209 protein-coding genes, 2 tRNA genes and 2 pseudogenes (1 of these 213 cut by a window edge) are annotated in these 230,053 nt (G+C 61.0%); 135 read left to right on the forward strand and 78 right to left on the reverse strand.

Annotated features, from left to right (window positions below; translation table 11 throughout):
* The coding region (locus tag C5748_RS00005; protein ID WP_146119451.1) for a hypothetical protein at positions 1–264 on the reverse strand (264 nt) is incomplete at its 3' end.
* Between the two features lie 246 nt (positions 265–510).
* On the opposite strand from C5748_RS00005, the gene C5748_RS28100 reads away from it, so the two are divergent.
* Both C5748_RS28100 and C5748_RS00015 read left to right on the forward strand, forming a co-directional pair.
* Positions 511–660 carry a hypothetical protein gene (locus C5748_RS28100; RefSeq protein WP_158259784.1) on the forward strand — a complete coding sequence of 50 codons (150 nt, stop codon included), beginning with the start codon at positions 511–513 and terminating at the stop codon, positions 658–660.
* A gap of 88 nt (positions 661–748) precedes the next feature.
* Positions 749–1,141: a GFA family protein gene (locus C5748_RS00015; RefSeq protein WP_105739903.1), complete on the forward strand. Its 393-nt coding sequence runs from the start codon at positions 749–751 to the stop codon at positions 1,139–1,141.
* 185 nt (positions 1,142–1,326) lie between these two features.
* Here C5748_RS00015 and C5748_RS00020 read toward each other — a convergent pair whose 3' ends face one another.
* Positions 1,327–2,220 carry a LysR family transcriptional regulator gene (locus C5748_RS00020; protein ID WP_105739904.1) on the reverse strand — a complete coding sequence of 298 codons (894 nt, stop codon included), beginning with the start codon at positions 2,218–2,220 and terminating at the stop codon, positions 1,327–1,329.
* A gap of 94 nt (positions 2,221–2,314) precedes the next feature.
* Between C5748_RS00020 and C5748_RS00025 the strand changes: the two genes are divergently transcribed.
* Genes C5748_RS00025 through C5748_RS28105 form a run of 3 tightly spaced genes read left to right on the forward strand, consistent with a single transcriptional unit; the run spans position 2,315 to position 3,525 of the window.
* Positions 2,315–3,052: an SDR family oxidoreductase gene (locus C5748_RS00025; protein ID WP_105740259.1), complete on the forward strand. Its 738-nt coding sequence runs from the start codon at positions 2,315–2,317 to the stop codon at positions 3,050–3,052.
* Positions 3,053–3,093: 41 nt separating this feature from the next.
* Entirely contained in the window at positions 3,094–3,306 is a 213-nt protein-coding gene (locus tag C5748_RS00030) for a tautomerase family protein (protein WP_105739905.1), read from the forward strand.
* Between the two features lie 21 nt (positions 3,307–3,327).
* Entirely contained in the window at positions 3,328–3,525 is a 198-nt protein-coding gene (locus C5748_RS28105) for a hypothetical protein (protein ID WP_245428724.1), read from the forward strand.
* A gap of 5 nt (positions 3,526–3,530) precedes the next feature.
* Here C5748_RS28105 and C5748_RS00035 read toward each other — a convergent pair whose 3' ends face one another.
* Complete coding sequence (locus C5748_RS00035) at positions 3,531–4,340, reverse strand: DeoR/GlpR family DNA-binding transcription regulator (protein WP_105739906.1); 810 nt, start codon at positions 4,338–4,340, stop codon at positions 3,531–3,533.
* Positions 4,341–4,517: 177 nt separating this feature from the next.
* Between C5748_RS00035 and C5748_RS00040 the strand changes: the two genes are divergently transcribed.
* Positions 4,518–8,522 carry an autotransporter domain-containing protein gene (locus C5748_RS00040; RefSeq protein WP_158259786.1) on the forward strand — a complete coding sequence of 1,335 codons (4,005 nt, stop codon included), beginning with the start codon at positions 4,518–4,520 and terminating at the stop codon, positions 8,520–8,522.
* A gap of 104 nt (positions 8,523–8,626) precedes the next feature.
* Here the strand turns inward: C5748_RS00040 and C5748_RS00045 are convergent, their stop codons facing one another.
* From C5748_RS00045 to queC, 8 genes are all read right to left on the reverse strand, one after another.
* Positions 8,627–9,901 (reverse strand): TRAP transporter large permease, encoded by a 1,275-nt coding sequence (locus tag C5748_RS00045; RefSeq protein WP_105739908.1) that lies wholly within the window; start codon positions 9,899–9,901, stop codon positions 8,627–8,629.
* A 14-nt stretch (positions 9,902–9,915) separates the two neighbouring features.
* A complete protein-coding gene (locus tag C5748_RS00050) occupies positions 9,916–10,464 on the reverse strand; it encodes a TRAP transporter small permease (protein ID WP_158259787.1) in 549 nt (182 codons plus the stop codon).
* 91 nt (positions 10,465–10,555) lie between these two features.
* Positions 10,556–11,539 (reverse strand): sialic acid TRAP transporter substrate-binding protein SiaP, encoded by a 984-nt coding sequence (locus C5748_RS00055; protein WP_105739910.1) that lies wholly within the window; start codon positions 11,537–11,539, stop codon positions 10,556–10,558.
* A gap of 53 nt (positions 11,540–11,592) precedes the next feature.
* On the reverse strand, positions 11,593–12,420 hold the full coding sequence (locus C5748_RS00060; RefSeq protein ID WP_245428688.1) for a GntR family transcriptional regulator: 828 nt from the start codon (positions 12,418–12,420) through the stop codon (positions 11,593–11,595).
* Between the two features lie 271 nt (positions 12,421–12,691).
* Complete coding sequence (locus C5748_RS29185) at positions 12,692–12,817, reverse strand: hypothetical protein (RefSeq protein ID WP_280953465.1); 126 nt, start codon at positions 12,815–12,817, stop codon at positions 12,692–12,694.
* A 10-nt stretch (positions 12,818–12,827) separates the two neighbouring features.
* Positions 12,828–13,268: a DUF411 domain-containing protein gene (locus tag C5748_RS00065; protein ID WP_105739911.1), complete on the reverse strand. Its 441-nt coding sequence runs from the start codon at positions 13,266–13,268 to the stop codon at positions 12,828–12,830.
* A 116-nt stretch (positions 13,269–13,384) separates the two neighbouring features.
* Complete coding sequence (locus C5748_RS00070) at positions 13,385–13,747, reverse strand: hypothetical protein (RefSeq protein WP_105739912.1); 363 nt, start codon at positions 13,745–13,747, stop codon at positions 13,385–13,387.
* 49 nt (positions 13,748–13,796) lie between these two features.
* Positions 13,797–14,507 (reverse strand): 7-cyano-7-deazaguanine synthase QueC, encoded by a 711-nt coding sequence (queC, locus tag C5748_RS00075; RefSeq protein ID WP_105739913.1) that lies wholly within the window; start codon positions 14,505–14,507, stop codon positions 13,797–13,799.
* Between the two features lie 307 nt (positions 14,508–14,814).
* On the opposite strand from queC, the gene C5748_RS00080 reads away from it, so the two are divergent.
* From C5748_RS00080 to C5748_RS00090, 3 genes are read left to right on the forward strand one after another with little or no spacing between them, the layout of a single operon-like run.
* The gene (locus tag C5748_RS00080) at positions 14,815–15,600 is read left to right on the forward strand and encodes an SDR family oxidoreductase (protein WP_105740261.1); all 786 of its coding nucleotides are present in this window, start codon (positions 14,815–14,817) and stop codon (positions 15,598–15,600) included.
* Between the two features lie 9 nt (positions 15,601–15,609).
* Entirely contained in the window at positions 15,610–16,314 is a 705-nt protein-coding gene (locus C5748_RS00085) for a ribonuclease activity regulator RraA (RefSeq protein WP_105739914.1), read from the forward strand.
* Positions 16,311–17,261 carry a dihydrodipicolinate synthase family protein gene (locus C5748_RS00090; protein ID WP_105739915.1) on the forward strand — a complete coding sequence of 317 codons (951 nt, stop codon included), beginning with the start codon at positions 16,311–16,313 and terminating at the stop codon, positions 17,259–17,261. The genes C5748_RS00085 and C5748_RS00090 overlap by 4 nt, the downstream gene beginning before the upstream one ends.
* On the opposite strand, the gene C5748_RS00095 is transcribed toward C5748_RS00090, so the two are convergent.
* Positions 17,231–18,442, reverse strand: a complete 1,212-nt coding sequence (locus C5748_RS00095; RefSeq protein WP_105739916.1) for an HPP family protein — start codon at positions 18,440–18,442, stop codon at positions 17,231–17,233. The genes C5748_RS00090 and C5748_RS00095 overlap by 31 nt on opposite strands.
* Before the next feature lie 488 nt (positions 18,443–18,930).
* Here C5748_RS00095 and C5748_RS00100 point away from each other — a divergent pair, with 488 nt between their 5' ends.
* From C5748_RS00100 to cydX, 12 genes are all read left to right on the forward strand, one after another.
* Positions 18,931–21,855, forward strand: coding sequence for a monovalent cation/H+ antiporter subunit A (locus C5748_RS00100; RefSeq protein ID WP_105739917.1), 2,925 nt, complete (start codon positions 18,931–18,933; stop codon positions 21,853–21,855).
* Complete coding sequence (locus C5748_RS00105) at positions 21,855–22,196, forward strand: Na+/H+ antiporter subunit C (RefSeq protein WP_105739918.1); 342 nt, start codon at positions 21,855–21,857, stop codon at positions 22,194–22,196. The genes C5748_RS00100 and C5748_RS00105 overlap by 1 nt, the downstream gene beginning before the upstream one ends.
* Entirely contained in the window at positions 22,193–23,821 is a 1,629-nt protein-coding gene (locus tag C5748_RS00110) for a monovalent cation/H+ antiporter subunit D (protein ID WP_105739919.1), read from the forward strand. The genes C5748_RS00105 and C5748_RS00110 overlap by 4 nt, the downstream gene beginning before the upstream one ends.
* The gene (locus C5748_RS00115) at positions 23,818–24,312 is read left to right on the forward strand and encodes a Na+/H+ antiporter subunit E (RefSeq protein ID WP_105739920.1); all 495 of its coding nucleotides are present in this window, start codon (positions 23,818–23,820) and stop codon (positions 24,310–24,312) included. Before C5748_RS00110 ends, C5748_RS00115 begins: the two co-directional genes overlap by 4 nt.
* A complete protein-coding gene (locus tag C5748_RS00120) occupies positions 24,309–24,590 on the forward strand; it encodes a K+/H+ antiporter subunit F (RefSeq protein ID WP_105739921.1) in 282 nt (93 codons plus the stop codon). The genes C5748_RS00115 and C5748_RS00120 overlap by 4 nt, the downstream gene beginning before the upstream one ends.
* Positions 24,587–24,940: a monovalent cation/H(+) antiporter subunit G gene (mnhG, locus tag C5748_RS00125; RefSeq protein WP_105739922.1), complete on the forward strand. Its 354-nt coding sequence runs from the start codon at positions 24,587–24,589 to the stop codon at positions 24,938–24,940. The genes C5748_RS00120 and mnhG overlap by 4 nt, the downstream gene beginning before the upstream one ends.
* A 222-nt stretch (positions 24,941–25,162) precedes the next feature.
* Complete coding sequence (locus tag C5748_RS00130) at positions 25,163–25,747, forward strand: GbsR/MarR family transcriptional regulator (RefSeq protein WP_105739923.1); 585 nt, start codon at positions 25,163–25,165, stop codon at positions 25,745–25,747.
* A gap of 140 nt (positions 25,748–25,887) precedes the next feature.
* On the forward strand, positions 25,888–27,621 hold the full coding sequence (gene cydD, locus C5748_RS00135; protein WP_245428726.1) for a thiol reductant ABC exporter subunit CydD: 1,734 nt from the start codon (positions 25,888–25,890) through the stop codon (positions 27,619–27,621).
* Positions 27,618–29,306 carry a thiol reductant ABC exporter subunit CydC gene (cydC, locus tag C5748_RS00140; protein ID WP_105739925.1) on the forward strand — a complete coding sequence of 563 codons (1,689 nt, stop codon included), beginning with the start codon at positions 27,618–27,620 and terminating at the stop codon, positions 29,304–29,306. Before cydD ends, cydC begins: the two co-directional genes overlap by 4 nt.
* Positions 29,307–29,385: 79 nt before the next feature.
* Positions 29,386–30,963, forward strand: coding sequence for a cytochrome ubiquinol oxidase subunit I (locus C5748_RS00145; protein WP_105739926.1), 1,578 nt, complete (start codon positions 29,386–29,388; stop codon positions 30,961–30,963).
* A 5-nt stretch (positions 30,964–30,968) separates the two neighbouring features.
* The gene (gene cydB, locus C5748_RS00150; RefSeq protein WP_105739927.1) at positions 30,969–32,123 is read left to right on the forward strand and encodes a cytochrome d ubiquinol oxidase subunit II; all 1,155 of its coding nucleotides are present in this window, start codon (positions 30,969–30,971) and stop codon (positions 32,121–32,123) included.
* Positions 32,124–32,218: 95 nt separating this feature from the next.
* Positions 32,219–32,389 carry a cytochrome bd-I oxidase subunit CydX gene (gene cydX / locus C5748_RS00155; protein WP_105739928.1) on the forward strand — a complete coding sequence of 57 codons (171 nt, stop codon included), beginning with the start codon at positions 32,219–32,221 and terminating at the stop codon, positions 32,387–32,389.
* Here the strand turns inward: cydX and C5748_RS00160 are convergent, their stop codons facing one another.
* Complete coding sequence (locus tag C5748_RS00160) at positions 32,390–32,971, reverse strand: invasion associated locus B family protein (protein ID WP_158259788.1); 582 nt, start codon at positions 32,969–32,971, stop codon at positions 32,390–32,392. It abuts the gene before it with no gap.
* A 529-nt stretch (positions 32,972–33,500) separates the two neighbouring features.
* On the opposite strand from C5748_RS00160, the gene C5748_RS00165 reads away from it, so the two are divergent.
* Together C5748_RS00165 and C5748_RS00170 are read left to right on the forward strand one after the other, a co-directional pair.
* Entirely contained in the window at positions 33,501–34,445 is a 945-nt protein-coding gene (locus C5748_RS00165) for an AraC family transcriptional regulator (protein WP_158259789.1), read from the forward strand.
* A gap of 156 nt (positions 34,446–34,601) precedes the next feature.
* Positions 34,602–35,282: a glutathione S-transferase family protein gene (locus C5748_RS00170; RefSeq protein ID WP_158259790.1), complete on the forward strand. Its 681-nt coding sequence runs from the start codon at positions 34,602–34,604 to the stop codon at positions 35,280–35,282.
* Here the strand turns inward: C5748_RS00170 and C5748_RS00175 are convergent.
* Positions 35,279–36,304: a fatty acid desaturase gene (locus C5748_RS00175; protein ID WP_105739932.1), complete on the reverse strand. Its 1,026-nt coding sequence runs from the start codon at positions 36,302–36,304 to the stop codon at positions 35,279–35,281. The two genes, C5748_RS00170 and C5748_RS00175, sit on opposite strands and share 4 nt — an antisense overlap.
* A gap of 6 nt (positions 36,305–36,310) precedes the next feature.
* Complete coding sequence (locus tag C5748_RS00180; protein WP_199194667.1) at positions 36,311–36,583, reverse strand: DUF4167 domain-containing protein; 273 nt, start codon at positions 36,581–36,583, stop codon at positions 36,311–36,313.
* A 429-nt stretch (positions 36,584–37,012) separates the two neighbouring features.
* On the opposite strand from C5748_RS00180, the gene C5748_RS27715 reads away from it, so the two are divergent.
* A complete protein-coding gene (locus C5748_RS27715) occupies positions 37,013–37,609 on the forward strand; it encodes a hypothetical protein (protein ID WP_146119452.1) in 597 nt (198 codons plus the stop codon).
* 28 nt (positions 37,610–37,637) lie between these two features.
* Here the strand turns inward: C5748_RS27715 and C5748_RS00185 are convergent, their stop codons facing one another.
* Positions 37,638–37,841 (reverse strand): hypothetical protein, encoded by a 204-nt coding sequence (locus C5748_RS00185; RefSeq protein WP_105739934.1) that lies wholly within the window; start codon positions 37,839–37,841, stop codon positions 37,638–37,640.
* A 117-nt stretch (positions 37,842–37,958) separates the two neighbouring features.
* Between C5748_RS00185 and C5748_RS00190 the strand changes: the two genes are divergently transcribed.
* The 4 genes from C5748_RS00190 to C5748_RS00205 are packed head-to-tail and all read left to right on the forward strand — an operon-like array spanning position 37,959 to position 41,579.
* Entirely contained in the window at positions 37,959–39,443 is a 1,485-nt protein-coding gene (locus C5748_RS00190; protein WP_245428690.1) for an arylsulfotransferase family protein, read from the forward strand.
* Positions 39,440–39,709 (forward strand): hypothetical protein, encoded by a 270-nt coding sequence (locus tag C5748_RS00195; RefSeq protein WP_105739935.1) that lies wholly within the window; start codon positions 39,440–39,442, stop codon positions 39,707–39,709. The genes C5748_RS00190 and C5748_RS00195 overlap by 4 nt, the downstream gene beginning before the upstream one ends.
* Before the next feature lie 12 nt (positions 39,710–39,721).
* The gene (locus tag C5748_RS00200; RefSeq protein ID WP_105739936.1) at positions 39,722–40,447 is read left to right on the forward strand and encodes a hypothetical protein; all 726 of its coding nucleotides are present in this window, start codon (positions 39,722–39,724) and stop codon (positions 40,445–40,447) included.
* A gap of 10 nt (positions 40,448–40,457) precedes the next feature.
* On the forward strand, positions 40,458–41,579 hold the full coding sequence (locus C5748_RS00205) for a sulfotransferase family protein (RefSeq protein ID WP_245428692.1): 1,122 nt from the start codon (positions 40,458–40,460) through the stop codon (positions 41,577–41,579).
* A gap of 397 nt (positions 41,580–41,976) precedes the next feature.
* On the opposite strand, the gene C5748_RS00215 is transcribed toward C5748_RS00205, so the two are convergent.
* Complete coding sequence (locus C5748_RS00215; RefSeq protein WP_105739938.1) at positions 41,977–42,123, reverse strand: DUF1127 domain-containing protein; 147 nt, start codon at positions 42,121–42,123, stop codon at positions 41,977–41,979.
* 5 nt (positions 42,124–42,128) lie between these two features.
* On the reverse strand, positions 42,129–42,683 hold the full coding sequence (locus C5748_RS27720) for a hypothetical protein (RefSeq protein ID WP_146119453.1): 555 nt from the start codon (positions 42,681–42,683) through the stop codon (positions 42,129–42,131).
* 704 nt (positions 42,684–43,387) lie between these two features.
* On the opposite strand from C5748_RS27720, the gene efeU reads away from it, so the two are divergent.
* The 4 genes from efeU to efeO (C5748_RS00240) all read left to right on the forward strand — a co-directional run bounded on the left by efeU (position 43,388) and on the right by efeO (C5748_RS00240) (position 47,681).
* Positions 43,388–44,227 (forward strand): iron uptake transporter permease EfeU, encoded by an 840-nt coding sequence (efeU, locus tag C5748_RS00225; RefSeq protein ID WP_105740264.1) that lies wholly within the window; start codon positions 43,388–43,390, stop codon positions 44,225–44,227.
* 17 nt (positions 44,228–44,244) lie between these two features.
* On the forward strand, positions 44,245–45,459 hold the full coding sequence (gene efeO, locus C5748_RS00230) for an iron uptake system protein EfeO (protein WP_245428694.1): 1,215 nt from the start codon (positions 44,245–44,247) through the stop codon (positions 45,457–45,459).
* Positions 45,459–46,775 carry an iron uptake transporter deferrochelatase/peroxidase subunit gene (efeB, locus tag C5748_RS00235; RefSeq protein WP_105739940.1) on the forward strand — a complete coding sequence of 439 codons (1,317 nt, stop codon included), beginning with the start codon at positions 45,459–45,461 and terminating at the stop codon, positions 46,773–46,775. The genes efeO (C5748_RS00230) and efeB overlap by 1 nt, the downstream gene beginning before the upstream one ends.
* A gap of 84 nt (positions 46,776–46,859) precedes the next feature.
* Complete coding sequence (efeO, locus tag C5748_RS00240) at positions 46,860–47,681, forward strand: iron uptake system protein EfeO (protein WP_105739941.1); 822 nt, start codon at positions 46,860–46,862, stop codon at positions 47,679–47,681.
* Positions 47,682–47,752: 71 nt separating this feature from the next.
* Here the strand turns inward: efeO (C5748_RS00240) and C5748_RS00245 are convergent, their stop codons facing one another.
* Positions 47,753–48,181 (reverse strand): Lrp/AsnC family transcriptional regulator, encoded by a 429-nt coding sequence (locus C5748_RS00245; RefSeq protein ID WP_105739942.1) that lies wholly within the window; start codon positions 48,179–48,181, stop codon positions 47,753–47,755.
* A 119-nt stretch (positions 48,182–48,300) separates the two neighbouring features.
* On the opposite strand from C5748_RS00245, the gene C5748_RS00250 reads away from it, so the two are divergent.
* From C5748_RS00250 to C5748_RS00265, 4 genes and pseudogenes are all read left to right on the forward strand, one after another.
* Positions 48,301–49,428: a saccharopine dehydrogenase family protein gene (locus tag C5748_RS00250; RefSeq protein WP_105739943.1), complete on the forward strand. Its 1,128-nt coding sequence runs from the start codon at positions 48,301–48,303 to the stop codon at positions 49,426–49,428.
* A 93-nt stretch (positions 49,429–49,521) separates the two neighbouring features.
* Positions 49,522–50,763 carry an NAD(P)/FAD-dependent oxidoreductase gene (locus tag C5748_RS00255; RefSeq protein ID WP_105739944.1) on the forward strand — a complete coding sequence of 414 codons (1,242 nt, stop codon included), beginning with the start codon at positions 49,522–49,524 and terminating at the stop codon, positions 50,761–50,763.
* A 321-nt stretch (positions 50,764–51,084) separates the two neighbouring features.
* Positions 51,085–51,171, forward strand: a pseudogene (locus C5748_RS00260) (LysE family translocator); the annotation flags it as partial.
* Between the two features lie 401 nt (positions 51,172–51,572).
* Entirely contained in the window at positions 51,573–52,616 is a 1,044-nt protein-coding gene (locus tag C5748_RS00265; RefSeq protein WP_105739945.1) for an aldo/keto reductase, read from the forward strand.
* Positions 52,617–52,722: 106 nt separating this feature from the next.
* Here C5748_RS00265 and selD read toward each other — a convergent pair whose 3' ends face one another.
* Both selD and C5748_RS00275 read right to left on the reverse strand, forming a co-directional pair.
* Positions 52,723–53,784 carry a selenide, water dikinase SelD gene (gene selD / locus C5748_RS00270; protein WP_105739946.1) on the reverse strand — a complete coding sequence of 354 codons (1,062 nt, stop codon included), beginning with the start codon at positions 53,782–53,784 and terminating at the stop codon, positions 52,723–52,725.
* A gap of 16 nt (positions 53,785–53,800) precedes the next feature.
* Positions 53,801–54,892 (reverse strand): transglutaminase-like domain-containing protein, encoded by a 1,092-nt coding sequence (locus C5748_RS00275; protein WP_105740266.1) that lies wholly within the window; start codon positions 54,890–54,892, stop codon positions 53,801–53,803.
* Positions 54,893–55,438: 546 nt separating this feature from the next.
* On the opposite strand from C5748_RS00275, the gene fdnG reads away from it, so the two are divergent.
* From fdnG to C5748_RS00325, 9 genes and pseudogenes are all read left to right on the forward strand, one after another.
* Positions 55,439–58,525, forward strand: a complete 3,087-nt coding sequence (fdnG, locus tag C5748_RS00285) for a formate dehydrogenase-N subunit alpha (protein WP_146119454.1) — start codon at positions 55,439–55,441, stop codon at positions 58,523–58,525.
* Between the two features lie 12 nt (positions 58,526–58,537).
* Positions 58,538–59,485: a formate dehydrogenase subunit beta gene (fdxH, locus tag C5748_RS00290; RefSeq protein WP_105739949.1), complete on the forward strand. Its 948-nt coding sequence runs from the start codon at positions 58,538–58,540 to the stop codon at positions 59,483–59,485.
* Entirely contained in the window at positions 59,475–60,218 is a 744-nt protein-coding gene (locus tag C5748_RS00295) for a formate dehydrogenase subunit gamma (protein WP_105739950.1), read from the forward strand. The genes fdxH and C5748_RS00295 overlap by 11 nt, the downstream gene beginning before the upstream one ends.
* Positions 60,219–60,270: 52 nt before the next feature.
* Entirely contained in the window at positions 60,271–61,188 is a 918-nt protein-coding gene (gene fdhE, locus C5748_RS00300) for a formate dehydrogenase accessory protein FdhE (RefSeq protein ID WP_105739951.1), read from the forward strand.
* A gap of 15 nt (positions 61,189–61,203) precedes the next feature.
* Positions 61,204–62,628 carry an L-seryl-tRNA(Sec) selenium transferase gene (selA, locus tag C5748_RS00305; protein WP_105739952.1) on the forward strand — a complete coding sequence of 475 codons (1,425 nt, stop codon included), beginning with the start codon at positions 61,204–61,206 and terminating at the stop codon, positions 62,626–62,628.
* Positions 62,625–64,469, forward strand: a pseudogene (selB, locus tag C5748_RS00310) (selenocysteine-specific translation elongation factor); the annotation flags it as partial. The gene selA and the pseudogene selB, both read left to right, overlap by 4 nt.
* 126 nt (positions 64,470–64,595) lie before the next feature.
* Positions 64,596–64,691 (forward strand) — tRNA-Sec (locus C5748_RS00315).
* A 32-nt stretch (positions 64,692–64,723) separates the two neighbouring features.
* Entirely contained in the window at positions 64,724–65,197 is a 474-nt protein-coding gene (locus C5748_RS00320) for a hypothetical protein (RefSeq protein ID WP_105739953.1), read from the forward strand.
* 129 nt (positions 65,198–65,326) lie between these two features.
* On the forward strand, positions 65,327–65,761 hold the full coding sequence (locus tag C5748_RS00325; RefSeq protein WP_105739954.1) for a hypothetical protein: 435 nt from the start codon (positions 65,327–65,329) through the stop codon (positions 65,759–65,761).
* 73 nt (positions 65,762–65,834) lie between these two features.
* Here the strand turns inward: C5748_RS00325 and C5748_RS00330 are convergent, their stop codons facing one another.
* The 4 genes from C5748_RS00330 to C5748_RS00345 all read right to left on the reverse strand — a co-directional run bounded on the left by C5748_RS00330 (position 65,835) and on the right by C5748_RS00345 (position 70,248).
* Complete coding sequence (locus C5748_RS00330) at positions 65,835–67,298, reverse strand: M81 family metallopeptidase (RefSeq protein WP_105739955.1); 1,464 nt, start codon at positions 67,296–67,298, stop codon at positions 65,835–65,837.
* A 72-nt stretch (positions 67,299–67,370) separates the two neighbouring features.
* On the reverse strand, positions 67,371–68,417 hold the full coding sequence (locus C5748_RS00335) for a TRAP transporter substrate-binding protein (RefSeq protein ID WP_105739956.1): 1,047 nt from the start codon (positions 68,415–68,417) through the stop codon (positions 67,371–67,373).
* A 35-nt stretch (positions 68,418–68,452) separates the two neighbouring features.
* On the reverse strand, positions 68,453–69,736 hold the full coding sequence (locus C5748_RS00340) for a TRAP transporter large permease (protein ID WP_105739957.1): 1,284 nt from the start codon (positions 69,734–69,736) through the stop codon (positions 68,453–68,455).
* Entirely contained in the window at positions 69,736–70,248 is a 513-nt protein-coding gene (locus C5748_RS00345; RefSeq protein ID WP_425350176.1) for a TRAP transporter small permease, read from the reverse strand. Before C5748_RS00345 ends, C5748_RS00340 begins: the two co-directional genes overlap by 1 nt.
* 259 nt (positions 70,249–70,507) lie before the next feature.
* Here C5748_RS00345 and C5748_RS00350 point away from each other — a divergent pair, with 259 nt between their 5' ends.
* Positions 70,508–71,392, forward strand: coding sequence for a MurR/RpiR family transcriptional regulator (locus C5748_RS00350; RefSeq protein ID WP_105739958.1), 885 nt, complete (start codon positions 70,508–70,510; stop codon positions 71,390–71,392).
* 97 nt (positions 71,393–71,489) lie between these two features.
* Here C5748_RS00350 and C5748_RS00355 read toward each other — a convergent pair whose 3' ends face one another.
* The 7 genes from C5748_RS00355 to C5748_RS28110 form a co-directional block, all read right to left on the reverse strand.
* On the reverse strand, positions 71,490–72,578 hold the full coding sequence (locus C5748_RS00355) for a LacI family DNA-binding transcriptional regulator (RefSeq protein ID WP_105739959.1): 1,089 nt from the start codon (positions 72,576–72,578) through the stop codon (positions 71,490–71,492).
* Positions 72,579–72,653: 75 nt separating this feature from the next.
* Entirely contained in the window at positions 72,654–73,661 is a 1,008-nt protein-coding gene (locus C5748_RS00360; RefSeq protein ID WP_105739960.1) for a M14 family metallopeptidase, read from the reverse strand.
* Between the two features lie 287 nt (positions 73,662–73,948).
* Positions 73,949–74,746, reverse strand: coding sequence for a transporter substrate-binding domain-containing protein (locus C5748_RS00365; RefSeq protein WP_105739961.1), 798 nt, complete (start codon positions 74,744–74,746; stop codon positions 73,949–73,951).
* A 46-nt stretch (positions 74,747–74,792) separates the two neighbouring features.
* Complete coding sequence (locus tag C5748_RS00370) at positions 74,793–75,521, reverse strand: amino acid ABC transporter ATP-binding protein (RefSeq protein WP_105739962.1); 729 nt, start codon at positions 75,519–75,521, stop codon at positions 74,793–74,795.
* Positions 75,508–76,158 (reverse strand): amino acid ABC transporter permease, encoded by a 651-nt coding sequence (locus C5748_RS00375; RefSeq protein WP_105739963.1) that lies wholly within the window; start codon positions 76,156–76,158, stop codon positions 75,508–75,510. Before C5748_RS00375 ends, C5748_RS00370 begins: the two co-directional genes overlap by 14 nt.
* 9 nt (positions 76,159–76,167) lie before the next feature.
* Entirely contained in the window at positions 76,168–76,827 is a 660-nt protein-coding gene (locus C5748_RS00380) for an amino acid ABC transporter permease (protein ID WP_199194679.1), read from the reverse strand.
* Positions 76,824–76,970: a hypothetical protein gene (locus C5748_RS28110; protein WP_158259791.1), complete on the reverse strand. Its 147-nt coding sequence runs from the start codon at positions 76,968–76,970 to the stop codon at positions 76,824–76,826. The genes C5748_RS00380 and C5748_RS28110 overlap by 4 nt, the downstream gene beginning before the upstream one ends.
* 260 nt (positions 76,971–77,230) lie before the next feature.
* On the opposite strand from C5748_RS28110, the gene C5748_RS00385 reads away from it, so the two are divergent.
* From C5748_RS00385 to C5748_RS00395, 3 genes are all read left to right on the forward strand, one after another.
* Positions 77,231–78,001, forward strand: a complete 771-nt coding sequence (locus C5748_RS00385) for a 2OG-Fe(II) oxygenase (protein ID WP_105739965.1) — start codon at positions 77,231–77,233, stop codon at positions 77,999–78,001.
* Between the two features lie 4 nt (positions 78,002–78,005).
* Positions 78,006–78,533, forward strand: coding sequence for a methylated-DNA--[protein]-cysteine S-methyltransferase (locus C5748_RS00390; protein WP_105739966.1), 528 nt, complete (start codon positions 78,006–78,008; stop codon positions 78,531–78,533).
* A 75-nt stretch (positions 78,534–78,608) separates the two neighbouring features.
* Entirely contained in the window at positions 78,609–79,787 is a 1,179-nt protein-coding gene (locus C5748_RS00395; RefSeq protein WP_105739967.1) for a YbfB/YjiJ family MFS transporter, read from the forward strand.
* Between the two features lie 243 nt (positions 79,788–80,030).
* Here the strand turns inward: C5748_RS00395 and C5748_RS00400 are convergent, their stop codons facing one another.
* Complete coding sequence (locus C5748_RS00400; protein WP_105740268.1) at positions 80,031–81,026, reverse strand: polysaccharide deacetylase family protein; 996 nt, start codon at positions 81,024–81,026, stop codon at positions 80,031–80,033.
* Between the two features lie 197 nt (positions 81,027–81,223).
* Here C5748_RS00400 and C5748_RS00405 point away from each other — a divergent pair, with 197 nt between their 5' ends.
* The 3 genes from C5748_RS00405 (at position 81,224) to der (ending at position 84,116) form a co-directional block, all read left to right on the forward strand.
* A complete protein-coding gene (locus C5748_RS00405) occupies positions 81,224–81,802 on the forward strand; it encodes an NnrU family protein (RefSeq protein WP_105739968.1) in 579 nt (192 codons plus the stop codon).
* A 113-nt stretch (positions 81,803–81,915) separates the two neighbouring features.
* Complete coding sequence (locus C5748_RS00410) at positions 81,916–82,587, forward strand: tetratricopeptide repeat protein (RefSeq protein WP_105740269.1); 672 nt, start codon at positions 81,916–81,918, stop codon at positions 82,585–82,587.
* Between the two features lie 77 nt (positions 82,588–82,664).
* Positions 82,665–84,116, forward strand: coding sequence for a ribosome biogenesis GTPase Der (gene der, locus C5748_RS00415; RefSeq protein ID WP_105739969.1), 1,452 nt, complete (start codon positions 82,665–82,667; stop codon positions 84,114–84,116).
* Positions 84,117–84,670: 554 nt separating this feature from the next.
* On the opposite strand, the gene C5748_RS00425 is transcribed toward der, so the two are convergent.
* Positions 84,671–85,423, reverse strand: a complete 753-nt coding sequence (locus C5748_RS00425) for a class I SAM-dependent methyltransferase (protein WP_105739970.1) — start codon at positions 85,421–85,423, stop codon at positions 84,671–84,673.
* A gap of 665 nt (positions 85,424–86,088) precedes the next feature.
* Here C5748_RS00425 and C5748_RS00430 point away from each other — a divergent pair.
* From C5748_RS00430 to C5748_RS00460, 6 genes are all read left to right on the forward strand, one after another.
* The gene (locus tag C5748_RS00430) at positions 86,089–87,276 is read left to right on the forward strand and encodes a cell wall hydrolase (protein ID WP_105739971.1); all 1,188 of its coding nucleotides are present in this window, start codon (positions 86,089–86,091) and stop codon (positions 87,274–87,276) included.
* 630 nt (positions 87,277–87,906) lie between these two features.
* A complete protein-coding gene (locus tag C5748_RS00440; protein ID WP_105739972.1) occupies positions 87,907–88,329 on the forward strand; it encodes an AtpZ/AtpI family protein in 423 nt (140 codons plus the stop codon).
* Positions 88,330–88,386: 57 nt separating this feature from the next.
* Positions 88,387–89,136, forward strand: coding sequence for a F0F1 ATP synthase subunit A (locus C5748_RS00445; RefSeq protein WP_105739973.1), 750 nt, complete (start codon positions 88,387–88,389; stop codon positions 89,134–89,136).
* A 67-nt stretch (positions 89,137–89,203) separates the two neighbouring features.
* On the forward strand, positions 89,204–89,431 hold the full coding sequence (locus C5748_RS00450; protein WP_006466154.1) for a F0F1 ATP synthase subunit C: 228 nt from the start codon (positions 89,204–89,206) through the stop codon (positions 89,429–89,431).
* 292 nt (positions 89,432–89,723) lie between these two features.
* A complete protein-coding gene (locus C5748_RS00455) occupies positions 89,724–90,353 on the forward strand; it encodes a F0F1 ATP synthase subunit B (protein WP_105739974.1) in 630 nt (209 codons plus the stop codon).
* Positions 90,354–90,364: 11 nt separating this feature from the next.
* Positions 90,365–90,844 carry a F0F1 ATP synthase subunit B gene (locus tag C5748_RS00460; protein ID WP_105739975.1) on the forward strand — a complete coding sequence of 160 codons (480 nt, stop codon included), beginning with the start codon at positions 90,365–90,367 and terminating at the stop codon, positions 90,842–90,844.
* 233 nt (positions 90,845–91,077) lie between these two features.
* Here C5748_RS00460 and C5748_RS00465 read toward each other — a convergent pair whose 3' ends face one another.
* Positions 91,078–91,743, reverse strand: a complete 666-nt coding sequence (locus C5748_RS00465; RefSeq protein WP_105739976.1) for a ribonuclease HII — start codon at positions 91,741–91,743, stop codon at positions 91,078–91,080.
* A 214-nt stretch (positions 91,744–91,957) separates the two neighbouring features.
* The gene (locus C5748_RS00470) at positions 91,958–93,112 is read right to left on the reverse strand and encodes a PA0069 family radical SAM protein (protein WP_105739977.1); all 1,155 of its coding nucleotides are present in this window, start codon (positions 93,110–93,112) and stop codon (positions 91,958–91,960) included.
* Between the two features lie 154 nt (positions 93,113–93,266).
* Here C5748_RS00470 and C5748_RS00475 point away from each other — a divergent pair, with 154 nt between their 5' ends.
* A complete protein-coding gene (locus tag C5748_RS00475; protein WP_105739978.1) occupies positions 93,267–93,773 on the forward strand; it encodes a glycosyltransferase in 507 nt (168 codons plus the stop codon).
* 239 nt (positions 93,774–94,012) lie between these two features.
* Here the strand turns inward: C5748_RS00475 and moaB are convergent, their stop codons facing one another.
* The 7 genes from moaB to C5748_RS00510 all read right to left on the reverse strand — a co-directional run bounded on the left by moaB (position 94,013) and on the right by C5748_RS00510 (position 99,119).
* Positions 94,013–94,555 carry a molybdenum cofactor biosynthesis protein B gene (gene moaB / locus C5748_RS00485; RefSeq protein WP_105739979.1) on the reverse strand — a complete coding sequence of 181 codons (543 nt, stop codon included), beginning with the start codon at positions 94,553–94,555 and terminating at the stop codon, positions 94,013–94,015.
* 5 nt (positions 94,556–94,560) lie between these two features.
* Positions 94,561–95,487 (reverse strand): 4-(cytidine 5'-diphospho)-2-C-methyl-D-erythritol kinase, encoded by a 927-nt coding sequence (locus C5748_RS00490; RefSeq protein ID WP_105740271.1) that lies wholly within the window; start codon positions 95,485–95,487, stop codon positions 94,561–94,563.
* A gap of 30 nt (positions 95,488–95,517) precedes the next feature.
* A complete protein-coding gene (locus C5748_RS00495; RefSeq protein WP_105739980.1) occupies positions 95,518–95,703 on the reverse strand; it encodes a hypothetical protein in 186 nt (61 codons plus the stop codon).
* A gap of 78 nt (positions 95,704–95,781) precedes the next feature.
* Positions 95,782–96,651 (reverse strand): S49 family peptidase, encoded by an 870-nt coding sequence (locus C5748_RS28740; protein WP_245428698.1) that lies wholly within the window; start codon positions 96,649–96,651, stop codon positions 95,782–95,784.
* A 162-nt stretch (positions 96,652–96,813) separates the two neighbouring features.
* Complete coding sequence (nhaA, locus tag C5748_RS28745) at positions 96,814–98,016, reverse strand: Na+/H+ antiporter NhaA (RefSeq protein WP_245428700.1); 1,203 nt, start codon at positions 98,014–98,016, stop codon at positions 96,814–96,816.
* A 73-nt stretch (positions 98,017–98,089) separates the two neighbouring features.
* Complete coding sequence (locus tag C5748_RS00505) at positions 98,090–98,890, reverse strand: tRNA1(Val) (adenine(37)-N6)-methyltransferase (protein ID WP_105739981.1); 801 nt, start codon at positions 98,888–98,890, stop codon at positions 98,090–98,092.
* Position 98,891: 1 nt separating this feature from the next.
* A complete protein-coding gene (locus C5748_RS00510; protein WP_105739982.1) occupies positions 98,892–99,119 on the reverse strand; it encodes a putative signal transducing protein in 228 nt (75 codons plus the stop codon).
* A 255-nt stretch (positions 99,120–99,374) separates the two neighbouring features.
* Here C5748_RS00510 and C5748_RS00515 point away from each other — a divergent pair, with 255 nt between their 5' ends.
* The 4 genes from C5748_RS00515 to glyS all read left to right on the forward strand — a co-directional run bounded on the left by C5748_RS00515 (position 99,375) and on the right by glyS (position 105,794).
* Entirely contained in the window at positions 99,375–100,391 is a 1,017-nt protein-coding gene (locus C5748_RS00515) for a polyprenyl synthetase family protein (RefSeq protein ID WP_105740272.1), read from the forward strand.
* A 159-nt stretch (positions 100,392–100,550) separates the two neighbouring features.
* Positions 100,551–102,311, forward strand: coding sequence for a tetratricopeptide repeat protein (locus C5748_RS00520; RefSeq protein WP_105739983.1), 1,761 nt, complete (start codon positions 100,551–100,553; stop codon positions 102,309–102,311).
* A 292-nt stretch (positions 102,312–102,603) separates the two neighbouring features.
* Positions 102,604–103,539, forward strand: coding sequence for a glycine--tRNA ligase subunit alpha (locus tag C5748_RS00525; protein WP_105739984.1), 936 nt, complete (start codon positions 102,604–102,606; stop codon positions 103,537–103,539).
* Positions 103,539–105,794: a glycine--tRNA ligase subunit beta gene (gene glyS / locus C5748_RS00530; protein ID WP_105739985.1), complete on the forward strand. Its 2,256-nt coding sequence runs from the start codon at positions 103,539–103,541 to the stop codon at positions 105,792–105,794. Before C5748_RS00525 ends, glyS begins: the two co-directional genes overlap by 1 nt.
* 222 nt (positions 105,795–106,016) lie before the next feature.
* Here glyS and C5748_RS00535 read toward each other — a convergent pair whose 3' ends face one another.
* On the reverse strand, positions 106,017–106,382 hold the full coding sequence (locus C5748_RS00535) for a hypothetical protein (RefSeq protein WP_146119455.1): 366 nt from the start codon (positions 106,380–106,382) through the stop codon (positions 106,017–106,019).
* 149 nt (positions 106,383–106,531) lie between these two features.
* Here C5748_RS00535 and C5748_RS00540 point away from each other — a divergent pair, with 149 nt between their 5' ends.
* The 3 genes from C5748_RS00540 (at position 106,532) to C5748_RS00550 (ending at position 110,148) form a co-directional block, all read left to right on the forward strand.
* On the forward strand, positions 106,532–107,503 hold the full coding sequence (locus tag C5748_RS00540) for an L-threonylcarbamoyladenylate synthase (protein ID WP_105739987.1): 972 nt from the start codon (positions 106,532–106,534) through the stop codon (positions 107,501–107,503).
* A 10-nt stretch (positions 107,504–107,513) separates the two neighbouring features.
* The gene (locus tag C5748_RS00545; RefSeq protein WP_105739988.1) at positions 107,514–108,944 is read left to right on the forward strand and encodes an FAD-binding oxidoreductase; all 1,431 of its coding nucleotides are present in this window, start codon (positions 107,514–107,516) and stop codon (positions 108,942–108,944) included.
* 637 nt (positions 108,945–109,581) lie between these two features.
* Positions 109,582–110,148, forward strand: coding sequence for a DUF6101 family protein (locus tag C5748_RS00550; RefSeq protein ID WP_105739989.1), 567 nt, complete (start codon positions 109,582–109,584; stop codon positions 110,146–110,148).
* 182 nt (positions 110,149–110,330) lie between these two features.
* On the opposite strand, the gene C5748_RS00555 is transcribed toward C5748_RS00550, so the two are convergent.
* From C5748_RS00555 to purD, 3 genes are all read right to left on the reverse strand, one after another.
* Complete coding sequence (locus C5748_RS00555) at positions 110,331–111,080, reverse strand: crotonase/enoyl-CoA hydratase family protein (RefSeq protein WP_105739990.1); 750 nt, start codon at positions 111,078–111,080, stop codon at positions 110,331–110,333.
* Between the two features lie 8 nt (positions 111,081–111,088).
* On the reverse strand, positions 111,089–112,870 hold the full coding sequence (locus tag C5748_RS00560) for an acyl-CoA dehydrogenase family protein (RefSeq protein ID WP_105739991.1): 1,782 nt from the start codon (positions 112,868–112,870) through the stop codon (positions 111,089–111,091).
* A gap of 369 nt (positions 112,871–113,239) precedes the next feature.
* A complete protein-coding gene (gene purD / locus C5748_RS00565; RefSeq protein ID WP_105739992.1) occupies positions 113,240–114,520 on the reverse strand; it encodes a phosphoribosylamine--glycine ligase in 1,281 nt (426 codons plus the stop codon).
* A gap of 271 nt (positions 114,521–114,791) precedes the next feature.
* On the opposite strand from purD, the gene ubiA reads away from it, so the two are divergent.
* Complete coding sequence (gene ubiA, locus C5748_RS00570; protein ID WP_105739993.1) at positions 114,792–115,784, forward strand: 4-hydroxybenzoate octaprenyltransferase; 993 nt, start codon at positions 114,792–114,794, stop codon at positions 115,782–115,784.
* A 99-nt stretch (positions 115,785–115,883) separates the two neighbouring features.
* On the opposite strand, the gene pdxH is transcribed toward ubiA, so the two are convergent.
* Entirely contained in the window at positions 115,884–116,504 is a 621-nt protein-coding gene (gene pdxH, locus C5748_RS00575) for a pyridoxamine 5'-phosphate oxidase (protein WP_105739994.1), read from the reverse strand.
* Positions 116,505–116,541: 37 nt separating this feature from the next.
* Here pdxH and C5748_RS00580 point away from each other — a divergent pair, with 37 nt between their 5' ends.
* The 4 genes from C5748_RS00580 (at position 116,542) to C5748_RS00595 (ending at position 119,870) form a co-directional block, all read left to right on the forward strand.
* Positions 116,542–117,012: an RT0821/Lpp0805 family surface protein gene (locus C5748_RS00580; protein WP_245428701.1), complete on the forward strand. Its 471-nt coding sequence runs from the start codon at positions 116,542–116,544 to the stop codon at positions 117,010–117,012.
* A gap of 321 nt (positions 117,013–117,333) precedes the next feature.
* A complete protein-coding gene (locus C5748_RS00585; RefSeq protein ID WP_105739995.1) occupies positions 117,334–118,290 on the forward strand; it encodes a DnaJ C-terminal domain-containing protein in 957 nt (318 codons plus the stop codon).
* 155 nt (positions 118,291–118,445) lie between these two features.
* Complete coding sequence (fabI, locus tag C5748_RS00590; protein WP_105739996.1) at positions 118,446–119,264, forward strand: enoyl-ACP reductase FabI; 819 nt, start codon at positions 118,446–118,448, stop codon at positions 119,262–119,264.
* Between the two features lie 15 nt (positions 119,265–119,279).
* Positions 119,280–119,870: a histidine phosphatase family protein gene (locus tag C5748_RS00595; RefSeq protein ID WP_105739997.1), complete on the forward strand. Its 591-nt coding sequence runs from the start codon at positions 119,280–119,282 to the stop codon at positions 119,868–119,870.
* A gap of 264 nt (positions 119,871–120,134) precedes the next feature.
* On the opposite strand, the gene C5748_RS00600 is transcribed toward C5748_RS00595, so the two are convergent.
* Positions 120,135–120,386, reverse strand: coding sequence for a DUF1344 domain-containing protein (locus C5748_RS00600; protein ID WP_105740274.1), 252 nt, complete (start codon positions 120,384–120,386; stop codon positions 120,135–120,137).
* Between the two features lie 43 nt (positions 120,387–120,429).
* Between C5748_RS00600 and C5748_RS27725 the strand changes: the two genes are divergently transcribed.
* From C5748_RS27725 to C5748_RS00620, 5 genes are all read left to right on the forward strand, one after another.
* A complete protein-coding gene (locus tag C5748_RS27725; protein WP_146119456.1) occupies positions 120,430–120,660 on the forward strand; it encodes a hypothetical protein in 231 nt (76 codons plus the stop codon).
* Positions 120,611–121,705, forward strand: coding sequence for a chorismate synthase (gene aroC, locus C5748_RS00605; protein ID WP_105740275.1), 1,095 nt, complete (start codon positions 120,611–120,613; stop codon positions 121,703–121,705). The genes C5748_RS27725 and aroC overlap by 50 nt, the downstream gene beginning before the upstream one ends.
* 117 nt (positions 121,706–121,822) lie before the next feature.
* The gene (ribB, locus tag C5748_RS00610) at positions 121,823–122,935 is read left to right on the forward strand and encodes a 3,4-dihydroxy-2-butanone-4-phosphate synthase (RefSeq protein ID WP_105740276.1); all 1,113 of its coding nucleotides are present in this window, start codon (positions 121,823–121,825) and stop codon (positions 122,933–122,935) included.
* 311 nt (positions 122,936–123,246) lie between these two features.
* Positions 123,247–124,209 (forward strand): histone deacetylase family protein, encoded by a 963-nt coding sequence (locus C5748_RS00615; protein WP_105739998.1) that lies wholly within the window; start codon positions 123,247–123,249, stop codon positions 124,207–124,209.
* Between the two features lie 3 nt (positions 124,210–124,212).
* The gene (locus tag C5748_RS00620) at positions 124,213–124,467 is read left to right on the forward strand and encodes an exodeoxyribonuclease VII small subunit (RefSeq protein ID WP_105739999.1); all 255 of its coding nucleotides are present in this window, start codon (positions 124,213–124,215) and stop codon (positions 124,465–124,467) included.
* A 239-nt stretch (positions 124,468–124,706) separates the two neighbouring features.
* On the opposite strand, the gene C5748_RS00625 is transcribed toward C5748_RS00620, so the two are convergent.
* A complete protein-coding gene (locus tag C5748_RS00625) occupies positions 124,707–125,228 on the reverse strand; it encodes a DedA family protein (protein ID WP_105740000.1) in 522 nt (173 codons plus the stop codon).
* A 163-nt stretch (positions 125,229–125,391) separates the two neighbouring features.
* Entirely contained in the window at positions 125,392–125,652 is a 261-nt protein-coding gene (locus tag C5748_RS00630) for a GlsB/YeaQ/YmgE family stress response membrane protein (protein ID WP_105740001.1), read from the reverse strand.
* 150 nt (positions 125,653–125,802) lie between these two features.
* Between C5748_RS00630 and C5748_RS00635 the strand changes: the two genes are divergently transcribed.
* The 8 genes from C5748_RS00635 to C5748_RS00670 all read left to right on the forward strand — a co-directional run bounded on the left by C5748_RS00635 (position 125,803) and on the right by C5748_RS00670 (position 133,344).
* On the forward strand, positions 125,803–126,288 hold the full coding sequence (locus C5748_RS00635) for a YidB family protein (RefSeq protein WP_105740002.1): 486 nt from the start codon (positions 125,803–125,805) through the stop codon (positions 126,286–126,288).
* Positions 126,289–126,467: 179 nt separating this feature from the next.
* Entirely contained in the window at positions 126,468–127,400 is a 933-nt protein-coding gene (locus tag C5748_RS00640; protein WP_105740003.1) for a pirin family protein, read from the forward strand.
* Between the two features lie 203 nt (positions 127,401–127,603).
* Positions 127,604–129,523, forward strand: a complete 1,920-nt coding sequence (gene dxs / locus C5748_RS00645; RefSeq protein ID WP_245428703.1) for a 1-deoxy-D-xylulose-5-phosphate synthase — start codon at positions 127,604–127,606, stop codon at positions 129,521–129,523.
* 78 nt (positions 129,524–129,601) lie between these two features.
* The gene (locus C5748_RS00650) at positions 129,602–129,847 is read left to right on the forward strand and encodes a type II toxin-antitoxin system Phd/YefM family antitoxin (RefSeq protein WP_105740005.1); all 246 of its coding nucleotides are present in this window, start codon (positions 129,602–129,604) and stop codon (positions 129,845–129,847) included.
* Complete coding sequence (locus C5748_RS00655; protein WP_199194669.1) at positions 129,837–130,124, forward strand: type II toxin-antitoxin system RelE family toxin; 288 nt, start codon at positions 129,837–129,839, stop codon at positions 130,122–130,124. The genes C5748_RS00650 and C5748_RS00655 overlap by 11 nt, the downstream gene beginning before the upstream one ends.
* An 11-nt stretch (positions 130,125–130,135) precedes the next feature.
* Complete coding sequence (locus C5748_RS00660) at positions 130,136–130,897, forward strand: TlyA family RNA methyltransferase (protein ID WP_105740007.1); 762 nt, start codon at positions 130,136–130,138, stop codon at positions 130,895–130,897.
* Positions 130,894–132,126 carry a class I SAM-dependent RNA methyltransferase gene (locus C5748_RS00665; RefSeq protein ID WP_105740008.1) on the forward strand — a complete coding sequence of 411 codons (1,233 nt, stop codon included), beginning with the start codon at positions 130,894–130,896 and terminating at the stop codon, positions 132,124–132,126. Before C5748_RS00660 ends, C5748_RS00665 begins: the two co-directional genes overlap by 4 nt.
* 117 nt (positions 132,127–132,243) lie before the next feature.
* On the forward strand, positions 132,244–133,344 hold the full coding sequence (locus C5748_RS00670) for a nucleotidyltransferase family protein (protein WP_105740009.1): 1,101 nt from the start codon (positions 132,244–132,246) through the stop codon (positions 133,342–133,344).
* A gap of 403 nt (positions 133,345–133,747) precedes the next feature.
* On the opposite strand, the gene tldD is transcribed toward C5748_RS00670, so the two are convergent.
* Complete coding sequence (gene tldD / locus C5748_RS00675; RefSeq protein WP_105740010.1) at positions 133,748–135,160, reverse strand: metalloprotease TldD; 1,413 nt, start codon at positions 135,158–135,160, stop codon at positions 133,748–133,750.
* 154 nt (positions 135,161–135,314) lie between these two features.
* Positions 135,315–135,881 (reverse strand): invasion associated locus B family protein, encoded by a 567-nt coding sequence (locus tag C5748_RS00680; RefSeq protein WP_105740011.1) that lies wholly within the window; start codon positions 135,879–135,881, stop codon positions 135,315–135,317.
* A gap of 446 nt (positions 135,882–136,327) precedes the next feature.
* On the opposite strand from C5748_RS00680, the gene coxB reads away from it, so the two are divergent.
* From coxB to rnhA, 11 genes are all read left to right on the forward strand, one after another.
* Positions 136,328–137,206 (forward strand): cytochrome c oxidase subunit II, encoded by an 879-nt coding sequence (gene coxB / locus C5748_RS00685; RefSeq protein ID WP_105740012.1) that lies wholly within the window; start codon positions 136,328–136,330, stop codon positions 137,204–137,206.
* A gap of 122 nt (positions 137,207–137,328) precedes the next feature.
* Positions 137,329–138,981: a cytochrome c oxidase subunit I gene (gene ctaD, locus C5748_RS00690; protein ID WP_105740013.1), complete on the forward strand. Its 1,653-nt coding sequence runs from the start codon at positions 137,329–137,331 to the stop codon at positions 138,979–138,981.
* A gap of 94 nt (positions 138,982–139,075) precedes the next feature.
* Entirely contained in the window at positions 139,076–140,020 is a 945-nt protein-coding gene (locus C5748_RS00695; protein WP_105740014.1) for a heme o synthase, read from the forward strand.
* A complete protein-coding gene (locus C5748_RS28480; RefSeq protein WP_199194683.1) occupies positions 140,017–140,193 on the forward strand; it encodes a hypothetical protein in 177 nt (58 codons plus the stop codon). Before C5748_RS00695 ends, C5748_RS28480 begins: the two co-directional genes overlap by 4 nt.
* Positions 140,194–140,200: 7 nt before the next feature.
* A complete protein-coding gene (locus C5748_RS00700; RefSeq protein ID WP_105740015.1) occupies positions 140,201–140,824 on the forward strand; it encodes a cytochrome c oxidase assembly protein in 624 nt (207 codons plus the stop codon).
* Positions 140,825–140,953: 129 nt separating this feature from the next.
* The gene (locus tag C5748_RS00705; RefSeq protein WP_105740016.1) at positions 140,954–141,832 is read left to right on the forward strand and encodes a cytochrome c oxidase subunit 3; all 879 of its coding nucleotides are present in this window, start codon (positions 140,954–140,956) and stop codon (positions 141,830–141,832) included.
* Positions 141,833–142,026: 194 nt separating this feature from the next.
* On the forward strand, positions 142,027–142,413 hold the full coding sequence (locus tag C5748_RS00710; protein WP_105740017.1) for a DUF983 domain-containing protein: 387 nt from the start codon (positions 142,027–142,029) through the stop codon (positions 142,411–142,413).
* Positions 142,410–143,180, forward strand: coding sequence for an SURF1 family protein (locus C5748_RS00715; RefSeq protein ID WP_105740018.1), 771 nt, complete (start codon positions 142,410–142,412; stop codon positions 143,178–143,180). Before C5748_RS00710 ends, C5748_RS00715 begins: the two co-directional genes overlap by 4 nt.
* A gap of 122 nt (positions 143,181–143,302) precedes the next feature.
* Positions 143,303–144,304 carry a 4-hydroxy-3-methylbut-2-enyl diphosphate reductase gene (ispH, locus tag C5748_RS00720; protein ID WP_105740277.1) on the forward strand — a complete coding sequence of 334 codons (1,002 nt, stop codon included), beginning with the start codon at positions 143,303–143,305 and terminating at the stop codon, positions 144,302–144,304.
* 100 nt (positions 144,305–144,404) lie between these two features.
* Positions 144,405–145,385: a homoserine kinase gene (locus C5748_RS00725; protein WP_105740019.1), complete on the forward strand. Its 981-nt coding sequence runs from the start codon at positions 144,405–144,407 to the stop codon at positions 145,383–145,385.
* Between the two features lie 2 nt (positions 145,386–145,387).
* The gene (gene rnhA, locus C5748_RS00730; RefSeq protein ID WP_105740020.1) at positions 145,388–145,855 is read left to right on the forward strand and encodes a ribonuclease HI; all 468 of its coding nucleotides are present in this window, start codon (positions 145,388–145,390) and stop codon (positions 145,853–145,855) included.
* A 105-nt stretch (positions 145,856–145,960) separates the two neighbouring features.
* Here rnhA and C5748_RS00735 read toward each other — a convergent pair whose 3' ends face one another.
* Positions 145,961–146,446: a peroxiredoxin gene (locus tag C5748_RS00735; protein WP_105740021.1), complete on the reverse strand. Its 486-nt coding sequence runs from the start codon at positions 146,444–146,446 to the stop codon at positions 145,961–145,963.
* An 85-nt stretch (positions 146,447–146,531) separates the two neighbouring features.
* Positions 146,532–147,332, reverse strand: a complete 801-nt coding sequence (locus tag C5748_RS00740; RefSeq protein ID WP_105740022.1) for a protein-disulfide reductase DsbD domain-containing protein — start codon at positions 147,330–147,332, stop codon at positions 146,532–146,534.
* 190 nt (positions 147,333–147,522) lie between these two features.
* Between C5748_RS00740 and C5748_RS00745 the strand changes: the two genes are divergently transcribed.
* The gene (locus C5748_RS00745; protein WP_105740278.1) at positions 147,523–148,125 is read left to right on the forward strand and encodes a YqgE/AlgH family protein; all 603 of its coding nucleotides are present in this window, start codon (positions 147,523–147,525) and stop codon (positions 148,123–148,125) included.
* Positions 148,126–148,339: 214 nt separating this feature from the next.
* Here C5748_RS00745 and C5748_RS00750 read toward each other — a convergent pair whose 3' ends face one another.
* The 4 genes from C5748_RS00750 to thrC are packed head-to-tail and all read right to left on the reverse strand — an operon-like array spanning position 148,340 to position 154,553.
* On the reverse strand, positions 148,340–151,204 hold the full coding sequence (locus tag C5748_RS00750) for an EAL domain-containing protein (protein WP_105740023.1): 2,865 nt from the start codon (positions 151,202–151,204) through the stop codon (positions 148,340–148,342).
* A 29-nt stretch (positions 151,205–151,233) separates the two neighbouring features.
* Complete coding sequence (locus C5748_RS00755; protein WP_105740024.1) at positions 151,234–151,836, reverse strand: GNAT family N-acetyltransferase; 603 nt, start codon at positions 151,834–151,836, stop codon at positions 151,234–151,236.
* A gap of 15 nt (positions 151,837–151,851) precedes the next feature.
* A complete protein-coding gene (locus tag C5748_RS00760) occupies positions 151,852–153,144 on the reverse strand; it encodes a M16 family metallopeptidase (protein ID WP_105740025.1) in 1,293 nt (430 codons plus the stop codon).
* A complete protein-coding gene (gene thrC / locus C5748_RS00765) occupies positions 153,144–154,553 on the reverse strand; it encodes a threonine synthase (protein WP_105740026.1) in 1,410 nt (469 codons plus the stop codon). Before thrC ends, C5748_RS00760 begins: the two co-directional genes overlap by 1 nt.
* A gap of 174 nt (positions 154,554–154,727) precedes the next feature.
* On the opposite strand from thrC, the gene C5748_RS00770 reads away from it, so the two are divergent.
* The 3 genes from C5748_RS00770 (at position 154,728) to C5748_RS00780 (ending at position 157,404) form a co-directional block, all read left to right on the forward strand.
* Positions 154,728–155,303 carry a hypothetical protein gene (locus C5748_RS00770; protein ID WP_105740027.1) on the forward strand — a complete coding sequence of 192 codons (576 nt, stop codon included), beginning with the start codon at positions 154,728–154,730 and terminating at the stop codon, positions 155,301–155,303.
* A 189-nt stretch (positions 155,304–155,492) separates the two neighbouring features.
* Entirely contained in the window at positions 155,493–157,139 is a 1,647-nt protein-coding gene (locus C5748_RS00775) for an EAL domain-containing protein (RefSeq protein WP_158259792.1), read from the forward strand.
* A gap of 82 nt (positions 157,140–157,221) precedes the next feature.
* Positions 157,222–157,404 carry a hypothetical protein gene (locus C5748_RS00780; RefSeq protein WP_105740029.1) on the forward strand — a complete coding sequence of 61 codons (183 nt, stop codon included), beginning with the start codon at positions 157,222–157,224 and terminating at the stop codon, positions 157,402–157,404.
* Positions 157,405–157,530: 126 nt separating this feature from the next.
* Here C5748_RS00780 and C5748_RS00785 read toward each other — a convergent pair whose 3' ends face one another.
* Positions 157,531–158,220, reverse strand: a complete 690-nt coding sequence (locus C5748_RS00785; protein ID WP_105740279.1) for an HAD family hydrolase — start codon at positions 158,218–158,220, stop codon at positions 157,531–157,533.
* 225 nt (positions 158,221–158,445) lie between these two features.
* Here C5748_RS00785 and C5748_RS00790 point away from each other — a divergent pair, with 225 nt between their 5' ends.
* On the forward strand, positions 158,446–159,579 hold the full coding sequence (locus tag C5748_RS00790; RefSeq protein ID WP_105740030.1) for a site-specific DNA-methyltransferase: 1,134 nt from the start codon (positions 158,446–158,448) through the stop codon (positions 159,577–159,579).
* A gap of 111 nt (positions 159,580–159,690) precedes the next feature.
* On the opposite strand, the gene C5748_RS00795 is transcribed toward C5748_RS00790, so the two are convergent.
* Complete coding sequence (locus C5748_RS00795; RefSeq protein WP_105740280.1) at positions 159,691–160,305, reverse strand: HAD family hydrolase; 615 nt, start codon at positions 160,303–160,305, stop codon at positions 159,691–159,693.
* 60 nt (positions 160,306–160,365) lie between these two features.
* Entirely contained in the window at positions 160,366–161,433 is a 1,068-nt protein-coding gene (gene mutY, locus C5748_RS00800) for an A/G-specific adenine glycosylase (protein ID WP_105740031.1), read from the reverse strand.
* Between the two features lie 214 nt (positions 161,434–161,647).
* Here mutY and C5748_RS00805 point away from each other — a divergent pair, with 214 nt between their 5' ends.
* From C5748_RS00805 to C5748_RS00835, 7 genes are all read left to right on the forward strand, one after another.
* Positions 161,648–162,409 carry a glycosyltransferase family 25 protein gene (locus C5748_RS00805; protein ID WP_105740032.1) on the forward strand — a complete coding sequence of 254 codons (762 nt, stop codon included), beginning with the start codon at positions 161,648–161,650 and terminating at the stop codon, positions 162,407–162,409.
* Between the two features lie 71 nt (positions 162,410–162,480).
* On the forward strand, positions 162,481–163,656 hold the full coding sequence (locus C5748_RS00810) for an O-antigen ligase family protein (RefSeq protein ID WP_245428704.1): 1,176 nt from the start codon (positions 162,481–162,483) through the stop codon (positions 163,654–163,656).
* Complete coding sequence (locus C5748_RS00815; RefSeq protein ID WP_105740034.1) at positions 163,653–164,630, forward strand: SDR family NAD(P)-dependent oxidoreductase; 978 nt, start codon at positions 163,653–163,655, stop codon at positions 164,628–164,630. The genes C5748_RS00810 and C5748_RS00815 overlap by 4 nt, the downstream gene beginning before the upstream one ends.
* The gene (locus tag C5748_RS00820; RefSeq protein ID WP_105740035.1) at positions 164,627–165,136 is read left to right on the forward strand and encodes a DUF721 domain-containing protein; all 510 of its coding nucleotides are present in this window, start codon (positions 164,627–164,629) and stop codon (positions 165,134–165,136) included. Before C5748_RS00815 ends, C5748_RS00820 begins: the two co-directional genes overlap by 4 nt.
* 125 nt (positions 165,137–165,261) lie before the next feature.
* Entirely contained in the window at positions 165,262–165,996 is a 735-nt protein-coding gene (locus C5748_RS00825) for a DsbA family protein (RefSeq protein WP_105740036.1), read from the forward strand.
* 87 nt (positions 165,997–166,083) lie between these two features.
* Positions 166,084–169,542, forward strand: coding sequence for a chromosome segregation protein SMC (smc, locus tag C5748_RS00830; RefSeq protein WP_105740037.1), 3,459 nt, complete (start codon positions 166,084–166,086; stop codon positions 169,540–169,542).
* Between the two features lie 63 nt (positions 169,543–169,605).
* Complete coding sequence (locus tag C5748_RS00835; protein ID WP_105740038.1) at positions 169,606–170,880, forward strand: SAM-dependent methyltransferase; 1,275 nt, start codon at positions 169,606–169,608, stop codon at positions 170,878–170,880.
* Between the two features lie 62 nt (positions 170,881–170,942).
* Here C5748_RS00835 and C5748_RS00840 read toward each other — a convergent pair whose 3' ends face one another.
* Entirely contained in the window at positions 170,943–171,290 is a 348-nt protein-coding gene (locus C5748_RS00840; protein ID WP_105740039.1) for a VOC family protein, read from the reverse strand.
* 262 nt (positions 171,291–171,552) lie between these two features.
* Here C5748_RS00840 and ppdK point away from each other — a divergent pair, with 262 nt between their 5' ends.
* Positions 171,553–174,258, forward strand: a complete 2,706-nt coding sequence (gene ppdK / locus C5748_RS00845) for a pyruvate, phosphate dikinase (RefSeq protein WP_105740040.1) — start codon at positions 171,553–171,555, stop codon at positions 174,256–174,258.
* 391 nt (positions 174,259–174,649) lie between these two features.
* Positions 174,650–175,405, forward strand: a complete 756-nt coding sequence (locus C5748_RS00855) for a polysaccharide deacetylase family protein (protein ID WP_105740281.1) — start codon at positions 174,650–174,652, stop codon at positions 175,403–175,405.
* 276 nt (positions 175,406–175,681) lie between these two features.
* On the opposite strand, the gene C5748_RS28750 is transcribed toward C5748_RS00855, so the two are convergent.
* Positions 175,682–176,065 (reverse strand): hypothetical protein, encoded by a 384-nt coding sequence (locus tag C5748_RS28750; RefSeq protein ID WP_245428705.1) that lies wholly within the window; start codon positions 176,063–176,065, stop codon positions 175,682–175,684.
* 221 nt (positions 176,066–176,286) lie between these two features.
* On the opposite strand from C5748_RS28750, the gene C5748_RS00865 reads away from it, so the two are divergent.
* On the forward strand, positions 176,287–177,072 hold the full coding sequence (locus C5748_RS00865) for a DUF1499 domain-containing protein (protein WP_105740282.1): 786 nt from the start codon (positions 176,287–176,289) through the stop codon (positions 177,070–177,072).
* Positions 177,073–177,211: 139 nt separating this feature from the next.
* Here C5748_RS00865 and C5748_RS00870 read toward each other — a convergent pair whose 3' ends face one another.
* On the reverse strand, positions 177,212–178,126 hold the full coding sequence (locus tag C5748_RS00870) for an MBL fold metallo-hydrolase (RefSeq protein ID WP_105740042.1): 915 nt from the start codon (positions 178,124–178,126) through the stop codon (positions 177,212–177,214).
* 185 nt (positions 178,127–178,311) lie between these two features.
* Here C5748_RS00870 and C5748_RS00875 point away from each other — a divergent pair, with 185 nt between their 5' ends.
* The 9 genes from C5748_RS00875 (at position 178,312) to C5748_RS00915 (ending at position 189,230) form a co-directional block, all read left to right on the forward strand.
* Positions 178,312–178,911, forward strand: coding sequence for a biotin transporter BioY (locus tag C5748_RS00875; protein ID WP_425350177.1), 600 nt, complete (start codon positions 178,312–178,314; stop codon positions 178,909–178,911).
* Between the two features lie 107 nt (positions 178,912–179,018).
* Complete coding sequence (gene puuE / locus C5748_RS00880) at positions 179,019–179,942, forward strand: allantoinase PuuE (RefSeq protein WP_105740284.1); 924 nt, start codon at positions 179,019–179,021, stop codon at positions 179,940–179,942.
* Complete coding sequence (locus tag C5748_RS00885; RefSeq protein ID WP_105740043.1) at positions 179,939–180,451, forward strand: ureidoglycolate lyase; 513 nt, start codon at positions 179,939–179,941, stop codon at positions 180,449–180,451. Before puuE ends, C5748_RS00885 begins: the two co-directional genes overlap by 4 nt.
* A gap of 203 nt (positions 180,452–180,654) precedes the next feature.
* Complete coding sequence (gene xdhA, locus C5748_RS00890) at positions 180,655–182,070, forward strand: xanthine dehydrogenase small subunit (RefSeq protein WP_105740044.1); 1,416 nt, start codon at positions 180,655–180,657, stop codon at positions 182,068–182,070.
* Positions 182,067–184,400: a xanthine dehydrogenase molybdopterin binding subunit gene (gene xdhB, locus C5748_RS00895; RefSeq protein ID WP_105740045.1), complete on the forward strand. Its 2,334-nt coding sequence runs from the start codon at positions 182,067–182,069 to the stop codon at positions 184,398–184,400. The genes xdhA and xdhB overlap by 4 nt, the downstream gene beginning before the upstream one ends.
* Positions 184,390–184,908: a 2-oxo-4-hydroxy-4-carboxy-5-ureidoimidazoline decarboxylase gene (gene uraD / locus C5748_RS00900; RefSeq protein WP_105740046.1), complete on the forward strand. Its 519-nt coding sequence runs from the start codon at positions 184,390–184,392 to the stop codon at positions 184,906–184,908. The genes xdhB and uraD overlap by 11 nt, the downstream gene beginning before the upstream one ends.
* Positions 184,909–184,917: 9 nt before the next feature.
* Complete coding sequence (gene uraH / locus C5748_RS00905; protein WP_105740047.1) at positions 184,918–185,274, forward strand: hydroxyisourate hydrolase; 357 nt, start codon at positions 184,918–184,920, stop codon at positions 185,272–185,274.
* Between the two features lie 350 nt (positions 185,275–185,624).
* Positions 185,625–186,965 carry a DUF2793 domain-containing protein gene (locus C5748_RS00910; protein WP_158259793.1) on the forward strand — a complete coding sequence of 447 codons (1,341 nt, stop codon included), beginning with the start codon at positions 185,625–185,627 and terminating at the stop codon, positions 186,963–186,965.
* 369 nt (positions 186,966–187,334) lie between these two features.
* Entirely contained in the window at positions 187,335–189,230 is a 1,896-nt protein-coding gene (locus tag C5748_RS00915) for a polysaccharide biosynthesis protein (protein ID WP_105740285.1), read from the forward strand.
* Between the two features lie 11 nt (positions 189,231–189,241).
* On the opposite strand, the gene C5748_RS00920 is transcribed toward C5748_RS00915, so the two are convergent.
* On the reverse strand, positions 189,242–190,270 hold the full coding sequence (locus tag C5748_RS00920) for an MraY family glycosyltransferase (protein ID WP_245428707.1): 1,029 nt from the start codon (positions 190,268–190,270) through the stop codon (positions 189,242–189,244).
* Between the two features lie 281 nt (positions 190,271–190,551).
* Between C5748_RS00920 and C5748_RS00930 the strand changes: the two genes are divergently transcribed.
* Positions 190,552–190,626, forward strand: a tRNA-Gln gene (locus C5748_RS00930).
* Positions 190,627–190,664: 38 nt separating this feature from the next.
* Here the strand turns inward: C5748_RS00930 and C5748_RS00935 are convergent.
* A complete protein-coding gene (locus C5748_RS00935) occupies positions 190,665–190,970 on the reverse strand; it encodes a type II toxin-antitoxin system RelE/ParE family toxin (RefSeq protein WP_105740051.1) in 306 nt (101 codons plus the stop codon).
* A complete protein-coding gene (locus C5748_RS00940; protein WP_105740052.1) occupies positions 190,970–191,239 on the reverse strand; it encodes a CopG family ribbon-helix-helix protein in 270 nt (89 codons plus the stop codon). The genes C5748_RS00935 and C5748_RS00940 overlap by 1 nt, the downstream gene beginning before the upstream one ends.
* A 1,157-nt stretch (positions 191,240–192,396) precedes the next feature.
* Here C5748_RS00940 and C5748_RS00945 point away from each other — a divergent pair.
* From C5748_RS00945 to pbpC, 12 genes are all read left to right on the forward strand, one after another.
* Positions 192,397–193,728: a UDP-glucose dehydrogenase family protein gene (locus C5748_RS00945; protein ID WP_105740053.1), complete on the forward strand. Its 1,332-nt coding sequence runs from the start codon at positions 192,397–192,399 to the stop codon at positions 193,726–193,728.
* A gap of 503 nt (positions 193,729–194,231) precedes the next feature.
* The gene (locus tag C5748_RS00950) at positions 194,232–195,662 is read left to right on the forward strand and encodes a phosphomannomutase (RefSeq protein WP_105740286.1); all 1,431 of its coding nucleotides are present in this window, start codon (positions 194,232–194,234) and stop codon (positions 195,660–195,662) included.
* Entirely contained in the window at positions 195,662–197,077 is a 1,416-nt protein-coding gene (locus C5748_RS00955; RefSeq protein ID WP_105740054.1) for a mannose-1-phosphate guanylyltransferase/mannose-6-phosphate isomerase, read from the forward strand. The genes C5748_RS00950 and C5748_RS00955 overlap by 1 nt, the downstream gene beginning before the upstream one ends.
* Before the next feature lie 88 nt (positions 197,078–197,165).
* Positions 197,166–198,140: a GDP-mannose 4,6-dehydratase gene (gene gmd / locus C5748_RS00960; protein WP_105740055.1), complete on the forward strand. Its 975-nt coding sequence runs from the start codon at positions 197,166–197,168 to the stop codon at positions 198,138–198,140.
* A 36-nt stretch (positions 198,141–198,176) separates the two neighbouring features.
* Positions 198,177–199,175, forward strand: a complete 999-nt coding sequence (locus C5748_RS00965; RefSeq protein ID WP_105740056.1) for a GDP-mannose 4,6-dehydratase — start codon at positions 198,177–198,179, stop codon at positions 199,173–199,175.
* Between the two features lie 54 nt (positions 199,176–199,229).
* Complete coding sequence (locus C5748_RS00970; RefSeq protein WP_105740057.1) at positions 199,230–200,015, forward strand: ABC transporter permease; 786 nt, start codon at positions 199,230–199,232, stop codon at positions 200,013–200,015.
* Entirely contained in the window at positions 199,925–201,244 is a 1,320-nt protein-coding gene (locus C5748_RS00975) for an ABC transporter ATP-binding protein (RefSeq protein WP_245428709.1), read from the forward strand. The genes C5748_RS00970 and C5748_RS00975 overlap by 91 nt, the downstream gene beginning before the upstream one ends.
* Positions 201,241–204,756, forward strand: a complete 3,516-nt coding sequence (locus C5748_RS00980; protein ID WP_105740059.1) for a glycosyltransferase — start codon at positions 201,241–201,243, stop codon at positions 204,754–204,756. Before C5748_RS00975 ends, C5748_RS00980 begins: the two co-directional genes overlap by 4 nt.
* Positions 204,731–205,846, forward strand: a complete 1,116-nt coding sequence (locus tag C5748_RS00985) for a glycosyltransferase family 4 protein (protein ID WP_105740060.1) — start codon at positions 204,731–204,733, stop codon at positions 205,844–205,846. Before C5748_RS00980 ends, C5748_RS00985 begins: the two co-directional genes overlap by 26 nt.
* Before the next feature lies 1 nt (position 205,847).
* Entirely contained in the window at positions 205,848–206,981 is a 1,134-nt protein-coding gene (locus tag C5748_RS00990; protein ID WP_105740061.1) for a glycosyltransferase family 4 protein, read from the forward strand.
* An 87-nt stretch (positions 206,982–207,068) separates the two neighbouring features.
* Complete coding sequence (locus C5748_RS00995; protein WP_105740062.1) at positions 207,069–212,555, forward strand: alpha-2-macroglobulin family protein; 5,487 nt, start codon at positions 207,069–207,071, stop codon at positions 212,553–212,555.
* Between the two features lie 196 nt (positions 212,556–212,751).
* Complete coding sequence (gene pbpC, locus C5748_RS28755) at positions 212,752–215,040, forward strand: penicillin-binding protein 1C (RefSeq protein WP_245428710.1); 2,289 nt, start codon at positions 212,752–212,754, stop codon at positions 215,038–215,040.
* A 154-nt stretch (positions 215,041–215,194) separates the two neighbouring features.
* On the opposite strand, the gene betB is transcribed toward pbpC, so the two are convergent.
* The 4 genes from betB to betI form a co-directional block, all read right to left on the reverse strand.
* Entirely contained in the window at positions 215,195–216,658 is a 1,464-nt protein-coding gene (gene betB, locus C5748_RS01005) for a betaine-aldehyde dehydrogenase (RefSeq protein ID WP_105740063.1), read from the reverse strand.
* Between the two features lie 129 nt (positions 216,659–216,787).
* Positions 216,788–218,455: a choline dehydrogenase gene (gene betA, locus C5748_RS01010; RefSeq protein ID WP_105740064.1), complete on the reverse strand. Its 1,668-nt coding sequence runs from the start codon at positions 218,453–218,455 to the stop codon at positions 216,788–216,790.
* Between the two features lie 7 nt (positions 218,456–218,462).
* Positions 218,463–220,001 carry a choline-sulfatase gene (betC, locus tag C5748_RS01015; RefSeq protein WP_105740065.1) on the reverse strand — a complete coding sequence of 513 codons (1,539 nt, stop codon included), beginning with the start codon at positions 219,999–220,001 and terminating at the stop codon, positions 218,463–218,465.
* Positions 219,998–220,591: a transcriptional regulator BetI gene (betI, locus tag C5748_RS01020; protein ID WP_105740066.1), complete on the reverse strand. Its 594-nt coding sequence runs from the start codon at positions 220,589–220,591 to the stop codon at positions 219,998–220,000. Before betI ends, betC begins: the two co-directional genes overlap by 4 nt.
* A 324-nt stretch (positions 220,592–220,915) precedes the next feature.
* On the opposite strand from betI, the gene C5748_RS01030 reads away from it, so the two are divergent.
* Both C5748_RS01030 and greA read left to right on the forward strand, forming a co-directional pair.
* Positions 220,916–221,938 carry an asparaginase gene (locus tag C5748_RS01030; protein ID WP_105740067.1) on the forward strand — a complete coding sequence of 341 codons (1,023 nt, stop codon included), beginning with the start codon at positions 220,916–220,918 and terminating at the stop codon, positions 221,936–221,938.
* Positions 221,939–221,980: 42 nt separating this feature from the next.
* The gene (gene greA, locus C5748_RS01035) at positions 221,981–222,460 is read left to right on the forward strand and encodes a transcription elongation factor GreA (RefSeq protein WP_105740068.1); all 480 of its coding nucleotides are present in this window, start codon (positions 221,981–221,983) and stop codon (positions 222,458–222,460) included.
* 304 nt (positions 222,461–222,764) lie between these two features.
* Here the strand turns inward: greA and C5748_RS01040 are convergent, their stop codons facing one another.
* From C5748_RS01040 to C5748_RS01065, 6 genes are all read right to left on the reverse strand, one after another.
* Entirely contained in the window at positions 222,765–223,151 is a 387-nt protein-coding gene (locus C5748_RS01040) for a type II toxin-antitoxin system death-on-curing family toxin (RefSeq protein WP_105740069.1), read from the reverse strand.
* Positions 223,148–223,378, reverse strand: a complete 231-nt coding sequence (locus C5748_RS01045) for an AbrB/MazE/SpoVT family DNA-binding domain-containing protein (RefSeq protein WP_105740070.1) — start codon at positions 223,376–223,378, stop codon at positions 223,148–223,150. Before C5748_RS01045 ends, C5748_RS01040 begins: the two co-directional genes overlap by 4 nt.
* Positions 223,379–223,430: 52 nt before the next feature.
* Positions 223,431–224,423: a magnesium transporter CorA family protein gene (locus tag C5748_RS01050; RefSeq protein WP_105740071.1), complete on the reverse strand. Its 993-nt coding sequence runs from the start codon at positions 224,421–224,423 to the stop codon at positions 223,431–223,433.
* Between the two features lie 182 nt (positions 224,424–224,605).
* A complete protein-coding gene (scpA, locus tag C5748_RS01055; RefSeq protein ID WP_105740072.1) occupies positions 224,606–226,735 on the reverse strand; it encodes a methylmalonyl-CoA mutase in 2,130 nt (709 codons plus the stop codon).
* A gap of 65 nt (positions 226,736–226,800) precedes the next feature.
* Positions 226,801–228,243, reverse strand: coding sequence for a methylmalonyl-CoA mutase family protein (locus tag C5748_RS01060; protein ID WP_105740073.1), 1,443 nt, complete (start codon positions 228,241–228,243; stop codon positions 226,801–226,803).
* A 366-nt stretch (positions 228,244–228,609) separates the two neighbouring features.
* Entirely contained in the window at positions 228,610–228,978 is a 369-nt protein-coding gene (locus C5748_RS01065) for a hypothetical protein (protein ID WP_105740074.1), read from the reverse strand.
* Positions 228,979–229,215: 237 nt separating this feature from the next.
* Here C5748_RS01065 and C5748_RS01070 point away from each other — a divergent pair, with 237 nt between their 5' ends.
* Positions 229,216–230,053 carry the 5' portion of a helicase HerA-like C-terminal domain-containing protein gene (locus C5748_RS01070; protein ID WP_105740075.1) on the forward strand. Its footprint extends 677 nt past the window's final position, so 838 of the gene's 1,515 nt are visible here — the first part of the coding sequence; it begins with the start codon at positions 229,216–229,218; its stop codon lies beyond the right edge, outside the window.

Genomic DNA, 230,053 nt, shown 5'->3' on the forward strand with positions numbered 1-230,053 from the left:
GGCGAGCAGCACCAGAACCCAATAGGATGCGCCCGGCAGCCCGGCTGCAGCCGGCGCGAAGCCGTTCCGGGTTCCCGTTTTGAGGATCGAAAGGTGATCGGGTTCGAGCAGCACCGGAAGCGGCGGCACCCGAATGTCGCTACCTCCCGGCGCGATGCTCTCGAATTCCGCGTCCTCCACCGCATCATCGGCCCACGGAGGCGATTTCCTGAAATCGGACGCTCCTGGAACGGACACGAATCCTTTTCGATCGATCTGTGCCATCGTGCAGTCACGTTCCTCTGCGCAATTCCAAAAACCGGGTCGGTTTTTTCGGCGTCATGCCCTAGGTGGTTGCCTCATGGGTTCAGCGTCTTGTGGATTTCGTCGCGACCAAGCGGGGCCTGGGGCCTGCGCTGCGCTCGGGGGACGCAGCTTACCAATCGCTCCCGAACTATGTTCTTGGCCAGTTCACGCCTGCCTTGCGCGGGCTGCTCGATGCCGCGGCGGCGGCCGGGGATTCGTGCCGACGTGGGCGCTCGCGAATTGCTGTTGGCGACCCTGCGGCCGGCAACGCCGGCGAGCGATGGTGAGGCTGCGGAGGCGCACCGGATGGTGGCGCTGCTCGTCGATGGTCTGCGCTTCGGAGCCAGCGTGTTCGCGAAAACCACTCCCGGCTGAACGGCAACAGGTATCGGCAGCGGGCAATTGCAATGACGGTGCCGTTCGTCGTAACCATTCTGACCACTTGATTTAGAGGAGACGCAGCATGGACCGATTCACTGGCGGTTGCCTGTGCGGCAACGTCCGGATTGTGGCGTCGGGCGCTCCATACCGGGTCGGCCTTTGTCACTGTCTCGACTGCCGCAAGCATCATGGCGCGCTTTTTCACGCTTCCGCGATATTCCCTCAGGATGCGGTGACGATCGATGGCGAAACACGCGGCTATGCCGGGCGGTTTTTCTGTCCCCGCTGCGGCTCGTCCGTTTTCGCACGCACCGCCGACGAAATCGAAGTGAACCTGGGAACCCTGGATGCCGCTGACCAACTGACGCCGACCTACGAACTGTGGACCGTCCGCCGCGAGTCCTGGTTGCCGCCGTTTCCGCTCACGAGACGATACGAGCGCGATCGTGACGCCACGGATCGCTTTGAGGAGTAGGTCGCACGAACGGTCGGGCGACCGGCGGCTTTCGGATCATACTCCGTTCAAGCAGGTGATTTCGGGGCCTGCGGCTGCCGGTGCGAATGTCGAATGCCGCAGCTGCCTTCATCTGCCGAACTGATGGTTCGACCTGTATAGGCTGGAGTTCACGCGGACGGCGAACCCTAGGAGAACGCATCGAACTACAGTTCTGCCGCTTCAAGGACTGTGGCGACCCAATCGACGAAAACCCGCACGCGCGGCGATAATTGGCGGTTCTGCGGGTAATAGGCGGCGAGCGGCAGAGGCGGCGGCGGCTGATCCGGCAGAACCTCGACAAGGAGGCCTCGCGCCAGATCGTCCCTGAACCGGTAGCGCGGCGCCTGAATCAACCCGTACCCCATCCGCGCCAGATGATGCGCCGTCTCCGCCTCGTTGGCGGTCACCCGGCAGGGAAGTGTCACTTCCCTGATCCCCTCGGCGGTCTGAAACTCCATCGGCATCACGCGCCCCGTGCGCGACGACACGAAGCCGACCATCTGGTGCCCGACGAAATCATCGGCCGAGGCCGGCGCGCCGTGACGTCTCAGATAGTCGGGGCTGGCGCAGGTTTGCTCGGGAATATCGGGAAGCCTGCGCATGATCATGCCGCTGTCATCCGGTTCGCCCGCCCGGATCACGCAATCCACGCCCTCGCGCACCAGATCGACCAGCCTGTCGCCCTGGCCGATCTGCAACCTGATCTGCGGATACGCGTTGAGGAAATCCGGCAGGCGCGGCAGCAGGAAGGCCCGCGTCAGGGCACCATGGGCGTCGATCCGTAATAACCCGGCCGGTTCGCCGCCACGCACCGTGCCCTCCGCCTCGTCGATATCGGCAAGGATCGACAGGCATCGCCGGTAATAGGCTTCGCCATCCGGCGTGGGCGCCACATGCCGGGTGGTGCGCTCCAGCAGCCGACAGCCGAGATCGCGCTCGAGCCGCCTGACCGCTTCGGTGGCCGTCGAACGCGGAATGTCCATATCGGCCGCCGCGGCCGTGAAGCTGCGACGGTCGATGACCCGGACAAGAAGGCGCATTGTATCGAGACGGTCCATATTTGTTCGGAATATCCGAATTCTGTTGCCGGAGAAAGGGGGATTATCCGGAAGATGGGACACTCTACATTCTTGCCGAACAATGGAGGTCAAGATGACACTGAAAGACAAAACCGCAATCGTGACCGGCGCCGGCAAGGGCATCGGCGCGGCAATCGCGCGCCGGTTGGCCCATGAGGGCTGTGCCGTGGCGGTGAACTATGCGCATGACGAGGCTGCCGCCCGTCAGGTCGTGCAAGACATCGAACGGGCAGGCGGCAAGGCGGTCGCGGTTAAGGCTGACGTCGGCGATCCAGCCAGCATGCCCGCACTGTTCGACGCAGCCGAAGCCGCCTTCGGTCCCATCGACATTCTGGTCAACAACGCAGGCATGATGCGGCTGTCTCCGGTGGCGGAGGCTACGGACGCGGATTTCGACGACCATTGCGCCATCAATCTTGGTGGCACGTTCCGCGGCATGCGCGAAGGCGCCAAGCGGCTGCGCGACGGCGGGCGGATCATCAGCCTGTCATCGAGCGTTGTGGGCTTCTACCAGCCCGGTTACGGATTGTATGCCGCGACGAAAGCCGGGATCGAGGCGCTGACGCATGTGCTCGCCAAGGAGTTGGGGCCGCGCGGCATCACCGTGAACGCGATCGCGCCCGGCCCGGTCGAGACCGATTTCTTCATGCGCGGCAAGTCCGAGGAACTGGTCGCCGGCATCACGCGGATGATCCCGCTCGGTCGCCTCGGCCGTCCCGACGACATCGCCGAGGCCGTCGCTTTCCTGGCCGGTCCGCAGAGCGGCTGGGTCAACGGACAAACCATCCGCGCCAATGGCGGCGCGGTCTGATCGAACTTCGAAACCCAACTCTTGAAACCAGGGAACACACCATGCCTTTCGCCAACTACAAACTGCCCCAGGCCTCGCTTTCGGCGGCGCAGAAGGAAGACCTGATCCACAAGACCACCGAACTCATGGTCGGCTATTTCGGGGAGGTCGTGCGCCCGACCACGATGGTCCTGATCGAAGACGTGCCTGATGGCGGATACGGCCGTGCGGACGAGGTCTTCATCATGCCGGAAGAATACCGGGCCAAGGACTGAGATTCACAAGCCGACGGTGAAATTCCGCGGGCGGAAAACTGTGAAGCGGTTTCCGCCCGCATCCCGATCTTCGCAATGATGGCGCTGCTTACGGGAGCCCTTGGCGGCGTGTCGGATATCTGCTCGGCCGCGTATGGTGGATCATCACTGAGTGGAATGGTCCCGATGTACCTGCTGATGAGCGCCGTCCATTCGACGCCCTGGCTGAAGCTGATCTGATGGCGCTATCGATCGGGATGCAGCTTTCCCACATGGACCTTGATGTTGCTTTCCCCAAGTTTGTGCAGGACTGGTCCATCCGGGAGTAAATCCGTGACGAGAATATCGACGTCCTGCAGCGAGCCGAGCTTGACGAGGGCGCGTTTGCCGAACTTGCTGCTGTCGACGGCTAGAAGCGTTTGATCCGATTGCGCCAGGGCTGCCGAAACCGCCGCCACCTCCGCATGGTCGTCGTCGCAGATATCACCGTCATCATCGATGCCGCTGACTGAAATGATCGCATAGTCGAATTTGAACTTGCGGATGAATTCAGCCGTGTCCTCTCGAAACACCCCGCCATCCACCGGCCGTACAAAGCCGCCGGGGACGGCAAGCACGAAATTCGAATTCTCGCTCAGGATCGTGGCTACCCTCAGACTATACGTCACCACGCGCAAATCACGCCGCCTGACGAGCGCGTTGGCGATGGCCTCGCATGTCGTGCCCGTATCGATGAAAACGGCCGCCCCATCGGGAATGAGCTCCGCCACCATCGCGCCGATTCTCTCCTTCTGCGGAGCATTGTCCACGCGTCTCTGGCGATAGGTTACAGGATCGACCGGCGTTGCGATCGCCGCTCCGCCATGCAGCCGCCGCACCTTCCCCGATTGCTCCAGCGCCATGACATCACGACGCGCCGTCTGGGTGGTCACGGAAAAAAGCCGGGTGATCTCATCGATCGAAATATAGTGGTTTCGCTCGATATAGCGGAGGAGAAAGGCCTGGCGGTTTTCCTTCTGACCGCCGTCTCCGGCTACCGGATCGTCGATCGTCATCCCATTCCCCGTGATTTTCTGAAGTCGTTTCCCTATAGCCATTTGTGCTGCCTAACGATGGGGAATGCAAGGTTCTCCCGATGAGATGTTGTCAAACTGACATATATGCCATGTAATGTTGCGAAAGTGACATTGTTCAATATGTCGTTCAACAACATTCATCGGTGGGACAGCGTTATGCAGAAGCAGCAAAAAACGAACAGGGTGAAGGCGGCAGCCAGGATCGGCCTCGTTGCCAGCGCCATCATGGTTCTGGAAGCAGGGACTGCAATCCCGGCTGGGGCGGAAGCCGGAGACGGTACGCTCAGGATCATCTCTCTCAACACCTGGGGGGCAAAGAGTCTTAATCCAACAGCCCTCGATCTCTACACCGCCGGCAAATACGATGTGATCACCATCCAGGAATACAACACGGAATACGGCAACGATCTCAAGGCCAAGCTGCCGCCCTATTTGCTGCATCGGGAAGGTGACGTCGGGTTGGCGTCGACACTGCCGATGACGACAGGCAATAGCAGCGGCGACCTGAAAACCCCGTACATGAAATTCGACGCGGATGGCGGCCGGCCCGTGACCATCGTGGCCACCGAGCACTTGAACTATTACGATGATCCGTTCGATCATCGCGTCGCAGAGGCGAAGGAGCTCAATGACTGGGCCAGGAGCGAGGTCAATCCCATCCTCATGACGGGCGATTTCAACGCGGGCGATATTTCGGAACGCGGCCTCCTGGAGGTGGTTCAGCAGGAACTGATGCTGACCCGAGCAAGAGAAACCGGCAACGCGGACTATAAGGCATGGGCGCTGCAATATGTCGCGCGCAACCACGCAATCGGCTCCGAGAAATACAACGCCGCCGAAGCCTACATAAACAAGACTTCCGATACGCGCCCGACGGACCTGTTCACGGATGAGATGTATCCGGTCGCCGGGAATACGCCCAACACGATGAACATCCTCAAGAAGGACTATCAGATTCTTCAAAACCCGGAGGACCGGGAAAAATTCGCGCCGCACGAACTGGCGGACGGCAGCACGACATGGCCCAGCATCGACGAGGACGATGAAGCGTTCAAATGGCCGTCATGGGGGCGCACCCAGATCGATCATTTCGTGGCGTCGCGTCCCTATGCGAAATGGTGGCAACTGGTGGACGAGGCCGATGACAAATATGTCGGCGGGGTTCTTGACAGGGAGGTGAGCACCACGCCCGAAGGCACCGCCCTCTCCGACCATGAGCCGGTGGCGCATGATATCCGCTGGAACGGCCCGCGTGTGCAAGAGATACCCGATGCGGGCGGCAAGGTGCGGTTGATTTTCGACAACGCCGCCAGCGGCTTCGACACTGCGGGCGAGTTCAAGCTTTCGCGCAACAATCACCGCACCGACGTCTATCTCGGCCAATTGTCGGATGCCAACGGCACACCGGTCTATCGGCTGCCGGAAACAGTTCCGCACGAAGCGATCTCGCAGGACCAGCTGGCTTACCTGGTTTCCAATGCGATCTATGACCGGGACGGCACCGCCCCCGGTTTCCTGGAGCAGTTGAAGCCCTACATTCCCGAAGACAAGATGGAGATTTTCAACCAGCGCCGTGCAGAACTGCTCGATAATACCAGCGACGGCTATTACCGCACCGTCATCGATAATTATTTCAAGGCGCATCGCGACGAGTTCCCCGGCAAAGACGCATTCACCGACCTGAGCTGGGAACAATGGGGATATATCCTCATGGATACCCTGAAGACCGACCTGACGTTCCAGACGGTGACGAACGACGCCGCCGAGGCGCAGGAAAACTGGAAAGAACTTTGGGCAACGCTCGGTCTCGACGACCCGGCGACGCGGGCTGAACTCAGCAAGCTGACGGGCATCGACTTCGAGAACGATCCTTACGCACCGCTGAAACTCCAGCTCGCTTGCGGCGATGCGAAGCACCTCACCCTGCAGGGCGCACGCGACCTGTGCGTGGACGATCACAGCCGCTTCAAGGATATCATCATCGCAGACGGCAAGACCGTCGCGATTGACGAAAGCGAGGCGCTGGGTTCATCCGACGGCACCATCACGCTCGCCAATGGCGGCATCCGCACGGCGGGACCGGATGACGAGTGGGCCAACTGGACGACCCCGGTGACCAAAATCGACAAGGCCATCCGGCTCGAAGGTCTGGGCTGGATCGACGTGTCACACCCTACCGTCCCGGTTGAAATGGTTCAGGCGATTTCCGGTCCGGGAACGCTGGAGAAGCGTGGGCCGGGCACGCTCGACCTTATGGCCGTCAACAGTTACACCGGCGGCACCATGGTTACGGCAGGCGCCTTGCGCGCCGGCGTTGACGGCGCTTTTGTTGATGACACGGCCTATGCCGTCAATGGCGGCGTGCTCGATCTCAACAATTTCGACCTGTCGATGTCGTCATTGTCCGGCAAGGGCGGCGTTGTGAAGCTTGGCAGCGCGGCGCTTGCTGTGAATCAGGCGGTCGACACCCGCTTCGATGGCGCAATCGAAGGCTCCGGCGACCTGACAAAGAGCGGCGAAGGCTGGCTCGTTCTCAACGGCGCCAACAGCTATACCGGCGGAACGACGGTCAATGGCGGCGGGCTTCTCGTCGGCGACAAGGATCATGCAGGCGCAAGCGTTGCGGGCCAAGTGGATGTGGCGTCGGGCGCAACGCTCGGCGGCGCCGGCGCCGTCGGCGGCGGCGTGACGGTGGCAAGCGGCGGCACGCTTTCTCCGGGCGACGGCATCGGCACGCTTTCAGTCTCCGGTGATCTGGTACTCAAGGCCGGCTCGACCTATTACGTCGACATTGCGCCGGAAGGCGTCAGCGACAAGGTCGCAGTGGGCGGAACAGCTACGCTTGAGGGCGGCGATATCTACATCGCCAAGCTCGCCGGCACCTACATGCCGGGGCAGCGCTACTTGATCCTCACCGCCGATGGCGGCATCACCGGCACGTTCGGCGATCTGAGCCAGAACATGCCGTTCGTCGATCTGGGCCTTAGCTACGACCCGAACGATGTCTATCTCGACATCGCGCGCAACGATGTTGCCTTCGTAAACGTCGGCATCACGCGTAACCAGAAGGCTGCGGGTGCGGCCATCGAGGCGCTCGGCGCGGGCAACGAGGTGTTCGACGCGGCCGTGCTGCAGGACAGCGAGGCGGATGCGCGCATGGCCTTCGACCAGCTTTCGGGGGACTTGCATGCCTCGGCCAAGACCGCGCTCATCAACGACGGCCGCCTCATCCGCAACGCGATGAACGACCGGATCAGGGCAGCCTTCAACGATGTGGCGGCAGCCGCTGTGCCGGTGATGGGCTTCGGTCCGGATGCCAAGCCGCTTGCGGCTGGAAACGACGCACCGGCCATGGCGGCCTGGGGCAGTGCCTTCGGCGCATGGAGCGAGACGAAGGGTGACGGCAACGCCGCCGCTCTCGACCAATCGACCGGCGGCTTCGTCACCGGCTTCGATACGGCAGTGGCGCAAGACTGGCGTCTGGGCGCAATGGCCGGCTACAGCCGCTCGAGCTTCGATGGACAAGGCTCCGGCGACAGCGACAATTACCATCTCGGCGTCTATGGCGGCGGTCGGTTCAATGCGCTCTCGTTCCGCTCCGGCCTCGCCTATAGCTGGCATCAGGTGGAAACGTCGCGCAGCGTGGCCTTCCCCGGTTTCGAGGATCGTCTCAAGGCCGATTATGATGCCGGGACATTCCAGGCCTTTGGCGAATTGGGCTACCGGATCGATACGAGCCGCGTTTCCTTCGAACCCTTTGCCAATCTCGCCCATGTCAGGGTGAAGACCGATGGCTTTACCGAAAAGGGCGGTGCCGCGGCGCTGACTGCCAGAGGCGACACCACGGATACCACCTTCACCACGCTGGGTCTGCGGGCCTCCGCTCCCTTCACGCTCGGAACCATCGATGCCGAGGCACGCGGCACCGTGGGCTGGCAACATGCCTATGGTGATACGACACCGGTCTCGACGCTTGCCTTCGCCGGAGGCAATGCCTTCTCCGTCGCCGGTGTTCCGATTGCCGAGGATACGGCCCTGATCGAGGCTGGTTTCGACGTCAAGCTCAGCCCCCGCGCAACACTGGGTCTATCCTATACCGGCCAGTTCGGCTCGGATCTGACGCAGAATGCAGTGGATGCCAGGTTCACCATCAACTTCTGAGGCGATGGTCCTGAACGAATTGCCATTGGCGGCAAGAATGCCGCCAATGGCTTGCCGAACGATCCGCTCTCGTCATGAAGAGCGACCTTCCGTGCAACACCGCCTCATCGATACCACAGCGTCGGCAGGAACAGTGTCAGTTCCGGGATGACGGAGATCAACACCAGGACGAAGATCAGCGGGATCAGAAACGGCAGGACTGCCATGACGGTGCGGTCGAACGAGAGCTTGCCGACGCGCGAAAGCACGAACAGCACCATGCCGACCGGCGGGGTGAGCAGGCCGATCATCAAATTGAGCACCATGACGACGCCGAACTGTACCGGATCGATGCCGACCTGGTTGACGACGGGCATGAGGATCGGCACCAGGATCGAGATCGCGGCGATGGTTTCCATGAAGCTGCCGACGACGAGCAGGATGATATTGATGATCAGGAGCAGAAGCAGCGGGTTTTCGGTGATCGACAACAGCGCCGTGGCGACATGTTCCGTCACGCGGGTCGTGGTCAGGACCCAGCCGAACAGCGAGGCTGCGCCGACGATGATCAGCACGCTTGCCGTCGTCTCGATGGTTTCCAGCGTGATGCGATAGAATTGCTTGAGGTTGAGCGAGCGGTAGAAGAAAATACCGAGGATGAGCGCCCAGGCGCAGGCCGCGACGGCCGCCTCCGTCGGCGTGAAGGCGCCCGAGGTCATGCCGCCGATGATGATGACAGGCGTCAGCAGCGCCGGTATCGCGTGCAGGAAGGAGACGCCCAGCACGCGCCAGCGAAACGCCTGGTCGCGGCCGACGCCGTTGCGGCGCGCATACCAGCTGACATAGATCATCAGCGCCAGCGCCACCACCAGGCCAGGGACGATGCCGGCGGTGAAAAGCTGTCCGATCGATACGTTCGCCATGACGCCGAACACCACCATCGGCAGGGAAGGCGGGATGATCGGCCCGATGGTCGAGGAAGCAGCGGTGATCCCGACCGAGAATTCATGGTCATAGCCATGATCGCGCATCGCCTTGATCTCGATATTGCCGAGACCGCCCGCATCGGCCACCGCCGTGCCCGACATGCCGGCGAAGATGATCGAGCCGACGACATTGACGTGGCCGAGGCCGCCGCGCAGCCAGCCGACGGCGGCGGCGGCAAAGGCGAAGATGCGGTTGGTGATCCCTGCCGAGTTCATCAGATTGCCGGCGAGAATGAAGAACGGCACGGCCAGCAGCGGGAAGGAATCGACGCCGCCCGCCATGCGATGCAGCACGACGAAATCAGGAATATTCGACAGGAACGCCGTGTATATCAGCGAGGCGCCGCCGAGCGCGACGAAGATCGGCGCGCCGATCAGCAGCAGGACGAAGAGGGCCAGGAAAAGAAGGAGCATGATTTCGTCCAGGTTCAGTCAATGATGATTTCGGAGGGAGCCGGGCCGGGTCGCCAACCTCGCCGCATGTCGGCGATGAAGCGCTGTACGGCGCGCCACAGCATCAGGAAGCAGCCAAGCGCAATGCCGCCATAGACGATGCTCATCGGCCACGGAAACACCGTCATGGTCTGGATCTGCATCAGTTTGGTGATCGAAATCGAAAACCAGCATAGGAGGCCGACGAAGCCGACCACCAGAACGTCGATGACGAAATTGAGAACGCGAACCAGCGGCGCCGGCAGGAACAAATGCGCCACCTCGACGGAGATGTGCGTACCGCGCCGCATGGCGATCGCCGCACCGATAAAGGTGATCCACATCAGGAGGTAACGCGCGATCTCCTCGGTCCAGGAGAGCGAATCGTTGAGCACGTAACGGGTGAAGAACTGCAGGAACACGATCACCGCCATGCCCCAGAAGATCGCGAAGGCCAGCCAGTCCTCCGGATGGTTTTCGATCTCGGGATCGGGCTCCTCGGGCACAATCATCCCCGCCGGCGCGCCTTGCTTGTCATCTGTCATGCCAACACTCCTCCACCAGAGAGACATCCGGCCGCCTGCGCTGCGGCCGGTGAGGAGGGCGGAAAGCCGCCTTCCTCACATGATCCACCTGCTACAGCGCCTGCAGCGCGTCGTACTGTTCCTTGGTCCAGACAGCGCCGGAATTCGGGTCGTTGTGCAGCGGCTGCGCGGCCTTGATGAAGGGCTCGCGGTCGACCTCGACGACGGTCTTTCCCAACTCGCGGAACTTGTCGGCAAGCGCCTGCTCCTGGGTGCGGATCTGGTCCGTGGTGCGTGCGGCGGCTTCCTGCAGCACATCGGTGAAGGTCTTTTTGTCCTCGTCGCTCATCTGGCCCCAGATATGGCCGCCGACGACGGTGACGAGCGATTCCGTGATGTGCCCGGTCAGCATGATATGGCTCTGCACCTCATAGAACTTCTTGGCCATGATCGTCGGCAGCGGGTTCTCCTGGCCGTCGACGGTGCCCTGTTGCAGCGCGAGATAGACTTCCGAGAAGGCGATCGGCGTGGCGTTGGCGCCGACCGATTTGGTGAACATCTGGAACAGCGGCGCCGGCGGCACGCGCAGCTTCATGCCCTTCATGTCCTCCGGCTTGGTGATTTCCTTGTTGGCGGTCACATGGCGCTGCCCGTAATAGGTGAGCGAGGCGACGTGATGGCCGGTCTTGTCGTCATAGCCCTTGGCCAGATCCTGGAAGAGCTGGGAGTCGCGATAGGCCTTCCAATGGTCGAAATCGCGCAGGATGAAGGGGGCGTTGGTCATCGACAGCGGCCCGTAGATGGAACCGGCGAAGGCCACGCCGGTATAGATCATATCGACGGTACCGAGCGTCAGCGCCTCGTTGATCTGGTTCTCATTGCCGAGCTGCGAGGCTGGAAAGACTTCGATCTTGTATCGGCCGTCGGTCCGCTTGGCGATTTCTTCGCCGGCCCATAGGGCCTGGGTATGGTAGGGTTCGCCCGTCTCGTAGACATGCGCCCATTTCAGTACCGTTTGGGCGTATGCCGGGCCTGCGGCGAACGCCGCGATTGCCGCAAACGCGGCGAAAGCCAATCTTGAGATGCTCTTGGTCATGACAGTCTCCTCCCTGTGTTGGACCAGCCCGGCTCCCACCGGGCATTCGTTGTCTACTTCATAGCCTCCCTGGGGCCTCCCCCGGGGGCCCCTTGTGGCCATCTGCCGTCGAAGTCTCCCTCGTCGGCGAAATAGTCCGGATAGCTATCCCTGATCGCGGCGATATCGAGCCGCAATTGATCGATATGCGCTGCCATCGCTGCCGCCGCAGCGTCGGCGTCACGCGCCTCGAGCCCGGCCAGGATCGCCGCATGATCGTCTTGCACGCGCGTCATCCGGCCTTCCTGCGGCAATGTCAGGCGGCGATAGCGGTCGAGCTGTGTCTTCACCTGCTGCACCAGCGACCAGATACCGGGATAGCCCGCCGCCCGGGCAATCTCGGCATGGAACGCTTCGTCGGCGGCATGAAACGCCTCTTCGTCGGCGCGCTCGGCGGCCTCCGTCTGGCGCTGGATGAGCATGCGCAGGCTCATCAGATCGCTGACGCTTGCACGTTCGGCCGCGGATCGGGTCGTGATGTCTTCCAGGGATTTGCGCACCAGGATCGCTTCGGGCAACCGGTGCGCCGGAATACGCGTAACCCTGGTGCCGGATTTCGGAACGATCTCGACCAGGCCTTCGTCTGAAAGCCGCAGAAGCGCTTCGCGCACCGGCGTGCGCCCGATGCCGTAGGCAACCGACAGCTCTTTTTCCGAAACGACCGTGCCGGGCTTCAGGGTAAGCGCCAGGATATCGTCGCGCAGCCGCTTGTGGACGGCCGTCGCGATTTTCTGGGCATTGCCGGAGAACCAGGCATCGTGGCGGCTGGCATGGCCGAATGCCTGCCCGGCCTCCTTGGGAGATCGGGATCGCTGCTCCTCATGTCCGTGCCTATCCGTCAACTGCTGCGACCTGACATATCTAACATGTAAGTTTGCACGATAGCAAAGAATGACATCAACCGGCAAGCCAGTTTATGCCGATAAGGGATTGACCCGATCTGCCGCCTTGTCGACGGCATGTGATCGTTTTCTGCAAGCGCAGAACATTGGCATGGTTCGTTGATTCAGTACTGGAATTGCAACCCTCTCGGGCCCACCCGTCCGTACTCGCCGGGTGCGCCGAACGGGCACCCGGCGAGCTTTCCGCGCCGCGTGGCGACAAGCAGCCTTTTTATTCGCGGCCGCCGAGGAACAGATATTTGACCAGTGCGGCGACACCGAGAATGAGCACGAGCACGGTCAAAAGCCAGACCAATCCCATGCCCCACATCATCATTCCGCTCATGCCATCCATCATCGGCCGGCTCCTATTCCCTGGCGTAAACGCCGCCAATGTCGCCCGACTTGGAGATTTCCAGAATCTCGAAAGGGGCTTTCTTCGTGCCGCCCATCCCCGGCGAACCCATCGGCATGCCCGGCAGCGTGACGCCCTTGATGTCGGGCCGCTCGGTCAGGAGCTTGTTGACCACGCCGACCGGCACATGGCCGCTGACCACATAGCCGTCGATGAACGAGAGATGGCAGCCCTCGGAACCTTCGGGAATACCGGCCTTGAGGCTCATTGCGGGAACGTCGCCGGTCGGTTTGGTGGTAACGTTGAAGCCGTTTTCCTTGAGATAATCGGCATAGCTCGCGCAGCAGCCGCATTGCGGATCCTTGTAGAGCGTGACGTCCTTTTCACCCGCCATCGCCGGAACGATACTTGAGAGCAGGGACGCGAGGACAAGGGTTTTCGCGAAATTGGACATATTTGTTTCTCCTTGCGGATATCTTGCGTTCAGGCGGAGCGGATGACATCGGTCATGCCGCAGGCCCGGTATGACGAAACATGGCGACCAAGACGGTCGGGCAGGCCCGGCCGGCGTCAGCTCTGGATGGTGGTTCGGGGAGGAGAGAGAGCGGGCGGGACGGCGTGGCCGTTCATCTCTGCCAGTGCGCAATCCGCTGTATCGGCCGCCAAAGCGGGAAGTTGAATTCCGGCAGCGACGGAAATTCCGACGAAAGGCGTGAGACAGCCTTGATCGCACATCGCGGCCTTGCCGTCATCCTCGGGACAGCCTTCGCAATCGCCCATATCTGCACCCATGCCCGCGCTCATGTCCGCATTGGTCATGTCTGCGGCAGACATGGCTGCCGACATCCTCGCCGTCTGCGTCGCATGCGCAATGGCGCCCGTGGCGAACAATGCCAGAAGCAGGATTGCGAAGAGGCGTGCCATGCGGTCCATGGCGCCATGTTATCCCGTTCCTGCGCGAAGTCCAGTTGCCGGCGGACGGCTAGCCGTTCTGGCGTTCCGATCCCGTGCGAACGGCTTCGAGCCAGTATTCGCGGTCTTCGTAATCGGTCGGATCGTCGATCCCCGCCAGATGGAATGCTTCGCGTCGCTCGACGCAGGTGCCGCAGCGCCCGCAATGGCGTGCGCCGCCCTTGTAGCACGACCATGTCTCGGCAAAGGGCGTGTTGTGTTTCGCCCCGTCGGTGACGATATCGGCCTTGGAAATATTCACATAGGGCGCGTAGAGCGTGATGTCGGCATAGCCGTCCAGCGCATGGCGCTGCATGGTCTGGAATGCGTCGATGAAGCCGGGCCGGCAGTCAGGATAGATGAAATGATCGCCGCCATGAACGGCCGTGGCCACCGCATCGGCCTTTTGCGCTGCGGCAACGCCGAACGCGATGGCCAGCATGATCGCATTGCGGTTCGGCACCACCGTCACCCGCATCGTCTCTTCGGCATAATGCCCATCGGGAACGTCGAGATCGTCGGTCAGGGCCGAGCCGGACAGGCTGCGGCCGATCTCGCCGATATCGATGATCCGGTGCGGAACGTTCAGCCGCTCGCCGCAGGCCGCGGCAAAGCCGAGTTCCTTCTTGTGCCTCTGTCCGTAGTCGAACGACAGGAGGCCGGTGAGTTCGTGCTCCGCGGCTATTTTGTGGGCGAGCGAGACGGAATCCAGTCCGCCGGAGCAGATGACGAGGGTCTTCATGGGTTTGTCCTTGTTTTATCCGGGTAGGCTGCGACCGGTCTTGCCGATCATTAGAACGGTTTGGCGATTCCATCAAACAGGAATTGGCAAACAGGAATTGGCAAACAGGAATTGGCAAACGACAATTGGCAAACGGGCAATGGACGGGAACGCTTGCAACGCCCCGCAAGTCGCGGTTCAGCATGAACTCACAATCTCCATGTCATGGATCATGACCCAACAAATTTTATTGATTGAAGGAAGAAAAAGCCATGTTTTCTTTTCTCTGACGAGCGGCATGATGGCCCGCTGCAATTGGAGTGGAATCGTGGATTTGAAGTTGAAGGAAAAGACCGCCCTGGTGTTCGGCGCCGGCGGCGGGCTCGGCGGCGCCATTGCCCGCTCGCTTGCCGGCGAGGGCGCAAGGGTTGTGATGGCGGATATCAATGGCGATGCCGTGCGCGCCGCCGCCGAGCGGATCACTGCCGAAGGCGGAAATGTGCTGCCGCTCGAATGGGACATCGCCGATCTCAAGCTTGTCGAAGGCAAGCTTGCACGCATTCAGGACCAGTTCGGCCCGGTCGATGTGCTGGTCAATAACACGGGTGGTCCGCCGCCGACACCGGCCGCAGGCCAGTCGCCCGAAGACTGGTCGAAATATTTCGATCAGATGGTCCGCTCGGTCATCGTCGTGACCGATGCCGTGCTGCCTTCGATGCGCCAGCGCGGCTGGGGCCGCATCATCACCTCCACCTCGTCGGGGGTCGTCGCGCCGATCGCCAATCTCGGCCTTTCCAACAGCCTGCGGCTTGCACTGGTCGGCTGGTCCAAGACGCTGGCCCGCGAAGTGGGCCGCGACGGCATCACCGCCAACATCGTTCTCCCCGGACGCATAGCGACGGGCCGGATCGTCTTTCTCGATGAACAGAAGGCGAAACGGGAAAACCGGCCCGTGACCGAAGTCACGGCCGAAAGCACCGCATCCATTCCCGTCGGCCGCTATGGTGACCCGAGCGAATATGGTGATACGGTCGCCTTCCTCGCCAGCCCGCGCGCCTCCTATATTACCGGTTCCGTCATCCGCATCGACGGCGGCCTTATCCCCAGCATCTGAGGAGCTTTCATGTCTCTCGATCCGAAAATCGTGGAAACGCTGAAAGGCGTTTCCACTGCTACGCTGACTACGGTGCTTCTCAAGAAGGGGCTGCGCAATGTCTGGATGCGCGGCACCAGCCCGTTGCAGCCAGGCCAGGGCAGGGTGGTCGGCCCTGCCTTCACGCTGCGTTTCGTGCCCGCCCGCGAGGATCTTGCCACGCCGGAAAGCTGGGCCTCTCCGATCTCCACCCGCGCGGCGATCGAGGCGATGCCTGAGGGCTGCGTCGCCGTGGCCGACGCCATGGGCGTGCTCGATGCCGGCATCTTTGGCGATATCCTCTGCTCGCGCATGAAGAAGCGCGGCGTGGCGGGGCTCGTCACCGACGGCGTGGTGCGCGATGCCGAAGGCGTGCTGGGCACAGGCCTTTCCGTCTGGTGCAATGGCGTCGCCGCACCGCCCTCCGTGGCCGGCCTGACCTTCGTCGCCTGGCAGCAGCCGATCGCATGCGGCGGCGTTGCCGTTTTCCCCGATGATATCGTCGTGGTCGATGAGGATGGCGCGGTGCTCATCCCGGCCAAGTTCCTCGATGCGGTGCTCGCCGAAGCGCCCGAGCAGGAGCGGATGGAGGCCTGGATCATGACAGAAGTTGATGGCGGCATAGCATTGCCGGGCCTTTATCCCATGAACGCCGAAACCAAGGCGCGCTATCAGGCATGGAAGGACACGCAATGAGTTTCGCTTCCGCCGCTAAAGGTGTTTATTCGATCGCCACCACACCGTTCCTGCCCGATGGCTCGCTCGATCTCCCCTCGGTTGATCGGCTGACGGATTTTTACCAGGAATGCGGGGCAAGCGGGCTCACCATTCTCGGCATCATGGGTGAGGCGCCGAAGCTGGAGCCCGAGGAATCGCGCACCATCATCCGGCAGGTGGTCAAACGCGCCACGGTGCCGGTGATCGTCGGCGTTTCCGCGCCCGGCTTCGCCGCCATGCGCTCGCTGGCGCGCGATGCGATGGAGATGGGCGCGGCCGGCGTGATGATCGCGCCGACGCCCGCGCTGAGAACGGATGAGCAGATCCTCGGCTATTTCACCGGGGCGGTCGAGGCGATCGGCTCGGATGTGCCGTTTGTCCTGCAGGATTATCCGCTGACGCTGTCAGTGGTCATGTCCCCCTCCGTCATCGCCAGGATTGTCACCGATCTGCCCTCCTGTGTGATGCTCAAGCATGAGGACTGGCCGGGCCTGGAGAAAATCTCGAAGCTCCGGGCCATGCAGGCGGCGGGCGAGCTCCGGCCGTTCCCGATCCTCTGCGGCAATGGCGGCATGTTCCTCGATTTCGAGCCGGAACGCGGTGCCGATGGCGCGATGACCGGCTATGGCTTTCCCGACATGCTGGTCGAGCTGATCGGCCTTCACCAGGCCGGCAAGCGCGATGAGGCCCATGATCTCTTCGATGCCCATTTGCCGCTGATCCGCTATGAGCAGCAACCCGGCATCGGCCTTGCCGTGCGCAAGCATGTGCTGTTGCGGCGCGGGGTCATCACCTCGGATGCACAGCGTAAGCCGGGAGCGATGCTCAGCCCGACGGCGCGCGCCGAGGTGGATTATCTCCTGGCGAGGCTGGCCCGCCGCGACCCGCGCGCCGCTCAGGCCGCGTCGGCTGCTTCGCTCGGCTGATCCGACGCAGCGCTGCGCAGATCGGCGATGTTGCCCTGAAACAGGGCCGCAATGAGATCGGATTGCGTGACGATGCCGACCACGTGGTTGGCATCGTCCACGACGGGCATGTGATGCAGCCCCATATCCGCCATCGGCGGCACGAGCTTTGCGATCATCGTCTCCGGCAAGGCCGACTGGACACGCCGCGTCATGATGTCGGAAACCTTGCGCGGTGAGCGTTGCGGTCGCCCGAAAGCGCCTCGAAGACGGTCGCGGAAACTGATGTGCAGGCGACCGTCTTCGGAGAGAACGGAATTGCGCATGAAATCGGTCTGCGTCACGATGCCGACCAATCCGTCGTCTTCCATGATCACCGGAAGCGCCTTGATGTGGTGGTCCAGCAGCATTCGCCAGGCCTCGCGAAGCGACGTGTCAGGCGTAACGGTCCGCACATCCCGCGACATCACTTCGTCGCAGGTGATTTCGCCCGAGCGGCGGTTATAGGCGCGGATCTGCGCCTGATGCAGAAGCGCGTCGAGTTCGTCGGGGCTGACATTGACGATCTCGTCATACTGGGCGAGTACCGCCTGCAGATCATCCGGGACAACGCCGATGCGCTGGCTGGGCAGCGGATCGGCGGTATGGTGGATATTGGCTTTCGCAACGGGCGCCAGATGCGGATACCGCCGCCCGGTCAGATTGTTGAACGCAAACGCCACCATCAGCAGCAGGGCCGAGTTGATGCCGACCGGCGTCAACGCGAACCAGTATCCCGCCTCATGGATCGAGGCGCCGCCCAGGACGGCGGTCAGCGCCACCGCGCCGCTTGGCGGATGCAGGCAGCCCAGAAGCAGCATGGTGCCGATCGCAAGCCCGATCGCGATGCCGGCCGCCAGCACCGGATCCGGGATGAACAGGGCGCATGTGACGCCGATCAGCGCCGATATGATATTGCCGCCCAGAATGGACCAGGGCTGGGCGAGCGGGCTGGTCGGAACCGCAAACAGCAGAACCGCCGATGCGCCCATCGGGGCGATGAGAAGCGGAAGGCTGACGTCCGAGCCTACCGCGAATTTGCTCACCGTCCCTGTCAGCAGAATGCCGACCAGCGCCCCCAGCGAGGACCGCAGGCGCTCGGCATGGCTGACGGGGACAAGTGCCGGGACGAGCCGTCGAAAGAATGCAATGGCAGTGGACATGAAACCCGAAGCGAATGAGAGGTGCTGCGCGTTTCGTTAGCACATTGCCTATGGATTGTGCATGGAATGACGAACCAAAAATGGCGGCTTGTTTGAAATATCTGCCCTGGGGCTGACGAGAGGTGGAGCTGGTGAGGCATGGATTCCTGTGCTTGTCACAGGAATCCATGCCTCACCGATGCCGCTGTTGCTACGGTTGGAATAGGGTGTTTGCCACCGTAAAGATTGAGGAACGCCTGAACTGGCATCTGCATCCCGAGACGGTAGGGACCAGTCAAATCCGCTCGAAGCAGGAGCGTCGGCAGATCGAAGAGATGCTGGCAGGAAATTTATAGCTGCCGCAAGCTGATGCGGCCTCTGGTATGTGCGGGAAAAGCCTGACATAAGCCCCTGAAAGATATTGCTGTATCGGCGCAGACAGCCATAATGTTGGCTCATGACGTTGGCAAAGCTGACGAGGTGGCATGGAAGAGAGGATGTGACGGCGGATGGAGATGGGCGGCGGAATGCTGATCTTGCTGATGCTCCTTCCTTTTGCCGGCAGCGTTCTTGTCGCTCTCTTCCGGTCAAACGCCCGCAATGTCGAAGCCTGGTTCGCCGGCGCGGTGGCCGTCGCGGGGCTGATCCTGGCCATCCTCCTCTATCCCTCCGTCGCCGATGGCGGCGTGGTGCGCAGCGAAATCCAGTGGCTGCCGGCCTATGGCCTCAATTTCACCCTGCGCATGGATGGCTTCGCCTGGATGTTCGCCATGCTGGTGACGGGCATCGGCCTGCTCGTCGTCGTCTATGCGCGCTATTACATGTCGTCAGAAGATTATTCGGTGCCGCGCTTCTTCTCGTTCTTTCTGGCCTTCATGGGCGCGATGCTCGGCATCGTGCTTTCGGGCAATCTGATCCTGCTCGTGGTCTTTTGGGAACTGACCGGCATCTTTTCGTTCCTGCTCATCGGCTATTGGTATCAGAACGCCAGCGCCCGTGACGGCGCGCGCATGGCGCTGACCGTCACCGGCATCGGCGGTCTGGGGCTTCTGGTCGGCGTGCTGCTTCTCGGCCATATCGTCGGCAGTTATGATCTCGACAAGGTGCTGGCCTCCGGCAACATCATCCGCCTGCATCCGCTTTACCTGCCGGCGATGCTTTTGATCCTGCTCGGCGCGCTGACGAAGAGCGCCCAGTTTCCGTTCCATTTCTGGCTCCCCAATGCGATGTCCGCGCCGACGCCCGTATCGGCCTATCTGCATTCCGCCACCATGGTGAAAGCCGGCGTATTCCTCTTGGCGCGATTCTGGCCGGTTTTCGCCGGCACGGAGGAATGGTTCTGGGTCGTCGGGGTCGCCGGTCTTTCGTCACTCGTCCTCGGCGCTTTTTTTGCGCTGTTCCAGCAGGATATGAAAGGCCTGCTCGCCTATTCGACGATCAGCCATCTCGGCCTCATCACGGTTCTTCTCAGCCTTGGCAGCCCGCTTGCCGCCGTCGCTGCGATCTTCCACATGATGAACCACGCCACCTTCAAGGCATCGCTGTTCATGGCCGCCGGCGTCATCGATCACGAGACGGGCACGCGCGACATGCGCCGCCTGAGCGGGCTTTTCCGCTACATGCCGTTCACGGCGACGCTTGCCATGGTGGCAAGCGCGGCGATGGCCGGCGTGCCGCTGCTCAACGGCTTCATCTCCAAGGAGATGTTCTTTGCCGAAACCGTCGAAACCCATCTCAAATCCACCCTCGACACCGTCACACCCTATCTGGCGGTCGTCGCGGGCCTCCTCAGCGTCGCCTATTCGCTCCGCTTCATCCATAGCGTCTTCTTCGGGCCGCCACCGCGCGATCTGCCCCGCGAGCCGCACGAGCCGCCGCAGTGGATGCGCTTTCCCATCGAATTCCTGGTGCTTGCCTGCCTTGTCGTCGGCATCGTGCCGGGCCTCACCGTCGGTCCTTATCTGCATGCGGCGGTCGTCGGCGTTCTCGGTCCCGAAACGCCGCCATACAGCCTCGCCGTCTGGCACGGCTTTACCGTGCCGCTACTGATGAGCGCCGTAGCGCTGGCAGGCGGTGTATTGCTTTATTTCATGCTCAGGAATTATCTTGCGACGAGCCAGGAGGGGCCTCCTTATATCAGGCATATCGCCGGCAATCGCATTTTCGAGCGCATCCTGGTCACGCTGTCCTGGCGCTGGGCCCGTCTTGCCGAAGCCTTTCTTGGAACGCGCCGCCTCCAGCCGCAATTGCGGCTTCTGGTACTGATTGCGCTGATCGCCGGAAGCCTGCCTCTTTATCGCGCAGGCGCTGCCGCCGGCATCCTGCCGACGATCCCCGTCGACCCGGTATTCGCGTTCATCTGGCTGCTCGGCGCCATCTGCGCCGTGGGGGCGGCAGTTCGCGCCAAGTTCCATCGGCTGTCGGCGCTGATCCTGCTTGGCGGCGCGGGCCTCGTCACCTGCATCACCTTCGCCTGGCTTTCCGCGCCCGATCTCGCCCTCACGCAACTGCTGGTCGAGATCGTGACGACCGTCCTCATCCTGCTCGGCCTGCGCTGGCTGCCGAAACGTCGGGACGATCCGGATCCGATGTCGGTGGGAACCCGTGCCCGCATCAGGCGCTACCGCGATCTTGCCCTGGCGGTTGCCGGCGGTGTCGGCATGTCTTTTCTCGCCTATATGATGATGACACGTCCGGCGACGCGCACGCTTGGCGATTATTTCCTGAGATATGCCTATACGGAAGGCGGCGGCAGGAATGTCGTCAATGTCATTCTGGTCGATTTCCGTGGCTTCGATACGTTCGGCGAAATCGCGGTGCTCGGTGTGGTGAGCCTCAGCGCTTTTGCGCTTCTGCGCCGCTTCCGCCCTGCCGCCGACAATGTCGAGCAGCCCCACCAGCAGAAGATCCAGGACGCTTATGACGAGGCCCGGCCGGATCGCCAGACAGGCGATACGCTGAGCGATTATCTCTCGGTGCCTTCCGTCATCATGCATTGGCTTTTCCCGGTGATCATCGTCCTCGCCGTCCATCTGTTCCTGCGCGGGCATGACCTGCCGGGCGGCGGTTTCGCGGCGGGCGTTGCGCTGGCCATCGCCTTCATCCTGCAATATCTGGCGGCGGGCACGCGCTGGGTCGAGGACCGCCTTCGCATATTGCCGCTGCGCTGGATCGGCGTCGGCCTTCTCTCAGCCGCACTCACCGGCATGGGATCGTGGCTTTTCGGCTATCCCTTCCTCACCTCGCACTCGCAATATGCCGATCTGCCGTTGATCGGTAAAATTCCGTTGGCGAGCGCGCTGCTGTTCGATCTGGGCGTGTTCCTGCTCGTCGTCGGCGCGACGGTCCTGGTGCTGATCGCGCTTGCCCACCAATCGATACGCAGCCACCGGACCGATCGGTTCGTGGCGACATTGCCGAAGGAGGATGCGTGATGGAACTGGTGCTTTCGCTCGCCATCGGGATCATGACCGCATCGGGCATCTGGCTCCTGCTGCGGCCCCGGACCTTTCAGGTCATCATCGGCCTGTCGCTCATCTCCTACGCCGTCAATCTGTTCATCTTCTCCATGGGGCGGCTGAGGATGAATGCGACGCCGGTGCTCACCAGCGCCGGCGTCGGCGAGCCGGCCCTCTATGATGATCCGCTGCCGCAGGCCCTGGTGCTGACGGCGATCGTCATCGGCTTCGCCATGACGGCGCTTTTCCTCGTGGTCCTGCTCGCTTCGCGCGGGCTGACCGGAACCGATCATGTCGATGGCAGGGAGAGGCGATGACGGCGAACTGGCTGCATCATCTGATCGTCGCACCCATCGTGCTGCCGCTGCTGGCGGGCGCATTCGTGCTGCTTTTCGATGAGCGCCGGCGGGTCCTCAAAGCGACGATCAGCCTCGCCTCCGCCGTCCTTCTCCTGGGCGTTGCCGTGACGCTCATGAGCGTTGCGGATGCCGCCGCCCCGGCGGCGGACGTCTATCTCCTCGGCAATTGGCCGGCGCCCTTCGGCATCGTTCTGGTGCTCGACCGGCTGTCGGCATTGATGCTGGTGCTGACCAGCATCCTCGCCATCGCCTCGCTGGTCTTTGCCACGGCGCGCTGGCAGCGGGCAGGGCCGCATTTCCACACCATTTTCCAGATATTGCTGATGGGACTGAACGGGGCGTTCCTCACCGGCGATCTCTTCAACCTGTTCGTGTTCTTCGAAGTGACGCTTGCCGCATCCTACGGCCTCGTCCTGCACGGTTCGGGGCCGCTCCGCGTCAAGGCGGGCTTGCATTATATCGCCGTCAACCTGGCCGCATCCTCGCTGTTCCTCATCGGCGTCAGCCTGCTTTACGGCGTTACCGGAACGCTCAACATGGCCGACCTTGCGCAGCGTATTCCGATGATTGCGCCCGAAGACCGGATGCTGCTCGAGGCCGGCGCGGCGATCCTCGGCGTGGCCTTCCTGGTCAAGGCCGGCATGTGGCCGCTGAGTTTCTGGCTGCCGCCGGCCTATAGCGCCGCTGCCGCGCCCGTGGCGGCGATCTTCGCCATTTTGAGCAAGGTCGGCATCTATATCCTGCTGCGGCTGTCCCTGCTGTTTTTCGGCAATGGCGCCGGCGCATCGTCCGGCTTCGGCAATGAATGGCTGCTCATGGGCGGCATGGCGACGATGACTTTCGGCCTCATCGGCGTGCTGGCATCGCAGGCGATGGGCCGTCTTGCCGGCTATAGCGTGCTCGTTTCATCAGGGACGCTGCTCGCCGCGATCGGCATGGGCAATGCCGGAATAACCGGTGGCGCGCTGTTCTACATGGTCAGTTCGACGCTGACGATATCGGCGTTTTTCCTTCTGATCGAACTGGTCGAACGTGGCCAGGATACCGCGGCCAACGTTCTCGCCGTGACGATGGAAGCCTATGGCGATGAATATGAGGATGCCGTCGATGAGGAAGTCGGCCTCGCCATCCCGGGGACGCTCGCCATTCTCGGCGCCTGCTTCGCCATCTGCGGCATTTTGCTGACCGGCCTGCCGCCATTTTCGGGCTTTGTCGCCAAGTTCCTGCTGATCGCCTCGATCTTCAATCCCGCCGGCCTCGGCGATCCCGCGCCGATATCCGCGACGAGCTGGATATTGGTGGCGCTGATCGTCCTGTCCGGCCTCGCGGCGATGATCGCCATGACCCGCACCGGCATCCGCACCTTCTGGGCCTCGCTCGAAGGCAAGGTGCCGCGCGTTCTTGTCATCGAACTCGTGCCCGTCGTCGGTCTCCTGCTGCTCTGCCTGGTGCTGACGATCCAGGCGGGACCGGCAATGCGCTACATGCAGGCGACGGCACAATCGCTGCACGCGCCGCAAGATTATATCCGTAGCGTCCTGGCGGCACCGCGGGTGAGGCCGGAGGGGGAGGCAAGCCGATGACGCGCCTTCTTCCATATCCGCTCATGGCGCTCGCGCTGCTGATCATGTGGCTGCTGCTCAACGGCACGTCGGCAGGCCAGCTCCTGCTCGGCGCGGTCATCGCCATTCTCGCCACATGGGCCATGCGGTCGCTCGGTCCGTCGAAGCCGCGCATCAGGCGCTGGCGCGTCATCCCGGTTCTTTTTGCGCGGGTCTTCGTCGACGTCATCGGATCCAATATCGATGCCGCGCGCATCATCCTCGCCAGAGGCGGAAGAACCCAGCCGGACCTTGTGCATGTCCCGCTCACGCTGCGCGACCGGACCGGCCTTGCAGTGCTGGCCTGTATCCTCACCTCCATGCCGGGAACGGCGTGGGTCGAGTATAATGCCGCCAGTGGCGAACTGCTCATGCATGTGCTCGATGTGGAAGCGGAGCAGAATTGGCGCGATCTGGTCAAGGAGCGCTATGAACGGCCGCTCATGGAAATATTTGGGGAGACATCCGAATGAGTGTGGTCATTCTGTTCTGGTCGCTTCTGATCGCTCAATTGCTGCTCTGCGCGGCGATGACGCTTGCCGTCTTCAGGCTCATTCGCGGCCCGCGCGCGCAGGATCGCATCCTCGCTATCGATGTGGTCTATGTGATCGCCATGCTCCTGCTCGTGACCCTCGGCATTCGGACCGGAAGTTCTCTTTATTTCGAGGCAGCGCTTGTCATCGGGCTTCTCGGCTTCGTCGCCACGCTGGCGCTCGCCAAATTCCTCATGCGTGGGGAGGTGATCGAATGATGAATGCTGCCGGACTGCCCCTGTGGGCGGCGCTGTTGACGAGCTTCTTCCTGCTGCTCGGCGCCACCGTCACCCTGATCGGCTGCATCGGCCTCATACGTTTCAAGACGTTTTATGAGCGTATCCACGCCCCGACCATGGGCACGAGCTGGGGAATGGGCGCAATCGTGCTCGCCTCGATCATCTTCTTCACGGTCCTCGGTTCGAGGCCTGTCCTGCATGAAGTGCTGATCGGCATCTTCGTCACCGTGACCACGCCGGTGCCGCTGATGCTCCTGTCGCGGGCAGCGCTCTATCGCGACCGGACCGATGACAGCCGCAAACTGCCGGGGTCGGGCGATAAGGGCTGATTGCGCGCCGGCGCTGCGACACCCCCTCTGCCCTCCTGAGCTTGTCGAAGGGCGGGCAGAGGGGGGTGTGAAGAAGCGAACCACACCTCTCAATTTCCGACATCCTGCGACCGAATGTCCGCCTCGCTGCCGCTTGTTCCAATTCGGCTTGATCCAAGACAATTCCGGATGTATTGAATTTTCAGAAATTACTGAAACTTCGGAAACCAATAGAAGCTCATCATGGAACTTCCTCCCATCGCTCAATCCTTCGTGCTTCACTTCGGTGAGATGGGCAGCCGCTGGGGCATCAACCGCACGGTCGGCCAGATCTATGCGCTTCTCTATGTCTCGCCGGAGCCGCTTTGCGCCGATCATATCGTCGAGGCGCTGGGCATTTCGCGCTCCAACGTATCGATGAGCCTGCGCGAATTGCAGGGCTGGAACCTCGTGGTGCTGAAACATCTGCCGGATGACCGGCGGGATTTCTTCACCACACCCGACGATGTCTGGCAAATCCTGCGCACGCTCGCCGAAGAGCGCAAGAAGCGCGAGATCGATCCGACCATGACGGTGTTGCGCGAGATCCTGATGCAGCATCCCGCCAGCGACGCCGAGCGCTATGCGCAAAGCCGCATGGGCGACATGTACGGGCTCATCGAGCAGCTGACCAACTGGTACGACGACGTGAAGCAACTCGATACCGACCGGCTGGCGACCCTGCTGGCGCTTGGGGCAAAAGTCACCCGGCTTCTGGAGACGAAGGACAGGATCGTCTCCTTCGGCAGGGGACGGCAGCCTCGCAAGAAGGACGGGGATGACGAGTGAACGTGATCGTCACCAGCGGCTTCGCGCGGTCTCGCCGCAAGGTGGCCGCTGACGTCCCGGCCGATGCGGGCGCAGCGTCGGCAGCGCACGTAAATTCCTTACCCGAATCGTCTCCCAAGACGAGTGCCAGAGCAGGCGCGGTGCTGCAGGTCGGCGCCGCTCTGCTCTGGCTGCCGCAGGCCGCGCTTCTCGCTTATGCGCTGGGCATCGTCACGGATGATGGCGCAATGCGGCAGGTGATCTGGATCGCCGCCGCCATCTTCGGCATCGGCATTTCACGCGCCGCACTGGATGCCGCCGGAAGCAGGCTCGCATTCAAGGCCGCCCGTCAGACGCTCTCATCCATGCGGGAGCGGGCGATTGCCGCCCTCGGCCGGCGTTCCCCCTTCGACAGCGACCGTCCCGCCTCGGGTTTCGCCGCCAGCGTCATTGCCGAACAGGCGGAGGCGGTCGTTCCCTATCTCGCCCGGTTCCAGCCGGTTCGCCTGCGCGTCACCGCCGTGCCGCTCGTCATCCTGGGCGTGGTCTTCTGGTACTCATGGGCCGCGGCGCTGGTTCTCATGCTTGCCGCACCGCTCATCCCGATCTTCATGGCGCTGATCGGCTGGCGGGCGAAGGCGGCGAGCGAGGCGCAGCTTGCCGAGCTCGGCGGCATGAACGGCTTCCTGCTCGACCGCCTGCGCGGCCTTGCCACCATCCGCGCCTTCGATGCCGTCGATCTCACCGCACACCGCTTGCGCGACAATGCCGAAGCGCTGCGCCGTCGCACGATGGCCGTCCTGCGCATCGCCTTCCTGTCATCAGCGGTGCTCGAACTCTTTTCCGCCCTCGGCGTCGCCATGGTCGCCGTCTATGTCGGCTTCCATCTCCTCGGCCAGCTCGATTTCGGCGCATGGGGCGTCAAGCTTTCGCTGGCGCAAGGCTTCTTCATCCTGCTGCTGGCTCCGGCCTTTTTCGAGCCGCTGCGCGATCTCTCGGCGGTCTGGCACGACCGCGCCGCCGGCGAGGCGGCGATGAAGGCGCTGGAGACACTTTCGCAAGGCAGCGCGCTGATGGTTGGTGCAGGAATGAAGATTGGCCCCGAAAACCCGTACCCTCGTCCTTCGAGGCTCCGCTTCGCTCCGCACCTCAGGATGAGGGTACGGGAGCCGGCCCTCCATGATCCTCATCCTGAGGTGCGAGCGAAGCGAGCCTCGAAGGACGAGGATCATGGAGATGCTCTCGAACTCTCCAACCTACGCTTCCGCCATGCCGGCAACGGCGATTGGCTGCTCGATGGCTTCAGCCTCTCCGTTGCACCAGGCGAGCATATCGCTCTGTTCGGCCCGAGCGGCTGCGGCAAGTCGAGCCTGCTGTCGCTGATCGCCGGCCTCGTTGCTGCGGAGCACGGCCGCATCGTGATCGGCGATGTGCCGCTCACCGACGAAACGGCGGCGGATTTGCGCGGCCGCATGGCATGGGTGGGACAGAAGCCGCATATCTTCGCCGGTTCCGCCGAGGCGAATGTCACGCTCGGGCGAGGCGGCAGGGATAAGGCGCGGGTCGATGCAGCGCTTAGCCTCGCAGCACTCGGCGATATCGAATCGGTGCAGGGCGGCGCGATGCTCGGTGAAGACGGCATCGGCCTTTCCGGCGGCGAGGCGCTGCGTCTTGCGCTGGCGCGTGCCGCGTTCAATACCGATGCCGGCATCATCCTGGCCGACGAACCCACCGCGCATCTCGACAGCCGCACGGCGGCAAGAATCACGAAAAGCCTCCTCGCGCTGGCCGAGGGAAAGATACTGATCGTCGCCACCCATGATCGGGCGCTTGCCGCGCGCATGGACCGGGTGATCATGTTCGATGCCGAAAACATCAAGAGGACCGCGCGATGAGCACGCTGCGCCATCTCCGCCCGATCCTGGCGCTGTTCCTGGCCGAGCGCCGCGGCCTGATGTTCTCAGGCATGGCTCTCGCCGCGGCCACGGTCCTGGCCGGTATCGCGCTGCTCGGGCTCTCCGGCTGGTTCATCACCGCCACCGCCATTGCCGGGCTTTCCGCGGCGACGGCGCTCGTTTTCGACGTTTTTGCGCCTGCGGCCGGCATCCGCTTTCTGGCGATGGCGCGGACCGGCGCTCGCTATGGCGAACGGCTCGTCACGCATGATGCGACGCTCGCCGTGCTCTCGGCCTTGCGCGAAAAACTGTTTCGCAGCTGGGCCGGGCCAGGTGCGGCGCATGACCTGCTGATGCGGCCGGCGCGCCTGCTGTTCCGCCTGACCGCCGATATCGACGCGCTGGACACGCTTTATCTCAGGGTCCTGGTGCCGGCTGGCGCAGCACTCGCCGCCGCCCTTGCCGCCGGTATCGTCTTCTCTTTGATGTCGCCGCTTCTCGGCCTGGCCGTCGCCCTCCTGCTTCTCGCGGCGGGGCTTGGGCTGCCGGTCCTCGCGGCCAGTGCCGCGACAAAGCCCATGCGCCGTCGCGCCAAGGCGGTGGAGGCGCTGCGCGCCCGCACCATCGATCTCGTCGCCGGTCAGACCGAACTCGTCATGGCGGGACGCCTGCATGCGAAAGCCGGCGCGATCGCCCATGCCGACCGCCGCCTTGCCGAAGCCGACGATGCGCTGAACCGGATCGATACGGGGCTGGCTGCGGCGTTCGGGTCGGCGGGCGCGTTGTTGCTCGCCGGCGCGCTCGTCGCCGTGACCATGCTGGCTCAATCAGGCATTATCGGTGCGCCGGTCGCCGCCCTCGGCCTGCTCGTCGCCCTGTCCGCGATGGAACCCTTCGCAGCCTTGCGGCGTGGCGCGATGGAACTGGGCCGTACAGCGCTAGCCGCGCAAAGGCTGACGCCGCGCCTTACCGTGACCGATGAACCGATTTCCGGCCAGGTGCGGGAAGCGGGAAGGGCGGCGCGTCTCATTTCCGTGACCGCCTGTCACCACGGAACGGAAAAACCGGTACTTTTCGATATCTCCCTCGATCTTCGTTCCGGGGAAAAACTCGCTCTTGTCGGAACGAGTGGTGCCGGAAAATCCACGACCCTGGCCGTGCTCGCCGGCGAAATCGCGCCGCGATCCGGCACGGTTGAAGCGATGGCGGCAACGCTCCTGACGCAACGCACCGAGCTTTTCCAGGACAGTGTGCGCGAAAATCTCCGCCTCGCCAATGCCGCCGCCGACGATGCGGCGCTGTGGCAGGCGTTGGAGGATGCCGGTCTCGCCCAGACCATCGCGGCGATGCCCGATGGCCTCGATGCCCGGTTGGGCGAGGGCGGGCTCGGCCTCTCCGGCGGCCAGTCCCGCCGCCTGGCGCTGGCGCGGCTTTTCCTGCGCGACACGCCGCTCTGGCTGCTCGACGAGCCGACCGAAGGGCTCGACGCGGCCACGGCAGGCGATGTCCTGCGCCGCTTGGAGCGAAAGGCCGTGGGCCGGACGCTGGTGATCGCCACGCATACGCAACGCGAAGCCGTGCTCGCCGACCGCGTGATCGTGCTGGACCGGGGGCGGATCGTCGAAACAGCCGGAAAGGCCGAACCCGGCTTCGCGCGCATTGTCTCAGGCCTGCGGGAAGGATGAACCCGCAGGTTCCGGCCCATGCCTGATGGCATCGGGCGGGTAGATTAAAAAGGAGCGCCGGGGAGCCGGTGAAATATCGATGGAATTTGACATTGTCACACTGTCACGTCTGCAATTCGCGATAACCGCGCTCTATCACTTCCTGTTCGTGCCGCTGACGCTCGGCCTTTCGGTCCTGCTGGCCATCATGGAAACCGTCTATGTCATGACGGGGCGCCTGATCTGGCGTCAGATGACCAAGTTCTGGGGCACGTTGTTCGGCATCAATTTCGCCATAGGCGTCGCCACCGGCCTCGTCATGGAATTCCAGTTCGGCATGAACTGGAGCTATTACAGCCATTATGTCGGGGATATCTTCGGCGCTCCGCTCGCCATCGAAGGGCTGATGGCCTTCTTCCTCGAGGCGACCTTCGTCGGCCTGTTCTTCTTCGGCTGGGACAAGCTGTCCAAGCTCGGCCATCTCGTCGCCACCTATTGCGTCGCCGCCGGCTCGAATTTCTCCGCCCTGTGGATCCTGATCGCCAATGGCTGGATGCAGAACCCGGTGGGATCGGCCTTCAACCCGCAGACCATGCGCATGGAGATCACCGATTTCTTCGCCGTGCTGATGAACCCCGTCGCGCAGGCGAAATTCGTCCACACGGTTTCGGCGGGCTATGTCACGGCTTCGATCTTCGTGCTCGGCGTATCCGCCTGGTATCTCCTGAAGGGCCGCTCCACCGAACTGGCGAAGCGATCCATGACGGTCGCCGCCTCCTTCGGCCTCGCCGCCTCGCTGTCGGTGGTCGTGCTCGGCGATGAAAGCGGCTATCTCTCCACCGAACACCAGAAGATGAAGCTGGCGGCGATCGAAGGCATGTGGAACACCGAGCCTGCGCCCGCCGCCTTCACCGCGTTCGGCTTTCCCGATCAGGAGGCGCGCGAGACGCATTATGCCGTGCATATCCCCATCCTCATGGGTCTGATCGGCACGCGCTCGCTGACGACCGAGATTCCCGGCATCAACGAACTCGTCGCAAGTGCCGAGGATCACATCCGCAAGGGCATCGTCGCTTATGATGCGCTGCAAAAGATCCGCGCCGCGGGCAGCGAGGCGGCGGTTCCCGCCGAGGCACGCACGGCTTTCGAGGCCAACGGCGAATGGCTCGGCTATGCGCTTCTCCTGAAGCGCTATGTCGATGATCCGCGCACCGCGACGGAGGCGCAGATCGTCGCCGCCGCCAATGATACGGTGCCGGGCGTGCTGCCGCTCTTCTGGGCTTTCCGCATCATGGTCGGGCTCGGCTTCTTCTTCATCCTTTTGACCACGACCTTCTTCCTGCTTTCGGCACGCCGTAGGCTCGACCATTATCCGTGGCTTTTGCGGGTGGCGGTTCTCGCCATTCCACTGCCGTGGGTCGCGGCCGAGATGGGCTGGATCGTCGCGGAGTTCGGCCGTCAGCCCTGGATCATCGAAGGTGTGCTGCCGACGGCGGCGGCGGTCTCCGATCTCGGCGCGACGACCGTGCTCGGCACCATCGTCGGCTTCGTGATCCTCTATACGGTTCTGTTCATCGTCGAGATGATGCTGATGGTCCGCGCCATAAAACAAGGTCCCGAGCCGGATACCGACCCTGAAGCGATCCTCGCTTCACCCATCATCGCACCGGCGGAGTAAGAGACATGATCCTCAGCGAATTGATCGACTATGGAACCCTGCGCCTGATCTGGTGGGTTCTCCTCGGCGTGCTCCTCATCGGCTTCGCCGCTCTCGACGGCTTCGATCTCGGTGTCGGCATGCTCCTGCCGTTCATCGGCAGGAGCGATGTCGAGCGCCGCGTCGTCATCAATACGATCGGCCCGGTATGGGAGGGCAATCAGGTCTGGCTGGTCGTCGGCGGCGGCGCCATCTTCGCCGCATGGCCGCCGCTTTATGCGGTGTCGTTCTCCGGCTTCTATCTCGCCATGTTCGCCATTCTCGCGGCGCTGATCCTGCGTCCGGTCGGGTTCAAATACCGCAGCAAGCGCGAGGACCCGCGCTGGCGCTCGACCTGGGACTGGGCGCTGTTCACGGGCGGCTTCGTCCCGGCGCTGATTTTCGGCGTTGCCGTCGGCAATGTGCTGCAGGGGGTGCCGTTCCGCTTCGCCGACGACATGCGCATCTTCTACGAGGGTTCGTTCTTCGGCCTGCTCAATCCCTTCGCACTGCTTTGCGGCCTCCTGTCGGTCTCCATGCTGGTCATGCATGGCAGCGCCTGGCTCGCGCTCAAGACGGACGGCAAGGTGGCGTGGCGGGCGCGGCGTTACGGCGGCATTGCAGCGCTTCTCACCCTTGTGCTCTATGCGGCGGCCGGCGCGGTGCTCTGGGCCTATATCGGCGGCTACCGCATCACCAGCGCGATCGATCCCGCCGGTCCGTCCAATCCGCTTTTGAAGACGGTCGTGACCGAGAGCGGCGCCTGGTTTGCCAATTATGCCGCCTATCCCTGGTTGCTGATCGCGCCGGTGCTCGGCATCCTTGGCACGCTGGCGACCTTTTTCGGCCTGCGCAGCAAGGCGGAAATCCTGCCGCTCCTGACGGGGAAAATCGCCATCTTCGGCATTATCTCCTCGGTCGGCGTCTCGATGTTCCCGTTCATCCTGCCCTCATCGATCGATCTGAGATCGAGCCTGACCGTGTGGGATTCATCCTCCAGCCATCTGACGCTCTTCATCATGCTGGTGGTCACCGCAATCTTCCTGCCCATCATCGTCGCCTATACCAGCTGGGTCTACCACGTGCTGTGGGGCAAGGTGGACGAGGCCGGTGTGACGGACAAGAGCAGCCATTCTTATTGAGGCAGTAGGGCGGTAGGGGAATGGGGCAATATGTTTATTGCCCCTTCTCTCGATACATACTGCCTTATTGCCCTGAATTACAAAGGAGATCGAATATGTGGTACTTTTCCTGGCTTCTCGGTCTGCCCCTGGCAGTCGCCTTCGCCGTTCTCAATGCCATGTGGTACGAGTTGATGGACGACCGGGCCCGGCAAGGATCCGGTTCCCGCCCGGTCCCGGGAGATCGACGCTTTCCGGGACCGGGCGTTAAAGCGAAATCCCGCTGATCAGGACTTGCTGAGCGCGGCGAGCCGCGCCGATGCGGCGCCGAAGCCCTTCAGGGAGATGCTGCCGGTCACGTCCTGGCCGCCGTTGAACGCGATCATGCTGATGACCGCCTGATTTCCTTTGGCCAGCGTGGCCAGCGCCTTGCTGTCGAAGGAGAGCGGCGCGATGCAGCCCTGCGGCAGGCATGTGCTGATGCTGGCCTTGCTCAGATCGGTATCGTCGACCTTGATCTGAACGCCTTTCGTCAGATCGAGCCCGAAGGGCAGGACCAGCGTCGAGGAGGAGACGCCGGTCTTCGCATCGGGAGCGCCGAGCGCGATCATCAGAACCCTTTGGCCCGTCTTGCCGTCGACCTGCTCCTGCGTCATCTGGCAGTTGCGCTTCTGCGCGTCGTTCTGGGTGGACGTCTGGCAATTGACCCGCCAGTCCCCGAAAGTCTCGGAAAGCGCGCTTGGAGCCTCGTTTTGCGCCGGAGCGGGGCTGGCAAGCAGAGGCGCGGCGCCGACGGCTGCAACAAGCGCGAAGGCCATGGAGGCGACGGTGCCGTGTTTCTTGTGGCGCGGCTCAATAAGTATAGTCATGTTTTTCCCTGCCAATTCTGATTCTATAAAATGAATTTTGAATATTCTTATCTGTAAATGATAGAGGATCAAGGTGTCGTCTGCGTATATATCCCGCATTTTTTCTTTCATCGGAGCGGCTGTACCGGTGATGGCTGCCGCTGACCGGTGATCGGACGCGATATGAGCGCTGCATGGTTTCACTCAGTATCGAAGATTTCATAAAAGACCTGAATCGTCAATCTTTAGTTGCAATTAACAGATTTTCATTAACCAAATAGTTGCATCAAGGCAATAATCAGTGATAGTGATGATTCAACAATAATAATAATTACCAGTTGCGTCCCCGGTTAGACCAGCGTTGGATTTGGGCAGTCGCGTCTGCTCTGTGGGGCGAAGTGTTCTTGATTGGGCGCTTCGTGGCGACGGGAGATGTTTGCCTGCCAAGAATGGGAAGGATTATCGTCAAGATAATTATTCATAGCAAATGAAGAAATTATTGAGCGAAAGCAAAACCTTATTTTCAACGGCAGCTTATGGATATCACACAATGAATACGATCATTCTCAACAACAGGCAGGCTTTTCCTGCAGACGACGGTAGTACCGCTTTATTTCCGGAATTTCCCGGAGAACGTTTGACGGCTCTCAATGGTGCGCTGATCTATGCGGTTTCCCCGCCGGGAGCGGCCATGTTTCGTCCCGCAGCGCCTCTTGCCACGGTGGTTCTGTCGGCAGTCCGCGATCTGGAATGGTCGCTGGGTGCCGGAGCCACCCCCGGGGGCAGGCATGTCTTCGATGCGCCGGCGGGCATGGTTCTGGTCTTCCCGGCGGGAAGCGAATCCATGCTTCGCTGGCCGGTCGCCAAGGAAAGCATATCGGTGACGCTTTCCCCTGACAGGCTGGAGGGGCTGAAGGATCTGTCGGCCGAGCTTCAAGGGGCCGAGCCGTTCTCCATCGCCTGTCGCAATGTCGATCCGAAATGCCTGCAGGTGGCGCATCTCCTGCGTGGCGAGCTGCAGAAGCAGACGCCCGTCAACGAGCGCTATGTGGATGCATTGATGACCGTGGTCGCGACGCTTCTGCTGCGCAGTCAGGTGGAAAAGCGTGGCGAGAAGAAGGAGACAGGCGGGCTGTCCTATCAGGCTTCCCGCCGCATAGAGGCATATCTCAGGGAAAACTTCTGTTCCAAGATCTCCATCGCCGAGATGGCGGCGCAGGTCGGCATCTCGCCCGGCCATTTCCTCACCTCCTTCAGGGAGAGCTTTGGCCAGACGCCGCATCAATATCTCCTCGCGCTCAGGCTGAACGAGGCTGAGAAACATCTGCGCGAGAGCGATATACCGCTTTCCAGCATCGCCGAGATGATCGGCTTTTCCAGCCAGAGCCACATGACCACGGCGCTGAAGAAGAACAAGTCCGCAACCCCCGGCGAGATCCGCAGGCGGCGGCTTTTCTCGAAGCCGGCCGGGCATGGCATGCAGATGGCGAAATAGGGCAGTTGTCCAAAAAAAATGCCGGGCGCATCCCTCGACGTGCCCGGCATGATCATCTGATGGTTTTGTAACAAATAAAGTTGCATGATGGCAGCTTTGGCTCTATCATGTAACTTTCGAGGTACCATGAGTTTGTTGCAGATCCAGGAGCCCCCCGTGAAGCTGTATAATTTTCCTTGGGGCCCATACCCCCGCCGTCTCACGCTATATCTTACCGAAAAGGGTATCGCCGACATCGAGCTGATCGAAGTGGAGTTCCCGCATCAGCCTGAATTATGGCCCGAGGATTTCCTTCTGAAACTGAGCCCGGCGCATTCCTTGCCCATTCTTGATACAGGCAATGGGATCTTGATCGGCCAGTCCATTGCGATTCTCGAATATCTGGAGGAGCGCTATCCCTCGCCGAATATGCTTGGTGAGACATCAGAGGAGCGTGCACGGACGCGTGAGCTCGTGGCCATCTTTGACGAGGCCACAAGCTTCTTCGGCTTGTGGGCGCGACAGGGAAGTCGCGTGAACGCTGAACGCCACACGCCAAATGCTGAGGCGGCCTCGATCGGAGCCGAGCGATTTGCGAGCAAGCTTCGTGTGGGAGAGGCGAAGTTCGTGGGCCCCTTCATCAACGGCAGCAAGCTGACGATTGCGGATTGCGTCGCGATGGCCCTGATTGAGTTCGCAGATCAATTCTACGGCGTACCGGTGCCGGCTGATTGCGGGAAGCTCGCCGAGTGGTATTCGCGGCTCTCGAACAGGGAAACCATGCGATCTCCCCGGTATCCGCAAGACATGCTGAGCCTGGCATACGGATTACCGGAGCAGACGCAGATTTTTCTCTAGGCCAGCGCGCGTGCCTCGCGAAACGAGATCAGGCGCTTGTCCCGTTCATCCCACAGCACGAGCTTCACGCAGCGCAGGCTTTCCAGGATGGTGATGCGGCCGATATCACGCAACTCGGGGTAATCCCTGAGCACTTCGGGAAGCCGGTAATAGGGAACCCTGCTCGACAGATGATGCACATGATGGATGCCGATATTGCCGGTCAGCCATTGCAGCGCGCCCGGCAGATCGTAAAAGGACGAGCCGTGCAGGGCGGATTGCTGGAACTGCCATTCGGCTCCCTCCGACCACTGCGTGTCCTCGAACTGGTGCTGGACGTAGAACAGCCAGATACCGGCAGCGCTCGCCAGGAGCACGATCGGCAGGTGCACCAGAAGGAACGGGACGACGCCGATCATCCAGATCAGCCCGGCTGCCAGGACGATGATCGCCAGATTGGTCGCCATCGTCGAGATCCACGGCTTCACGCCTGAACGCATCATGCCGAAAGGCAGCCGCTGCTTGAGCAGGAAAACCCAGACCGGTCCGATGACGAACATGACGATCGGGTTGCGGTAAAGCCGGTATTGGAACCGCCCCCAGCGCGACAAGGCGCGATATTCGCTGACGGTCAGCGTCGTGATGTCGCCGACGCCGCGCTCGTCGAGATTGCCGGCCGAGGCGTGATGAATGGCATGGGCGCGCTTCCAGTAATCGTAAGGCGTAAGCGTTAAGACGCCGAGCGCCCGGCCGATCCAGTCATCCGTCGGGCGATGGGCGAAAAACGAGCCATGGCCGCAATCGTGCTGGATCATGAACAGCCGAAGCAGGAAGCCCGCCGCCGGAATGGTCAACAATAGACCCCACCAGAAGCCGTAATGGACGGCGACGCCGGAAAGCGCCCAAAAAGCGGCGAACGGGATGATCGTCACCGCCAGTTCGAATGCGCTGCGCCCGCGATGGGGCTGCCGGTAATTGGCGAGGATCTTGAGCCAGGACCGATGATCGATGGTGGCTGCGGACGCGGGGAAAACAGCGTTCATATACGGTTACAGTCCTGTTGGTGTCGGGCGCTCGGCAGCGCCGGCGGAGCGGAAATAATGTTCTGCATGCTGGTAATAGTTCTCCGCCTCGACATGATTGCCGTTCAAGGCTTCAGCACGCGCCAATTCAGTATAGCGTTCGTACTGATTTTGCGCACCCTGAGTTTTCCGCGAGCGCGGCGCCTGTTGCGTGGAGCGGGAGCCGGATCGCGGCGCCTGTTTTGTTTGCCCCTGTGTGGTTTGATGGTCTTTCATGGTCGTTTTCAAGCCGTTATGCACGGCCTACTCCTTTGATTTGGTCTTGAGCGAAGCGAGATGCCGATATTCTGATCGACATTCGAGAAGCGCATTCGCTGAATGGGAAATAAATTGCCGATCCGATCGCCGGCGTCTCGATGGCGCGATCATGCAGCACCGCATACGCGCTTTCATAAGCGGGCGCGACCATTCGGGGTTCAGGCCATTCGTGGGTTCAGGCATGGATCCGGATCGGGCTTCTGTTCGGGTTTTGCGGGCCATCCCTGAGTCGCATCATGTTCTGAAACCGTCCATGGCGAACCTGCCACGGATACGCACCGTTATGGGATGACGGTCAATCTGGAGCGGGATGAGGAAAGCTGTGAAGCGGTTTTTCACCCGCATCCCGTTCATAAATAATGTGAGGATTACGCTCAAGGCTCGATCAACCCCACAGAGAACGAGCCGAACATGGCGTTCACAGGCATTTATATATGCGTACATTTGCGTGATTACAAGCAAACTTTCGCCGACGCGCCCGGTTTCGGGGCTGGCGAGATTGAGAACAAGTTGCAGTTTAGACCTTGGAGCCTTTCACTTTCAGGTGGAAACGATGCGCTCAGGCGTTCCTCAATCTTGACGGTGGCAACCATATTCCAACCGTGGCAACAGCGGCATCGTCGAGGCATGGATTCCTGTGCCCGGGCCTGTGCTTGTCACAGGAATCCATGCCTCACCATTTCCACCATTCCAACGATGCAGGACAGGTTAGGCGATGCCGTTCAATTGGGAACCGCTCTACCGCGCCAAACGCTTTCGGATATCGCCCGCTTCTGCTCAGTGCATCCGGTTCTCGGCATGCTTGTTCCTCAGCCCGTCATAACTGCGCTCCAGCGGAAGCGTCGGCTGGGGCTGCTCTCGAAGCGCGTTCGGCACCTGCTGGCCCTGACCGTCTGCCCTGACCGCCTGAATGTCAGGAAGCCAAACGGAGCGGGGGCGGTTATTGTTCCGGCTAATTTTGCAGTCGGGCGGGCCTGGAAATCCGCCGGATCAACGGCTTTTGTCTGAGGCTGCGATCACCAATGCTCACAATGCGTTACAGGCTGAAGCAAAATATGGCTTCGAGCGTCACGAAGCCGCCCTCAACCCATGCAGATGTAAAAGAAATGAGGTCTGGCTTCCTTGTTGTGAAGCTGGAACTTCGGGATGGGATATGCGCCGGATCATTGCATTCGCCGATCCGATTTTGTTTTGCGGTGGCGCCCTGCGGCACGCAGACATGGCCATTGATCTGCGCCACCCGCTCACAGATCCAAGCAATCCCCCTCGGGGATCAGCATACGGCGACGTCGCATGGAACCAATCCGGCGTCATCGGACTTTAGGCAAAGGAAACAATCACTTCGGAAAAACTTGCCATGCAAATGGACAATGAGACCCCCCAGAAGCGTCAGCCGAAGCCGGAACAGATGGAAGATGAACCCTCGTCCTGGCTGGATAGGTTTCTGCGAATAGTCAGCGTTACGGCATGTGGGCTGCTGCTGTTCGTTGCCGGTGCGATCGTCACCACCGGCGAGATATTTCCAGGACCGCAGATCGCAGCCGCCTATGAGGGCGGAAGAGCGCTCTACGATAAGATCGTCAACTACCAGAACGTCTACAACACCGACCTTTGGTACCCGCAGCGTTCCAATAAACGGGGCGTCACGGCTTATCTCCCCGGCAAAGCTCAGGAAGGGCTGACGCTCTATACCTCGGGCGACGGACCGGCGGCCTATCTCATCGATATGAAAGGCAGGATCGTGCACCAATGGCGTCGGCCGTTCAGCACCCTCTGGCCGAACGGGCCGCGCGGCAAGCTGTGGCAGGCCGGCGCCCAGACCGTATCGAAGCCGCAGCCCGACCCGTTCGTCTATTTCCGCCATGCGCACGTCTTTCCCAATGGCGATCTGCTGGCATTATACGAGGGGGCGGGCGACACCCCCTATGGCTATGGCCTGGCCAAACTCGACAAGAACTCGAATGTGATCTGGAGCTATGCCGGGCGTGCCCACCATCAGTTCGATATCGGGCCCGACGGCAAGATCTATGTGCTGACGCATGAATATTCCAAGGAGAGGGTGAAGCCTTACGGCCATCTCAAGCCGCCGCGCCTCGATGATTATCTCGTCATCCTGTCGCCCGACGGTAAGGAACTGGAAAAGATCCACCTGATGAAGGCGTTGGGCGCGTCGCCCTATCGTCAATTGGGTTATTCGGTATCGAGTTTTTCGGTCGCCGAACCGCTGCACGCCAATGCCGTCAAATATATCACCAGCGAGATGGCCGCCAATTTCGCCTTCGCTAGGGAAGGCCAGATCCTGCTTTCCTTCCGTGATCTCGGCACGGGAACGGTCGCGGTTCTCGATCCGGGCACCAAGCAGATCAGCTGGGCCACCAACGGCCCATGGATCGGCCAGCACGACCCGGACATCCTGGCCAACGGCAACATTCTTCTGTTCGACAATTTCGGCAATTTCCATCGGCCGGAGGGACAGACGCGGATATTGGAGTTCAATCCGCGCACGATGGAAACCGTCTGGCAATATGCCGGAACCGCTGACCATCCGCTGGAAAGCCCGATCCGCGGTGAACAGCAGCGTCTCGCCAACGGCAACACGCTGATCGACGAATCGACTGCCGGCCGGCTTGTCGAGGTGACGCGGGATGGAGAAATCGTCTGGGAATTCCTCAATCCGGCGCGTGGCGGCGATGACGGCGACAAGATCGCGATCTTCGGCTGGGCTCAAAGGCTATCGCCCTCCGATATCGATCCCGCAATGTTGGAGAAGCCAGGCCCGACAAAGCAGCCAGACAAGAAACAGCAAGACAAAAAACAGCCAGATAAGGAGACACGGACATGAAGAAACGCCTTGCTCTCATCACAGTTCTCGTCACGCTATTCGCTCCTACCGCCGCGTTCGCCTATGTCGGGCCGGGCGCCGGCCTCAGTCTTCTCGGCGCGCTATGGGCGTTGTTGGTAGCGATCGTAACCGCCCTCTTCTTCGTCGTCGCATGGCCGATCCGCAAGATGATGCGCAACCGGCGCAGGAGGCTCGCCACCCGGGATGCTGCAGGTGCCGACGACACGCTTGCAAGCGTAGCCGGATCACCGCGACAGGAAAAATAGCGGGGCTTCCGCATGTTGGGACTTCTGGACCTGCCTTCGCCTGCGCTGTCACTGATCGACGGATTGCTGACGCGGTTCCTTCCGCCGATCGGAAGGATCGTGCTGTGGGCCGCAATCGGCGCAATCGTATCGATGGAGCTCTATCGGCTCTTGTCGCCGCAGGCGCAGATCTCCCGGATCAAGCAGGACCTCCTCCGCGTCCAGCAGCAGCTGAACGATTTCGACGGTCCGTTCGAGGAGGCGTGGAAATACATCAGGCGCATGCTCTCGCTCGCCTCGCGCCGTGTTCTCATCGTCTTTCCGGCCACGCTCATCGCATCATTGCCGGTGCTGATCCTGATCATCTGGACCGACGCGCATTATGGCAAGAGCTTCCCGCCGCCGGGCCAGGCGATCGCCGTCCAGATTGGCGGCGATTATCGGGGCCGCTGGGTCGATACCGGCAACGGAGCCGCGCCCAAGGCGGAGGTGATGGATGCAGCCGGGCGCCAAATCGCCGAAGTCGCGGTGCCGAAACCCATCAGGACCGTGCATAAGCTGCGCTGGTGGAACATCCTTATCGGCAATCCGGCCGGCTATCTGCCCGATGATGCACCGTTCGACTGGGTGGATTTCGCTTTGCCGCAGCAGCAGTTTTTCTCCTCCGGGCCAGAGTGGCTGCGCGGCTGGGAACCGATCTTCTTCGCATCCCTCCTTTTCTTTGCAATGACATTGAAGATCGTCCGCCAGATAGATTGAGAGCGACAACATGGACCAGACGGTAAAGCAGTCGGCACATATACCAGTCCGCATGGAAGTCGATCCGTGGACGGATAAGGTCGGTGGTCTCCTTGAGCGTTTTCCCCGCCTGTTGATCAAGACGGGCGATTTCGAAACGCGTGTGCTGGGCGAGCGTCTGGCCGATATCGCCATCGACCGGCCGGTCTATATCGCCGGTCTGGCGCGTTCGGGCAGCACCATCCTCCTGGAACTCCTCGCCCGCCACCCTGAGGCCGCCACCCACCGCTATCGCGATTTTCCGCTGCTGCCGGTGCCCTGGGCCTGGAACTGGTTCGTCGACCGCGCCGGCAGGAGCGATCGGCAGGCCACGGAACGCGCCCACCGCGACGGCATCATCGTCACGCCTGAAAGCCCTGAGGCGTTCGAGGAAGTGCTCTGGAATGCCTTTTTCACAAGCCTGCACGAGCGGCGGGCAAGCGCGGTGCTCGACCGGACCACGATGCATCCGCGTTTCGAGGCGTTTTATCGCGATCATATCCGCAAGCTTCTGGCTTTGCGCCGGGGGAGGCGCTACATCTCGAAAGGCAATTACAATGTCACGCGCATCGCCTATCTCAAAAAGATCCTGCCCGATGCGCGCTTCATCGTGCCCGTCAGGGATCCGGTCTGGCACATCGCCTCGCTTGTGAAGCAACACCGTCTTTTCCTGACCGCCGCGGCGCAGGATGAGCGCGTCAGGCGCCATATGCGGCGCAGCGGCCATTTCGAGTTCGGGCCGGATCGGCGGGCCATCAACACCGCTTCCCACGGCATGGTCGCCCGCGCGGATATCCATTGGGAAGAGGGCGAGGAAATCGCCGGCTGGGCGGCGCAATGGGCCGATGTCTATGGCCATGTCGCCGATCTGATGGAGGATGGCGAAGCCGCCGATGCCGTGAAGATCGTGCGCTACGAGGATTTCTGCGCCGATCCCGGGCCGACATTTACGGCCGTCCTGGAACATTGCGGACTGGAGCCGGCGGGCCTGGTCGAGATTGCTCAAACCACGATCAGCCCGCCCACCTATTACGAGCCGTCCTTCACCGAGGCCGAACGCGATGAGATCCGCCGCATCACATCGGATGTGGCGAGCCGGTTCGGGTATGATTGATCGCGATCAGGCTCAATCGCCCTTCACACCGAACTCTTTGGCCGTTTCTTCGAATTCGTCGTTCTTGGCGGGATTTCTGAGTCGAAACACGCGCAAAAGCCGCGATGGCACAAGGATTATGCGGAAGCATTCAAGGCATTCGTGGAGGAATGATCCCACTGCTAATTTCATCCTTAAATCGGAATCGATTTAAGGATGAAATTATGCAGCATTTAAAAGTGTTAGAGCGTCCTTTGCGCGTCCAATTGGACGCGCGGCGCTCTAAAAAACAACACCCGCCGCGGGAGGAGGTGCGGCGGGTGCTATTTGTAAAGACCGGCTGGGAGGAGGAGGTGCCGGTCTTTTATCGCGGGGGTCTGGGAGGAGGAGTGACCCCGACGATATCTGTAAAACTTGATTAGCGCGTGACTGCCTTACGGGCGACGTAAGGGATTTCGGCGGGGAGGATGCCGAGATCGTTCAGTTCGCGGGCCGACAGGCGGCTCAGTTCGTTCACGGTAGCGCGGTAGCGGCGCCAGTTGCTGTAGGAGCGGATCAGGTTCATTTTTCTCACCTAGACACATTATTTGTTCTTGTTACGAACAGCATATAGTCCCGCACTGCAAAAAGGTGCAGAGACAAATTTGCATGGCTGCATTGCAGGAAACGCTTGGATCTATCTGTTTTTGGGCTTGTTTTTGCCATCTTCGGCCAGCCGCATTCCATTTTTGCAGTGCAATAAGGTTGCCGCGGCAATGGCCGCCCGAAATTGCCATGGTCATCCGCTGGAAATTGCCTTGATTGCGGCTCGGAAGCGGTGGGAAAACGAAACACTTCAAGGCAAAAAAAGAGCCGGACTTGTGAAAGCCCGGCTTCAAGTTGTGAAGGTGCCCATTGGGCAAAACCTCCAGAGGGGAACACTTGCCGCGCGCAATGGGAGGAGACGCGCCTGCAAGTGATACTGATATGGATGAGCGCTTCGCCGTCTTCAAGCCCTGTGCCGAAAAATTCCGACCGCGCCGACAACAATTTTTGCCAGCGCGATCCGCCGCGCCGGTCGTCGCTGCCGGGGTATGAACCTCTGCGCGCCCATAAGCGCGATATGAAAAGAAGAAACGCATTCATGCGCAATGCTTCTGATCATATTCGGATGCCGTCAACAAAATTGAAGCCGAATATCAGGAATTTCCATTGGTTGATTTAATGTAATATGAAGTGTAACCTTCAATTTTCATTATATTTTTCATCGATATCAAAAGTATAGCCGTGATATTTGCTTATATAGGATTGAAATAGGTTCCATATAAGACGTATTTATTCGCACGGAGATAATTTAGATGAGTTTTAGAGCGGTTCCTGTTTTGATGGAATCGTCCAGCCTTACCATTCTGCACCGCCGGTGCGGTGGAGATGGCGAGGCATGGATTCCTGTGACAAGCACAGGAATGACGGAAGTGGTGATGATTTCGTTCCTATGACAACCGTTCTACGGACGGAAACGTCTGCAATTGGCCGCCAACAACCAAACTCCCGTCATTCCTGTGCTCGTCACAGGAATCCATGCCTCACCGGTGCCGCTGTTGCTACGGTTGGAATAGGGTGGTTACACCGTAAAGCATAAAGAGTGAGGAACGCCTGAACGCATCGTTTCCACCTGACGGTGAACTGTTCTAAATCTCATCAATTTTGCCCATTTCATGCAATTTTCTTGCAGGCCCAATCCGCGTCCGCTAAAAGGTGACAAATTCGCGAAGGGTTAACACACGCAAAGCAGATAATTGCATCAGCCGGTCGGGGTCTTGGCCGCCGCGGCCACCGGATGGATCGATATGCTCGTACCTTTTCTGATCATGCTGCGCGAGGGCGTCGAAGCCGCGCTCATCGTCGGCATCATCGCAAGCTATCTCAAGCAGACCGGGCGCGGCGCCTGGATGCCGGTGGTCTGGATCGGCATTCTGCTTGCGCTGGCGCTGTCGCTTGCCGTCGGTGCTGCACTGCAGTTCGCCAGCGCCGAATTTCCGCAAAAGGCGCAGGAGCTTTTTGAAGCGGTGATCGGCCTCGTCGCGGTATGTGTGCTGACCTCGATGGTGTTCTGGATGCGCAAGGCGGCCCGTTCGATCAAGGCCGAGCTGCATCACTCCATCGATGCGACGTTCGAGACCTCCGCCAACAAGGGACTGGGCCTGATCCTCATGGTGTTTTTCGCCGTCGCGCGTGAAGGATTAGAGTCGGTTTTCTTCCTCTTGGCGGCTTTCCAGCAGAGCCAGGGAATGGCGGCGCCGCTCGGTGCGCTTTTAGGCGTGCTGGTCGCCATCGCCATCGGTTATGGCATCTATATCGGCGGGCTGAAGCTCAATCTGCGCCGCTTCTTCCGCTGGACCGGGGTCTTCATCCTTTTCGTCGCCGCCGGCATTCTCGCCAATTCCGTCAAGGCGCTGCATGAGGCGGGCATCTGGAACCATTGGCAGACGGTCGTCTTCGACATGAGCAATGTCCTGCCGCTCGACAGCCCGCTCGGCGCGCTTCTCTCCGGCATGTTCGGCTATATCGACACGCCGACGATCAGCGAAATCCTGGCCTATGTGGCGTTCATCGTTCCAGCGCTCTTCCTCTTCCTGTCGCCCCCGGCAGGCAGGCCATCGACCATAAGCGCAAAGCAGGGTTCATAGGAAAGGTTCTGGCCGGAATGTCCCCGGAAACATCCAAAGACAAGATCGACCCCACATCAGGCGATCCAATGCCGCGCCTCATTATCCGGGTCGGTTTGGGGGCGGCAGCCCTGTTATTGCTCGGCGCGGGCATTGCCTTCTATTACGCCTCGCAGTTCTCCAACCAGGCGCATCGCGACGCTGCCGGTAACGCCACCGTCGTCACCATCACCGGCCGGAACTGCGATCCCAACGAACTGACGGTGCCCGCCGGCCGCGCCGCATTCCTGATCGTCAACAAATCCGACCGCGCCGTCGAATGGGAAATCCTCGATGGCGTCATGGTGGTCGAGGAGCGCGAGAACATCGCGCCCGGCTTCAGCCAGACGCTGAATGCGCGGCTGGAACCGGGCGAATACCAGATCACCTGCGGTCTTCTCAGCAATCCGCGCGGCAAGCTCATCGTCACGCCGTCGGCTGCCGCATCAGCCGACGCGGCCCGCCCGCAACTCACCGCCTTCATCGGCGCGCTGGCCGAATACAAGCTCTTCCTCGCCGCCGGGACCAACGATCTGGTGCAGGCGACGGGTGATCTCGCCGATGCGGTCAAATCGGGCAATCTCGATGAGGCGAAGCGGCTTTATGAGCCGGCGCGCGCCGCCTATGCGCGCATTGCGCCGGTATCGGAGGTCTTCTCCGATCTCGATACGGCGATCGACGCCCGCGCCGATTATTTCGAGAAGCGCGAGGCCGATCCGGCCTTCGGCGGTCTGCACCGTCTCGAATACGGCCTGTTTGCCGAAAACAGCACGCAAGGCCTCGCACCCGTCGCCGACAAGCTCGTCGCCGATGTCGCGACATTGCAGGGCCGCATTCATGATTTGCGCGTCCCGCCGGAAAAGATGATCGGCGGCGCGGCCTCGCTGGTGAGCCGTTTCGCAACCGAAGGGGCAGGGCAGGAAGAAGACCGCTATGCCCATACCGATCTGGCATCCTTCTCCGCCAATCTCGTCGGCGTGCGCAAGATCGTCGATCTCATGCGCCCTGTGGCGCTGAAGGCCAATGGCGGTCTGATGGGCACGATCGACAATGATTTCGCGGCCATCGGCAAAACGATGGATGCGTATAGGCAAGGCGATGGGTTCATCGCCTATGACAAACTCGGCGAAGGCGACAAGGCTGCCCTGAAGAAACAGGCAGCCCAACTCGCCGCCGACCTCGAAAAGCTGCGTGACAGTCTGGGACTAAGCTGATGCAAGACGACAGGAAATCTCGCGACACGAATGCGCCCGCTTCTCCAGCCCGGCGCAAGCTGCTCCTCGGCGCCGGTGCCGGCGCGATGGCCGCTGCCGGGGGAATGGTGCCGCAGGGCGCGGCGGCGCTCTCCAATGACAGCGTGACCAACGCGCCGGAAAGCGGCACGACGCAGGACCGCCAGCCTTTTTACGGCCTGCATCAGCCAGGCATCGTCACGCCGCGGCCGGCCGCCGGCATGGTTGCCTCGTTCGATATCCTGTCGCGCGACCGGGCCGAGCTGGAACAATTGCTGCGCACGCTGACCGACCGCATCGCCTTTCTCATGCAGGGCGGCAGGGCGCCGGAGCTCGATCCGAAATTTCCGCCGCCCGATTCCGGCATTCTCGGGCCTGAGATCATTCCCGACAATCTGACGGTGACGGCGGCGCTCGGCGCCTCGCTGTTCGATGACCGTTTCGGCCTGAAGCCGCTGAAGCCGCTGCGTCTCAGCCGCATGCAAGGCTCTCCCAACGATGCGCTGGAAAAGGATCTCTGCCATGGCGATCTCCTGCTCCAGTTCTCCTCCAACACGCCCGATACCAACATTCATGCGCTGCGCGATATCGTCAAGAACGCGCCCGGCCAGTTGCTCTTGCGCTGGAAGCAGGAGGGTTCGGTGCCGGTCCAGCCTCCGGAAAAGGTCAAGGAGAGTGCGCGCAATTTCCTCGGCTTCCGCGACGGCTCGGCCAATCCCGATCCCGCCGACGAGGCCCTGATGAACCGTATCGTCTGGGTGCAGCCGGACAGCGACGAGCCGGCCTGGGCGGCGCATGGCAGCTATCAGGTGGCGCGCATCATCCGCAATTTCGTCGAGCGCTGGGACCGCACGCCCCTGCAGGAGCAGGAGGCGATCATCGGCCGCAAGAAGGCGAGCGGTGCCCCCTTCGACGGCCGGACGGAAGCCGACGTGCCGGATTATGCCGCCGATCCCGAGGGCAAGGTGACGCCGCTCGATGCGCATATCCGTCTCGCCAACCGGCGCGATGCGGATGCTGAAAAGCACCTGATGCTGCGCCGGCCGTTCAACTATTCCAACGGCATCAGCAAATCCGGCCAGCTTGAGATGGGCCTGCTGTTCATCGCCTTCCAGGCCGATCTGGAAAAGGGCTTCATCACCGTCCAGAAGCGGCTCGATGGCGAACCGCTGGAAGAATACATCAAGCCGATCGGCGGCGGCTTCTTCTTCGCGCTGCCGGGCGTCAGGAATGAAAAGGATTTTCTCGGTCGCGCGCTTCTCGAAGCAAGCGGGCCGCAGAACGCACGCAAAGCATAATCCCGAAAAGTTGCAGACTTTTCGGATAAGATTATGCGTAAAAACAAATGGTTAATTCACCAAAACACTGGAGAGGGATATCACATGAAAATTCGCCTGCTCATCTCGGTCAGCGCGCTTGCGCTCGCAACCGCCTTCGGACCGGCCCGCGCGGAAGTCTCGCCGCTCGATCTCGTCCAGCCGATCGCCGACTACAAGCTCTATGTCCAGGAGAACCTCGATATCCTGGTCAAGGACACCAAGGCCTTCACCGACGCCATCAAGGCTGGCGATCTCGAAAAGGCCAAGGCGCTCTACGCGCCTTCGCGCATGCCCTATGAAAAGATCGAACCGATCGCCGAACTCTTCTCCGATCTCGACACCGCGATCGACTCGCGCGCCGATGATCACGAGGCGGCCGAGAAATCGGAGGATTTCATCGGCTTCCACCGCCTTGAATACGGCCTCTTCGCCCAGAATACCACCGAGGGTCTCGCCCCCATCGCCGACAAGCTCTATGCCGATGTGCTGGAACTGCAAAAGCGCGTGACGGATCTGACCGTTCCGCCGGAAAAGGTGGTCGGCGGCGCAGCCGCCCTCATGGAGGAAGTCGCCGCCAGCAAGATCTCCGGCGAGGAGGACCGCTACAGCCACACCGATCTCTGGGACTTCCAGGCCAATGTCGATGGCGCGCAGAAGATCGTCGAACTGGTCAAGCCGCTCGTCGAGAAGGAAAACCCTGATCTGGTCACGAAGGTGGAAGCCAATTTCGCCACCGTCGACGGCATTCTCGCCAAGTACAAGACGCCCGATGGCTTCGAGACCTATGACAAGCTGACCGACGACGACCGCAAGGCGCTGGCCGGTCCCGTGACGACGCTCGCCGAGGATCTGTCGACCCTGCGCGGCACGCTGGGGCTGAATTAAGGGAGTAGGGGAATAAGGGAATATGTTTTTACTGCAAACATACTCCCCTACTCACTTATTCCCCTAATTCCTCATCTCTCGATCCGCGTCGACAAAATGATCGACGACATCGTCCGTTCGACGCCTTCCAGCGCGCCGATGGCGTCCAGCACCGCGTCGAGCTCGCGGATCGAGGGCGCCTCGACGATGGCGATCATGTCGAAATTACCGCTGACGGAATGCAGCGTTCTGACCGCCATCATGCCGCGCAGCGCGCTTTCCACCCTGGGTGCGAGCTTCGGCAGCGCCGTCACCAGCACATGCGCCTTGACCAGATTGCGCTCATGCTCCGGCGCAAGCCTCACCGTATAGCCCTCTATGACGCCGCGGCGCTCCAGCCTTTCGATGCGGCTTTGCACGGTGGTGCGCGACACGCCGAGCTTGCGGGCGAGCTCCGCGGTCGAGGCGCGTGCATTCTCGCGCAGCAGGGCCAGAAGCTGATGATCGGCGTCGGTCGTCATAATGCCATATATATACGTCGTTTCGCTTGGATGATAGCGTTATATCGTCATATCAAAGGCTTCTATCCGACGACAAAACCGGCGAATCTATGCATCGGCTTAATCATAGAGGGTACGCCATGAAAGAGATCGTCATCGTCGGGGCAGGAAAGATCGGAGCGACCATCGCGGACCTCCTGGCGTCTCCTGAGACGTCCAGCCTGGCTACAACAGGGGATTATTCCGTCACCGTCATCGATCGCGCGCAGCCGCAACTCGATGCGCTGGAGGCAGGCAGCTCGGTCAAGACGCAATGCGTCGACATCGAGGATGAAGCCGCGCTGAAGGCGGTACTCCAGGGCAAGTTCGCCGTGCTCAGCGCCGCACCGTTTCATCTCACCACGCGCATCGCGGAAGCGGCGGCCGCCGCCGGCGTCCACTATCTCGATCTGACCGAGGATGTCGCCAGCACCCGCCGCGTCAGGGAATTGGCTGCCACCGCCAAGACCGCCTTCATCCCCCAATGCGGCCTTGCGCCGGGCTTCATCTCCATCGTCGCCAACGATCTGGCCTCGCGTTTCGATGCGCTGGATAGCGTGCGCATGCGCGTCGGCGCGTTGCCGCAATATCCCTCCAACGCGCTCAATTACAATCTGACCTGGAGCACCGACGGCGTCATCAATGAATATTGCGAGCCCTGCGAGGCCATCGTCGAGGGCGAACTGGTCGAGGTGCCGCCACTTGAGGAGCGCGAGGAATTCTCGCTCGACGGCGTGACCTACGAGGCGTTCAACACCTCGGGCGGGCTCGGCACGCTATGCGAGACGCTGAAGGGCAAGGTGCGCACACTCAACTACCGCACCATCCGCTATCCCGGTCACGCCGCGATCATGAAGGCGCTGCTCAACGATCTCGGCCTGCGCCATCGCCGCGACGTGCTGAAGGATATTCTGGAGAACGCACTGCCGGCGACGCTTCAGGATGTCGTCGTCATCTTCGTCACGGTCAGCGGCCGCAGGAATGGCCGCCTCATGCAGGAAACCTATGCCAATAAGGTCTATAGCCGCCGCGTCGGAACCATGACCCGCAGCGCCATCCAAATCACCACGGCCTCCGCCATCTGTGCTGTGCTCGACATGCTGGCCAATGGCGATCTCCCGCAAAAGGGCTTTATCAGGCAGGAGGAAATCACGCTCGACGCCTTCCTGGCAAACCGCTTCGGCGCCGCCTATGCTCAGGCCGACGCGGCGGGCCGGCTGGTCGCATAATAGCGGTTGGAGCCAAGCCGGTTTAGGCTATAAGAAACGCGCCGCATCTCCTGCGGCGCGTTTCATCTTGGGCAACTTCCGGTCACGGTTTTCATGCGCGCAGACATCATCGTTCTCGGAGCCGGCATCATCGGCGTTTCCACCGCCCTGCACCTGCAGGCGCGCGGCCGTTCGGTCTGCCTCATCGACAGGGGTGAACCTGGAGAAGGCACCAGCTACGGCAATGCCGGCCTGATCGAGCGCTCGAGCGTCATTCCCTATTCCTTCCCGCGCCAGTTCTCCGCGGTGGCGAAATACGCGCTGAACCGCTCGTCGGCCATGCGCTACGATCCGCTCTATCTCCCGAAGATCGCGCCCTGGCTTTTCCGCTATTGGCGCGAATCCTCGCCCGAGCGTCTGGCGATCGCAGCGCGTGCCATGCTGCCGCTGGTCGAGGCGAGCGTTCGGGAACATGATATTTTCGTGCAGCAGGCCGGATGCGGTGATTTGATCCGCGGACGCGGCTGGGTCGAAACCTACCGTTCGCAATCCGGCCTCGATAACGCCATTGCCGAATTGCCGGATATCGAGCCCTACGGCCTGCGTTTCGAGGTGCTGGACAAAGCGAAAATCCACGCGCTGGAGCCGGATTTCGGCGATGCGGTGCAGGGCGGCATTCACTGGCTCGACCCGAAATCGGTCATCGACCCGGCTGGTCTGGTCAAAGCCTATGCCGGGCTTTTCGAGGGGAGGGGAGGCAGGTTCGCCAAGGGCGACGCCGCGACCCTGCGGCAGGACGGGCGCGACTGGACGGTGGAGACTTCGGATGGCCCGGTTTCGGCAAGTGACGTGGTCGTGGCGCTCGGGCCGCAATCGCCTATGATTTTCAAGGGGTTCGGCTATCGCATACCGCTCGCCATCAAGCGCGGCTATCACATGCATTACGCGGCGGAGGAGGGGACTGAACTCCGCCATTCGCTGGTCGATGCGGAGGCCGGATATGTGCTTTCCCCGATGGCGCAAGGCATCAGGCTGACCACAGGCATCGAGTTCGCCTCGCCGGCGGCGCCTGCAAATACCATCCAGCTCGACAGGGCGGAGCATTTCGCGCGCCGGATCATACCGCTCGGCGCCAGGCTTGATCCCAAACCCTGGCTCGGGCTTCGCCCCTGCCTGCCCGATATGCGCCCCGTCATCGGCGCCGCACCTGGACATGACGGCCTCTGGTTCAATTTCGGCCATGCGCATCACGGCCTGACAATCGGACCGGCTTCCGGCCGGCTGCTCGCCGAATTGATGACGGATGAAGAGCCCTTCGTCGATCCCAAGCCTTATGCGGCGTCGCGCTTTCGCTGAAATTATGGTGGCTGCACCGTTCTCGCCAGCGGTTCGGCCAGGCAACCCCCCTCCGGCCTCCTGAGCTTGTCGAAGGGCGGCCACCTCCCCCTTGAGGGCAGGGCCTATCTCACATGGAGTTGGTGCGGCGGCGCCATCTCTTCCTTCTCCCCTTGTGGGAGAAGGTGGCCCGAAGGGCCGGATGAGGGGTGGCGAGCAAGCCGCCTCGATGGCGGCGCGGCGAGCGAATATGCGCGGCATCTACCCCTCATCCGACCGCGCTTACGCTCGGCCACCTTCTCCCACAAGGGGAGAAGGACGGTTGAGAGCAAATTTAGCCATATGCGGCTGACGTCGCTGATCGTCGTCGTGTCACCGGGAACCGGCGTTCTCTACACGCTTGCCGCAGGCCTTTCGCGTGGCGCTCGTCCGCAACCACGTCATTTCGCGCCCACGCGGGCTCGCCCGGATGCGCCGCACCTTCGTTGCGCTTCGCGCGAAGCCCGCTTTTGCCGACCGCTGGAGTGGCTCCCAATTTAATGGAATCGCCTGGCCTTACATCATCCTGCACGGCCGAAACTGTGGAGATGCCTCACCGAGGCCGCTGTTGCGACGGTTGGAATAGGGTGATTGCCGCCGTAAAGATTGAAGAATGCCTGGACGCATGGTTTCCACCTGAAAGTGAACGGCTCCCGGCTCGAAGCACACGGAAAATTTCCGCGAAAGGCTCGCATCTTCGGCTGGGGGCGTTAAAGTGCGCCTCATTGAATCCCTCCATGGAAGCCTCCCGCTTCGCGATCCACCTTGAACTATAAGACTGGACTTCATCAGTGAAACTGAAACCGCTTGGCCGTACCGGCATCAACGTCACCGAAATCTGCCTGGGCACCATGACCTGGGGCGTGCAGAACACCGAAGCCGAGGCGCATGCGCAGCTCGATTACGCCACCGGCGCCGGCGTCAATTTCATCGACACGGCGGAGGGCTACGCCATCCCGATGAGTGCGGAAAGCTATGGCAAGACCGAGACCTATATCGGCAATTGGCTCAAGACGTCAGGCCAGCGCGACAAGCTCGTGCTCGCCACCAAGATCGCCGGCGGTGGCGAGCAGGGCTGGATCCGCGGCGGCAGCGCGCCGGGCCGGGAGACGGTGCGCGCGGCTGTCGAAGGCAGCCTGAAGCGCCTGCAAACCGATTATATCGATCTCTACCAGATCCATTGGCCGGCCCGCCGGCATTATCATTTCGGCCGCTCGTGGGCTTATGATCCCGCGGGGACCGACAGGACGGCGGTTCTTGCCAACATCCAGGAGGTGCTCGAAAGCCTCGATGCGCTGGTGAAGGAAGGCAAGATCCGCCATGTCGGCCTCTCCAACGAGACCGCATGGGGCATCATGCAATGGCTGCGCCTTGCCGAGGAAAAAGGCCTGCCGCGCGTCGCCTCGATCCAGAATGAATATGGCCTGCTGCAGCGCCATTTCGATCTCGACATGGCGGAGGTGAGTCAGCACGAGCAGGTCGGGCTCTTGGCCTATTCGACATTGGCGGCAGGCTTGCTGACCGGAAAATATCTCTCAGGCGAGATCCCGGCGGGTTCGCGCGGCGATGTCATGGGTGAGGGCTTCTGGCGCAAGAACAAGCATTCCGAGCCGGTGGTGAGGATCTATGTCGATCTCGCCCGCAGGCATGGGATCACGCCTGCCGAACTCGGTATCGCCTTCAGCCTGTCGCGGCCGTTCCTCACATCGGTGATCATCGGCGCAACGACGCTTGAGCAGTTGAAGGCGGATATCGGCGCGGCCGAGATCGAGCTTTCCACGGATCTGCTGGCCGAGATCGCCGCGATCCACCGCATGCATCCGCGCCCGCTTTAAAGCGGGCTGATGGGTAGGTTGGCGCTTCTGCACACCCCCCTCTGGCCGCCCTTCGACAAGCTCAGGAGGCCAGAGGGGGGTGTGCAGAAGCGCCAGCATTTCCCTATCAGGGCGTAACCCGCACGCCGGGCTCGCCTTCCTCCACCGTCCCGATAATCCGCGCTGCCGGATACCCCGCAGCGATAATCCTCCCGAGCAGCTCTTCCGCCCGGCCACCATCGCATGAGACGAGCAGGCCGCCGGATGTCTGGGGGTCGGTGAGGATGTGACGCCGCCATGCCGGAAGACCGTCTGGCAGGGCGATATCGGCGCTGTAGCTCGCCCAATTGCGGTGGGATGCGCCGGTCACGAAATCTTTTTGGGCGAGTTCGGCGGCTTGGGAAAAGACGGCCATATCGTCCGCGCGCAGCCATATCCGCACGTTCGATCCCCGCGCCATCTCCAGCGCATGGCCGAGAATGCCGAAGCCGGTGACGTCCGTCATCGCATGCACATCCGCATCGAGCGCCAGTTCGGCGCCGATGCTGTTGAGGAGGGTCGTCGAAGCGATGAACTCGGCATAGGCATCCGCCGGCAACATGCCTTTCCTGAAGGCCGCGGAATAGATCCCGACGCCGAGCGCCTTTGTCAGGATCAGCGCATCGCCGTCCCTGGCAGCGCTGTTGCGCCGCAGGCTGGCGGTCGGGCAGGTGGCGATCACCGCCAGGCCGTAGATCGGTTCGGGGGAATCGATCGAGTGGCCTCCGGCAACGGGAATGCCGGCCTCAGCACAGATCGTGCTTCCGCCTTTCAGGATGTCGCGCACCGTTTCCGCCGGCATCTTGTCGATCGGCATGCCCAATATGGCAAGCGCCATGATCGGCCTGCCGCCCATGGCGTAGACGTCGGAAATCGCGTTGGTCGCCGCGATCCGGCCGAAATCGAAGGGATCGTCGACCACGGGCATGAAGAAATCCGTCGTCGCGATGACGCAGGTTTCGCCGTCGAGCTGCCAGACGGCGGCATCATCGCCGGTTTCGGTGCCGACCAGAAGCCGGGCAAACGGTCCGGCAACCGGTTGATCCTGGAGCAATTGCTGCAGGACCGAGGGGGCCAGCTTGCAGCCGCAACCGCCGCCATGCGCCAATGCCGTCAGACGGAAGGAAGGGGATGAAACAGGACTGTCCATGATGGCTCCCACCCGATCACGCGGTGATTTCGCGCGCCTGGATCGTGTATTTGAAATTTTCCGGATCGAGGCAATCCAGCCTGACCGAAGCGACTTCCGCTTGCGGATACATCAAAAAGCCAAGCATCGGTCCCTCTGCACCGGGAAGCGCCACGTCGCGGGCGTCATTATAGGCTATCCAATTGCCTTCCCAGGCGCCGAACAGCGCCTCGCGCGCCGCCGCCACCTTGGGATGATCGGCATGAAGCCCGCCCTCTGCTTCCTCGAGCATGACTTTGCGAACATCGGCGGGATCGACGGGAACCCAGCCGAAGCCGGACAGATGGATCTCGGCGCGGCAATGCTGCGCCTTGGTAACGGTTGCATCCTTCGCTCCAAGGCTCCTGTAGCCGAATTGCGACGGCGCCACCCGCAAGCCGTAGAGATCGCGCGCCGGAATGCCCGCGGCGCGCGCCAGCCCGACATAAAGCGCGTTCAGATCGGCGCATTTGCCGCCGAGATCGCCGCTTGCAAGCATGGCTGCGACATCGCCGGAGCCACAGCCGCGGGTGGACGCCTTGCGATAGGTATGGGCGACCACCCAATCATAGATCAGCTTTGCCTTTTCGATCTCGCCCGTGGCGCTGCCGACGATCCGGTCGGATAACGCCTTGACGATGCCGTCGACCGGCACCAGCCGGCTTCCCGCCAGATATCGGGCGCGTTCGTCGGCGGAAAGCGCTGCGGCGTTGGTCGGTCGGGAAAGATCGATGGCGCGATCGCGCGTGGCGACGCGGCTGACGATCTCGACGGCGGGCGTCGTATCGCCTTCATCCCATTCGACCAGCAGCATGTCGGCATCGCTGGCGGGATGGCGCACGAAGCCGGCGGTGGCCGCGTTGGTCGTCCAGGTGTTTGTCTCCGGCCGGTTCCAGTCGTCGGCGCTGAAACTGGGCAGCGGAACCCATGCGCGACCTACCCCCGAAAGCGTGATACGGGTCACGATCTCAAAGCGTCGCCATTCGCTAGGCCTTGGGGCAAAGCCGGGATTTGCCAGGGCCATTTGCGGCATTGCCGCCGCCGCCGAGACAACGGCCCCCATTGTCAGAAATGCGCGACGATCGAGCATGATTCCCTCCTGATCGGATTTGAGGATGGCAGCGGCAATGTCGGCCGCACGGACCGCCGGCGCTCCAGCCTTGCCGTGAATGATGTCTGAACATTGCAGGAAAAGAGGCGGGCACAATCCGGGAATATCCGCCATTTTGGGTGGCGAGATGCGGAAGCCCGGCAAAGACGGCCCCGAAACTCGGGAGCGACAATTAAGCCCACGCAGCCATTATTGTCCGTTTGGGACCGGACGTCAATTTGCGATCGTCCGCGTTCTCGTATTCGCCAAGAGGAAGTGCAGCAACGGCAGGCGGAATCCGGCGGCGCCAAGATGCGCCGGAATAAACTGTTATGTCTTTATCGACGTTTATTAGCAGTAACTCCGAAATAACTTAAGTTGATAATTATAGTCATGTTTTCAACGTCTTATTGATTTGACAACGGGGCGTGGAGGCGTAAGATTTCATTTGAAAAGCCGATAGCTTGGGTCTCTTCTTGCAGAAGACATACTGAATCTCCGGCATGCCCGTTGGGTACCGCCGGCCTTTTGGGGAGGTATCATGACATGAACATGGAACTCTCGCGGCGCCAGTTCCTCGGAGCGGCCGGCGCGGGTGTTGCGGGCACGGCGCTTGGCGCCTTTGGTTTTGGCGATATCGAGGCGGCGCATGCCGAAGCGATCCGCGCCTTCAAGCTGGTCAACACCACCGAAACCCGCAATACCTGTCCTTATTGTTCCGTCGCATGCGGCGTCATCATGTATTCGAAGGGTGATCTGAAGAAGGGCGAACAGGCCGAGATCATCCACATCGAGGGCGACACCGATCACCCGACCAATCGCGGAACGCTCTGCCCGAAGGGCGCGGCGCTGCTCGATTTCGTCAAGTCCGAGACGCGGCTGAAATATCCCATGCTGCGCAAGCCCGGCTCCGACAGGTTCGAGCGTGTCGGCTGGGACGAAGCGATCGGCCGCATCGCCCGGCTGATGAAGGATGACCGCGACGCCAATTTCATCCAGACGAATGGTGACGGCGTGACTGTCAACCGCTGGACGACGGCGGGTTTCCTCGCGGCCTCGGCAACCACGAACGAAACCGCGTGGGAGACCTACAAGGTCGTGCGCAGCACGGGCATGGTGGCCTTCGACAATCAGGCACGCGTTTGACACGGCCCCACGGTAGCCAGTTTGGCTCCAACTTTCGGCCGCGGCGCAATGACCAATTCGTGGACGGATATCAAGAATACCGACCTCGTCGTCATCATGGGCGGCAATGCCGCCGAAGCGCATCCCTGCGGGTTCAAATGGGTCACTGAGGCGAAGGCCAACCGTGGCGCCAGGCTGATCGTCGTCGATCCGCGCTTTACCCGTTCGGCCTCGGTGGCGGATTTCTATGCCCCGATCCGGCAGGGCACGGATATCGCCTTCCTGCTCGGCGTGATGAAATATTGCATCGGCAACGACAAGGTGCAGTGGGAGTATGTCAGGGCGTTCACCAATGCCGGCTACATCATCAAGGACGGCTTCGAATACAAGGACGGCCTGTTCACCGGCTATGACGAGGCCAAGCGCGACTATGACAAGTCGAGCTGGGAATACGTCATCGGTGATGATGGCTATGCCGTCGTCGACGATACGCTGACGCATCCGCGCTGCGTGTGGAACCTGCTGAAGCAGCATATCGCCGTCTATACGCCCGAGATGGTGGAGCGCATCTGCGGCACGCCGAAGGAGAAGTTCCTGAAGGTGGCCGAGATGATTGCCGAGTGCTCGTCGCCGACCAAGGCGATGACCTCCATGTATGCACTCGGCTGGACCCAGCACTCCAAGGGTTCGCAGAACATCCGCTCGATGGCGATGCTGCAGCTCATCCTCGGCAATATCGGCATCCGTGGCGGCGGCATGAATGCGCTGCGCGGCCACTCCAACATCCAGGGCCTCACCGACCTTGGCCTGATGTCGAACCTGCTCCCCGGATATCTGACGCTGGCGACCGAGAAGGAGGTCGATTTCAACAGCTACATGTCGACACGCGGCTTCAAGCCGCTGCGGCCCAACCAGATGAGCTATTGGCAGAACTACAGGAAGTTCTTCGTCAGCTTCCAGAAATCGATGTGGGGTGCCTCGGCAACGCCGGAAAATGATTTTGCCTATGACTGGCTGCCCAAGCTCGATGTGCCCAGCTACGACGTGCTGCGCGCATTCGAGCTCATGCACCAGGGCAAGATGAACGGCTATATCTGCCAGGGGTTCAATCCGCTGCTTGCCGCCCCGAACCGGGCAAAGCTCACCGCCTCGCTGTCGAAGCTCAAATACCTCGTCACCATGGATCCGCTCGATACCGAGACGGCGCGGTTCTGGGAAAATCACGGTGAGTTCAACGATGTCGATCCCGCGCAGATCCAGACCGAGGTCATCCAGCTGCCCTCCACCTGCTTCGCCGAAGACGAGGGCTCGCTCACCAATTCAGGGCGCTGGCTGCAGTGGCACTGGCCCGGCGGCACGCCGCCCGGCGAGGCGAAGACCGACAATTGGATCATGGCGCAGATCCATCTGCGCCTGAAGGAACTCTACCGCCAGGAGGGCGGAACCTTTCCCGATCCGATCGTCAATCTCGAATGGGACTATGCCGATCCGGGCGAGCCGACCGCGGAAGAACTTGCCAAGGAGATCAACGGCAAGGCGCTCGCCACCGTCTACGATACCGCCGATCCGGCCAAGGTGCTGGCCGAGACGGGCAAGCTGGTGCCGAGCTTCGCGGCATTGCGCGATGACGGCTCGACGGCCTGCGGCTGCTGGATCTATTCCGGCTGCTTCAACGAGGACGGCAACAACATGGCCAGGCGCGATACGTCGGATCCCGACCAGACCGGCGCCTATCTCAAATGGGCGTTCTCATGGCCGGTCAACCGCCGCATCCTCTATAACCGGGCATCGGCGGATCTGAGCGGCAAGCCCTGGGATCCGAGCCGCAAGCTGATCGAGTGGGACGGGCAGAAATGGTCGGGCTATGACGTGCCGGATATCGCGCCGACGGCCAACCCCGAGGAGGTCGGCCCGTTCATCATGAACCCGGAAGGCGTCTCGCGTCTCTTCACCCGCGGCATGATGCGCGACGGACCGTTCCCGGCTCACTACGAACCGTTCGAATCGCCGCTTGCCAATCTCGTTGCCCCGAAGGTGCGCGGCAATCCGGCGGCAAGGGTGTTCGCGGATGATTTCGCGCAGTTTGCCGAGCCCGCTTCGCAGGAGTTCCCCTATGCGGCGACATCCTATCGCCTGACCGAACACTTCCACTATTGGACCAAGCATGTCTGGGTCAATGCCGTGCTGCAGCCTGAATTTTTCGTCGAGATTTCGGAGGAACTGGCGAAGGAGAAAGGCATCACCGGCGGCGGCTGGGTGCGGGTGTGGTCGAAACGCGGATCGGTCAGGGCCAAGGCGGTGGTGACCAAGCGGATCAAACCGCTGATCTGCGACGGCAAACCCGTTCACGTCGTGGGCATACCGCTGCATTGGGGCTTCACCGGCACGGCGATAAAGGGCTTCGGCCCGAATTCGCTCACCCCCTTCGTCGGAGACGCCAATATCGAGACGCCTGAATACAAGGCGTTCCTGGTCAATATCGAGCCCACCACCGGGCCGGTGGCATAGGAGACGGCAGCCATGTTCCCGCCTGTTCCAAATCCCACCCTCCCGCCCGAAGCGCCGAGATTCGGCGAAAAGGACCTGATTCGGCGGTCGGCGTCGACGGTGACGCCGCCCGCCGAGCGGCAGACCGAGGTGGCGAAGCTCATCGATGTCTCCAAATGCATCGGCTGCAAGGCGTGCCAGTCGGCCTGCATCGAGTGGAACGATACCCGTCCGGCGATGGAGACCAACACCGGAAGCTACGAGAATCCGCATGACCTGACGCCTGATATGTTCACGCTGATGCGCTTCACCGAGTGGGAAAACCCCGAGACGGAAAATCTCGAATGGCTGATCCGCAAGGATGGCTGCATGCATTGCGAGGATCCGGGCTGTCTCAAGGCCTGTCCCGCGCCCGGCGCCATCGTGCAATATTCCAATGGTATCGTCGATTTTGTCCACGAGAACTGCATCGGCTGCGGCTATTGCATCAAGGGCTGCCCGTTCAATATTCCGCGCATCTCGGCCGTGGACCACACGGCGTATAAATGCACGCTGTGCTCGGACCGTGTTGCCGTCGGCCAGGGGCCGGCCTGTGCCAAGGCCTGCCCGACCCAGGCGATCGTCTGGGGAACCAAGGACGAGATGAAGGACTGGGCCGCCGACCGTATCGACGATCTGAAGTCGCGCGGCTTCGAGAATGCCGGCCTGTACGATCCGCCCGGCGTCGGCGGCACCCATGTCATGTATGTGCTGCAACACGCCGATCAGCCGGAGATCTACGCCGATCTGCCGAAAAATCCGCGGATCAGCCCGATCGTCGAGGCCTGGAAGGGCGTCACCAAATATGCCGGCCTTGCCGTGATGGGCATCGCCGCCGCGACCGGCCTTGTGCATTATCTGGTCGCCGGGCCGAACCGCGTTTCGCCAGAGGATGAAGAGGCGGCCGAAAAGCTCACAGGAGAGCCCCCTCATGAGCACTGATGTCGATTATGATGTGGAGAAGACCGACGGCGTCCATCCGGGAAAGCCTGTCGTGGTCGATCGCTATACGCCATGGGCACGGGTCAATCATTGGATCACCGCCGCAAGCCTCGTGCTGCTGGCGCTCTCCGGCCTTGCGATGTTCCACCCGAGCCTGTTCTTCCTGTCCGGCCTGTTCGGCGGGGGCCAGTTCACACGCTTCATCCATCCCTGGATCGGCGTCCTGCTGTTTTTCAGCTTTCTCGGCCTGTTTCTGCGTTTCTGGACGGCCAATCTCTGGAAGCGGGACGACAGCAACTGGCTTGCGCATGGCCGCGACGTCCTGGCCGGCCATGAGGAGCGCGCGCCCGAGGTCGGCAAATACAATGCCGGCCAGAAGCTGGTGTTCTGGTCGATGTCGATCTTGATCATCGTGCTGATAGCGACCGGCCTGGTGATCTGGGACCAGTATTTCTCGGCATATACCACCATCGGGCAGAAGCGGTGGGCCGTGTTGCTGCATGCGATCGCCGCGGTCGTGATCATCAATGTCTGGATCATTCATGTCTATTCAGCCATCTGGGTACGCGGTACCATACGGGCGATGACGCGCGGCTCGGTGACCGGCGGATGGGCTTGGCGGCATCATCGCAAATGGCTGCGCGAGCTGGTGGCCGGATCGCCCGCAAGATCGACGCCAAAATCGACGCCAAAATCGACGAATGAGAAATCGGGGAGGACGCCCGCCGAATAAATTGGGCGTCAGGATCGGTCCACGTGGCCCGGCGGGTTCGTGAGGGAGTGTTATGAGCAGAAAAACTGCGGTTGCGCCGGATCCAACGGCGATTGGAAATGTCTCATCACCACCCTTTGTGCGTCTTCCCGATCCCGCTTCGCTGTTTTCTGTCAGATCGGCGCGTTTCCGGCAATTGGCGGGCACTGGCGAGCTTGCGCCCTATCTGAATTTCCTGGCGCAGCTAAACGATGCCCAGCATGGCATCCTGGCTGATCTGCCGCCTGCCGAAGCGCCCGATGCCGAGGCGCTGGCGCGTGCGCACGCCTTCGAAATGCCGCCGCTCGACCGCAATGCGATAGAGGGCGACAGCGCGCTCGAAATCACATTCGATCGGCTGTTTGCAGCCGCCGATGCCATTGACAAGCCGCGCGCCGCCGCTAAGGCGCTTGCGCGTGTGGCGAGTGCCGATCCGGCGCAACGCCTCGCCATGGCGAGGACGCTCTTCACCAGCACATTGCCCGGCGATGCGATCGCCGAGCACATCTTCATCTGGGCCGGCCTCCAGGTGCATTTCACCGGGCTTGCGTCGGCGCTCGACGCGGCAGGGGTGAAGCCGGTCGCCGATGGCGTCTGTCCCGCTTGCGGCGGCGCGCCGGCATCCTCGATGGTCGTCGGCTGGCACGGTTCGCATGGCGCGCGCTTCTGTTCGTGCTCGCTTTGCGGCACATTATGGCACTATGTCCGCATCAAATGCGTGCTGTGCGGCTCCACCAAGGGGATCGGCTATCAGGAGATCGAGGGCCATGGCGGGTTCGTCAAGGCGGAGACCTGCGACACATGCCATGGCTGGTCGAAGATCTTCTATCAGGACAAGGCGCCGGGGCTCGATCCGGTTGCCGACGACGTGGCGAGCCTCGGCCTCGATCTCCTGATGCGCGACGGCCCCTATCGCCGTGGCGGGTTCGCCCCGCTTCTGGCGGGCTTTTAGGCGGGGAGGCGTGACATGGACGCCAAGTTCAGCCTGCGCGACATTCCCTCGATGGATCAACTGCTGAAATCGGCCTCCATCGTCGGGGCCATGCAACGCTTCGGCAGGCCCGCCGTCACCGATGCCCTGCGGGCAGCCCTTGCTGCGATCCGTGACGAGGTGCGCCAGGGCGGCCGCATTCCTACCGAGGACGCCATTGCGGATGCCGCTCTGGCCAGGCTTGACGCAGACGCCCATTCGACGCTTCGGCCCCTGTTCAACCTGACCGGCACGGTGCTGCATACCAATCTCGGCCGCGCCATACTTGCCGATGCGGCGGTCGAGGCCGCCACGGCGGCGATGCGCGAGGCCGTGGCGCTCGAATTCGATCTGGAAAGCGGCACGCGCGGCGAGCGCGACGATCATCTGCGCGCGCTGGTCTGCGAACTGACGGGGGCCGAGGACGCGACCGTCGTCAACAACAACGCCGCAGCGGTCCTTCTGGTGTTGAACAGCCTGGCGGCGGGCAGGGAGGCGATCGTCTCCCGCGGTGAACTGATCGAGATCGGCGGCGCTTTCCGCATGCCCGATATCATGGCTCGCGCCGGCGTCCGGCTCGTCGAGATCGGCACCACCAACCGCACCCATGCCAGGGATTACAGCAATGCCATCGGCCCCGACACCGGGCTGATCCTGAAGGTCCACACCTCCAATTACCGCATCGAGGGCTTCACCTGCGAGGTCGAGGCGCGTGACCTGGCCGCCATCGCCGGCGGCAAGGGCGTGCCGCTGGTCAATGATCTCGGCTCCGGCACATTGGCCGACCTTGCCCGCTTCGGGATGGCGCACGAACCGACCGTGCGCGAGGCAGTCGGCGAGGGTGCGGATATCGTCACCTTTTCCGGCGACAAGCTCCTCGGCGGCCCGCAGGCGGGGTTCATCGTCGGGCGCAGGACATGGATCGAAAAGATCAACGGGAACCCGATGAAGCGGGCGCTGCGGGTCGACAAGATTCGCCTTGCCGCGCTGGAGGCGACGCTGCGGCTTTATCGCGATCCGGACCGCCTGAGCCAGCGCCTGCCCACCATGCGGCTGCTCGCCCGCCCGCCCGCCGAGATCGAGGCGCAGGCGCAAAGGCTGGCGCCTGTCGTGCAACGGGCATTGAAGGGCGCTTTCACCGTTTCGGTCGTCGCCTGCGAAAGCCAGATCGGCTCCGGCGCCTTGCCGCTCGCCACCGTGCCGAGCGCCGGGCTGGCCATGACGCCCGCCGACGGCAGCGGCAGCGCGCCCGGACGGCTGGCGGCGGCGCTCCGGCACCTGCAAAAGCCGGTCATCGGCCGCATCGAACGCGGATCGCTGCTGCTGGACCTGCGTTGCCTCGAAGACGAGGCCGGTTTCGCCGCCAATTTCACGCCTGTTTATATCGAGGCGAAAGATTCGACGGAGGCCGAAGAACCATGATCGTCGGGACCGCCGGGCATATCGATCATGGCAAGACATCGCTTGTCCAGGCGCTGACCGGCGTCGATACGGACCGGTTGAAGGAGGAAAAATCCCGCGGCATCTCGATCGATCTCGGCTTCGCCTACATGCCGGCGGGCGAGGCCGGCATCATCGGGTTCATCGATGTGCCGGGGCACGAGAAATTCATCCACACCATGCTTGCCGGCGCCAGCGGCATCGATTTCGTCCTTCTGGTGGTGGCCGCCGATGACGGTGTGATGCCGCAGACGCGCGAGCATCTCGCCATCGTCGATCTGCTGGGCGTGCAACGCGGCATCGTCGCCATCACCAAGGCCGATCTCGCAGGCGAAGACCGCCTGGCCGAGGTGGAAGCCGAAATCCGCAACGCACTTGCCGGCACGACCCTCAGCGAGGCCCCCATGATAGCGGTTTCGACCGTATCGGGCCAAGGCGTCGCGGCGTTGCGCAACGAAATCAACGACGCCGCCGAGAGCCTGACGCAGCGCCGGGCGGCAGGCCGGTTCCGCCTGGCGGTGGACCGTTCCTTCACCATCCAGGGGGCGGGCACCATCGTCACCGGGACGGTGCTTTCGGGCGAGGTGGCGGTCGATGATCATGTGACCGTCAGCCCCTCGGGCCTCGCCGCCCGCATCCGTTCGATCCACACCCAGAACAGACCAAGCCGCAACGGCCGCGCCGGTGACCGCTGCGCGTTCAATCTTGTCGGCCCCGGCGTGACCAAGGCAGCCATCAATCGCGGCGACATGGTGCTCGACCAGAGCCTGCACGCGCCGACGAGCCGCATCGACGCGACATTGCGGGTGCTCGGCTCCGAGCCCAGGCCGATCGGCCACTGGTTCCCGGTCAGGCTTCACCATGCATCGGCCGAGATCGGCGCCCGCATCGTCCTTCTGGCCGATGAACCGGTGGCGCCCGGATTGGAGGCGCGGGTGCAACTCGTGCTCGACCGGCCGATCGCCGCGGCAATGGGCGATCGCTACGTCATTCGCGATACATCGGCCCGGCGTACGATCGGCGGCGGCCGATTGCTCGATCTGCGCGCCCCCGGCCGCAAGCGCCGCACGCCGCAGCGCATGGCACAGCTCGACGCGCACGCAATCGTCGACCCGCTGCATGCGGTCGAAGCCTTGCTTGCCGTGCCGCCGTTTTATCTCGACATGACAGCGTTTGCCCGCGACAGGGCCATGGCGGCAGCCGATGCGGACATCATCATGGAAACGCTGGGCGCGGTGCGGCTGCCGCTCGACGCAACATTCCTGGCCATGTCGGCGCAGCGCTGGACGAAATTCCAGAACGATTTGCTGGAAAGGCTCGAGACATTCCATGCGGACAATCAGGACCTGCTGGGCATGGGCGTGGAACGGCTGCGGACAGGGCTCGAACCGCGTCTGCCGGTGCCGGCCTTCCGCGCCGCCCTGCAGCGTCTGGTCGCGGCAGGCGAGATCGTCCTGGACGGAGCCTGGGTGCGCCTCACCGGTCATCAGGCGACGATGGCGCCGGCGGATGAGCGCCTCTGGAACGAAATCGAGCCATTGCTGGGTGGTGGGCCGGGCGATTTTGAGCGCTTCCGTCCGCCGCGCGTCCGCGACATCGCCCGATTGCTCGCGGCGCCGGAGCCGCAGGTGCGCCGGCTGCTGAAGCTGGCCAGCCGCATGGGCAAGGTGCATGAGGTGGCGCACGACCACTTCTTCCTGCGCCGAACGGTGGCGGAGATGGTGGCGATCATCGCCGGGATCGGCGCTGCCGCGGATGCCGACTGGTTCACCGCGGCGCAATTTCGCGACCGCGTCGAAAACGGCCGCAAGGTTGCGATCCAGATCCTCGATTTCTTCGACCGCAACAGCGTCACGCTGCGGCGCGGCGATCTTCGCCGCGTCAACCGCAGCCGTCTGGACCTGTTCGGCGATTTCGCCAATAGTGTTGCTTCAAGCGATATGGTTTCTGGAGGAGATGCGTCCCCGGTGGGGCGTCCGGACTTCAAATCCGGGAGGGGCCGAGAGACGGTCTTTGGTGGGTTCGACTCCCACTCTCTTCCGCCATTGCCCGGCCAGGCCGGTTCGGGAGGTGCGCGATGACGACCACTCCAGGCTATATCGAGGAATTGCGCCTGGCCGCCGATGAAGCACGCGCGGCGGAAGCCGCTTACCGGCGGGAAGCGGCTGCCCGGATCGTCATGCTGGAACGTGAGCGCGCCTTCGCCTTTCGCCGGATGAACCTGATGAAGCTCGTCGCCGAAGCCGCAAAGCCGCGGTTCGATGACGATAGCGATACGGCTGAAGCCAGCGGCGAGGAAATCGCCGTGGCGCGCGCCCTTGCCGCCTTGCGCGCGAAACTCGGCTGGCTGTCGGACAGTGAGGCGCGCGACGCGACATTCGCCCGTTTCGCGCCCGTGGCCGCCGCGCTCTATCGGGCATCGAATGGTGATGCAGCGGACGTTGCGCAGGAACTTTCCGGGTTCGAAACCTGGTACGAGACGACGCACGGCATCTCGTTCTGGACGCTTTTCGAAAACCCGATGCCGGACACCCCGCGCGTCGATTTTTAGGGCGGTTCCCATTGTGATGGGGTCATTGGATTTTCAATCATTCCGCACCGCCGGGACGATAGGACCTTCGCAATTGGCGGAACCAAATGCAGCCGCGGAAGTTGAAGAACGCGAGACAGAGAGGCGACGATGAAGAATTTCGAGGTACGGATACGTCCCAAGACCGACGGCCCGGATGCGCATATCGATGGCTATACCGTCGAATTCGGCGAAGAGGGCGGGGCGTCCGTGTCCGTCACGCTGCCCGATCTGTTGGGCAGCGACTTTCAATCCGGCAACCTGATGCAAAGAGCGGACGTTCTGGTCAACAGGGCAAAAGCGCTGATGCGGGAGGTTCTGGAGGCGACGGGAGAAGGCGAGGTCTGGACCAATGAGCTACGGCCGAACGTACCCGATCCGGGCGACCATGCATCAAACGCCTCGGAGCAGCCGCCCGAACAACCGCCCGAACAACCGGTTGAACAACCCGATGGCCCGCCGATTTCCTCAAGCCAGTCGGAACCCGAACTCGATGATGCGCCCACCGTCAGGGTGAAGGGCGAGGGGCTGATACGCCCTGATTGACCGAAGCTTTCGCCCTCTCCGTCGCACCGCGCTGCAGAATGGCTCTTCAGCGCTAACCGACAACCGCTCAAGCCTACATCTCCTCCCCATGCGGGTTTCCGACGATCGGCCAGATCGGCCTGGTGAGCTTGGTATAGCCATTGGTGCGCGGATCGCTTGGATAGGGACCCTCGACTTCGGCATAAAGCACGTCCGAGGCGATCGGCGCGAAGGCGCCGTAGAAATGATTGGTCGATTTGACGATCAGTATCGTTTTCGAAAGCGGATCGATCCCGAGATTGGAAAAAAGGTCGGGTGAGAAAGCCTGCGCCCGGTTCGAGTTCAGCACGATTTCAACGCCGCCGACGCGAATGGCGGCAGCGTCGCCGAGCGGCACGATGCTGTCGCCGAAGCTCTGAAATGCGTTTTCCACCGTCTCCAGGATTTCCACTTCCGCATCGATCGGCTCGCCGGCCACGGCGGACGTTTTGCCGCCGAAGCGCAATTGCAGGTGCGCGCCCTTGCCGGCGGCATGGCAGAGGCGGACGGCCATCGGATCCCACAGCGGTCCGACCGCAACCCTTTCAAGGCCCATATCGAGGGCAAGGCGGGTCATGACAGTCGAATCGCCCGGTACGCCGCCGCCCGGATTGTCCCAGACATCGGCGATCACCACCGGCCCTTTCGCAAGGGCGGCTGCGCGGACGAGCGCTTCGCGAGGCGGCAGAAATTCCGGACGGGCACGGCCTCGAAAGGAAAAGACTTCCATGCCCAATTGCCGCGCCAGCCGCTCGCCCGCTTGCTTGCGATCATCTGTGATGACGACGATCTTGGCGCCGAGATCGGCGACATCGGCGGCCATGAAGCCGTGGATGAGCGAGATCGACAGGATGCCGTCCTTGCCTTCCAGGCCCCGCATCCGGTCGACGAAGCCGCGCATCGGCTGGCGGCTGGTCGGCAGCACGTCCATCATGCGGATATCGAAGACCGACATGACGGGCTTGATCTCGCCTCGCGCCATGCGAAGGGTCAGGTCGGCGCAGGCCTCGCCAGCCTCGACGAAATCCGTATGCGGAAATTCCTTGAAGACGGTCAAGACGTCGAGATTGGCGACACGCCTGGGCGTCAGATGGCTGTGCGGATCGAAGGAGGCGCCGATAACGGCCTTGGGGCCGGCGATCCGCCGCGCCGCCTCCAGCAATTCGCCTTCGCAATCGTCGGTGCCGTCAGCCACCATGGCGCCGTGCAGGCCGAACACGACCGCATCGACGGGGAGCGCCGCACGCAATTGATCGAGCACTTCGTCGCGAAGCCGCGCCCAGGTTCTGGCGTTGACCAGCCCGCCGGGCTCGGCCCAGGTCGCGGTGCCCTCGATGAGGTCGATTTCGCCGCGCCGCGCCCGCTTGCGCAGCGCCGGAAAGACCGCGCTGCAAAGCGTCGGCGTTTCCGGGTGCTGTCCGGGAGGGGCGTAGAAGCTCTGCTGGAATTCCGTGAAATCGGTGCGTAGCGGGGCAAACGTGTTGGTTTCGGTGGCAATCGAGGCGCAGAAAACGCGCATATCAGTTCTTTCCGGGGATTGATGATAGGCTTCCGGCCGTCACAGACGGCCGGATATTTCGATTTGAGTGGTCTACTGGAGATAGGAGGAGCCGTTGGCTTTCGACACCTCCGTCTTGAACTGGTCGAGCAGTTCGAGTTGCTTTGCGTCGCCGCTTTCCTTGACGAGCGCCTCAAAAGCCGGTTGCGTCGCCTGTTTCATCTTTTCACGTTCCTCGGACGAAAGCGCCGTGATCTTCATTTTGTCCTTGAGGCCCGCGAGCCCCTGGTCGGAGGCCTCGACGATCCGCGACAGGCCGCGGCTGGCCGTGACGCAGGACTGCGCGGCATAGCGCAGCGTATGTTTCTCGCTATCGCTCAACCCGTCCCAGAATGTCTTGGAGATCATCAGCGTATAGGGCGAAAACAGATGGTTGGTCAGCGTCAGATATTTCTGCACCTCGGAGAATTTGGAAAACGAGATGATCGGAACCGGGTTCATCTGGCCGTCGATCACGCCGGTCTGCAGCCCGGAATAAACCTCGCCCCAGGCCAGCGGATAAGCTTCCGCTCCGAGCGCCTGGATGATCTTCTGATGCGAGGGAAGCGTCATGGTGCGCACGCGGATGCCTGCGAAATCCTCCACCTTGGCGATCTCACGCTTCGAATTGGTGATTTCGAAGAAGCCGCCGGTATCGGGAAAGCCGAGCACCACCACATCGCCGAGCGTTGTTTCGATGTCCTTGGCCAGCGTTGTGCCGAACGGACCGTCGAACACATCATAGGTCGCCGCATTGCTGTCGAAGGCGAAGGGAAGGTTCAACACGTCGATGCGGGGATAATAGGAGGCAAGCGCTCCGGTGGAGGTCAGCGTCGCCTGGATCACGTCGTCGCGGACCATCTGGACGTGTTCGGCCGCGCTGCCGAGCTGGTTGGAGGGATAGACCTCGACCTCGATCGCGCCATTGGTGTCGGCGTCGACGATATTGGCGAAAACCGCCGTGCAGGCCTGCGCCGGGTTTTCGAACGGATCGGCCTTGTTGTCATGGCCGAATTTCAGGATCTTGGGGCCGGCCAAGGCGGGCGAGGCGCCAAGCGCCAGCGCTATCATGGCGGCAATCATCACGGGTTTCTTTTTCATTTTATGTTCCTCTCTGTTTTTGGGTAGGCATGAATTTACTGGATGAATCCGAGCGCCCTTGGCACGGCGAGCGCCAAGGGCTCCCAGAAGGCGAAGACGAACAGGACGGCGACCTCGGCGATGAGGAACGGCCAAAGCTTGGCGGCGATGCGCTCGAGCTTTTCCCCTGTCACCGATGACAGCACGAACAGGCAGGCCCCGACCGGCGGCGTCATCAGCGAGATGTTGAGCGCCAGAATGAAGACGATGCCGGCATGGATGGGCTGCATGCCGATCTCTTGCGTCAGCGGCACCAGCACCGGCGCAAGGATGATCAGGATCGCCGTGATATCCATGATCATGCCGATGGCGAGCAGCACGCAGATGATCAGGAGCAGGATCATGAACGGGCTTTTCGCATATTCGATGACCAGGCTGGCGATCTCCTGCGGGATGCGGTTGAAGCTCAGCCACCAGCCGAGCAGCGACGCGAAGGCGATGATGACGAAGATGATGCCGGTGATCCGCGCCGTGCGCACCAGCATCTCGAAAAAATCCCTGGAGCTGAGCGAGCGATAGACGAAGACGCCGAGAAACAGCGCATAGGCCACGGCGATGGAGGCCGCTTCCGTCGGGGTGACGACCCCGCCGAGAATGCCGCCCAGGATGATGAAGGGCATCAGCAGCGCGGAAATCGATTGCTTGAACGTTTTCCAGATATCGCCGATGCCGGCGCCTGACGTGGCAAGGGGAAGATCGTTCCTCTTGGCGCCGAGCGCGATCACCGCCATGCAGGCCAGGCAGATCAGCAGTCCCGGCAGGATGCCGGCCGCAAACAGGCCGCCGATCGATACCCCCATCAGCGATCCATAGACCACCATCAGGCCCGATGGCGGAATGGTCGGGCCGATGATCGAGCCCGCGGCCGTCACGGCGCAGGCGTAATCGCGCCGGTAGCCCTGGCTGACCATGGCGGGAACCAGCGTCTTGCCGAAGGCCGCCGCATCCGCCGTGGCCGCGCCCGTCAGCCCGGCGAAGAACACCGAGGCCAGCATGTTGGTGTGGGCAAGTCCGCCGCGAAAGCGGCCGACCAGCACATTGGCAAGCTGCACCAGCCGCGAGGTGATGCCGATATGGTTCATGATCTCGCCGGCCAGGATGAAGAACGGCATGGCGAGAAACGGAAAGATGTCGAGCCCGTTGAAGATCTTGCTCGGGCCGATGGCGAGGAAGCGCTCTCCGCCCATATCGAAAAGGCCCGCGACGCCGGCGGCGCCGATGGCAAAGCCGATCGGCATCCCCAGAAGAATGAGCGCGACGAAGAGAAGAAAGACCAGCATCAGATGGCTTCCTCCGCCTGATCCACCAGCCCCTGGCGCCCGAGATCGCGAAACAGCACCAGCAGGAGTTGGATCGCCGCCAGCCCGGCGGAGACGGGAACCGCCGCATAGGCTGGCCCGAGCGACAGGCCGAAAATCAGCGCCTGCCGCCTCGATCCATCGAGCGCAAAGCCGATGCCGAACCAGAAGACATAGAGGAACAGCGCCATCGCCACGATATCCATCGCCATCAGCGAGATACGGCGGAGATTTTCCGGAATGCGGTCGAGCAGGATGGAAAGGCCGATATGTTCCCGCCGGGCAATGCCGCATGAGATCGCCAGCAGCGCCGCCCAGATCATCAGATAGCGGGCCAGCACCTCGGGCCAGGGCAGTTGCAGATGCAGGAGATAACGGTCGACGACGCCGACCCACACATCGAGGACGAGAAGCAGCATGAGAACCGCGACCAGCCGCTCGACGGCGGCATTCAACGCGGCACTGAGCCTTGATGCCAGAACACTCAATGTCATTCCCCTTTGCGGTTTGCCCGCTTGTAGTTAAGCTACATTCTTGCCTGGGAGATGCGGTTCTGTCTAGAAGAAATTTCAAGGGTTTTGCCGATATTTGCCTAAATATGTAGTATAGTTACATATTATCCGCCGTGGCGCAGCTTCGATCCCGCAGGCGTTGACAGCCCCTCGGGAAAGGATCATGCGTGAAAACAAAGAATGAGAGCGGTTCCCCGATTCAATCAAAACAGGAACCGTTCTGGAGGCGAAAGGAAACGGCATGTCGAAGCTTGCGGCTTTCGATCTCATTTCACGGTTGCGGCAGCTCGACGGGGCGTTCAACGCGCGCGAGCAGCGGGTTGCGTCTTATGTGCTCGAAAATCTCGAAACCGCGACGCAACATACCGTCTCGGAGATCGCCGCTCTGTGCAATGTCAGCGAGCCGACCGTCATCCGCTTCTGCCGGACGCTCGGCTGCTCCGGCTTCCGCGATTTCAAGATGCGCCTTGCCCAGAATGTCGCCGTCAGCCTGCAATATCTCGCCGCCAGCAATCCCGACGCGCAAGTCGGCAGCCGCGGCATCGACCAGATCCTCGGCGTGTTCTACGCCACGGCAAATGCCGTCAGGGCGCAACTCGATGACGACACCATGGCCAGCGTGGTCGACGCCATGGCGCGCGCCCGCCGCATCGTGTTTTGCGGGGTCGGCGGTGGCTCCGCAACGGTTGCCTTCGACGCCGCCAACCGGTTCTTCCGGCTGGGCATCCCGACGCTGGCGGTCCATGACGGCCAGCAGCAGCGCATGCAGGCGGCGACATTGTCGTCGGGCGACGTGCTTTTCTGCATCTCCTCGAGCGGCACCCCGCAGGAATTGGTGGAAAGCGCCAAGATCGCCCGGCAATATGGCGCCACGGCCATCGCCCTGACGCGCCCGGCAAGTCCTCTTGCCGAGGCCTGCGACATCGCGCTGACGCTGGATATCCCCGAGGACCCGGATATCTACAAGCCGACGGCTTCCCGGCTCGTCCATCTCGTGATCATCGATGTCCTTGCGGCGTCCGTCGCCCGGCAGAATTCTGCAACCGCGCTCGAAAAGCTCCGGCGCATCCGTGCTTCGCTTGCCGTGGTGCACGGACAGACCGGCCCGCAGCCGATCGGCGATTGAGATTGTCGCTCGTCCCGTTTCCATTTTGATGGAACCGGCTAGCCTTACACGATTTTGCACCGCCGATGCAGTGGAAAATATGGTTGCCACGCCACCTTCAAGCACTCCCGCGTTCGATGAGCGTCAGTTCGACATGACGTGCCGGATGATCCACCGGCTCCCCGCTCAGGCGCTGCATCAGCATTTCCCCGGCAAACTGGCCCAGTGCGAAACTGTCGATCGCAATGGTCGTCAGCCCCGGTGAAAGCTCGCCCGCCATGTCGTTTTCGCCGAAGCCGATGATGGCGAGATCGGAGGGAACGGTCAGCTTGCGCCGCCGCGCTTCCATCAGCGCGCCGATGGCGAGGAGGTCATTGGCGCAGAAAACCGCGTCGATATCGTTTGTCTGGTCAAAAAGCCGGGCGAGCGACCGACGTCCGTCAGAAACGCTTTCCACCTCGTCGCAGACGATCTCGCATTTGAAATCCAGGCCGCGCTCGGCGCAGACCTCGCGAAAGCCTTTCAGCCGCAGCGCACCGCGTCCGCCCCGCCGGCCGATATAGGCGACGCGCCGATAGCCGCGGTCGGCGAGGTGGTTCGCCGCCATGCGCCCGGCATCGGTGTTGGAAAAGCCGACGAGAAGATCGATCGGATCGCGCGGATAGGCCCAGGTTTCCATGATGGGAATATCGAGCGAGCGCAGGCTTTCCCTGTTCCGCTCGAGTTCGATCACACCGGTGAACATCACGGCCGCTGGCTTGAGCGCCTGCAGCGACTGGATGATCGCGGTTTCCTTGGAATAGGAATAGGAGGTCTGGCCGACGAGGAACTGATAACCGGCCTTCTCCAGCACCTGCGCGCAGCCGCGCACCGCCAGCGCGAATTGCTGGCTGAACAGGTTGGAGACGAAGGCGAGAACGATGTTGGTGCGGCCCGAGCGCAACGCGCTCGCGTGGGGATTGGTCTTGTAGCCGGTCTGCGAAATCGCCAGGCGGATGCGCTCGCGCTTTTCCGCGCTGACCTTCCCCGGCTGCCTTATGGCCCGCGAAACCGTGATCGGCGCGACGCCGGCCAGCCGCGCCACATCCTCGATCAGGGCGGTGCCGACCACGCTCTCCGGATCGCCCCATGTGGCGTCGGCGGTGCTGGGGATGCGGACCACATCATCGAATGTCGGTTCGCCCGATGCGCGGCGTTCATTATCCATGTCGAATCCGGTCCATCTTGGCCGAGTGCGTTGGACCGAAAGCCGTAACAGGTTTTCGGAGTTGGCACTGCTTCACTATTGATCGATTACCCGTCCTAGCTGGATCAGGCAATCGCCCGCCTCGCAATCCGTGTGGATCCGTCTGGAAATGACCATGCCGCCGGTGGCAAACCGCAATGTTTCCTCGGCCATGTCGAGGCGCTGAAAGTCATGATACCAGCCGGCGACGTCGCCCGCCTCGACCATCGCGCCGATGTCCGCCGCCGGTTCGAACCAGCCTCGTCTGGTGGCGTAGATCGCCTGGTCGTGCGTATCGAGTTTCAACAGGCGGGTTTTTCTTGATGTGGCCGAGGTCGGCAGGAATGGATGCTCCGCGATGCCTGCGGCAATCAGCAGATTGTTGATGGCAAGTGCGGTTGTCGCCATGGTCTCAGGCGTCACCGTGCCGCCGCCGCCGAACTCGCCGCTGATGCCGATCGCGCCGGCGCGCGCCGCCGCGGCCATGGATGTCGGCGCATCGATGCCGTTGCGGGCGATGAATGCGTGCGGCAGGCCGAGCGCCTTCAGGAGCTTCAGTGCGCGGGCATGGCGCTCGGGATCGTCATGCTCCTCGATGAGCCCGGTGGTCAGATGCGCCATGGAGGTGCCGCCCGAATGCAGATCGAAAACAATGTCATGCATGGGGAAGAGCGTGTGCTCCAGAAAATCGGCAAGGCGCTCCGTCGGCGTGCCTGACGCCGACCCCGGAAAGGCGCGATTGAGATTGCCATTGTCGAGCGGCGAGCGCCGCCGCGCCGCCATGACGGCCGGCTGGTTGGCAAAAGGCAGGATCGTCAGCTCTCCCCGGATCGCCCCGGGCTCGATGAGCCGGATCAGCCTGGCGAGACAGATCTCGCCCTCATATTCGTCGCCGTGGTTCCCGGCCATCAGGAGAATGCGTGGACCGCTGCCGTTGCGGATCCGGCAGATCGGCACCTTGACGTGGAAATAGGGCGAGCGGTCCACCGAATGAGGAATGTTCAGATAGTCGAGGACCTTGCCGTCCCCAGAGAAATCCAACGTGTGAAACAGGCCGGTATGCATGGATTATGCCTTTGGAAAGAGGCCGGGAAAAATGCCGGCCGGAATTGTCGGCAGGACTATCGCTATGGCGAAATTCGCGCTCCCCTTCCTTCTCCCCTTGTGGGAGAAGGTGGCCCGAAGGGCCGGATGAGGGGTGGCGAGCAAGCCGCCTCGATGGCGGCGCGGCGAGCGGGAATGCACGGCATCGACCCTCATTCGACCTCGCGTAGCCTGTCCCCGGGCTGGCCAAAGGCAAGGCCCGGGGTCGGCCCCGCCCCCCAATGAGGGAGGCTGGGCACCGGCCGAGATCACATATGCGGCAGGTTCTGCTCTTCGTTGAAGAACCTCTTCTGCAGCCTGCCCAGATCGCCATTGAGGCGGTGGTAGAACAGGAAAGTGTTGATCCAGTTCAGGAAATTCTGCTCGCCGGGCCGCACGGCGGCATGCGCCGGCGACTGGCGGATGAGATAGGCGATCTCGATGCCCTTGCCCGGATTTTCCTGCGCGACCTTGACGGCGATGGCGCTGTTTTCGGCGAAGAATTCGACCTGGCCGGCGAGATAGGCGGCGATGGCCGATGGCGTATCCTCGAAGCGGACGATATTGGCGCCGGATGCATTGTCGGTAAGCCAGGTATCGAGCGTCGAGCCCTTGGCGACCGCGATCTGCTTGCCTTCGAGCCCGGAAACATCGTCGAGATGCGGCGTGCCCTTGGCGCCGTAGACGCCGAGGCTGACAGCCGCATAGGGCTGCGAGAACATCACCTGCTGGGCGCGCTCGGGCGTCGCACCCGCTGCCGCGATCAAAAGGTCGACCTTATCGGCGAGAAGGCTCGGAATGCGGCTCTGGCCGGTCAGCGGAACCAGCTCCAGTTCGGCATTGAGATCCTTGGCCATCAGTTTCGCCAGTTCGATATCGAGGCCGGTATCGCTGCCGTCGGCTGCCTTGAATCCCCAGGGCGCCGCGTCGAGCAGGACGCCGACGCGCAGCTTGCCGTTTGCCAGGATGTCTTGCAGCTTGTCGGCGTGGGCCGGGCCGGCGATGAGACCGGCAAAAATGGCTGCGAGAGCCATGGCGGTGATGCGGAATTGACGTAGTCGTTTCATGGATATTCCCCTTTTTGCGAGCATGAGCCCTTCATTCCGGTTGCGGCTAGGCAGCCGCTCCGATGAAGCTTTTGAGTTCCGGTGTTTGCGGGTTGTCGAAGAGTTCCCCAGGATTCCCCTGTTCCCAGACGCGCCCCTGATGCATGAAGATGAGCTTGGTCGCGACATTGCGGGCAAAGTTCATTTCATGGGTGACGAGCACCATGGTCATGCCCTGGCGCGCCATCTCCTCCATGACCCTGAGCACTTCGCCGACCAGTTCGGGATCGAGCGCCGAGGTAACCTCGTCGAACAGCATGAGATGCGGCGCCATGGCGAGGCAGCGGGCAATGGCGGCCCGCTGCTGCTGGCCGCCGGACAGTTGCTCGGGATAGGCGTCGATCTTGTCGGCGAGCCCGACACGCTCCAGCACGTCGAGCGCCAGCGGCCGCGCTTCGGATTTTGCGACCTTGCCGGTGAGGACCGGAGCGAGCGTGATGTTGCGCTCGATCGTCATGTGCGCAAACAGATTGAACGCCTGAAAGACGATGCCGACCTTCTGCCGCATCGTGCGCAGATTGGGCATCGTGGTCGAAACCGGCTGTCCTTCGAAGCGGATTTCGCCCTGGTTGATCGTTTCCAGCGCATTGATGCAGCGCAGAAGCGTGCTCTTGCCGGAACCGCTCTTGCCGATGATGGTGACGATTTCGCCCTTTTCGATGTCGAGCGAAACGCCTTTCAGCACTTCCAGCGCTCCGAAACTCTTGTGAACGTCGCTGATCTCAACGAGCGCCATTGAACCGTGCCTCCAGGGTTCGCGACCAGGTGGTCAGGGGAAAACAGATGACGAAATAGATCGCCGCGACAATCGAATAGACCAGCAGTGGCCGGAACGTGCCGGCATTGACGATCTGGCCGGCGCGGGCGAGTTCGACAAAGCCGACGACCGACGCAAGCGAGGTGTTCTTGATCAATTGCACGAGAAAGCCGACCGTCGCCGGCAGGGCGATGCGAAAGGCCTGCGGCGCGATGACATAGCGGAACTGCTGCCATCTGGTGATGCCGAGACAGGCCGCCGCTTCCCACTGCGTATGCTTGATCGCCTGGATGCCGCCGCGCCAGATCTCGCCGAGAAAGGCCGCGGTATAGACCGTATAGGCAATGCCGACGGCGACGATGGCCGGCACATTGATGCCGAGAAAGACAGGCATGCCGAAATAGAAGAACATCAGGAGGCCGAGCAGCGGCATTCCCTGGACGAGTTCGAGAAAGCCGGTGGCCAGCCATCGCGGCAGGCGCGCCGTGCCGCTGCGCATCAGCGCCAGCAGAAGCGCGAGCGGTCCGCCGCAGGCCAGCGCGATGCCGACCAAAAGAAACGTCCATTTCAAAGCGGTGACGATCGTCAGGAAGTCGGAAACGGTGAAGGAACGCATAAGCGGGCTCTAGCGGCGCACGGGCCAGCGGAAGGCGAGGCGGCCCAGCGCGGCGAAGGCGAGTTTGAATGAGATGACCAGGCCGAAATAGATCAGGCAGATCAGCGTATAGACCTCGAAGCTGCGATAGGTGCGGCTGTCGATGAAACCCGCCACATGGAAGAGTTCGTCGGCCGAGACCTGCGAGGCGATGGAGGTGCCGAGCAGAAGCAGAACGAATTGGCTGGTGACCGAGGGATAGATGTTGCGCAGGGCGGGCGGCAGGATGACATGCCTCAACACCTGCATGCGGGTGATGCCGAGGCACATGCCCGCCTCGATCTGGCTTTTCGGAATGGAATCGAGGCCGGAGCGGATGATCTCGATCGCATAGGCGCCGAAATAGATGCTGAGCGCAACGCAGGCCGCCTGGATCGGCGTCATCTTGAGCCCGAAGCTCGGCAGCACGAAATAGATGATGAATATCTGCACCAGGACGGGCGTGTTGCGGATGATCTCGATATAAATGCGCAAGAGCCAGCGGACCGGCTTCGGACCGCTGCGGATCAGCACCGCACCGGCAATGCCGATGACCAGACCGGCAATCGTCGCCACCGCCGTCAAAAGCAGCGTCGTCAGGACGCCTTCGACCAGCTGGTCCTGATAGCGCCATATCGGGCGGAAGTTCAGATCCGGCATCGGCGGTCCGCCTCGATCGGGGAAGGGAGCGAACCGCCGCCGTCACCTGATGGTCGCTTGCCGTCGACGCTCACCGGCTTCATGTCGGCCGGACCCGCTCCCATCGCCGCAGTCAAAAGATGCATTTCTTTCAAAAACCGCTCCCAAACGCTGAAATGACAACGTTACCAAACCTCATTGAGAGCCGATTACCACCAGATGGTAACGTTGTCACGCGCTTTTTTTGCGCGAAAATGCCTTCCAGGGCACGTTCTGTGGAGAAAATTGGGTTTCCCCATGGTCTGGTGCGGCCTAAATTAAAACCGGCTGAAAACGGATTTGAAAGCAAGCGCCGGAGTGCCTGCCGTTAGCCGATGCGATAGCGAAGGCGGCAAGGCAACCGAAGGACGAAAAGATGAATTCTGCTGTTTCCCGATCCCGCGAAGCGTCCCCGTCCGATCCGTCCGGCCCGGCTGTCGAAGCCGCTGAACAGCGGGTCGCCCGATATGACTGGACGGCGCTCGCCGCCAATCTGGATAATTTCGGCTGTGCGGTTCTGGAGACGCTTCTTAGCCCGGAGGAGTGCCGGGAACTGGCCGCGCTCTATCCCCATGAGGAGCATTTCCGCAGCCATATCCACATGGCGCGGCATGGTTTCGGCAAGGGCGAATACCGCTATTTCAGATATCCGCTGCCGGACCTTCTCGGCGGCCTGCGCACCGCGCTCTATCCGCGCCTGGCGCCGGTCGCCAATCAATGGAACGAACGTATGGGGCTGGATACGCGCTATCCCCAGCGCCATGCCGATTTTCTCAAGTCATGCCACGATGCCGGCCAGCTTCGTCCGACGCCGCTGCTGCTGCAATATGTGCCGGGTGATTTCAACTGCCTGCATCAGGATCTCTACGGCGATCTGGCATTCCCGCTGCAAGTGGCGATCCTGCTTTCCGAGCCGGGGAGGGACTTTACCGGAGGCGAATTCGTGCTGACGGAACAGCGCCCGCGCATGCAGAGCCGGGCAGAAGTCGTGCCGCTCAGGCAGGGCGATGCCGTGGCCTTTGCCGTGCATAACCGCCCGGTTCAGGGCACAAAGGGCAATTACCGCGTCAATCTGCGCCACGGCGTCAGCCGCGTCCGTTCCGGCAAGCGCCATACGGTCGGAATCATCTTCCACGATGCCAGATAGCACCATGGTTCTCAGCCTCTCAGTAGGGACGATGGAAACGCCGCTCGGTCCTCTCATGCTCGTCGCCGACGGTGAAGGATTTTTGCGCGCGGCGGATTTCGCCGATTACCAAGCCCGGATGCGGCATTTGCTCGACCGCCGCATCGGACCGTCGCGCTATAATCTCCTCGGTGGCGAGGTTCCCATCGATATCAAAGCGGCGCTTGCGGCCTATTTCGCAGGCGCGCTCGACGCGATCCTGCACGTACCCCTGAAGACCGATGCGACCACCTTTCAGGATCGCGTCTGGACCGCGCTCAGATCGATCGAGCCGGGCCGCCCGATGACATATTCGGCGCTCGCCCGCGATATCGGCCGTCCCCAATCCGCCCGCGCGGTCGGCCACGCCAATGGCGCAAATCCGTTCAGCATCATCATTCCCTGCCATCGTCTCGTCGGCGCCGATGGCAGTCTCACCGGCTATGCCGGCGGCATCGAACGCAAGCGCTGGCTGCTCGACCATGAAGCCCGCCACATCTCGTTGCCCGTGTAGATGGTTCAGTGAAACCGATAGCTGTATCAGATAAATTCAATTGAATTGATGCACCGCCGAACTATTGTGCAGCGCATGCAAACCTCTTCGCGTAGCCCTTTCCGTTTTGCTCTCGGCGGTTTCGTGGCCATGGCGGTGGCCATGGGCATCGGACGTTTCATCTATACGCCGATCCTTCCCGGCATGATGGCGGGGCTCGATATGTCGCCCGCCGATGCGGGTTTCATCGCCTCGGCCAATTATGTCGGCTATCTCGCCGGCGCGGTCGTCGCCGGATATGGCTGGGCCGCCGGCATTGAGCGGGCGATCGTCTATGCCGGCCTGGCCGTGAGTGCAGCGCTTTGCCTGGCGATGGGGCTGACGGACGGCGTGTTCGTTTTCGCCGCGATCCGCTTTCTGGCCGGTCTTGCCAGCGCTTTCACCATGATCCTGTGCACGACGATCGTCTTCAGCCATCTGGCGGCGGCGGACAGGAACGATCTGCAGGCCTGGCATTTCGGCGGCGTCGGCATGGGCATTGCCTTATCGGCCTGCTTCGTCGCCCTCATCGGACAGCTGCATCTCGGCTGGCGGGCCGACTGGATCGGCGCGGCGATCCTCTCGATCGCCGGATTGCTGGTGGTGATGGCGCTGATCCGGGAAGGCCCGCTGCGCAACGGATCACAATTGCGCGAGCCGCCTTTGCCGCGCTCGCCGGCCTTTCTGGCGCTTTCGCTGGCCTATGGCATCTTCGGCTTCGGCTATATCATCACCGCGACCTTCCTGGTGGCGATCGTGCGCGCCGGCAATGGCGGCCCGTTCATGGAGGCAGCCGTCTGGGTGGTGACGGGGTTGACGGCCGCGCCGTCGATCTGGCTCTGGTCTTTCGTTGTCCGCCGCATCGGCCTGTTCAGCAGCTTCACCCTTGCCTGTCTGATCGAGGCGGTGGGCGTGGCGGCAAGCGTCATGCTGCCCCTGCCGGTGGGCCCCCTCGCGGGCGGCTTTCTGCTCGGCGTCACCTTCATGGTCGTCACCGCCTTCGGCCTTCAGGCGGGGCGTGCGCTCTCGCCTGAGGCGCCGCGCCGCGCCCTGGCGCGGATGACGGCCTGTTTCGGCATAGGGCAGATCATCGGTCCGCTGGTGGCGGGCTATATGGCCAGCGCCTCGGGATCGTTCAGATCGGCAAGCCTCGTCGCAGCCGCATCGCTGGTGCTCTCGGGCGCGATAGCCCTGCTCGCTGGATATCAGGGTCGCAGGATAAAGGTCAGCGCATAGCGCCGTTCCCCCTCTCTTGCGATTTCTAACACTTAGCCTCCGCTTCGCTCCAGCTAAGATGTTGAAATCGCTTTCTCCCCCGCAAGGGGGAGATAACGCTCGCGCAAGTCTCTTCGCAAATCGCCGGCGCTTGCGACTGGCTGCAAGCGTGATGCAGCATTTATCTCTCCCCTTGCGGGAGAGAAAGCGATTTCTTGGGTTTGGCGCAGCCAAACATCTAATTGGTCAGGCACGCTGAAAGCCTCAGTGCTCTGCGTGCCGCTCCGCCGGCGCTGTTTTCTGGAGATAGTCGCTGTAGGTGATGCATTGAACATCCGGCTTCATGCAGACATCGCCGGCGAAACGCTCCAGCGCGCGCCAATAGGCGCCGGCATTCATCTCCACGAAATGGAAGCCGAGCTGGAGCGGTACGCGCTCGCCCGCATATTGCCTGTCGAAAGCCGCCTTGAATGCGTCATAGGCGCGGTTCTCGAATGCTTGCGAGTGCGACGGCTTCTCGAAACCGGCTGAATGACGCACATAGAGATTGTAATCCATCGCTATGATAGGGCGATGAGACGGTCCTTCTGGAATGAGCGGCAGGCCGAAGCTGGCAAGATCGCTGGTGCGATGCGGCAATTCCGGGCCGCGGGTGACGCCGCTTGCCTGGTAGCGGAAGCCGTTGGCTTTCAGTGCCTTTTCAACCGGTTTTCCCGTTGCCAGATAAGGCGCGCGAAACCCGGTGATGCCGTGCTCGGCCAGTTCGCGCCAGCCTTGCGGCTCGCCGGCAATGCCGTTCGCCGCATAGCCATCGGCGACGATCCGGCGGAATTCCTTCAGTTCGGTATTCCAATCCGAACGCGTCCAGTCCTTGCCGTCGAAATGGCCGCAGCCATGGCTGGCGATCTCATGGCCTTCGAGATGGGCGGTCCAGATATTGTCCAGCCGCTCGGCGATCTCCTCCTTGGTGAAGGCGAAACCGACATTGGAGCGCCCCGCCGCCATGCGCGGCGGCTTGTAGCGGCCGCGGTCCGAGCGCTGGACCAGAAAGACGCATGACAGGAAATAGGTGAAGCGGGCATTGGTCTTTTGCCCGAGTGCACGGCTGCGCTGCCACAGGTCGTTGGCATGCGCGCCGTCGAAGGAGATCAGCACATATTGCGGCGGCACCTTGCCACCGCCGGATTGCGTGGCGGAAGCGGATTGGAAGGGAGGCAGGCAAAAAATGGCTGCGGCGGCAACAAAAGAAATAAAACGCATGATCCCCGGAAACGCATGAATGAAGATGCACACCGGCTAAACGCCGATTGTGGCGAAGGTCGGACGCGCTGCTATCAGCCGCAGGGAGCCCGTGTTGGAACGACGCCCGGCTAGGGATATGTTGCGGGCAAAGCGAGCCGGGTGAGGGGGATTTCCGTGTCATATGGGATAGCCCCGCGCGATAAAGGGAGGCATTCATGCTCATATTGATTCTTGGTCTTTTAATTTTCCTCGGCATCCACTCGGTCCAGATCGTCGCGCCGCAATGGCGCAAGGCGAAGATCGCCGAATGGGGCGAGGGGAAATGGAAAGGGCTCTATTCGGTCGTCGCGGCAATCGGCTTCATTCTCATCGTCTGGGGCTTTTCGCTGGCGCGCCCGACCGCGCCGTTTCTTTACGAGCCGCCGGTCTGGATGAAGCATATCACGCTGTCGCTGATGGTGTTTTCCTTCATCTTCCTTGCCATATCGCAGATGCCGGCAGGCAGGATGAAATCGAGGATCCGCCATCCGATGCTGGTCGCCGTCAAGATATGGGCCTTGGCGCACCTTCTGGCCAATGGCGATCTCGCTTCGCTGATCCTGTTTCTCTCGGTCCTCGCCTGGGCCGTATGGGACCGGATCGCGGTCAAGCGCCGCGAGCGCGCCGAAGGCGCGGCGGTCATCGCTTCCGGCCCGGTGATCAACGATGTCTTGGCGATCGGCGTCGGCCTGGTGCTCTATGCGCTGTTCGTCTGGAAGCTGCACGAATGGCTGATCGGGGTGTCACTCCTCTAATTTAAAGATCAGGCCTTACATATATATGCAATTCCGACTAAAAGCGCGTGAACCAAGTGTCATGCGCCCCGGAATGGCGCATACACGAACAATTCATGATTGACGGCAGGTCCATGGCAGACGACAGCTTCATCCGCGAAGTAAATGAAGAAATCCGCTCCGACAGGGCAAAAGCAATCTGGCGGCGCTTCGGGCCCTTGCTGATCGGCGGCGCCGTCGCCATCGTCCTGGGAACGGCGGCGACGGTCGGCTATCGATATTGGAGCGAATCCCGCGCTTCGCAGTCGGGCGACAAGTTTCTTGCAGCCCTCAACCTGGCGAGCCAGGGAAAGAACGACGAGGCGCTGACGGCGCTGAGCGATCTCGAAAAGAACGGCTACGGCGCCTATCCCGTCCTGGCGCGCATGCGCGCGGCAACGCTGATTTTCCAGAAAGGCGACGCCGCAGGCGCCGTATCGGCCTTTGACGAGGTTGCCGCGGACAATGCGGTGGACACCGCCATCCGCGATATCGCCCGGCTGCGCGCCGCTTTCATTCTGGTCGACACCGGCACGTATGACGATGTCGCCAAGCGGGTCGAACCGATTTCTTCGGATGGCAACCCGATGCGTCATTCGGCGCGCGAAGTCCTGGGGCTTGCCGCCTGGAAAGCCGGCCGCACCGATGATGCGGTGCGCCTGTTCCAGCAACTGGCCGACGACACCGGGACGCCGCCGAATATCCGTCAGCGCGCCAACACCATGCTCGATCTGATCCGCAGCTCCGGCGCTGCGGCGCAGGGCTGAGCTGAGAGCAGGTCCGGGAAAAGTGGGAACCGGTTTTCCCTCCGGACTTGCGTGAAAAGAAGGCAGCAGGAACGCATATGAGTTTTACCCTTGCCATTGTCGGGCGTCCGAATGTCGGCAAGTCCACGCTTTTCAACCGGCTCGTCGGGCGCAAGCTGGCGCTCGTCGATGACATGCCGGGCGTGACGCGCGACCGCCGCGTGCATGACGGCAAGCTTTACGATCTGAAATTCAGCGTCATCGATACCGCCGGCCTCGAAGAGGTGGGCAGCGACACGCTGGAAGGCCGCATGCGCGCCCAGACCGAGATCGCGATTGCCGAAGCCGACGTGATCCTTTTCATGATCGACGCCAAGGCCGGCATAACGCCGACCGACGTCACCTTCGGCGATCTGGTGCGCAAATCAGGCAAGCCCGTCGTCCTCGTCGCCAATAAGTCCGAGGCCCGCGGCGCCGAAGCCGGCATGTACGACGCCTATCGGCTCGGTCTTGGCGAACCTTGCCCGGTTTCGGCGGAGCACGGGCAGGGCATTCCCGACCTGCGCGATGCCATCGTCGCCGTGCTCGGCGAGCGCGCCTTCGGCCCGGATGAGGACGATGCCGAAGCCGAGGAGAGGCCGGTCGTTTCCACCTCCGAGACCACGCTGATCGGTGACGACATCGAGGATCCCGACGCCGACGACATTCCGGCCTATGACACCGGCAAGCCGCTCAAGATCGCCATTATCGGGCGTCCCAATGCCGGCAAGTCGACGCTGATCAACACCATGGTCGGCGAGGAACGTCTGCTGACCGGGCCGGAAGCCGGCATCACGCGGGATTCGATCTCGGTCGACTGGGAGTGGAACGGCCGCCGCATCAAGCTGTTCGACACGGCGGGTATGCGCCGCAAGTCGCGCGTACAGGGCAAGCTGGAAAAACTGTCGGTTTCGGATGCCCTGCATGCCATCCGCTTCGCGGAAGTCGTCATCATCGTCTTCGATGCGACGATCCCGTTCGAAAAGCAGGATCTGCAACTCGTCGATCTCATCGTGCGCGAAGGCCGTGCGCCGGTTATCGCCTTCAACAAATGGGATCTGATCGAGAACCGCCAGGAGGTTCTGGCCGATCTGCGCGAGAAGACCGAACGCCTCCTGCCGCAGGTGCGCGGCCTTCGCGCGGTGACGATCTCGGGCGAAATGGGGCAGGGGATCGACAAGCTCATGGAGAGTGTCCTGCTCACCCATGAAGTCTGGAACCGTCGCGTTTCGACCGGCCGGCTCAACCGCTGGCTGGAAGGCGTCCTCGCCCACCATCCGCCTCCGGCCGTTTCTGGACGCCGGCTGAAGATCAAATATATGACGCAGGTGAAGACCCGCCCGCCGGGTTTTATCGTCTCCTGCTCCAGGCCTGATGCCATGCCGCAATCCTACGTGCGCTATCTCATCAACGGTCTGCGCGAGACGTTCCAGATGCCGGGCGTCCCGATCCGCCTGTCGCTCAGGACATCGGACAATCCTTTCGCCGGCCGGGCGAAGAAGCGCCGCTAGAGCAGTTTGCCTTCAGGTGGAAACAATGCGTTCAGGCATTCCTCGATCTTTTCGGTGGTTGGCCACCCTATTCCAGCCGTAGCAACAGCGGGATCGCCATCTCCACAATTCCGGCGGTGCCGGATGGCGTAAGGCTAACCCACCCGCTTGGCGTTGTAGCAGACGAAGACGAGCTTGTTGCCGTATTCTTGCATATGGAGGTTCATGTTTTGTTCGCATATAATTTCGTCTGACCAGAAGCAATCGGAGGGCAATGTGGATCATGGCTTCGGAAACATCGATGCGTTGCTAGTCGTCTCGCCCGAGGCGCCTCCAACGCATCATCCCGCCGAAGGTCTGCTCGACAACCCACCGGCGTGGCAGGACATGGAATTGAGAACGACGGCAGCGTGTCCATGAGCCTGGCCCGGTCGGGCAGCGTTTCAGATTTTGGCCATCCGGCCACAGCTCTCTCGTGTCCACATCAAAAGCGTGAATCACAACCCACAATAACAATCAACTTTCTTCAAAGGGCTCTTAGTGTTTAAAGAATCGGCCAACGATCCATCGAAGCCCTATTTGCGTTCAATACTGCCTTGAAATTCTTTCTCCCGCAGAACTGCGCCTGATAGGTGGCTATCTAGCGTAGAATCCGGCAGGATCTCGGGGCTGGCTGCGAGAACATACCAATTCTGACGTGGATGATACCATGGTAACTCGCGACCATAGAGCGCAGCCTCCGACAGAAGAGCGGATACTCGCTCGGGCCGGTAGGTGGTGCACCCTGGATATGTCCATCCAGGCGCCTCTTCCACCGTGCGAGGCTGTTTGTCCGTATGGATGAACGTCACCAGGGCCAGCCCATTTTCACCGAGCGACCGCCGAATGCTCCGGAGGGCGGTTGAGACCAATTCAGGCCCAGCATGGGAGAAAATAGATTGTGCCACAATGAAATCGAATTTTGTGCCGAAAACTTCGGTATTGAAGTCGTCGTTTTGGCTGAAGGACGGTTGTTTCAGCTTAACAAGATCTTGTCCGATCTCATTTTTTATGGCGTCTTCTATTAGCCACGCGTTTGGTTCAATTGCGAAGTAATTTCCGCGATCCAGATACATGATCAGGAACCGCCCTGCGCGGAGTGAGCCGCAGCCTAGATCCAGAACCTTGTGCCGGTTGCGCAATCCCAGAGTCGTTAGTAACCGGAACTGCGTAGCTCCCATGAAATCCCACTGTCCGGGTGGGCCGACATAGGCTGTGTAGTGGTCGGACCCGGCAGGCAGTTTTACAGCGTCGTTCGGGGATAGAAGTCTGGTCTGGTTGCTTTCCAAGAATTGATCATCCCATGCATCTAATGATATTATCTGCGGAAAACGTATCCCATTATTGGCCACAACATCAAGAGACTAAGGGGTGATAATCAAGGCAGTCGGATGACTGCGTCGGGAGACCAGCAAGGAACAGGTGGGGGAGGGCCTACTTTCCACCAGGTGCATGGCGGGGGCGGCGACAACGGCAGCGAAGGCAACCGGCGGGCAATGCACGCGGAATGTGAGCATATTCGGAATGCCGTTCACCACGCCAAATACAAGCCGAAACTCTTTGTGTTGCTCAGTCCTTAACTCGCCGAACGCTTCGGCGGCTGGATATCGACGCTGCAGCCCAATACGAGGTCACGATCCAAGCAAGGAAGGCGGGAAGGCAATTTCAAAGGAGATGCTGTTGATCGGCCGCTCGATCGATGCTTCTTCTCGGGAAGCGTCTGTCAGCGCGAGATGGGATTCGAGATAACATTGGCTGCCGAAGTGTCGAAGGGCAGAGATTTCATTAAAAATGCATTAACAAAATCAATAGCTAAACGCACCACTTGTTAACGCTCCATCAAGGTTAATGCTTCATTCTCACACGCGTTCAGTTCAGCGTGTTTCGAGTGGAGTGTCACGTGCGTTTTGCGTCTTTGCGGACTTTGCCCGTCCGTTCCGTCTTGGTGTTGCCCATGGGGCGCTCCTCTCGCAATCGTCGCTCTCAGCCAAAACATGGTCTGGCGGCTTCCGCCATCATCGGTGCGGCGATCTATTTCTTCAATCCGACTGTTGTCGCCTTTCAGGATATGTCGAGCCTGATCTCGGCCGGTGAGGCGGGCGGGCATCGTTGGGCGGCGTTCATGCTGCAGACGCCCGCCGGCTCTATCCACAAGGCGGAAACGCCATTCGTCGATACCGCGCTGATATCAGGCAGCATCAAGGCCGCCGGGGTCAACGTGCCAGGCGTCGGCCGTGTCGCCTTCTCCGGTGGCGAGCACGGCGCAAAGCTCGGAATCGCGGATCCCAACCCGGATGAAAACCGTATCAATCGCGCCGAAAAGCATGGCCGCATCGTCTCCGTCCTGCCGAAGGCGCCGCCGAAATCCTTCAATGCCGGTTCCCTTCTCGAGCGCTCCAGCATGCTGCTGCGCCTGGCCGAGAAACCCGAAATCCGCATGGCCTTCGCCAAATCGAAGATCCGTGGCAAGGAGATCGATATCACGCTCGCCTTCCACAAGGTCGAGCCGCCGAAGCCGACGCCTGCGGTGCCCACCCTTCTGGCAAAGCTCGTCACCAACGACAATCCCGACATTCTGGCAACGGGTTACGCGCCGTCCGAGCCGGACTACGCCAAGACGTCACCCTTCGAAAGCATCCTCACGCAAGACAAGAACAATGGCCGGTTCACGCCGCCGGTCGAACCTGGGGATCATCCCTGGGCGGCATCCCCGCTGCCGCCGCTGGTGTTTACCCCAAAGCAGCAGAAATGCCTGGCAGAGGGCATCTATTTCGAGGCACGCGGCGAGCCGGTCAAGGGACAGGCCGCAGTGGCGCAGGTGATCCTCAACCGCGTCCGCAATCCGGCCTATCCCAAGACCATCTGCGGCGTCGTCTATCAAAATGACGACTGGCGCAATCGCTGCCAGTTCTCATTCGCCTGCGACGGACGCCGCCACCGCGTGACCGAGCAGAGCCATTGGCGCACCGCCCAGCAAGTGGCGAAAGCGGTGACCGCCGGCCAGATATGGCTGCCGGAAGTGGGCTCCGCGACCCATTACCACGCAACCTATGTCAATCCACGCTGGGCGCGCACCATGGAGCGCGTCAAGAAGATCGGCCTGCACATCTTCTACCGCACCTATGGCGGCGGGTGGAGTTGAGTGGATTAAGGCGGCTAAGCGGGTAGGTTGCACTTCGTCACACCCCCTCTGGCCGCCCTTCGACAAGCTCAGGAGGCCAGGGGGCGGCGCCTATGCTCCTTCTCCCCTACGGCCGATCACAAACGCCTCAGGCCTTCGTGCCGCTGTCTATGCGGCATAAAGGCTCACGCCGGCAAACGGCACCCGATCGGCGAGATTGCCGCCGATGGTATTGCCGCGGCATCCCTGTTGTCCGCCTGGATTGTCAGGCGGTCGCCGCATTCTACATGACGGTGCAGCAGGGCATGTCGCTGCAGGCGCGCGACGGCGCCACGCGGGAAACGCTGTTGAGAATCGCCGAATCCGCCATGGCCGGATGGAGGAACCTGACCGCGCCAGCCGCCCTCCGCCGGCGCGCCGTGAGGTGTCCGACGAGAGGATTCAGCGATTGTCTGCGCCGGATTACCGCACCATTGCGGGCGATTCTGGAGGGTCCGGCGCCACAATTCATGTAAACATTTGATTCAAAAAAGAAAAAATCCTTCGAGGGGGATGATCTCTCCGCCTTGACTAGCAGGCGGGCTGTCAATATGTTGCGCGCGACTTTGAAGTGGGGCCGAAGCCTTGCACCAACGCGCTCGAGGAGGCGTCATGGCAACCGGGAAAAAGCCCGATCAGCCGGATCGCGCCTCACAGGCGCAAGGTGCGGACGCCGGCCCTTTTTCGGGGGATCTGGATGAACGTCGCCGCCGTCTCGGAGCCGAGCTGGCAAAGAAGGGCGCGATAGGGAAGTCGGGTTTTCCGGAAGAACGGTCGGGGACATCTGCCGGGGTTGCGCAGGCCATGAAATTGTCGAGCGAGTTCATCGCCGGCATTCTGGTCGGTGCGGCGGTCGGATGGCTGATCGACCATTTCGCCGGGACGTCGCCGTGGGGGTTGATCATCTTTCTTCTCCTCGGTTTTGTTGCCGGCGTGCTCAACATTCTGCGTTCGGCGGGCAATGTCGCGCAAACGGGCGGCATTCAGCCCGGGCGGGCGCCAGGCCAACGGAATGACGGCAAGAATAAAGACTAGGCCCCTTCGGGCCGGAAACTGAAACGCCTTCGGGCACGGACGACAGACGAGGTTAAGGTGGCTAACGATCCGATCCATCAGTTCCAGGTCTCCAGATGGATTCCTATCGACATCGGCGGGGTCGATCTGTCCTTCACCAATGTTTCGGCCTTCATGGTGATGACGGTCGTGGTGGCGTCAGGCTTCCTCTTCCTGACGTCGTCGAGCCGCGGTCTCGTTCCGACCAGGCTGCAGTCGGTTTCCGAAATGGCCTATGAATTCGTCGCCTCGGCGTTACGGGATTCGGCCGGATCGCAGGGCATGAAATTCTTCCCCTTCGTGTTCTCGCTGTTCATGTTCGTCCTGGTTGCCAATTTCCTTGGCCTGTTTCCTTATTTCTATACGGTGACGAGCCAGATCATCGTCACCTTCGCGCTGTCGATTCTCGTTATCGGCACCGTCGTCATCTATGGCTTCTGGAAACATGGCTTCGGCTTTCTCAAGCTTTTCGTGCCGAGTGGTGTTCCCGCGATCATCGTGCCGCTGGTGGTTCTGATCGAGATCATTTCCTTCCTTTCCCGCCCCGTCAGCCTGTCGGTTCGTCTTTTCGCCAACATGCTGGCCGGCCACATCACGCTGAAGGTCTTCGCCGGCTTCGTCGTGTCGCTCAGCGCCCTTGGCGCGGTCGGCATCGGCGGCGCGATCCTGCCGCTGCTCATGACGGTGGCGATCACCGCGCTCGAGTTCCTCGTGGCCTTTCTTCAGGCCTATGTCTTCACCGTGCTCACCTGCATGTACATCAATGATGCGGTACATCCGGGGCACTGAGTTTCGCCGGCGGATTTCCGCCAGAACCAAAATCCGCCGTTAATTTTCAATCCAGAAGGAGTTCACCATGGAAGCGGAAGCAGCAAAGTACATCGGCGCCGGTCTCGCCTGTTTCGGTATGGCCGGTACGGCCCTCGGCCTCGGCAATATCTTCGGCAATTATCTCTCCGGCGCTCTGCGCAACCCGTCCGCCGCCGACAGCCAGTTCGGCCGTCTGGTGTTCGGTTTCGCCGTGACGGAAGCTCTGGGCATCTTCTCGCTGCTCATCGCGCTTCTGCTCCTGTTCGCCGTCTGATCGGCGGATTTGAACTGGCCGGCCGTGCACGGACGTGACCTCTTGAGGCACGGTTGTCGCGGCCGGTTCTTGCTTTACAGCGCTGCCATGTCGAATTGTGTCCATATGGATGCAGCATGAAAGGCGCTGTAGCAGCCGAAAAATCGATTCCGATTTTGCGGCTGATGCTGTAGAGCACCGTGCATCCGAGGGATGTATGAGGACGCTCTGACGTTTCAGCCTGCGCATGATCTTTTCCGGACGATATTCTTTCCGGATCATGCCGTAGGTGCCTGAGTAAAGGGGATGATGGATGTTCGTGTCCGCGGCGTTTGCCCAAAGCGAAACCGATTCTCAACCGGCTGAAGCACCGGCGGTTGATCATGGTGCCCCTGCCGGGGGCGCCGAAGCCGTGCACACCGAAACCGGAGTGCCGCACGAGGCCGGTCACACCGGCGTCTTTCCACCGTTCGATTCCACCCATTATGCGTCGCAGCTTCTGTGGCTGGCGATAACCTTCGGGCTCTTCTATCTCTTCCTGTCGCGCGTGGTTCTGCCGCGCATCGGCAGCGTGATCGAGACCCGCCGCGATCGTATCGAGCAGGATCTTGAACAGGCCACCCGCATGAAGCAGGATGCCGACAGCGCCATAGCGGCCTATGAACAGGATCTGGCCGAGGCCCGCATCAAGGCCGGCGGTATCGCACAGGAGGCCCGTGACGCCGCCAAGACCAAGGCGGAGAGCGAGCGCGCCACCGTCGAGGCGGCACTTGAAGCCAAGCTCTCCGAAGCCGAAGCCCGGATCGCCGCGATCAAGGCGAAGGCGATGAACGATGTCGGAACCATCGCCGAGGATACGGCAACCGAGATCGTCGGCAAGCTCATCGGCGGAAGCGTTGACAAGGCTTCCGTATCAGCCGCAATCAAAGCCGTTCGCGGCTGAAGGAGGACGACATGGACGCTTCATTCTGGGCACTCGTCGCTCTTATCATTTTCGCTGGCATCATCGTCTATATGAAGGTGCCGAAGGTGCTCGCCCGTTCGCTCGACGAGCGCGCCGACCGCATCAGGAACGAGCTCGATGAGGCCCGCCGTCTGCGCGAGGAAGCCCAGCAGCTTCTGGCCGAATACCAGCGCAAGCGCAAGGAAGCCGAGAAGGAAGCCGGCGAGATCCTGACCGCAGCGCAGCGCGAGGCCCGTGCGCTTCTTGAGGAAGCCAAGCAGAAGACGGAAGACTATGTCACCCGCCGCAACAAGCTGGCCGAGCAGAAGATCGCGCAGGCCGAGTCGGAGGCGATCAACGAGGTCCGCTCTTCGGCCGTCGACATGGCCGTCTCCGCGGCGGGACGCCTCATCGCCGACAAGCTCGACACGAAGGCCGTGGGCGAATTGTTCAAGCAGTCCGTCGGCGAAGTGAAGACACGGCTCAACTGAGCCGGCGCTTTTTCATCGATTCGAAATTGAATCCGAACGCCGCCGCAAGGCGGCGTTTTTCGTTTGGTGCGTGGGTGCTTGCTTCCCATCTGGCGCCCCAGCGAGCCTGCGAATCCAGCAAGACAAATAAGATGGGCGCGTTTCATCTCACCCCCCTCTGGCCGCCCTTCGACAAGCTCAGGAGGCCAGAGGGGGGTGAGATGAAACGCGCCCACCCCAAAGCAATCCACCTCTCACTCCGCGGGAAAACGCCCCTTGATCGGTGCGAAGGTGTAGCGGTGCAGGCCGCGCAGGGGGCCGTGGGCCTCAATGGCCGAGCGATGCCGCACCGTGGCGTACCCCGCATGCGCCTCGAGGCCGTAGGCGGGGTGATGGGCGCCCGCCCGCTGCATCATGCGGTCGCGGGTGACCTTGGCGACGATGGAGGCGGCGGCGATCGAGATCGAGCGCTGGTCGCCCTTGACGAGGGCGCTGCCCTCGCACCGCAATCCCCAGGGCACATCGCAGCCGTCGATCAGCGCATGAGACGGCGCCAATGTCAGCCCGGCTGCCGCGCGGCGCATGGCTTCGAGCGCCGCCTTGCGGATATCCGACCGGTCGATGGCCGGCGCACAGAGGCTCGCCACCGAAACCGCCAGGGCCTGCGAGAGAATGATCTCGAAGAGCGTCTCGCGCATGGAAGCGGTCAGCTTCTTGGAATCATCGAGACCTTCGGGAAGCCGTTCCGCATCCAGGATCACCGCCGCCGCCACCACCGGTCCGGCCAGCGGGCCACGGCCTGCTTCGTCGATGCCTGCGATAGGGCGGACGCCTCTCTTGAGCAGCCGCAACTCGCTGGAAAAATCCGGCTTGAGCGGCATGTCGAAAAGGAGCGGAGAATCGGTAAGCGCGCGTGTCATTGTGCGGCGACGATCGCATTGCTTCCGGTTCTCCGCAAGACCTCCTGCCGGGGGACGGGGGCAGGCAGGTCACCGTCGGGCAAGGGGCTCGGTTGCCCGACGGAAGCTTGTCATCTTGCCGGAACCCCGCATGGGGCCCGATAATTCCATAATGCCCAGATAATCCGACTATGCCCAGATTATGCATGTGGCGTCTAAAAGTTCCGGACACACATCAAAAAAGTGAAAGTTGTGTCCCGTTTTTTGCCGGCGGCTCGAAAAGGTCTGCCCTGAGCCGCCGTCTTTGCGTGTTCAGTCCAAGCTTCTTGGCGGCGATTTCGAAGCGCCGGCCGATCTGCCAGGCATAGGGGCCTTCGCCGCGCATGCGCTTGCCCCATTCAGCGTCGTAATCCTTGCCGCCGCGCATGGAGCGCACCAGCGACATGACATGGCGGTAGCGGTCCGGATAATGCCGCAAGAGCCATTCCTTGAAGATCGGAGCGACCTCCAGCGGCAGGCGCAAGATGACATAGCCCGCTTCGAGCGCCCCCATCGCATGGGCCGAATCGAGTATCCGCTCGATCTCGTGATCATTGATGCCGGGAATGACCGGTCCCATCATCACCGAGGCCGGAATACCCGCATCGGCAAGCGCGCGGATCGCCTGCAGTCGCCGCGTCGGCGTCGACGCGCGTGGTTCCATCGTTCTGGCCAGCCTGGCATCGAGCGTCGTCACCGAGAGCGCCACCTTGGCCAGCCCCTTCTCCGCCATCCGGGCGAGAATGTCCTGATCGCGCAACACCATCGCGGATTTGGTGACGATGCCGACGGGATGGTTGGCCGCCTCCAGCACTTCGAGGATCTCGCGCATGATGCGCCATTTCTTCTCGATCGGCTGATAGGGGTCGGTATTGGTGCCGATGGCGATGGTCTTCGCCACATAGCCGGGCTTTGCCAGTTCCTTCTCCAGGAGACGGGGAGCGTCCGGCTTGGCGAACAGCTTCGATTCGAAATCGAGCCCCGCCGAGAGCCCCATATAGCTGTGCGTCGGACGGGCGAAGCAATAGATGCAGCCGTGCTCGCAGCCGCGATAGGGGTTGATCGACCGGTCGAAATTGATATCGGGTGAATCATTGCGCGTGATGATCGTGCGCGGCTTCTCGATCTGCACGTCCGTCTTGAACGGCGCGAGCTCCTCGATCGTGCTCCAGCCATCGTCGAAGACGTGCCGGGACAACGGCTCGAAGCGCCCGGAAGGATTGATGCCGGCGCCGCGCCCACGCCGCCGCTCATGATCGATGCGCAGGCCCGCTTCCCCGATCAGCGCATTTGCATGCTCCGTCCGGCCCTCTCCGAAAGCTGCTTTGTCAGCATATTGAATGACATCCATCGCTTCCTCCTTCCGGAAAATATTCCGAGGTAATCAGCATCGCCGTTCACCGTTTGATGAATCTATTCCTATTTGCGAAATGAGAACAAAGCAAGAACTTTTTTGGATGTGAGCGAAATATGGCATTTTATGCTGCGATGCGATAAGCAAAGCTATGGTATCCGTGATCATCGAAACCAAGAATGCCGAAGAAGCCCTGGCCCGCACGCTTGCGAGCCTGGTCGGCGCCGCCGTCGAGGGACTGGTGCGCGATGTCATCATCGTCGATCATGGATCGGACGATCATACGGACAGGGTGGCCGATGCTGCCGGCTGCACATTCCTGGAAAACCAGCCGCTTCTCGATGCCGTCAGGCGGGCGCGTGGAGAATGGCTGCTGTTTCTGGAGCCGGGCGCGCGCCTGCTCGACGGTTGGTCGGAGGCCGCGCGCAATCATATCGAAGCCTTGCCGGGCCCGGCGCGCTTCACGCGTTCCAAGATCAACAGGCCGCGTTTCCTGGCGCGGGTCTTCGGCACCAACGCGCCGCTGAGCGATGGTCTCCTGATGTCGAAGCGTCAGGCTATGGCGCTCCTGAAACCTGGCTATGGGGCGGAAGATCTGGCGCGGGGCATTGCCGCGCGGCGACTGAAAGGGGAGATCGTCCCTGCCAGTCGGGCGTGAGGCAGGATTGGAGCGGTTCCTGTTTTAATGGAATCGCGAGGCGCCCCCCTCTGCCCTGCCGGGCATCTCCCCCGCAGGTGGGGAGATTACGCCTTCATGAAAGTTCGGGGCCAATCGCCAACGTTGCAGAATGAACGCCAAGAGCCGTGTCAGCCAATCTCCCCCCTTGCGGGGGAGATGTCCGGCAGGACAGAGGGGGGCGCTGTCCCGCCAGCGTTTTCTATATGAAACGAAATGCTCTAGAATTTGCCGCGCTTCAGGTGCTCGTCCAGCCGCGGCATGATCTCGATGAAATTGCAGGGCATGTGGCGGTAGTCGAGCTGGAATTCCAGAATATTGTCCCATGCATCGCGGCATGCGCCGGGTGAACCGGGCAGCACGAAGACGAAGGTTGCGTTGACGACGCCGCCGGTCGCCCGCGACTGGATCGTCGAGGTGCCGATCTTGTCGTAGGAGATGCGGTGGAAGACTTCCGAAAAGCCGTCCATGCGCTTCTCGAAGATCGGTTCGAGCGCTTCCGGCGTCACGTCGCGCCCGGTAAAGCCGGTGCCGCCGGTGGTGATGATGACATCGATATTCGGATCGCGCGACCAGAACAGAACCTTCTCGCGGATTTTCTCCTGGTCGTCTGGAACGATATCGCGGGCGGCAAGATGATGGCCAGCCTTGCCGACCCGCTCGACGAGCGTGTCGCCGGATTTGTCGTCGGCCGGCGTGCGCGTGTCGGAAACCGTCAATACCGCGATGCCCACGGGCACGAAGGGGCGTGTTTCGCTTGCCATTCCAGTCATGACTCCGATGTTGACCGTGTTTCGGTCGCCACCACGAACCATTGCGGATGACGCGCCCTGAGGAACGCCGCCGCCCGTGCCGCCGCAGCATTATCGCCAAAGACCGCAAAGCAGGTCGCCCCCGATCCCGACATCTGTGTGAAACGCGCGCCCGTTTGGACAAAAAGGTCGAGAAGGCCGGCCAGCCCGGGGGCAAGCGTCAGCGACGCGGCATAAAGATCGTTGCGCGTGCCCTGGAGATAGGCGCAGACCTCCTCGATGACTGAAAACGCCGGCGGGGAGGGGAGCGGCGGATGGTCCCGGCGCAAGAGCGCCTGGAAAACCTGCGGCGTCGAGAGCCCGGTGCCGTCATTGGCCAGCACGATCGGCAGCGATGGAAAGCGCGAGACGGGATCGAGCGCTTCACCGATGCCGCGCGCAACAAGCGGCAGCCCCGTTTGCTGGCCATGCAGGCACATCGGCAGATCCGCGCCGAGCGAAAGCCCGATTTCGCAAAGCGCCGGCATGTCGAGATCGAGCGCCCATAGCCTGTTGAGCGCGATGAGTGCTGCGGCCGCATCGCTCGATCCGCCGCCGATGCCCGATGCGATCGGCAGCTTCTTCTCCAATCTGATGTCGACCGGTCGGGCTCGTGATGGAAACCGCGTCCGCAGCGCATCGCGCGCCCGCATGACGAGGTTCGCTCCGTCCGCCGGTACGGCATAGGCGAACGGCCCCGTTACCGCGAAATGGTCCTGCCGTGCGGGGGAAACGTCGATCTGGTCGCCGAACGCTGCGAAGGCCACCAGGCTTTCAAGCAGATGATAGCCGTCATCGCGCCGGCCCGTGACATGCAAAGCCAGATTGATCTTGGCGGGCGCAAGGAGCGAGATGGTTTCACGCGCCGAGAGCCGGGGAAGGAGCGGGGAAATATGCCTGTTCATGCGATAGGCCAAGTGTCGGGCGGCACAGGATCAATCCTTGCGCACGTGGTATTCGCCTGTCTTCGGATCCTGCACCAGAGTGCCCTGAGCCCGGGTCTGGGCTTCCTTTTCGGCCTGGCGGATGCGCTGCGAAACCCGTGCGGCCTCACGTTTGAACGAACGGTAGCCATACCAGGCGACCAGGCCGATCAGGATTAAAAAGATGAGCTGCGGCATTGCCTCAAATCCTCAAACCTTGCCTTTCATCATATGCGTCGGGCATCATATGCATCGGGCATGACAATATAGCCTTTTTTAAAGGCCGTAGCGCGACCATAGGGCTTTTTCCTCCATCGCCGACAAAAGGCCCTCCGTTGCGCCCGCCGCAGCTTGCGCCAAAGGATCGGCTTTGTGAAGACCGACGGAAGGCGTGCGCCATCCGAGCAGCCCGCGCGGCGCCTGGATCAGCTTCAGCCTGGTCTTCGGCCCGTATTCCCGGCGCAGATGCGAACGCATGTCGCCCAGCCCGTCGACGAGGCCGAGCGATTGCCCCTTCACGCCGCTCCAGAACAGCCCGGTGAAGAGGTCCGGATCATCGCAGAGCTTCGCCCCGCGCCGCTCCTTGACGAGATCGATGAAGGTCTCGTGCACTTCGAGCTGCAGCGTCTTGAGATGTTCGATATCGCTCTTCTTTTCCGGCTGGAACGGATCGAGCGCCACCTTGTTCCTGCCCGCCGTATAGACGCGGCGCTCCACGCCGATCTTCTTGATGAGATCCTGAAACCCGAAGGAGGCGGAGACGACGCCGATCGAGCCGACGATCGAGGAGGGATCGGCAATGATCTCGTCCCCGGCGACAGCGATCATGTAGCCGCCCGAAGCCGCGACATCCTCGATGAAGACATAGACCTTCTTGTTCTTTTCCTCGGCCAGGTCGCGGATGCGCCGGAAAATCAGCCGCGACTGCACCGGTGAACCGCCAGGCGAGTTGATGGAAAGCGCCACCGCCGGCGCCTCCTTGTCGGAAAAAGCCTTGTCGAGCACGGCGGCTGTGGTGGCGAGCGAAAGCGTCGGGCGGAACTGGCTGCCGCCTGCCATGATCGCGCCATGCAGGCGCACCACGGGTATTTCGACACGCTCCGGTCGAAAACGGCGCGGCAGGATACGTGAAAGGAAACGGGCCACTCGCAACTCCAGGTATTATTTTCAGAGCGCCGCTTGGATACCAAGGACGCTCCATCGCTTTGTTCATCTATACTGACGGCAAGACGCTGCAATCAGCTTTTCGCATGTAAGTGCGAAAAGCAAAAGCACAATGCCCCGGCATTTATAGCAGGCGATTTCCGCCTAATCGGCCAGGGCTTCTTCCTGCTCGTGTTGGCGCTCTCCGCTGAACCGCAGGATCAGCCAGCCGCAAATGGCCGACAGGAACGATCCGACCAGAACGCCGATTTTCGTTTCGTCCTGCATGTGCTCGGACGGAAACGACAGGAGGCCGATGAACAGGCTCATGGTGAAGCCGATGCCGCAAAGCAGCGACACACCATAGAGCTGGGTCCAGCTCGCGCCCATCGGCTTGGCGCTCAGGCGCAGCTTGATGGCAAGCCACGCAGCGCCGAAGACGCCGATCTGCTTGCCGACGAACAGACCAAGCGCGATGCCGAGCGTCAAAGTGTCGGTGAGGACCGAGGCGTCGAGCCCGGAAAACGACATGCCGGCATTGGCGAAGCCGAAGATCGGGACGATGAGAAACGAGACCCAGTTGGAAAGCGCGTGCTCCAGCTTGTGCAATGGCGAGGTCATGTCGTCGGGCCGGCCCGGTGCGGGGCGCAGCGGAATGGTCATCGCCAGAACGACGCCGGCGACCGTCGCATGCACGCCGGAGCGAAGCACGAGGAACCACAAGATGACGCCGACGATCAGATAGGGCGTGAGCTTCATCACGCCCATGCGGTTGAGCGCGATCAGCACCAGCGTTGCGGCGACGGCGCCGCCCAGATAAAGCATCGCGATGTCGGACGTATAGAAGACCGCGATGATCGCCACCGCCGCCAGATCGTCCAGGATGGCAAGCGTCGCCAGAAAGACTTTGAGGCTTGTGGGGACGCGCGACCCGAGAAGCGAGATGACGCCGAGCGCGAAGGCGATATCGGTCGCCGACGGGATCGCCCAGCCGCGGATCGTCTCAGGGTTGGATATATTCAGATACGCGAAGATCAGCGCCGGAACCGCGACACCGCCCGCTGCCGCGATGCCCGGCAGTATGCGGTTCGACCAACTGGCAAGCTGGCCGTCCAGGAATTCACGTTTGATCTCCAGCCCGACCAACAGGAAGAAGATGACCATCAGCGCGTCATTGATCCAATGCAGCACGCTAAGGCCGCCTATTTCGACGTGAAGCACATGGAAATAGGTTTCGGCGAGCGGCGAGTTGGCAATGATCAGCGCCAGCGCGGCGGCGAACATCAGCACGATGCCGCCGGCTGCTTCGCTGTCCAGGAAGCGGCGCATAACTGACTGGGGGCGGAGCAGGCTGGGGACTTCGTTCATAAGTTTATCGTTCCAATTCGGGAAACTATGGACTTTACATTCAGGTATGCCGCTTCTCGCAAAAATCCACCGCTTATAAAAGCCCTTTTCGGCCATTGTTGATGGCAATGGCGCGCGCGGTGAAGGCGTTGCCGGTCTCGCCATGCAGCACCAGAGCCGGGGCAAGCGTCATTTTGGCGCGGCTGCCGAGCACGCCGCGCACCACGATTCGGATCGCCGCCTCATCCGGTCGCGGCTGGACGGGAACCAGCGTCAACCCGCCGAAGCGGCGGGATATGGCGGCAAGAAGTTCACCGATCGAGACGGGCCGCGCGATCACGGCGATGCCGCCGCCGGGCTTGACGACGGCCGCCGCCGTCCTGACCCATCGTTCGAACATGTCCTTCTCCATGACATGCGCCTCCGCCTTCAGCGCATCGGGGGTGCGGCGATCTGCCTCCGCGTTGAAGGGCGGGTTCAAAATAGCGAAATCGAACGCATTGTCGCAAAGCCCTGCCGCCGCGCGTGCCCGCCCGGCAAGCGTCACATCGGCCTCGATGAGCGCCGCGCGCCGCGCAATATCCGCGTTCAGCGGATGCGCAAGCGTTTTGCGGGCAAAATCGGCCATGAAGGTCGAGCGTTCCACAAGCGTCACATGCGCGGCCGGGCATCGTGCCGCAACGGCGAGACCGGCGGCGCCGGCGCCGGCGCCGAGATCGACAACCGCCCCGGAAAAGCCGTCAGGCACGGCGCTCGCCAGGACCATGGCGTCGACGCCCGCCCGATGCCCTTTCAGCGCCGGCTGCACCAGATGGAAGGCGCCCCGATGAAATGCATCGAGCGTTTCCTGCGTGTCATCAGGTGAAGGGCCGTTTTGGGAGGGGAGGGCGTTCATATCAGACTTGCGGCCGCAACTCATGTTCGATGCCGGCGTCGGTGAGAATCTGGCGGGCACGCTTTTCCTTCGCCGCATCCACCATCAGGCGGCGCGGCAGGATACCGAGCGAACCCTCGATGATGCTCATATTGGCATCGGCGACGAAATATCCGATACCGGCCTCCGCCAGAAGGGCTTCGGCAAAGGAAATCAGAACGGGGTCGTTGGTTCGCATCAGTTCGATCATGCGCCTAGAATGCAGTTTGCGCGGCTATTGACAACTGTGCCATGGCAGGATTGTGAACGGACCGTGTTCGTTGGCCGTCATTTGTGGACAATTTGCGGCTTGAGCATGAAGGCCGGCTTCAATAATGTGGGGCCATATAAGGCGCATGATCGGCGTTCGGATGTGAACCGTCCGAACGCCGATCATGCGCGAATTCAAAGGGATGGAACGTCATCGGGTGTCCGGGCGGGCGCCGCGTTCCAAGGAGTGACGGCATTGGGTGTAGTTCTCAGCCTCGACGAGAAGAAAAAACACGAAGGATCGATCCAGCCGCTGGTCGATCTGACGAAGGCCGATATGGGCCGCGTCAACGAGCTGATCCTGTCGAAAGCGGGGTCGGACGTCGAGATGATACCGGAGGTGGCGAACCATCTGATCTCATCGGGCGGCAAGCGCCTGCGCCCGATGCTGACCCTGGCGAGCGCGCGCATGTGCGGCTATACAGGCGACGGCCACGTCAAGCTCGCCACATCGGTCGAGTTCATGCATACGGCGACCCTGCTTCACGACGACGTGGTCGATGAAAGCGATCTGCGGCGGGGAAAAAGCACCGCGCGCATGATCTGGGGTAACCAGGCAAGCGTGCTCGTCGGCGATTTTCTCCTCGGCCAGGCCTTCAAGATGATGGTCGATGTCGGATCGCTCGAAGCGCTCGACGTGCTGGCGACCTCCGCGTCCATCATCGCCGAGGGCGAGGTGATGCAGCTTGCCGCCGCAAAGAACATGGAGACGACGGAAGACGAATATCTGGCCGTCATCAAGGCCAAGACGGCGGCGCTTTTCTCGGCTGCCGCCGAAGTCGGGCCGATCATCGCCGCAGCACCCCGCGCCGACCGTGTGGCGCTGCGCTCCTATGGCCTCAATCTCGGCCTTGCCTTCCAGCTTGTCGACGACGCGCTCGACTATGGCGGCAGTGCGCGCGATCTCGGCAAGAATGTCGGCGATGATTTCCGCGAGGGCAAGATCACCATGCCGCTGCTGCTGAGCTACCGCAGGGGAACGCCGGAAGAGCGCGCCTTCTGGAAAAAATCGATCGAGGACGGCGCAAACGATGATTCGTCTCTCGAAAAGGCAATCGGTCTGATGACGCGCTATGGTTCGGTCGCCGATACGGTGCAGCGTGCCCGCCATTTTGGCGAAATCGCCCGCGATGCGCTGGCCCCCTTGCGGCAGACGCCGGAAAAGGATGCGCTCATCGACGTGATCGACTTCTGCGTCAGCCGGGTGAACTGATCCGGGCCTGAATCGAAGGCGATTTCCTTAGCCGGAGCCGCTTTTCTTGCGCCTTGTTCGTAAAAAGGCCATGCTTGCAGTGCCTGTTTGCTTTGGCGAACTGCCCGATGCCGGCAAAGCCGAATGATGCAAAATCGAATGATGGAAAAGGAATAGGGAATGCGGCGCAGCCCGATCTACGGTTCTCTCTACGGATTGCTTCTTGCGGCACTGGCCGGTGTGGCGCTGCCGGCGCCCGCGGCGCTGGCCAGGACCAACGATGCGCTTGTGCCGATCCGCACGGGATCGTTTGCGGGCGCCTATCTCGCCGGGCGTGTCGCCGAAGGCGATAATGATCTCAACGCTGCGGTCGCCTATTACCGTCAGGCGCTGGCGTTCGATCCCGCAAATCAGCCGATGAAGCAGAATCTGCTCATCGCGCTTCTGACCGACGGCAAGTTCAAAGACGCGCTCCCGCTGGCCGAAGAGCTGAAGAACGTGCCGGAAATCGAGCGCTTCTCGCGTGTGACGCTCGCCATCGACGCCATTTCCAGGAAACAGTACCGCAAGGCCGGGCCGCTTCTGATGCTTTCGCTGCAATCGGACATGGACCGCCTGTCGAGCGGACTGATGTCCGCCTGGGCGATCTTCGGCGAGGGAAAGCCGAAGGATGCGCTCGACGCTCTCGATAAGCTCCAGGGCCCGGAGTGGTATAATCTGTTCAAGACCTACAATGCCGCGCTCATCGCCGATGCATCGGGCGACAAGCAAGCCGCGCGTGACTTCTACCAGCAGGCGATCGATGATCGCTCCGGCGGCGGCGCTGCGCCGGATACCTACGAGCGGATCGTCGAGGCATATTCCTCTTTCATGACGCGAAACGGCGACAGACAAGGCGCGATCGATCTGCTTGACAAGTCGACCGAGCTTCTGTCGGGCAGGCTTGCATTGCGCGAGTTGCGTGCCAAGCTCGATAGCGGCGGCAAGCTGAAGCCGCTGGTCGCCACGCCGCAGCAGGGTGCTGCCGAAGTGCTTTACACGCTCGGCACGGCGATCAATCGCGGCGGCGCGGAAGCTTTTGCCAAGCTCTATCTGCAGATGTCGTTGCCGCTGCGCCCGGACAATGACGCCACGCTGTTCCAGCTCGGCGATATCGCCGCCAAGCTGCAGCAGCCGGAAAAGGCCATCGAATATTACAGCCGCGTGCCGAAGAATTCGGTCTACCGGCGCGATGCGGAAATGCAGCTCGGCCTCAATCTGGCGGAAACCGACAAGACCGACGATGCGATCAAGCACCTGAAAGCCCTGCTCGATCAGGACAAGACCGATATCCGCTCCTACCTCGCGCTGGGCGGCGTCTACGCCCAGAAGAAGGATTTCCGCAATGCGGCCGACACCTATGACGCCGCCGTCAAGACCATCGGCACACCGACGCGCGACGACTGGGCCGTATTCTACCAGCGCGGCATCGCCTATGAGCGCCTGAAGGAATGGGACAAGGCGGAGCCGAGCTTCCGCGAGGCGCTCGCGCTTTATCCGGAACAGCCGCAGGTGTTGAACTATCTCGGCTATTCCTGGGTGGATATGAACACCAATCTGGACGAGGCGCTAAACATGATCCGCAAGGCGGTCGAACTGCGCCCACAGGACGGCTATATCGTCGATTCACTCGGCTGGGCTTATTATCGCCTCGGCCGCTATGACGAGGCCGTGACCGAGCTCGAAAAGGCGGTGAAGCTGCGCCCCGAGGATGCGACGATCAACGACCATCTCGGTGATGCCTACTGGCGCGCCGGACGCAAGCTCGAAGCGACTTTCCAGTGGAACCATGCGGTCGCCGCGAAACCCGAGCCGGAAGAACTGGCGAAGATCGAGGAAAAGCTTAAGAACGGGCTTTCGGCTGATGCGGGCAAGGCAGCGGAGGCAGCCAAGGGCGGGTGAATTTCAGACAGGTGGTGTGCGGCGTTTCACCCCCCTCTGCTCCGTCGGGGCTTCCTTCACCCTCGTGGTTCGAGGCTCGCTCCGCTCGCACCTCACCATGAGGGTGAAGGGTCGGCAACGCTGCAGTAGCCCTCATCCTGAGGTGTGAGCGAAGCGAGCCTCGAAGGGACGAGGGCGCTTGGCGGATGCCACCCATATCCGCAACCCTTGACCCTGCAACCCCGACAAACTAGGACGTGGCATCCTGATTTTCCCACGAGGCCCGCCCGTGTCGTCCACATTGCCCGACCATATGCATCCGACCCGCTCTTTTCAGGGGTTGATCCTGACGCTCCATAATTATTGGGCGGAGCAGGGCTGCGTCATTCTTCAGCCCTATGACATGGAAGTCGGCGCCGGCACCTTCCACCCGGCGACGACGCTGCGCTCGCTCGGGCCGAAGCCCTGGAAGGCGGCTTATGTCCAGCCATCGCGCCGCCCGAAGGATGGCCGCTATGGCGAAAACCCCAACCGGCTGCAGCATTATTACCAGTATCAGGTGATCATGAAGCCGTCGCCGCCGAACCTGCAGGAGCTTTATCTGGGCTCGCTGAAAGCCATCGGCCTCGATCCGCTGCTGCATGATATCCGTTTCGTCGAGGACGATTGGGAAAGCCCGACGCTCGGCGCATGGGGGCTTGGCTGGGAATGCTGGTGCGACGGCATGGAAGTCTCGCAGTTCACTTACTTTCAGCAGGTCTGCGGCATCGAATGTTCGCCGGTATCGGGCGAGCTGACCTATGGTCTCGAACGCCTCGCCATGTATGTGCAGGGCGTCGACAATGTCTATGATCTGAACTTCAACGGGCTGGAAGGCGACGAAAAGGTCACCTATGGCGATGTCTTCCTGCAGGCCGAGCAGGAATATTCCAGGCACAATTTCGAACATGCCAATACGGACGTGCTGCTGCGCCATTTCGAAGATGCGGAACGCGAATGCGAGGCGCTGTTGCGGGCAGGCGCGCCGGTGGCAGGTGCGAATTCATCGCTGCACAAGATGGTGCTTCCCGCCTATGACCAGTGCATCAAGGCATCCCACGCCTTCAACCTGCTCGATGCCCGTGGCGTCATCTCCGTCACCGAGCGCCAGAGCTACATCCTGCGTGTCCGCAACCTTGCCCGCCAATGCGGCGAGGCTTTCCTGCTGACCGATGCGGGCGGCTTCAACTATAAGAACGAGGCTGCCTGATGCCCGATTTGTTGCTCGAACTTCGCAGTGAAGAAATTCCTGCTCGTATGCAGAGAAAAGCGGCGGCTGACCTCAAGAAGCTTGTCACCGACGGTCTTGTCGAGGCGGGGCTGACCTATGACGCCGCGCGCGAATACTGGACGCCGCGCCGGCTGACGCTCGACATTCGCGGCCTCACCATCCGCTCGAAGGATGCGCATGAGGAGATCAAGGGGCCATCGACCAAGGCGCCGGAACAGGCGGTGCAGGGCTTCTTGCGCAAGGCAGGCTACACCGACATTTCGCAGGCACATGTCCATAGCGACCCGAAGAAGGGCGATTTCTATGTCGCCCATATCGTCAAGCCGGGCCGCGCCGCCGAAGAAATCATCGCCGAGCTGATGCCGCAGGTGATCCGCGATTTCCCATGGCCGAAATCCATGCGCTGGGGCAAGGCTTCGGCCAAATCAGGCGCATTGCGCTGGGTGCGCCCGCTGCAATCCATCCTCTGCACCTTCGGTCCCGAAACCGAGGAGCCGGTGGTCGTCGATTTCACGGTCGGCGGCATCCGTTCGGGCAATATCACCTACGGCCACCGCTTCATGAGCAATGGCGAGCCGATCATTGTGCGCCGCTTCGATGACTATATCGCCAAGCTGGAAAAGGCCAAGGTCGTGCTCGATGCGGATCGCCGCAAGGAGATGATCCTTGACGACGCACGCAACCTCGCCTTCGCCTCCGGCCTCGAACTGGTCGAGGATGAGGGGCTTCTGGAGGAGGTTTGCGGTCTCGTCGAATGGCCGGTGGTGCTGATGGGCAGTTTCGAGGAAGAATTCCTCGCCATCCCGCCCGAAGTGATCCGCCTGACCATCCGCGCCAACCAGAAATGCTTCGTCACCCGCAAGCAGGGCGAGAGCGTGGAGCTTTCCAACCGCTTCATCCTCATCTCCAATATCGAGGCGAAGGATGGCGGCAAGGAAATCGCCTATGGCAACGGCAAGGTCGTCCGCGCCCGCTTGTCCGACGCGCTCTATTTCTGGAAGACCGACCAGGCCGATCTGCCTGATCTGGAAAAGCTTCAGGCGTCTGCGAAGAAATTCGGCCTCGACCTGAAAAAGCCCCTCGACCAGCGCATGGCGCGTCTGGATGCGCTTGGCGTCACCTTCCATGCCAAGCTCGGCACGCAAGGCGACCGTGTCGAGCGCATCATGCATTTGGCTGGGAATATTCTGAATGTGCTTCAAGGAAATGAGACTAATAAAGAGCATGTTCCGGTTGGTAGAAAGTCACGGAGTTGGTCGTCGCTGGTCGAGCGGGCTGCCGTTCTCGCAAAAGCGGACCTGACGACCGAAGTGGTTGGCGAATTCCCCGAGTTGCAGGGCAGCATGGGGCGTAAATATGCGTTGCTGCAGGGAGAAGACGAAGCCGTCGCGGCTGCAATCGAAGAACACTACAAACCACAGGGCCCATCCGATGCCGTGCCGCGCGATCTAGTATCGATCGCCGTAGCGCTCGCCGACAAGCTTGATACACTCGTGGGCTTCTGGTTGATTGACGAAAAACCAACAGGCTCGAAAGACCCTTATGCGCTACGCCGTGCAGCACTGGGTGTGATCCGGCTGGTGTTGGAGAATGATCTTCGCCTTGATCTTCTCACGATTTTGAAAATCGCCAGCGAACTTTATCCGCCCGAGCGGGTCTGCCCAAAGGACAAAGACCTGCAAGCGTGGGTTCTGTTCACTCGGTTTGAAATAGTTAAAGATCTCCTCGCCTTCTTTCACGACCGCCTCAAAGTCTACCTCAAGGACGAAGGCGCGCGCTATGACGCCATCGACGCCGTGCTGACACCGGACGCCGACAACCTGCTCCTCGTCGCCCGCCGTGTCGAAGCATTGATCTATTTCATCAACACCGAGGACGGCCAGAACCTTCTCGCCGGCACCAAGCGCGCCGCCAATATCCTCGCTGCCGAGGAAAAGAAGGGAACGCGGGTGGCGGGTAGCGTCGAGCCCTCGCTTTTCAACAATGACGAGGAAAGGGCGCTTTTCGCCGCGATTGTTCAGGCCGAGAAGGATGCGGGCGAGGCGGTTGAGAGCGAGAATTTCTCCGGCGCCATGCTGTCGCTCGCCCAATTGCGCGGGCCGGTCGATGCGTTCTTTGAAAAAGTGCTGGTGAATGACGAGGATGAGAAGATCAGGGCCAACCGCCTTGCGCTTCTGGCTCGTATTCGCGAGGCGACGGGCAAGGTTGCGGATTTTTCGAAGATTGCTGGGTGAGTTTGGCCAAAGGGGCGCTTTTCGATCTCACCCCCCTCTGGCTTGCCAGCCATCTCCCCCACAAGGGGGGAGATTCCGCTTTCATGAACGTCCGGCACCAAACGCAGACGTTGCAGGTATGGAAAGCAGATAGTCGTGTCAGCCAATCTCCCCCCTTGTGGGGGAGATGCCCGGCAGGGCAGAGGGGGGTGAAGTGCCCCGCTGACCTAACCGGCCCTTGACCTACTCCAGCCCCACCCGCAGCTGCACATCGCCCAGCGCCTTATCCGTCAGCGCGCCGACCGGCATTGCATCCACATTCGCCCGTGCCGCGACTGCCGTGCCCAGCTCCTGTCCCTGCATGCGCGCCATGTAGGCCCGCGCTCGCTTGCGCCGCTCTTCCATGGCGTTGAGCTTCGCCGCTTCCGCCGCCTTCTCCGCCTCGCAGATTTTGCAGATCGGATTGCCGGCGGCGTCAGTGCCGTCATAGCCGACATAGTCGATCGAGCGGACGTGCTCGGGCGCAACAGGCGTTTCAATGGAGCCCGCATGGGCGGATACCATCAATGCCGGCGACAGCATCAGGATCGCGATAAATCGAGATAACATTATTCACCCCCCGCATAATGAAGTGCAAAATCCCTAGCACCCGGATCCTTGCGATCCCGTCTCGCCAATCATTCGAATTTTAACGACCCCGCGATCCGCTTGCGCCGCCCAATGCCCTTGTGTAGGCAGTCTGCGACAGGAGAACGGATTTGGTGAGCATTGGGATAGATGGCGAGGCGGTCGCCCGCGCGGCCAGGCTTTTGGGCGAGGGCGGCTTGGTCGCGATCCCCACGGAGACGGTCTACGGGCTTGCCGCCGATGCGACCAATGGCCAAGCTGTGGCGCGGATTTTTGAGGCCAAGGGCCGCCCGCGCTTCAATCCGCTGATCTGTCATGTCTCCAGCGTCGCGATGGCCGAGCGCTTCGTTGATATCGATCCGCTGTCGCGCCGCCTGATCGACGCTTTCTGGCCGGGGCCGCTGACGCTGGTTTTGCCATTGAAGGAGAACGCGCCGGTCCATCCGCTCGTCACGGCGGGGCTTTCGACGCTGGCGCTGCGCATGCCGCGCGGTGTGGCGGCGGAGGTGATCGCCATGCTCGACCGGCCCTTGGCCGCGCCCAGCGCTAACACATCCGGCAGGATCAGCGCGACGACGGCGCAAGCCGTCGCCGATGATCTGGGCAGCAAAGTCGATCTGATCCTCGATGGCGGCCCGTGCCCGGTCGGGCTTGAATCCACCATCGTCAAGGTGGACGGCGAAATCATATCCCTGCTGCGTCCCGGCGGGCTGGCGGCCGAAGAGATCGAGGCGCTGACGGGGTTGACGCTCAAGCGCAGCGACCAGCGCGCCGCGATCGAAGCGCCCGGCATGCTCGCCTCGCATTATGCGCCGCGCGCGGCCATGCGGCTCGATGTGCGCGAACTCAACCCCGGCGAGGCGCTGCTTGCCTTCGGGCCGTCGCGGGCCAAAGGTGCGGAAAATGCCTCCCATCATCTCAATTTGAGCGAAAAGAGCGATCTTCGCGAGGCGGCGGCAAATCTTTTCGATTATATGAAGAGGCTCGATGCGACAGGTGCTGCCATCATCGCGGTCGAGCCGATCCCGCATGAAGGCTTGGGCGAGGCGATCAACGACCGGCTCAGCCGCGCCGCCGCCCCACGAGGCCAGACAATTAGATAAGGTGACGGAAATGACGATACAGCCGACAAATCCCGATAAGGCCATTCTCGACCGCTTTGCCGCCATTGTCGGCGAAAAGAATGCCTTGCGCGCCGCCGATGATATCGCGCCCTATCTGATCGAGCAGCGCGACCTCTATCATGGCCGCACTTCCATGGTCCTGCGCCCCGGCTCGACTGAGGAAGTCTCGCAAATCCTCAAGCTCGCCACCGAAACCGGCACGCCGATCGTGCCGCAGGGCGGCAACACAGGTCTCGTCGGCGCGCAGCAGCCCGACGAAAGCGGCCGCGCCATCATCCTGTCGCTCTCGCGCATGAACCGCATCCGCTCCATCGATATCGCGGGCAATCTGGCGACGGTGGAGGCCGGCGTGGTGCTCAAGAATTTGCAGGATGCGGCGGCGGAGGCGGGCCGGCTCTTTCCGCTGTCGCTCGGCGCGGAAGGTTCCTGCCAGATCGGCGGCAATCTCTCGTCCAATGCCGGCGGCACGGCGGTTCTCGCCTATGGCAATATGCGTGAGCTTTGCCTCGGACTGGAGGTGGTGCTGCCGACCGGCGAAATCCTCGACGATCTGCGCCGCGTCAAGAAGGACAATACCGGCTATGATTTGAAGGACCTGTTCATCGGCGCGGAGGGCACGCTCGGCGTCATCACGGCGGCGGTGCTGAAGCTCTATCCGCAGCCCAAGGGCAAGGGCGTCGCCTATGCGGGCCTCAAGAGCCCCGCCGATGCATTAAAGCTCCTGAGTCTGGCCACCGAACATGCCGGTCCGGCGCTCACCGGCTTCGAGTTGATGCCGCGCATCGGCGTCGAGTTCACGGCGCGCCATGTCGAGGGCGCACGCGATCCGCTGGAAAGCCCGCATGCATGGTATGCGCTGATCGACATCTCATCGTCGCGCTCCTCGGACGATGCCCGCGCCATCCTTGAGACGATCCTGACCGAGGCCTATGAGGCCGATCTGGTGCAGGACGCCGCGATTGCGACAAGTGTCGCTCAGGAGCAGATGTTCTGGAAGATGCGCGAGGAGATGTCCTGGGCGCAGAAGCCGGAGGGCGGCTCGATCAAGCACGATATTTCGGTGCCGGTCGCCACCATTCCCGCTTTCATCGAGGAAGCGGGCAGGGCGGTTCTCGAAATGATCCCCGGCGCACGCATCGTCTGCTTCGGCCATATGGGCGACGGCAACCTGCATTATAACATCTCGCAGCCCGTGGGCGCGGACAAACAGGCCTTCCTCGCCCGCTGGGGCGAGGTCAATCATCGGGTCCATACCATTGTGGCAAGCCATAATGGGTCGATTTCCGCCGAGCACGGCATCGGCCAGTTGAAGCGCGAGGAACTGGTGCATTTCAAGAGCCCGGTGGCGCTCGCCCTGATGAAGAAGATAAAGGCGGCGTTCGATCCCGCCGGCATCATGAATCCGGGCAAGACGATTTAGGCTTCGTGAGATTCACGCGAAAGGATATCCCCTCTCTTGCGATTTCTAACACTTAGCCTCCGCTTTGCTCCAGCTAAGATGTTGAAATCGCTTTCTCTCCCGCAGGGGGAGAGATAATGCTGCCGCACCATTCGCGCAAATCGTCGGCGATTGAAATTAGAGTCTGTCAGGACTAGCTTGAAACAGCTTCCACCTGGTCGTCATTCTCGGGCTTGTCCCGAGAATGACGACGAGACAAGACCCCTTGTCGTATCAACGATTCAATTAATCCATGACAGACTCTAGCGGAGGCGTCATTGCCAATCCTATCTCCCCCTTGGCGGGGGAGAAAGCAAATTCTTGGGCTTGAGCGCAGCTCAAGTCCTTAGAATTTGCAAGAGAGGGGGCCACAGATACATTCTCAATCTCAAGAATGCAGCGGCCACACCGCCCCTTAGTCTTTCTTTACCCGGCTTGCTAAATCCTTACACCAGGTCTCATTCTGATAACCATCCGCCCAGATCAGGAAAATTTAACCGAATTAATTAAGCCCGGCGGTAACAAAGCGCGCCTATTCTCAATCTCAACGAGGCCGAAAACGGTCCGAATGACAGGGAGACCGGAACACCGGCTCTCAGGAGAGACAGAGGCGTCAAAAATGATGAACCAAGGGCTTAAGCCAGTATGGGCAGGCAGCGAGTTGCGGCTTGACCCATTTCACTTTCCGCAGGTCGTGACCTACGCCACATGCGATGAGGAAGGAGATATCACCTTCACCATCAATGAGCGCGGCGCCGTGATCCGCCGTATCCTGCCATCGAGCGGTCTGCCGATGTCGATCGCTCTGCCGGCCCGCGCCTTTCGCGGCGTCACGGCCCGCGCCGTGGAGGACGAATATGGCCAGATCACCGTCACACTCGAACTGATGCACGCCGATCCGCAGCTTTCCGTGCCGCTTCTGGTAGCGCATGATCTCGATGATGTGGCCGCCGACTGGCGCGCCTGGTCCGCCGCCTTCAACCTGCCGATGATGCTGGTCGAGGAAGACGGCGTCGCCCGTCCGCTGGATGAAAGCACCGGCCCGGTGGGCGCATCCACGCCCCAGCCGCGCCGCCAGGGTCAGGAGCCCCGCCGCCGCCGCCCACGCTTCCTCGCCCGCCGCAAGACCGGAACGCTCGGTGTTCGGCTGGTGATTTCAGGCTCGGAGATTATTGCGCGGGGGTGAGGGAATATGTGGAGGTGAACCGCAGACGGTTTACCTCCACTTGGCTCTCAACTTATCCGTCATTCTCGGGCTTGTCCCGAGAATCTACGACGGTACGATTTTCAGAACGGTAATTGCTTTTCTTTCCTTGTCGGCAGATTCTCGGGACAAGCCCGAGAATGACGGCAGGCGGAGAGGCCGCTTCACTTCTTCCGCGCTAAAAATTTCGTCACCGCCTCACGCGCTTCCTGCGAAGTAAGCCGTTCGGCAAAATGCTTCGCCTCGCGCGAGATACGCTCGCCAATCGTTTCATCAGAAGCACGCAATAGCGCCTTGGTCAGTTGCATCGCTTCAGGCGGGCGGGTGGCGATTGCCTGTGCCGCTTCGAGCACCGCCGGCTCAAGTTCCGCCGGCTCGACGATGCGGTAGACGAGGCCTGCTTCCTTTGCCGCCTCGGCCGAAAATCCTTCTCCCAGGGCCAGCAGGGCGAAGGCCTTTTGATAACCCATCAGGCGCGGCGCGAGCAGGCTTGAGCCAGCTTCCGGCACCAGCCCGAGATCGACGAAAGGCGTGCGGAACATGGATTGCGGCGTGGCGAAGCTCAGGTCGCAATGCAGATGGATCGTCGCGCCGATGCCGATAGCCAGGCCGTCTACACCGGAAATGACGGGCTTTTTCGCATTCGAAAGCGCGTCGAGGAAATCGAGCACCTCATCGCCCATTTTGCCGCCCATCGCCGCGGCCATGAAATCCTGCATGTCATTGCCGGCGGAAAAGACGCCCGGCTGGCCGAAAATGACGTGAACCCGGATGGCTTCGTCGGTGTCGCCGGCGCGCAATGCCTCAGCCATCGCGGCATACATGGCGCGGGTGAGGGCGTTTTTCTTCTCGGGCCGGGCGATGCGGATGATCTGCACTGCTTCCTGACGTTCGATCTCGATATGGTCGGACATAATGCCTCTCACGAATCCTGAAGTGCCGCGCCGGCGGCGATGAGGCTGTCCGCTCCGTCGATGACGCAGTGCTTCAGCGCATTTGTTTCTCTCAAGAGGTTTTCCGCATAGAAACGACAAAGCGCGCTGTGGCCCGCATCTTCGCATGTCAGCGCACCCTTGGCGAGATAGGCGCCGCCGGCGGCAAGCCCGAACAGCCTGAGATAAGGCGTTGCGCCGCACAGCGCCTCCGCCTGCCGGCCTTCGGCCAGCGCTTGCTGCAGATAAAGCGTCGCCTCCTCGAGATCGGCGATGGCGAAGGCAAGACACGCGGCGCTATCGCCCAATTCCGCGCGATTGGAGACAGCGGCCAGGTCCACAATAGCGCGCAGTTCGGCGATATAGGTCTTCACATGCTCGCTATTCCCGAGCGGCAGCTTGCGCTGGACGAGATCGATGGCCTGAATGCCGTTGGTGCCTTCATAGATCGGCGCGATCCGCGCATCGCGCAAGAGCCGTGCCGCCCCCGTTTCCTCGATGAAGCCCATGCCGCCATGGACCTGAATGCCGAGCGAGGCGACATCGACGCCGATATCGGTGGCGAAGGCCTTGGCCACCGGCGTCAGGAGATTGGCGCGGTCGGCCCAGTGGCGCGCATCCTCGCCTTTGCCCGTGCGTGCCATATCGAGCGCATGGGCGCAGGCATAGCCGATGCAGCGTGCCGCCTGCGTCAGCCCCTTCATGGTCAGCAATGTACGCTGGATATCGGGATGCTCGATGATCGGGCTCATCGCATCGCCGGGCTTGGTGCCATTGTTCGCACTTGGCGCGCGGCCCTGGCGTCTTTCGCGGGCGAAGGCGAGCGCCTTCTGATAGGCGGCTTCGGCCACCGCCACGCCCTGCATGCCGACCAGCAGACGGGCATTGTTCATCATCGTGAACATGCAGGCGAGGCCGCGATTTTCCTCGCCGACCAGCCAGCCCGTAGCGCCGTCTCCGGAAATGCTGTCGCCATAGATCATCGTGCAGGTGGGGGAGGCGTGGATCCCGAGCTTGTGCTCGATGCCGGAGCAGAACACATCATTGCGCCGCCCGAGCGAGCCATCTTCATTGACCAGGAATTTCGGCACCAGGAAAAGCGATATGCCCTTGGTGCCCGCCGGTGCGTCGGGAAGCCTCGCCAGCACCAGATGGACGATATTGTCCGTCATGTCGTGCTCGCCATAGGTGATGAAGATCTTCTGGCCGAAAATGCGGTATGTGCCGTCGCCATGGCGTTCGGCGCGGGCGCGCAAGGCACCGAGATCGGAGCCTGCCTGCGGCTCCGTCAAATTCATCGTGCCGGTCCATTCGCCGGAGACGAGCTTCGGCAGATAAATGGCTTTCAGCTCGTCCGAAGCGTGCTTCTCCAACGCCTCGACGGCGCCCATGGTCAGCATCGGTGCCAGCGCGAAGGCGATGGAGCCGGCGTTCCACATCTCGGATACGGCGACCGAAAGCATCATCGGCAACGCCTGCCCGCCATAGGCCTCATCGCCCGTCAGCGCGTTCCATCCGCCCGCCGCCCAATCGCGATAAAGCTCTTTCCAGCCCGGCGCGGTGGTGACGATGCCGTCCTTCAACGTCGCGCCATGCCGGTCCCCGATCTCCTGCAGGGGCGCGATCCGCTCGGAAGCGAACTTCGCAGCCTCTTCCAGAATGGCATCGACAAGATCGGCCGAGAGATCGCCGAAACGCTTTTTCTCAAGCGCTTCCTCCAGTCCCGCGATCTTCAGCGTGTGGGCAATATCCTCGATGGGCGCGCGATACATGAATTCTCCTCCGGCGGTGTTTCGCGATAAGAGCTATCGGCTTGTTACGTAAACGTCAATGTTTTGGATCGCGTCATGGAGGATAGAACCGTTTTTACTTCTTAGCCACCGGAGCTGCCCCCTCTCTTGCGATTTCTAACACTTAGCTTCGCTAAGATGTTGAAATCGCTTTCTCTCCCGCAAGGGGAGAGATAAACGCTGCATTCACCTTTCCGCCAATCGCAGAAGTTGGAGATTAGCAAAAGCGTTTGTGCAGCCCTATCTCTCCCCCTTGCGGGAGAGAAAGCGATTTCAATATCTTAGCTGGAACGGAGCGGAGCGAAGTGGAGGCTAAGTGTTAGAAATCGCAAGAGAGGGGATTTCTTGGCTCTACTCCGCCGTCTCCCGCGCCACAGCCCGCCAGCCAATATCCGACCGGCAAAAACCGCCGGGCCAATCGATGATTTCCACCGCCGCGTAGGCCGTGGCCTGCGCCTCGGCGACCGTCTTGCCGGTCGCCGTAACGTTGAGCACGCGCCCGCCATTGGCGACGAGCGCGCCATCCTTCATCGCCGTGCCTGCGTGGAAGATCTGCACGTCAGGCAGCTTCGCCGCCTCGTCGACGCCCTTGATGAGACTGCCCTTTTCCGGCGCGGACGGATAGCCTTGTGCCGCCATCACCACGGTCAGCGCCGCATCGTCGCTCCAGCGGATGGAGATCTGGTCGAGCATGCCGTCGGCGGCGGCACTGAGCAGCAAAAGCAGATCGTCCTTCAGCCGCGTCATCAGTACCTGGCATTCCGGATCGCCGAAGCGGGTGTTGTATTCGATGAGTTTCGGGCCGCCCGAAGTGATCATCAGCCCGGCGAAGAGTATGCCGGAAAAGGGCGCGCCGATTTCGGCCATGCCGCGCATGGTCGGCTCGATCAGCTCGCGCATGGTGCGCTCGATCATTTCGGGCGTCATGACGGGCGCCGGAGCATAGGCGCCCATGCCGCCGGTATTGGCGCCGGTATCGCCGTCGCCGACGCGCTTGTGGTCCTGCGCCGTGCCGAAGGGGAGCGCCGTCTTGCCGTCGCAGATGCAGAAGAAGCTTGCCTCCTCGCCGTCGAGATATTCCTCGACCACCACTTCCGCCCCGGCGGAACCGAATGCGCCCTCGAAACAGGCATCGACCGCATCGAGTGCTTCTTGCACCGTCATGGCGACGACCACGCCCTTGCCTGCGGCAAGCCCATCCGCCTTGACGACGATGGGCGCGCCTTGCTCGCGGATATAGGCCTTGGCCTTCGGCGCATTGTTGAAGCGGCCATAGGCGCCGGTCGGAATATCGAAGCGGGCGCAGAGGTCCTTGGTGAACCCCTTGGAGCCTTCGAGCTGCGCGGCAGCCCTGGAGGGGCCGAATACTTTAATGCCCACCGCGCGCAGATCGTCTGCGATGCCGGCGACGAGCGGCGCTTCGGGGCCGACGACGACGAGGTCGATGCCCTTTTCCCGGCAGAAGGCGATGACCGCCTGATGATCGGAAACATCGAGCACAACGCAGGTCGCGACCTCGGCGATGCCCGGATTGCCCGGCGCGCAATAGAGCTGGTCGAGAACGGGCGAGGCGGCGATCTTCCATGCCAGCGCGTGCTCGCGTCCGCCCGAACCGATCAACAGGACATTCATGGCTTGCTCCGTTCAATACATTATGGCCCCGCCCTCTTGGGTATCGAGGCTTCGCTTCGCACCTTACCATGAGGGTTCATGCAGCGCTCCACGCCCCGCCCTCATCCCGAGGTGCGCAGCGCAGCGAAGCCTCGAAGGACGAGGGCGGGTTTCCATCGTGACAAATTCTTTTGTGTCGGTATGGCCGGCGGGATGATGGGTCAAGATCATTTGTCAAAAAAGACGGTCGTTCTGCTTGACTGTATCGCCGCCTGCTGCAAGGTCAGCGCCCATGACGACCAATAAAGAAATTCAATCACGCGCCGCGCGCGGCCGCGTCATGGATGCGCCATCCGGCCATTGGGTCTACCGCGCGCTGCCGCAATGGCTGTGGCCCTATGCGCAGCTTGCGCGATGGGACCGGCCGATCGGCTGGCAATTGCTGCGCTGGCCTTGCTGGTGGTCGGCGGCGCTCGTCGCCGCGGCAGGCGCCAAGCCCGGTGGCGATGTCTGGACGCTCATTCCCTCGCTATGGCATCTTGTTCTTTTCCTCGTCGGCGCCATCGTCATGCGCGGCGCGGGCTGCACCTATAATGATCTGGCGGATCAGGATATCGATGACAAGGTGGCGCGAACCCGCTCGCGGCCGCTGCCTTCGGGGCAGGTGACGCGCCGCCAGGCAAAGATTTTTGTCGTCCTGCAGGCGCTTGTCGGTCTCGCCGTGCTCCTGCAGTTCAATATGTTCACGATCCTGCTCGGGCTGGCTTCGCTCCTCATCATCGCGGCCTATCCCTTCATGAAGCGGATCACCAACTGGCCGCAATTGGTACTGGGGTTGGCCTTCTCCTGGGGGGCGCTCATGGGGTGGGCGGCGGACCGGGCGAGCCTGTCGCTTGCGCCGCTCCTGCTCTATGCCGGCGCGATCCTCTGGACCATCGGCTATGACACGATCTATGCTCATCAGGACAAGGAGGACGACGCGCTGGTCGGCGTCGGCTCTACCGCCCGCCTGTTCGGCAATCGTACGAGGGATGCGTTGCTCGTGCTCTATGGCGGCGCGCTGGCGCTGTTCGTCGGCGCCTTCGCCATCGCCGAGGTGCCGATGCCGGCCCTTGCCGGCCTGCTTGCCGCCGGCGCGCATATGTATCGCCAGATCATCTCGCTCGACATCGACAATCCCGACCAGTGCCTGCGGCTCTTCAAATCGAACAACACCGTCGGCTGGCTGATCTTTGTCGGGCTGGTGCTGGGGTCGTTGTGGGTGGTTTTGAAGCCGATGGTGTGAAAGTGGTGAAATGGTGAATAGTGAATAGTGAATAGAACGGTAGCCTAAACCGCTATTCGCCAATACTATTTCACCATTCACCATTCACCATTCACCATTTCACGGATAGAGTCTTGCCTTCTCCCAATCGCCCTCCGGCGCGGCGCGGGTGAAGATCACACGGTCGTGCAGGCGGAAAGGACGGTCGTGCCAGAACTCGATGGAAACAGGGCGGATGCGGAAGCCCGACCAGTAGGACGGGCGGGGGATGTCGCCTATGGCATAGCGTGCCGAATATTCGGCAACCGCCTTTTCTAGCGCGAAGCGGCCTTCGAGCGGGCGCGACTGTTTCGAGGCCCACGCACCGATGCGGCTGCCGCGCGGTCGAGAGGCGTAATAAATGTCGGCCTCCGCATCGCTGACTTGCTCGACCGGTCCGCGTATTCGCACCTGCCGGCGCAGCGATTTCCAGTGGAAACACATGGCCGCCTTTTGCGATGCAAGTATTTCGCGACCTTTCTGGCTTTCATAATTTGTGTAAAAGACGAAACCGCTCTCGTCAAAGTCCTTCAGAAGAACCATTCTGACGTTGGGCATGCCGTTCTCGTCGACTGTGGCGAGGGCCAGCGCGTTGGGGTCGTTCGGTTCTGATTTCGTTGCGTCCGAAAGCCACTCGGCAAAGAGTTGAAACGGCTCCGATGCCTGCGTAAAGTCACTGCTTGTTAACCCGGTATCGCCCATAATCTCGCCTCGTCAGCATCAGCAAAAGGGAAACGCGTTGGCATTTGAAAATGTGCGCCTCGCGAACAGATCCGCAATCGGCTCCTCTGTCGTCGCCCGCTGCGGTCGCGTGGCGGCAGTGCTGACGCTGTGCGTCGTTGCCGGTTGCGCCATGAAGGGCTTCAGCATCGAGAAAGCCGTTCCCGACCCGACGACCATTACCGGGTCTGTTCCGGCCGCGCAACAGGCCGAAACCGACAATGGCAAGCTGTCCGATCAGCTGACGATCCGCAACATCGTATCGGCGCTCGATTTCAGGAAATGGGGCGAAACGCCCATTCCCTGGGCCAACCCCGAGACCGGCAGCCAAGGCACCATCACCACCGTGGCGGAGACGGAAACCGATGCCGGACTTTGCCGCCGGTTCCAGACCTCGCGCGAGGCTTTCGACGGCGTATCGCTCTATAGCGGCGAGACCTGCATGGAAAGGGATGGCGCGTGGATGCTCAGATCGTTTGCACCGCTTTAACTCTACAGGTGTTATTTTCCTCTATAGTCGCATCCTATTTCCAGTCGTCATCCTCGGGCTTGTCCCGAGGATCTGCCGACCTAGTCGAATAATGCGGTGACGGCAGCAGATCCTCGGGACAAGCCCGAGGATGACGAAGAGGGCAGGCGATAGAATGAGATAAGCGACGGATTTTCTACAGCATGATCCCGAAAAGTTGCAGACTTTTCGGATAAGATCATGTGGCCGATAAAGCGAAATCTGGAATTTTCGCCTGAAAATACGCATATAGAAGACGATTTATGAGTTTTCCGGCAGTTTTCTTCCATAAAGAGGAACAATATGCGCGATCCCTATAGCGTGCTGGGCGTCGCCAAATCGGCGAAGCCCGAAGAGATAAAATCGGCATACCGCAAGCTTGCCAAGAAGTTTCATCCCGACCAGCATCCGGATGATCCGAAGGCGCAGGAGCGCTTTTCCGAGGCGAGCCAGGCCTATGAGATCCTGAGCGACAAGGAGCGCCGGGCGCAGTTCGACCGTGGCGAGATCGATGCCGAGGGCAAACCTGTGTTCCAGGGCTTTCCCGGCGGCCGCCGCGGTGCTGCCGGCGGCGATCCGTTTGCCGATTTCGCGCACCGGGGCGGTGCCGGCGCAAGGGGCGGCGGTTTTGAATTTCGCTCAGGCCCCGGCGGGTTCAGCCAGCAAGGCGGCTTTTCAGGCACGGAAGACATTTTGAACGATCTCTTCGGCGGTGCCTTTGGCGGCGGTGCGGCGGGCGCCCGGCCCCGTGGGGCGCAGCAGGCCAAGGGAGCCGATCTCATGGCTTCCATCGAGATCACGCTCGAACAGGCAGCCGGCGCCGAAAAGGTCGAGGCGATCTTTCCCAATGGCAAGCGGCTGTCGATCAAGCTGCCGAAATATGTCGAGGACGGCCAGACCATCCGGCTCAAGGGGCAGGGCGAGACGATGCTTGGCGGAACGCCGGGTGACGCGCTGGTGACGATTCGCCTCAAGCCGCATCCGCGCTTCGAGATGGACGGCCGCGACCTGCATCTCGATCTGCCGGTTTCGCTTTCCGATGCCGTTCTGGGGGCGCGTATCGAGGTGGAAACGCTCGATGGCCGCATCGCGGTCAAGATCCCGCCCTGGTCTAGCTCGGACCGCGTCCTGCGGTTGAAAGGCAAGGGGCTGCCGAGAAAGGCGGGAGAACGCGCCGATCTTTTCGTCCATGTCCGCATCATGCTGCCGGAAGGCGGCGATCCGGAACTGGAAGCTTTGCTGCAGCGCCGCGCGGGCTAGCTCCATGAATTCGGCGAGTGCGTCACGGGCGTGCGAGCCTGATCTATCAAGTTTTTGATAATTCCCGTCTTTTTCTTCGCTCTTGCTTGAAGCCCGTGCGAGGCTGTGCGATAGGGCACTATGTTGCCAAATATAATTTTGACGAGGCTCGGGGAATGACCGCCAAATCTGGTTTATTGCAGGGAAAACGCGGCCTGATCCTCGGTGTTGCGAACAATCGCTCCATCGCCTGGGGCATCGCCAAGGCCGCGTATGATGCGGGCGCCGAGCTTGCCTTCACCTATCAGGGCGATGCGCTGAAGAAGCGTGTCGAGCCGCTTGCCGAGGAGCTGGGCGCGTTCGTCTGCGGCCATTGCGACGTTTCCGACGCGGCGACGATCGACGCTGTTTTCGATGCCCTTGAAGAAAAATGGGGCAAGCTCGATTTCGTCGTCCACGCCATCGGTTTTTCCGACAAGGACGAACTCACCGGCCGTTATGTCGATACGTCGGAAGCCAATTTCTCCAAGACCATGCTGATCTCGGTCTATTCGCTGACGGCTATCGCCAAGCGCGCCGAAAAGCTGATGACGGATGCCGGTTCGATCCTGACGCTGACCTATTACGGCGCGGAAAAGGTCATGCCGAATTACAATGTCATGGGCGTTGCCAAGGCGGCGCTCGAGGCAAGCGTCAAATATCTCGCCGTCGATCTCGGCCCCAAGAACATCCGCGTCAATGCCATTTCGGCCGGGCCGATCAAGACGCTCGCGGCCTCCGGCATCGGTGATTTCCGCTACATCCTTAAGTGGAACGAATATAACGCCCCGCTGCGCCGCACGGTGACGATCGAGGAGGTGGGCGATGTCGGCCTTTATTTCCTTTCGGACCTTTCCCGGTCAGTGACCGGCGAGGTGCATCACGCCGATTCCGGCTATCATGTGGTCGGCATGAAGGCCGTTGATGCGCCTGATATCTCCGTGGTCAAGGAGTAACGGGGCAATTTCGCAGTGATACGGGAAATCATCTACTTCTCGCGTCACGGCGAGACGGACTGGAACGCATCGCAGCGCATCCAGGGGCAGGTCGATACGGATATCAATATGCGCGGCCGCGCCCAGGCCGAACGCAATGGCGACAAGCTGAAATCCCTGATCGGCGATGGCGCAGGCTTCGATTTCGTCGCAAGCCCGCTCAAGCGCACGCGCGAGACGATGGAGCGCATCCGGACCCGCATGGGGCTCGACCCTCACGCCTACCGCACCGATCCCCGGCTGATGGAAGTGAATTTCGGCAATTGGCAAGGGCATATGCTCGAGGATATCGCCGGTGAAGGGCGCGACCTCATCGAGGCGCGCGCCCGCGACAAGTGGAATTTCATCCCTCCGGGCAGTTCGGCGGAAAGCTATATGGGCCTGTCGCGGCGCATCGGGCAATGGCTGGAAAAAGTCGACCAGCCGACGGTTTGCGTGACCCATGGCGGGTGCATGCGCACGTTGTTCTATCTGATCGAGCACATGGACGGCCATGAAGCGGCCAATCTGTCCATTCCGCAGGATCAACTGCTGCGGCTCGAAAACGGCAAGCTAACCTGGCTTTAGAGCCGTTCCTGTTTTGATGGAAACGGTGGGGTCTCTTTAAATAGCAATGGCCTTAATGTCTGACCGTTGGTGGGATGGCGATGTTCCGGAATGGGTCCTCGGGTCAAGCCCGAGGATGACGATTGCAGGGATGTTTTCCGCCAATCGCCAACGTTAAAGACGGGCGAAAACCTCTCCAGTCGTCGTTCTCGGGCTTGACCCGAGGACCCATTCCGGAACGTTTCAAACAGAAAACTGCTTCGCATTTTATGCAGTAGGCAAGCCCTATTCCGCTTCTTCGATATCGGTGATGAACCGGTCCTGGTCGACCACGTCGAATGAGATCGAGACCTTCATGCCTTCATTGATGGCGCTGTGGTCGAATTCGCCCGGCAGCTTGTAGACCTTCCCGTCATCGAGTGAGATCGTGTTGTTGTCCTCGTCGATGGAGGTGATTTCACCTTCGGCATCGTCGGCCATGGCAACCGACGAGAAAAGCGATGCGAGGACAAAGAGCACGGTGATGAGAATGCGCATGGCGGATGCCTTTCCCCAAAGGGAATATTCAGCAATGTGACCGATGAAGAATAATCCGCTGATTGTGTCAAAAAAATTGCTGGTAAAGGCCGAACCGGGGAATTTTTCGACCAACCGCGCCATATATTTGACCGGCGCACGAAACCCCAATAAAACCTCGGATATCTCTGCCGATCGCCCGGATGCTGACGCAGGCGATCGCATCCTCTTTTCCGGATTTTGCCATGTCTCACAATACGTTCGGCCATCTGTTCCGCGTCACCACATGGGGTGAAAGCCATGGCCTGGCGTTGGGCTGCGTCATCGATGGCTGCCCGCCCGGCATCAGTTTCAGCGAGGCCGAGATCCAGTCCTATCTCGACAAGCGCAAGCCCGGCCAGTCCAAATACACCACCCAGCGCCGCGAGCCGGACCAGGTGCGGGTTCTCTCCGGCGTGCTGCTTCAAGATGACGGCGTGACGATGATATCGACCGGCACGCCGATCTCCATGATGATCGAGAATACCGATCAGCGCTCCAAGGATTATGGCGAGATCGCCCGGCAATTTCGCCCCGGCCACGCCGATTACACCTATGATGTGAAATACGGCATACGCGATTATCGCGGCGGCGGGCGCTCCTCGGCGCGTGAAACGGCGGCGCGCGTCGCCGCAGGTGCCATCGCCCGCAAAATCGTGCCCGGCCTCGACGTGCGCGGTGCGCTCGTCGCCATGGGCATCCATGATATCGACCGCTCGCGCTGGGACTGGAGCGAGATCGACAACAACCCGTTCTTCACGCCCGATGCCGGATCGGTCGAAACCTTCGCCGCCTATCTCGACGGCTTGCGCAAGGCCGGCTCCTCGGTGGGCGCCATTATCGAGATCGTTGCCGAAGGCGTTTCCGCAGGGCTCGGCGCGCCGATCTATGCCAAGCTCGACCAGGATATCGCCAGCAATCTGATGTCGATCAATGCCGTCAAGGGTGTCGAGATCGGCAATGGCTTTGAAGCCGCGCGCCTGACCGGCGAGGAAAATGCCGACGAGATGCGTATCGGCAATGATGGAAAGCCGCTGTTCCTCTCCAACCATGCGGGCGGCATCCTCGGCGGCATCGCCAGCGGCGCGCCCGTCGTCGCTCGCTTCGCCGTCAAGCCGACCTCTTCGATCCTGACGCCGCGCCGCTCGATCGATGCCGACGGCAAGGAGGTCGATGTCATGACCAAGGGCCGCCACGACCCTTGCGTCGGCATTCGCGCCGTTCCGATCGGCGAGGCGATGGTCGCCTGCGCCATTGCCGATCACTATTTGAGACATCGCGGTCAGACGGGGAAGGGGTGAATGGTGAAATAGTGAATAGTGAATAGTGAATGGATGGAGGATTCGCTATTCACTACTCTCTATCCGCTCTTCACCATTCACTATTTTACCATTCACCATTCACTGCAAGGTACCCACATGCCCTACGATCAAAAACGAGTCGTCGATGCATTGCGGGCTTTCGAGCGCGGCGAAATCGTTGTCGTCATGGATGATGACGGCCGCGAGAACGAAGGCGATCTGATCGTCGCGGCGGTGCATTGCACGCCGGAAAAGATGGCCTTCATCGTCCGCCATACCTCGGGCATCGTCTGCACGCCCATGCCGCGCGAGGAGGCCAGGCGCCTCAATTTGGCGCCGATGGTCGCCGAAAACGACGCGCCGCATTCGACCGCCTTCACCGTCACCGTCGATTACAAGCATGGCACCACGACGGGCATTTCCGCCGACGACCGCACGCTGACCGTGCGCAATCTCGCCAATCCCAACGCCGGCGCGTCCGATTTCGTCCGTCCGGGCCATATCTTTCCGCTGGTTGCCCGTGAGGGCGGTGTGCTGATGCGCTCCGGCCATACCGAGGCGGCTGTCGATCTGTGCAAGCTTGCCGGCCTGCCGCCCATTGGCGTCATCTGCGAACTGGTCAATGATGACGGCTCCGTCATGCGCGGACCCCAGCTTGCCGATTTTGCCGAGACGCATGGTCTTCAAAGGGTTACGGTCGCCGATCTCATCGCATACCGCCAGCGCAAGGAGACGCTGATCGAAAGGGTGGGCGAAGTCTCTATCGATACCCCCGCCGGTCCGGCGAAGGCCTATACCTACCAACTCCCCTGGGAGCCGATGCAGCATGTCGCCGTGGTCTTCGGCGATATACGCGACGGCGAGGATGTTCCTGTCCGCCTCCAGCGTGAGGACGTGCTGGCCGACGTGTTCGGTACGAGCCACAGCGTCGACGCGATCCTGCAGCGCATGGCGGGCGAAAAGCGCGGCATTCTCGTCTATCTGCGCGAGGGCTCGGTCGGCGTCCGCCAGGGCGAGAGCGAGGCCCGCGCCCGCGACGCCATCGGCGACGACAGGGAGGACCATGCCGAAGCCCGCGCCCGCGATGAGGAATGGCGGCAGATCGGCCTTGGCGCACAGATACTCAAGGATCTCGGCATCACCTCGATCCGCCTCCTGTCGTCGCGCGAACGCCACTATGTCGGGCTGGAAGGCTTCGGAATCGACATCGTCAAGACGGAAATCCTGTGAGGCGGGCTAAAGCCGCGATATTTGCATCCACGTTGCCGGTCCCTTCTCTCCCGCAAGGGGCGAGATAAGGCTGGCCGCATCGTATATGCAGATCATCGGTGTTGGCGATTGGCGGAAGCGTTGATGTAGGCGTTATCTCTCCCCTTGCGGGAGAGAAAGCGATTTCAATATCTTAGCTGGAGCGAAGCGGAAGCTAAGTGTTAGAAATCGCAAGAGAGGGGGGCGCCCTGCGCTCGCCTGTGCCTTTTCTCCTTGTATCCGAACAGTTGGCCTCATACCCTTTCGGCCAGATTAACAGGTCCCGACCCTCCATGGTGACACGGCTCTACTGGCATCCGATTTATCTGCAACATCTGACGTCGCCCGGCCATCCCGAGCGGCCGGACCGCCTTCGCGCGCTTCACAGCGTTCTCGAAGGCGATGAATTCTACGGGCTCGACCGTGTCGAAGCGCCGATGGGCGATGAGGAGGCCATCCTCTATGTCCATCCCGAAAGCCTTGCCGAACGCATCAGGGCCGCTGTCCCGGAAGAAATCGACGAGGAAGAGCGCGAGCGAGGGCTGGCGCAGCATCTGACGCGGATCGACGGCGATACCGTCGTCAGCCCGAAGAGCTGGGAAGCCGCACTTACCGCCATTGGTGCTGCCACCGCCGCTGTCGATACGGTCTTCACGGGTAAAGCCGACAATGTCTTCGTCGCCTCGCGCCCGCCCGGTCATCATGCCGAGCGCGACCGGGCCATGGGCTTCTGCCTCTTCAACAATGCCGCCATCGCCGCCCGCCATGCTCAAGCCGCACACGGCGCGGAGCGCGTCGCCATCGTCGACTGGGACGTGCACCACGGCAACGGCACGCAGGATATCTTCCAGGCCGACCCCACCGTGCTCTATTGCTCGACGCATCAGATGCCGCTCTTTCCCGGCACCGGCGCCAAGGACGAAACGGGCGTCGGCAACATCGTCAACGCGCCGCTGTCGCCGAATACCGGCAGCCGCGAGTTTCGCGAGGCCTTCACCAGCCGCGTGCTGCCGGCCCTCGATGAATTCCGTCCCGACCTCATCATCGTCTCGGCGGGCTTCGACGCGCATCATCGCGATCCCCTGGCCGAGATCAATCTCGACGAGAGCGACTTCGACTGGGCGACGGGCAAGCTGATGGACCGGGCGGAGCGCTTCTCGGGCAACCGCCTCGTCAGCATTCTCGAGGGTGGATATGATCTTCAGGGCTTGTCCCAATCGGCCGCAGCGCATATTACGCGGCTGATGAAAGGATGAATCATGGCCGACGATAACGCCAATGCCGACATCGCCGCGATGAGTTTCGAACAGGCGCTCGAACAACTCGAACAGATCGTCGAGGATCTGGAACGAGGCGATGTGCCGCTCGAACAGTCGATCCGCATCTATGAACGCGGCGAAGCCTTGAAGAAGCACTGCGATACGCTTCTGAAAGTTGCCGAGGACAAGGTCGAGAAGATCAGGCTCGGCCGCGACGGCCAGCCGGTTGGGGCCGAACCGCTCGATCCGGAATGATTTCGGCTGAAGCGCTTCCGTTTTAAGATGGAAAAGCCGGCGCCATAGCACCCCCCTCTGCCCTGCCGGCCATCTCCCCCACAAGGAGGGAGATTACACCTTCATCGAGATTCGGCACCAATCACAGGCGTTGAAGATTAAGGACCACACTTATGTCAGCCAATCTCCCTCCTTGTGGGGGAGATGGCCGGCAGGCCAGAGGGGGGTGCGAAGAAGCGCTACTCGCTTCAAAATCATGCCTACCTCCACCGCTCTTTCAACTGCTCGAATATCGGGTGAAAGAAATCGGTGAGAAAATAGGGCCCGGCGCCCCAGACCAGCGTCCAGGCGGCGGCACCGACGATATTGGCGGCGAGGAAGTGCCGCCAAGGCATGCCCATCGAGCCGGCGATGATTCCGTTCAACTGGCGCAATATCGAGATGAAACGTGCGCCGGCGACGATGTACACGCCCTTGCGCCTGAAGATTTCCTCGAATCGCTCGAGCCTTTCCGGCGTCAGCCGCACCAGATATCCGTAGCGCTCGATGAGTCGGCGCCCGCCGAAATAGCCGATGGCATAGCCGGTGCTGTCGCCGAGCACCGCGCCGCAGAAGACGGCGATGAGCATGTGGGTGAGATTGAGATCGCCGTGCAGCGCCAGAAGCGAGGCGGCGATAAGCCCGCTTTCGCCGGGTAGCGGCGCACCGAGCGATTCAAAATAGATGATGAAGAAAAGAGCGATCGAGCCATAGGCCACGATATACGGTTCGATCATGTGCATGGCCTGATCCCCGTACCTTACACCCGCAGCATCGGTCCGAAACGCCATTGCTTTCGGAAAGTGCGATGCAAATTCAACAGCTTGCAGGACGCCCTTATAGAAAGCCCCATGCATCTTGTCGGATGCATAGGGCTATGAGCAGTGCGGTAGAAGATCGGAAGTATTATCCGATGCTTCTCCGTCCTGTGATGGTGTGGTAGATCCAAAGGACTGCCACGGAGCCGATCACCGCGACGATCAGGCTGTAGATGTTGAAGCCGGTAATGCCGGTCGCACCGAAGAGACTGAAGACTAGTCCCCCGACAATTGCGCCGAAAATACCCAGAGCAATATCAAGGAGCATTCCCTGACCACTCTTGTTGACAATTTTGCTTCCGATGAAGCCTGCAATCAGACCAAGTAAAATCCAGCTAAAGAAACCCATGGGAACCCTCTCCTATGAAACACATTAAATATATTTTCATACTGCAACGTGATTGGCAAGAAGACATGCTTGCCAAATAGTATTTACTGGGTGACTATCCCATTGGGAATGGGTATTTGGTTTATATAGCATTTAAAAGGAGACGTTCTGATGGGATTATTTGACGAAGCATCGGGCCAGGCGGTTCCCGGCGGCAGTGTCGCGAAGCCTTTGATGGTCGCCCTTGGCGCGCTTCTCGTCGGCAAGATGCTGACGAGTAAGAGCCAGAGTTCCGCTCCTGCTCCGGCGGCTCCGGCTTCGACGCCCAGCGCCTCGGCAGCAAACCAGGGCGCCGGCCAAAGTGCTCAGGGTAGCCAGGAGGGCTTGAGCGGCCTGCTCGACAAGCTGAGCAATGCGGGCCATAGCGATAAGGTAAGTTCCTGGGTCGGCCAGGGCCCGAATGCGCCGATCCATCCGACACAGCTCGGCAGCGCGCTCGGTCCGCAGACCGTCAGCAGCCTTGCCAAACAGTCGGGCCTCAACGAGCCGGATCTTCTGTCGCAATTGTCCAAGGCGCTTCCCGGCATCATCGACAAGCTGACGGCGAACGGTCAGGTGCCGAACCAGCAGGATTTGGCCAAGATGCTCCATAGCTAGGCAAGTCTCGGGGGTTTTCCCCGGGGATTTGCACAAGGCGCGGAATTGCAGCGGCTCATTCCATCAAAAGAGGGGAAGGCGTAAATTGCTTTCCCCTCCCTGGCGTTTTTTGCTTTGCGCTATAAGATCGCCGATCGCGGGGCGTTGTCGCGTGCCCGATCTGGACGATTGGATATGAGATGAGCTTTTTTCCGGGCAGGGATCCAGAGCCAGGCGATGCCTGCGCTGTCGATTCGATCGAAACGCTGATCATTCCGCGGACCAGCGATATCGGCGGCCTGGAAGTTCGCCGCGCCTTGCCGACGGCGAAGCGGCGGCTGGTCGGGCCCTTCATCTTCTTCGACCGCATGGGCCCAGCACTTTTGCGGGCCGGCGAGGCGATTGACGTAAAGCCGCATCCGCATATCGGCCTTTCGACGGTCACTTACCTCTTCGACGGCAGGATCCGCCACCGCGACAGCCTCGGCACCGAAATGGTGATAGAGCCGGGCGACGTCAATCTGATGACGGCGGGGCACGGCATCGTCCATTCGGAACGTTCGCCGGAGGAGATGCGCGGCAATCCCCAGTCGATATCCGGCCTGCAGACATGGCTTGCCCTGCCGGATGCATTGGAGGAGATGACGCCGGTCTTCGCCAATACGGCGGCGGCGGATTTGCCGACCATCCGCGACCGGGATTTCGAGGCACGAATCATCATCGGCGCGCTGCATGGGGCGGGTTCCCCGGTGACGCAATATAGCGAGACGCTCTATGCCGATATCAGGATCGCGCCGGGCGGCCGTTTCCTGATCCCGGCCATCGCCGAGGAACGCGCCATCTATATTCTGGACGGCGCCGTCCAGATATCGGGCGAAATCTTTCCCGCCGACCGGCTTTTGGCTTTCCGCCAGGGCGACGAGATCGTCGTCTCAGCGGCGCAAAACACTTCCGGCGGTGCGCATATCATGCTGTTCGGCGGCGCAGCCCTTTCGTCGAAGCGCTATATCTGGTGGAATTTCGTCTCCTCCTCAAAGGAGCGGATCGAACAGGCCAAGGAAGAATGGCGCACCGGCCGCTTCGATATCGTGCCGGGCGATGAGAAAGAGTTCGTGCCGCTGCCGCAGGGGTAGGGCGCTTTAGGAAAGCCCCTCATCCGCCCTTCGGGCACCTTCTCCCCGCACGCGGGGAGAAGGAAGAGGCGGCAGCGTTGATGCCCCCCTCGCCCCGTTTACGGGGAGAGGGTAAGGGTGAGGGGCAATGGTGCCATGCTCCTTCCACCTTGCAGCATTGCCGCGATTGCGTTACGCCTCTGGACACTCATGAGGAGATCAGATTGACGACGAGACCCGTGACGCCGCTGCTTGACCGTGCGCCGATACCTGCCGAACTGCGCAAGCTGCCTGAAACCGATCTGCCACAATTGGCGGCAGAACTGCGCGCCGAACTCGTCGATGCAGTCTCGGTCACGGGCGGGCATCTCGGCGCAGGGCTCGGCGTGGTCGAGCTCACCGTCGCGTTGCATCATGTCTTCGATACGCCGCATGACCGCATCATCTGGGATGTCGGCCATCAGGCCTATCCGCACAAGATCCTCACCGGACGGCGCGACCGCATCCGCACGCTGCGCCAGGAGGGTGGTCTCTCCGGCTTCACCAAGCGCTCGGAAAGCCAATACGACCCGTTTGGCGCGGCGCATTCGTCCACCTCGATTTCCGCCGGCCTCGGCATGGCGGTGGCAAGCGGCCTCTCCGGCGTCAAGCGCAATGTCGTCTCGGTCATCGGCGATGGCGCGATGTCGGCGGGCATGGCCTATGAAGCCATGAACAATGCCGGCGCGCTCGATGCCCGGCTGATCGTCATCCTCAACGACAACGACATGTCGATCGCGCCGCCGACCGGCGCGATGAGCGCCTATCTCGCGCGCCTCGTGTCCGGTCCGACCTATCGCAGCCTGCGCGAGACGGCAAAACAGCTCACCCGCCGCCTGCCGAAATTCCTCCAGGAAAAGGCGCGGCTTTCGGAGGAATATGCGCGCGGCTTCTGGACGGGCGGAACGCTTTTCGAGGAGCTTGGCTTCTATTATGTCGGTCCCATCGACGGCCATAATCTCGACCATCTGCTGCCCGTCCTGAAGAATGTCCGCGACACGGTGGAGGGCCCGGTCCTGATCCATGTCGTGACGCAGAAGGGCAAGGGCTATCCGCCGGCGGAAGCCGCCGCCGATAAATATCATGGTGTCAACAAATTCGACGTGATCACCGGCGCGCAGTCGAAGCCCCCCGCCAATGCGCCGGCCTATACCAAGGTCTTCGCCACGAGCCTCATCGAGGAGGCCCGCCACGACGACCGCATCGTCGCGGTCTCGGCGGCGATGCCCGGCGGCACCGGCCTCGATCTCTTCGGCGAAGTCTTTCCCAATCGCACCTTCGATGTCGGCATCGCCGAACAGCACGCCGTGACCTTTGCCGCCGGGCTGGCGAGCGAAGGGCTGAAGCCTTTTGCCGCGATCTATTCGACCTTCCTGCAGCGCGGCTATGACCAGATCGTCCATGACGTGTCGCTGCAGGGCCTGGCCGTCCGTTTTCCCATCGACCGGGCGGGGCTGGTCGGCGCAGATGGCGCGACCCATGCCGGATCGTTCGACACGACGTTCCTGGCGACGTTGCCGGGCTTCGTGGTGATGGCTGCCTCGGATGAGGCGGAACTGCGTCACATGGTGCGCACGGCTGCCGAATATGACGAGGGGCCGATCTCGTTTCGCTATCCGCGCGGCGAGGGGATCGGCATCGATCTGCCGGAGCGCGGCGAGGTGCTTAGCCTCGGCGAGGGCCGTATCGTCAGGGAAGGCACCAAGATCGCGTTGCTTTCCTTCGGCACGCGTCTGCAGGAATGTCTCCTCGCAGCCGAGGAACTGGATGCAGCGGGCTTGTCCACCACGGTCGCGGATGCGCGCTTCGCCAAGCCGCTCGATGAGGATCTGATCCGCCGCCTGGCGCGTGATCACGAGGTGCTGGTGACGGTGGAGGAGGGCGCGATCGGCGGCTTCGCTGCACATGTCCTGCATTTCCTCGCCAATGACGGCCTGCTGGACCGCGGCCTGCGGGTAAGGCCGCTGACCCTGCCGGATGTCTATCTCGACCACGCCAAGCCGGAGGCGATGTACAGGCGCGCCGGACTGGACAGCGCCGGGATCGTCAAGACGGTTTTCGAGGCGCTGGGGCAGGAGAAGATCGCTTCGCCGTCGCGGGCGTAAGCGGCTTACGTCTTGGCAAAGCAGATCATATATGGTACTGAAATAAGCACTGATGACGATACTGATTAAGAGGGTGTGATGCAGCGCGTTGAAGCCTCCCTGGCCGTGAGCGTTTCTGATTTGAAGAAGAGCCCGAGGGCGGTGCTGGATGAGGCGCAGGGCGAAGCTGTGGCTGTGCTCAACCACAATCGGATCATGGCTTATATGGTGCCGGCCGAAGTCTACGAGGCCATGCTTGAACGGCTGGACGACCTTTACCTTGCCGAGCTTGTGAAAGGGCGAGCGGGCGAGAAGGGGGAGCCAGTCGATATTAATGCCCTATAAGCTCGAATTTTTGCCGTCTGCCCGAAAAGAATGGGATAAGCTTGGAGCGACGATCCGTAAGCAGCTTGTGAAGAAGTTACGCGAGCGATTGGATCACCCGCGTGTTCCGGGCGCCGCGCTACACGGGATGCCGGATCATTACAAAATCAAGCTGAGGCAGACTGGCTATCGTCTGGTTTATCGCGTCGAGGACCACATCATAACCGTGTTGGTGGTCGCGATTGGCAAGCGGGAACGAGGCGATGTTTACAGCGCGGCGAAAGCGCGTAGGCAGTAGCTCCAATAAAAATGCACCATGACCCCAAATTCTCACGTCCCCGCCTCGACCAGCTTCTTGTCGACCGAGGCTTTTTCGCCACCCGCTCGCGGGCGCGCGATGCTGTTGCGCGCGGCACGGTTCAGGTCGACGGCAAGCCTGCCGTAAAGCCGGGGATGCCCGTTGCCGCCGATGCGCGCATAATGGTCGACGACCCGGCAAGCGGCTATGTCTCGCGCGCGGCTCTCAAGCTCATCGCCGGGCTCGAGCATTTCGACATCGATGTGGCTGAGCGCACGGCGCTCGACATCGGCGCCTCGACCGGCGGCTTCACGCAGGTTCTGCTGACACGCGGCGCGGCGCATGTCATTGCCGTCGATGTCGGGCATAATCAGTTGCACGATAGCCTGCGCAGCGATCCGCGCGTCGCCAATCATGAGGGCCTCAATGCCCGAACGCTCGATGCAAGCCATCTCGAAGGCCGCAAGATCGATCTTATCGTATCGGATGTGAGCTTCATCTCGCTCAAGCTGGCGTTGCCGCCCGCCCTCGATCTTGCCGAACCGGGCAGCCGATGTGTCCTGCTGGTCAAGCCGCAGTTCGAGGTAGGGCGCGTGGGCGTAGGCAAGGGCGGTTTGCTGCGCGATCCCTCGAAGGCCGAGCATGTGGCCGATGATCTGGCCGCATGGCTTGGCACCCAGCCCGGATGGCGGGTGCTTGGCTTGTGTCCATCCCCGATCGAAGGCAGCGACGGCAACCGCGAATATCTTCTTGCAGGAATTAAAGACCGATGACGACGCGCGTAACGATAGACACGATGGGCGCGGGCGGCGACGGCGTCGCCATGACACCTGAAGGGCATGTCTACGTGCCGTTCACCCTGCCGGGCGAGGTGGTGAATATCGCCCGCGAAAAGAGCCGCGGCACGCTGATGGCGCTCATAGAAGCTTCGCCCGAGCGCATCGATCCCGCCTGTGAGCATTTCGAGGCGTGCGGCGGCTGCGCGCTTCAGCATTGGCAGGAGAATTCCTATGGCGACTGGAAGCGCGGCCTGGTTGCCGATGCGCTGGCGGGGCGGCGGCTGAACTTCACGCTGGAGCCGCTCATCCCCTGCTTGGCCCAGACGCGCCGCCGCGCCGTCTTTGCCGCGCGCCGCACCGGGCAGGGCATGCTTTTCGGCTTCAATCGTCATCAGAGCCACGAGATCATCGATATCCATGAATGCGTGGTAACGGTGCCGGCCATTGTCGAGCGGCTCGACGATCTGCGCCAACTGGCAACGATGCTCGCGCAAGGCACCAAAGCTTTCAGACTGACGGTGACGGCCACCGCTTCCGGCCTCGATATCGCCGCCGCAGGCTGTGGACTGCCCGAGACGGCGAAGCGCCGTTCGCTGACGGCGCTGATGCTGGAGAAGGGTTTCGCGCGGCTCGCATGCGAAGGCGAAATCATCATCGAGCCGAAGAAGCCGCTCGTCCATTTCGGCAAGGTCGCCGTTCAGGTGCCGCCCGGCGGCTTTCTCCAAGCAACTGTCGAGGCGGAGAAAACCATCTCGGCGCTGGTGATGAGCCATCTCGCCAAGACAAAACGCGCCGCCGATCTCTTTTGCGGATCCGGCACGTTCACATTCCGCATGGCCGAGAAGATGGCCGTCCACGCCGTCGAAAGCGATGCGGCCGCACTCGCAGCCCTCGATCACGCCGCGCGCAACACGCAAGGGCTGAAGCCGGTCACGATGGAGCGGCGCGACCTCTACCGTCGTCCGTTGATGATGAAGGAGCTGGCCCGCTTCGACGGCGTCGTGTTCGATCCGCCGCGCGCCGGCGCCGAGGCACAGGCAAAGGAAATCGCCAAATCGGCCGTCGCCAAAGTCGCCGCCATTTCCTGCAGCCCGGTAACCCTCGCCCGCGATCTCGCCATCCTCACAGAGGGCGGCTACCGCATCGACCGGGTGGTTCCGATCGACCAGTTCCTCTGGTCCTCGCATGTCGAGGCGGTGGCGCTGTTGTCGAAGGGGCGGTAAGAACGCGGTCGGGTAGGGCGGTTATACAAAAATTGCGAAAAATGTATAACCGGCTTGATTGATGCCGGCGATGGTTATACATTATTTGCGAAAAATGTATAACTGCAGGGTCTGCCGATGAAGGAAATCGACCTCGTTTACCGGACGATGTTTGCCGAACTGATCCAGCGCAGTCTGGATGCGGACTTCAAGACGGCCTATCCGTTGTCGGGAAACTTCGTGGCCGTTGCCGTAAAGGGCAAACGCTACTGGTATTTTCAGGATACGGAAGATGGAAAGCCGGTCAGGCGTTATGTCGGACCGGAGGCGCAGGAGGATATCACCCAACGCGTCCACGAGTTCAAAACGATCAAGGACGACATTCGCAGCCGTCGAAAGCTGGTCTCGACATTGACGCGGCAGGCGGGGCTTCCCTCTCCTGAGCGATTTACCGGAGACGTGATCGAGGCTTTGGCGAATGCCGGTTTGTTCCGGCTGCGGGGCGTCCTCGTCGGAACGGTCGCTTTCCAGTGCTATTCCGGAATCCTCGGTGTTCGGCTTCCCACGGCCTCGATGCAGACGGGCGATGCCGACTTCGCCCAGTTCCATTCGATTTCGGCTTCGGTCGAAGACACCCTGCCGCCCATGCTGGATGTGTTGAGGTCCGTGGACGAGACCTTTCGCGAGGTGCCGCATCAGGGCGACGGCAGGCGGAGCACGCAATTCGCCAATCGATCGAATTATAGGGTCGAGTTCCTGACGCCTAACACCGGCAAATCGGAATATGACGGTAAACCGGCTCCCATGTCAGCCCTAGGCGGCGCTTCGGCGCAGCCGCTCCGCTTTCTCGATTTCCTGATCCACGAGCCGGTTCGATCGGTTCTGCTGCACAAAAGCGGTGTTCCGGTCATCGTGCCCGCTCCCGAGCGCTATGCAATCCACAAGCTCATTATCGCGTCGCGGCGGCAAGTGGAGCGGACAGGACCCGACAAGCGGGAAAAGGATATCCGGCAAGCGGGTCTGATTATCGAAGCGATGGCTCAGACGCGGCGACAATCCGACGTAGCGCTCGCCTATACCGAGGCGTGGCAGCGAGGCCCGGCCTGGAGAGAGGCAATCGCCATCGGCCTGTCCTATTTGTCCAAGGAAGCAAAGGTCATATTCGATAAGGCCTTGCTGGAAGGTATGGGAGACATAGCAGAAAATCCCGCAGATTACGGGATTCGCCCGGCGACATAGAAGCTTTGAAGGAGGTCGCCTGTATATGTAAAATCCAATTTTAGATATACAGACAGAAAACGGTTTTCTGTCTGTAACCTCGGCTCCTAGAGCGTTTCCTTTTCAGGTGAAAGCGTTGGCGCTTCTATTTATATGAATATTTTAGAGCACGATGCGAAAAGTGCAAAGCGGTTTTCCGTTTGGAACATTCCGGAATGGGTCCTCGGGTCAAGCCCGAGGATGACGAACTGGAGAGGTTTCCGCCCGTCTCCAACGTTGACGATTGGCGGAAAGCATCCCTGCAATCGTCATCCTCGGGCTTGACCCGAGGACCCATTCCGGAACATTGCCACTCCACCAGCGGTCAGGCATTAAGGCCATTGCTATTTAGAGCGACCCCGATCCCATCAAAACAGGAACAGCTCTAAACCGCCGTGCCGCCGACGGTTATCTGGTCCATGCGCAGATGCGGCTGGCCGACGCCGACGGGCACCCATTGGCCGCCCTTGCCGCAATTGCCGGTTCCGGTGTCGAGCTTCATGTCGTTGCCGATCATCGACACGCGGTGCATGGCGTCGGGGCCGTTGCCGATCAGCATTGCACCCTTCACCGGCACGCCGATCTTGCCGTTCTCGATCATATAGGCCTCGGTGCAGCCGAAGACGAACTTGCCGGAGGTGATATCGACCTGTCCGCCGCCGAACGAAACGGCGTAGATGCCTCGTCTGACCGAGGCGATGATCTCTTCGGGCGTCTTGTCGCCGCCGAGCATATAGGTGTTGGTCATGCGCGGCATTGGCACATGCGCATAGGATTCGCGCCGTCCGTTGCCGGTCGGATTCATGCCCATCAGCCGGGCGTTCTGGCGGTCCTGCATGTAGCCGACCAGCTTGCCGTCCTCGATCAGCACCGTCCGGTTGGTCGGCGTGCCCTCATCATCGACGGTCAGCGATCCGCGCCGTTCAGGTAGCGTCCCGTCATCGACCACGGTGACGCCCCTGGCCGCGACCTGTTGGCCGAGGAGGCCGGCGAAGGCCGATGTCTTCTTGCGGTTGAAATCGCCTTCCAGTCCATGGCCGACGGCTTCGTGCAGCATGACGCCGGGCCAGCCATTGGAAAGAACGATGTCGAACGTGCCGGCAGGGGCGGGGACCGCCTCCAGATTGACCAGCGCCTGGCGCAATGCCTCATCGGCGGCGAAGTGCCAGCTGTCGCTGGCGATGAACTCGCCGAAGCCCTTGCGCCCGCCCATGCTGTAGGAGCCCGATTCCTGGCGGTCGCCATCGCCCGCGACCACCGAAACCGCCAAGCGGACCAGCGGGCGGATATCGCGGACGAAATGGCCGTCGGCGCGCAATATCTCGACATGCTGCCAAGACCCGCCGAGCGACACCGAGACCTGCCGGACTTTCGGATCCTTGGCGCGCAGATAGGCGTCGATCTCCTGCAGCAGTTTCACCTTGGCTTCGAAGCCGGGGCTGCCGAGCGGGTTCTCGTCGCCGTAAAGGCTGCGATTGGTGCCGGGGGGCGGCGCGGCATAGACGCCGGAGTGACCTGTCGCGACGGCCGAGGCAGCATCCGCCGCGCGCTTCAGGCTAGCAAGCGAGAGCTCGCCCGCATGTGCATAGCCGACGGCTTCGCCGGCAACCGCCCTGAGGCCGAAACCCTGTTCCTGGTTGAATGAGCCGGTTTTCAGCCGTCCATTGTCGAAGACGAGCGATTCGGCTTCGCGATATTCGACGAAAAGCTCGCCGTCATCGCTGGCCTTCAGGCTTGCCGCCACCGTCTTCTGGATATCGTCGCGAGAGACGTCGAAACTGTCGATCAGGCTTTTCATGGGTCTCATCCGTTGTAAGGCTACAAGGGATGTAAGGGCTCGGCCGCGCTGGGGCAACCCGATGTGTAGAAGGGAGTAGGGGAATAAGTGAGTAAGGGAGTATGTTGGTGCAAAACCTACTCCCTTATTCCCCTATTCCCTTACTCCCCTAAATTCACGGCAGCTTGTCGAAACCTTCGCCGAAGCCCCGCAGTTCGACAGGGATGCCGATGCCTTCCTCAGGCGTCTGGAAGACGATGAAGGTCGCGGACTTGCCGGTGCGCAGCGTCTCGATCAGCTGATCCTCGAGAATCACTTCCGCATAGCAGCCATCTTCGAAGCAGCGCACGAAATAGGCGCGGCCGATATCCTTGCCGTCGACATTGAGCCCGAGCCCGTTGGGCAGAAGCACGCCGAGCGGCGCCAGAACGCGCAGGATGCGGGCCTTGTTGTCGGCTGTCTTCAGAACGACGACGGACAGCCCCAGTTCCGGCCGATCGGCGGCGACCACGTTCTGGATCAGCGCGCATTGCTCGGTCTTCGCGCCGGCGGGCGTGTCGCACAGGATCGACCAGGCGCCATGCTGCGAACGCAAGGTGCCGTTCTGCGGCGAAGGTGTTGCTTGCTGCTGGTTCTGCTGGGCGGAAGCCGGGACCGACGCTGCCGTCGCAAGCAGCGATGCAGCCGCCACGATGCCGAAAGAAAGTGCCGCGAAACGCAGGACAGGGGTGCGAAGGGTCATAAAAGCTCCAGATCGAATCACACGAGACGATAACGCGCTGCGCCGGGGATGAAAAGAACACAAACGCGCCGACAGGCTCCATTATTCCCGCACGGTATTCTGTCGGCATTCACCGGCGGGAACGTTTCATCTCGTGCCGGGAAAACATGGCTGGATTATGTGTATTCAATAGCCGGCAGTGGGCTCATTTGCGCAATTTGAGCCCTTTGGCGCGTGAAATTGCGGAATTTTGTCCTGGATAAGCGCAAGGCGCGATTGCTTCGCGACCGTGCCGGCCCCTTTGGTGAGCTTGCGCGAGCCACGCGCAAAAATGCCGCACGAGATCATGTTCGCCTTCCTTGCGGTGTGGGATAATGTGTGGTTTGAACACGAGCGACGAACCGGGCGGTTGATTGGCGCCCGGCAAAACGACATGGATGCAAGGCCTGCAATCGGGAGATTTCTAGGTGAATAAGAACATTGTCACGACGATGGGTGCTTTGGGTAGCGCTCTCGCGGTGCTGTTTGCCAGCGCGGCCGCTCATGCGGACCAGCCCAAACCTTGGGAAATGAGATTTCAGGACGCAGCGACCGGTATTGCCGAACAGATCATTTGGTTCGAGCACTATACGCTCTGGTTCATCGTTCCGATCACCGCTCTGGTTCTCGTTCTCTTGCTATGGGTCGTTGCCAGATACCGCGCAAGCGCCAATCCCGAGCCTTCCAAGGTCGCCCACAACACGCTGATCGAGGTGCTTTGGACGGTAGGGCCGGTGATCGTGCTTCTGTTCCTCGCCATTCCGTCGTTCCAGCTCCTGACGGCGCAATATTCCCCCGATGAAGCCGGCCTCACCGTGAAGGCGACGGGCTATCAGTGGTATTGGGGTTACGAATATCAGGTCGACGACCCGGTCAGCTTCGATGCGCTGCTGCTGCAGGACGGCGAACGCGCCGCCGCCGGCAAGGAAGATCGCGCCGTCTATCCGCGTCTCCTGGCTGTGGATAATGAGGTGGTCGTCCCCGTGGACACGACGGTCCGGCTTCTGGTGACCGGCGCTGACGTGATCCATTCCTGGGCGATGCCTGCCTTCGGCGTCAAGATGGACGCCGTTCCCGGCCGCATCAACGAGACCTGGTTCAAGGCCGACAAGCCGGGCCTCTATTACGGTCAGTGCTCGGAGCTTTGCGGCAAGGATCATGCCTTCATGCCGATCGCCGTGCGCGTCGTCGCGCAGGATCGGTATGATAGCTGGCTCGCGGCTGCCCGCACCGATCTGCAGGGCGCCAACAAGGCGTTGATGGCCTCCATCGAAGCTGAAAAGAATGTTAAAGTGGCTGGCAACTGAGCCGGGCCTTCGTAAAAGGGAATAGGGGAATAAGGGAGTAGGGGAATAGGGCTTATCGAACATATTCCCTTATTCCCCTACTCACCTACTCCCTTAAAGAATTGAGAAACGGGAGCGATCTCATGGCAGGCACTGCTGCTCACGAAGCCCATGACGACCACAAGCCGCAGGGCTGGGTCCGCTGGGTCTATTCGACCAATCACAAGGATATCGGCACGCTCTACCTGATCTTCGCGATCATCGCGGGCATCATCGGCGGCGCTTTGTCGATCGCCATGCGCGCCGAGCTCCAGGAGCCGGGCATCCAGATTTTCCACGGCCTTGCCTCCATGGTCTATGGCGTCGAGGGCGATTCGGCGCTCGATGCCGGCAAGCATATGTATAATGTGTTCACCGCAGCGCACGCCCTGATCATGATCTTCTTCATGGTCATGCCCGCCATGATCGGCGGCTTCGCCAACTGGATGATCCCCCTCATGATCGGCGCGCCCGACATGGCGTTCCCGCGCATGAACAACGTCTCGTTCTGGCTGCTGCCGCCGGCCATCCTTCTGCTCATCATCTCGATGTTCGTGCCGGGCCCCGCCGGCGCGTGGGGTTCGGGCGGCGGCTGGACGATCTATCCGCCGTTTTCGACCTCGGGCCAGCCTGGTCCGGCGATGGATTTCATCATCCTGTCGCTGCATATCGCCGGCGCTTCGTCGATCCTCGGTGCGATCAACTTCATCACCACGATCCTCAATATGCGCGCTCCCGGCATGACGCTGCACAAGATGCCGCTGTTCGCCTGGGCCGTGCTGATCACCGCATTCCTGCTGCTGCTCTCGCTGCCTGTTCTGGCTGGCGGCATCACCATGCTCCTGACCGACCGCAATTTCGGCACGTCCTTCTTCGCGCCCGATGGCGGCGGCGATCCGATCCTGTTCCAGCACCTGTTCTGGTTCTTCGGCCACCCCGAGGTCTACATCCTGATCCTGCCGGGCTTCGGCATCGTCAGCCACATCGTGTCGACCTTCTCGCGCAAGCCGATCTTCGGATATCTCGGCATGGCCTATGCCATGGTGGCGATCGGCGTCGTCGGCTTCATCGTCTGGGCCCACCATATGTATACGGTCGGCCTGTCGCTCGACACGCAGCGCTACTTCGTTTTCGCCACGATGGTCATCGCGGTGCCCACCGGCGTGAAGATATTCTCCTGGATCGCCACCATGTGGGGCGGCTCGATCTCGTTCCGCACCCCGATGCTGTGGGCGATCGGCTTCATCTTCCTGTTCACCATCGGCGGTGTGACGGGTGTTCAGCTCGCCAATGCCGGTCTCGACCGCGCCCTGCACGACACCTATTACGTCGTCGCGCACTTCCATTACGTGCTGTCGCTCGGCGCCGTCTTCGCGATCTTTGCCGCGTGGTATTACTGGTTCCCCAAGATGACGGGCTACATGTACAATGAGTTCATCGGCAAGCTGCATTTCTGGATCACCTTCATCGGCGTGAACCTGCTCTTCTTCCCGCAGCATTTCCTTGGGCTCTCCGGCATGCCGCGCCGCTACATCGACTATCCCGATGCGTTTGCGGGCTGGAACCTGGTGTCGTCCTACGGCTCCTATATCTCGGGCTTTGCGGTGCTGGTGTTCCTCTACGGCGTGTTCGAGGCTTTCGCCAAGAAGCGTGAAGCTGGAGCCAATCCGTGGGGCGAGGGTGCGACCACTCTGGAATGGCAGCTTTCGTCGCCGCCGCCCTTCCATCAGTGGGAACAGCTGCCGAGGATAAGGTAAGGGAATAAGGGAGTAGGGGAGTAAGGGAATAGGTTGGCAAAAACATACTCCCCTATTCCCCTACTCACCTACTCCCTTGAAAAAGGTACTTAACATGGCCCTAGTCGAGCAAAACAGGAACGGCGAGAACGCCACCCGCCTTTCCGAGGCGAGCGCATCGGATTATATCGCGCTGCTCAAGCCGCGGGTCATGTCGCTCGTCGTCTTCACCGGTTTCGTCGGGCTCCTGGTCGCGCCGGGGCATATGAACCCGGTTCTGGCAGCCATCGCCATCCTGTGCATCGCCGTCGGCGCCGGCGCCTCCGGTGCGCTCAATATGTGGTACGACGCCGATATCGACGCCGTCATGAAGCGCACCCGCAACCGGCCCATCCCGGCGGGTATCGTCTCGCGTGAGGAGGTGCTGGTCTTCGGGCTCGTCCTCTCCGCCTTTTCGGTGATGACGCTCGGTCTGCTCGTCAACTGGCTTTCCGCGGCCCTTCTCGCCTTCACCATCTTCTTTTATGTCGTCGTCTATTCGATGTGGCTGAAGCGCTCCACGCCGCAGAACATCGTCATCGGCGGCGCTGCCGGCGCATTCCCGCCGATGATCGGCTGGGCGGCCGCAACGGGGGCGATCGGCTGGGAGAGCGTCGTTCTCTTCCTCATCATCTTCCTGTGGACGCCGCCGCATTTCTGGGCGCTGTCGCTGTTCACGACCAATGATTACGCCGCTGCCCGTGTGCCGATGATGCCGAATGTGCGCGGCGAGGCGTCGACCAAGCTGCAGATCCTGGTCTATACGCTGATCGTTTCGCCCGTCGGCGTGCTGCCATGGGTGATGGGATTTGCCGGACCGGTCTATGGCATCGTATCGGCGGCTCTGGGCCTGGCTTTCATCATTCATGCCTGGCTGCTGTGGCGCGCCCCGTCAGGCGAAGCGGCGCTGAAGCCGGCGCGCTCCCTGTTCGGTTTCTCCCTTCTTTATCTCTTTGGCCTGTTCGCGGTTCTCCTCGGCGAGACGCTCGCGCAAAAGGCCCTGCTTTGGATCGGCGCATGAGTATGGCGGATACGAAAAACGAGCTGGAAACGGTCAGCCAGAGCGACAAGCAGAAAAAGGCGCAGCGCAGCCGCTCCATGGCGCTTGCCATCGCGCTCGCCCTGTTCGTTCTGCTGGTCTATATCGGCACATGGGCAAAGCTTGGCGCCAACGTGCTGGGCAGGCCACTGTGAGGACGCTATGACGGAAGAGAAGACGGTTTCCACCAGCACGACCGGCAAAAAGCAGCGCTCCAACCGCGTTGTCGCCACCGCATGCTTTACCTTCTTTATCGCGATGATCGGCGCAGCCTATGCCTCCGTTCCGCTTTACCGGGTATTCTGCCAGGTGACGGGCTACGGCGGCACGACGCAGCGCGTCGAGCAGATGTCCGATACCATCCTCGACAAGACGATCAATATCCGTTTCGACGCCAACACATCGGGCGCCCTGCCATGGGATTTCAAGCCCAAGCAGCGCGAAGTGACGATCAGGATCGGCGAGACGAAGCAGATCAGCTACGAAGGCCGGAGCCTGGCTACGGCGCCGACATCGGGCCGCGCCAGCTTCAATGTGACGCCGGATCGCGCAGGCGCCTATTTCAACAAGGTGCAGTGCTTCTGTTTCACCGATACGACATTGCAGCCGGGAGAGGACATCGACATGCCGGTGGTGTTCTTCGTCGACCCTGATATCGTCAATGACCCGGACCTGGAAGATCTCAAAACGATCACGCTTTCCTATACGTTCTTTCCCATTGACAAGCCGCAGCCTGTCGCGCAAAGCGCCAAGCCGGCAGATGGAGAAAGCAGCGGAAATTTGTAGAGCAAGTCCAGGAAAAGTGTGAAGCGGTTTTCCCAGGAAAATCATCGGTTTTCCGTCCGGACTTGCGTAAAACAAGAGCCAGCCTCGTCTATGGCGAAGCAAGCATGAAGATGAACCTTGGGGATTGAAATGGCTGACGTCCACCAGAAAAATCACGATTATCACATCATCGATCCAAGTCCGTGGCCGTTTCTGAGCTCCGTCGGCGCATTCGTGCTGGCGCTCGGCGGCATCGCCTATATGCGTTATCTCAATGCGGGTGAGCTGAATTTTTTTGGCGTCAATCTCGTCACGCCGTGGATCTTCTTCGCCGGCCTCGCCATCGTGCTCTACACCATGTATGGCTGGTGGTCGGATACGATCAAGGAAGGCCGCGAGGGTCATCACACCCAGGTCGTGGCGCTGCATCTGCGCTATGGCATGATCATGTTCATCGCCTCCGAGGTGATGTTCTTTGCCGCCTGGTTCTGGGCCTATTTCGATGTCAGCCTGTTCCCGAACGAGGCGCATCAGGTCGCACGCGCCGCATTCACCGGCGGACAGTGGCCTCCCAAGGGCGTCGAGGTTCTCGATCCGCTGCACCTGCCGCTTTACAACACCGTCATCCTGCTTCTCTCGGGCACGACGGTCACCTGGGCTCACCACGCTCTCCTGCACAATGACCGCAAGGGGCTGATCACCGGGCTGGCGATCACGGTTGCGCTTGGCCTGCTGTTCTCCTCGGTCCAGGCTTACGAGTACATACACGCTCCGTTCGCCTTCAAGGACTCCATCTACGGCGCGACGTTCTTCATGGCGACGGGGTTCCACGGCTTCCACGTCATCGTCGGCACCATCTTCCTGTTCGTCTGCCTGCTGCGCGCGATCCGGGGCGATTTCACCCCGAAGAACCATTTCGGCTTCGAAGCCGCCGCGTGGTATTGGCACTTCGTCGACGTGGTATGGCTGTTCCTGTTCTTCGCGGTCTATGTCTGGGGCGGCTGGGGCGCGCCGATGGTCGAGGGATGAGCCGTTAGATATTCAGTCCTATGGGGGGCGGCTGTGGAGACACGGCCGCCTTTTGTTATAGAGCAGTTTCTGTTTTGATGGAATCGCGAGGCAACCCCCTCTGCCCTCCTGAGCTTGTCGAAGGGCGGGCAGAGGGGGGTATCTGTCCCGCCAACGTTTCCAATTCGAAATGAAATGCTCTAAGGACAAGCCCCATGCCGAACGACCCATCCATCCACCCGCCGGTCGAGCCCATTCGGGCAGGCATCCTGGGGCGCTGCCCGCGCTGCGGCCAGGGGCGGCTGTTCGACGGCTATCTGACGACCGCCAAGAGCTGCAGCAATTGCGGGCTGGATTATTCCTTCGCCGATTCCGGCGACGGTCCGGCTGCTTTCGTCATCCTCATCGTCGGTTTTCTCGTGGTCGGTCTGGCGCTCTGGATGGAAGTCACCCTCAACCCGCCGCTCTGGGTGCATTTCGTTCTCTGGGTTCCGTTGACGATTGTCTTGAGCCTCGTTCTCCTGCGCTGGATCAAGGGCATCCTGATCACGCTGCAATACCGCAACAAGGCCGCGCAGGGGCGTCTGGACGACCGGAAATGAATGAAGCTGTTGAAACAACGGCCGCTCCCGCCGGACGGTTGCCCTGGCTGGTCCCCGGACTGGTCATAGCGCTTGCGCTTGCCGCCTTCGCCATCCTGATTGCGCTTGGAACCTGGCAGGTGCAGCGGCTGCACTGGAAGGAGGGGCTTATTGCGACCATCGCCGAGCGCGTCGCCTCTCCGCCGCGTCCGCTCGAAGAGATCGAGGCGATCTACACCAGGACCGGCGATGTCGAATATTGGCCGGTGACGGTGACCGGCCGGTTCCTCCATCAGGACGAGCGCCATTTCTTTGCCACCCATCGGGGCCGGTCCGGCTTCTATGTCTATACGCCGTTGCAGATGGCTGACGGCCGCGCCGTATTGGTCAATCGCGGCTTCGTGCCCTATGAACGCAAGGAAGCGGCGACACGGACCGAAGGGCAGATCTCAGGCGACGTGACGATGACGGGGCTGGCGCGCGATCCCCTGGTCGAAAAGCCATCGTCGCTGGTCCCCGACAATGATCCGGCCAGGAATATCTTCTACTGGAAGAATTGGCCTGAGATGGTGAAGACGGCGGGGCTCGACCCCTCGAAGATGGTTCCCTTCTTCATCGATGCCGGCAAAGCGCCGAACCCGGGCGGGCTTCCCGTCGGCGGTGTCACCATCATCGATCTGCCCAACAACCATTTGCAATATGCCGTGACATGGTATGGTCTGGCCCTGGCTTTGGCCGCCGTCGTCGGCGCTTATCTCTGGCGCCGGCGTGGTCGAGAGGGTAAGTGAGTTTGATGATGAGTGCGCTGATACCCCCTCTGTCCTGCCGGACATCTCCTCCTTTGAGGGGGAGATGTCCGGCAGGACAGAGGGGGTGAATGACAGATTTCGACATAAACCAAGGTCCAAATATGAGCGACAAGCAGCAACTGACAATCCGTCTGTGCGGACCGCGCGGTTTTTGTGCGGGCGTCGACAGGGCGATCCAGATGGTCGTTCTGGCGCTCAAGAAATATGGCGCGCCGATCTATGTCCGCCACGAGATCGTCCATAACCGCTATGTCGTGCAGGGTCTGCAGGCGCGCGGCGCGGTCTTCGTCGAGGAGCTGGATGAAATTCCGCACGAGCATCGTAACCAGCCGGTGGTCTTCTCGGCCCATGGCGTACCGAAATCGGTGCCCGAGGACGCGATGGCGAAGAACCTCTTCTATCTCGACGCCACCTGTCCGCTGGTTTCCAAGGTGCACAAGCAGGCCATGCGGCATCAGCGTCTTGGGCGGCATGTGATCCTGATCGGCCATTCGGGCCACCCCGAGGTCATCGGCACCATGGGCCAGCTGCCCGAGGGGTCCGTCACGCTCATCGAGACGGTGGAGGACGCCGAGGCCTATCGGCCGGAGGATCCGACGCGGCTCGGCTTCGTCACCCAGACCACGCTTTCCGTCGATGATACCGCCGGCATTCTCGCCGTTCTGCAGGGACGTTTTCCGGAATTGACGGCGCCTGCGGCCGAATCGATCTGTTATGCGACGACCAACCGTCAGGACGCGGTAAAGGCGGCGGCGGCTGGCTGCGATCTCTTCCTCATCGTCGGTGCGCCGAATTCGTCCAATTCCAAGCGGCTGGTCGAGGTGGCGGAGCGCTCCGGCGCCCGCCATTCCATGCTGGTGCAGCGCGCCTCCGATATCGAATGGGAGCGGGTGAACGATATTTCGGTGGTCGGCCTGTCGGCTGGTGCATCCGCACCGGAAATCATCGTGGATGAAATCATCCAGGCCTTTTCAGACCGCTTTCGTGTCACTATCGAATTGGCGGAAACCACGATCGAGACTGAAAATTTCCTCGTCAATCGGGAGCTGCGTGATGTCGAGCTGACGCCGCGCGACATGGCCTTCGTCAACGGGGAACGCTGATTATGGTGAATGGCGAAATGGTGAATAGTGAATGGTAGCTGCTCATCCCTTGTCACTTACCATTCACTATTGACCATTCACCATTCACTCGGATCACCGCATGGCTGTCTACACCGATATAAACGAGATCGACCTGGCGGCATTTCTGGACGAATACGATATTGGCGGCCTTTTATCCTATAAGGGCATCGCTGAAGGCGTAGAGAATTCAAACTACCTCCTGCACACCGACAAGGGCTCGTTCATTCTGACGCTTTATGAAAAGCGTGTGAACCGCAACGATCTGCCGTTCTTTCTCGGGCTGATGCAGCATCTGGCGCAAAAGGGCATCGACTGCCCCTTGCCGGTGCATCAGAAGAACGGCGCGATGATCGGCGAACTCGCCGGCCGGCCCGCCGCCATCATCACCTTCCTCGAAGGCATGTGGATGCGCCGCCCGACGGTCGCCCATTGCCATGCGGTGGGCGAAGCGCTGGCGCGGATGCATCTGGCGGGGCTCGATTTCCCGGTGCGCCGGGAAAACGCGCTTTCCGTTTCGGGATGGCGTCCCCTGTGGGACCAGGCCAAGGAGCGCGCCGACGAGGTGGAGAAGGGGTTGGCGGCCGAGACGGAAGCCGATCTGGCTTTTCTCGAAGCGAACTGGCCTGCCGATCTTCCCGCCGGCATCATCCATGCCGATCTTTTCCCCGACAATGTCTTTTTTCTCGGGCCGCAGCTTTCCGGAGTGATCGATTTCTATTTCGCCTGCACCGATTTGCTCGCCTATGACGTGGCGGTCTGCCTCAATGCCTGGTGCTTCGAAAAGGATTTTTCCTTCAATCTGACGAAAGGGACCGCACTTCTGCGCGGCTATACCTCAGTCCGGCCGCTCTCAGCTGAGGAGGCCCGGGCATTGCCGGTGCTGGCGCGTGGTGCTGCGCTGCGCTTCATGCTGACCCGGCTTTATGACTGGCTCAACGTTGCCGACGGCAGTTTCGTCGTCAAGAAGGATCCCATGGAATATGTCCGCCGGATGCGCTTTCACCGCCATATCCATTCTCCCGCCGAATACGGCCTGGTCGGGAAAGGGGAGGACGCGTGAAGATGATAGAGGCTTTTACCGACGGTGCCTGCTCGGGCAATCCGGGGCCGGGCGGCTGGGGCGTCGTCCTGCGCTGGAACAGCACCGAGAAGGAGCTTTCCGGCGGCGAGCCTGACACGACCAACAACCGCATGGAGCTGATGGCGGCGATCTCCGCGCTCACCTCGCTGAAGGAACCTTGCGAGGTGGCGCTTTACACCGACAGCAAATATGTCATGGACGGAATTTCCAAATGGATCCATGGCTGGAAAAAGAACGGCTGGAAGACCGCCGACAGGAAACCGGTGAAGAACGGTGAACTCTGGCAGGCGCTCGATGAGGCAAACCGCCGCCACAAGGTCACCTGGAATTGGGTAAAGGGCCACGCCGGCCATCCCGAAAACGAACGCGCCGACGCGCTGGCGCGGGCCGGCATGGCGCCGTTCAAGAAGGGTGGGGCGGGCACGGCTTTCGCCAACCCGGTTTCGTGAAAGCGAGTAATCAGCCGGATGGGCCAGAGCACTCCGTCTCACCCCCTCTGGCCGGCAGGCCAGAGGGGGGTGTTGCAGCCTCAGCGCTACCGACCCGAAACACCATCAAAGCTGCGTCAGCAGTTCCGCCGCGCTCGACGTCGCTGCCTGGCCCGGCGTTTCCTCTATGTTGAGCGCCTTCACCACGCCGTCTTCGACGATGGCCGAATAGCGCTTGGAGCGGATGCCGAGGGCGGCCGCCGAAAGGTCGATATCGAGGCCGGCGGTCTTGGTGAAGGTGCCGTTGCCATCCGAGAGGTAGAGGATCTTGCCTTCGCCGCCCGTGCTCTGGGCCCAGGCGCCCATGACATGCGGATCATTGACCGCCACCACGGCAATCTGGTCTACGCCCCTGGAGAGAATGGCTTCATGGTTTTCCAGATAGCCGGGCAGATGATTGAGGCTGCAGGTCGGCGTGAATGCGCCCGGAACGCCAAACAGAACGACCTTCTTGCCCCCGAAGAGCTCGTCGGTCGTGATGTCCTTGATGCCATCGGTGGTCTTGACCTTGAACGTCGCCGCGGGAAGCTTGTCGCCAACCTTTATCGTCATGGAATTCTCTCCTTGGATGTGCCGATGCAATAGGACATATGGCCTGCCGAGGCCAAAGTCGAGAGCGGATTGGGGGCTGTGGTCTCTAGGGAAGGTCCACCGTGCCGGACACGGCCTGCTCGCCCTGCACGAGCGTATAGTCGATCACATCAGGCGTTTTGTCCGCGCCGCTGAGGATCGTGCTGGAGAAGCGGATGCCGTCTTCTTCCGGCCCTTCGATTTTCGGCGTGGAGAATGTCATCGCGTCGCCGGACAGGAAAAGTTGCGCAGGCTTGCCATTGACCGGAAGCCTCACGTCGAAAACAGCCTTGCCATCTCTCCTTATCGCCTCCCGGATGCCGAATTCCGGCGTGGCCGGACGCGGCAGCCGGTCGAAGGCGGTGCTGACCAGCGTATGCGCAAGCGCGTCCGGCGAGCCCGGCTTGACCGGCAGATCGAACTCGGCCTGGACCGGAATGCAGATCGTCTCGCATATGCCGAGAAAGACATGGCCCTTGAGCCGCGTCGGCGCCTGCGCCTCCTGAAGACGGAAGGTGACGGGGAGCACGACGGAACGCTTGTACCCGGCCCATTGCGTCTCTCCGTCATGGAAACGATAAGGTGCGGGAAACGCGATCTCGCTCCCGGCGATGTTGCTGCTTGCCGAAAGGTCGAGCTGCGGCGGAACGCCGGCATCGCCCGGCTCCTGCCAATAGGTTTTCCACCCGTCTTTGAGATCGATCTGGATCGCGCCGCGCAACACCGTCATCGGTTCCTGCGGAACGTCGAGAAGAAGCCGGACCTTGCCGCCCGGTGTTTCGACCCAGGGAGAACTTTCGGCGAGGGCGTGGCCGGACTGGAGAAGTGCCGCAGCGAAGACGGCAATGAAGGATTTTCGAATGATCATGCGCAAGGATTGCCGTGAAACGATGGCGTTATCAAGTCACGATCAGGTCACAGCCCAAGCTATAGCCAAGTCACGGACGATGATGACAATCGGCTTTTTGGCGTTGGTTGATGGTTCCGATTTAAAGAGAATTGGCCTTCTTCGCCAAAACCTCTTTGCCATTTTCCGATCCGTTGCTACCTTTAGCGGCATGGACATCTTGAAGTCTACGCAAAGAGACAAGGGTTTTCTGAACGGTCAGTTCCTGATCGCCATGCCGAGCATGAGCGATGACCGTTTCGCGCGGACGGTGATCTATGTCTGCGCCCATTCCGACGAGGGCGCGATGGGCTTCATCATCAACCAGCTGCAGCCCATGGAATTTCCCGATCTTCTGGTGCAGCTGGGCGTCATCGACGAGGAGGAGACGATCAGGCTGCCACGTGAGATGCGCCATTTCATGGTGCGCAATGGCGGCCCTGTCGATCGGACTCGCGGCTTCGTCCTGCATTCCGACGATTACATGGTGGATTCGACCATGCCGGTCTCCGAAGATGTCTGTCTGACCGCGACCATCGACATTCTGCGTGCCATCGCGGGCAACGGCGGACCGTCGCAGGCTCTCATGACGCTCGGCTATTCCGGCTGGGGAGCGGGGCAGCTCGAGGCCGAGATCGTCGAGAATGGTTGGCTGACATGCCCGGCATCGATGGATTTGCTCTTCGACACCGATATCGCCACGAAATACGAGCGCTTGCTCAATCATATCGGCATCGACCTGTCACGCCTGGTCAATGCCGTGGGGCACGCCTGATCCCATCATGATCTAAAGGTTGTCATGGTTTAATTGAAACGCTGGCCGGACGACACCACTTGTCCGGCCGTCATTCTCGGGCTCGTCCCGAGAATCTGCGACAAGGAAAAGAAAAGCAATTACCGTTCTGACAGATCATACCGCGTAGATTCTCGGGACAAGCCCGAGAATGACGACAGGAGGGGACGCTGTTTCAAGCTAGTTCTGACAAACTCTAGGCTGCGGCAGGCTCCAGCTGATCTCTGAGAAGTTTGTTTGCAGCGTCCGCCGACACCGGCTGGCCGAACATGAAGCTCTGCACATATTCACAGCCGAGCTGGCGCAGATGCAGCGCATCCGTTTCATTTTCCACGCCTTCCGCCACTGCCGCGAGGCCCAGATCATGCGCCATGCTGACGATCGAGCGCAGCAGCGTCGCATTCTGCGCCTGATCGCTCTTCACGAAGGAGCGGTCGATCTTGATCATGTCGAAGGGGAAGCGGGTGAGATAGGCGAGGGAGGAATAGCCGGTGCCGAAATCATCGAGGGACAAGCCCACGCCCATGGCCTTGATGCGCGTCAGCACATGCGCAGACTGCTCGGGGTTTTCCATGATGACGGATTCGGTAAGCTCGAGCTTGAGGCTTTCCGGGGCGATATGGGTGCGCGAGAGCACCGAGCGCACATCGCTGATGAGATCCTGGCGGATGAGCTGCGTGCTCGAAAGATTGACCGAGACGAAGATATTCATGCCGGGGAAATTCTCGCGCCAGTTGAACAGATCCTGAGCCGCGCGTTGCATGGCGAACAGGCCAAGCTGGACGATGAGGCCGGAGCTTTCGGCGATCGGGATGAATTCGGACGGCGATATCGAGCCGCGCCGTGGATGCTCCCAGCGCATGAGCGCTTCGAACCCGGCAATGCTGCCGTCCTCCAGCCGCACGATCGGCTGATAGACCAGGCCGATCTCCTGACGCTCTATGGAGCGGCGCAGATCCGACTCCATCTGCAGCTTGTCGCTGCCGATGGCGCGGAATGCCGGGCGGAACGGCTCGATGCGGTCGCCGCCGAACCGCTTGGCCTGATACATCGCAAGCTCCGCATCCTTGACCAGGTCCTCGGCATTCGATGCCGCCGCAGTCCATGTGATGAGGCCGATGGACGCCGTCAGCACGATCTCGCGCTTGGCATAGGAGATGGGCGCGCGGATCGCCTGTTTCAGCGCCTCGGCGAACGCGGCGATGCGCGCCGGATCGCTTTCGGAAGTGAGCAGCAGTCCGAACTGGTCGGAGGCCAGGCGGGATAGCGTGTCCTGTGGCTTGAGCAGCCGATGCAGGCGGCGCGAGATAGTCAGGAGGATCGTATCGCCGGCCGACATGCCGAGACTGTCATTGACCTGCTTGAAGCGGTCGATGTCGATGATGAAAACCGTTGGCCTGAACTTGCTTTCGCTGCGCGCCATGTGGATGACGTTGTTCAGCCGGTCGAGGAACAATTCGCGGTTGGGCAGCCCGGTCAGATTGTCATGCACGGCATCATGCAGAAGGCGCTCCTCGGCCTTCTTCTGCTCGGTGACGTTGATCAGCGTGCCGACGCAGCGCACGATTTCGCCGTCGGAGCCGATGACGGGGCGGGCGCGCAGCGCATACCAATGATAATGCCCATCGCCGGCGCGTAAGCGGAAGGTTTGCGCGATGCGGCCGCGCCGATTCTCCAGAATGGCGTCGAGCGTCGAGCGGAACCGGTCGCGGTCGTCGCTGTGCATCGCCGGCAGCCAGTTGCGTACCGGCCCCTGAAGCTGGCTTGCGGCGGAACCGAGGAAGGTGTCGATATCAGGCGTCGTTACCACGCGGTCGCGTGGCACGTCCCAATCCCAGACGATATCGCCGGAGCCGATGACGGCAAGCGCCTGCCGTTCCATGTCGGAGAAAAGCCCGTGCTGTAATGCGCCGCCGGCGAAGGCGTGCTGCATGACGGTGAAGCCGATGAGAAGCAGGATCAGCACGAGGCCGCCGCCCAGTGCCGGCTGCGCGATATCATTGTCGAGATGGCCGGATACGGTGAGCCATGCCCCGCCAAGCCATAACAGGATCAATATCCAGGTCGGGATGAGCATGATCGCCCGGTCATATCCCCTGAACGTCAGGTAGCCGATGATCGCCACGCCGGCTATGCCGGTCAGCGCGAAGGAAAAACGCGCGATACCCGAGGCGATCGGCGGATCGATGATGGCGACCCCGGCAAGGGCCAGCAGGCCCAGGACCCAGGTCAACGCGCCATAGCTGAAATGATCGTGCCATCGGTTGAGGTTGAGATAGGTGAACAGGAAGATCACAAACGTCGCGGCAAGCGACACCTCGGTTCCCGCCCGCCAGACCTGTTCGCTGCCGGGCGTGATCGCCATCAGCTTGTTCCAGAAACCGAAATCGACGCAGATATAGGCGAGAACGGCCCAGGCGAGCGCCGCCGTCGCCGGAAACAGCGACGTGCCCTTGACGACGAAAAGAATGGTCAGGAACAAGGCGAGAAGGCCTGATATGCCGAGCAGGATGCCGCGATAAAGCGTATAGGCGTTGATCGTGTCCTTGTAGGCTTCGGGCTCCCAGAGATAGACCTGCGGCAGGTTGGGGGAGGCCAGTTCGGCGACAAGCGTGATCACCGAACCCGGATTGAGCGTTATGCGAAAGATGTCGGCATCGGGGCTCGCCTGCCGGTCGAGCGCGAAGCCTTCGCTCGGCGTGATGGAATTGATGCGGGTCGATCCGAGATCGGGCCAGACGAAACCCGATCCGACGAGGCGGAAATGCGGCGCCACGATCAGCCGGTCGATCTGCTCGTCAGTCGGGTTGGCGATGGCGAAGACAGCCCAGTCGCCTTCGCTCCTCTTGTCGTTGGCCTGCACCTCGATGCGCCGCACGATGCCGTCGGGTCCAGGTGCCGTGGAAACCTGGAAGCTCTCGCCCTGATTGCGGAAGATCTCCACGGCGCGGGAAAGATCGAGCGCGGTATCGTCCTTCGATATCTTGACCGGTTCGAACGCCAATGACGAACTGGCTCCGCCGGCGGCGAACAGCACGAACAGAAAAATGCCGAAAAGCATCTTCAGCGGGCTGTGAACATATCGTGACACTATCGGGCGACCTTGCTGTTGATCATGCGTCTGTCGTTTTCGAGCAGCGAGTAGAGGAAATGGTCCTGCCACATGCCGTTGATTTTGAGATAGGAACGTAAGAGTCCTTCTCTCTGAAATCCGGCTTTTTCGAGAAGCCGCGTGGATCGTGCATTATTGGGAATACAGGCAGCTTCGAGCCTGTGCAACCGCAACTGGTCGAATGCAAAGGGGATAATCAGCCCCATCGCCTCGGTCATATAGCCTTGCCCGGCAAAAGGCGCGCCGCTCCAATAGCCGATCTGGCCGGATTGCGCGACGCCGCGGCGGATATTGCCGAGCGTGATGCCGCCGACGAGCCTGTTGTCGGAGTTGCGGAAGATGAAGAAGGGATAGCCGGTGCCCGACTGCGACTCTTCCTGATAGCGCCTGATCCGCAGGCGAAACGAGCTGCGTTCGAGATCCCCCTCGTTCCATAGCGGTTCCCATGGCGACAGGAATTCCCGGCTCTCGGCGCGCAGATTCGCCCACGCCTTGTAATCGCCGCTCGAAGGTTCGCGCAGACAAACGCGTATTCCGCGCAGGGAACCCTGATTGTTCCTGATGAAGGGCAGGGCGATCATTGCCGTGCCCTGAGTTTAGACGGCGATCTTGCGAGGCTGCGACCGTGTGGAAAGCGCATCCTGCACACCGTCGAAATGCATCAGTTTTCCAATCGGCCCCACCGCGGCGACCGTCGGTTTGGTGTCCAGGAAAAGCCGGCCCGCAAGATCGGTGAGCCGTTCTGCGGTGATCAGCGAAAGCCGCTCCAGCAGCTCGTCATGGGTCACCGGCCGGCCATAGAGAAGGATTTGCCGGGCCATCTGGCCGGCACGGCTCGCCACGCTCTCTTGCGACATCAGGAGGCTGGCGCGATATTGGGCGCGGGCACGGTTCACCTCTTCCTCGCTGATGTTCTGCGCCGCCTCATGCATCTCGTGCAGGATGACGGGAACGAGCTCGTTCAGATCGTCGCGTCCCGTCGCGGCATGAATGCCGAAAAGGCCCGTGTCGGAAAAACCCCAGTGAAACGCATAGACCGAATAGCAAAGGCCGCGCTTTTCCCGAACTTCCTGGAAAAGCCGTGACGACATGCCGCCGCCAAGCACCATCGCCAGGATCTGCGAGGCATAGAAATCGCGCACATGATAGGCGCGGCCCTCGAAGCCGATCAGCACCTGCGCATCCATCAGGTCGCGATTTTCGCGGAAATCGCCGCCGACATAATGGGCAAGATCCGGCATTGTGGCCGTGCCGTGGGCGCGGAAACCGCCAAGCCGCTTTTCCACCTCGCGGACGAAGGCGTCATGGTCGATGGCTCCCGCCGCGGTCACCACCATGCGGTCGGCGCTGTATTGCTCTTCCATATAGGTGCGCAGATCGGCGGAGGTGAAGGTCTCGACCGTCTCCGGCTCGCCGAGGATGGCGCGTCCGACCGGCTGATGGCGGAATGCCGTTTCCGTGAAATGATCGAAGACGATATCATCGGGCGTGTCGTGCGCTGCGCCGATCTCCTGCATGATGACATGCTTCTCGCGGGCAAGTTCGTCCGGATCGAATTTCGAGCTGGTCAGTATATCCGACAGGATATCGATGGCGAGCGGTACGTCATTACGCAGCACGCGGGCATAAAAGGCGGTCGTTTCGACGCTCGTCGCGGCGTTGATTTCGCCGCCGACATTTTCGATATCCGCTGCGATCTGCCAGGCCGAGCGGTTCTCCGTGCCTTTGAAGGCCATGTGTTCGAGGAGGTGGGCAATGCCATGCTGGTCGTTCGCTTCGTTACGCGAGCCGGCCTTGACCCAGATTCCCAAGGCGACGCTTTCCACATTCGGCATGGCCTCGGTCGCGATCGTCAGCCCGTTGGGGAGACGGCTTACTTTAACACTCATTACTGATTAACTCCCTCCCGCAAGGCTCTTGAATTGCGGCTGATATGATCTTCCACGATTTTGAGATCGTTGGGAAGCACCGTATAGTTTTCTTTTCTTTCCATAAGATCTCCAAATCGGGTGGGCAGCGCGGGTTCGATGCCGCTGGCCTGCGCGACGGCATCGGGAAATTTAGCCGGATGCGCAGTCGCAAGGATCACCATCGGTACCCCATCGGCATGGTCGCGCGCAACCTTGACGCCGATCGCCGAGTGCGGATCGAGGAGATAGCCGTTGGTTTCGAGCACTGAGCGGATGGTCTCTGCCGTCTCCGCCACAGTGGAGCGTCCGGCGTCGAATTCGGCGCGAATCCGCTTCAGCGGCGCATCCGCGATGACAAAGCCGCCGGACTGCTTGAGCCCGTCCATCAGCCTGCGGACCGCCGCCCCGTCGCGCCCATGCGCCTCGAACAGCAGCCGCTCGAAATTCGAGGAAACCTGGATATCCATCGATGGCGAGGTGGTCTGGACGACGCCGCGCGTCTCGTAGGCGCCGGATTGCAGCGTGCGGGCGAGAATATCGTTGTCATTGGTCGCCGCGATCAGCCTGTCGATCGGCAGGCCCATGCGCTTGGCGACATAACCGGCGAAGATATCGCCGAAATTACCGGTCGGCACGGTGAAGGAAACCGGACGGTCCGGAGCGCCGAGGGAAAGTGCTGCGGTGAAATAATACACCACCTGCGGCATGATGCGCGCCCAGTTGATCGAATTGACGCCGGAAAGCGACAGCGCGTCGCGAAAACGCAGATCGTTGAACATCCCTTTGACGAGCGCCTGACAATCGTCAAAATTCCCCTCCACGGAGAGCGCATGGACATTCGGTGCGGTGGAGCTGGTCATCTGCCGCTGCTGGACGGGAGAGACGCGCCCATGGGGAAACAGGATGAAGATGTCGGTTCGGTCGCGGTTGGCGAAAGCCTCGATGGCGGCCCCCCCCGTATCGCCCGATGTCGCGCCGACGATGGTGGCGCGCTTGGCCTGCGCGGCAAGCGTATAATCCATCAGCCGCGCCAGCAATTGCATCGCCACGTCCTTGAAGGCGAGCGTCGGGCCGTGGAACAGCTCCAGGATGAATTCGTTGGCGCCGGTCTGCACCAGCGGGCAGACGGCGGCGTGGTGGAACGTGGCATAGGCTTCGCGGACCATGCGCTCGAAATCGGCTTGCGGAATTTCGCCGCCGGTAAACGGCGTCAGGACGCGGATGGCGACATCGGCATAGGATTTTCCGCGCAGCGCGCGGATCTCGTCGGGCGAGAGCGTGGGAAATTCCTGTGGGAGATAAAGTCCGCCGTCGCGGGCCAGGCCTGCCAGGAGCGCATCGCAAAATCCCAGGACAGGCGCCTCGCCGCGGGTACTCACATACTTCATGTCATCCTAGCCTTTTATAGCAGATCCCGTTGCAGCCCGATTTTTGGCGCAGCTTTCAGGGATGGGGTTGCCCTGTCCGTAAAAAAACAGGAAAACGTCGTCGCGCGGTCCACATGGCGTTGGTCCACGGGCGTTGGTATAGAACAGGTTCATTAGTGCAGGGAAGTCCGGTTCATGGGTAAAGCATCATACAATCGTTCCGCATTTCATCAAGTTTTTGCGATGGCACTGCTTTTGGCCGTGGCCGGGTGCACGACCAAGGATGGCGGATCGGGGACCGTCGCGGGCGGCCTGCCTTCCACGTCGGGCGAACAGAAGGTTTCGCAATCCGAGCTTCGCGCCTATTGCCCCAACGTTACGCTGCGTGAAGGAACCGCCTTCTTCAATACATATGAGAAGGGCGGCGAAAAAGACAATGCGCGCATCGTTTACCAGGCCGCTATCACGGATGTGACGCGCGCCTGCCAATATGCGCCGGGCACGACCACGATGGACGTAGCTGCGGCAGGCAAGATCGTTCCTGGACCGCAGTTCAAGGCCGGCACGATCACCATGCCGATCCGCGTCGTGGTCACGCAGGGCGATTCCGTGCTATATTCCAAGCTGCATAAATATCAGGTCAGTGTTTCGGATCCTGCAAGCGCGACCCAGTTCGTTTTCAACGACAAGGGCATCAGCTTCCCGACGCCGGCCGTGAAGGACATCCAGGTCTTCGTCGGCTACGATGAAGGACCCTACAATACAAAATAGAAATGAATGTAGGGGATTTCTTGCTGGAAGCTTGGGAATGGTCCTGAAAGTGACGGCGGCTGAAAATTTTCGCCGCCGTTGCAAGGGAATTTTCGCGCCGTTACAAATATTTTAATAGTATTGTGCTTTTATTCTTTCTGAATGGATGGGGCTGCGAAGTATTTCTTTGCGCGACATACAGGAACGCCCGTGATCAACCGCCTGCGTCCGATCTTCCGAACCGCTCCCATCATCCTTGCGGTGGCAATGTTGACGTTGGCGGGAGGATGGTTCGGCCATGTGCTGGGAACCCGCATGCGGATATCCTCGGATCGCGCGGCGATCACCAGCTATTCAGATCAGTTGCTGGCACATGCCATCGATGTCATCGCCGAGACGAACGGCGCAATCGATGCTGCCAATGCTTCGCCTCAGGACTTTTGCTCGCCTGCTGAAATCGAGCTTATGCGCAACATGCTGTTTGCCGCACGCAATCTCAAGGACATAGGACGCATCAAGGACGGCCATCTCATATGCTCCACCATATTGGGCAAGACGGATGGCAGCGTGCCGATGCCGCAAGGCCCCTATACCCAATTAGCAGATGGAACGCGCATCTATCCCGATACGCCATTGGCGGTTTCCGATTCCAACGCCCCGGTCGTGGACCGCGGAAATGCCAATGCCGTCATCGATCCCAGAGCATTCGATACGCTGAAAGATCCGCCATTCCATTACGGGATCTTTTACGGCGATGTGGGGAAGAAACATCTCGCCAGGATTTTCGGTGAGGGGGATGCTGTCGTCCCGGCGCCGGCCGATGGCGTGGCGTGGAGCCTGAAAAGTGGCATTCTTCGCCGGGATGGCTGTTCCGAGGCCTCGGGACTATGCATTTCCGTTTGGGCGCGCCTCAGCGAACTCGATGCGTTCAGCCATGGCATCGTCAATGCGATCATGCTGCTTGGAGCCGCGCTCGGTGCGCTTGGCGGGCTGACCTGGGTTAATTTCCGCCGTCGCGACCAATCGCTGATGGCCAGGCTCTCCAGGGCTCTCGCCCACGAAGAACTGACCTTGCTCTACCAGCCGGTGGTGAATGTGGCCGACGGGAAAATCGTTGGCGCCGAAGCGCTGGTTCGCTGGCAAAGCAACGAAAGCAAAGGCGATTTCGTGCCGCCTGACGTCTTCATCGCGATTGCCGAGCAAAAAGGCATCGCCGGCCGGGTCACCCGCTATGTCCTTAATCGTGCGATCGAGGAAATGGCCGAAACACTCCGCCTGCATGATGGCTTCCGCATAACCATCAATATTGTCGCGAGCGATCTCAGCGATCCAAAATTCTTTGCCGCGCTCGATGACGGCCTGCGTCGCGGGGGATTGAGCCCGCGCCAGATCGGCATCGAACTGACCGAACGTTCAACCGCGGATTCCTCCGCCGCCATTGAGGGCATCGCCCGGCTGCGCTCGCGCGGACATATTGTCTATCTCGATGATTTCGGCACCGGCTATTCGAGCCTTTCCTATCTTGGCGAACTGGATGTCGATGTGCTGAAAATGGATCGTGCCTTCACCCGCACCGTGGGAACGGATGCGGTGACGGTGAGTATCGTCCCGCAGATCATCGATATGGCGATCAAGCACAATCTCTCCATCCTCGTGGAGGGTATCGAGACGGCAGCGCAGGCGACTTATTTCCGCAACCTTCCCGTGCCAGTCATGGGGCAGGGATGGTATTATGGAAAACCAGTCTCTGCCGCCGCGCTGACGAAACAATTGGAGCAGCAGGACGGGATTGTCGCCGTCAAGAAGGGCCGCAAAAGAAGCCGGCAATCTCTACGCAAAACGGGATCGAGTCGATAGCGCCGATTTAGATGCAATTCGATTCAAATACCCGTGCGCGCGTCAGCAAAATATCAACCGGCCCGCGCTAAGAACCTTCGGCATGAAACCACGATACGAACGCATTTTCGAACCGACCGACACCTGGGCCATCTTCGATTCGGTCACGGGCATTCCGGTTATTATCGGCACCAAGCTGATGATCGGCCTTACCCTGGAGGAGGCGGAGGAAGCGCTTGCGGCCCTCAACGCCCCTCCCAAGAGCAGGAAAAGCTCGGCTGCTTGAGGTTTTGGGGCGGGTTCCATCGTGATCGGACCGCGCTTTCGGCGCCATTGAGGTAATGGAGACGGCGAAGAATCCATGCCTCAACGTTTCCGCCTCAGCAACATCTCCGGAAAAAGAAGCCCACGCTCAAAGCGCCTCGGACCAGACCGACATCGCCTCGATGACGGCGGGCAGGTCCTGGTGGCGGCTGATGACCGTTTCGGCGCCCGCCTCCGTCAGACGGTCGGCATGGCCGGGATAGGTATGCGCTCCGCCGGTGAAGCCGATGACGCGCATTCCGGCCGCGTGCGCACCATGGATGCCGTGGACCGAATCTTCAATGACGATGACATTTCCAGGATCGACCCCGAATTTTTCCGCCGCATAGAGGAAAACATCCGGAGCCGGCTTGCCCTGCTTGGTCCCGACCTCTCCGGCGGCGAAGATATCGGGCGCGAAGAGATCGTAGAGCCCGGTCCGGGTGAGCATCAGCTTCAGCCTTTTGTTCGACGAGTTGGAGCAGATGCACCTGGGATAGTGCAGCTTGGAAACAGCCTGCTCGATACCGTCGATGGCCAGGACTTCCTGCGCCAGCCTTTCATCGAGAATCCGGTCGGATTTCTCGATCAGCGAAGCGGAAATCGGAATTCCGGCCTCGCGTTCCACCATCATCAGGATGTTCGGCCAGGTCAGGCCGGAAAACCGCTCGGCGATCTCGTCGGGTTCGATCGGATAGCCCGCGTCGCCCAGAAGCTCGGACTCGACCCGTGCCGCGATGATTTCCGAATCGACCAGAACGCCGTCGCAGTCGAAGATGATGAGCTGGGGTGTGGTCATGTTCTGCAATCCTGTCATTGCAAAAAGGGAAGATAAAAACGATTGCCCCCGGCTTTCGACCGGGGGCGGATGTCGGGCCTGAGCTACACCTTTATGGCGCGAGCGTCAAAGTTTTATGGCGCCGGGCAGCAATCCGCCAACAATCCACTTGCCGCTTAACCGCATATTTACCCTGTCCGGTAACCATAAGCATCACTAAAGCGTCCTCAAGTAGCCGAGTATCCCATGTCTGTTGTTCGTATTGTGAATGAGCTGCCCCAGGCGGCACCGCAGTCCCCCTGGCTTGACACGATCCTCAAAGGCGATTGCGTCGCGGCTCTCGAACGGCTTCCCGACCATTCCGTCGATGTGATCTTTGCCGATCCGCCATACAACCTCCAGCTCGACGGCGATCTGCACCGCCCCGACCAGTCCAAGGTCGATGCCGTTGACGATCATTGGGATCAGTTCGACAGCTTCCAGACCTATGATGCCTTCACCCGCGCCTGGCTCCTCGCCTGCCGCCGCGTGCTGAAGCCCAACGGCACCATCTGGGTCATCGGCTCCTATCACAACATCTTCCGCGTCGGCACCTCGCTGCAGGATCTCGGTTTCTGGGTCCTCAACGACGTCATCTGGCGCAAGACCAACCCGATGCCGAATTTCCGCGGCCGTCGTTTCCAGAACGCGCATGAGACCATGATCTGGGCCTCGCGCGACCAGAAGGGCAAGGGGTACACCTTCAATTACGAGGCGATGAAGGCGGCCAATGACGATATCCAGATGCGTTCCGACTGGCTGTTCCCGATCTGCACCGGCGGCGAAAGGCTGAAGGACGAAAACGGCGACAAGGTCCATCCGACGCAGAAGCCGGAAGCCCTGCTCGCCCGCGTGCTGATGGCATCGACGAAGCCGGGCGACGTGGTGCTCGATCCCTTTTTCGGTTCGGGAACGACCGGCGCCGTCGCCAAGCGCCTTGGCCGCCATTTTGTCGGCATCGAACGCGAGCAGGCCTATATCGATGCCGCCACTGCCCGCATCGCCGCCGTCGAGCCGCTCGGCAAGGCTGAGCTCACGGTGATGACCGGCAAGCGCGCCGAGCCGCGCGTCGCCTTCGTCAGTGTCGTCGAATCGGGATTGCTGCGCCCGGGAACGGTTCTGAGCGACGCGCGCCGCCGTCATGCGGCGATCGTGCGCGCCGATGGCACGCTCGCCGCCAACGGCGATGCCGGGTCGATCCACCGCATGGGCGCCAAGGTGCAGGGCCTCGACGCCTGCAACGGCTGGACCTTCTGGCACTACGAGGAGGAGGGCGGCCTCAAGCCGATCGACGATCTGCGCAGCAAAATCCGCCTGCAGATGCTGCCGGTCGGAGCATGATATCGACACTATTCGGAGCGATGCTCTAATCCAATCGGACGAGACCTCCAGGAAAGTCTGATCCCGAAGCGCTTGAGCCCATCTCAAGCGCTTCGGTGCTTTTGGAGGCTGCTAAATCTCGATCCCCGCCTGCCGAAGGTCTGCCTTCAACGTCTCCGGACCGGTAAACTGCACCGCCTGCCAGCCGGCAGCCACGGCGCCTTCGACATTGGCGGCCGTATCGTCGATGAACAATGTCGCCGATGGTTCGAGATCGAATGCCTTGGCATGATGATCGTAGATCGCCTTGTCGGGTTTGAGCAGGCCGATATCGCCCGAGACGGTGACGCCGCGGCTTTCCCTGAGGAAGGGATAGCGCGCTTGCGCCTCGCGCAACGTATCGGAAGCGAAATTGGTCAGCATCGTCACATCGTGACCCCCGGCGATCAGCCGCCGCAGGATCGTCACGCTGTCGTCATAGGCATGCGGAACCATCTTGTGCCAGCTTTTGCGGAAGGCGCGTATATGATCGGCGCGATCGGGAAAGACCTCGATCAGCACCGCTTCGGCTTCGGGCCATGTCCGGCCGCGATCCTGCTCGACATTCCAGTCATGCGTGCAGATGTTCTCGAAGAACCAGCGCCGCTCGTTTTCATCGGGGATGATGTCATGATAGCCCAGATGCGGATCGTAGTGGATCAGCACCTTGCCGATGTCGAAGACGATGTGTTTGACGGGTTGGCTCATGCGATATGTCTCTTCTGGATAAAGCATGATCCCGAAAAGTTGCAGACTTTTTGGATAAGATCATGCGGCTTCAAATGCGTCGGGTATCGCCGCCGCTATCGCCTTTTTCATGACCGTGGGCAAGGCTTCGTCAGGCAATTCGTCAGGGAGTGCCCACCAGCCATTGTCGGCTGCCTGCTCCGCGACATCATCCGCCCGATAGACCGAAAGCCGCAATTCGAAATGCGTGAAGACATGGACGATGCCGCCGGAAGCCCTCCACCGCGCGGGGAAGGGGGCGGCAGCGGCCGACGTGTCGCCGTCGATGCGCGCCGTCCAGTTCGTGCAAGGCACTTCGGCCATGCCGCCGAGGAGGCCGGAGGCGGGACGCTTGCGAAGGAACACCGAACCATTGCGTGATATGGCGACGAAAGCCGCACCGAACCGCACCGGCCTGTCCTTTTTCGGTGCCTTGACGGGAAAGAGCTCGGGATCGCCCTCATGGAGAACGCGGCAGTCGTCATTGACCGGGCAGAGCACGCATGCGGGCCGCCTGGGCGTGCAGATCATGGCGCCCAGATCCATCATCGCCTGCGCGAAATCGCCGGGCCGATCGTTGGGCGCGATCGTTAGAACCTTGGCGCGTATCTCAGGCTTCGCGGCGGGAAGAGGCGTGGATATGGCGAAAAGCCTGGTGATGACGCGCTCGATATTGCCGTCGACCACCGCGGCGGGCTGATCGAAGGCGATGGCCACGATCGCCGCTGCCGTGTAGTCGCCGATGCCTGGCAGCGCCTTCAGTCCTTCGATTGCTGACGGAAATTCACCGTTCAGTTCGCCGGCGACGATTTCGGCGCATTTCTTCAGATTGCGCGCGCGCGAATAATAGCCGAGACCGGCCCACGCCCGCATCACATCATCATCCGTCGCCGCCGCAAGCGCCCGGACTGTCGGCCAACGCGTGACGAATGCCTGGAAATAGGGCTTTACCGCCTCGACCGTGGTTTGCTGCAGCATGATCTCCGAAAGCCATACGCGGTATGGATCGGCGAGAACGCCCCGCGCACGTTCCGATGGCGTCACCCGCCACGGAAAAAACCGGTGGTGATCATCGTACCATTGGAGTAGCTGTTCGGCCTTGCTGTTCATTGCTGTCCTGTTTCAGGGATGGGATAAATGGAATCTCGGAGATCGAGGACATCCCCGGAGGCCCGGATACACGAATGTCACAATCACATAATAATTCAAACCAGTACCGGTATGTGTGCAAAATCGCTGGGGCCGGTTTCGCTCGTCCTGTTGACTTTCGCACGCATGCGTTTCACCGGTTGATTGACCGCGAACCTGCTCAAAGGCGATTCATTTGTCCATACCCGTCTACGTGATCAATCTTGATCGCTCACAGGAGCGGCTGACGGCGGTGAAGGACAGCGCGAAGCGGTATGGCATATCGATCCGCCGGGTTCCCGCCGTGGATGGGTGCGCTCTGCCGCCATCCGCCCTCGGCGATCTCGATATCGCGTCATTCAGGCGGCTTCACGGCAAGAATGTCATGCCGGCCGAGATCGGATGCTATTTCAGTCACCTCAAGACATTGGAGGAGATCGCCGGAGGCAACGAGCCCTGCGCGGCTATCGTCGAGGACGATGTCGAGTTCACCGCGGATTTCATGCCGTTCCTCGAGGCTTTGGTGCAGCTGTCCGGTTGGGATGCCGTCAAGCTCGTCAATCATCGCACGTCGCTTTTTCGCCGCTTTCGGCGGATCAATCCCGACTATTCGATCGGGCGATGCAGCCATGGCCCGCTCGGAAGCTCGGCTGCCTATGCGGTGACCCGCGAAGGTGCGGCAAAGCTTCTGGCGGCGCTAAGGCCGATGCGGCTTCCCTATGATGTGGCGCTGGAGCGCGGATGGAGTGGAAATTATGCGATTTTTACGACCGACAGGCCGCTTGTGAATTTTTCCAGACAGGCGCTCTCCACGATCGCCGATGGTAGGGCTGCCTATGCGAGAGCCAGGCTGCCCGCCTGGAAACGGATCGGCACATTGATGTTCAGAACGAGCGATTATCTCGGCCGCATGTGGTTTGCATGGGCTCCCGTTCGCCTGACGGACGAAAAGAAATGAGCTTTATCAAGAAATCCTTTTTAATGCGGCGCCGTATAGATTCGTGGGTCCTCGGTGTGGGCTCGGCCACCATGCCTATTCGCATCGGATTCGGTTCGGTCGCTCTGTTCCTGTTCGCCTGTATCGGAATATACCTCACTTGCGGACGGCATAGGACCGCGCGCCTTTTCGCGCGCAATTTCTACATCTGTGCCGTGCTTTACGGCATCTGGTCGCTCGGCCTCATCGTTTTTCGCGATGAGCCGATCTGGGATAACCGGCAGATCGGCTATACCCTGCTTTTCACCATTTTTTCCTTTGCCGGTCCCGGCATGGTCCTCGTGCGCGATCCCCTGCGCGCTTTCGTGCTGGGCGCGCGTGTCGGCGTCATTCTGGCTTTTCTTGTCGCGCTGGCCATGGCCGTCATCTATGGCGGGCGCATCGGCGTTGGCGGCAATGCGGCCGTCTTTGCGTTCGTGGCAGGCGTCGCCGCCATAGGGGCGGCGATCCCGATCGCCAACGCGCCGCGCTATTTGCCGAACGGGCCGCTCTATCTCGTCCTGGGAACGGCCGCGGTGCTCACCTCGGAAACGCGCGCCGTGCTGGTCGTCCTGCCGATCTTCGCATTGATCGAGATCCTTTTCTCCGTCAGCAAATACGCGCCGCGGATCAGGATGTTATCCTACGCCGTCCTGTCGCTGATGGCGTTGGGCCTGGCCTCGTTCGGCCCGGTGGACGATATCGTTTCGAAGCGGTTTGTGGGGATCGTCGAATATTACGACACGGGCGATAAGAGCAAATGGGAAGACAAGATATCGGCTGATATCCGCTTTGCGCTATGGCAAGGCGCACGGGAGGTCATAAGCGAGCATCCGCTCATAGGTGTCGGATCCTATGCGAAGATGGACGCGGTTCGCGTCAAGGCCGGTGAAAACGCGCCGATGCTTGCCGGTTTCCGCCATGTCCACAATACGATCTTCGACGAATTGCTGAACGACGGCGTGATCGGGCTCATTCTTCTCCTTGGCTGCGGCTATTTCGGCCTGAGCCATCTCTTCCGCCACTCCGACAGCCCCGGCATGACGCGCAGCATCATTTATTTCATCACCGTCTGCACCACCTATGGCCTGCTGCACAATCCGCTGCTGCATGAGGTGACGATCTCAGGGATATTTTTCTATTTTGGCGCGCTCAATGCCGCGGCATCGCGTCTCATCATGGCGCAGCGCCGACGCCTGACAGAGGTGCATACCAGGGGACCGACATGAAAGCGATCGTGACCGGTGCGGCCGGGTTCATTGGCTTCCACACGGCCCGGCAATTGCTGCGTGAGGGCTGGCAGGTGGTGGGGATCGACGATCTCAACTCCTATTACCCGGTGGAACTGAAAGAGACGCGCCTGTCGGTTCTGCAGGCGCAGGAAGGTTTTCGCTTTGCCCGCGCCGACATAGCCGATGCGGCCGGCTTGAAGGCCGCCATCGGCGCCGATGCGGATGCCGACATCATCGTCCATCTCGCCGCGCAGGCGGGGGTGCGCTATTCCATCGAAAATCCTTCCGCCTATGTCTCGGCCAATGTCCAGGGCCAGGTGACGGTGTTCGAACAGGCGCTTAGCCTTCCCAAGCGTCCGCCGGTGGTCTATGCCAGTTCGTCCTCGGTCTATGGCGCCAACGAGAAGATGCCGTTCAGCGAGGGCGATGCGGTCGATCGTCCGGTCTCGGTCTATGCCGCGACCAAGCGGGCGGGCGAATTGCTGGCCCATTCCTACGGCGAGGTGCACGGCCTGCCATCGACGGGTTTGCGGTTCTTCACCGTCTATGGCCCCTATGGACGGCCCGACATGGCGCCGTGGCTTTTCACCAGCGCCATTCTCAAGGGCGAGCCGATCCGCGTCTTCAACAATGGCGCGATGGAACGCGATTTCACCTATATCGATGATATCGTCAGCGGCGTTCTGGGTGCGGTGAAGCGCATTCTCGAGCGGCCCCAGGCGACGGCGCCTGTCTATAATCTCGGCAATAGCAGCCCCGTCGCGCTCGATGATTTCATCGCGGAGATCGAGGAGGCGACGGGCCGCAAGGCGATCAAGCAGTTCGAGCCGATGCCGCCGGCCGACGTGCCGCGCACCTATGCCGATATCGCGCTTGCCGCCCGCGATCTCGATTTCGCGCCGGTCACGCCGCTTGCGCGGGGAATTCCTTTGTTTGTCGAGTGGTTTCGTGGCTATAATGGCGCGCCATGAGCGCAAAAGAAGGATATAAAGGGTTTCGGCCGCTGGCGGATATGGCATCGGGGGTTCTCGATCCTGTGCTGCGCAAGCGCGCGGGCATCAATCTGGCGCTGCTGCAGTCCTGGGAGGACATCATTGGCTCTGCGCTCGGAACCCAGTCGCGCCCGCTGAAAATCCTCTGGCCGCGTCGCGCCCATGAGGACGACCCGTTCCAGCCGGCGACGCTGGTCATTGCCTGTGAAGGCTTTGCCGCCATCCGCATTCAGCATGAGACGGGGGAAATCATCAGCCGCGTCAATGGGTTCCTGGGTTTTGCAGCGATCGGGCGCATCAAGATCGAGCAGAAACCCGTGCCGATCGCAGCATCCCGGCGCCGCGTCGGGCAGGCGGTGGTCGATGCCGCCTCGGAAAAACATATCGAGGCGGTAACAGCCGAGATCGAGGACGATGATTTGCGTGCCGCCCTGGCCAGGCTCGGCCGCAGCGTGATTGCGGAAAAGGCGAAACGCCAGTCCTGATTGGCCAATCTTCACGAAAAAGTCAAAGACTTGAAGCTTATCCTGCCTTAAGAGTTGCAGTCGAGCGCCTGAAAACGCGCGGCTGCTGTATAGTGGAAAACAGATAAACGAAACGGGTGATTCGCATGGCTGCACTATTGAACCGCAGAAATGTTCTTTCTTTCGCAGCCATGTCTGCTGCCGGAATGGCGCTTGCTGCGTGCAGCGACAGTTCGGATCCGGCTGCCGAAGCGGCGCAGACGACATCTGACAATGCGGCGACGCCCGCTGCATCGCCCGCTGCATCGAATGTGCAGGCGCCTCCGTCCCAGGGCAGCGTCGATGTCGAGAAGCTCTATCAGCCGGGCAAGCTGAAGGACATGGTCATGGGCAAGGACGATGCGCCCGTCACCATCGTTGAATATGCCTCGATGACCTGCCCGCACTGCGCCCATTTCGACGAGACGACGCTGCCGGTCATCAAGCAGAAATATATCGACACCGGCAAGGCGCGGCTGATCTTCCGCGAATTCCCGTTCGACCCGCGTGCGTCGGCGGCCTTCATGCTGGCGCGCTGCGCCCCGGAAGACCGTTATTTCCCGATGATCGACGTGCTTTTCAGGCAGCAGCAGCAATGGGCGGCAGCGGCAAATGCCGAAGAACCTTTGATGCAAATCGCAAAGCTGGCCGGTTTTACACAGGAGTCCTTCAAGGCTTGCTTGACGAACCAGCAACTTCTCGATGATGTGAACGCATCGCGGGAGCGTGGGGAGAACGAATTCGGCGTTACCTCTACACCAACCTTTTTTATAAACGGGAAAAAATACGCTGGAGCACTGTCGGTTGACGAGATGTCAGCAATCATCGACGGCCTTCTCTGACCTGCATTCATTGCGAATGGGTGGGCGATTGATCGCGCCCGCTCTTTTTCCCATGAGGCTGTTCGCGCATGATGGAGGGCGTGGCTGATGCGCTTCTCCAAGCTGCGCCTCGTCGGCTTCAAATCCTTCGTCGAGCCGATGGAGTTCGTCATCGAGAACGGGCTGACCGGCGTCGTCGGCCCCAATGGCTGCGGCAAATCCAATCTGGTCGAGGCGCTGCGCTGGGTGATGGGCGAAAGCTCCTACAAGAACATGCGCGCCTCCGGCATGGACGACGTGATCTTTTCGGGCTCGGGCACGCGGCCGGCGCGCAACACCGCCGAAGTCACGCTTTTCCTCGACAATCAGGACCGCGCAGCACCTTCCGCCTATAATGATGCCGATGAGTTGCAGGTTTCGCGCCGCATCGAGCGCGAGGCGGGCTCGGTCTACCGTATCAACGGCAAGGAAGCCCGCGCCAAGGACGTGCAACTGCTCTTCGCCGATCAGTCGACCGGCGCGCGCTCGCCTTCCATGGTCGGGCAGGGCCGTATCGGCGAGCTCATCCAGGCGAAACCGCAGGCCCGCCGTGCGCTTCTGGAGGAAGCGGCCGGCATTTCCGGCCTGCACACCCGCCGTCATGAGGCGGAACTGCGCCTGCGCGCCGCCGAAACCAATCTCGGACGGCTCGAGGATGTCGTCGGCGAACTCGGCGCCCAGGTCGAAAGCCTGAAGCGCCAGGCGCGCCAGGCCAACCGGTTCAAGGCGCTTTCCGCCGATATCCGCAGTTCCGAAGCCATTCTCCTGCATCTGAAATGGACGCTTGCCAAGGCGCAGGAGGCGGAGGCGCAAAGCGCCCTTTCGACGGCGACCAGCGCAGTCGCCGAACGGGCGCAGGCGCAGATGGCTGCGGCCAGGGAACAGGCGATCGCCGCTCACCGCCTGCCGGATCTCCGCGACGCCGAAGCCAAGGCCGCTGCCGCGCTGCAACGTCTGACCATCGCCCGCACGCAATTGGACGAGGAGGCCGAGCGTATTCGCGCCCGCCGGTCCGAACTATTCAAGCGGCTTGAGCAGTTCGCCGCCGATGTCGTTCGTGAAGAGCAGATGGTGCACGAGAATGCCGATATTCTGGCGCGTCTCGACGAGGAGGAGCGCGGGCTCAACGCCGATAATGATGCGGCTGATAACCGCGATATCGAAACGCGCGCCGCCTTTGAAAGTGCCGACGCCAAACTCAGGGAAAGTGAAGCAGCCCTTGCCCGCGTGACGGCGGAGCGCGCCGAAGCCGCCGCCGAGCGTGCGCAGATCGAGCGTAGCTTACGCGAAGCCGCCGACCGGCGCGACCGGCTGACAAGCCAGATGCAGGACGTCGAGCGCGAGATTGCCGCCATTGCCGCGCAGATCGCAGCGCTCGCCGATCCCGAGGAAAAGCGCCTCGCCGTCGAGGCGGCGGAGGAGACAGTGATCGCCGCCGAAGAGGCAGCCATTGCCGCGGAGGAGCATGTCGAGCGAACCCGCGCCGGCGAAGCCGCCTTGCGCCAGCCTCTGAACGAAGCCCGCAGCGAACTGAACCGGATCGAAACGGAAGCGCGAACGCTTGCCAGGATCATCAATGCCGATGCCTCCGACCTGTTTGCGGCCGTATTGGAGCAGGTCAGGGTCGAAAAGGGTTTCGAGACCGCACTTGGTGCGGCGCTTGGCGAAGACCTGGACGCGCCGACGGATGCAGGCGCGCCGGTATTCTGGGCTGGAACCGACGATGCCGGTGGCGATCCCGCCCTGCCGGAGGGGGTGCAGGCGCTGGCCGATCTGGTGAACGCGCCGCGCCAACTCGCCCGGCGGCTGGCGCAGATCGGCGTCGTTGACGAGGCCGACGGCTCGCGCCTGCAAACCTTGCTGAAGCCCGGGCAGCGCCTGGTGAGCCGGGAAGGCGCGCTTTGGCGCTGGGACGGCTATACCGCCAGCGCCGATGCGCCGACGCCCGCCGCACAGCGCCTCGCCCAGAAGAATCGCCTGGCGGAACTCGATCTGGAGGCCGTCGAGGCGACGAAGCATCTTCAAAGCGCCGAAGCGGCGGTCGCGCAAGGCGAGGCCGCGCTGCGCGAGGCGGTGGAACGCGAGCGTACGGCGCGCGATCATTGGCGCGCGACGCAGCGCGCGCTCGACGAGGCCCGTGAGGCGCTGGTGGCGGCAGAACGCGCGGCCGGTCAGCTGTCAAGCCGTCGTGCCGCACTCGACGAGGCAAAGGCCCGCATCGCCGAAAGCCTTGACGAGGCGCAGATCCAGTTCGCCGACGCGGACGATCATCTGGCCGCCATGCCGGATATCGAGGAAGTCGACACCCGCCTTGCCGCGCTGACGGGCGAGGTGATGGCCGATCGTGCCGCGCTCGCCGAGGCGAGGGCCGCCCATGAGGGCCTGCGCCGCGAGGCGGAAGCCCGCGTAAGGCGGCTGGAGGCGATCGGCCAGGAACGCAAGAGCTGGGTCGCCCGCGCGCAGAATGCCGGCCGCCAGATCGAGGCGCTTGCCGAGCGCCGCGCCGAGGCGGCGGCGGAAGCCGAGGGTTTGGCCGATGCGCCCGACGAAATCGAGCAGCGCCGCCGCGCCTTGCTGTCGCAACTCTCGCAGGCAGAAGCGCTGCGCCAGGAAGCCGCCGACAAGCTCGCCGTAGCGGAGGCGAAGCAGGCTGAACTCGACAAGCTCGCCACCCAGGCCATTCAGGACCTTGCCGCCTCACGCGAGGCGAGGGCGCGCGGCGAGGAGCGTGGCTCGGCCGCACAGGAGCGGCGCCAGGACGCGGAAAGGCGCATCCTCGAAGCGCTGAACTGCCAGCCGCATGAGGCGATGCGCATGACAGGCCTCGGCCCTGATGATCCGCTGCCCGATGTCGAGCAGGTCGAACAAAGGCTGGAAAGGCTGAAGATCGAGCGCGAGCGTCTCGGCGCGGTCAATCTGCGCGCCGACGAGGAACAGCGCGAACTGGCCGAACGTCTGGAAGCGATCGTCGGCGAGCGCGAGGATATTATCGAGGCGATCAAGAAGCTGCGCCAGGCAATCCAGAGCCTCAATCGCGAAGGGCGCGAACGCCTGCTTGCCGCCTTCGATGTGGTCAATGCGCAGTTCCAGCGGCTGTTCACCCATCTCTTCGGCGGCGGCACCGCCGAATTGCAGCTGATCGAATCCGACGATCCGCTCGATGCGGGGCTGGAGATCCTGGCCCGTCCGCCCGGCAAGAAGCCGCAGACGATGACGCTGCTTTCCGGTGGCGAACAGGCGCTGACGGCGATGGCGCTGATCTTTGCGGTGTTTCTCACCAATCCCGCGCCGATCTGCGTCCTCGACGAGGTCGATGCGCCGCTCGACGACCACAATGTCGAGCGCTTCTGCAATCTGATGGACGAGATGGCGGCCACCACCGAAACCCGTTTTGTCGTCATCACCCACAACCCGATCACCATGGCCCGCATGAGCCGCCTGTTCGGCGTCACCATGGCCGAGCAGGGTGTTTCCCAACTCGTTTCCGTCGACCTGCAGATGGCCGAACGGCTGCTCGAGGCGAGTTGATCCCGCCGGGTTCGCCATCGGACTCGGCATGCGCCCTTCATGAACTTAACCGGGAGACGTGGAATGGCTGCCCAATCCAGATCGGTCAGTGTCATAAGAACAGTCGTCGAAACCCTGCGTCCGCAGTTTGACATCGCATTGTGGGATGGCACCCGCATCGGGACATTCGGCGGCCCATGCCTTGTGATCAAGGATCCGACCATTGTCCGGCAGCTCATGCTCAGGCCGAATTATGACTCGCTGATCGATATATGGACATCAGGCCGCATCGACATCGAAAACGGCACGATCCTCGACCTCGCTGGGGCGAAGATCGACGGGAGCCTGAAGGAGAGGCTCAGGGAACTGCCAAAATGGAGGCTGCTGAAAGACCTTCCGGCCCTGTTATTCGCCGGAAAGCCCGCCGAGGGCGCTGTCATGGAGGGAAAAACCCCGTTTGTCAGCGGATCGAGCAAGGAAGCGATCACGCATCACTACGATGTGTCCAATGAATTCTATCAACTCTTTCTCGACAGGCGCATGGTTTACACCTGCGGCTACTTCACCGACTGGGCCAACGATATCGACCGTGCGCAGGAGGACAAGCTGGAACTCATCTGCCGCAAGCTGCGCCTCAAGCCCGGCGACCGGCTTCTGGATATCGGTTGCGGCTGGGGTGCGATGCTCATCTATGCGGCGCAGAAATATGGCGTCATCGGAACCGGCGTTTCCCTGTCGGAAGCACAGACCGCGCTCGTGCGCGAAAGGATAAAGGCGGCCGGTCTGGAAGACCGGATCACCATCCACGTCAAATCCTATGCCGATCTTGACGGCGAATTCGACAAGATATCGTCGATCGGCATGTTCGAACATGTCGGCATTGCCCATTACGACGAATATTTCAGCGCGGTAAGCCGCCTTCTGCGCCCCGGCGGTCTGTACATGCACCACGCGATCACCCGCCGGATGAAGCGGAACAAGAAGGCTTTTCGCCGCAAGAGCGCCGAGCATCTTGCACTGGTAAAATATATTTTCCTCGGCGGTGAACTCGATCATCTCGGCATGACGGTGGAGAATCTCGAAGGCCATGGCTTCGAGGTTCACGATGTGGAGAATCTGCGCGAGCATTACGGACGGACATGCCGTCTGTGGTGCGAGCGGCTTCATGCCGGTTTCGATGCGGCGGTTGCGGAAATCGGCTATGCGAAGGCGCGCCTCTGGCTGCTCTATCTGGCAGGTTGCGCGCTGGCGTTCGAGCGGGGAACCGTCCAGATCAACCAGACGCTGGCCTCCAAGCGCCGGCGCGGCATTTCAGCCGTGCCGCAGACGCGCAGCGACATTTATGCCGGTTTCGCCTGAGCAGGCCGAAGCCATTCACTGCGAGCGCCAAGCGTTATTTCGACCGAAACGCGCCTCGCGCGTTACCTGTCGCTCCAAACCGCCAGTTCGTTGCCCGCGGGATCGGTGAAGTGGAAGCGGCGGCCGCCGGGGAAGGAGAAGATCGGCTTGACGATTTTTCCGCCGGCCTTTTCGACCGCATCGAGCGTTTCCTCCAGCTTCTCGGAGTAAAGCACCGGCAGCGGTTTTGCCGCCTGTTCTCCCGGGGCGGCGTCAAAGCCGCCGTCCAGCCCCTCGTCGAAAGCCGAATATGTCGGCCCGTAATCGGTGAAGGACCAGGAAAACGCCGCGCTGTAGAAATTCTTGACCTTGTCCAGCGTCCCGCCGCCAGCCGGCAATTCGAGATAATCCAGCTTACCTGTCACACGCATGATATCTACTCCGGTTCGTTCTCTTTATGTTCTATTTCCATTTCAAGGAGAACGCAAGAGGCGATGAAATAGCCAAGCCTGCATCATCACCACACATTGGCAAATAGGTGTGAAAATCAAGGCGATAATGTCTGATCTCGCCGTGGATGCGGGTGTTTCCGGCTCTAATCGATTTGATTATGCACCGCAGCATTTTCTAATGGCACCGGCGGCTTTGATCGCTTAAGCATCGAGACTGACAGGGCTGCTGAGGGAGGTCTCGATGGTGAAATGGGTCTATAATTTCGGTGACGGCAAGGCGGAAGGTTCCGCCGGCGACCGCAATCTGCTGGGCGGCAAGGGCGCCAATCTCGCGGAGATGGCGAGCCTCGGCCTGCCGGTTCCTCCCGGATTTACCATCACCACCGAAGTCTGCAGCTATTATTACGATCACCACCGCAGCTATCCGGCCGAACTGGAGGCGGAGGTGAAGAAGGCGCTCGCCCATATCGCAGCGCTGACCGGCCGCACCTTCGGCGATCCGGCAAAGCCGCTGCTTGTTTCGGTACGGTCGGGCGCCCGCGCGTCCATGCCCGGCATGATGGATACGGTGCTCAATCTCGGCCTCAATGACGAGACGGTTGCGGCCATCGCCCGGGAATCGGGCGATGAACGTTTCGCCTATGACAGCTATCGCCGTTTCATCCAGATGTATTCCGATGTCGTGCTCGGCGTCGACCATGCCTTCTTCGAGGAAATACTCGATGATACCAAGGCCAATCTTGGGGCTGAGGTCGATACCGACCTGACCGCCGATGACTGGAAGGGCGTCATCGCGCTTTATAAGGCTAGAGTTCAGGAAGAGCTTGGAGAACCGTTCCCGCAATCGCCGGAAAAGCAGCTCTGGGGCGCCATCGGCGCCGTGTTTTCCAGCTGGATGAACGCCCGCGCCATCACCTATCGCCGCCTGCATAACATCCCGGCGGCCTGGGGCACGGCGGTCAGCGTCCAGGCCATGGTCTTCGGCAATATGGGCGAGACGTCGGCAACGGGCGTCGCCTTCACCCGCAATCCGTCGACGGGCGAAAAGAAGCTCTACGGCGAATTCCTCGTCAATGCGCAGGGCGAGGACGTGGTGGCGGGCATCCGCACACCGCAGAACATCACCGAGGAGGCGCGCATCGCCGCCGGCTCCGACAAGCCTTCTCTTGAAAAGGTCATGCCGGATGCCTTCGCTGAGTTCTTGGAAGTAGCCGATACGCTCGAGCGGCATTATCGCGACATGCAGGACCTCGAATTCACCATCGAGCGCGGCAAATTGTGGATGCTGCAGACCCGTTCGGGCAAGCGCACCGCCAAGGCCGCGCTGAAGATCGCGGTGGAAATGGCCGAGGAAGGGCTGATCGGCCCGGAAGAGGCGGTGCTGCGCATCGATCCCGCCTCGCTCGATCAACTCCTGCACCCGACCATCGATCCCGGCGCGACACGCAACATCATCGGCACCGGTCTTCCCGCCTCTCCGGGCGCGGCGACCGGCGAGATCGTGTTTTCATCCGAGGATGCCGAAGCGGCGAAGGCCGAAGGCCGCAAGGTCATCCTGGTGCGCGTCGAGACGAGCCCGGAGGATATTCACGGCATGCACGCCGCCGAAGGCATCCTCACCACCCGCGGCGGCATGACCAGCCATGCGGCGGTCGTCGCCCGCGGCATGGGCAAGCCCTGCGTCTCGGGAGCGGGCGCGCTGCGCGTCGATTATCGCAACGAAACCGTGATGGCGGCGGGCGTCACGCTGAACAAAGGCGATGTCATCACCGTCGATGGCGGCACCGGCCAGGTGCTGAGGGGCAAGGTGGCGATGCTCCAGCCAGAGCTTTCGGGCGATTTCGGCCGCATCATGCAATGGGCCGACAAGACGCGGCGCATGAAGGTGCGCACCAATGCCGAGACGCCGGCGGATGCCCGCATGGCGCATTCCTTCGGTGCTGAAGGCATCGGTCTTTGCCGCACCGAGCACATGTTCTTCGAGGGCGAGCGCATCGTCGCCATGCGCGAGATGATCCTCGCCGATACCGAGGAGGGCAGGAGGACGGCGCTTGCCAAGCTCCTCCCCATGCAGCGCTCCGATTTCGTGGAACTGTTCGAGATCATGAAGGGCCTGCCAGTCACCATCCGCCTGCTCGATCCGCCGCTGCACGAATTCCTGCCCAAGACTTCAAGCGAGATCGCGGAAGTGGCACAGGCCATGGGCGTCGAAGCCGATAAGCTGCGCGAGCGGACCGAAGCCCTGCACGAGTTCAATCCGATGCTCGGCCATCGCGGCTGCCGGCTGGCGATTTCCTATCCGGAGATCGCCGAGATGCAGGCGCGCGCCATCTTCGAGGCGGCTGTGGAGGCCGGAAGGAATACCGGCGCGCCGGTGGTGCCGGAAATCATGGTGCCGCTGGTCGGCCTCAAGGAGGAGCTCGATTTCGTCAAGGCGCGCATCGATGCGGTGGCCCTTGAGGTCATCGAGGAGTCCGGCGTGAAGATCGACTATCTCGTCGGCACGATGATCGAACTGCCGCGCGCCGCCATCCGGGCGCACGAGATTGCGGAAACGGCGGAGTTCTTCTCGTTTGGCACAAACGACCTGACGCAGACCACCTTCGGCATCTCGCGCGACGACGCCGCGTCTTTCCTCTCGGTCTACCAGCGCTTGGGGCTAATCGAGCGCGATCCGTTCGTCTCGCTGGATCTCGACGGTGTCGGCGAACTGGTGAAGCTCGCCGTCGAGCGCGGCCGCAGCACGCGCCCCGATATCAAGCTCGGCATTTGCGGCGAGCACGGCGGCGATCCCGCATCCATCGCTTTTTGTGAGGAAACCGGCCTCGATTACGTCTCCTGCTCGCCTTTCCGGGTGCCGATCGCCAGACTGGCGGCGGCGCAGTCGGCGATCCGCAAAGCGCAGGCAAATCCGGAGAAAGCGGCGGCGGCTGTTCCGGTTGCATAGAGATGCTTTTTCAGTTGCGCTATACTGGAACACCCCCCTCTGGCCTGCCGGCCATCTCCCCCTCAAGGAGGGAGATTAGCCTTCATTAATGTTTGCCACCAATCGCATACGTTGAAGAATGAATATCGAGGCTTCTGTCAGCCAATCTCCACCCTTGTGGGGGAGATGGCCGGCAGGCCAGAGGGGGGTGTTGAAGTGCGAACCCGTAAAAACACCCCGCAAATTCAGTAATTTATAACCCTAATCACAAAAATAGGTTGTTGAATATATCAATTTACAACCTCCGCCACAATTCGGCTTGGATGCTCGATCAATCTTCCGGTGTCGAAACCGATGCGGATACCTCATCGTGCGTTTTCCCCTTTATGCCTATGCTCTTGCCTTCGTTTTCATGAGCAGTGCCGTTGCCCACGCCGCCGATATCGTCGAGCCGCAATTGCATATTGCCAAGGGCGGGCCGGCCGCGCCGCAGGTGGCGCTGACGCTGGATGCCTGCATGGGGCAGACCGACAAGCGCATCCTCGATACGCTTGTCGAGCACAAAATCCCGGCCACGATCTTCATCACCGGGCGGTGGGTGAAGAACAATGCGCAAGCGCTTGATGTGATGAAGGCCCACCCTGATCTGTTCGAGCTGGAAAACCATGGGCTGAACCATGTGCCGCCGATAGACAACGTTCCCACCATGTACGGCATCAAGACCGCCGGCAGCCTCGCCGCGATCCGCGCGGAAGTGCAGGGCGGGGCGGATGTCGTGCGGGAGAATACGGGCAAGGCACCGCACTGGTATCGTGGCGCAACGGCGCGCTATTCGCTCGATGCGGTCAAGCTGATCGAGAAAATGGGCTACAAGGTCGCCGGCTATTCGCTCAATGGCGATATGGGCGCCTCGCTTCTGGCTCCCGTGGTGGAAAAGCGCATCGCCGCGGCCAAGGATGGCAATGTCATCATCGCCCATATCAACCAGCCGACCCGCTCGGCGGGCGAGGGCGTGGTGAAGGGCATTCTGGCCCTGAAAGCCAGGGGCGTGCATTTCGTCCGCCTGAACGATGTCCAGTCGTCGCAGACGCTCGATCCGGTCCACATGTCAAAGCCGGTAAAAACTCCTAAGATTACCGCCGCTGTGCAGTTGCGCGCAGTCAATTAAAGCGGTTTCTGTGACCGCTGGTGGAGTGGCGATGTTCCGGAATGGGTCCTCGGGTCAAGCCCGAGGATGACGACTGGAGAGGTTTCCGCCCGTCTTCAACGTTGGCGATTGGCGGAAAACATCCCCGCAATCGTCATCCTCGGGCTTGACCCGAGGACCCATTCCGGAGCGGTCCAAACGGAAAACTGCTTCGCACTTTTCGGCATCGTGCTTTAAAATATTGTATATGAATAGAAGCGCCAACGTTTCAATCTTAAACTGGACCGCTTTAATCTCCTAAGCCGGATCGCCGCCGAGCTTGCGCATGACAGCCGCATAGTTGTGGCCCAGGCTTTCGAACAGCGCGTTTTCGCCTTTGAGCGGCGCGAGCGACAGCGTGATGCCGTCATTGAGCAGCGTCACGAAGATGATCTGATCATAGGGATTGCCTGCAATGGCTATTGCGCCGATCCTCTGCGCCTCGCTGGTGTCGAGCGCGGGCATATTGAACAGAACCTCGCCGCTAACGAGTTTCGCCGCCTTGGCTAGCGCCCCGTCGAAGCCGTCGGTCAGCACATCCTGGGCGCCGAGCGCGAATTCAACTTCGACGGCCTCGAGCGTGGCCGTATTCTCGATCTGCAGCTTTTCCGGCGCTAGGCCGGTTACTGGGGCTCGATTCATGTCACATACTCCCGGACCGAATCCACTGAAGCCCCCGTATACACCATGCCTGCTATGACGCATTCTCGCAATGGCGCCTTTTTGTTCCCCCATGACATTTGATTCAGATGGGAAACAAAGGGTGTTCGTTGCCGCCTGCTGAACGGCTTTGACCGGGAACGCGCGGGCGGATAAAATCAGATAAAACAGAATGATGATTGCCAGAAGAGGGGCGGCCGAAGGTGAGGAAACTGCGTTATGAGCGGCGCAAATCGCGTTCTGCCGCCTGGTCGCTCCGGCTGGCGGCCTTTTCCGCCGTCGTTTTCGTGTTCTCCGCCCTCGGCCATCGGTTCCAGGCTATCGAGACGCCGGATTTCCTGATCCTTGCCGCTTTGGTCGCAGGGCTGGCGCTTCTTGCGCTGATGCTCGCGGCCAAGGGTTTCGTCGATCTCTGGCGCAATGGCGACAAGGGCGGCACGCGCTCCCTGTGGGGATCCGTGATCGCGCTTGCGGTGCTCTCGCCTTTTGCCGTGACGGCGTATCTGGCCTTCGTGACGCCGCCGCTCTACGACATTTCCACCGATCTCAGCACGCCGCCGCTGTTTTTTCGCGCCGTCCATGAGCGAAAGCCGGGTATGAATCCGATCGACAATGCTGCTGCACTGCGCGCCGCCATGCAGACGGCCGCATATCCGCAAGTGACCGGACGGCGCTATGACGGGTCGCCGGACCGCATCCTTGAAGCGGTCATGGCCGTCATCGATGCCGAGGGCTGGACCGCGACGGGCCGCTTCGGCGTGCCGGGCGAACAGGTTGAAACCATTGTGGAAGCCGTTGCACGCAGCTTCCTGCTCGGCTTCACCAGCGATATCGCCATCCGCCTGACCGATGAGGGGGAGACGACCTATGTCGATATGCGCTCCGTCTCGCGCTACGCAAAGCGCGACCTCGGCATGAATGCCCGCCATATCGCCGATTTCATGATGCGGCTTGATCAGCAGGTCAGCGGCGCTCCGTCCGAGGGGTGAGATAGGGAATAGGGGAATAAGGGAATAAGGGAATATGTTTATTGCCTATTTCGTCCACTTTCGTGAAAGGCGAATAGCACGAGCGGTCCAATACATACTCCCCTACTCCCCTATTCCCTATTCCCTATTCCCTATTCCCTTATCCCCCTATTCCCGGAACGAACACGCCGTCGAGCGCCGGATTGCCGTCGGTCGCCACGAGCCCGCGCGCGACGAGATCTTCCAGATGGGCGAGCACGGAGAGGCCGGCCGCGCCATGCAGGCGCGGGTCCGTATCGCGATAGATCGCCTTCACCATCTCGGGGATGGTGCGGTCGCCTTTGCGGATGCGTTCGAGAACGGCGCGCTCACGCATCCGGCGATGCATGCGCAGCCCGCGTACGAATGTCTTGGGGTTGGTCACCGAGCCGCCGTGGCCCGGCAGGTAGATACTGTCATCACGCGCGAGCAGCTTGTCGAGCGATGCCATGTAATCGGCCATTGCGCCATCCGGCGGCGCGACGATCGTCGTCGCCCAGGCCATGACGTGATCGGCGGAAAAGAGCACGCCGGTCCCTTCGAGCGCAAAGGCCGTATGGTTTGCGGTATGGCCCGGCGTATGGACGGCTCGCAACGCCCAGCCATCGCCCTCGATGACTGCGCCGTCGCCGATGAAAATATCCGGTTTGAAATCCATGTCGGCGCTGGCGTCGAGCACGTTGATCTCGCCGATATGCAACGGACGGGCAGGGCGGTGCACCCCTTCCGCCACGGTGACGGCGCCCAGCATCTCTTTCAGCTTTGCGGCGAGGGGCGAATGGTCGCGATGTGTATGGCTGACGAAGATATGGCTGACCGGGCGTCCGGCGATGGCGCGCGAGAGCGCTGCATAATGCGCTTCATCTACCGGCCCCGGATCGATGATCGCCAGCGTATCGCGCCCGACGAGATAGGAATTGGTGCCGTGAAAGGTGAACGGCCCCGGATTATTGACCGTGATTCGCTGTATGCCGGGTGCGACATCGACCGCATTGCCATGATCGGGAGCGAAGGAATTGTCGAAAACAAGCGCCATCGGGCAGGGAACTCTTCATTCTGTCATTGAGCGGGATGAGGAAAAGTGTGAAGCGGTTTTCCGCCCGCATCCCGCTCTTAACTCTTGGAATCGATCATGAACATGATCTAATCATATTGCCGGGTGGGCGTTTCCTTAATATACGGTAATCATCAACGGTAACAGCCGCTCCGGAGAATGAGCCCATGATCCCTGTCCAAACCCGTATCGCAAATGCTTCGCTGGCCGAACGATTCCTGCCGGAGGGTCAGCTTGCCCGCGCCTTCTGGTTCGTTTCGCTGGCGCTCGTCGGCACCGCGCTGCTGACGATCTCCGCCAAGATCAAGGTCGATCTCGTCTATGTGAATGTGACGATGCAGACCTTCGCCCTTTTCGCCATCGCCGCCGCCTATGGCTCGCGCCTCGCGGTCGCCACCGTCGCGCTCTACCTCCTCGAAGGCGCGCTCGGCCTGCCGGTCTTCACCGGAACGCCTGAAAAGGGCATCGGCCTTGCCTATATGGTCGGCCCGACCGGCGGTTATCTCCTTGCCTATCTCGCCGCCGCATGGGTCGTCGGCCGCGCCGCCGATCTTGGGCTTTCGCGCAATCCGTTCGCGCTCGGCGGCTTCATGCTCGCCGGCGAGGCGATCATCCTGGCCTTGGGCGCCCTGTGGATGGCCTATCTCTTTGGTCTCGAAAAGGGCCTCGCCTATGGCTTCGGCATCTTCATCATCGGCGATCTGGTCAAGCTGGCGCTCGCCGCCTGCCTGATCCCCGCCATCGGCGCGCTGTTCAAGCGCCGCTGAATTTAGCCAGTGACACGAAAAAGCCGGGCTTCATGCTCGGCTTTTTTGTTGACAAAAAGCAGCCCGGCCCGCTTCCCTCACGACAGAAATATCCAGAGGATTTCTCCATGCAGGCTTCCTATCCCCGTGATTTCATCGGCTATGGCCGCGACACGCCCGATCCGCGCTGGCCGGGCGGCGTCAATATCGCCGTGCAGTTTGTCGTCAATTACGAGGAAGGCGGCGAGAGCTGCATCCTCGATGGCGATCCGGCGTCGGAGTGCCTGCTTTCCGAAATCGTCGGCGCGCAAGCCTGGCCGGGGCAGCGCAATTTCAATATGGAATCGCTTTATGAATACGGCGCGCGCGCCGGTTTCTGGCGGCTCTGGCGCATCTTCACCCGCCGCAACCTGCCGGTGACGGTCTATGGCGTGACGCTCGCCATGGCGCGCAATCCGGAGGCCGTCGCGGCGATGAAGGAAGCCGATTGGGAGATCGCCAGTCATGGCCTGCGCTGGCTGGAATACAAGGATTTTTCGCAAGAAGAAGAGCGCCGGCATATTCTCGAAGCCGTGCGGCTCCACACCGAAATCACCGGCTCGCGGCCGCTCGGCATCTATCAGGGCAAGCCGTCCGTCAACACGCTGAAGCTGGTCATGGAGGAGGGCGGGTTCCTCTATTCCGCCGATTCCTATGCGGACGAACTGCCTTACTGGATCAAGGGACCGAAAGGACCGCATCTGATCGTCCCCTATACGCTCGACGCCAACGACATGCGCTTCGCCACCCCGCAAGGCTTTAATTCCGGCGACCAGTTCTTCACTTATTTGAAGGACAGCTTCGACATGCTCTACCGCGAGGGGGCCGAAGGCGCGCCGAAAATGATGTCGGTCGGGCTGCACTGCCGGTTGGCCGGGCGGCCGGGACGTGCGGCGGCGCTTGAACGTTTCCTCGATTATGTGACCAACCACGAAAAGGTCTGGGTGACCAAACGCGTCGACATCGCCCGCCACTGGCATGAACATCATGCCCCTGCGGAGCCCGCATCGTGAGGGTGGAAAGCCTCGGCGTCCGTCCTTTGACCAAAGAGGCCTTCGCCCCTTTCGGCGATGTGATCGAGACCGACGGCGCCGAAATGCGCCTCATCAACCATGGCACCACCGAGCGCTTCCACGATCTCGCCAATGTCGAAGCGACGGGCGAGGCGGCGTGGGTGCTGATCAACATCTTCCGCGGGCAGGCCTTCGCGCCGCCCATCGATATCGCCATGTTCGAACGTCATCCGCTCGGCTCACAGGCCTTCATGCCGCTTGAGCGGCGGCCATTTCTGGTGGTGGTGGCCGAGGATGAACACGGCCGCCCCGGCCGGCCGCAGGCGTTCCTGGCCGAGGGCCATCAGGGCGTCAACTACCGCCGCAATATCTGGCATCACCCGCTGTTGGCGCTAGAGCAGGCTTCCGAGTTCCTGGTCGTCGACCGCGGCGGCGAGGGCAATAATCTTGAGGAGTTCTTCTTCGAGGGTGTTGTTTATCGGATCAAAGGGATTGAAGTCGGGATTTGATATTCTTTCCTTCCCTTTTCATCCCTAGAACGGTTCCTGTTTTGATGGAATCGCGAGGCACACCCCCCTCTGTCCTGCCCGGCAGGGCAGAGGGGGGTATCTGTCCCGCCAACGTTTCTAGTTAAAATGAAATGCAGCCAAAGAATCGGCCCCCTCCGCAATAATCCTTGACGGCCTTAGCCCATCGTCGGAAGCTTCACCCCATGGCAAATTCGATCCGATTTTTTCTGAATGGTCAAAAACAGGATGTCGCCGTCCGCCCCGATATCACCGTTCTCGAATGGTTGCGATCAGGCCCACGGCTGACCGGCACCAAGGAGGGCTGCGCCGAGGGTGATTGCGGTGCCTGTTCCGTGCTGTTGGGTGACGCCTCGAACGGTGAAATCCGCTATCACGCGGCCAATAGCTGCATCATGACCATGGGCCAGATCGACGGACGGGCGCTGGTGACGGTCGAGGGGTTGAAAGGCGAAACGCTGCACCCGATCCAGGCGGCGATGGCCGAGAACGGTTCGTCGCAATGCGGCTTCTGCACGCCTGGTATCGTCATATCGCTTGCCGGGCTCGCGGCAAACGAGACTGCCGCCGACGATCATGCCATCCACGACGCGCTTGCCGGCAATCTCTGCCGCTGCACGGGATACCGGCCCATCGTGGAGGCAGCGCGCAAGGTGGTCGGCGACGGCGGCGCGTCCATTCCGGGGCCCACCGTCGAGGCTTTCGAGGAACTGAAATCATCGGTCGAAATAGCGACTTCTGGTGCCGTCTTTCACCAGCCGCAAACGCTCGATGATCTCCTAAAACTTCGCCGCGACAGGCCGGATACCGTGCTGCTCGCCGGCGGCACCGATCTCGGCGTGGCGCTTGCGGATTTCCACGGCGATTGGCGTGAAGTGATCTCGACCGCCCATGTGCGCGAACTGCGCCGCATCGAGGAGACGCCGGCGCATCTGAGCTTCGGCGCGGCGGTGACATGGGAGGAGGTGCTGGCGCATGTCGCCCCGCTCTATCCTTCGTTCGCCACCCTCATCCGCCGCTTCGGCTCGGCGCAGATCCGTTCGATGGGCACGATCGGCGGCAATATCGGCACGGCAAGCCCGATCGGCGACGGTCCGCCGGCGCTGATCGCGCTTGGCGCGGAGATCGAGCTTGCCTCGCAGGGCGGCAAACGCACCATGCCGCTTGAGGATTTCTTCCTCGACTACCGCAAGACGGAGCTGAAGCCGGACGAGGTGATCGCGTCGATCCGCATTTCCAAACCAGCGGGGGGGCAGGAATTCCGCGTTTACAAGATTTCCAAGCGTTACGATCAGGACATATCGACCGTCTGCGGTGCATTCTCGGTGGTGCGCGACGGCGGCATCGTCAAATCGGCCCGCATCGCCTTTGGCGGCATGGCGGCCATTCCGAAGCGTGTGCGAGAGGCCGAGGCGGCACTTGTGGGAAAGCGGCTCGACGCGGAAGCGGCGCGCGCCTGCGCCGCCGCCATTCGCGATGCCTTCGCGCCCTTGAGCGACTGGCGCGGCAGCGCGGAATACCGGCTGATGGTCGCGGCGAACCTTGCCGAGCGCTTCCGCCGCGATCTCTTAGGCGAGACGGTGGAGGTGATGGCGCTATGAACATCGACGTTCCGAGCCCTCAGGCCAAGACCGTGCAGCGCAGTATCGTCGGGCGCGGCATCGCGCATGATTCCGCTGCGCGCCATGTCGCGGGCGAAGCAGCCTATATCGACGACATGCCGGAACTGCCCGGCACGCTGCACGCCGCCTTCGTGCTTTCACCCATTGCCCATGGCAGGCTGAAGGGCTTCGATGCGAGTGCGGCGCTGGCGCTGGCAGGCGTTGCGGGTGTCTGGTCGGCTGGGGATATGCCCGGTGTCAACGATGTCGGCCCGGTCCTGCCGGGCGAACCGCTTTTCGCCGAGGAACTGCTCGACCATGAAGGCAGGGTGATCGCCGTCGTCGCCGCCGACAGTTTCGAGATCGCCTGTCGCGCCGCACGGCTGGTGAAGCTCGATATCGAGGAACTGCCGCCGGTTCTCGACGTCGAAGAGGCGCATGCCGCAAAGAGCTATGTCCTGCCGCCGCAGACCGTCTGCGAGGGCGATGCGGCAGGCGCGATCGCCGCGGCGCGCCATGTCTTCTCCGGCAAGCTCCGCATGGGCGGTCAGGACCATTTCTACCTCGAAACCCATATCGCCTATGCCATTCCGGGCGAGGGCGGCGACATGCTGGTCCATTCCTCGACGCAGCATCCGACCGAGGTGCAGCACCATGTGGCGCATCTCTTGGGTCTTCACGCCAATGCCGTGGAATGCCAGGTGCGGCGCATGGGCGGCGGCTTCGGCGGCAAGGAGAGCCAGGCGACGATCATCGCGGGTGCGGCGGCGCTGGTCGCCGCCAAGACGGGACGTCCCTGCAAGCTGCGGCTGAAGCGCCGCGACGACATGGCCGGAACCGGCAAGCGCCACGATTACGTCGCCAACTGGAAGGTCGGCACCGACGACCGGGGCCGTATTCTCGGGCTCGAAGTGGAATATCTGGCGCGGGCGGGAAACCTGCCCGATCTGACCGGCGCGGTCATCACCCGCACGCTGACCCACACCGATAATTCCTACTTTATCCCCAATGCCCGTTTCGTCGGCCACGCCTGCAAGACCAATACGGTTTCCAACACCGCATTCCGGGGTTTCGGCGGGCCTCAAGGCATTCTCACCATCGAGGCCATAATCGACACCATCGCGCGTGAGCTTGGCCGCGATCCGAACGAGGTGCGCCGCATCAACTATTACGGCGACGAGACGGGCGACATGACGCCTTATGGCCAGAAGGTCGAGGATAACCGCCTCATCGAGGTGACCGACGCCGTGCTCGCCTCCGCCTTCTGGCAGGAGCGCCGCCGCGAGATCGACGAACATAACGCCGCCGCGCCGGTGATCCGGCGCGGGCTGGCGATGATGCCGGTGAAATTCGGCATCTCCTTCAACCTGACCTCGCTCAACCAGGCCGGCGCGCTGGTCCATGTCTATCTCGACGGCTCGATCTTCCTCAACCATGGCGGCACGGAGATGGGGCAGGGCCTGTTCGTCAAGGTGGCGCAGGTGGTGGCCGAGGTCTTCCAGGTCGATCTCGACATGGTCAAGATATCGTCGACCGCCACGGGCAAGGTGCCGAACACCAGCGCCACCGCCGCCTCGACCGGCTCGGACCTGAACGGCATGGCGGCCTTCAAGGCGGCAAGCGCCATCAAGAAGCGCATGACGCAGGTCGCCGCGGAGCATTTCGGCGTCGACGAGGAGGGGATCGTCTTCCGCGAAGGCCGCGTCCATGCCGGAAACGAATCCATCTCCTTCCGCGATCTGGCGAAGATGGTCTGGGTCAAGCGCGTGCAGCTTTCCGAGGCCGCGCATTACGCCACGCCGAAGATCCACTGGGACGGCAAGGCGATGAAGGGCCGGCCCTTCTTCTATTTCACCTATGGCGCGGCGGTGGCCGAGGTCGCGGTCGATACGCTCACCGGCGAAACGCGCTGCCTGCGCGCCGATATCTTGCAGGATGTGGGCTCGACGCTCAATCCGGCCATCGATCTCGGCCAGATCGAAGGCGCCTTCGTGCAGGGCATGGGCTGGCTCACCTGCGAGGAGCTTTGGTGGGACAAGACGGGCAGGCTCAGGACGGTCGGCCCTTCGACCTACAAGATACCGGGTTCGCGCGACGTGCCGCCGCAATTCAACGTGCGTATCCTCGACGATGTGCCGAACCGCGAGGAAACTATTTTCCGCTCGAAGGCCATAGGCGAGCCGCCGCTGATGCTGGGCGTATCGGTATGGCTTGCGATCCGTGACGCCATCGCTTCCATCGCCGGCAAGGGCGTCGCGCCCGAACTCGATGCGCCCGCCACGCCGGAAAACGTGCTGCGCGCCATCACCGGGCTTGCTCATGACGCTTGATGAACTGAATGAGACGCCGCGCGTGAACTTTGTCGCGGCACTGGGCGGCATCTTCGAGCATTCCCCCTGGGTGGCCGAAGCGGTTGCCGATAAGCGGCCCTTCGACACCATCGAGGCGCTGCACGCGGCAATGGCGGAAACCGTCGCCACGGCAGGCCGCGACAAGCAGGTCGCGCTGATCCGCGCCCATCCCGATCTCGCGGGAAAGGCTGCGCGGGCCGGCGCACTCACCGAGGAATCGACCCGCGAGCAAAAGGGCGCGGGGCTGGACCGCCTGTCCGATACCGAGTTCGAGGAATTTCATCGCCTGAACGACGCCTACAAGGCCCGCTTCGGCTTCCCCTTCGTGCTCGCCGTGCGCGGCTTCGATGGCGGCGCCCACGATGCGCGTTCCATCCTTGCATCTTTCCGCGCCCGGCTCGATAACTCAACCGACGCCGAGATCGATGAGGCATTGCGCCAGATCGCCCGGATAGCGCGCCTGCGCCTCGATGATCTGATCCTATAGGGGTAACGAATGGGAAAGCTTTCCACGCATGTATTGGATACCGCCAATGGCCGTCCGGCGGCGGCAATGCGCCTGGAGCTCTATCGCATCCACAGCGACGGCAAGGCCGAGCTCGTCAAGCGCGCCGTGACCAATCTCGACGGACGTACCGACGATCCGCTGCTGGCGGACGGGGGATTGGAAGCGGGACGATACGAATTGCAATTCCACGTCGCCGAATATTTCTCAGGCCAGGGCGCGGACCTGTCCGACCCGCCATTCCTCGATCTCATCCCGATCCGCTTTGCCATCGCCAATGCCGACGGCAATTATCATGTCCCGCTGCTGGTCAGTCCCTGGTCCTACTCGACCTATCGGGGCAGCTAGATGTGAGCTGTTTTGATGGAAGCGAGGTCGCTTTAAATAGCAATGGCCTTAGTGTCTGAGCGCTGGTGAGGTGGCGATGTTCCGGAATGGGTCCTCGGGTCAAGCCCGAGGATGACGAACTGGAGAGGTTTCCGCCCGTCTCCAACGTTTACGATTGGCGGAAAACATCCCTGCAATCGTCATCCTCGGGCTTGACCCGAGGACCCATTCCGGAACGGTCCAAGCGGAAAACTGCTTCACATTTTGCGGCATCATGCGCTTCCTCTTGAAAATAAACCGCTCTACGACTTATCCCACACCTCACGCAGTCTCTTAGAATCCAGGGCGGAAAACAAAGAAGGATCCGCCCCTTGGAAACAACCGCCAATCTGAAACTGCCTTACATCCTGCCGAGCCAGGCGCAGAAGCATGTCACGCATAATGAGGCGCTGCGGGCGTTGGATGCCTTGGTGCAGTTGAGTGTCATCGGTCGCGGAGCGACGACCCCGCCAAGCGCCCCCCGGGAAGGGGACCGCCATATCGTCGCCGATGGGCCGCAGGAGGGCTGGAGCGGTCACGCGCATGATATCGCCGTCTTCCAGGATGGCGGCTGGGCCTTCTATACGCCATTGCCGGGCTGGATCGCCTTTGTCCTGGCTGAAAATCTGCTGGCCGTCTTCGATGGGGCGCAGTGGGCTCGTCTTTCCACCGGGGCGGCTGGGATGGTTGAAAAGCTCGGCGTCAACACGGCCGCCGACGATACGAACCGCCTTGCGGTCAAATCGGACGCCCTCCTTTTGAGCCATGACGATGTGACGCCGGGAACGGGCGATATGCGCGCAACGCTCAACAAGGCGGCCGTGGTCAACGATGCCGGGTTCATCTTTCAAACCGGTTGGTCTACGCGCGCACTTTCCGGGCTGCTTGGCGATGACGATTGGAAGGTGAAGGTGAGCCCGGACGGCGTCACCTTCTATGACGGCATCGTGGTGGACAAGGACGACGGGACGGTGAAGTTCTCCCGCGGGGTCCGCGATCCCAACTCGGGCCAGCTTACGACATCCTTGATCCCGGCTGTCACCAAGGACATCTGGCGGATCAATGTGAATACCTCTTCAGGTAGTCCCCGCACCTATGCCATCTCCTCAGTGAGGGAATCTGTCGTCACGCTGACGACCAATCAGGCCGAGGAGATTTTCTCCACGGATATGCGCGATGCGAGCATGGTCCGCGTCTGGAACGTCAGCAAGTCGCCTGCTCAATCGGCCTGGGTCAACTGGAACAATGCCGCCAATCAGATCAACGTCGCAAACATGGCCGATATCGCGACTTGGGAGGCGGGCGAGACCATCCGTCTTGGCGACCCCACCGGCATCAATGCCCTGAATATGATCGCCCTCGATATCAGCAATTACATGTTCAACAATTACGGCAGGGTATGGCGTCAGCGAGGTCTGCTTTTCTCCAATTCGGTACTGGGCGTAGGCGGCCCGGTCCGGATGGATTACTCCGGCAGCGGCGCGACCGGTACGGCCTTTGGCTCCGTGAGCAATGGCGACGGGTCGACCCAGAGCACGATGGTGAGCGTCTTCACCACTGAACGATCGCCCATCTCGAACTCCAACCTGCTCTTTATCCGGGAGACCATCATGGCGCCCGCCACGGCCCTTGCCGGCACCAGGCTGTGTCGGTTGGTCGGCATCTATGCCTGACCACGGCAAAGGGCGGGTTTGGTACGGGGAGGGCAAATAGCGTCAATGCGATGGGCCCTGCTCATGCGCTGCCGCTTCCATGCGCCGAGTGGCCGTGCTGTGGATAACGGGGGCGACAATGCCGGTGAAGCCCCATTTCATCGCCAAATCATATTTGAGACACAAAGGACGACAAAGGACCATTGAAACGTCGGCATGTGCAAATATGATGATTTCAACCGATGATTGTTACCATTGATCGTTTTATCTATTATAACGACATGCTGGTAGCAGCGATTCCAGCGGATCAACCGAGGACCGGTATCGGCCGGTTGGTATCCGTTATGGGGAATATGGTGAGGCGTGCCGAAAACGGAACCTGCGGCGGTGATGAATTTTAATCGTGTTTGCGGGAAGCTCTCGTTGCTTCCACGCTTTTCCAAGCAGCTGATTCTGGTTTCTGCGGATTTCGTGATCCTGCTTTTGAGCGTTTATCTCGCTTATGTGCTGCGGCTCGGCTTCGTTTTCACGCCGAACTCTGCGCAGTGCCTTCTCATGCTGACGGCTCCCGTCCTTGCAATTCCGGTTTTCCTGCGGTTCGGGCTCTACAGGGCGATCATCCGTTATCTGCCGGAGCGGGCGATCTGGCCGATTTTCCAGGCAATGGCGATCGGCTCCCTGTTCTGGATCACGCTCGTCTTTCTCACCGAGATGACGGGCGGAGAGGGCGTGCCGCGATCGGTGCCCCTGCTATACTGGCTGTTGAGCACGATCCTGATTGCCTCGAGCCGGTTCGGAGCAAAATGGTTGCTGCGGCTTGGCCGGAACGACAAGACCTACAGCCATTCCGCCTTGATCGTCGGGGCGGGCGAAGCCGGACGGCAACTGGCGACGGCCCTGCGCAGCCATAGCGATACATTCGTGCTCGGCTTCGTGGATCAGGATCCGGCGCTCTGTGGAATGGATATCGTCGGCCTGCGCGTCTATCCGCCTGAGCAGATCCAGAGCCTGATCGAAAATCACGGCATCACCGAAGTCGTCATCTCCGATCCAACGCTCGATAGCGCGCAACGCCGCATGCTGATCGCGCAGCTCAAAGGACTGCCGGTCAATACGCGCATTCTGCCGCCGATAGCCGATCTGACGCGCGGCAAATATCTGGTCAGCGCCCTGCGCAATATCGAGATCGACGATCTGCTCGGCCGTTCGCCCGTTCCGCCCGACGCTTCCCTCCTGCGCAGCATGGTGGAAGGAAAGGTGATCATGGTGACCGGCGCCGGCGGATCGATCGGCAGCGAACTCTGCCGCACGGTTTCCCATTGGTCGCCCGCCAGGATCGTTCTGTACGAGATGAGCGAATTCGCGCTCTATCAGATCGACCGCAAGCTCCGCGAGGAGGCGCGCTGCGAGATCGTGCCGCTTCTGGGCTCGGTGCTCGACCAGGAACTCGTCGAGCGCGCCATCCGTGAAAACGGCGTCGATACCGTCTATCATTGCGCCGCCTACAAGCATGTTCCCCTGGTGGAGGCCAATCCGTTCGAAGGCATTCGCAACAATGTCTTCGGTACCGCCGCCGTTGCCGAAGCCGTCCTGGCGACGGGGATCGAGCGCATGGTCCTGATCTCGTCGGACAAGGCGGTCCGGCCGACGAACGTCATGGGCGCAACCAAGCGCTGGGCCGAGTTCATCGTGCTTCACTATAGCAGAATGGCGGCGGCGAGCGGCCAGGACCAGTTCTTTTCCGCCGTGCGCTTCGGCAATGTCCTTGGTTCGAACGGTTCCGTCGTCCCGCTCTTTCAAGAGCAGATTGCCCGAGGCGGTCCTGTTACACTCACCCACGAGGACATGACGCGCTATTTCATGTCGATCAGGGAAGCTTCCGAATTGATCGTCCAGTCGGGAGCCTTATCGGAAACCGGCGATACCGTGCTTCTCGAAATGGGCGAACCGGTCAAGATCCGCGACCTTGCCGAAAACATGGTCCTGCTCGCCGGGCTGACGGTCCGCAATGAGAACAATCCGGAAGGCGATATCGCGATCGAGGTGGTCGGCATACGCGACGGGGAAAAATTGTTCGAGGAGCTTTTCTACGATCCCTCGGTCGCGGAAATCACCCGGCATCCAAAGATCATGAAAGCCCGGCACAACGGCATGATCGTCGCCGATCTGCCGGCGGAGCTCGAAAGACTGCGCGTCGCCGTCGCCGCCCGCGACGAGGAGCGGACGCGGCGCATCCTTTTCGGCCTGATCGCAACGGCAAGCGAGCTGCACAAATTGTCGGCCTGATCGGGCTTGCTTTAAAGAATTCCGCGCAAGCGCAACAAAAGTGCGGCCGTTGCGGCCAGGCCTATGACGGCGAAGATCGCCATCCCGGCAAGACCAGCCGTGGTTGCCGCGCCTGCAGCGCAGATCGCCAGGAGAATATCGAGCACCGCGACATGGCCTATGACGCGCAGCACCGGCCAGCCGGCGCGCCGGGCGATCTGATAGGCATGTTTCGAATGAGCGGCGAGGACATTCTCGCCGGCCACGAGCCGCATCACCAGCGTCGAGCCCGTCTCCAGCAGATAATAGAGCGGTAGCAGCAGGCCGGCGAGAAGCGCCGTCTCGCGCGCCACCATCAGGAACACGGCGCCTGCGAGGAGGCCGAGCGGCAGGCTGCCGGAATCGCCGAGGAATATCCGGGCAGGCGGCCTGTTGAAGAAGGCGAAGCCGAGGAGCGCGCCGCCGGTTGCCGCCGCGAGCGCGCCGCTTTGCGGGCCCGCCATGCCGAACACGGCAAGCAGCATGGCCGCAAGAAGCGGAATGCCGATGCCCGTCACGCTCATCAGGTCGAGCCCGTCCATGAAATTGGTCATGTTGATGAATGACAGAAGCGCGAACGCCATGAGCAATGCTTCCAGCCATTGCGGCAGAAGGTCTGGCAGCAGCCGGAAATCCGGGCCGAACCCATAGACGCAGAGACCGGCGGCGAGGATCTGCGCGCAAAGCCGCACGGCAACCGGAAGCGAAAGCCGGTCGTCTAAAAAGCCGGTCAACCAGAGAAGCGCCGCCGCAATCGAAACGCAGAGGAGAAAGCGTGCATCGAGGCCGGCCGCCGGCCCGAGCACCACCAGCACGCCGAGTGCCGCCGGAATAACCGCCAACCCGCCGATCTGGCGCGCTGGAGCCGTATGGTTGGAGCGCTCGTTTTGGGCGGCGGCCAGAAAGCCGGACGGCAGTGCTCTCGCCAAAGCCGCCAGAAGCAGCACGGCGGCTGCGGCGCTCGCCAGAAACGAAATGATCAAAACGGACGTGACGGGAAAGGACATGTTCAGAAAAGACATGGGGACCAGGCTCTCGCAGCATGAGAGAATGCCAGTAGCATTGGCCGTGTCGATGGAGCAAGTCCAGACGCGATCGGCCGCTGTCCGGACTTTTCGCAAAAACAAGCAATTACGGCATTTCGCGGAATCAAAGTCGGAGCAGCGCCGGCCGTTTCGCAGCCCTGTGGGAAATGCCTGTGGCAAGCGCCAAACTGTGAAAGACCTCCATTGCGCAAGGCTTCGCGAGCGGCTATAAGGCCGCCCGACCGCTCTGTCTTTTTCAGACATGCAACAGCGAGCGATGGGGCGTAGCCAAGTGGTAAGGCACCGGTTTTTGGTACCGGCAATCGCAGGTTCGAATCCTGCCGCCCCAGCCAAACTACGATTCAAATGCGCTCTTTCACCCCGGAGCGGGCTATGTCGGCCAATCCTCGTTGGGCCAGTCGCGTGATGTGTGGATCACGCGCAATATAGCGATGCACTCACGCCCCTCATTGGAGGCGATGGCGTAGGCGATGATATAAGGTAATTTGGGCGTACTCTTTTCGTAAGTTCCACTGACGCGACCAAGGCGACCGGTCGCCCTGGCAGCAAGACCTTGCACGACTTTTTCTATCTGGATGCCAACTCGTTCGGCGGCGGGCGGGTTGTCCTTGGCGATGTAACGTAGAATATCCAGAAAGTCTGCGCGCGCCTCGGGCGCCCAGATTACGGGGCGCATCAGTCTGCTGAGCTTATCGTGGTTTTTGCGTTCGCAATGATCTGCCGCGCTTCTCCCATTACTTCATCATGAGAAGCGACATTACCGGCTTTTACGTTGGCCAGCGCTTTCTCGATTCCCTCGACGATTTCAAGTTCGCGATCCACATAGGCAGAGACAGCCTCGGCGGCAAGAAAAGAGCGGCTGCGCCGTGTGCCAAGCGCAAGACGTTCAAGTTTGTCTTTTACGTCTGTGGAAACACGGATGGTCATGGTGGCGCTGGCGGACATGGCAAAATCCTCTTGAGGCGTTTGTGTACATTACAGCACTTCCGCGCACAAAGCCATACTTGAATTCGTCGGGAGCGCCATCACGCCGAAACCCGTTTAAACCTCTCCGCATCCACCATGAGCACTTTCATGTCCGCCGGAGGCGAGACGCAAAAAGTTCTAAATGCTTCCAGGAACCCCAGCCAGCGATCATGTCATCGTTCTCTCGGGAAGGGTATCGTAAAAACTTTTGCGAATGGGAAAAATCGCAACTGTAACACTTTGCAGCGCATAAAGTCGGAACATCGGCCTTCAGATTAACGCCCCATCTGTCTATGCCGATTCTTAATTCGCTTGCCCGAGACAAGACACTGCGGCCACCACCGTTGATAGTCCTGACTGATACAGCTATGTTATATCCCGATGGTTTTGGTGAGAGGGGGCTTTGATTAAATCTGTAATTATATTGCTAAGTTCAATGGTTGTGCTGGTGGCCTGTGTATCGTCGGAAAGACCTAAGCCTTCACTGATGCCAATATCTGCAACGACAGCTTACACTTCCGAGCAAGTTCATGCGATTTGTTATTCCGAGGGTCTCAATGTCCAAAGTGCGGTTCGGGCAAACCGTCCGACAAGTGTAGTCGTGAATACTTCGTCAGGTAGCGGCGGCTTTGCCGAAGGCTTCAATCGGAACTTCGACTCCGGTCCATCAGGTAGGAGGGAACGTGACGCGGCATATGCAGCATGCGCAGCGCGGCATGGATACGTTCTTCGTTGACGTAAACGCCAACACGATCAGCACCGCTTGAGAACTACAAGATTTCAACTCGGCATGGCTCCTTCATGTTGAATTGTCGGTCTGGCTTGCGCCTTGGCAGGCTTCGCAGCACGGATTTTACGGGAGATTATGATTTCTCTCCTGTGCACGCTTCGACCGGTTCAACTCGAGCATCGATTGCCACCGCGTATATCTCCAGCATTCATTCTCCAATTTGTTGAGATATCCGGAACTCCGCTGCAGGCCTGTTTCAATATTCCCTTGGGGATGAGAGCTGGGCTCAGACCAAACGCAGTTCAAACCGAGCAAGCCCATCCCCTGTGCAAAATCCAGTTCGGCTTTGACGTGCGGAGAGATTCTCCATAAACACCAATTACCAGAAATAAGCGGACTTGATTAAATGAATATATCGATGATCGGCACGGGCTATGTCGGCCTGGTCTCCGGGGTTTGTTTTGCGGAATTCGGGTTTCAGGTGAGTTGTGTCGATCTGAATGCCGGGCTGATCGCGCGGCTTTCGGCGGGCGAGGCGACGATCTTCGAGCCGGGGCTGGACGAACTGATGACGCGCAACATCCGCGATGGCCGGCTGTCGTTTACCACCGATCTCGCTGCGAGCGTGGCCGGGGCCGATGTGATCTTCATCGCGGTCGGCACGCCGTCGCGCCGCGGTGATGGCGAGGCGGATCTGCAATATATCGAGGCGGCGGCCGACGCGGTTGCGGCGGCGATGAAGCCCGGCGCTGTCATCGTCATCAAATCGACGGTGGTGGTCGGCACCAATGCACGCATCCGTGATCGTATCCGCGCCGCACGTCCCGGCGTGGAGTTCTCGATGGTGTCGAACCCGGAATTCCTGCGCGAGGGCTCGGCGATCGAGGATTTCATGCGGCCCGACCGCGTGGTGGTCGGCGTCGAGGACACGCGTGGGCGCGAGGCGATGCGCCGCGTCTACCGGCCGCTCTACCTGCGCGAGACGCCGATGGTGATGACGACGCTGGAGAATGCCGAGATCATCAAATATGCCGCCAATGCCTTCCTGGCGATGAAGGTCACCTTCATCAACCAGGTGGCGGACCTTTGCGAGAAGGCCGGCGGCAATGTCCAGGAGGTGGCCCACGCCATCGGCATGGACAAGCGCATCGGGGCGAAGTTCCTGCATGCGGGCCCCGGTTTCGGCGGCTCGTGTTTCCCCAAGGATACGCGCGCCTTCGCGGCGACGGGGCGGCGCTTCGATGCGCCGCAGACGTTGATCGAGGAAGTGGTGGCGGTCAACGAGACGCGCAAGCAGGCGATGGCCGCGCGCATTATCGAGGCGGCGCGCCAAAGCGACGCGGCCAGCGTGGCGGTGCTCGGCGTCGCCTTCAAGCCCAATACCGACGATATCCGCGAAGCGCCGGCGATCGATATCATCGCGGCGATCCAGAAGGCGGGGCTGACCGTGCGCGCCCATGATCCGGAAGCAATGGTGACGGCCAGGGCGGCGCTGCCCGGCGTCGTCTGGTGTAACTCGGCCTATGAGGCAGCGGAAGGCGCCGGCGTCACTGCGCTTTTGACCGAGTGGAACGCCTACCGCGCGCTGGATCTGAAGAAGATCGCCGGCCTCATGACCGGCAATGTGCTGATCGACCTGCGCAATGTCTACAAGGCCGAGGATATCGAGGGAACCGGCCTGGACTATAGATCGGTAGGCAACAGCAGCGCTTTTCCAAAGGCCGGGGAACACCACTGAGCCAGGACGGGCCGGCCGAAGGCGAGGCGGCGTTGCCGTAACAGGCTGAGGCGGCCGCAGGCAGCCGTAAAATAGCGACCAAGGGGGATACTGCACAAGCTCATCATACAGATCCCCTGCCTCAACGAGGAGGAGACGCTGGCCTGGGCGGAAATCGTGTCCGATAAGGGCACGAAGACCTGGAGCGGCTCACTTTCAGATGGAAACGCTGGCAGGACAGAGGGGGCGCCTCGCGATTCCATCAAAACAGGAACCGCCCTAAAGATGATCGCTGAATTATGCCCTTGCCCATAGTCTGCACGCCAGCGGACGCGATTGTCCGCCACCTGCATCACCCTGGAGTAACAATCCTGAGTTGAATCATCCGAAGGGATGCGGTCGTCCGGTTGTCTTTTCCAGGGAAAACGGCTAGACGGTGCTTTCTGATCGAATCCCGATATGAACTGCACTGGTTTTCGTGAAAATCGTTTACTTCCGACATTTCTCGAATCAATGATGTGACGATGAGTGGTTTGAAATTTGGTACAAGTGGCCTGCGGGGGCTTGTCACCGAGCTTGGCGATGACGTTTGCAGGGCCTACACGATTGCATTTCTGAAACATTTGCAAAGCCGGCATGCCGTGCCGGCCGACGGCCTTCTGCTTGTCGGCTATGATCTGCGCGCGAGCAGTCCGCGCATCGCGGCTGCCTGCATCGGTGCGGCCAAGGCTTTTGGCATGCGCGTCGAAAATTGCGGGCCGCTGCCGACGCCGGCTCTGGCCCTGCGCGCCTTGAGCTTGAAGGTTCCGGCGATCATGGTGACCGGGAGCCATATCCCCGCCGATCGCAATGGCTTGAAATTCTATCGTCCCGACGGCGAAATCGACAAATCCGACGAGGCGGGAATCCTGGCCTTTCTCGATCTTGAAAAGCCCGCGCCGTCCAAAAGCGGCGATGCTGCCCTGTCGGGCGATGCCTTGCGCCACTATGTCGAGCGCTGCTCGTCCTTGTTGGCGCCGGGTGCGCTTTCGGGCAAGCGGATCGGCGTCTACCAGCACAGTTCGGTCGCGCGCGACATCATGGTCGACATTCTGGCGAAAGCCGGCGCGGATGCCATCGGCGTCGGCCATTCCGATAGCTTCGTTCCGGTCGATACCGAGGCGCTTCGCCCCGAGGATATCGCCTTTGCCGAAAAGACCTGTCGTGAGCTCAAGCTGGACGCGCTCGTTTCAACCGATGGCGATGCCGACAGGCCATTGATATCAGATGAGAACGGCCATTTCCTGCGTGGCGACATGGTCGGGCTTTTGACGGCCCGCTTCCTCGATGCCGACGCCGTGGTGACGCCGGTGACATCCAACAGCTCGATCGAACATTGCGGATTTTTCGATTCCGTCTACCGGACCCGCGTCGGCTCGCCCTATGTCATCGAAGGCATGAACAGGGCAGGCGTCGATGGCCGCCGCTGCATCGTCGGCTTCGAGGCCAATGGCGGCGTTCTGCTCGGCACCTCGGTCGCCGTCGATAACCAGACGCTCGATGCCTTGCCGACGCGCGACGCCATGTTGCCGATCCTCAGCGTTCTTGGAATGGCGGCGAAAGAGGGGCTGTCATTGTCGCGGCTCGTCGACGGGCTGCCCGCGCGCTTTACCGGCAGCGGCCGGATAGAGCATGTGGCGGCCGATGAGAGCGCCGCCTTTCTGAAAAGCCTCGAGGATGCCGAAACCATGAAAGCATTCTTCGCCGATGCCGGGTCGGTTCGAGAAAGCGATCGCATCGATGGCACGCGCGTCGTGCTGTCGAGCGGCGAGCTCGTGCATTATCGCGCTTCCGGCAATGCGCCTGAATTGCGCTGCTATACGGAGGCCGCTTCCAGGGAGCGTGCCGCCGAACTGCTGGCATGGGGGCTGGAGCGCGCAAGACGCGCATTGGGCGACAAGGAGTTCTCTCGATAATGAAGATCGTACCGGTGATCATGAGTGGAGGGGCGGGCGCCCGTCTGTGGCCCGTTTCGCGGGAAAAGCATCCCAAGCCCTTCATCAGGCTGGCGGATGGAAAGAGCCTTTTGCAGCACGCATATCTGCGTGCCGCGGCGCTGCCGGATGTCGAGCAGATATTGACGATCACCAATCGTGAACTCTTCTTCAAGACCGAGGACGAATACCGCGAACTGGATGTTCCCGGGCTCGAATGCACCTATCTGCTGGAGCCGATGGGGCGCGATACGGCGGCCGCGACCGCCATTGCCGCGTTGCATGTGCAGCAGGTCTATGGCGACGATGCGATCATCACTCTCTTCCCCGCCGATCACATGATCCGCGACCTGGAGGCTTTTCGCGCGGCGGCGATCAAGGCGATCACCCTGGCGCAGGCCGGGCGGCTGGTGACATTCGGGATCGCACCGGAATATCCGGAAACCGGCTATGGCTATATCGAGGCAAATGGCGAGGATGTCGTCCGCTTCGTTGAAAAGCCCGATCTGGCGCGCGCCAAGGAATATATCGCATCAGGGCATTTCTACTGGAATTCGGGCATGTTCTGCTTTTCCGCCGGCACCATGGCGAAACTGATGGAAGAGCATTGTCCTGATATTCTGGAACAGTGCCGCAGGAGCCTTCTTGCCGCGCAGCAGTCGCCGGTGGCAAGCGGCACGCAGGTCGAGCTGGACCGCGATACCTTTGCGCAGGTGCCGAAAAAATCGATCGATTATGCGGTGCTGGAAAAAGCCGCCAATGTCGCGGTCGTCGGCTGCAATATCGGTTGGAGCGATATCGGTTCGTGGAATGCCCTGGCCGAGTTGACGGATCCCGATGATCACGGCAACCGGATCAACGGCGATACGGTGCTTTTCGGGGCCGAGAACTGTTATGTCCAAAGCTCCGACCGTCTCGTCGGCGCGGTGGGCGTGAAGGATCTGATCATCGTCGATTCGGCGGATGCGGTGCTCGTCGCGCACAAGGACCAGGCGCAGAACGTCAAGCAACTCTTCTCGCAGCTGAAGGACAATGGCCACGAAGCGCACAGCCTGCACAGAACCGTGCACCGGCCCTGGGGCACCTATACGGTTCTCGAGGAGGGTGAGCGGTTCAAGATCAAGCGCATCGAGGTCAAGCCGGGGGCAAGCCTCAGCCTTCAGATGCATCATCACCGCTCCGAGCATTGGGTCGTCGTCAGCGGCACGGCGAAAGTGGTGAATGGCGATCGTGAACTCATCCTGGCAACCAATGAATCCACATATATTCCTTGTGGAAACAAACATCGCCTTGAAAATCCCGGAATCATGCGCCTTGTGATGATCGAGGTTCAAAGTGGGGACTATCTGGGTGAAGACGATATCGTGCGTTTCGAGGATGATTACGGACGCAACTGACGGTCATCGCTTGAGCGATGGCGACCAATGAATTTGAGCGGGCAATAGACGCCTGTTGTCGCAGAATAATGGTTTTTGGAGACGGGATTTGACCAAAAAGGCATTGGTGACGGGCATTACGGGGCAGGATGGTGCTTATCTCGCGGAATTGCTTCTCGATAAAGGATACGAGGTCCACGGCCTTGCCCGCCGCTCCAGCACATCAGACGTCAATCTGACCCGCCTGGAGTGGCTCGGCATCGAACGTGATGTCAGGATCGTCGATGGCGATCTCCTGGACCTCTCGGGCCTTCTCCGGACGATGCGCGATATTGCCCCTGATGAGGTTTACAATCTCGCGGCGCAGTCTTTCGTGAAATCCTCCTGGCAGCAGCCGATCCTGACGGGGCAGGTCACCGGCATCGGCGTCGCCAATGTTCTGGAAGCCGTGCGCCTGCAAAAGCCCGATGCACGCTTTTACCAGGCATCGTCATCGGAGATGTACGGGCTTATCCAGGAACCGATGCAATCCGAAACGACGCCTTTCTACCCGCGCTCGCCCTATGCGGTAGCCAAGCTTTACGGTCACTGGCTTACCGTCAACTATCGCGAGAGCTTTGGTTTGCACGCATCCAGCGGTATTCTGTTCAACCATGAATCGCCGCTGCGCGGGATTGAGTTCGTCACCCGCAAGGTGACCGACGGCGTGGCCCGCATCAAGCTTGGCCAGGCGAAGGAGCTTCGCCTCGGCAATATCGATGCCAAGCGCGATTGGGGCCATTCGAAGGACTATGTCCGGGCGATGTGGTTGATGGTGCAGCAGGACGAGGCGGACGATTATGTGGTCGCAACGGGACGCACCACGACCGTTCGCGAGATGTGCCGGCTTGCTTTTGAGCATGTCGGGCTCAATATCGATGATCATCTGGTCATCGATGCCGAGCTTTTCCGGCCCGCCGAGGTGGAAGTGCTTCTCGGCAACCCGCAAAAAGCCAGGGAGAAATTCGGCTGGGAGCCGAAAATCTCGCTTGAGGACATGATTGTCGAAATGGTCGAGGCGGATCTGAAACGGCTTGAAAAATGAGCTTCAGCGCCGGAATGTCCGGCAATGGTGTCTTGAATGGTGCTTGAAAACCGCATTCTCATAACCGGCGCGAACGGCTTTGTCGGAACCTGGCTGCAGCGCGAGCTGGCAGCAAGGACGCCTGCCGGCGGACTATCCGTCTTTCCCGTCGGGTACGGAAGCGCGACCGGCCGGCGAATGGATATCACCGATTATCACGAGATAGCCGAGCTCATCCGGGAAACCAGGCCGACCGCGATCATTCATCTGGCGGCGGTGGCGGCCCCCAACGATGCCCGCAGGGCCTATCGGCGGGCCTGGGATATCAATGTGACGGGCACGCTGAACGTCGCCCAGGCGGTGATGGAGATCGCGCCCCATGCCCGCTTCATCTTTGCGGGAAGCTCCGATGCCTATGGAGAATCGTTCATCGAGGCGGGAGGCGAACCCGTTACCGAAAAGGCTGCCCTCAAGCCGCTGAGCGTCTATGGTGCAACCAAGGCTGCCGCGGATATTCTTGTGGGGCAATTGGCGAGCGAAGGCCTGAAGTCGATCCGTTTCAGGCCGTTCAATCACACGGGGCCGGGGCAGTCGGACGCTTATGTTGTACCGGCCTTCGCCAGGCAGGTCGCGGAAATCTCCGCGAGCTTGAAATCGCCGCTGCTTGAAGTGGGCAATCTCCTGGCGCAACGTGATTTCATGGACGTCCGCGACGTGGTTCGCGCCTATGCCGACGCAGCACTTGCCGATGTCCCCGACGCCTTCGGCCGCGCGTTCAATCTGGCATCCGGCAAACCTCGCCAGATACACGCCATTCTCGATGCTCTGGTCCAGATGTCCGGCCTGAAGATCGATATCCGCGTCGATCCGGAGCGTTTGCGCGGCAGCGAAGTGGCGGTTGCGACCGGAGATGCCGGCGCTGCCCTCGATGTCTTCGGCTGGAAGCCGGAAATCGCCTTCGAAACCACTTTGGCCGATGTTCTGGACGATTGGAAGCAACGCGTAGAGGCAGACCAACGCGCTGGAACAAGGCAACGCGCAGGGTCGGCATCATAATAATTCACACGGCAGGAAACGTCTCGGCCCGTGTTTTCACGGAAGGCAATTATTATGCTGCGTAGCATATGGCGCTATCGCCATTTTATCCTGACATCGATCCGCGGCGATCTCCGCGGACGCTTTGCGCGCTCGCGTCTCGGCGCATTCTGGTTCATCCTGCACCCGCTGGCGCAGGCCCTCATATTTTCGATCGTGCTGGCCGAAGTCATGCAGGCCCGCATGCCGAATATCGACAGTCAGGCGGCCTATCCGATCTATCTCCTTTCCGGGATGGCGGCGTGGGGCCTGTTCAGCGAGATTTTGAACAGGAGCATCGGGATTTTCATCGAGCAGGCGTCTGCGATGAAGAAGATCTCGTTTCCAAGGCTCTGTTTGCCGGTTATCATATGGGGCAGCGCGCTCATCAACCATGTGCTGCTTCTCGCCGCAATTGCGGTCATCTTCCTGTTCTTCGGTCATTATCCGGGTCTGGCATGGTTCTATCTCATCCCCGGAATGCTGCTGATTTCGATCATGGCCTTCGGGATAGGTGTGTTTTTGGGCGTTCTGAACGTCTTTGCGCGGGACGTGGCGCAGTTCATGACGGTTTTCATGCAGCTCTGGTTCTGGTTCACCCCGATCGTCTATCTCAAATCGGTGGTCCCTGAAAAATTCCGCTCTCTCATCGGGCTCAATCCGCTGACGCCGCTGGTCAATCTCTACCAGGATGCGCTTCTTCTCAACCAGGCGCCGTCCTGGTCCAGCCTGTGGCCGGCGATCGTCGTCAGCGGCGTTGCCGTGACCCTGTCCTTCCTGGTTTTCCGCCGCGCCAGCCCCGAACTCGTGGATGCGCTTTGATGTCGGTCATCCTTGACGTCTCCAACATAAGCAAACGCTACGCGGCATACCGCAGCAATCTGCAGCGCTTTGCCAACTGGTTCGGCGCCTCGATCCAGCCTGAAAGCGAGTTCTGGGCCAACCGCGACATTTCCTTTCAGGTCAGGCAGGGCGAAGCACTGGCGCTGATCGGGCAGAACGGCGCGGGAAAGAGCACGCTTCTCAAGATCATCACCGGCACCGTCCGCCCGACGAGCGGTTTCGTGACCGTGGCCGGACGCATCAGCGCCATCCTCGAACTGGGGCTGGGCTTCAATCCCGAATTCACCGGCCGCCAGAACGTCTACCAGGCCGGCGGCCTGATGGGGTTTTCTCAGGCGGAATTGACGGAACTGATGCCAATGATCGAGGATTTTGCCGAAATCGGCGCGTTCTTCGATCAGCCGACAAGGGTTTATTCAAGCGGCATGCAGGCACGTCTCGCCTTCGCGCTGGCGACGGCAAAACGCCCTGATGTCCTGATTGTCGACGAGGTCCTTTCCGTCGGTGACAGCTATTTCCAGCACAAGAGCTTCGACCGGATCAGGCAGTTCAAACAGGAGGGAACGTCGATCATCCTGGTCACGCACAGCCTGGGCGATGTGCGTGCGCTTTGCGACCGCGTGATCCTGCTCGACAAGGGAACCGTCATGAAAGACGGTGCACCCGACGAGGTGGTGGACTATTATAATGCGATGATCGCCGAGCGCGAAAACGCCAAGATGACCGTCGAGCAGAAGCGCAATCAGAACGGCTGGCTGCACACGCGATCGGGCACGTATGATGCCTATATCGGCAAAATTGAACTCTTGGATGCTAAATCCCGTTCACAGATAAACACCGCCACTGTTGGCCAGAAATTGATAATGCACGTCGAAGTTCACCTTAAAAAGCCGATACCGAAGCTGGTTCTCGGCTTAATGCTGCGTGATCGAAGTGGTCACGTCATCTGGGGCACGAATACGTGGCATACGCGCCAAATGGTGATGAACGGCAAAAGCAATGAGGCAATCAGCTATGATATTGCGTTTGCATGCAACCTTGGACCGGGCTCCTTCAGCTTTTCGACATCACTATCTGCATCCGATACGCACCTGGATCAAAATTATGAATGGCAGGATAATGTGATTGTTTTCGATGTTGTAAATACGAGCTTGCCGACTTTCATCGGAACGACATTTTTGGGCGCGGAGTTTCAGATTACACGATGAGTGGCAAAAGGACGTCTTTTGATAAGCAATATCGAGCATTTGAAGACCGCTTTCGCGGTTCCAGAGAAAGCGTACGCCACCGCTTGTCTGTTTATCTTCCGCTATTGGAGACACTCGAGCGCAGTCACCCAAACGCCCGAAAGGCGCTAGATCTCGGTTCCGGTCGTGGGGAGTGGCTCGGGCTCATCATGGAGAAGGGCTGGGAAGGAATCGGCGTTGATCCAAGCGCCGGTATGGCAAATTCTGCTCTTGAAGCTGGCATTCAAACAGTTGCGGAAGATGCGTTGACATTTCTAAAAAAGCAGGACGACCAATCATTTGGTTTGGTGACGGCTTTTCATATCGTGGAGCATTTGGAGACAGTCTATCTTCTAGACGTCATTAACGAAATTCAGCGTGTTCTGATTCCAGGTGGAGTCTTGATAATTGAAACGCCGAATCCTGAAAATCTAACGGTTGGAACCTGGTCTTTTTATATGGATCCAACCCATGTTAAGCCTATCCCGCCGCTTTTGTTACAGTTTCATGTTCAAACATCGGGAATAGAGAATGCGCATGTAATACGATTAAACCATGATGCTTCCGTAGATAATATGCGGCCGTTGGAAACGGTCATATATACATTGTTCAATGTAGGAATGGATTATGCTCTGCTGGGGCAAAAGAATCTGGAAGTGGAAAATATAAGTAGTGGGGGTCTGGAGAGATTTGTTGCTCTAAATGCACAGCATAGTCCGGCGGATTTGGAATATTTAATCGGTCAAATTCGTCTTTTTGAATCGGAGATAGATGATATCGTCCAATTGCGGGTTGGCGAAAAGGCACATTTGGCGGTAAGAGAAACTAATGATAGATTGGATGCATTAAGCAATGAATTAAACCACACAAAAAGAATTCTTGAATCTATATATAATAGCAAATCATGGAAGATATCTAAAGTTTTACAGAATATTTACCGATCTATTCCTTTTGTAGATAATGTTAACGGGCTATCTCACGCATTAATAAATAGATCTCATTCGGTTTTCGGGAATTTTTCACCTGCAAGGCGTCTTGCATCGGCTATATTGACGCCATTCCCACGTTTAAAATTCCGAATTATCAATTCGATACACAAAACTAACGGAGGTCCACTTGATATATATACCAATAAAAGAGGTGGATTTCACTACAAATCCTACGGCCATGAGGATTATAAAGTATTAAATCGGAATTTTTCTGAGACGGATGTTACTATATTGGGTCATTTTAGTGGGTCATATAGTCTGTCTTATATAAATAGATGCTTAGCATTGGCGCTGGCTGAGATTTCTGGAATGAACGTGCGTATCATACCGCATCACGGAAAGCCGGAAAACTCCATTATCGCACCATCCGACTCATCGACTAAAAGATTGAAAACCTTGATGGAGGCGAACGATCGCCAGCGTGTAGAGAAAATCAGTATAATCCATCATTATCCCGTTTTGGATCGTGACGTTACCGCGGGCAATCAGTTTATTCTCTTCTTTTGGGAAGAGTCTTTTATTCCAAATGATATTATGTCCAAGCTGGAGAAATATGATATTATTATAGCTCCATCCAGATTTGTCCGCAAAGTTTTAGAGGATAACGGCTGTCGCACGCCAGTTATTGTATTGCCTGTCCCGTTAGGCGAGGTTTATCCTTCGGACGTTAAAGTACCTAAGGAAAAATGTAAGAAAATTACGCTTTTACATGTATCATCTTGTTTCCCGCGGAAGGGCGTAGACGTTCTTTTGTGTGGATTTAATGAGTTGGCAAGGGATGACGAAGACATACAGTTGGTTATAAAGACATTTTACAATATACATAATGATATATTCAGCGTTATTGATAGATATGTAGATAAGGATATTAGAAGTAGAATAAATGTCGTATTTGATGAATATTCAACTGATGAAATGAAAGAACTTTATGACAGCTGCGATGCCGTCGTTCTGCCGTCGCGGGGTGAGGGGCTTAATCTGCCGGCTATCGAGGCTGGCATACGAAAGATTCCTGTGATCGCCACGAGCTATGGAGGGCAATTGGATTTCCTCAACGATGCGAACAGTTGGCTCATTCCATATTCTTATGGTGAGGCCCAATCGCATTTTTCCAGCGCTTATTCCTATTGGGCTCAACCGGATCTGGAAAGTTTTGTTGCTATCGTTCGTGAGGTCGTAGGGAGCATCAGGCGTGACGGTGAAGACCTCAACCGAAAAGCTGATGCGCTGTTCGACACTATAAACAGAACATACCTGTCAGGAGATTCGGCTGTTCGATTTATTTCATCTCTCGATGCCGCTTCCGGATATGAAAAGGAGCTTTCCGAGGGTGGTGTAACATTCGTTTCGACGTGGGCGGAAGCATGTGGAATTTCTGAATACACCGCAAAATTAGCCCGTGAGCTGAGAGGGCAGCATATAAACATAAATATACTTTCACCCACTTACGAAGTCGGCGATGACGTTAATTCTAATTATAAAAAGGTGAACGGCTTTGATGTTCTAAAGGGCTGGAAGAAGAATGTTGCTATGCGGCCATTTTCCTCCTCTCATATGAAATTTATGAAGGAGATTGTTTGGTTTCAACACCATTTTTCCTGGTATGAACTTGATGATGCATTCCTTAGAAATATCGAGCTTATAAAGAGTAGCGGGAGAATAGTTATTATAACCCTGCATACGACTGATGTTGTCGCCCGTTTTAGAGGGGAACGGATAGAATCATTAGTGAGATCTCTTGAGTTATTCGATCGCATTATTGTTCATAATATAAATGATCTGAACAATCTTGGTTTTGCTGGAGTTACGGATAATGTTACATTGATTCAGCAAGGGGTTTCTGAATCATATATAGATAAGGTTTCAGAGGAATTTAGTTATATCATTGGGTCATTTGGATTTTTGCTTCCTCACAAGAACGTATTAGCGATTATCGACGCATTTTCGGAGTTTATTGATAATACTGGTGATGGAGATAAGTACCGTCTGCGTCTTATGAATGCAGTACGCGGAGATGAGATTTCAAGAATGGAATACAAAGAGTGTCTTAGGAGTATTGAGAAGAAGAATATTGGCAGGCAAGTTGAATTCATTACGGAGTTTCTTTCGGAAGAAGAAGTTAAGTCATCTCTATCCGAATGCGATATTGTGATTCTTCCTTATTTGGAGAATATGGAATCATCGAGTGCGGCTGTTAGAACTTCGTTGGAAGCATGTCCTTTTGTGGCTACGTCTCCCGCGCGGCTTTTTGAAGAGGTGCGAGATATAACGATACCGCTCGGGAGCTTCGCAGCCGATGCCGTAAAACGTGTTCTCTTTGATTTCTATGTTAACCGCGATGAGGCGCATCTTCGGGACGTTTCTCACCGGCGTCGTCAATGGATATCCGATAACAGCTGGAGAGCCATCGCAAAAAGGGTCGGCGGTCTCATTACGGCGTTGCGGCATAAAAGAGCTCTGTCTGATCATTTGAGAACGAATGAAAATCGGCATCGACGCTCGTAATCTCGTTCCTGAACGAACGGGTATCGGCCGTTATCTCTTCGAGATGTGCCGGCATCTTGCGTCGAGGGGTGACGAGCTTTTCCTCTACCTACCGGAGAAGCCAATTTCAGCCTTGCCGCAATGGCCGGGAACGGCTGTTCGCATCGGTAATTATCCAGGAGGCGTCATGCGGATGATCTGGGGGCAGACGGCGTTGCCGCGCTTGGCTTCAAAGGACGAGGTCGATGTCTTCTGGGGCCCGGCGCACCGTCTGCCGCGGTTTCTCGATCCGAATATTCCCCGGGTGGTCACCATTCACGATCTCGTCTGGGTTCATGCCGCCGAGACGATGCGGCTCCGGACCTGGCTCGCGGAGCGCGTTCTGATGAAGCCCGCATTGGAAAGCGCGGATCGGATCGTTGCGGATTCCGGTGCGACCGCTGATGCTTTGAAGATGCTTTTTCCCCGCTGCGCCGGCAAGACGAGCATTATCTATCCCGGCTTGAGCGCGATCGGGCAGGGGGCTTCGAAAGATGTGCTGAAGGAACATCATATCGACCGTTCCTATGTGCTTTTTGTCGGTACGCACGAGCCGCGCAAAAACCTGCCGAACCTGCTCGAGGCCTATGCACGCCTGCCCGAAGAGATCAGGCGGAAGCTTCTCCTGGTCATCGCCGGCGGGCAGGGCTGGCGTCTCGGCGACCTCAGACAGCATATAGCGCGGCTCGGCATCGAACCTTTCGTTCGCCTGACTGGATATGTCTCGGACGACGAACTGGCGGGGCTTTATGCAAATGCACGGTTTCTGGCTATGCCTTCGTTTTACGAAGGGTTCGGCTTTCCCATCATCGAGGCGAATGCCGCCGGGATCCCCGTATTGACCTCCAATTCCTCATCCATGCCCGAAGTGGCCGGCGACGCCGCTCTGCTGGTCGATCCGGCCGATGTGCAATCGATGGCTGGCGGCCTGGCGCGACTGGCGGGGGATGATGCTCTCTATGAAAAACTGTCGGCAAAGGCGCGGGCGAATGCCGCGCGCTTCAGCTGGGAGAAGAGCGCCGATGAATTGCTGGCGGTTTTTCATGAAGCCATAGAACTCAGGGCGTCCTGAGATGCGGGTTCTGCATTTCTTCAAGACGTATTGGCCAGACACGTTCGGCGGCGTCGAGCGGACGATACATGCCATCGCCAAGGGCACCGCTGCACATGGCGTGGAAACCGAGGTGCTTTCGCTAAGCCGTCACCCCGGGGAAAACACCGTCGAGTTCGACGGCCACCGGGCCTATAAGGCGCGGCTCGATTTTGAGATGGCCTCGACCGGCTTTTCGCTGGAGGCCTTTAGCCGTTTTGCCGAATTGGGAAGCCAGGCCGACATCATCCACTATCATTTTCCCTGGCCCTTCATGGATATCGTCCATTTTGCCACGCGGTTGGACAAGCCGTCGATCGTCACCTACCATTCCGATATCGTAAAACAGCGACTGCTCATGTTGGGCTACAAGCCGCTCATGAACCGTTTCTTGAACAACGTCGACAGGATCGTCGTCACCTCGCCCAACTATCTGGAGTCGAGCGAGCATCTCCAGGATTTCAGGCCGAAAACCGCGATCGTGCCGATCGGGCTCGATCGGGCGGCCTATCCGTCTGTTCGGGAGGATATCAAAGCCGGATGGCGGGCCCGCCTGCCGGAAAAGTTCTTCCTGTTCGTCGGCGTGCTGCGATATTACAAGGGCGTCCATATTCTGCTGGAAGCCGCGAGGATGACCGGCTTTCCCGTGGTCATCGTCGGCGCGGGGCCGACGGAGCAGGATTTGCGCAAGCAGGCCGAGCGCCTGAATTTGCACAATGTCCATTTTCTGGGTGCTTTGCCCGATGAGGACAAGGTCGCATTGCTCGATCTGTGCTATGCGGCCGTCTTTCCATCGCATCTGCGTTCGGAGGCCTTCGGCCTTTCCCTCGTCGAAGCGTCGATGTTCGCAAAGCCGATGATCTCCTGCGAGATCGGCACGGGAACGAGCTTCGTCAATGCCGACCGCGAGACCGGCCTGGTCGTGCGGCCCGCCGATCCGTCCGCCCTCGCAACGGCCATGCAACTGCTCTGGAACGATCCTCGCCAGGTCCAGCGCATGGGATCGGCCGCGCTCAAGCGTTATGAGAAAAACTTCACCATGAAAAAGATGTCCGCAGCCTATGCGGAAATCTATGCCGAGCTGACCGCAGGACCGGTGAGGAAGAAACAGCGCTAAGCGGTCGCCGGGCGGCAACCGGAGATTGACATCGATCCTGCGCTGGTCTCCAATCCGACAATCGGAGAGAAAACGCAGGAGGACACTATGCCGGTTCGCGCAGCTTTGGGACTGATCGGTTTCCTTGCGGTTTCAGTTGCGGGTGGGATGCTCGCAGGCCATTCTCCCGCGTTGGCTGCGCAAAGCACCAGGCAGGTCGTCACCACTCAGGATTCGGATTATTTCGGATCGGATTTGCGCACCGAGCAGAATGTCTCGCTCCAGCAATGCGAGGCGGCTTGTGTCGGCGACAATGCCTGCCGCGCCTTCACCTACAACGTCAAGGCCAAATGGTGTTTCCTCAAATCCGATTTCAAGACGCTCAACCCGTCGCCCGGCGCGATAGCCGGAAAGGTGGTCGACGTGGCGGCGGGGCCGGATATCGGTGCACCCCCGGCGCTCGTCTTCCTCCCGGCGTCCGTCACCGATGATGCGCGCCAATATAAGCAAAAAATATCGGCCCTCGCGCAGCCGGATGTTGGAAATCAGGCCGGTGCGCCGCTCCCGCAAGCCACGCTTCCCGGCGGTGCCGCGGGCGGCCCGCTCGACGGGCCTATTACCGCTCTGTCCCAGACCCCTGAAAGCGAAATCCTGTGGCTGGAGCTCGCGCGCGCTGCACTGTCCGCCAAGCCTGCTCCCGGAGAAAGCTCAGCCGCTTATTCACGGGCCGCGACCTCGGCGGCGCTCAACGCTTATCAGCTTTCGCGCACGGCGGATGTGCGGGCCGAGGCGCTCGCCACGCTCGCCGCCGGTCTGGAAAAGCGGGCGCTCTATCGTCCGGCGCTCGATGCTTACAGGGCAAGCCTGGCGCTTGACCCTTCGCCGCCGGTAGCGGCTGCCTATGACGATCTCAAGGCCCGGCAGGGCTTCCGCGTGGTCGACAACACCATCGATTCCGACAATCAGACGCCACGCATATGCGTGCAGCTTTCCGAGCAGCTGGTGAAGGCGGGTGTCGATTACGCCCAGTTCGTCACGGTCGATGGCGCTGCCCCCAAGGCGATCGACGCCAAGGATCGGGAAATCTGCATCGAGGGGCTGGAGCATGGCAAGCGCTACAATGTGACCTTGCGCACCGGACTTCCCGATGCGATCGGCGACATGCTGGAAAAGCCTGTCGTGCTCAACCTCTATATACGCGACCGCACGCCGTCTGCCCGGTTCACCGGCGAGAATTTCGTGCTGCCGGCAACGGCGCGCCGCGGCATTCCGCTGGTGACGGTCAACACATCAGCTGCCGCGCTCAAGCTCTACCGCGTCAACGATCGCTCGCTGACCGAGGTGATGACCGGATCTCAGTTCCTGACACAGCTTGATGAATATACGGCGGCCAACATCAATCAGAACTTCGGTGAGCTGGTGTGGGAAGGCAAGCTCGACATCAAGCCCGAGCGCAACAAGGATGTGGTGACGAGCTTCCCCGTCGATGAAGCATTGCCTGAGCGCAAGCCCGGCGTCTATGTGTTGACGGCGATCCCCGACGGCGCGCCGGATAGCTCCGGCGCGCGCGCCACCCAGTGGTTCGTCGTCTCCGATATCGGTCTCGCCACCTATGCAGGCGAAGACGGGCTCAATGTCTTTGTCCGTTCGCTGGCAAGCGCAAAACCGCTCGCAGGCATGCAATTGCAGCTCCTGGCCCGCAACAACGAAATTCTGGGTACTGCGACGACCGATGCCGATGGGCGCGCCACATTCACCGCCGGCCTGACGCGCGGCAGCGCCGGTCTGGCGCCTGCCGTCCTGACCGCCAAAGGCGGCGATAGCGATTATGTCTTCCTCGACATGACGCGCGCCGGTTTTGATCTTTCCGACCGTGGCGTCACCGGAAGGCCGGTTCCCGGCCCGATCGATGTCATGACCTGGACGGAGCGCGGCATCTACCGGGCGGGCGAAACCGTGCACGCGGCAGCCCTAGCCCGCGATCACATGGCGATAGCGGTGGAAAACCTGCCGCTGACTTTTGTCTTTTATCGGCCCGATGGCGTCGAAGACAGGCGCATGGTGAGCGGCGGTTCGGCGCTCGGCGGCCATGTGGCCGAACTGCCTTTGCCTCAAAATGCCATGCGCGGAACATGGCAGATGCGCGTCTTCACCGACCCGAAGGCTGCCTCGATCGCCGACAAATCCTTTCTGGTGGAAGATTTCGTGCCGGATCGCATCACCTTCGATCTCTCCAGCGATACGAAGGAGATCGTCATCGGCAAGCCGGCGCGGGTCAATGTCGATGGCCGCTATCTCTATGGCGCTCCCGCTGCCGGGCTGACGCTGGAAGGAGAGGTGCATCTGAAAACCGTGCGCGAGCGCGACGGTTATCCCGGATATGTCTTCGGTCTTGCCGATGAAGAGGCAAGCAATGACAGCCGTATCGATCTTGGAAGCCTTCCCGTCCTCGATGATCAGGGCAAGGCGTCTTTCGACGTGAATATCGACGAAACGCCTTCCACCACGCGCCCGCTCTCGGCGGATGTCGTCGTGCGCATGCGCGAGAGCGGCGGCCGCGCCGTCGAGCGCTCGCTTTCGCTCCCCATCGCCCCTGATGGTCCGGCGATCGGCATCAGGCCGGAATTTTCCGGTAATCAGGTGGCGGAAAATTCGACGGCGGCTTTCAAGGTGATCGCCGTCGATCCCTCGGGCAAGCGCCAGGGCCTTGGCGATGTGAGCTGGTCGCTCATCAAGGTCGAGCAGAACTACCAATGGTATCGCAATGGCGATGCCTGGAATTACGAGCCTGTGACCTATACGAAGAAGGTCGCCGACGGAAAGCTCATGCTGACCGCCGATGGCGAGGCCGATATCTCGATTCCTGTCGCATGGGGACGCTACCGGCTGGAGGTCGAGACCGCCGATACGTCTGGTCCGGCAACGAGCGTCGAATTCAATGCCGGATGGTATGTCGAGGCCCGTTCGACGGAAACGCCCGATGGTCTGGAGATCGCGCTCGACAAGGAAAGCTACGCCGCCGGCGATGTGGCGAAACTGCAGATTTCGCCGCGTTTTGCCGGCGAGGTTCTGGTTACCGTCGGCGCCGATCGTCTGCAACTGGTCAAGACGCAGAGCGTGCCGGAAGAGGGCGCGACCATCGAGATCCCCGTGAGTGCCGATTGGGGTGCGGGCGCCTATGTGACGGCGGCTCTGTACCGCCCGGGCGACGCGCAGCAAAGCCGCATGCCGATGCGCGCCATCGGCATCAAATGGCTGAAGGTCGATCCGGGCAGCCGAAAGCTCGCGGTGGCGCTCGACCTGCCTGAGAAGACCGAGCCGCGCCGGCCGCTGAATATCCCCGTGCAGGTCGCAGGGCTTGGCGCTGACGACACGGCCTATGTCACCGTTGCCGCCGTCGATGTAGGCATTCTCAACCTGACGAAATATCAGACGCCTGATCCCGATGGCTGGTATTTCGGCCAGCGCCAGCTCGGGCTCGAAATCCGCGATCTCTATGGACGGCTGATCGACGGCTCGCTCGGTGTGATGGGACGTATCCGCACCGGCGGTGACGGCGCGCAGATGACCACCGAGGGAAGCGCGCCGACGGAGAAGCTGGTCGCCTTCTTCTCCGGCCCCGTCAAGCTCGATGCCGAAGGCAAGGCCAATGTCAGTTTCGACATTCCGCAGTTCAACGGCACTGTCCGTGTGATGAGCGTCGCCTGGACCAAGAGCGGCGTCGGGCATGCCGAGCGTGACGTGATCATCCGCGACCCCGTAGTGGTGACCGCCAGCCTGCCGGAGTTTCTGGCGCCCGGCGACCGTTCCCAACTGCGCCTCGATATCGCCAATACGGATGGTCCGGCAGGCGATTATATGCTCGGCCTCGACACTAAGGGACCGGTTGCGGTCGACCGGGCGAATACGCCCCAAAGCGTGCAGCTTGCTGCCGGCGGCAGGACGAGCCTGATCGTGCCGCTGACGGCGAATGCGCCGGGCGATGGCCGCCTGTCGGTGCGGCTCACCCATGCCGATGGCGTCAGCATCGAGCAGGCGCTGAACCTTCCGGTCCGCCCCTCGGTCCTGCCGGTGACCACGCGGCGCGAGGCGACGCTTGCGGCAAATGGCGGAAGCATCACCATCGATCGCGAGCTCCTGGCGGCAAGCCTGCTGCAGGGCGCCTCGGTCGGCGTCGGCGTGTCGCGCACGTCAGGCTTCGATGTTCCGGCACTTCTCATGGCGCTCGACCGTTACCCCTATGGCTGCGCCGAGCAGACCGCAAGCCGCGCCCTGCCGCTGCTTTACTTGAGCGAATTGTCGGCCAGTTCGGGCGTTGCCGAAGACCCTGACGTGCGAAAGCGCGTGCAGAAGGCGATCTACAGCGTTCTCGCCTATCAGTCGTCTACCGGCAGTTTCGGCCTGTGGAGCCCCGGTTCCGGCGATCTCTGGCTCGATGCCTATGTCACGGATTTTCTGACGCGGGCACGCGAGCAGAAATATACCGTGCCTGATGAAGCCATGGGCCAGGCGCTGGATAATCTGCAGAATGCCCTGTCCTACAATACCGATGTGAAGGGCCAGGGCAGCGATATCGCTTATGCGCTCTATGTGCTGGCGCGCAACCGTCGCGCCAATGTCGGCGATCTGCGCTATTATTCGGAAACGCAGCTCAATGATTTCCGCTCGCCCCTGGCCCGCGCGCAACTCGCCGCCGGGCTGTCGCTCTATGGCGATGCCCAGCGTGCGCAGAGCACATTCGCCTCCGCCTATGAGCTGGCGCGGACGGCGCCTGCCAATCCCGCCCGCAGCGATTACGGATCGGCATTGCGTGATGGCGCGGCGATGCTGACGCTCGCGGCGGAAAGCAGGCCGGTGCCGTCGCTGGTGCCGCAGATGGTCAATCTGGTCTCCTCCTTCCGCAAACAGACGACCTATCTCAGCACCCAGGACGATGCCTGGATGCTGCTGGCGGCCCGTGCGCTCCGGCAGGACAACGACAATATCGCGCTCGACGTCAACGGAACGGCGCACACCGGAAACTTTGCCGAAATGCTGAGCGGGCAGGAGGTGATCGACGCCCCGCTGACCATCGCCAATCGTGGTGACAGCCCGATCGAGGCGGTGGTGACGACGATTGCGGCGCCCGTGCAGCCGCTTCCCGCCGGCGGCGATGGTTTTGCCATCGACCGGCGCTATTACGCGCTCGACGGCAAGGAGGCCAATGTGATGGAGGCGCAGCAGAACCAGCGTTTCGTCGTCGTCCTGAAAGTCACCGAGGACAATGCCTGGCCTTCGCGCGTGCTGGTCACCGACCTGCTTCCGGCCGGCTTCGAGATCGACAATCCGAGTTTGGTGAGCAGCGCCGATCTGAAGAATTTCGAATGGCTCGGCCGGACCGAGACAGCCCATAGCGAGTTCCGTTACGACCGTTTCGTCGCGGCATTCAACCGCGATCCATCGAGCCCGCGTGAATTCACCGTGGCCTATGTGGTGCGCGCCGTGACGCCCGGCGTCTACGCCCATCCGGCGGCAAGCGTCGAGGACATGTACCGCCCGCAGCTTTCGGCACGTACGGCAACGGGGATGATGGAGGTGAAGACAGCACAGCCATGAGAACCGCTGAACACCCCCCTCTGCCCTGCCGGGCATCTCCCCCTCAAGGGGGGAGATTAGCTGACATAAATCATGCCGCCATTCTTCAACGTTTGCGATTGGTACTGAGCGTCTATGAAGGCCGATCTCCCCCCTTGAGGGGGAGATGGCCGGCAGGCCAGAGGGGGGTATTGTCCCGCCAGTGTTTCCATCGAAAATGAACCGCTCTAAAATCGCAGTCCTGACAGCCGCAGCCCTCATCACCACTATCGGCGCAGCAGCAGCCGGTCTGCTTGCGCTCGACAGGCTCTACCCGCCGCCGCTCGACGCGGCGCGTTCCGTCTCGGCGGAAGTGGTGGGCCGCAATGGTCATCTGCTCCGGGCTTTCGCCGCGGCGGAAGGGCGCTGGCGGTTGAAGACTGGCGTGGACGACGTCGATCCGCGCTTCATCAAGATGCTCGTCGCCTATGAGGATCGCCGTTTCTGGTCGCATCCCGGTGTCGATCCCCTGGCGTTGCTGCGCGCCGCCGGGCAACTGGTCACGAACGGGCGCATCGTTTCCGGCGGCTCCACGCTTTCCATGCAGCTTGCACGGCTGATCGAGCCTCGGGCTGAGCGCAGCATCGGCGCGAAGCTGTTGCAGATGGCGCGCGCCATCCAGATCGAGCGGCGCTTGAGCAAGCGCGAGATCCTCGAACATTATCTGACGCTCGCCCCCTATGGCGGCAATCTGGAGGGCGTGCGTGCGGCGAGCCTCGCATGGTTCGGCAAAGCGCCGCGCCGGCTGACGCTGGCCGAGGCGGCGCTTCTGGTCGCCCTGCCGCAATTGCCGGAAAAGCGTCGTCCCGACCGTAATCTGGCCGGCGCGCGCGCCGCACGTGACCGGGTGCTTGAGCGCATGGCCTCGACCGGGACGATCGATGCCGGCGAAATCGAGCGCGCCGCAGCGGAGGCTGTACCTTCGACCCGCCGGGCCTTGCCGGCGCTCGCCGCGCATCTGGCGAATGATGCCGTGCGCAAGGATCGGGCGTCACGCCTGCACAAGGTAACGCTCGACCGCAATGTCCAGCAGGGATTGGAGAACGTCGCCAGGGCGGCAGCGGCCAATCTCGGCCCAAAACTCTCCGTCGCCATGATTCTTGCCGATGCCGGCACGGGCGAGATACTGGGGGAGGTCGGTTCCGCCGATTATTTCGATGGCAGCCGGTCTGGCTGGATCGACATGACGAGGATTGCCCGCTCGCCCGGTTCTGCGCTGAAGCCGTTCATCTATGGCCTCGCCTTCGAGGATGGTCTGGTCATGCAGGAGACCGTCATCGAAGATCGCCCCGCCAGCTTCTCCGGCTACAGGCCGCGCAATTTCGACATGAGCTATCAGGGCGATGTCAGCGTCCGCGAGGCCCTGCAACTGTCGCTCAACGTTCCCGCGGTCCGGCTTCTCGATGCCGTCGGGCCGACGCGGCTGATGGTGCGGTTCCGGCGGGCAGGGGTGAACGCGCAATTGCCGCCCGGTGAAGCGCCCGGATTGGCCATTGGCCTTGGCGGTGTCGGCATGACGCTGAAGGATCTGGTGCAGCTCTATGCCGGGCTGGCGAATGGGGGGAAGGTGGTAATGTTGCGTGAGCATTTCACAGCGACAGAGAAACGTTCGCGGGGTAGCACCCCCCTCTGTCCTGCCGGACATCTCCCCCTCAAGGGGGGAGATTACGTCTTCATCAACGCTCGGCACCAATCACAGACGTCACAGAATGAGGGCGGCGAGTTATGTCAGCCAATCTCCCCCCTTGAGGGGGAGATGCCCGGCAGGGCAGAGGGGGGTGCGCCTAGCGCTTCCATCAAAAGTGGAACCGCTCAAAATGACGCCCCCCAAACCCTCCTCACCCCCGCCGCCGCATGGCAGGTGTCCGACATTCTCTCCGGCGTCCTCCCACCAAAGGGCAGCTTCCAGCGCGGCATCGCCTATAAGACCGGCACGAGCTATGGCTACCGCGACGCATGGTCGGTCGGCTTCGATGGCCGTTATGTGCTGGGTGTCTGGGTCGGACGGGCCGACAATGCCGCCGTGCCCGGCCTGACCGGCTATGGCTCCGCCGCACCGATCCTGTTCGAAGGTTTCGCCAAGTCGGGGCTGGCGATCACGCCTCTGCCGCGCGCACCCGCCGGAGCGGTCCGCATTGCACGCTCCGAACTGCCGCCGAGCCTGCGCCGTTTCTCGCAAAATCGGCTGGTCACGACAGGTCTGCGCGAGCCGGCACCGCAGATCGTCTATCCGCCGGAAGGTGCGCGGGTGGAACTGATGGCCGGTGCAACGGGCGAGACATCACCGCTGGTGCTGAAATTGCAGGGCGGCCGCGCCCCATTCCGCTGGCTTGCCAATGGCACGCCCCTGCCTGAAGCCTCGCGCCGGCGCACCACCTCCTGGCAACCCGATGGTGCCGGTTATTCCACCCTGACCGTCATAGACGCCGCCGGCCGCGCGGCGAGCGTGCGGGTGTTTGTGAATTAGGGGAGTAGGGCAATAGGGGAGTAGGGCAGTAGGGCAGTAGGGGAGTATGTTTATTGCCTTGTCACTGCTCGTTCCAGCAACATATTCCCTTATTCCCTTATTCCCTTATTCCCTTATTCCCTTATTCCCTTACTCCCTTACTCCCTTATTCCCCTCAATAGGGGCTCTCCACCTTCCCCGTCTCGACATAGACCGACTTGATCTGGCTGTAGTGAGAGAGCGCCGCGAGCCCGTTTTCGCGCCCGACGCCGGACTGCTTGAAGCCGCCGAAGGGCACTTCCGCCGGCGCCAGATTATAGGTGTTGATCCAGCAGCTTCCGGCCTTGATCTGCGATATCACCCGATGGGCGCGGGCGAGGTCCCTGGTGAAGACGCCGGCCGACAGGCCGAACTCCGTATCATTGGCGCGCCTGATCACCTCATCCTCTTCCGCAAAATCGAGGACGGCCATGACGGGTCCGAAGATCTCCTCGCGCGCGATGGTCATGTCGTCGGTGACATCGGTGAAGATCGTCGGCTCGACATAGGCGCCGCCTTCGAAGCCTTGCAGTTTCGGCTGCCCGCCGCCGCAGCTAAGCCGCGCGCCTTCGGCCTTGCCCTTGTCGATATAGGACATCACCTTGTCGCGCTGCGCATTGTTGATGAGCGGACCGAGATGGGTAGCCGGGTCGAGCGGGTCGCCGAGCCGGATGGCGCGCGTGCGCTCGATCAGCCGGTCGAGGAACCGCTGGCGAATGCCGGATTGCAGGAAGACGCGCGTGCCGTTGGAGCAGACCTGTCCCGTGGAATAGAAATTGCCGAGCATCGCGCCGCCGACCGCATCCTCCACATCCGCATCGTCGAAGACGATCAGGGGCGACTTGCCGCCGAGCTCCATTGTCGCGTGCTTCATATGCGAACCGGCCTGCGCCAGGACCTTCTTGCCCGTCGGCACGGAGCCGGTAAGCGAAACCTTGGCGACGAGCGGATGATCGACCAAGGCGGCGCCGACATCGCCAAAGCCCTGCACCACATTGAAAAGCCCGTCGGGAAGGCCGGCTTCCTTGTAGATCTCGGCAAGCGCCAGGGTAGAAAGCGGCGTATTCTCCGAGGGCTTGAAGATCATCGCATTGCCCATGGCGAGCGCCGGCGCCGATTTCCAGCCCGCACCCTGGATCGGATAATTCCAGGCGCCGATGCCGACGCAGACGCCGAGCGCTTCGCGGCGCGTATAGGCGTAGGCGCCGCCGAGCTCGATCATCTCGCCGTTGAAGCCGGAGATGACGCCGCCATAATATTCCAGCGCATCGGCCGCCGAGGCGGGATCGGCGACAAGCGTCTCCTGTATCGCCTTGCCGGTATCGAGCGTTTCGAGCCGCGCCACCTCCGCGTTGCGCGCGCGCAACAGATCGGCGGCGCGGCGCAATATCCGCCCGCGCTCGACCGGCTTGAGCGCGGCCCATGCGCCCTGTGCCGCTGCCGCAGCCTGCGCTGCCTGTTTGATGATGGCGGGTGTGGCGCCATGCAGCCTGGCGATCACCTCGCCGGTTGCGGGATAGAGGACATCGAGCGGCCGGCCCGACGTGTCCTCCACGAATTCGCCGTTGATGAAGTGCGATGCCTTGGGTTGCGCGCGCATGATGTGCTCCTTGTTATCGAGGGGAGTAAGGGAATAGGGGAATAGGGCAGTATGTTTATTGGTTTGCTCACAATTCATCCCAACAAAACATACTCCCTTATTCCCCTACTGCCCTATTCCCTTACTGTTCTACCGATCCGAAACCTGCCAATGCGGGTTGATCCATGGCTGCTGGTTCGACCGCGGCAGGGGATCGATACCGAGAATATGATCCGCCGCCTTTTCGCCCGTCATGATCGACGGCCCGTTGAGGTTGCCGTTGGTGATACGCGGAAAAATCGACGAATCCGCGACGCGTAAGCCTTCGACCCCGATCACCCGGCATTCGGGATCGACGACGGCGAAACGATCGTCCTTCGATCCCATTTTGCAGGTGCCGCAGGGATGAAAAGCGCTTTCCGCATGCTGGCGAATGAAATTGTCGATCTCCTCGTCCGTCTGTACATCGGCGCCCGGCTGAATCTCGCGTCCGCGATAGGGATCGAAGGCTGCCTGCCCGAAGATTTCGCGGGTGAGGCGCACGGCGTGGCGAAAATCCGCCCAATCGTCGGGATGCGACATGTAGTTGAAGACGATCTTCGGCTTTTCCAGAGGATTTGCCGAACGCAACGTCACGCTGCCGCGTGATTTCGACCGCATCGGCCCGACATGCGCCTGGAACCCATGGCATTCCGCCGCTGCCTTGCCGTCGTAACGGATGGCGGCCGGCAGGAAATGATACTGGATATCGGGGTATTCGACCCCTGGTTTCGACCGCACGAAGGCAGCGGATTCGAAATGGTTCGTCGCACCGTCGCCGGTCTTGAAGAACAGCCATTGCGCGCCGATCCGCGCCTTGGAAAACAGATTGAGCTTGGAATAGAGCGTGATCGGCTGCACGCACTCCTGCTGGATATAGACCTCCAGATGGTCCTGCAAATTCTGGCCGACGCCTGGCCGGTCGGCGATCACCTCGATGCCATGTTCCCTCAGATGCGCGGAGGGACCGATGCCGGAATGCATCAGGAGTTTCGGCGAGTTGATCGAGGACGCGGCGATGACGACCTCGCGCCGCGCTTTGACGATCTGGATTTTCTTCCCCATCTGGATCTCGACGCCGGTCGCCCGTTGATTCTCGATGACAATCCTGCGCGCCAACCCCTTGACGAGATTCATGTTCGGGCGCTTCAGCGCCGGTTTCAGATAGGCGTTGGCGGCAGACCAGCGGCGTCCCTGGTAGATCGTCTGCTCCATGGCGCCGAAGCCTTCCTGCTTCGAGCCATTATAGTCTTCGGTGACCTGGAATCCCGCTTGGCTGCCGGCTTCCACGAAGGCATGGAACAGCGGATTTCTGCGGTTGCCGCGCTGGACGTGGAGCGGACCGTCGGTTCCGCGCCAGCCTTCTTCGCCGCCCCCCTCTTTCTCGTGAAAATGCGAATTCTCCATGCGCTTGAAATAGGGCAGCACATCGGCATAGGCCCAGCCATGTGCGCCGCTCTCGGCCCAATGGTCGAAGTCGCGGGCATGGCCGCGCACATAGACCATGCCGTTGATCGATGACGAGCCGCCGATCACCTTGCCGCGCGGCGTGACGAGGCTGCGGTGGCCCAGATGCGGTTCGGGCTCAGAGGCGAAGCCCCAATCATAGGTGCTCATGTTCATCGGGAAGGAGAGGGCGGCCGGCATCTGGATCAGCGGGCCGATATCCGTGCCGCCGAATTCGATGACGATGACCGTATATCGGCCGTTCTCAGAAAGGCGATAGGCAAGCGCCGAGCCTGCCGATCCCGAGCCGATGATGACGAAATCCGCTTCCATAGCCGCCTCATTCGCCTCGCGGAAAGCGGGCGTTCTCTTCCAGGACATTGAGATCCATGTGGTTGCGCATGTAGCGCTCCGATGCCTTTTGCAGGGGCTGATAATCCCAGGGGTAATAGGCTCCGTTGCGCAGCGCCTCATAGACCACCCAGCGGCGCGCCTGGCTTTCGCGCACCGCCGCGTCGAAGCCGGTCATATTCCAGCGCGCTTTTATCCTGGCGGTGAATTCCGCCACCAGGGCTGCATGCGCCGGATCGGCGGCGAGATTGGTCAGTTCCTGAGGATCGGATTCAAGATCAAAGAGTTGCGGCGGATCGATCTCGCAATGCACGAACTTGTAGCGGCCCTCGCGCAACGCGACGAGCGGCGCATCGGAGCCCTCGGCCGCATATTCCATCGGCACGGCATCCGAGCGATTGGCGCCATCAAGCAGTGGCAGCAGGCTTTCTCCATCTGTCCACGGCGCGACTTCCGACAGGTCGATGCCGGCCAGTGCTGCGAGCGTCGGGGTGACATCGAGCGTGGAAGCGGGGTCCCGGATCAACTGCGGCACGACACCAGGGCCGGCGATCATCAGCGGAACGCGGGCGGAGCCCTCGAAGAAGCTCATCTTGAACCACAGGCCGCGTTCGCCCAGCATGTCGCCATGATCGGAAGCGAAGACGATGATCGTATCATCGAGCATCCGCGTTGAGCGCAGCACATCGAGGATTTCGCCGAGCTTGTCGTCGATATAGCTGATATTGGCGAAATATCCCTGCCGCGCGCGGCGGACATTCTCCGGCGTGATATCGAAATTCGCCTGGTCGCAGGCGTGCATCAACCGCTTGGAATGCTGGTCTTGTTTTTCGAATGGGATCGCATCGACCTTGGGGTCGAGAGCGGGCGAACCTTCATAGAGATCCCAATATTTCCGCCGCGCCACATAAGGGTCGTGCGGATGGGTGAAGGAAACCGTCAGGCACCATGGCCGTTTTGCCGCGTCCTCCGACTGGCGGGAAAGCTGATAGAGCTTCTGCGTGGCGTGGAAGGCGACCTCGTCGTCATATTCGATCTGGTTGCTGATCTCGGCGATACCGGCGCCGGTGACCGAACCGAGATTGTGATACCACCAGTCGATCCGCTCGCCCGGCTTGCGGTAATCCGGCGTCCAGCCGAAATCGGCCGGGTAGATATCGGTCGTCAGCCGCTCCTCGAAACCGTGAAGCTGGTCCGGTCCGACGAAATGCATCTTGCCGGAAAGCGCCGTGTAATAGCCGGCCCGGCGCAAATGATGCGCATAGGTCGGAATGTCTGAAGCGAACTCGGCCGCATTGTCATAGACGCGGGTGCGCGACGGCAACTGGCCTGACATGAAGGAGGCGCGGGCAGGGGCGCAGAGCGGCGAGGCCGTATAGGTGTTGGCGAAACGGGCTGAGCGTTCGGCCAGCGCCTTCAGGTTCGGCGCGTGCAGGAAAGACGCCGGTCCATCGGGCATCAACGTGCCGTTCAGCTGATCGACCATGACGATCAGGATATTGGGGCAAGGTTGGCTGCGATTTGTCATGTGGAGGCTCCCGAAGCGGCAAGTTTGACGGTGATGTAGTCTTCGACGAGCGCGGAGGCCGAGGTGGCTTCCGGGGCGTCCGCTCCGAGCGCATGGCGGATATAAAGCCCGTCGATAAGCGCGCCCGCGCCCTCGGCGATCAGCCCTGCCTGTACCTTGTCGGTGATCCGCGCCAGCGCCTCAGTGAGATTGGAATGAAGTCTGCGGGCATAGACGCGCAGGAGCCGCCGCGTTTCCGCCGATTGCTGCGCATGCACATAAAAGGTAAGCCATGCCGCAACAGTCTGCGGCGCGAACTGCGAGGCGGAAAAATTGACGGCGATGATGGCTGAAATCCTCTGACGCGGCGATGAGGCCTGGCGCAGCGCGGCGCTGAGATCGCGCCCCAGTTCGTGCAGCAAATGCCGCATCGTGGCGAGCATGAGTTGCTCCTTGCCGCCGAAATAATGATGCGCCAGCGCCGGCGAGACGCCTGCTTCATGAGCGATCTGCGCAACGGTCACGTCGAGCGATCCACGCTGACCGATGGTGCGGATCGCCGCATCGATCAACTCGCGTCTGCGCATCGGTTCCATTCCGATTTTCGGCATCGCCCTGTCGCTTTCCTGGTTAGATTTTCTCTAATGTAGGTTTGATTGACTGATCAATCAATAAAAATCGGAGATGACGACAGTTTACGATCCCACCCCCCTCTGGCTTGCCAGCCATCTCCCCCTCAAGGGGGAGATTAGCCTTCATGGACGCTTGGTACTAATCGCAGGCCTTGCAGAACGGGCGGCGAAGACCGTGTCAGCCAATCTCCCCCCTTGAGGGGGAGATGCCCGGCAGGGCAGAGGGGGGCTCTCCAGCATAGCCCTTGGAATGCCATCCACCACACTCTATAGAAAAACGATCAAACAACCGTCAGGAAGCACATCATGAACAATCCGGTTCTCGTTGAGGTTTTTCGGGGCGAAACGGTGGAAAGCCGCCATCGCGGGGCAATTGCGGTCGTCGATGGCGATGGACGCACGGTATTTTCCCTCGGCGATATCGAACGAGCGGTTTTTCCGCGCTCGGCGATCAAATCGATACAGGCCCTGCCTCTGGTCGAGACCGGAGCCGCGGACGCCCTTGGTTTCGGTAACGTCGAGCTTGCCATGGCCTGCGCCTCGCATTCCGGCGAGCCGGAACATGTCGCGCGCGCAGCTATGATGCTGGAACGTGCCGGACTGGACGTCTCGGCCCTCGAATGCGGTTCGCACTGGCCGTTCGACCAGCCGGTCTTGATCCAATTGGCGAAAAGCGGCAGCGAGCCGACGCCGCTTCACAACAATTGCTCGGGCAAGCACGCCGGCTTCCTGTCCACCTGCGTGCATTGCGGGCTGGAGACGAAAGGCTATGTCGCGCTCGGGTCGCAGATACAGGAGATGGTGCGCGAGGCCATGGAACAGGTCACCGGAGCGCCGCATTCCGTAGACCGCTGCGGAACCGATGGCTGCTCGATCCCGACCTATGCGATCCCGCTCAAAAGCCTTGCCAGCGGTTTTGCGAAAATGGCAACCGGCAACGGACTGATGCCTGAGCGAGCCAGGGCGGCCAGGCGTCTCATCGACGCCTGCATGGCCGAGCCCTTTTATGTCGCGGGGACCAACCGTGCCTGCACGGTGCTGATGAACATGGCGCCGGGCCGCGTTTTCCTGAAGACGGGTGCGGAGGGGGTCTTTTGCGGCGCCGTGCCCGAACTCGGGCTGGGCTTTGCGCTGAAATGCGACGATGGCGCGACACGCGCCTCCGAAACCATGGTTGCCTGCCTCCTGTCGCGGCTGTTCGCCTTCGAGCCTGAACTTTGCGCCAAATTCGACCGCTATTCGGGCCGCGAGATGAAAAACTGGAACGGCATTCCCTATGGGCTCGTGGCGCCGGTGGAGGCGTTGACGAAGGCCGAAATCGGCTAGATTCCCCTTGTTAGTCCGGGGTCCATGCCCTAAATTCGATAGATGAGCCGAGCTTTCACGAAGGAGCAGGATGACGCTCCCATTGATGTGGCCGAGCGTCCCATCAGTCCACACCGCAATCTGGTCACGCCGGAAGGGCTGAGGCAGATTGAAAGCGAGATTGCGGCACTTCAGGAAGAGCTGCGCAAGGCCAGTGACGAAAAGACCGACGATGAAGACGACAGCGGAGCCATTGCCCGCATCGCCCGCGACCTGCGCTATTGGACGACGCGCCGCGAAACGGCGGAAATCTCCGTGCCCGATCCAAAGAGCGATGTGGTGCGCTTCGGCATGACCGTCACCATCGAGAATGACGAGGAGGGCAAGGTCCAGACCTGGAAAATCGTCGGCGAGGATGAGGCGGACGCCGCACACGGCAAGATTTCGCATGTCTCACCGGTCGCGGTCGCCTTGTTCGGCAGAAGTGTCGGTGATGTCATCAGCGTCAACGACAAGGAATGGGAAATCACCGCGATCGGGTGATGAACTGTTGTCGCTATAACATTTCATTTTTAGATGGAAACGTTGGTGAGGCAGTACCCCCTCTGCCCGGCAGGGCATCTCGCCCTCAAGGGGGAGATTGGCTGACGTGACCCTTGGTGTTGATTCTGCAACATTTGCGATTGGGGGCGAGCGCTATGAAGGCTTAATCTCCCCCCTTGAGGGGGAGATGCCCGGCAGGGCAGAGGGGGGTACGCCTCGCGATTCCATTGAAACAGGACCGCTCTCCAGATCTAGAGCGTCCTTTGTGCGCGTCCATTAGGACGCGCGTAGGACGCGCGGCGCTCTATGGAGCAACCCTGACAGTATGGTCGCGGAAAAAGGCGGCGGCTCCGGTTTCATCGATTTGGCTGGCCGCGACCATGAGAACAAGTTGGATGATATCTTCTGGTTCGGCTTCAAGGCTGTATCCGTTGAAATAGAGAAAAAGATCAGCTGCCGCAAACCCCGTCCGTTTGTTGCCATCGACGAAAGGATGGTTTTTCACGATGCCGAAGAGATAGGCTGCTGCCAGCATACAAAGATCGGATTCCCCATAAGCCTGCTTATGGACAGGGCGGGCGAGTGCGGATTGAAGCATGGCTTCACTACGGATGCCGGGCGCCCCGCCATGAAGCCGTAGTTGTTCAATATGAAGCGCTTCGACGAACTCCTGCGAATGGAACTCGGTCATTTGGCGAGAACGCGATAGGCGGCCTCATATTTTTTCATACGCTCGCGGGCGATCCGCATTTTCTTTTCAAACTCTTCCGGATCTTCGGACGTGCGGCGCAGTTTCAACCCATCTCCTTCCTCGACAAGAAGCAGGGTATCGCCGGCCTTCAGATTGTGCCTGTCCAGCACGTCCTTCGGGATGATGAAACCTTCCGAATTTCCGATCTTGCGCAGGGTGACGTTCATAGCTCGATCTCCAATCGTTATAACACATGATATAACAATTGCGATTGTCTGTCTACAACCAGCCCTTCGCACGGAAAAAGAAAAGCGGCAGGATGGCGGAGACGACCATCAGGCCGAGCGCCATCGGATAGCCCCAGGATTCCCCCAATTCCGGCATGAAACGGAAATTCATGCCGTAGATCGATGCGATCAGCGTGGGCGGCATGAAGCCGACGGCCGCGACCGAGAAAATCTTGATGATGGCGTTCTGCTCGACCGATATCAGCCCGACGACGGTATCGAGCAGGAAAGTGATCTTGTTCGACAGGAAATCGACATAGTTTTCCAGCGACTGCGCGTCCCGCTCCAGCGATTTGATCGAGGCGCTTTTCTCCTTGCGGATGCCACTTGCCTGCATATTCGCCGTGACATAGACGAGCAGCCGGCTGATGCCCGCCAGGCTTTCGCGCACCTTGGAAAGAAATGCGCCCTGACGGCCGATCTGCGTCAGAAGCAGGCGGAAGTCCTTGTTGGTCATCGGGCGTTGATTGCCCCTGAGGTGGAAGATCGTCTGCGACGCCGTTTCGATTTTTTCCGCCACCGCTTCCAGTATATCGGCCAGCCGGTCGGTCGCCGCTTCGATGATCCCGAGCAGCACGGAGACGCCGCTGCACTTCGCATCGATCAGGCCGTTGCCGGGTTTCATGGCGCGTTCGGCATAAAGCGCGATCGCCTTCGGTTCGATATAGCGCACCGTGACAAGCAACTTGCCGGCCAGCACAAAGGAGACCGGCGCCGTCATCCGATGATCCTTGTCCACGGCGTAGAGAATGGGCGCGGTCAGATATTGCACGCCGTTTTCCATGTAGAAGCGGCTCGATTCCTCGATCTCGGCCATATCCGCGTCGGTGGGTATCGTTGCTCCGACCCATTTTTCGACTGCGTTGTCTTCTTCTGCCGTAGGATTGAGAAGGTCGATCCACAGCGTATTGTCGGGAAGCGGATTTCCCAATTTCGCCTGGACAAGTGTCAGATGGTCGTTATCGAGACAGTAGATACGGATCATGGAGTTCTCTGGCGAATGTCAATGACAATAGAACCCTATATCGATGAGGCTTTACGATAGAATAACGATGACACCGCAAGGCGATCACATATGAGTTGATGCGACGACGCCCCTCTTCCTTCTCCCACAAGGGGAGAAGGAAGAGGGGCGCGCTGCCATTGCCCTGCCTTCCAAGAGATCATTCAGAGACGCTCCAGCAGAATATCGATCAGACCTTCGGCAGCCTCGCCTATGACTGTGCCAGGCGGATAGATCGCCGTCGCTCCGGCGTTGAGCACGGCATCATAATCCTGCGGAGGGATGACGCCGCCGATCACGATGAGAATGTTGTCGCCGCCGCGCTTGAGCAACGCCTCCTTCAACTCTGGCACCAGCGTCAGATGACCGGCCGCAAGCGAGGAGATGCCGAGGATATGGACCTGGCTTTCGACGGCGAGGTCGGCTACTTCTTCGGGCGTCTGGAACATCGCTCCGACGATTGTCTCGAAGCCGAGATCGCCGAATGCTGTGGCGATCACCTTCTGCCCGCGGTCATGGCCATCCTGTCCCATCTTGGCGACGAGGACGCGCGGTTTTCCCTCCGCGCGTTTTTCGAAAGCCGCGACTTTCGCCAGAACACGCTCCACCACCTCGTTCTTGCCGATTTCCTTGCGGTAAACACCGGAAATGGTGCGGATCTCGGCGACATGGCGGCCGAATGCCTTTTCCAGCGCCAGTGAGATTTCGCCGACGGTAGCCTTGGCGCGCGCCGCCCTGATAGCGTGTTCAAGGAGGTTGCCATTGCCTGATCTGGCGACCCCGGTCAGTTGCGAAAGAGCGGTTTCGACGTTGGCGACATCGCGCGTGCCTTTCAATTCCTGCAGCTTGGAAAGCTGTCGGGCGCGAACCTCCGCATTGTCCACCTTCAGGACATCGACCTCGATCTCCTGTCCAGCGCGATAGGCGTTGACGCCGATGACGGGCTGTTCGCCGCTGTCGATGCGCGCCTGCGTGCGCGCGGCCGCCTCCTCGATGCGCATTTTGGCAACACCCTGCTCGATGGCGCTCGCCATGCCGCCGAGATTTTCCACCTCTTCGATATGGGTGAGCGCGCGAGCGGCCAGGTCATGCGTCAGCCGCTCGACATAGGCCGAGCCGCCCCATGGGTCGATGATGCGCGTTGTGCCGGCTTCCTTTTGCAGGATGAGCTGCGTATTGCGGGCGATCCGCGCCGAATGGTCGGTCGGCAGCGCCAGCGCTTCGTCGAAGGCATTGGTGTGCAGTGACTGCGTGCCGCCCTGTGTCGCAGCCATCGCCTCGATCATGGTGCGCATGATGTTGTTGTGGGGATCCTGCGCCGTCAGCGACCAGCCGGATGTCTGGCAGTGGGTGCGCAGCGATAGCGAGCGCTCATCCCGGGGCTGGAAGTTCTTCTTCATCAGCACCGCCCAGATGAGGCGGGCTGCCCGCAGCTTGGCGACTTCCATGAAGAAGTTCATGCCGACGGCCCAGAAGAAGGAAAGGCGCGGTGCGAAGCTGTCGATGTCGAGCCCGGCCGCCACGCCCGCCCGCGCATATTCGATGCCGTCGGCGATCGTGTAGGCGAGTTCGAGATCGGCGGTCGCCCCGGCTTCCTGCATGTGATAGCCGGAGATCGAGATCGAGTTGAATTTCGGCATGTTGGCCGACGTATAGGAGAAGATGTCGGAGACGATCCGCATCGAAGGCTGCGGCGGATAGATATAGGTGTTGCGGACCATGAACTCCTTGAGGATGTCGTTCTGGATGGTCCCGGCGAGATCCTTTTGTGCGACGCCCTGTTCTTCCGCCGCCACGATATAGAGCGCCAGGACAGGCAGGACCGCGCCATTCATGGTCATGGAAACCGTCATCTGGTCGAGCGGGATACCGTCGAAGAGCTGCCGCATGTCGAGGATGGAATCGATGGCGACGCCCGCCATGCCGACGTCGCCGGCGACGCGCGGATGATCGCTGTCATAGCCGCGATGGGTGGCGAGATCGAAGGCGATCGACAGGCCTTTCTGCCCGGCTTCCAGATTGCGGCGATAAAAGGCGTTCGATTCCTCAGCGGTCGAAAACCCCGCATATTGCCGGATCGTCCATGGCCGCTGGATATACATTGTGGGGTAGGGGCCGCGAATGAAGGGCGGCGTTCCCGGATAGCTGTCGAGCCAGGGCAGGGATCTCAGATCCGCCTCGCCATAGGCGCGCTTGACCTTGATGCCCTCGGGCGTCGCCCATCGTCCGGCAGCCGGCTTCGGCATCCTGGCTTTCGGCTCTTTCCAGCCGATCTCGGTGAAATCCGGGATCATTGCGGGGTCTCCGTTTCAGCTGGAAGAAATGTTGGCGGGACAGAGGGGGGTGTCTAGCGGCTTCATCAACCCAAAATCCCATCCAGCGTTTCGTCGATGCGCTGGAAGACCAGCGGTTCGCAATGCACCGCGCCTTCGTTTGGCAGCGGCTTGCGTTCGGCATCGAGCACCAGCACCGGGCGATCCTGCTTCGGCGGATAGACCGTCGTGCCGACGATCGATCTTTGGCCGCTGCGATAGGATGCCGCCCGCCTTTCGCGGGTTTCCGCGATCAGCGCCTGAAAGCTGCCATGCACCAGGCTCTTCAGAATGCCGCCTTCGCGCTCCAGCGCCTGGAATGCATTCCAGGCCGCTTCGCACAGGGCCTCCGTCAGCGCCTCGATCCCGCCGGAACCTGCGCCTGGATCGGCGACGAAGCCGAGATGGGATTCGTTCGCAAGGATGAGCTGCGTGTTGCGTGCGAGCCGCCGCGCTTGAGCGTCGGGCAGGCCATGCGTAATGGTATGCGGCAGGACCGATATGCTATCCGCTCCGCCGGCCGCCGCCGCGAAGACGGCAATCGTCGTGCGCAGGATATTGGTCTCAGGGTCGCGCGCGGCAATCATCCGCATCGAGGTTTCGACATGGATCGTGGCGGGAGAGGCTGGGATGCCGCAGGCTTCCTGCAGCCGGGCCCAGAGCCGCCGCAGCGCGCGCAATTTGGCGATGGTGACGAACTGATCCTGATCGGCGCAAACCGAAAAGCCGATATGAGGGGCTGCATGGACGATCGGCTGGCGTGCATCCTCGAACATTCTGAGATGTCCGATGGCGACGGACAGCATGGCGCCCAGCTCCTGCGCCTCCGTGGCGCCCGCATTGTGATAGGGGCGTCCGTCGGCTTCCAGCACGATGCCGGGAAGACCCGAGGCGAAAAAGCCCGATAGAGACTGCGGCAGCGAGGCTTTCAATGCCGCAATGCTCATGCGCAGCCATCCAGCCGAAGCGAGCGTCGCGGTCGGATCTATACCCAGCGAAAAGGTCGTGCGCGCCGGATCGATGCGTTTGGAGCGCATATAGTCGACGAACCAGTCGGCGCAGGACCGGCCATTGGGATGCGCATCGATCCGCAGGTGCAGACCGTCGAGCTTCACGCCTTCGAAAAGCTGGCTGATCGTATCCGGCCTGGCCGGAAGGCCATAGCCGAATGCGTTCTGCGCCCCCTCGAAGACGAGAGCCACGCCGTCGGCGCCGTTTTCGACATCCTCGATAAGCTGGCGATTGGCGCGGGACGGATCTGGATCGTCTGCCCGCTGAAGGATTCGCCAAGGGCGGTCCGGTTGCGAGCGCGGCAGGAGCTTGGCGTTTTTGGTGCGGTCGTAGAGCGCTTCGATGACGACCCCGTCATCGATATCCGAAACCAGCGCTCCCTCGAAACTGACGCCTTTCAGTGTTTTTTCGGCAAGCTGCACCCAGCGATCATAATCGACCGGAGGAAACCCCGCCTCCCTCAGTATGCTCGCGTCCATGCCTTCTCCCGTTCATGATGCTTGCACCGTGAGTGTAGGGATTGGCAATGGGATTCGCAATAAAACAAAAGCGGAGGGGATGCTCGTAGCATGAGGGAGCGGCGGCTCCCCCTCTCTTGCGATTTCTAACACTTAGCCTCCACTTCGCTACGCTCCGTTTCGGCTAAGATGTTGAAATCACTTTCTCTCCCGCAAGGGGAGAGAGAACGCTGCGCTATCGTCGCGCAAATCGCAGAAGGTCGAGATTGGCAAAAGCACTCATGCCAGCCCCTATCTCCCCCTTGGCGGGGGAGAAAGCAAATTCTTGGGCTTAGCTCTTTGCTAAGTCCTTAGAATTTGCAAGAGAGGGGGGGCTAGCGCCACCCCTCACACGAACTGGCTCAACCCCGGAATAGCATCGACCACGGCATCCACCGGACCCGAGCCTGCTTTCTCGCGCGCATAGGCGATGGTTTCCTTCGAAACCCCTGAAATCTCGCTCATGCCGAGACCCGCACCCATGAGCTGGGTGCCGAGCCCCATGACGCCGCCCATCATGCCGGACATGAAGCCGCCGCCCTGGCTGTCGGCGGCGGCAATGGCATCCTGTGCGCCGGGAATGGCTGCGACGAGGGCCGCGACCTTGTCGGCAGGACCTTCCTTTTGCAGAAAGGCGAGAATCATGCCGACCGCCTTGGTGGCCGTGGCGGGATCGATACCGACATTGGAAGTGATGCGCGCGACGAGTTCGTCCATGAGGTCCTCTCCAGAAATTTACGTTTACGTAATATGCATTCGAGGCACGGGAATGCAAGCCTGTCTTGGAAAGGGAGTAGGGGAATAGGGGAGTATGTTTTAGGTGCTTTTTTAACAAAAGCGTTTTGCCGCAAATAAGGACCGAGGCTTACTCCCCTATTCCCCTATTCCCCTATTCCCCTATTCCCCTATTCCCACTATACCCGAGGCAGGGCCGCAATTTGGAGAAGACGAGACATGCTCGCCGAAGACGCAGTTTTTCTTGGCGCAAGCCGAAAGGCCGACGACAGCTATCAGCAACCGGAATATCTTCAGCTGCAATACGGTAATCGCCATGGCCTCGTGACCGGTGCGACCGGTACGGGCAAGACCGTCAGCCTCCAAATTCTGGCGCAAGGTTTTTCCGACGCCGGCGTTCCGGTTTTCTGCGCCGATATCAAGGGCGATCTCTCAGGGATAGCCGCCAAGGGTGAGCCCAAGGACTTCCTTCTCAAGCGGGCCGAGCAGGTCAACCTCGATCCTTATGCGTTCGAGGCGGCGCCGACCATCTTCTGGGATATTTTCGGTGAGCAGGGGCATCCGATCAGGGCGACCATTACGGAAATGGGCCCGCTGCTTCTTTCGCGCCTGATGGACCTGACCAATGCGCAGGAAGGCGTGCTCAACATCGCCTTCCGCATCGCAGACGAGGAAGGCCTGCTTCTTCTCGACATGAAGGACCTGCAGGCGCTTCTGACCAATATCGCCGAGCGCTCCGCCGAGCTTTCGATCAAATACGGCAATGTCAATAAGACCTCCGTCGGCGCGATCCAGCGTTCGCTTCTCGTGCTGGAACAGCAGGGCGGCACGAAATTCTTCGGTGAACCGGCGCTCAGGATCGCCGATATCATGCGCACCACCACCGATGGACGCGGCATCGTCAATATTCTGGCCGCCGACAAGCTGATGATGAATCCGCGGCTTTACTCGACATTCCTCCTCTGGCTGATGTCGGAGCTGTTCGAGGAACTGCCCGAGGTGGGTGATCCGGACAAGCCGCGCCTGGTGTTCTTTTTCGATGAAGCGCATCTGCTCT

This window comes from Phyllobacterium phragmitis, from assembly GCF_002980495.1.
GTDB lineage: Bacteria > Pseudomonadota > Alphaproteobacteria > Rhizobiales > Rhizobiaceae > Paramesorhizobium > Paramesorhizobium phragmitis.

What these genes read in the sequence shown, in the direction of transcription:
- C5748_RS01060 (WP_105740073.1), bottom strand. Translation starts at nt 228,243, where the DNA reads ATGGACGCGAGCATACTGAGGGAGGCGGGGTTTCCTCCGGTCGATTAT.
- smc (WP_105740037.1), top strand. Translation starts at nt 166,084, where the DNA reads ATGCGCTTCTCCAAGCTGCGCCTCGTCGGCTTCAAATCCTTCGTCGAG.
- cydC (WP_105739925.1), top strand. Translation starts at nt 27,618, where the DNA reads ATGAGCACGCTGCGCCATCTCCGCCCGATCCTGGCGCTGTTCCTGGCC.
- C5748_RS01050 (WP_105740071.1), bottom strand. Translation starts at nt 224,423, where the DNA reads ATGATCCGTATCTACTGTCTCGATAACGACCATCTGACACTTGTCCAG.
- C5748_RS00395 (WP_105739967.1), top strand. Translation starts at nt 78,609, where the DNA reads ATGCAAACCTCTTCGCGTAGCCCTTTCCGTTTTGCTCTCGGCGGTTTC.
- C5748_RS00915 (WP_105740285.1), top strand. Translation starts at nt 187,335, where the DNA reads ATGAATTTTAATCGTGTTTGCGGGAAGCTCTCGTTGCTTCCACGCTTT.
- C5748_RS00795 (WP_105740280.1), bottom strand. Translation starts at nt 160,305, where the DNA reads ATGAGCCAACCCGTCAAACACATCGTCTTCGACATCGGCAAGGTGCTG.
- C5748_RS00545 (WP_105739988.1), top strand. Translation starts at nt 107,514, where the DNA reads ATGACGATACAGCCGACAAATCCCGATAAGGCCATTCTCGACCGCTTT.
- efeU (WP_105740264.1), top strand. Translation starts at nt 43,388, where the DNA reads ATGCTCGTACCTTTTCTGATCATGCTGCGCGAGGGCGTCGAAGCCGCG.
- C5748_RS00455 (WP_105739974.1), top strand. Translation starts at nt 89,724, where the DNA reads ATGTTCGTGTCCGCGGCGTTTGCCCAAAGCGAAACCGATTCTCAACCG.
- C5748_RS00025 (WP_105740259.1), top strand. Translation starts at nt 2,315, where the DNA reads ATGACACTGAAAGACAAAACCGCAATCGTGACCGGCGCCGGCAAGGGC.
- C5748_RS00940 (WP_105740052.1), bottom strand. Translation starts at nt 191,239, where the DNA reads ATGTCCGCCAGCGCCACCATGACCATCCGTGTTTCCACAGACGTAAAA.
- C5748_RS00325 (WP_105739954.1), top strand. Translation starts at nt 65,327, where the DNA reads ATGAAGAATTTCGAGGTACGGATACGTCCCAAGACCGACGGCCCGGAT.
- betB (WP_105740063.1), bottom strand. Translation starts at nt 216,658, where the DNA reads ATGCGCGCGCAACCCAAGGCATCGCACTTCATCAACGGCGAATTCGTG.
- efeO (WP_105739941.1), top strand. Translation starts at nt 46,860, where the DNA reads ATGAAAATTCGCCTGCTCATCTCGGTCAGCGCGCTTGCGCTCGCAACC.
- C5748_RS00400 (WP_105740268.1), bottom strand. Translation starts at nt 81,026, where the DNA reads ATGCGTTTTATTTCTTTTGTTGCCGCCGCAGCCATTTTTTGCCTGCCT.
- xdhB (WP_105740045.1), top strand. Translation starts at nt 182,067, where the DNA reads ATGAACATCGACGTTCCGAGCCCTCAGGCCAAGACCGTGCAGCGCAGT.
- C5748_RS00750 (WP_105740023.1), bottom strand. Translation starts at nt 151,204, where the DNA reads ATGCTTTTCGGCATTTTTCTGTTCGTGCTGTTCGCCGCCGGCGGAGCC.
- C5748_RS00385 (WP_105739965.1), top strand. Translation starts at nt 77,231, where the DNA reads ATGAATTCTGCTGTTTCCCGATCCCGCGAAGCGTCCCCGTCCGATCCG.
- fdxH (WP_105739949.1), top strand. Translation starts at nt 58,538, where the DNA reads ATGTTCCCGCCTGTTCCAAATCCCACCCTCCCGCCCGAAGCGCCGAGA.
- C5748_RS00825 (WP_105740036.1), top strand. Translation starts at nt 165,262, where the DNA reads ATGGCTGCACTATTGAACCGCAGAAATGTTCTTTCTTTCGCAGCCATG.
- thrC (WP_105740026.1), bottom strand. Translation starts at nt 154,553, where the DNA reads ATGAAGTATGTGAGTACCCGCGGCGAGGCGCCTGTCCTGGGATTTTGC.
- C5748_RS00550 (WP_105739989.1), top strand. Translation starts at nt 109,582, where the DNA reads ATGATGAACCAAGGGCTTAAGCCAGTATGGGCAGGCAGCGAGTTGCGG.
- C5748_RS00945 (WP_105740053.1), top strand. Translation starts at nt 192,397, where the DNA reads ATGAATATATCGATGATCGGCACGGGCTATGTCGGCCTGGTCTCCGGG.
- C5748_RS00755 (WP_105740024.1), bottom strand. Translation starts at nt 151,836, where the DNA reads ATGATCGCCCTGCCCTTCATCAGGAACAATCAGGGTTCCCTGCGCGGA.
- der (WP_105739969.1), top strand. Translation starts at nt 82,665, where the DNA reads ATGAGTTTTACCCTTGCCATTGTCGGGCGTCCGAATGTCGGCAAGTCC.
- betI (WP_105740066.1), bottom strand. Translation starts at nt 220,591, where the DNA reads ATGCCGAAAATCGGAATGGAACCGATGCGCAGACGCGAGTTGATCGAT.
- C5748_RS00740 (WP_105740022.1), bottom strand. Translation starts at nt 147,332, where the DNA reads ATGATCATTCGAAAATCCTTCATTGCCGTCTTCGCTGCGGCACTTCTC.
- ctaD (WP_105740013.1), top strand. Translation starts at nt 137,329, where the DNA reads ATGGCAGGCACTGCTGCTCACGAAGCCCATGACGACCACAAGCCGCAG.
- C5748_RS00770 (WP_105740027.1), top strand. Translation starts at nt 154,728, where the DNA reads ATGGGTAAAGCATCATACAATCGTTCCGCATTTCATCAAGTTTTTGCG.
- queC (WP_105739913.1), bottom strand. Translation starts at nt 14,507, where the DNA reads ATGAAGACCCTCGTCATCTGCTCCGGCGGACTGGATTCCGTCTCGCTC.
- C5748_RS00935 (WP_105740051.1), bottom strand. Translation starts at nt 190,970, where the DNA reads ATGCGCCCCGTAATCTGGGCGCCCGAGGCGCGCGCAGACTTTCTGGAT.
- C5748_RS00665 (WP_105740008.1), top strand. Translation starts at nt 130,894, where the DNA reads ATGACGACGCGCGTAACGATAGACACGATGGGCGCGGGCGGCGACGGC.
- nhaA (WP_245428700.1), bottom strand. Translation starts at nt 98,016, where the DNA reads ATGAACGAAGTCCCCAGCCTGCTCCGCCCCCAGTCAGTTATGCGCCGC.
- C5748_RS00330 (WP_105739955.1), bottom strand. Translation starts at nt 67,298, where the DNA reads ATGCGCGTTTTCTGCGCCTCGATTGCCACCGAAACCAACACGTTTGCC.
- selA (WP_105739952.1), top strand. Translation starts at nt 61,204, where the DNA reads ATGGACGCCAAGTTCAGCCTGCGCGACATTCCCTCGATGGATCAACTG.
- C5748_RS00790 (WP_105740030.1), top strand. Translation starts at nt 158,446, where the DNA reads ATGTCTGTTGTTCGTATTGTGAATGAGCTGCCCCAGGCGGCACCGCAG.
- C5748_RS00070 (WP_105739912.1), bottom strand. Translation starts at nt 13,747, where the DNA reads ATGGACCGCATGGCACGCCTCTTCGCAATCCTGCTTCTGGCATTGTTC.
- scpA (WP_105740072.1), bottom strand. Translation starts at nt 226,735, where the DNA reads ATGATCCCGGATTTCACCGAGATCGGCTGGAAAGAGCCGAAAGCCAGG.
- C5748_RS00735 (WP_105740021.1), bottom strand. Translation starts at nt 146,446, where the DNA reads ATGACGATAAAGGTTGGCGACAAGCTTCCCGCGGCGACGTTCAAGGTC.
- C5748_RS00055 (WP_105739910.1), bottom strand. Translation starts at nt 11,539, where the DNA reads ATGACCAAGAGCATCTCAAGATTGGCTTTCGCCGCGTTTGCGGCAATC.
- C5748_RS00460 (WP_105739975.1), top strand. Translation starts at nt 90,365, where the DNA reads ATGGACGCTTCATTCTGGGCACTCGTCGCTCTTATCATTTTCGCTGGC.
- C5748_RS00410 (WP_105740269.1), top strand. Translation starts at nt 81,916, where the DNA reads ATGGCAGACGACAGCTTCATCCGCGAAGTAAATGAAGAAATCCGCTCC.
- C5748_RS00160 (WP_158259788.1), bottom strand. Translation starts at nt 32,971, where the DNA reads ATGACTATACTTATTGAGCCGCGCCACAAGAAACACGGCACCGTCGCC.
- C5748_RS00810 (WP_245428704.1), top strand. Translation starts at nt 162,481, where the DNA reads ATGCCTATTCGCATCGGATTCGGTTCGGTCGCTCTGTTCCTGTTCGCC.
- C5748_RS00405 (WP_105739968.1), top strand. Translation starts at nt 81,224, where the DNA reads ATGCTCATATTGATTCTTGGTCTTTTAATTTTCCTCGGCATCCACTCG.
- C5748_RS00505 (WP_105739981.1), bottom strand. Translation starts at nt 98,890, where the DNA reads ATGAACGCCCTCCCCTCCCAAAACGGCCCTTCACCTGATGACACGCAG.
- C5748_RS00535 (WP_146119455.1), bottom strand. Translation starts at nt 106,382, where the DNA reads ATGTTATCTCGATTTATCGCGATCCTGATGCTGTCGCCGGCATTGATG.
- C5748_RS00215 (WP_105739938.1), bottom strand. Translation starts at nt 42,123, where the DNA reads ATGAACCTGATCCGCTCCTACAGCAACTGGCGCCGCTACCGCGCTACC.
- C5748_RS00015 (WP_105739903.1), top strand. Translation starts at nt 749, where the DNA reads ATGGACCGATTCACTGGCGGTTGCCTGTGCGGCAACGTCCGGATTGTG.
- C5748_RS00700 (WP_105740015.1), top strand. Translation starts at nt 140,201, where the DNA reads ATGACGGAAGAGAAGACGGTTTCCACCAGCACGACCGGCAAAAAGCAG.
- C5748_RS00980 (WP_105740059.1), top strand. Translation starts at nt 201,241, where the DNA reads ATGAGTGGCAAAAGGACGTCTTTTGATAAGCAATATCGAGCATTTGAA.
- C5748_RS00205 (WP_245428692.1), top strand. Translation starts at nt 40,458, where the DNA reads ATGGACCAGACGGTAAAGCAGTCGGCACATATACCAGTCCGCATGGAA.
- C5748_RS28480 (WP_199194683.1), top strand. Translation starts at nt 140,017, where the DNA reads ATGAGTATGGCGGATACGAAAAACGAGCTGGAAACGGTCAGCCAGAGC.
- C5748_RS00045 (WP_105739908.1), bottom strand. Translation starts at nt 9,901, where the DNA reads ATGCTCCTTCTTTTCCTGGCCCTCTTCGTCCTGCTGCTGATCGGCGCG.
- C5748_RS00085 (WP_105739914.1), top strand. Translation starts at nt 15,610, where the DNA reads ATGTCTCTCGATCCGAAAATCGTGGAAACGCTGAAAGGCGTTTCCACT.
- C5748_RS00760 (WP_105740025.1), bottom strand. Translation starts at nt 153,144, where the DNA reads ATGAGTGTTAAAGTAAGCCGTCTCCCCAACGGGCTGACGATCGCGACC.
- cydB (WP_105739927.1), top strand. Translation starts at nt 30,969, where the DNA reads ATGATCCTCAGCGAATTGATCGACTATGGAACCCTGCGCCTGATCTGG.
- greA (WP_105740068.1), top strand. Translation starts at nt 221,981, where the DNA reads ATGAGCCGAGCTTTCACGAAGGAGCAGGATGACGCTCCCATTGATGTG.
- C5748_RS00165 (WP_158259789.1), top strand. Translation starts at nt 33,501, where the DNA reads ATGAATACGATCATTCTCAACAACAGGCAGGCTTTTCCTGCAGACGAC.
- puuE (WP_105740284.1), top strand. Translation starts at nt 179,019, where the DNA reads ATGCAGGCTTCCTATCCCCGTGATTTCATCGGCTATGGCCGCGACACG.
- C5748_RS00625 (WP_105740000.1), bottom strand. Translation starts at nt 125,228, where the DNA reads ATGCACATGATCGAACCGTATATCGTGGCCTATGGCTCGATCGCTCTT.
- C5748_RS00050 (WP_158259787.1), bottom strand. Translation starts at nt 10,464, where the DNA reads ATGACAGATGACAAGCAAGGCGCGCCGGCGGGGATGATTGTGCCCGAG.
- C5748_RS00275 (WP_105740266.1), bottom strand. Translation starts at nt 54,892, where the DNA reads ATGCTCGATCGTCGCGCATTTCTGACAATGGGGGCCGTTGTCTCGGCG.
- C5748_RS00390 (WP_105739966.1), top strand. Translation starts at nt 78,006, where the DNA reads ATGGTTCTCAGCCTCTCAGTAGGGACGATGGAAACGCCGCTCGGTCCT.
- C5748_RS00705 (WP_105740016.1), top strand. Translation starts at nt 140,954, where the DNA reads ATGGCTGACGTCCACCAGAAAAATCACGATTATCACATCATCGATCCA.
- C5748_RS00490 (WP_105740271.1), bottom strand. Translation starts at nt 95,487, where the DNA reads ATGAACAGGCATATTTCCCCGCTCCTTCCCCGGCTCTCGGCGCGTGAA.
- C5748_RS01045 (WP_105740070.1), bottom strand. Translation starts at nt 223,378, where the DNA reads ATGAACGTCACCCTGCGCAAGATCGGAAATTCGGAAGGTTTCATCATC.
- C5748_RS00495 (WP_105739980.1), bottom strand. Translation starts at nt 95,703, where the DNA reads ATGCCGCAGCTCATCTTTTTAATCCTGATCGGCCTGGTCGCCTGGTAT.
- C5748_RS00955 (WP_105740054.1), top strand. Translation starts at nt 195,662, where the DNA reads ATGAAGATCGTACCGGTGATCATGAGTGGAGGGGCGGGCGCCCGTCTG.
- C5748_RS01040 (WP_105740069.1), bottom strand. Translation starts at nt 223,151, where the DNA reads ATGACCGAGTTCCATTCGCAGGAGTTCGTCGAAGCGCTTCATATTGAA.
- pbpC (WP_245428710.1), top strand. Translation starts at nt 212,752, where the DNA reads ATGAACCGCTCTAAAATCGCAGTCCTGACAGCCGCAGCCCTCATCACC.
- glyS (WP_105739985.1), top strand. Translation starts at nt 103,539, where the DNA reads ATGCCCGATTTGTTGCTCGAACTTCGCAGTGAAGAAATTCCTGCTCGT.
- moaB (WP_105739979.1), bottom strand. Translation starts at nt 94,555, where the DNA reads ATGGCAAGCGAAACACGCCCCTTCGTGCCCGTGGGCATCGCGGTATTG.
- C5748_RS00695 (WP_105740014.1), top strand. Translation starts at nt 139,076, where the DNA reads ATGGCCCTAGTCGAGCAAAACAGGAACGGCGAGAACGCCACCCGCCTT.
- C5748_RS00520 (WP_105739983.1), top strand. Translation starts at nt 100,551, where the DNA reads ATGCGGCGCAGCCCGATCTACGGTTCTCTCTACGGATTGCTTCTTGCG.
- C5748_RS00715 (WP_105740018.1), top strand. Translation starts at nt 142,410, where the DNA reads ATGAATGAAGCTGTTGAAACAACGGCCGCTCCCGCCGGACGGTTGCCC.
- C5748_RS00320 (WP_105739953.1), top strand. Translation starts at nt 64,724, where the DNA reads ATGACGACCACTCCAGGCTATATCGAGGAATTGCGCCTGGCCGCCGAT.
- C5748_RS00635 (WP_105740002.1), top strand. Translation starts at nt 125,803, where the DNA reads ATGGGATTATTTGACGAAGCATCGGGCCAGGCGGTTCCCGGCGGCAGT.
- efeO (WP_245428694.1), top strand. Translation starts at nt 44,245, where the DNA reads ATGTCCCCGGAAACATCCAAAGACAAGATCGACCCCACATCAGGCGAT.
- C5748_RS00250 (WP_105739943.1), top strand. Translation starts at nt 48,301, where the DNA reads ATGAAAGAGATCGTCATCGTCGGGGCAGGAAAGATCGGAGCGACCATC.
- C5748_RS29185 (WP_280953465.1), bottom strand. Translation starts at nt 12,817, where the DNA reads ATGATGGATGGCATGAGCGGAATGATGATGTGGGGCATGGGATTGGTC.
- C5748_RS00815 (WP_105740034.1), top strand. Translation starts at nt 163,653, where the DNA reads ATGAAAGCGATCGTGACCGGTGCGGCCGGGTTCATTGGCTTCCACACG.
- C5748_RS00995 (WP_105740062.1), top strand. Translation starts at nt 207,069, where the DNA reads ATGCCGGTTCGCGCAGCTTTGGGACTGATCGGTTTCCTTGCGGTTTCA.
- tldD (WP_105740010.1), bottom strand. Translation starts at nt 135,160, where the DNA reads ATGAAAAGCCTGATCGACAGTTTCGACGTCTCTCGCGACGATATCCAG.
- C5748_RS00110 (WP_105739919.1), top strand. Translation starts at nt 22,193, where the DNA reads ATGACGGCGAACTGGCTGCATCATCTGATCGTCGCACCCATCGTGCTG.
- uraD (WP_105740046.1), top strand. Translation starts at nt 184,390, where the DNA reads ATGACGCTTGATGAACTGAATGAGACGCCGCGCGTGAACTTTGTCGCG.
- C5748_RS00375 (WP_105739963.1), bottom strand. Translation starts at nt 76,158, where the DNA reads ATGCGTTCCTTCACCGTTTCCGACTTCCTGACGATCGTCACCGCTTTG.
- C5748_RS00655 (WP_199194669.1), top strand. Translation starts at nt 129,837, where the DNA reads ATGCCCTATAAGCTCGAATTTTTGCCGTCTGCCCGAAAAGAATGGGAT.
- C5748_RS00145 (WP_105739926.1), top strand. Translation starts at nt 29,386, where the DNA reads ATGGAATTTGACATTGTCACACTGTCACGTCTGCAATTCGCGATAACC.
- C5748_RS00090 (WP_105739915.1), top strand. Translation starts at nt 16,311, where the DNA reads ATGAGTTTCGCTTCCGCCGCTAAAGGTGTTTATTCGATCGCCACCACA.
- C5748_RS00345 (WP_425350176.1), bottom strand. Translation starts at nt 70,248, where the DNA reads ATGACATTGAGTGTTCTGGCATCAAGGCTCAGTGCCGCGTTGAATGCC.
- C5748_RS00965 (WP_105740056.1), top strand. Translation starts at nt 198,177, where the DNA reads ATGGTGCTTGAAAACCGCATTCTCATAACCGGCGCGAACGGCTTTGTC.
- C5748_RS00020 (WP_105739904.1), bottom strand. Translation starts at nt 2,220, where the DNA reads ATGGACCGTCTCGATACAATGCGCCTTCTTGTCCGGGTCATCGACCGT.
- C5748_RS00920 (WP_245428707.1), bottom strand. Translation starts at nt 190,270, where the DNA reads ATGTCTTTTCTGAACATGTCCTTTCCCGTCACGTCCGTTTTGATCATT.
- C5748_RS00990 (WP_105740061.1), top strand. Translation starts at nt 205,848, where the DNA reads ATGCGGGTTCTGCATTTCTTCAAGACGTATTGGCCAGACACGTTCGGC.
- C5748_RS00710 (WP_105740017.1), top strand. Translation starts at nt 142,027, where the DNA reads ATGCCGAACGACCCATCCATCCACCCGCCGGTCGAGCCCATTCGGGCA.
- C5748_RS00335 (WP_105739956.1), bottom strand. Translation starts at nt 68,417, where the DNA reads ATGAAAAAGAAACCCGTGATGATTGCCGCCATGATAGCGCTGGCGCTT.
- C5748_RS00525 (WP_105739984.1), top strand. Translation starts at nt 102,604, where the DNA reads ATGCATCCGACCCGCTCTTTTCAGGGGTTGATCCTGACGCTCCATAAT.
- C5748_RS00370 (WP_105739962.1), bottom strand. Translation starts at nt 75,521, where the DNA reads ATGGCGCTCGTTGAGATCAGCGACGTTCACAAGAGTTTCGGAGCGCTG.
- C5748_RS00295 (WP_105739950.1), top strand. Translation starts at nt 59,475, where the DNA reads ATGAGCACTGATGTCGATTATGATGTGGAGAAGACCGACGGCGTCCAT.
- C5748_RS00475 (WP_105739978.1), top strand. Translation starts at nt 93,267, where the DNA reads ATGGTATCCGTGATCATCGAAACCAAGAATGCCGAAGAAGCCCTGGCC.
- ppdK (WP_105740040.1), top strand. Translation starts at nt 171,553, where the DNA reads ATGGTGAAATGGGTCTATAATTTCGGTGACGGCAAGGCGGAAGGTTCC.
- C5748_RS00640 (WP_105740003.1), top strand. Translation starts at nt 126,468, where the DNA reads ATGAGCTTTTTTCCGGGCAGGGATCCAGAGCCAGGCGATGCCTGCGCT.
- C5748_RS00985 (WP_105740060.1), top strand. Translation starts at nt 204,731, where the DNA reads ATGAAAATCGGCATCGACGCTCGTAATCTCGTTCCTGAACGAACGGGT.
- fabI (WP_105739996.1), top strand. Translation starts at nt 118,446, where the DNA reads ATGACCGCCAAATCTGGTTTATTGCAGGGAAAACGCGGCCTGATCCTC.
- C5748_RS00340 (WP_105739957.1), bottom strand. Translation starts at nt 69,736, where the DNA reads ATGCTGGTCTTTCTTCTCTTCGTCGCGCTCATTCTTCTGGGGATGCCG.
- C5748_RS00725 (WP_105740019.1), top strand. Translation starts at nt 144,405, where the DNA reads ATGGCTGTCTACACCGATATAAACGAGATCGACCTGGCGGCATTTCTG.
- cydX (WP_105739928.1), top strand. Translation starts at nt 32,219, where the DNA reads ATGTGGTACTTTTCCTGGCTTCTCGGTCTGCCCCTGGCAGTCGCCTTC.
- C5748_RS00470 (WP_105739977.1), bottom strand. Translation starts at nt 93,112, where the DNA reads ATGGATGTCATTCAATATGCTGACAAAGCAGCTTTCGGAGAGGGCCGG.
- C5748_RS00840 (WP_105740039.1), bottom strand. Translation starts at nt 171,290, where the DNA reads ATGCGTGTGACAGGTAAGCTGGATTATCTCGAATTGCCGGCTGGCGGC.
- C5748_RS00870 (WP_105740042.1), bottom strand. Translation starts at nt 178,126, where the DNA reads ATGGCGCTTGTTTTCGACAATTCCTTCGCTCCCGATCATGGCAATGCG.
- fdhE (WP_105739951.1), top strand. Translation starts at nt 60,271, where the DNA reads ATGAGCAGAAAAACTGCGGTTGCGCCGGATCCAACGGCGATTGGAAAT.
- mnhG (WP_105739922.1), top strand. Translation starts at nt 24,587, where the DNA reads ATGATGAATGCTGCCGGACTGCCCCTGTGGGCGGCGCTGTTGACGAGC.
- C5748_RS00430 (WP_105739971.1), top strand. Translation starts at nt 86,089, where the DNA reads ATGGGGCGCTCCTCTCGCAATCGTCGCTCTCAGCCAAAACATGGTCTG.
- C5748_RS00465 (WP_105739976.1), bottom strand. Translation starts at nt 91,743, where the DNA reads ATGACACGCGCGCTTACCGATTCTCCGCTCCTTTTCGACATGCCGCTC.
- C5748_RS00600 (WP_105740274.1), bottom strand. Translation starts at nt 120,386, where the DNA reads ATGCGCATTCTCATCACCGTGCTCTTTGTCCTCGCATCGCTTTTCTCG.
- C5748_RS00970 (WP_105740057.1), top strand. Translation starts at nt 199,230, where the DNA reads ATGCTGCGTAGCATATGGCGCTATCGCCATTTTATCCTGACATCGATC.
- C5748_RS00130 (WP_105739923.1), top strand. Translation starts at nt 25,163, where the DNA reads ATGGAACTTCCTCCCATCGCTCAATCCTTCGTGCTTCACTTCGGTGAG.
- C5748_RS00255 (WP_105739944.1), top strand. Translation starts at nt 49,522, where the DNA reads ATGCGCGCAGACATCATCGTTCTCGGAGCCGGCATCATCGGCGTTTCC.
- C5748_RS00855 (WP_105740281.1), top strand. Translation starts at nt 174,650, where the DNA reads ATGAGCAGTGCCGTTGCCCACGCCGCCGATATCGTCGAGCCGCAATTG.
- C5748_RS00245 (WP_105739942.1), bottom strand. Translation starts at nt 48,181, where the DNA reads ATGACGACCGACGCCGATCATCAGCTTCTGGCCCTGCTGCGCGAGAAT.
- C5748_RS00450 (WP_006466154.1), top strand. Translation starts at nt 89,204, where the DNA reads ATGGAAGCGGAAGCAGCAAAGTACATCGGCGCCGGTCTCGCCTGTTTC.
- pdxH (WP_105739994.1), bottom strand. Translation starts at nt 116,504, where the DNA reads ATGGGCGATACCGGGTTAACAAGCAGTGACTTTACGCAGGCATCGGAG.
- rnhA (WP_105740020.1), top strand. Translation starts at nt 145,388, where the DNA reads ATGATAGAGGCTTTTACCGACGGTGCCTGCTCGGGCAATCCGGGGCCG.
- C5748_RS00100 (WP_105739917.1), top strand. Translation starts at nt 18,931, where the DNA reads ATGGAGATGGGCGGCGGAATGCTGATCTTGCTGATGCTCCTTCCTTTT.
- C5748_RS27715 (WP_146119452.1), top strand. Translation starts at nt 37,013, where the DNA reads ATGGCGTTCACAGGCATTTATATATGCGTACATTTGCGTGATTACAAG.
- C5748_RS27720 (WP_146119453.1), bottom strand. Translation starts at nt 42,683, where the DNA reads ATGAATGCGTTTCTTCTTTTCATATCGCGCTTATGGGCGCGCAGAGGT.
- efeB (WP_105739940.1), top strand. Translation starts at nt 45,459, where the DNA reads ATGCAAGACGACAGGAAATCTCGCGACACGAATGCGCCCGCTTCTCCA.
- ubiA (WP_105739993.1), top strand. Translation starts at nt 114,792, where the DNA reads ATGACGACCAATAAAGAAATTCAATCACGCGCCGCGCGCGGCCGCGTC.
- mutY (WP_105740031.1), bottom strand. Translation starts at nt 161,433, where the DNA reads ATGAACAGCAAGGCCGAACAGCTACTCCAATGGTACGATGATCACCAC.
- C5748_RS00365 (WP_105739961.1), bottom strand. Translation starts at nt 74,746, where the DNA reads ATGAAACGACTACGTCAATTCCGCATCACCGCCATGGCTCTCGCAGCC.
- C5748_RS00115 (WP_105739920.1), top strand. Translation starts at nt 23,818, where the DNA reads ATGACGCGCCTTCTTCCATATCCGCTCATGGCGCTCGCGCTGCTGATC.
- purD (WP_105739992.1), bottom strand. Translation starts at nt 114,520, where the DNA reads ATGAATGTCCTGTTGATCGGTTCGGGCGGACGCGAGCACGCGCTGGCA.
- C5748_RS00175 (WP_105739932.1), bottom strand. Translation starts at nt 36,304, where the DNA reads ATGAACGCTGTTTTCCCCGCGTCCGCAGCCACCATCGATCATCGGTCC.
- C5748_RS00780 (WP_105740029.1), top strand. Translation starts at nt 157,222, where the DNA reads ATGAAACCACGATACGAACGCATTTTCGAACCGACCGACACCTGGGCC.
- C5748_RS00745 (WP_105740278.1), top strand. Translation starts at nt 147,523, where the DNA reads ATGGACATCTTGAAGTCTACGCAAAGAGACAAGGGTTTTCTGAACGGT.
- C5748_RS00065 (WP_105739911.1), bottom strand. Translation starts at nt 13,268, where the DNA reads ATGTCCAATTTCGCGAAAACCCTTGTCCTCGCGTCCCTGCTCTCAAGT.
- C5748_RS27725 (WP_146119456.1), top strand. Translation starts at nt 120,430, where the DNA reads ATGAAGAATAATCCGCTGATTGTGTCAAAAAAATTGCTGGTAAAGGCC.
- C5748_RS00650 (WP_105740005.1), top strand. Translation starts at nt 129,602, where the DNA reads ATGCAGCGCGTTGAAGCCTCCCTGGCCGTGAGCGTTTCTGATTTGAAG.
- C5748_RS00120 (WP_105739921.1), top strand. Translation starts at nt 24,309, where the DNA reads ATGAGTGTGGTCATTCTGTTCTGGTCGCTTCTGATCGCTCAATTGCTG.
- aroC (WP_105740275.1), top strand. Translation starts at nt 120,611, where the DNA reads ATGTCTCACAATACGTTCGGCCATCTGTTCCGCGTCACCACATGGGGT.
- C5748_RS00630 (WP_105740001.1), bottom strand. Translation starts at nt 125,652, where the DNA reads ATGGGTTTCTTTAGCTGGATTTTACTTGGTCTGATTGCAGGCTTCATC.
- C5748_RS00820 (WP_105740035.1), top strand. Translation starts at nt 164,627, where the DNA reads ATGAGCGCAAAAGAAGGATATAAAGGGTTTCGGCCGCTGGCGGATATG.
- xdhA (WP_105740044.1), top strand. Translation starts at nt 180,655, where the DNA reads ATGGCAAATTCGATCCGATTTTTTCTGAATGGTCAAAAACAGGATGTC.
- C5748_RS00555 (WP_105739990.1), bottom strand. Translation starts at nt 111,080, where the DNA reads ATGTCCGACCATATCGAGATCGAACGTCAGGAAGCAGTGCAGATCATC.
- C5748_RS00620 (WP_105739999.1), top strand. Translation starts at nt 124,213, where the DNA reads ATGGCCGACGATAACGCCAATGCCGACATCGCCGCGATGAGTTTCGAA.
- C5748_RS28750 (WP_245428705.1), bottom strand. Translation starts at nt 176,065, where the DNA reads ATGAATCGAGCCCCAGTAACCGGCCTAGCGCCGGAAAAGCTGCAGATC.
- C5748_RS00355 (WP_105739959.1), bottom strand. Translation starts at nt 72,578, where the DNA reads ATGGATAATGAACGCCGCGCATCGGGCGAACCGACATTCGATGATGTG.
- C5748_RS00660 (WP_105740007.1), top strand. Translation starts at nt 130,136, where the DNA reads ATGCACCATGACCCCAAATTCTCACGTCCCCGCCTCGACCAGCTTCTT.
- C5748_RS01065 (WP_105740074.1), bottom strand. Translation starts at nt 228,978, where the DNA reads ATGGACGAACTCGTCGCGCGCATCACTTCCAATGTCGGTATCGATCCC.
- betC (WP_105740065.1), bottom strand. Translation starts at nt 220,001, where the DNA reads ATGACAAATCGCAGCCAACCTTGCCCCAATATCCTGATCGTCATGGTC.
- C5748_RS00680 (WP_105740011.1), bottom strand. Translation starts at nt 135,881, where the DNA reads ATGACCCTTCGCACCCCTGTCCTGCGTTTCGCGGCACTTTCTTTCGGC.
- C5748_RS00040 (WP_158259786.1), top strand. Translation starts at nt 4,518, where the DNA reads ATGCAGAAGCAGCAAAAAACGAACAGGGTGAAGGCGGCAGCCAGGATC.
- C5748_RS00785 (WP_105740279.1), bottom strand. Translation starts at nt 158,220, where the DNA reads ATGACCACACCCCAGCTCATCATCTTCGACTGCGACGGCGTTCTGGTC.
- C5748_RS00585 (WP_105739995.1), top strand. Translation starts at nt 117,334, where the DNA reads ATGCGCGATCCCTATAGCGTGCTGGGCGTCGCCAAATCGGCGAAGCCC.
- C5748_RS00875 (WP_425350177.1), top strand. Translation starts at nt 178,312, where the DNA reads ATGATCCCTGTCCAAACCCGTATCGCAAATGCTTCGCTGGCCGAACGA.
- C5748_RS00350 (WP_105739958.1), top strand. Translation starts at nt 70,508, where the DNA reads ATGTCGAAGCTTGCGGCTTTCGATCTCATTTCACGGTTGCGGCAGCTC.
- uraH (WP_105740047.1), top strand. Translation starts at nt 184,918, where the DNA reads ATGGGAAAGCTTTCCACGCATGTATTGGATACCGCCAATGGCCGTCCG.
- C5748_RS00200 (WP_105739936.1), top strand. Translation starts at nt 39,722, where the DNA reads ATGTTGGGACTTCTGGACCTGCCTTCGCCTGCGCTGTCACTGATCGAC.
- C5748_RS00360 (WP_105739960.1), bottom strand. Translation starts at nt 73,661, where the DNA reads ATGCATACCGGCCTGTTTCACACGTTGGATTTCTCTGGGGACGGCAAG.
- C5748_RS00670 (WP_105740009.1), top strand. Translation starts at nt 132,244, where the DNA reads ATGAAGGAAATCGACCTCGTTTACCGGACGATGTTTGCCGAACTGATC.
- selD (WP_105739946.1), bottom strand. Translation starts at nt 53,784, where the DNA reads ATGGACAGTCCTGTTTCATCCCCTTCCTTCCGTCTGACGGCATTGGCG.
- C5748_RS00615 (WP_105739998.1), top strand. Translation starts at nt 123,247, where the DNA reads ATGGTGACACGGCTCTACTGGCATCCGATTTATCTGCAACATCTGACG.
- C5748_RS00440 (WP_105739972.1), top strand. Translation starts at nt 87,907, where the DNA reads ATGGCAACCGGGAAAAAGCCCGATCAGCCGGATCGCGCCTCACAGGCG.
- C5748_RS00950 (WP_105740286.1), top strand. Translation starts at nt 194,232, where the DNA reads ATGAGTGGTTTGAAATTTGGTACAAGTGGCCTGCGGGGGCTTGTCACC.
- C5748_RS00835 (WP_105740038.1), top strand. Translation starts at nt 169,606, where the DNA reads ATGGCTGCCCAATCCAGATCGGTCAGTGTCATAAGAACAGTCGTCGAA.
- C5748_RS00195 (WP_105739935.1), top strand. Translation starts at nt 39,440, where the DNA reads ATGAAGAAACGCCTTGCTCTCATCACAGTTCTCGTCACGCTATTCGCT.
- C5748_RS00105 (WP_105739918.1), top strand. Translation starts at nt 21,855, where the DNA reads ATGGAACTGGTGCTTTCGCTCGCCATCGGGATCATGACCGCATCGGGC.
- C5748_RS00035 (WP_105739906.1), bottom strand. Translation starts at nt 4,340, where the DNA reads ATGACGATCGACGATCCGGTAGCCGGAGACGGCGGTCAGAAGGAAAAC.
- ribB (WP_105740276.1), top strand. Translation starts at nt 121,823, where the DNA reads ATGCCCTACGATCAAAAACGAGTCGTCGATGCATTGCGGGCTTTCGAG.
- ispH (WP_105740277.1), top strand. Translation starts at nt 143,303, where the DNA reads ATGAGCGACAAGCAGCAACTGACAATCCGTCTGTGCGGACCGCGCGGT.
- C5748_RS00095 (WP_105739916.1), bottom strand. Translation starts at nt 18,442, where the DNA reads ATGTCCACTGCCATTGCATTCTTTCGACGGCTCGTCCCGGCACTTGTC.
- C5748_RS00190 (WP_245428690.1), top strand. Translation starts at nt 37,959, where the DNA reads ATGCAAATGGACAATGAGACCCCCCAGAAGCGTCAGCCGAAGCCGGAA.
- C5748_RS00560 (WP_105739991.1), bottom strand. Translation starts at nt 112,870, where the DNA reads ATGTATCGCGCGCCCATCGAGGATATTGCCCACACGCTGAAGATCGCG.
- C5748_RS00030 (WP_105739905.1), top strand. Translation starts at nt 3,094, where the DNA reads ATGCCTTTCGCCAACTACAAACTGCCCCAGGCCTCGCTTTCGGCGGCG.
- C5748_RS00510 (WP_105739982.1), bottom strand. Translation starts at nt 99,119, where the DNA reads ATGATCGAACTGATGCGAACCAACGACCCCGTTCTGATTTCCTTTGCC.
- betA (WP_105740064.1), bottom strand. Translation starts at nt 218,455, where the DNA reads ATGGAAGCGGATTTCGTCATCATCGGCTCGGGATCGGCAGGCTCGGCG.